Source organism: Neobacillus niacini, from assembly GCF_023715785.1.
GTDB classification, from domain to species: Bacteria; Bacillota; Bacilli; order Bacillales; family Cytobacillaceae; genus Neobacillus; species Neobacillus niacini_E.
This window is the reverse complement of the sequence record NZ_JAMBOX010000008.1, coordinates 1-230,686: the sequence shown is the minus strand read 5'-3', so window position 1 is coordinate 230,686 and position 230,686 is coordinate 1. Positions and strand designations below refer to the sequence as shown.

Here is a 230,686-nt window from a genome sequence, read left to right as displayed (position 1 = left end):
TCTATTACGATTAAAGACTTATTTATGATGACATCGGGACTGACATACGGAGGAAACCTCTTTGAAACAGAACGCCAAGTGGCCCAAAAGATAGCGGCAGAATCTGAAAGCCCGGACTGGAACGTACGGAAATTGTCCCAAATGCTTGCTTCCATTCCACTTGCATTTGACCCGGGAACCCGCTGGCATTACGGATTTAGCCATGATGTTCTCGGAGCATTGATTGAGGTGTTGTCCGGTAAAAGCTTCGGTCAATTTTTAAAGGATGAAATCTTTGGCCCGCTGGGAATGGAGGATACTTTTTTCAAGATTCCTGAAGAAAAGAAACACCGGCTTTGCAGCTTATACGACCGCAACGACGCAGGCCAATTAATCAAAAATACGAGCATGGATGCCCGCTACCAGCCCGGTACTCTTATTGAAAGCGGCGGTGGCGGACTTCTGTCTACACTTGAGGATTATAGCCGATTCGGACATATGCTGGCAAATGGGGGAGAGATGGATGGTGTGCGCATTTTAGGGCGGAAGACGATCGAGCTCATGTCTACCAACCATCTATCACCAGAACTTTTAACGTATTATAACTGGGATGCGCTGAAAGGTTATGGATATGGGCTCGGAGTTCGCACATTGATCGATCCAACCACCGGGGGAAGCAATAGCTCGTTAGGTGAATTTGGCTGGATGGGTTTGGCGGGTACATGGCTTATGGTCGATGTGAAAGAAAATTTATCTGCCGTCTACATGCAGCAAATGTTTCCGAACTTTGAAGGTATTCATCAGCCAAGGCTGCGGAACGTTATTTATGGAGCACTATAAAAAGTAACCGCAGGGGCGGTTCTCATGATACTTTTCTGCATCCGAAGAGCCAGAAGAACTGTCCCTTGTTTCATCAAAAAGAAACACCGTTTGCAGTGGATCTTTTGGAGATGAAATGCCGCTAACCAAAGGTCAAGAAATTCATCAATCGGGCGCATTTCCGGCAAGAGGAAATGCGCTCTTTTTAATGAATTCGGCGATTCGATACAGTTATCACACCAGGGGAAGAATCATTCGAACCGTTGTGCCTTTTTGTGGCACACTCTTTACATTGATTGATCCTCCATGGAGGTGAACCAGTTGTTTCGTGATGGCCATTCCAAGTCCGGTTCCGCTGCCGGAGTCGCTGGTATTGGTGCCGCGGTAGTAGCGATGGAAGAGTTTATTGAGTGTATCATTGTCCATTCCTATGCCATCATCCTCAATCGTAATTATTGTTAGATGATGTTCAATCGATGAAACCGATACTGTAATGGTTGTACCGGGAGGATTGTACTTAACGGCATTTGCCAATACGTTATCGATAATCCTTTGAAACCATTTTGGGTCGACTGACGCAAACATCGGTCGATTTTCCGGCTGGAAAAGGAATTCCTTCTCATTGTTTGTTGGATCATTGATAAAATGGATGACCGTTCGGCGGATGAATTCGTTCATATCGATCCGTTCTTTGGCGATTGGCAAAGCCTGATTTTTTAGGCGATAGGTTAAGGTTAAATCTTCAAGTAAATTCATCATGTACGTTGATTTTTCTGATATGATTCCGGCGAATTCTCTTGTCTCCGATTCTGTCCAGGAATAGTCCTTTGCTTCAAGCATTTGTGCATACCCGGAAATGGAGGAAAGCGGCGTTTTTAAGTCATGGGAGAGACCGCTGATCCATTCTTCCCGCGTTTGCGCCATTTTCCTTCTATCGTCCTCATTTTGTTTTAGCGTCTCTGTTAATTGTGAAAGGGTTGCAATAAGATCCTTGTACAAACGATACGGCCTTTTTAGTTTTCCTTTTTTATTTAACATCATGGGCTGCTGATGGAGATCGTGCGGCTGTTCAAATAAACCATTGCCAAGATTTTGGATCCATTGCATCATCGTAAGTAATGGAACTCCGAATTTACGTGCATACCAGAAGGTACCCATCAATAATAGCAAAAATAAGACGACAGAAATGACAACGAAACCCCTGCTCATCGTTTTAACCAAGCTTACTTCAGGATTTGGGGATGAACGTAAATCTTGGATACCCACCATGATGGTCTGTTTTGACTCTGCATCAAAGTAAGCGGCAATGGACTCGTGTTCCTCCATTGCTAATTGGTGAAGATCCTGCAGCTGGTAAGTTACATGTCCCCTATCTGTACCGTATTGGTCAACTACTTTTCCCGCCCCATCTATCAACCGCGCCCAACCTTTTTCTGTCTTCATTTGCTGAAGTGTGGCATCGGTAAGCTGGATCCGCTGATTTTTCCAATCGACATCTTTCTTTACTGCGTTTAATAACCTGGTTTCGGTCTTCTTTTTTCCGAATAACAGCAGGTACGGCTGCGATTTCGTTTCTTCTAACAGCCAATGGGTATATTTGATAGAGTCAGAGGAATCCTGCAGTAGTAATGCAGCCAATTCGCTTTTTGTAAAATGGGCAGGTTCATGGTCAGGAGCATTGTATGACCCAATGACCTCACCTGTTTTTGTTAGGACAAGGAGCCAGCCCTTTTGATTTGCTGTCAGCTGCTTTAATTCATCATCAAACGTCGCCTTATTTCCATTGACTGTAACCCTGTTAGAAAAAAAAGACTCATCTGCCTTGGAAAGATCCTGGGTAACCTCATCATTCATGATTGTAAAGCCGATGATTGCCCAAATCGAGAGTAATAGAGTGAAAAATAGGATAAAAACAATGATTAATTGAATGAAAAACTGTACGACAAAACGTTTATGGATGTTCATCGCTGGTCCCCATCGGGTACAAATTTATAGCCCAAGCCTCTTATAGTAGTAATGTAACGCGGTTTACTAGGATTGTCCTCGATTTTCTCGCGAAGCTTTCGAATATGAACCATAACGGTATTATCCTCACCCAGAAATTCCTCGCCCCATACTTTTTCATAAAGCTGGCTTTTACTAAATAGTTGATTAGGGTGTTTACAGAAGAACAGCAGAAGCTGATAGACTTGAGCCGGTAATTCTACTGAACTTCCTTTTACGGTTACTTCCCCTGAGAGTGTGTTTACATGGAGGGGCCCATATTGGAACAACGTTTTAGAAGCATTTATGGCTTTTCCGGTGTGACGGCGTAAATGTGCTTTGATTCTAGCGACGACCTCCAGAGGATTAAAGGGTTTGGTAATATAATCGTCTGCACCTAAGGCAAAGCCCGATAGTTTATCAAAATCGGTGGTCCTTGCTGTAAGAAAGAATATAGGAGCGTCGGTCGTTTCCCTAATAAGCGGGCAAATGTCGAAACCGCTGCGGTTTGGAAGCATCACATCCAAAAGGATGAGGTCATATCGTTTTGTCTGACATAGGGCAAGTGCATCCTCAGCTGTTCCTGCGGTATCAATAAGGCTGAACCCCTCTTTCTTTAAAATGGTTGTTAACATATGTAAAATCGCTTTTTCATCGTCGACAATTAATAATTGTGGCTCACTCATAACAATCTCCCATTCTCGTTCATCTATTTTTATCATATCATTCAGTCGTCAAAAGTTTAGGAATTAAGGAAGAATTAAGGTGGAATTTTCAGTGGCTTAAGAAAGGAAAACTATAATAATGGTAAATAGTTCATGTAGAATGAAACCAGAAAGGGGAATAAGAGTATGTATGTAATGGGGAAACGGGAATTTTTAAGTTTATTTAAAGGAGTTAAATCGTTCATCGTTATTGTGATTTTACTCCTAACCTCTTATTATTCAGCCAAGTTCGCCAATGTGTTAATGTCTGGAATTGAACTTTCCGCAAAGGAAGCTGAAAATATTCACACGGTTGGTCTTTTGGGGCTTATTTTACTCCTAGGGCAATTATTTGTAGCAGGACTTTCTCATGATACTATGAACCGGGAGATACATGAACGGACGATGCGATTTTTAGTCACAAGAACATCAAGAACTTCGATCTTGTTTGGAAAGTTTTTCGGAATTTGGCTGTTTTGGTTCAGCTGTCTGGCTATTTCCTTCATTCTTATCAGTATATTTGCCGAAAGAATTGATTTTTTCATTTTTTCTCAGGTCTTGAGTTTAGTAACCTATCAAATCTGCTTGACCATCCTGCTTTCGGTGCTGATTTCTAAGCCTGGATTTACGATGTTTTTAGGAATTGTGGTTGGACTCATCTTTCCGATTTTTGGATTTTGGGTTGTGTTTACGAAGAATGTTTGGGTGAGTTGGATGAAATTTATGACCCCCTTTTATTATTTAGAGCGAGAAGACTATACCTTTTTGGTGATTTTTATTTTAGCTGGGATCATGCTCGTGATCGCCAATCTAATTTTTAACAGGAGGGAATGCTGATGATTGCGATTGAAACAAAGCAGTTGACGAAATCGTATGGAGCGGTGCCAATCGTAAAAGGAATCGATCTTATCGTCGAAAAAGGGGAAATCTTTGGTTTCTTGGGTCGGAACGGAGCGGGAAAATCGACATTTATTAACATGCTAACCGGCATTATTCAGCCAAGTTCTGGAACATACGCACTGTTAGGTGTAAATGGTCCAAATGATGATGTAAAAGAACGGATAGGAGTGATGCCTGATTACTCCACGTTATATGGGTCTTTAACCGCCTTGGAGCATTTAAAATTTCTATCCGCTTTGTCGGGAAAACCTGCAGGAAAGGAATGGTGTAGGGAGGTTCTCACATTAGTTGGCTTGGAAGAGCATGCCCGGAAAAAAGCGGCTAAATTCTCATTTGGGATGAAAAAGAAACTGGGGATTGCACTAGCCATCATCCATGATCCTGAACTTATTTTCCTGGATGAGCCCACTTCCGGTTTGGATGCAGAATCCGTGCTTCGTATCCATAAGCTGATTACCTGGCTGCAAGCAAGAGGGAAGACTATCTTCATGACCTCCCACAATCTGGCGGAAGTAGAGAAACTTTGTACAAGAATTGCCATTATGAAAGAAGGAAAGATTGCAAGCATCGGCAACATGGAGGAACTTAGATCCTTCCATCGTTCCACCATTAAGGTCAAAATCAAACATTCCCCGATACCCGTATCGGAACAGATCAAGCTGCAGCAGTGGCTGGAGTCAGCAGGAACAGATCTGGAAATGAAGGCTCCCTATGTAACCATCACCGTGGAAGATGAGAAGAAGATTGCTGAAATCATTCGGGCGATTCAGCAGTGCAGGGCAGACGTGCTTCGAGTTGAAGTGAAAGAACCAACGCTTGAGGATATATTCCTGGAAGAATAGGTTCAATGGGAATCTAAAATTGAAATTATGATTTGGATTTTTGTGGTAATATTTTAAGAGGAGTTATTTTTTAGAGATGAAATAATAAAGGGTTGAGGGGACCTGATTCTAGACTTAGAGAATCGTTTAGTGTCAGGCCCGCTGAATGAATCTTACAGTTCGAGTCGTAACAGGCTCTCGTTTAATTAAAGAACTTTTGAGTTACAAATATTTAAATACCAGGCATAATTTCCCCCGAATTAGGAATGGGTTCTTCGCCAAAAAAGGTAGGGTCAATATCGACTCCTCCGCTCAATAACAACCCATCTAGATGCTGAACAATCTCATCCATAACGGACAAATCATCACTATAAGGAATGATATAAGGGATGCCTCCAGCTAAAAGCACGGATTTTAGCACATCATTGTCCACGGATACTCTTCCTTCACCAAGTGATGCGGTTACGCCAATAATTGGTTTCATGGTAGGATTCCTCTCAATAGTCTATTTACTTACTATTCTATAAAAAACTTTAAATGCTTTTTGCTGGGATACCAATGCTATATACGGCTAATCCATTACCGTCCGAAACTTATTGATCATCGGTTCTGTCAAAATCCCTTCAGTATAAAAATGACTTACCAACACACTAAGCATCATTTCATTTTCGTCTGTCATTTCGATTTTCCCTAAAACTGTATTGATGATGTCTTTTAGCTCACTGGGATAGGCATACATCGTATTCCATGCGCGAGCTTGTAATTCCAAATCATCACCTAAGGCGGCAGCTTCGAGTTCGTCTACCGGTACAGGTTCATTGAAATGGGCATACGGATCCTCATAAACATCTGTATAAATAAACTGAATAGGATTGTATTGGTCTAGAGGATAAGAGTAACGGTCGTTCCCGAGCGTCACTACAAACTCAGTTTGTCCCAATTCAATCGAACCATTTTCGATTGCGATCTTTTCCGATAACGATGTAATCACACACTCGACATCCGGGGTAATGAACCAATAACGATTTTCACGATTTAACATCGCTGCATATTCAGCCAGCGATGTCTCCTCGAGCATTTCTTCATCCCTTAATTTCGTATATGGTTTGGGACGGTAAAAATATTCGGCATCGATATGCTTCGCATTAATGGTCCATTCGGCCTCCGGACATTCAAATAATACACGGAACGTAAATCCATCAGCCGTTTTTTGCAGCTCGTCATAAATAAACCATTGCCCAATCTTGATGGGGGTGTCCGTTTCTTCAGATGTGACTCCTTCAAACATAAAATGAATCAGTGACTTTGTTGAAAATCCGCCATCGGTATTAACGTAAAGGTGTAGAGTGTCATCATCTCGAACAATTCGCTCAATAGTTGCATCATGCAAGCTTTCCATAAAGACATCTTGAACCGCTGGAGGAAGAAAGGTGACAGCCTGTTTTGTATGTTCTAAGGCAACATCTAAAACCTGCTCGAATTCCTTGGTACATTTACTAATCCATCGCAAATAATCTTCACGTACATTTTTTGGCAACGTCGGTTGATTTAATGTTCCATTTTCTACATACGGAATGAAGTGGCTTGGCAACACTTGAACCAATTCCTGTTTCACTTCTTCAAGCTCCACTTTTAAGCGGCCAATCAGGTCTTCCCCTTCCTCCTCGGCCTCTTGTAAAGAACGTTCCCAGTCTTCATCGGATTCATGAATCGGCAGAAGATGGCATTTTCTAAACTTTTCCTTTGCAGCACTTGTTATACTCCACATAACAACACCTCGAAGTAGTTGGTAAAGGTAGTATACTATAGATTTTTGTTATTTAAGTCATAGATTTTATGTCGCCGCTTAATATTAATGGTAAAATTGTCCAGAGGGGGATGGAGAATGTCTGAAAAAAATCAAACAAACAATAGTTCAGTAATTTCCTTAACAGTCGGGATTTTATCGTTATTTATTCCGTTTATCGGTTTAATATTAGGCATTATTGGAATTGTCTTTTCAAGAATAGCTGTAAAACAAATGAACAACACAAATGAAAATGGTAGAGGATTAGCCACCGCAGGTTTAATTTGTAGTATTGTTGGACTCATCATTCAACTTTTAATGGTACTGGGTTATGTTGCCTATTTCTCTGTATCTAGTTATTTTACCAACTAAAGCTGACGGTTAAAATTAATGGCTAAAAAAGGGCATAAAAATGTGTTAGGCTGTCGAAAAACCTTTCGGTAGCCTATTATTTGTAAGAGTTTAGTGATACCTAAATTTTGAAAGTCCTCTGTGTCGGTCGATCGAGCGATTGTAAACGACCGGACTCTTAAAAATAGCGTCCTCTCGGTCGATAAGAACGGCTATAAACGACCGAACTCATGAAAATCCCCCCGTCTAGGTCGATAAGAACGGCTGTAAACGACCGAACTCATGAAAATCCCCCCGTCTAGGTCGATAAGAACGGCTGTAAACGACCGAGCTCATGAAAATCCCCCCGCCAAGGTCGATAAGAACAGCTGTAAACGACCGAACTCATGAAAATCCCCCAGTCAAGGTCGATAAGAACAGCTGTAAACGACCGAACTCATGAAAATCCCCCAGTCAAGGTCGATAAGAACGGCTGTAAACGACCGAACTCATGAAAATCCCCCCGCCAAGGTCGATAAGAACGGCTGTAAACGACCGAACTCATGAAAATCCCCCCGTCTAGGTCGATAAGAACGGCTGTAAACGACCGAACTCCTGAAAATTCTCCGGTCAAAGTCGATAAGAACGGCTGTAAACGACCGAACTCCTGAAAATTCTCCGGTCAAAGTCGATAAGAACGGCTGTAAACGACCGAACTCATGAAAATCCCTCCGCCAAGGTCGATAAGAACAGCTGTAAACGACCGAACTCATGAAAATCCCCCAGTCAAGGTCGATAAGAACGGCTATAAACGACCGAGCTGATGAAAATCCCTCCGCCAAGGTCGATAAGAACGGCTGTAAACGACCGAACTCCTGAAAATCCCCCCGCCAAGGTCGATAAGAACAGCTGTAAACGACCGAACTCCTGAAAATTCTCCGGTCAAAGTCGATAAGAACGGCTGTAAACGACCGAACTCATGAAAATTCTCCGGAGCCGAGAAACATATACTTTCTTAACAATCCGAGCACAAAATGTGCTTTTTTATTTGCAATTGAATGCTGCCCCCTTCTTGCTTGATGCTAATACTTCTTTATTAGAAAACAGAAATATAATTTTTCTTATTTTGCAACTTTCTGTATGCTTAATTCGTGGATAGGTTGAAGGGGGGAAAGTGGTGGATTTAGATGAGGCGTTTGAAGCATATGTAGATGATCTATATCGATACTTATTTTCCCTTTCAAAAAATCACCATACGGCGGAGGATTTAGTTCAGGAGACATTTTACCGGGCATATCTTCAGTTGTCTGAGAAGGATATTCGCCAGATTAAACCCTGGTTGTTTAAAGTGGCCTACCATACCTTTATCGATTTTGTAAGAAAACATAAACGGCTGGTCATTACTGAAGAAGTACATACCCGAATCAGCGTGAGAACTCCAGAAATCGACCTTTTAGAGAAGGAAGGCTTTGCGGCACTCATGAACGATCTTCATTCATTGAAGGAAACCGAAATGCATGCACTCGTTCTTTGCGACTTGCATCGGTTGAGCTTAAAAGAAGCCGCTGAAATTCTGCAAATAAATTTGAATACACTGAAGAGCCATTTAGTAAGGGGAAGAAAAAAGGTAATTGAAAGGGTCAAGGAAAGGAGGAGGCAGGATGGATAAAGAGCAAAATCAAAACGATGAGGAACTTTATCAATCTTTTTTAACTGAATCGATGCAAGACTATGAAGAAAGCCACAAGGTACCGGAAAAAGGCCAAAAAAGGCTCTTGAAAGCGGGAAGAAATCAAGCGCTAAGAACAAACATCATGATTAGCCTGGCCGTTTTACTATTAATTGTGCCAGTGCTTACCTTAAGCAGCTATTTGTATTACGCAATTGGCGGAAAAGCAAACCATCTCATTGAGCTTGCCTCAAAAACCATTTATGTCACGGAACCGAACATGAGTTTAGAAGAGATGGAGTTAGAAGAGGATATCGGCTTTTTTACGATGGATCTTTATTTTGATGTGTTTAAGCGGATTGGGAAAGAGGATTATCAAGCGGGGAAGTACTCGGTAGGGTTTGCGCTCGATCAGCCCAATTTTCCAGAGCGGGATATGAAGCTGGAGAGGCCGCTTCCCGTAATAGGAACCATGGAGACAGACAGGCTGTATCATCCAGACGGGACATACGAAAATGTAGATTCGGACTGGGATATTCTTGATCACCTGCCGGATGGGACGGTGGGGGAGATTTATCTTTCCTTGAGTCAAATAATGAAACCACAGGAGCTTGAAAAACAGCTTGGGGACGATGTTGAGGTAAGATGGGGGGCCGTTGATACGGGGCTTGAGGATAAGAACTTATATGAAGCGGAATATGTGGTTGCGCCCATCGGCTTTCCGCTTCAGATCGATACCACCACGTGGTCACCGTTTAATGGAAGGGAAAAGACAAATGAGGAAGTATTTTTAGATATATTAAAGTTCCTGGCCAAGGATGAGAAAACGGCGGAGAAAATATCGCGTGCAAAATCTTTAGCATTACAAAAAAGAATTCCGTACATTGAGAAACATGGGGTCCAAATCTATGGAGCGGTTGTCACCGGACCAACTACAGAATTAAGAAAACTGAAAGGTAATGATCTAATCAGAGTCATGAAGGTGGGGGAAGTGAAGCTATGGAACTGGAAATGAACAATAAGAACAAAAGAAAACTGCCGACCATATCGGGGTTCCTCTCCTTCCTAATCGCTCTGATCGCGCTAGCGGGGGTCAATATTGCCTTATTGATTGATATCGATGATTTTCCGGAACTGTTCCTAGTCCAGCTGCCGATTGTTGGGTTTTTCCTTGGGCTCCTTGGGCTTATTACATCGAAAAGATCGCGACTATATGCCCTTTGGGGGATTGGGATTAGCTTGTTTCTCTTAATATTTACCTTTTTAATGATCGGAATATCCTGGGTGGGGATTAATCCGAAGCCTTGATACCACAGGTGATACCACAGGGACGGTTCTTGTGGCTCTTTTCTGGTACTGCGATGAGCCAGCAGAATGTCCCCATGGTTTACCTTGTCATTAACTATACTCTTAAGTAAGGCAATAAATTATTTTTTGAAAAAATGAACCCCATCACTCGTGTCGATACGCTAGATCAAAAGTAATCAGATAAAAAATGATTTATTAAAACATTGAATAGGTCATTTTTTTTCTGAGAGTAATCAAAAAAAGGCAATATTATATTATTCATTGTGAATGATTGCTAATGGTTAGGGCCAATATGTTACAATGGGTTTCATTCAGAGGGTTGGAGGATTTTTGTACATGTTGTCTTTTATTAAGAAAATGAGTCACAGACAGTTAGTTTTTTACATCTTCATTGCTCTTTGTTTTGTCAGCTCGGTTTTGTTTGTTCATTACAATTATTCGTTCTATGAGCGCCCGATAGCTAAGGTCATTGAAACGAAGCTCAAGGATTCATCGGAAACAACGGATATGCACGGAAATAAGGACCGGCTTTATTCCCAGCAAATTGTCGCCGAAATCAAAAATGGCGAAGAAAAAGGGCAGCTAATCGAGTTAAAGAACGAGTATACAGCTTCCGGAATCTTTGACCAAAAATATTATCCGGGCACCGAATTATTTGTCTACATTAACGATAGCCCACAAGATACGACTACGCTAACAGGATCCATTCAGGATGTAAAGCGTGATAAGTACGTGATCATAGTTGCCTGGATTTTTATCTTCATTTTACTCATCGTTGGCAGTAAACAAGGGTTACTATCGATTATCAGTTTGGCAGTAAATGCCCTTATCCTCTCTTATGCATTAGATATTTATCTGAAAACATCCGGCACCAGCCTGCTATGGATCTGCGCGGTAAGTGTAATTTTATTTACTGTCATCTCTTTGTTACTTGTCAATGGAAGGAATGAAAAAACCTATGCGGCCATAATTGCCACTCTGCTAGGAACCTTTCTCTCGCTGTTGATTACTTATTTTGTCATGCAGTTGACTGCAGAGAAAGGACTTCGCTATGAAGAAATGCAATTTATTACACGTCCTTATAAGGTGGTGTTTATGGCCGGCCTATTTATCGGATCGTTAGGTGCAGTCATGGATGTAGCCATTACCATGTCATCTTCTATTTTTGGATTATATGAAAAAAATAACAACATATCAGTCAAGGCGCTAAAAGCGTCAGGGTTGGAAATAGGAAAAGATATCATGGGGACTATGACAAATATATTATTCTTTGCCTATATTAGTGGCTCTATTCCCATGCTTCTTTTGTATTTTAAAAATAATTCGCCATTAATGTTTACCCTTTCTATGAACCTTTCATTGGAATTGGCGCGGGCCATGGCGGGTGGGATTGGAATCGTCCTAACAATTCCGCTTGGTCTCTACATTTCTATATTTTTCATTAATCGAAAGGGGGTAAAATCATGAATGTATTAATGTGGCTGGGAACCATTTTATTGATTTTGATGATTCTTATTGGCGGAAAAAACGGGGCACGGTCCTTTTTTGCTTTGTTCTTCAACTTTATCGTGCTCCTTATTACGATTCTAATTTTGACGATACCAAAGGCGGACCCAATCATCTTTACTTTGATTGCCTCTACCTTTATAAGCTGTATCAATCTTTTTTATATCAACGAAGTGAATAGCAAAACCATCCCTGCCTTCGTTTCGAGTATCATGACAATCGTCATTTTGCTACTTTTTATCGTGATGATGACCGAAAAGGCGATGATTCAGGGGTTTGGTATAGAAGAATTAGAAGAACTTGGGATGTTTTCCCTTGAGATAGGGGTAGATTTTGTCAAGATCGCAGCTTCTGTGATTATTATGAGTACGATTGGAGCAATTACCGATACGGCCATGGCAATTTCCTCTCCCATGCGAGAAGCCTTACACCATCATCCAGACATTAGCAGGAAAGATCTATTTACCTTTGGCATAAGTATCGGGCGGGATATATTAGGAACAAGTGCCAATACGTTATTCTTTGCCTTCTTTGGATCCTACTTGGCATTGCTTATCCTATTTAAAGATTTAACCTATTCATTTGGCGAAATCATCAATTCAAAAATTTTCAGTTCTGAAATCATTACCATACTTTGCGCGGGGATTGGGGTTGCCCTTATTATCCCGATAACCGCATGGATCACCGCATACTTTTTCAAAAGCAAACGCGGTGAGAAAATACTTAAAAGCGAAAATCGAACATGATCTATGGTGACGGCCTTTTAGAGAACAATCGGAAGTTTTACAATAAAGGTCATTTATGGATAATAACGATATTTTAACTAAATTGAGATACGCATTGGATTTAAAAAATAAAGAAATGGCAGAGATCTTTAAACTGGGCGGCGTGGATGTAACGGTACCAGAATGAATAAGTTAGATGAATATGATAGAACGTAAAACGCTTATATAATTAAAAAAATTGGTAAATTCCTATTAAAATTCCAATGATTATAATATTGTAAATATTTTTACAGTTAATATTGCCTTAATGCAACTTTTTTGTTATGATTTAAAAAACAATGGAGTCGTGGAAAATGTTGGGAAAAATTACAGAAATGATCTTTGTTAAAAATATAGAAAAAAAACTTAAGAAATATGATATTAAAATGGTTCATTTTGTTCCTGGACGAATTCGTCTTCAATCTTCCCGATGGATAAAGAACGGCGATCTGATTGAAAGAATAATAGATGAATTAAACACACAGCCTTTCGTGTTTTCAGTAAACTTCACAGAGATTACCGGAAGTGTTGTGATTACGTATGATGCCAACCACGTAACAGAAAATCATGAACTGGAATCCTGGTTTCAGATACTTGAGCAAGTATACACAACAGAATTTTTGCAGTAAGGAGTGATTTTAAACTTGATGTCCACCATTATTGGATTAGGAGCATCCTTAGTAGCTCCAAAAATAATGTCTCAGTTTCGGGACCAAAAGGTGAAAGTGTTGCATGCCATGCCTGGAAGGTTACGGCTTCAAAGTGACAGCTGGAAAAACGAAATAGTGGCTAAGGCTCTAAGTAATCAAATTGTTAAAAGTCCTTTAGTCTTATCCTCCCAAGCTTCAGCGATAACAGGAAGTCTTACACTGCATTTCGTGGTTCCCCATATTAGTCAACAAGAATTAGATGATTTACTGCAGTTTATTGTCCAAACTGCATCAGATGCCCTTCTGAATGCAGATGCAGCTTTAATGAGAGGGATGCAGAAAACCCTTGGGATCGTCGATACTGGAATTAAAAGGCAAACAAATGGCTTTGCAGATTTCGATAGCTTATTTGTATTGTTTTTATTAGGAAAAGGAATTCATGCTTTTAGTAACACTCCTGCTTTCTCAGCCAGTTTATTTTATTGGGCGTATAGCATCATTAAACAAAAAGAAAGAGGTTAATCACATGTATAGTGCGGTGAGCGTGGTTCACTCCTTACCAGGTCGAACCCGATTTCATTTAACTAGTTCAATGAAACCTGCATTGATTGAATATTTCATTAGATTACTTCCACAAGTATATTCAGCTACATACAATCATCTTACAAAAAGCGTACTTGTCTATCACCACACTACCTTATCTGTTACGACTCTTCAAAAGTATCTTCAGCAATTAATCTTGCAGAAGGAAAAAGAACAAGTTCGAGTTTGCCTTTCTAGCTGGAGAAAGCTTGTGCCTGTTGCAGCTTGTACAGCTATGTTTCTAGCAAACTGGTACATCCAAAAAAGTTCGTTTCCACTAATAGTAAAAACGGTATCAATCTGGTCTGCGAATATCATATCTATTTTAACATCGATTGACGTAATTAAGGATGGGTTCCTTAACCTAATGAAAGCAAGGAAAGCAAACGCAAACACCTTAACAGCAACTTCTATTTTTGCGTCTATCTATACCAAAAACCCTGGGTCTGCCCTTGTCATTACCATTATGTCCACGATTAGTGAATGGCTGACAGAATACACCTCAGAAAAAACCAAGGAGTACATTCATTCTATAATGGACCTAGATATAAACTTTGCATGGAAAGTAAACGAACAAGGGATTGAGGAAAAGGTAGAACTGAGTCAGGTTCGGCAAGAAGATAGCATTATTGTCTATACAGGTGAGAAAATACCTGTTGATGGGACTGTATCTAAGGGGCAGGGAACCGTAGATGAATCTTCCCTCACAGGGGAATACATGCCGAAGGAAAAGTTTGAAGGACAACAAGTTTATGCCGGAAGTATCTTACAGCATGGCCAGCTTACTATTCTTGTGGAAAAAGTCGGAGAAGATACGGCTCTATCACGAATCATTCAACTTCTGGAAGAAGCGCAAGAAAAACAAGCTCCTATCCAAAACATTGCAAATTCACTATCAGAAAAAATGGTTCCTGTTTCCTTTGGGCTTGCATTTCTCACCCTTTTATTAACAAGAGATATGAATCGGGCAATGAACATGCTGGTCATAGACTTTATATGTGGAATAAAGCTTTCAACTGCTACTGCCCTATATGCGGCAATAGGCAAAGCAGCAAAACAAGGTGCAATCGTAAAAGGGAGTAATTACATTGAAGATATGTCTCATTTAGAAACGGTTATTTTAGATAAAACTGGGACGATCACAGAAGGAGCACCCATTGTACAACAAGTAATCCCATTGGACGGTTTTGAACAAGAAGATGTCATTCGATTAGCAGCCATTGCAGAAAAAAATTCTTCCCATCCTATTGCCGATGCAATTATCAACCAAGCAAAAGAGTGGAAAGTTGATATTCCTGCACGAGATGAAAGTGCGGGGTTAGATATGGTAATTGGCAAAGGGATTTCGACCTTCCTGCATGGGAAACAAATTGTGGTCGGCAGTCTCCGATTTATGAAAGAATTAAAGATTAAGATGGTCAATTATCTTGAATCGGAACATAAAGATGAGAACTTTATTTATGTTGCCTATGACAAAACGCTTATTGGGATCATCAGTATCTTTGATCGAATACGTTCTGGTATGCATCGAGCAGTGGAGGATTTACGTCTTCAAGGCATTCAAGACATCATAATGTTAACGGGAGATAAAAGAAACGTGGCAAGGGAGATGGCTAAGCGCCTAAGGCTCAATTGGTACCATGCAGAAACCTTGCCAGAAGATAAAGCGAAGTTTGTTAAACAATATAGACGGAATAGTACAGTTATGATGGTAGGAGATGGAATTAATGATGCTCCTGCTTTAGCACATGCGAACATAGGCGTCACGATGGGAGGTAAAAGGACAGATATTGCTTGTGAAGCAAGTGATATTATCATTACTTCCGATAATCCAGAAGTCCTGCCACAATTAGTGGGATTATCAAAGAAAACCATGAATATTATTAAACAGAATTTCTTTGCTACTTTTTTAATTAATGGAGGTGCGATTTTATTAGGAGCATTCGGTATCATTTCACCTATTGTATGTGCAGCGATTCATAACACAGCAACGATTGGTGTGGTACTCAATAGTGCAAGAATTTTATGGGGAGGGAATTAGCAACATGGACCCTAAAATGTATATTTTGCATGATATTCCTGGACGATTACGGTTATATATACCGATGTTAAGTGCTTACCATGAACAAGAAGAAATTAAAATGATGTTCACTTCTTTAAGAGGGGTTCAAGATGTACGAATTCAGCCTATTATCCAGACCATGCTCATTCATTACGAAGCTGATGAGATTTCACGAAACCAGCTGTTAAAATGTGTATTACTATTTTTTTATTCTCAACCTTCTCTTCCATTTAACTATGTTATGAGTAAAATTACACCGAATGTGCGGGGAAGTTTCGTTCGATCTCTCATCGCTGGTGGTTTACTGCTGCTTGCCTATATTCAAGGTACATCATTCAAACAGCCAACAGCCTTAGTATATGGCGCGGTTATTGCAACTGGATATGCGGTTTTATCACATGGCACACAAAACAAATTTCGCCATCCTGATATAATTACAGGTATTTTAAGCTTAGCGTCTCTTGGTCCCGCTAATATGCTGCATGGAGCAATGATTACTTGGGCGGTAAACGTCTTGGAGCTGCTGCATGATATGCAATCTAATAAACCAGTCTTATCTGGTATGTCTTCATACAGGCTTGTATGAATGTATATATACGCAATAAAAAAAGAAATTGGAGGAAACGAAGATGGCATTTAACAGAGACTTTTTAATGGGATTTTTATCTGGAACAGTTGTAGGTGCTGTAGGCTACCGTTTATATGAGCAAAATAGCGGACAGCTACATCGTTTGGTCCAGCCGAAAGCGGCGTTCCAGCAAGCAGCGGCTTCTTATCAGCCTTCTATGGAGGAATTAGTAGCTCAAAAAGAGCGCTTAGAAGATATGATTGCTGAGTTACAATTAAAATAAGCTAGGAAAGGAGGAATAGTCAACTATTTCTCCTTTTTTATTAGGATGCGAAAATTATTGACTGCAAAACCGGTTAAATGATTGGATTCTAGATGTGTCCTGGTGAAAGTATTGTGTAAGGATTTCGATCTTTTGTATAAGGTTAGGGCTAATATAGAATTCTAGGTCATTTGTTTCATTCCACATCGAGTCGTCTTCCACTCTTATAATGTTAAAGAATTGTTCTAACACCTCACTATGTTCCACAAGGGTCTTGCCTAATTTTTTTCCCTCACATGTAAGATAAACTCTCCCGTAATGCTCAAATTTCACCCATCCTTGATTGGAAAGTTTCCTTACCATTTTAGAAACAGTAGCTGGATTAACACCAAGAACATTTGCTAATTGCGACGGGACAACTCGGTCAGTGGCATCTGCAAGTAAATACATTTGCTTTAAATATTGTTTCATTACAGATGAAGCCATGTAGTGAACACCCAACCTTTCGTTAATCTAAAAAAATTTACACAAACTTTATTTCTTTCGCTGGACTTAAAAAGTTGCGCGAGGTAAAATATTATTATCAACATTATACAGAATTAACCAAATATTCTCAATAGGATTTCAATCATGAATTAAGGAGAGAAAATTGGGTGTGTAAAATAAAATTTTATTAATGAATTTTTTTTGGTCTAAGGAAACATTTTGAAAATGGAAAATATAATTTAAATAAAGTGAGTTGATTTAACATGTTTTTATCTAAACGGATCAAAAAGAAAATTATCGTAAATGCCTATCTTTGTAAGGTTTTCGGTGTGATAAACAAAGAAGATTATCGATCAATCATTAACAAGACCCAGTCAAATCACAACCAAAAAATTCAATAGTGAAAGTGAGGGGCCATAATCAGCTATAGGTGGATGTATATTTTTTTACCCTTAAATTTTCCCTTGGTCAACATTTATTCTTAAGGGAAATATTAATTTGCGAAGAGGAAGGGGAGGAGTAAAACATGCATTTGTCCAAAGTGTTAAAGCCGTTGTCTGACTGTTCAACCGGGGAACTCTTTGTTATCCAAGAGTTAAAGCTAGAAGGGGTTATGAGAAGAAGATTATTGGATTTAGGTTTTGTAAAAGGTGCAGAGGTATCGGTGCTTCAAAGAAGTCCATTAGGAGATCCTACGGCCTTTCGGGTTAGTGACACAACTGTAGCGCTTCGGCATGAGGAAAGTTCAAAAATTCTGGGTGAAGTATTAGGAGGTGCCTAAGTGAACGTAAAGAAAATTGCTCTTGCAGGTAACCCAAATACGGGAAAAAGTACATTATTTAACACCTTAACAGGATTAAAACAGCATACAGGTAATTGGCCAGGTAAGACAGTCGTTCATGCAGAAGGAAACGTTCAGTATCAAGGACAAGAGTATCTGCTTATCGATTTACCCGGAACATATTCGTTGTTCTCTAACTCAACTGATGAAGAAGTAGCAAGGGACTATATTGTGTTTGAACAGCCAGATGCTACATTGGTAGTCGTAGATGGTACATCAATGGAACGAAATCTTAATCTAGCCCTCCAAGTTTTAGAGATGACAGATAAGGTAATTATTTGTATTAATCTCATTGATGAAGCAGAGAAAAAAGGGATTGTGATAGATGAAGGTAAACTATCGTCTAAGCTCGGTGTCCCTGTTGTAAAGATATCGGCACGAAATAAACAAGGAATCGATACTTTACTTGATACAATAGCAAGGCTGCTGAGGGGCGATATCCAAACAAAGCCCTATCGAATGACCTATCAGCCGGAAATTGAAGAACAAATAAAAAAGTTGGAATCCAGGGTTAGAGAGTTGATTGGTCATGATTATCCATCAAGGTGGATGGCACTGAGACTGTTAGATGGAGATGATGCGTTATTAAAGAAGCTCCACGAGCAAATACAGATGAAAGGAAGAGAGGTGAAGTCATATGAATTCGGAAACGCCATTAATTCGTAAATCATTAGAGAGTTTAATCAATGAGGGAAAATCAACTATAAAAACAGATATCAGGGATGATATTGTCAGCAGTATTTATGCTGCAAGTAAATCGTTATGTAAGGAAGCAGTAAGTTATCAGAAGGGAAAGGCCAACCGCTCGGATGCCTTGGATGCAATCTTTACTTCACGAATCTTAGGTTTTCCGATTATGCTGCTCATGCTTGGGGTCGTATTTTACATTACCATTGCGGGGGCAAATGTACCTTCTTCGATGATTGCCGAGGGCTTCGGCTGGGCAGAAGGAAAACTAACAGCGGGCTTTCAGGCCATCCATGCACCAGAATGGCTGCATGGAATACTGATTCTTGGGTTGTTTAGAGGAACAGGCTGGGTAATAAGCGTCATGCTGCCGCCAATGGCCATCTTTTTCCCGATTTTTGCCTTATTAGAGAATTATGGATACTTGCCAAGGGTGGCCTTTAACATGGACCGTTTATTTAAACGGACTGGCGGGCATGGAAAGCAATCACTCACTATGGCAATGGGGTTTGGCTGTAACGCAGCAGCGATTATGTCGACAAGAATTATCGAATCACCAAGAGAGAGGATGCTGGCGATATTAACCAATAACTTTGTCCCATGTAATGGAAGATGGCCAACGTTGATTTTATTAGCATCGCTTTTCATGACAGCTGGTTTTGCTGGTGCAGCAGGTACATTAGCAACAGCAGGTATATTAATGGGGTTTGTCCTTTTTGGAATAGTTGTTACTTTAACGGTTTCCTGGGTACTTTCTAAAACGGCTTTAAAAGGGGTTCCCTCGCATTACACACTGGAGCTTCCTCCCTTCAGAAGGCCAAAGATTATCAATACCATCGTAAGAGCAAGTATTGATAAAGCTTGGAATGTTTTAAAAAGAGCCGTTATCGTAGCGGCACCGGCATCGATTATCACATGGATTTTGGCTAATGTGTTTATTGGCGATACAAGTATCTTAATGTATTTTATTAACTTCCTCGATCCATTTGGAAAGGCTTTGGGAATGGATGGATTTATCATGGCTGCCTTTATCCTGGGGCTGCCTGCCAACGAAATTGTCGTCCCAATCCTGATCATGGCCTATTTATCTCAAGGGGCCATGCTGGAAATTGAGGATTTAGGCAAGTTAAAGCAAGTGTTTATCGACCATGGCTGGACCTGGTTAACGGCTTTAAATATGATGTTGTTTTCGTTATTGCACTATCCGTGCGGAACAACACTATTTAATATTTATAAAGAAACCAAAAGTAAAAAATGGACCTTTATGTCCTTTGCGATTCCAACAGTGATCGCCATCGGTGTCACATTCCTTACAGCTACTGTTGCTAGATTATTTGGCTGGGTTTAGGAAACGAACCATCTATATTATATTTTTGAAAGCTGCCACCCTTTTGGCAGCTTTCGCCCATTTTTAAGGGTAGTGATTTTGATTTTTATTATCAATTAGGAGGGAGCAATATGAATTCAGTAGCAAAAACTTCCACTAATCAAGTGGTACAGACGATAGATAAGGAAAGCAGGATGAAAGGCAAGGTTAAAGAGCATGGAGAATTAATTGCGGCAATCCTAAGCGGTCTCCTGATTTTGGGCGGTTGGATGTTAAGCAAGGCAGATATGAATGCGGCTTCCATCACTCTATATGTCTTAGCGTTTTGTATTGGAGGGTTTGCGAAAGCAAAGGAAGGCTTGGAGGAGACCATTAAGGAGAAAAAATTAAATGTTGAATTGCTCATGATCATCGCCGCGGTAGGATCAGCCGTCATAGGATATTGGACGGAAGGGGCCATGCTGATTTTTATTTTTGCGCTTAGCGGGGCGTTGGAAACGTATACGATGAATAGAAGTAACAAAGAAATATCATCTTTAATGGAACTGCAGCCAGAAGAAGCCATGCTCGTATCAAATGGAGAACAAAGAAAAGTGAATGTTTCTGAGTTGCAGATTGGTCATGTCATCTTCGTAAAACCGGGTGAACGAGTTCCTGCTGACGGAATGGTGGTTAAGGGTGAAAGTACCATTGATGAATCTGCCATTACGGGAGAATCTATGCCCATCCAAAAAAATATAGGAGATGAAGTTTTTGCTGGTACTGTAAATATCACTGGGTCAATGTCCATTCAAGTAACGAAGCTGAGTGCTGACACGATTTTTCAAAAAATTATTAATCTCGTCCAAATGGCGCAAAGTGAAAAGTCGCCTTCACAACTGTTTATTGAAAGATTTGAAGGCACATATGTAAAAGTGGTGTTAACCGTGGTCGTGCTTATGATGATTTTACCTCACTTTTTATTCAACTGGTCGTGGCAGGAAACTTTTTATCGGGCAATGGTCCTTTTGGTTGTGGCTTCACCTTGTGCACTAGTAGCCTCTATTATGCCAGCAACCCTTTCAGCTATATCAAATGGTGCCCGAAATGGAATATTATTTAAGGGGGGAGTCCACCTGGAAAGTTTAGGTTCCCTAAAAGCTATTGCTTTTGATAAAACAGGGACGATTACAAGAGGAACACCTGAAGTCACTGATTTTTTTACTGAGGAAGAAAATGAAACTGAAATCAAACAAATGACAGCCTCCATTGAAAGCCATTCAAACCACCCACTTGCCAAAGCAATCGTTCGTCATGTTGTAAAAAATAATATGGACTTGGTTGAAATAGAAGGGATAAAAGATGTCTCAGGCTTCGGCATTGAAGCGAAGATAAAAGGCGATACATGGAAAATAGGGAAAGCTGATTTTGTAAATTTATCACAGGATTCGACACTATTTGGGGTACCTCTTGATGACTTCACGGAACAAGGGAAAACGATGGTTTATATTCAAAAAAATGAGAAGGTAGTTGGTTTGGTTGCATTAAAAGATATTCTTCGTACTGACGCCAAGAAAGCATTACAAGATATACATGATCTTGATTTGGCGACGGTCATGATTACGGGGGATAACGAAAAAACAGCGACAGCCATCGCTAAAGAAATCAAGTTAAGCGACTATATCTCAGATTGCCTGCCTGAAAACAAGGTTGAAAAGGTAAAAGCATTGAAGGAGAAATACAAAGTGGTAGCAATGGTCGGAGATGGTGTGAATGATGCACCTGCTTTAGCAACCGCAAATGTAGGGATAGCCATGGGAGAAGGGACAGATGTAGCATTAGAAACAGCAGATGTTGTTCTGATGAAGAACGAACTGCTAAAGATTCCACAAGCGATTCAACTATCAAAGAAAATGAACAGAATCATTAAACAAAATATCTGTTTTTCAATAGTAGTGATCATGGTCTTAATATCCTCCAATTTTCTTCAGGTGTTAGATTTACCATTAGGAGTGATTGGGCATGAGGGGAGTACCATCTTAGTTATTTTAAATGGCTTAAGACTCTTGAAAAATTAGTTTGGAAGAAGCAGGGAACGGTTCTCTGCTTCTTCTCAACAAATTTTATTTTCATCGATTGTTATGATTATTTTTTTAAAAAATGAACCCCATCATTCGTGTCGATACTCTCTTGCTTTATCGAGATGGCGTAATCCAGTTTTCTTCCTTTAGGCGGGTGGATCCCAACAGTAATGTACCAATTCCACGTCTGCTCACCGCTTTTTTTGCCAATGACTCCACTTAAAGTAAAGCCTGGGGCAAGCAAGTCAGAAGGCAGATCTTTCACGTAATAAGTACAATTGGTTTTCAGTTCGCTCACAACTACGGTTGTCCCAATGATGGTGGTGACTTTAAAACGGCTTTCTACTTCTTCTGTACATTGGATAAATTCTTGATTGATTCGTTCCACATCTTTTTGGAAGTTCCAGTCAGCGTGATGAATCCGGGGGAAGTGGTGTAATACCAGGCGATATAGGACTTTTTCGCAAATTTTAAGATCTGGAAATGCTTCAGAAGTGTATGGCTCGACGGTCGAATACCATGAGGTGCCACTGCGCTTATCAAGCCAGCGAACAAACTTTTTCAATTGATCCAGGAAGTTTTCTACGGATTTTTGGTTTGGTGAGAATTTGATGTGATCAGGATAAAAGGAATAAATGAAGTCTTCCCAAAATGAGGCTTGGCATAGTTTCCATGAAGGGGGACAATCATCTTCCAAATAGTTAGCCATATACATTGACATGACACGGAGGAATTCATTGCGGTTTTTGTCAGAAGGTTTTTCTCGCTTGTAAGCAATAAAATCTTTGCCGTAGTATTCGAAGAGCCCGCGATAACGCATTTGAAACTGTGAGCTAATGGCTAAATCCATCAGTATTTGTTGCCGCTCTTCAGGATTCGCAAAATGGTGGACGCGCATCCTTACTTCAGGTCCGTTCTTACTTCGAATATCCCTTATTTTCATTTTCTTTGACATAAAAAGAATCAACTCACTTTCAAATTTTTTTTAAAAAAATAAATGGAGTTAGAGTGGGGAATCATGGATGTGATATCGCTATCATATCTCATTCTTAGTGTCGAAATATGATGGAAATTTGTACATTTTGTGAATTAGTGGAGGAAATGAGAAATTCAAAAGTGGGGGCAATATGAAAGAAAGTCACTGCCCTGAATTTCCGGCAGTGACTTAAAATGTATAGCAGATGACACGTTACCCGTGAATTACCTACCTGGTCGACACAATGGATTGCCTTTTATACAACAAAGAACCTATGATAAAGGCAATGCCGCCCCAAAGGAGCATGTTCCCAAATCCAATCCAAAATGGGGTTGCCAGAATAGAAGTATGATAGACCATACTGTCTCTTAGGCCGTCTGCAAAATAGGTGAGAGGGAGAATGTTTGACACGGGTTGCAGCCATTCGGGCATGGTTTCAACTGGGAAGAATATGCCGCTTAGAAACATCATCAGGAAGCTGACAATGTTTGCTGCCCCCATGTAGGCCTCATTCGTATTGCTAAAAGAAGAAATGAAATAGCCAATTCCATTGAAGGCGAGGGCACCGATTAAGAAGACCAGCAGTAGACTGGGAAAGTTTATAAATAAATTAGCACCAAATACGAAGACCCCAATTAATGATAAGAGAATGATTTGAATGGTGCTAAATAACAGGCGCATCACCATATCGCTAAGCCCAAAGATCCCCATTTTTGCCGGAGTCATCCGCAGCCTTTTGATTAACCCTTTTCGGCGCATATCGACCAAGTCCACCATGCCGAATAAGCCGCCTTGGGCAATCGATAACGCAATCATCCCCGTTAAGAGAAAATCCCTATACTCCAATTCCGAACTGCCGGAAGAAACGGTTTCAAATTGCTGCTGGAAGGTTGGGGTTGCGCCAACCGCCTGCAGGTTTGCCTGCTGAATGAATTGACTTAGGACACCCGCAACGACTTGGGTCGATACACTTTGTTCATTTTCTTTGTTGACGATCAGTTTAATCGATGTGGCCTGTGCCGATTCCGGCAAAACGATGGCAGCATCGACTTCCTTCTCTTTGACTAAAACTTTTGCTTTCTCTTCGCTAACAGGATCAGCAACTTCAATAATAGGGATCTGCTGCAATTGGCTCGCCATCATCGCAGACGTTTCGTTTGCAGATCCATTTACAATGACAACCTTCGTGCTAAAATCATCATTTGAACCGCCGCCAAATATTGTCATGAAGATGACCATTAAAATAACCGGAAAAAAGATCCCCCAAAACCACGCTTGTTTTTCCCGTAACGTTAACTTTAACTGAGCAAGGAACATTTGTTTAAATTGTTTAAGATTATTCATCTTAATCCCTCCACTCTTTGCCGGTATACGCAATAAACACATCCTCAAGACTCATTTCCCGAATCGAAACCTGTTCAACTTGATAGTCCTTGTCTTTTGTGAATTTAAAAAGGTCAAACAGTAAATCCTCGGGTTTAATCGTCCATAGCTTTAGGGAGGCACCTTCACGTTCTGTCCGGGTCACGGAATCAAGGGCATTTGCAAAATGCTCCGCATCTTGGGAGGCCTTTTCTCCACCAAGGAAGGATAAGCGGACTTCGCGTTCATTTGTTAATTTTTCAATTAAGGCGGAAGGTGAATCCAAGGTCACGACCAACCCTTGGTCAACGATGCACACCCGGTCGCTTAGTTTTTCAGCTTCTTCCATGTAATGAGTGGTGAGAATGGTCGTTTTCCCCAATTTCTTAAGCTCAAGGATAATCTCCCAAACATTGCGCCGTGCCTGAGGATCGAGTCCGGTTGTCGGTTCATCCAGAAAGACAATGTCAGGGTCACTAATCATCGCTAGCCCGATTGCAAGTCGTTGGCGCTGGCCGCCAGATAATTTCTTGACTTGGTTTTTTCGATGCTCGGTCAGATTGACCAATTGGAGAATTTCTTCCGTTGGCCGGGCCTTTTCGTAAAAGGTGGCAAACAGATTCAAATTTTCTTCCGGGGTCAATAAATCAAACATCGCACTAGATTGCGGCTGCACGCCAATCTTTCTTTTAATCGTTACTGCGTGTTTGTTCCAGTTGTATTCGCCAAACTGGATTTCTCCATGGTCGGGCGGAACCAAGCCTTCAATCATCTCAAGTATGGTTGTTTTTCCTGCGCCATTTGGTCCGATGATGGTAAAAATCTCCCCCTCACTTACAGAAAAGCTAATATCTTTTACAGCTTGAATAGACCCGAACGATTTTTTCAAATTCCGGACTTCTAAAATATTCATCACTACATCACCTTTCCTTGGAAACGAACCTTTTGATGCAAAAGCCCCTAATGCAAAAAATGAATACCAAATTATACCTATGTTGTGATATAGGAAAGCATTCCCAAATTTTGGGGAACTAAGCAGATTCACTGGAAGAAGAATTGCCTAGAAAATAATAGCCTGGAAGGTTCAGAAGTAGCACTCATAATTAATGAGTGCTTATTTGTTGATGTGTACAGGCAACGGCCTATACAAGCACGTCATTTTACTCATATTTTGAAGAGAACGAAAAAATTCAACTAGGAGGAACAATATGTTTAGTTTAACCGGGCAAGAGGTTAGTCATTTTCTTTTTGCTATGGGCTGCTTATTAGCCTGTGCCCATCTATTAGGCTTTTTAGCAGAGAAAATCTTTATCCCGCGTGTTATTGGGGAAGTTGCAGCAGGATTGGTGTTAGGCCCAACATTATTGGGACATTTTTTTCCAGAAGCGTTCAAGTGGCTATTTTTAGGATTTGAATCAGAACCCAAACTATTTGCGCTTTTGTACCAGCTTGGTTTGTTGCTGTTAATGTTTAGCAGTGGATTAAAATTTCAGACTCATTTCAGTAAAGAAGATGCCAAAATCACTTCTGCTCTGGTTATTGGCGCAACAATACCGGCGTTTGTAGTTGGATGGCTTGCCGCAGGAATGTTTAATATTGCCCCCTATTTTGGAACGGCCAACAGTCCGATTGCATTCAAGATTGTCATTGCCATTGCTATAGCGATTACTTCGATTCCTGTCATATCGAAAATTTTCAATGACCTGGGAATCATGCACACACGTTTTGCAAAAATTGTCATTGCCTGTGCTGGAATTCATGACATTTTACTATGGGTTGCTTTAGGGTTAGCCACTGCCATTGCAAGTCAAACGGGCGTTCTAACAGTGGGGTCTGCAGTTCAGAGCGTGGGCATCAGTTTAGCGTTTATCGCGGGCACACTTCTGTTAGGCTACCTTTTGTTCAATAAATTAACCATCATAAAACAAAATTTGCTATTCCGGTCGTCAAATTTGGGGTATTTTTTGTTTATCATGTTTATGCTCGCGTCCCTAGCCGGGAACTTACATGTAGAAACCATATTTGGTGCCTTATTGGCTGGAATTGTCGCCAAGCTTGCGTTGCCAAAGGCTGTGTCTGAACGGGTCGAACAAGGGGTAAGTAATATTTCTTTTTCATGGTTTATTCCCATCTACTTTGCAACGGTTGGCTTGCAATTAGACTTAGTTAGACACTTTAATCCATTATTTTTCCTGGGATTCCTGTTATTCGCAACCCTTACTCAAACCATAGCGGTATATGTTACATCTCGCATGATTAAACTTGATCCGCTAACTAGTTTTAATCTTGGCATCGCCATCAATGATCGGGGAGGACCGGGCATTGTTTTGTCATCGGTTGCTTATGCAAGCGGCATCATTAACCAAGAGTTTTTCGCCGTCCTTGTCATGTTAGCTTTAGTGACTTCTTGGATACCAGGAACTTGGTTACGGATTGTAATCAATAAGGGTTTGAGATTAATGCCGGGTGATGAAAATATGAGTCCTATAAAAAGAGAGGATATTGTGGATACCAAAATAATCAACTAATGTGTATGATTCATAAAGTAAAATGGAATTTAGCGGGTCCGTTTTGATGATGATCTATCATTGAGACGGACTTTTTCTTATTGTATAGCCTTGCAGCAACTATAAAATCTACAAATACAAAAACTTATCCTTTCTAAGATAGTTACTTAAATAATATCGATATATAGGCATGTGTCTAGTAATGGTAAAAAAAATAACCCCCGAAAATGGGGGTTAAAAAGCTAGAACCCATAGGGCCCAGTCGGACAACAAGGATTAACCGGTACTCCACACATTGTATGTGTTTCGCAGCATTCATTCACACATGACTCGGTATGCGGGAAATAGTGCTGATGATTAACATGAAGCTTGTTGACTGTAGTAGTGTGGGAAGGATGCAGATGTGTAACGACTTTATTAAATAAATTTGTTTTTACGTACTGTTGCCCCGGTGATACTAGTGGCGGATCATATTCAGCTGGGAAGCATTGAGGCGGACAGTACACTGGACATGGTGGTGGTGGACAGTACTCAGGACATGGCTCTGGCGGGCAGTATGGTGCTGGGAATGCTTGAATCGGTGCCATCTGCATTGGCATTATATTTGGAACCATATTCGGAAGCATATTTGGTGCTACGTTTGGCAAGGCATTCGGCATGATATTTGGCATTCCACTTTGTCTATACATCATTAAATTACCTCCATAGGAATTTGTCTTGTTACATCAATAGTCTATGTGGAATTTTGTTTGTGCGGACTAGTTAAATACCTAATTTAAGAATAAATTTCGATGCACACTACGAAGACATTGGAATAGAAAAGGCCAGTATGAACTGATCATGATGGCCTATTTATATTAAAAAGCTTCATATTTTTTGAAATATAGTGTAAAAAATATGTAAAGTTTTATAAAACAAGACGCCGATCGGTGAGTTTTTATTTCATGTGATTTTCAACGATTGTACATAATTTCGTTTAATTGCACATAACAATAATTAGACGAAAGGAGAGATTGATGATGGCTCGAGTCCCAATCCCCGCTCAGTTTAATATTAATATTCATATTATCAAAGTGAATTCATTTGAAAATGCCTCTGCCATAAATGTCGGCAACAATTTATTAGCTGAATGGCATAATTCTGATAAGAAAAATATGGGACTAGGACAGAATATGGGGGATGGAAGTTGTTTTTTAGGAACGAGAAGTATGGTAGACGACCGCGATCTAATCGACTCAGCTTCATCCTTTGAATCCGAATGGGTTCCCATACCTGATCTCGTTGATAAAGGGGATGATTAAGCCATGTTTTTTAAACCGATTGATATAAAAATTGACGATTTAAAGGTGAACAACCTCGACCATTTGGGGTCAATTTCCTTTGGAACCACCGTGAAAGTCGGGAGAAATGTGAGTGCCAAAAAAACGCAAGGTTTCGGACAGCAACATGCTGACTCTTGCCTTCGAGCTTATAATTCACATTATGTGATCGACAATGATACGGTGGATCAATATTCAGTAAAATCTGGGAAGTAAACGATTTTTCACGCTATATCCATCATTTGGGGAGGCGGGCATATGTATTTTGGACCGGTCAATATTAATCTTTTATCCTTTAAAATTAATGCCATCGACCATTCAGCAGTCGTCAATTTTGGACCAAGTAAACATATTGATGTTTTTGTTTCCTACAAACGAAGCCAGGGCATTGGTGAACAAAATGGAGACTTATCTCCAATTCTATTAACTTACTCTAACGTAATTGACAATGATCTAAGTGATAGCCCAACTGCTAAATACAGCATCATTTAACGGATAAAATTTTCTTTTGTTAAACGGTAGAAAGTTACAAAAATCACAAAATCAAAGGGAGTGGTAAAATGGTCTTTTTTACACCCTTAGCGGTAAATCTACTTGGTTTTAAAGTGAATTCCTTGGATAACGGGGCTGTGATAAATGTCGGGTCACTGCTTTCCGTAGATGAATTTCTATCTTATAAGCGAAACCAAGCCGTTGGAGAACAAAACGGGGATTTTTCTCCAATAAACATTCCAATTTCCAGTGTCATCGACCCGGATATTTCCGACAGTGCATCAGCCAAAAACAGCTTGGTATAAAGCAGTAATTGAGAACTGGGGTAACCAGTTCTTTATTTGTGTTTAAAGATCCTCTTTGCTTCATGGTAGTATACTGATGATTTGGTAGACATAGTTCGGGTGGATACTGTGGCACTTTCCTTTCTTTTCTATTCCTATCTCCCCACACCTTGTTGGAGACAACGGTCATTATTAATAAAATTGATGACGATTTCTTCCTTATTAACTACTCTCTAATTTCACTTTTGGCAATAATTCGTATTGGAAAAAACAACTCCCCGATCGCATATAGCTATAACGCCCCCCAAAAAATCGTTGCCGTCGAATTCAATGCTTAGAGACTGGCTCGCAAGACTTTCCGGATTTCACAATTAAGTAAGTCTGTTCAATTTGTAAGGGGTCAAGCTGCACGTAGGATTCATAGCATACCTTTTACATCGTTCTTGAAAGGCTGGAGATAATACCTATTAGTAGATATCGGTTTTTATTTATACTACACTGAGATAGTAAATTCTTTGTCGAAAAAAGGAATCGTTCCGATCTCCTTTAATGGAGGATTGGACATTTACTTTCATGAAGAAGGGAGCATTCGATGAAAAAAATATCAAACGTTTATTGGATTTCCATTGCGATTGTCCTCGCTGCAGTCGTATTTGGCGTGACGGCGCCCAAAAGTTTTGAAGAAGCAACAGGAAACCTGCAGGAGTTTCTTACAAACGCCTTTGGGTGGTATTATTTAATATTGGTTTCAATCATTGTCATATTTTGTATTTTTCTTATTTTTAGTCCTGTTGGGGCGATTAGATTAGGGAAGTCCGGTGATAGGCCAGAGTTTTCAAATGTATCATGGTTTGCGATGTTATTTAGTGCAGGTATGGGTATTGGTCTTGTATTTTGGGGAGCCGCGGAACCACTTTCTCACTTTGTTCATCCTCCATTAGCAGAGGGTGGAACCCCTGCTGCTCAGAAGGAAGCAATGAGATTCACATTCTTCCACTGGGGAATTCATGCGTGGGCGATATACGCAATTGTTGCCCTGGCGTTAGCTTATTATCAATTTCGCAGAGATGAACCAGGCCTCATTTCAGTTACACTAAAGCCCGTACTAGGAAAAAGAATGGAAGGACCTCTAGGAACAGCTGTAGATGTATTGGCAGTTTTTGCTACAGTAATTGGGGTTGCGACAACTTTAGGTTTTGGTGCAGCACAAATTAATGGGGGGTTATCCTTTTTATTTGGAATACCAAATAATTTCACCATTCAGTTGATCATTGTTGCTGTGGTTACAATTCTTTTTATGATATCTGCATGGACTGGATTAGGAAAAGGAATCAAATATTTAAGTAACGCGAATATGCTTTTGGCGATTGCCTTATTTATATTAATGTTTGTTACAGGACCCACCATTCTAATATTAAACATGTTTACAGATACAATCGGTGGATATATTCAAAATATTGTTCAAATGAGTTTCAGAATAGCTCCTCTTAATGAAGAACATCGCTCTTGGATTAATGGGTGGACCATCTTTTATTGGGCATGGTGGATTTCATGGTCCCCATTTGTTGGCATCTTTATTGCACGTGTATCAAGGGGCAGGACCATTCGTGAATTTATCATTGGTGTTTTATTGCTTCCGACCCTTGTGAGCTTTTTGTGGTTTGCCGTGTTTGGTACTTCAGGGATAGATGTTCAGAATGCCGGCAATGTAGATTTAACGAAATTCGCCAATGAGGAAGTCTTATTTGCCATCTTTAATGAATTCCCGTGGTCGACTGTTCTTTCAGCAATAGCCATCGCGCTTGTCTGTACATTCTTTATCACTTCGGCCGACTCAGCAACATTCGTCCTTGGAATGCAAACTACATATGGGTCACTAACACCGCCCAATTCTGTAAAATTATCTTGGGGTATTGCCCAGTCTGCTGTGGCATTAATTCTTTTATATAGTGGTGGATTACAAGCACTTCAAAATGCATTAATTGCTGCAGCATTCCCATTCTCATTTATCATTGTATTAATGATGGTTTCACTTTACCGCTCATTAACAAAGGAAAAAAAGGAACTTGGGTTATATTTCAAACCAAAATCAGGTAAAAATAATGCCTAAAGAAAATACCGGAGAGATGTTTTTTCTGCATAATATTGCATTTTATAGCACAAACTAACTCTTGATGGAGGTGTTTGTGCATAATCAAAGTCAAAATCATCGTAAGTTTATCTATCTTTTTACTTTTATTTTCAGCAGCTTGGTTATGGCAGCAAAACAATAATCCAGAATACAGTGATTATAAAGTGGAATCTCCTCCTAATAACTTGAACAGGGTTCCATTAAGTATTCAAAATAATACGTTGAATACGTATGTAAACTCCCAGGGATTAACTGCCAAACCGAAATTACATAAACCATTTAAGCCAAGGGAATATGTTCGAATTGAAAAATAATAAAAAAAGTGTTCCAAGTTCATTCTTGGAACACTTTTTTCACTCCTATTTTTATTCCACAGATGATTTTTTCATCCTTTTTTTATTATATTCCTTTAAATCGTCTCTAATACTTTTATCCCAAAGTGGTACGCTCGTATTATAGGCTGCTCTGTTAATTAAATGTCCGGAAATGGGAGAGGTCATAAAGAGAAAGACAATTCCTAATAAAATACGGGAATTTACATGTCCTTCAAGGGCATAAAAATAGATAAAAGTTCCCAGTAGAATAAACATGACTCCTAATGTTGCCGCTTTCGATGCTGCATGGTTTCTTGTATACACGTCCGGGAGTCTGATGACGCCAAATGTAGCAATCAGACATAACAGGGCACCAGCAAGAATAAAAAAACCAATAAGAAAATTAACGAGTACGCTCACGTTCAATAATAACCCCCTTTTCCAAATACTTGGCAAATGCAATCGTTCCTATAAAAGCAAGAATCCCCAGTAGAAGGATAATTTCAAGAAATGATTTAGATTTTATTACAATCGAGATAAGAGCCGTAATGGCCAAAAGATTCACTCCGATTGCATCTAAAGCAATGACCCGGTCTGGTACGGTAGGACCCTTAATAACCCGGTATATAAGTCCGAGCATCGACAGGGAGCAGCATAGTAAAGCAATTCGTATGACAATGTCAAGCATTACCTGCTCACCTCCAAAATAGCTTTCTCAAACGTATTTTTAATACTGTTGATTTCCTCTTCTACTTCCCCAATGTCCATCGCATGAACAAATAAGATTTTATTGTCTTCTGAAACGTCGATGACTAACGTGCCTGGCGTTAAGGTAATCAAACTGGATAATAGGGTGATTTGCCAATCCTTAGTTAAATCGGTTTGTAAGGCGAAGATGCCAGGACGCATATCTAATTTTGGTTTTAACACGATTTTGACAATCGCGATATTAGATAGAATAAGTTCTCTTAAAAAGATAAAGGAAAGCTTGATAAAGGACCAAATTCTAAAAAGGTAAAAGCGGCTTTTAAAAAAACGTCTAAGAACGAATATGATAAGCAGCCCGAATAAATAACCTTTCACAAAGCTATTGGGATCAAAAGAAACTTTAATAAACATCCATAAATAGGCCAGGACCATATTTAATAAAATTTGAAATGCCATTCTAATCACTCCTTTAAGACAGCTTTAATGTATATATCAGGATTTAATAATGTATCAGCTGCCTGGGAAATATAAGGCAAAAAAGCTTCAGAATTAATCCCAAAAAGGGCAGAAATCGCAACTAAAATGACTGGGGAGACAAGAAGCCATTTTATAGGTGCTTTTACTTCGCCTTTATCAGCTGGTTGTTGCCCCCAAAAACCGTTTATAAATATTTTCATAATAGAAAACAATACAAGCAAACTAGACATTAAGACGATTGCCGCACCCAAAAAGCTCTGTTCTTCAAATCCTCCTTTTACAATGAGTAGTTTACCAACGAATCCGCTTAAAGGAGGAATCCCGGCAAGTGCTAAAGCGGCAACAAAGAAGGTCCAGGCAAGAACGGGGTATCTCCGAATTAGACCACTGAAATGATTCAAATTAGATGTTCCTGTTATCGAGATCATAATGCCAACCAGTAGAAACAATGCTGCTTTAATGATCATGTCATGGACCAAATAGTACACGGATCCAGTTAACGAATCAGGACTCATGACAGACACGCCATAAAGAATCACACCAACGGCTACAATGATATTATAAATAACGATTTTCTTAATGTCCCAATAGGCTATGGCCCCAATGACTCCAACTACAATCGAGAGAATCGCTAAAATGGATAAGAGTTGGAAAGTAAACTCTTGATCATGATAAAAAAACAGTGTATACGTTCTAGTGATGGAATAAACCCCGACTTTTGTTAATAATGCGCCGAAAAGAGCCAATACAGGTGCTGGTGGTGCATAATAAGAGCCTGGCATCCAAAAGAAGAGCGGGAAAATCGCCCCTTTTAAGCCAAAGACAATTAAAAACATCACGGCAATGACGGTTATAATACCAGGCATTCCGTTACCGCTTAATTCGTCAATTCGTTCTGAAATATGGGCCATATTTAGTGTGCCGACAACAGAATATAAATAGGCAACCGCAATGACAAATAGAGCAGACGAAATCACATTTACTAGTAAATATTTGATGGATTCCCTTAATTGAATCTTTGTTCCACCCAGTACCAACAGGACATATGAGGACATGAGCATGACTTCAAAAAAGACAAAAAGATTAAAGATATCCCCCGTCGTAAAGGCGCCGTTGACCCCGACTAATAAAAAGAAAAAAACGGGGTAATAGTAATGTTTTTCACGTTGATCTCCAATCGATTTAAAGGAGTAAAGCAGACAAACAAACGCAATGATGTTTGTCGTGAATACCAATAAGGCAGAGAACATATCGGAAACTAATGTAATACCGAATGGAGCATCCCAGCTTCCCATATTAAGAGCTTGCACCCCATCAGCATGAACTTTCTTAATGATGAAGAAAGAGGCCGTCATGGCTGCAATGGATGAGAAAACAGCGACAATGCGCTGAGCCATAATGCTTTTATTCAGGCAAATTAATACCGCCCCTGTTAACAGAGGGATTAAAATGGGTAAAATAATTAAATTAGTCATTTGGTTCTGTTCCTTTCATGTCTTCCACATTATCCGTACCCAGTTCCTGGTAGGACCTGTAAGCTAAAACTAAGAAAAAGGCTGTTACGCCAAAGCTAATTACGATTGCCGTTAAAATTAAGGCCTGTGGCAGCGGATCTGTGTAGTGTTCTGCATGTTCTCCAAGTAAAGGTGCGGAACCTCTTTTTAACCCGCCCATTGTCAAAATGAGAAGATGTGCGCCGTGACTCAATAAACCTGTCCCGATAATGATCCGCAATAAACTTTTTGACAGCATTAAATAGGTGGCTGACATAAATAAAATGCCAATGACAAATGCCATTAATATTTCCATTATTCATCCTCTCCAATCGTTAGAATAATGGTCATCGTCACACCGACAACAACAAAATAAACGCCTAAGTCAAAGAGTGTAGCTGTATGAAGAGATATGTCTCCTAGAACAGGCAGGTCGACATGTGTGAACACATGTGTTAAAAATGGAACATCAAAGAAAAGAGCGCCTGCACTTGTTCCAATGGCAAATAATAACCCGATCGCCGTGATGATTCGATAGTTAACAGGCAAAATCTGCTGCACCGTTTTAATATCATAGGTAATTAATAAGAGCACAATCGCTCCTGCTGTCATTAATCCGCCAATAAAGCCTCCGCCCGGATAATAGTGGCCGGCCGTAAAAATATAGACTGAAAAGAGGACGATGAAAAAAAGCAACAAGGTTATTGCTGATTCGAGAATAATATTGTTTGTCTTTTTCAACTTTCTTTCCTCCTGTTCAATCTTAATTTAATCATTCCATAAATACCCAATGAGGCAATAGCAAGTACAGTAATTTCAAAAAGGGTATCGAAGCCGCGAAAGTCTACCAGAATGACGTTGACCATATTTTGTCCGGCTGCTTTTTCGTACGTATTTTCCACATAGTATTTCGAGATCGCCTCAAACAGTTTATTGCCGTGGGCGGAAAGAGCGATTGCGGTGACAACTGCACCTACTCCAACCGAAATAAGGGCATTTGTGAGTTTAAATCTCATCCGCGTTTCATATCGCTGTAATTTTGGCAAGTGGTAGAAACAGACTAAAAACAGAGCAACTGAAATCGTTTCAATCACCAGCTGGGTTAAAGCCAAATCCGGTGCTCTAAAGAGGACGTAGAACAGTGAAACGGTATATCCTACAGCACCTAGCAGAATAATGGAAGTCATTCTAGATTTGATAAATAAAATGCTGATTGAGCCGACCACTACAAATATGGCGAGTACCCATTCATAAATCCCAATAGAAGAGACATTGCCTGTATCAAGTTTAAAGGCATCCTTCCAAAAGAGTGTGACTGTTAAGCTGAAAATAAAGAAAGCCAATATATAGACGAGATAGGAGTGGATGGAACCGGTCATATATTTGTTTGTGACTTTATAAGAACCAGACTGAGACCATTCCAAAAGGCGATCGTAAAAACGGAACAGAGACAGCTTTTCCGGAACGAGATCGTACATCCTTTTCCATTTCGGCAAGGTTTTATAAAGGGTGATTCCTAATAAGATGACACCCAATGTCATAAAGAGTTCAATCGTAAAGCCGTGCCAGAATGATATGTGAACCACAAATTCTCCGCCTGCATTTAACAGACTTGGAAGAATCGCAGCCATAGCCGGTGAAATCAGACTTTCCGATAACAGGTTTGGAAAAAAGCCAAAAATGACGACAAGCGATATAAGAATGACAGGAGGTATTAACATGCCTAAAGGCGCTTCATGCGGCTTCTTGTCCAGCTTTTCAGGCTGATATTTTCCTGTAAATGTTTTGAAAACCAAAATCATACTATAAATAAACGTGAAGACACTAGCAACCCACGCAATAACAGGAAATAAAATTCCCAAGGTTTCAAGGTTGAAAATATCCATTTGCGTTACTCTAACCATGGCTGTAAAGAACATCTCTTTGCTAAGGAACCCATTAAATGGAGGAAGGCCTGCCATGGAGAAAGCTCCTATAATGGAAATCGTAAAAGTAATCGGCATAAATGGCATAAGACCGCCCAGTTTCCGAATATCTCTGGTTCCGGTTTCGTGATCGACAATTCCGGCAGCCATGAACAAGCTCCCTTTGAATGTTGCATGATTAATTAAATGGAAAATGGCGGCTGTAATAGCAACTGTAAAAATATTTTCACTTAGCGCTTCGTAGTGAAGAGCCGCAGAGCCGACGCCGAGCAAAGACATAATCAGTCCAAGCTGACTCACTGTTGAAAAAGCAAGAATGCCCTTTAAATCTGTTTGCCTGATGGCGAACACGGATCCCCAAATTAACGTAATAATCCCCACTCCTGCAACCAGCCAAAACCAGACACTTGATGCTCCAAACACTGGAGTTAATCGTGCAACTAAATAAATACCAGCCTTAACCATTGTGGCTGAATGTAAATAAGCACTTACAGGTGTAGGTGCTTCCATGGCATCTGGAAGCCAAATATAGAAAGGAAACTGAGCTGATTTGGTAAATGCGCCAAGCAAAACGCAAATCAATGCAGGTAAAAATAATGAGTGATGAAATATGTCACCAGATTGAGCAACGATTTCGGTAATACTAAATGTACCTGTCATGATGTATAAAAGGATGATTCCACCTAGCATCGCCAGACCGCCGAACACGGTAATCAACATGGATTTCTGTGCACCATACCGTGATTTCTCACGTTCATGCCAGTAGCCGATTAATAGAAAGGAAGAGAAGCTTGTTAACTCCCAGAAGGCATACATGACAATCAAGTTATCCGATAAAACAACACCAAGCATAGCCCCCATAAAAAGCAATAGATAGACATAGAAGGTATTGAGCCTTTCTTTTTCCTTCGCTAAGTAATAAATCGAATAAAAAACGACTAAAGCTCCGATTCCGGTGATCAAAAGGGCAAATAAAAGGCCGAGACCATCCACTTTAGCTGTGAAATTTACCCCTAAAGAAGGAATCCAATTGAATGTTTCCGTCACCGTCTGACGATTTGTTATTTTGGGAATGGTGGAAAGAAAATAGATAAACAAAAGAATAGGCAGTGGAAGAACAAACCATCCAGTATGAATGCGAATAAACTTTTTATAGAAAATGGGTATAAATACAGAAAATAACAGCGGCGAAATAATCGCCAAATGCAGATATGACAATACAAAATCCTCCTTATGCTATAACAAAGTTATCATCATTCAGAATTAAACTTGTTAAACTTAATCAAAAAAATAGTTTCGAAATTAATTTGTTATCAAGATCACGCTACCCCCATTTTTTATCATTTGTGTTAAATCTTAAAAAAATGCAAAAAGAGTCCGTCATCAAAGGGCATAAGTATCCCTTTGGTGACAGACTCCTCCGTAAACATTTATTTAATATTGAAAAAATAATAACATTTTTCCAGCAAAAATTCAAGACCATAGACATAAGTGGACTGTGCAGATTTTTTCAATCTGTTCTGTTCCAAATTTTTTATGGATGGAAAATAAAAATCTAAAAGTTTCATGGTAAGGTAATGGGCTATTTTGACAGGTTGACAGAAATTTACCGACTTCAATGGGAGTTTTTTATTGATTACTGGTATATACATATTGGCTTTATTTTAATGGGTTTGGGGGATCATTTTAGCTTGGGTATTGAAGAAAAAGACAAGAGGGGATTTTTCGTTATTACAAGAGGGCCATAGATGCGTATTCCTTCTATAAAATATAGAAAATGCCATTGTCACTACCTGTAATTTATGGATATACGGGTAGTGACACCAGGCACTTTTTTTATGCCTTTACGGTCTGTTTTTTTACAGGGATGTAGATGTCAATTTGTTTGTTCTCTGAACCGTAACATCTTTCATCATATAGTTCAAATTCAATGGAACCATGATGTTCATAACCCGATTGTGGGAACCATTCTGTAAAAATATATTTCCATGTGGACTGAATGGATGCGACAAACGATCCTTCATCTGACTTTGGTGTAGTGAACACCGCATATTCCAGTTCTGGGAAATCTCTGTAAACCATTCCATCAGCCGCTTGCGTTCCCTCTTCCACTTCCATTCCAATTACATAAACGAACTCTCCTGTTTCAGGATTAAAATCGGTGCAAATGCCGAGTTCCACATTAGGGTGTAGAGGATTTGGAATGTTACAGCCCAAATTATTTCTCATGTACTGCTCCCAAAATTCAGGAATGTCTTTATTGTTCTGACCGTATTCATTTTTTGTTTTTAGTTCGTATCCAATGATGTGAAAAGCAGGTTTCGTGACTAATTTTGGTTCCATTTTATGTCCTCCTGAAAAGAGATTTGTATTAAGATAGGCTTTTCCTCGTAAGGGTCCGGATATTCTCTTTACATGGCGATATTGCCTCGGTGAAACGCTATAATGCTTTTTGAACGCCCGGTTGAAAGCATGTAATCAAGCGTTCGCTGTATACAAACCAAATAATCCATTCCCGTTCACCTACCTACATCCACTATAACAGCAAACATGGAATAGTAGCTGTTGTAAAAGATTTGATAAATTTGAATATTTATTGTTACTTTTTTTATGTCCATTCGTTTTATTAGGGAAGGGAGGAGCAGATGGAAGAGAATCTTGATGACATTTATAATATCTATTTTCATGAAATTTATCGCTTTCTCCTTTCTCTTTGTCATGACCACCATATGGCCGAGGACCTAGTTCAAGAAACTTTTCTCCGTGCCTATCTTTACATTGAGGATTACAGCGGGGAAAGGGTAAAAACATGGTTATTCACAGTCGCGCATCATGCATTTATTGATCACTATCGTAAGCATAAAAGAACGGTGATAAAGGAACAAAGCTTTTTCTTATCCTTTTTGGATAAAAGGAAAGCACCAGCGGATACGATTGTAATACAAGAAGAAGTTCAAGAAATTATCAACATGTTAAAAGACTTACCGGAAAAACACAAATTTGCGGTGCTTTTACATGATTTTCACGGCTTATCATACACTGAGGCAGCACATGTGATGAACGTGAAGCAAACTCATTTTAAAGTATTATTATTCCGTGGCAGACAGGCGATAAGACGCGGGAAGGGTGGAGAAAAGTGAGCAATGAATTTAAAAGAAAACTGGAAGCATACGAAAAAGGGGAACTATCGGATAGCGAATTAGAAGATTTCGAAAAGGAATTGGAAAAACTAGAAAAATATCAGGAGTTTCTTGAAGAAAATAACACTGAGCAGATGAAAGATTTTAATATTAATGAAAAAAGACAACAAAAAATATTAAAACGAAGTAAATGGAAAGCCAGAATGCAAACTGCCTTTTTTGCTCTAGGAGTGGTTCTTGTATTTACCTTTGTTTCATCTATACTCACTGCTGTTTACTATTCATGGGGGAAACCAGATCGTGTAGATGTGTTCAGGAACATAATCGATTATACGCTAACCGTAACGGACCCATATGGGTATTTAGGTAGAACGAGTACGAATTCAAGTCCCTATTTCAGTTTGAACGCAAGGAGGGATTTATTTAAAAAGGTTGGAGATGAAACGATAAAGGTTGGAGAATTAAAAAATAAATTTATTTTCTCCATGATGTCTTATCCGGAGAGCATATACTTTGGGAAATCATCAGAAGCCCAACCAACCTTTTCATATCCTAAGGTTGGAGAACACCATATGATGTCAGATTGGAATAGGTTGGAGAAACTTTCTGAAGGAACTGTCGTTTCAGCCTTTGTATCATTTGCAGATTTAATCGAAACGAAAAAGGTTTTTCAGCTATTCGAAGGAAAAGAGATGGATGTAATTTGGTTTGCCGTTGACACTGGTTTCGAGGGAAAGCATGAGGGAGTTATTGATGAACCCATTGGATTCCCAAGTTTTCCAATTTGGCATGATGATGATATGATTCTAGATTCAAGAGAGGTTAAGAAAGGGCTTTTCGGCAGCAGGATCATCTCCGAGGGACATTCTTCTCCTGAATATAATGTGGGTGACCAAAAAGTTCTCCACAAACAATTCCTGAAAACTTTATCCTTTTTAAAGGATCATGAACGGAAAGCGAACAACCTTTACTTCGGGAAACTAGACCTTTCAGAACGAATTGATTTCCTTGAAAGGAATGGCATTAAGCATTATGGCGTTGTTATAACAGGACCTACAAAGGAAATCTTGAAGCTGCGGGAAGAACCATGGGTTGGAGAATTAAAAGTTGATGAGGTCAGTTTTTGGAATTGGGATAGGTGATAAATTCTTATTTCAATTATTAGGCCAATCATAGTAGTTACAGAAATAATGAGAAAATTGACTGGTATGTTGTAATAATAGGTAATGGTGAGGGATGCCTATCTCCTTTGTAATTGTTTAATGCATTCTTTAGAGAACAAGAACCAGAGGTATAATAGCTGAATGAACTCCGGAATCCTCTGAAATTGTAATAAAAGTATTCTTATAACTCATTCATTCCAAGAAATAACAAGCCTACTATATCTTCGATTGAATATGACTTAATTAGTAATAACCGTTACAAATATTCTCAGGAAGATGTGCAATTTCAAACTTATTTGATTAAAAACAAAATGATATCCGATCAATTAGATGAAATACGAGAAGATTTGGATTTTGCAATCCGTTTGATAAAAAGGGCTTAAACATGATATAAGTGTAAAAGAACCAAGGATAATCTGGTTTTGAGTTTTGGGATAATAGGTAGACCATGTATCCCATAATGAAAGGATTTGAGTTACCATATGAAAGATAATTTTTGGCGTGAGTTACCACGACCTTTTTTTATACTGGCACCAATGGAAGATGTGACGGATGTTGTTTTTCGTCATGTCGTGAGTGAGGCAGCTAGACCGGATGTGTTTTTTACCGAGTTCACCAACAGTGAGAGTTATTGTCATCCGAATGGGATTCAGAGTGTGCGCGGTCGTTTGACTTATACCGAAGATGAACAGCCCATTGTCGCCCATATCTGGGGGGACAAGCCTGAATACTTTCGGCAAATGAGTATAGGTATGGCGGAACTTGGGTTTCGGGGCATCGATATCAATATGGGTTGTCCGGTACCGAATGTAGCAGGGCATGGGAAGGGGTGCGGCCTAATCCGCCGGCCTGAAGTGGCAGCGGAATTAATACAAGCCGCAAAAGCAGGAGGCTTGCCTGTAAGCGTAAAGACAAGGCTTGGCTACAAGGATATAGATGAATGGCATGATTGGCTGACACACATATTGAAACAAGACATTGCCAATCTTTCCATTCATCTTCGTACAAGAGAGGAAATGAGCAAAGTACCTGCTCATTGGGAGCTGATTCCGGAAATTAAGAAACTTCGTGACCAAGTGGCATCAGATACACTCTTGACGATCAATGGGGATATTCCTGACCGTCATACTGGCCTGAAGCTCGCCCATCAATATGATGTGGACGGGGTGATGATTGGGCGCGGAATTTTCCATAATCCCTTTGCCTTTGAAACAGAACCGAAAGAACATAGCAGTAAGGAATTGCTTGATCTCCTAAGGTTGCACCTGGACCTCCATGATCAATATTCATCATTAACGCGGCGTCCGTTCAAGGCGCTTCATCGATTTTTCAAGATATATGTCAAAGGATTTCGTGGGGCGAGTGAATTAAGAAATCAATTAATGAACACAGAGTCCACAGATGAAGTGCGCGAAATGCTTGATCACTTTATGTCTAAGAATTTTGATGGGGTGGAACAGTAGAAGTGTCCCCATTCAAGGTTAAAGCGAAACTGGCTGCCTAGTTAGATATGATGCAAGCAGTTAAAGAATAAACGTATGGTCCAGTTATATCATGACTGGGCTTTTTTACAAGTCTAGAAGAGAGGAAGAAACCTCAGATTTTCGTTTTTTATTTATTCACTTGTCATTTCTATAGCCCGTCCTCTCCACAAATTCCTTAAAATTGGTTACGGCAGGGGACATATAGGGCTTTAGCGAGCAGGAAGAAAAATGAAGATCGCTATGCAGTCGAAGAGTATAATTAATGTAGATTAATTAAAACAAGTGCCAGTCACTACCCGTAATTTGTCGTTTCATTTCGACATTATCAGGGCGTGTCTAGGCACTTTTTTTGCTTGCTTTAATATTCTCTTTTAATGACAAAATACGAGCCCCGAATGGTTCCAGCAAGTTTAGATTTCTGCCTGGCAAACTTGAACTTCCCTTCTAGCTCCTTTGGCACTTCCATACCATCAGAAAGCTTAAACCCAACGGCCCGCTTCTTTGGGTCATCAATCGTATACAAGACATTAACGGAAAGACCATCCTCATAAAAGACATAAGTCCAATCGATATTTTCCACTTGAAACCGTGATATTTCTAACGGTTTGGCAGCAAACTCAATGTCACGTTCTTCTTTCAAAATTCGGTTCACATAATGAAGGGTCTCTGTGGACTCGCTAGCTGGGACAACTGTAAATGCATGCTTATACTTGTTCATAAAGTACCGGGCTTCATTGGCACGTAAACCAGCAAGCGCTTCTGCTACCGGTGAAGACTCTAAACCAACCGTAGACACATTTTTGAAATCAACGATATAGGACATTTCCATTCCTCCATCTATCTCTTTATTTCCTTACAACCGGAATCCACATTTCACCAAATACTAAGCCGTTTCGCTGCCCCATCTCAACCGATGCATTTGGTCCGCCGACATAGGCAACATTATTTGCTTCCGGCAAGGCTTGACCGAACGCAATGCCGGCAAGCGTCATATGCAATTCATCAGCCGTCCTCGCTTCCCCTTTAACAACCAGGTATTCCCCCTTAGGAAATTGGATCAGTCTGTCTCCTTCTGGTATCGAGGCATCTGTCATGACGCCGGCATAATGCATCATCTTGTTATTGACCGCTTCGTTTACAGCAAAGATGTAATCATTTGTGGCGATTGCTTTTAAACTGTCAAGCCTTCCATCTTGTTTGACAGCCTCCCAAAAATCAGCCTTTTCCTTATTGATCCCTGCATAATCCGTGTAATGACTCTTAAGCTCAGTCCCAATCCCTAAAACGGTAAAGCTGTCTTTTTCTTCTAAAATATAATTGGCCATGTATAAAACCTTCCTTTTCGTCATTTTAATCAAGTTATTTGTTTTTTTACTTGATGAGTTTATAATAGCGTTAAACCATGTCAAAAAATGATACTGTTTAGGAGTTCCAATGAAAAAAGTTGAACGAATTAATACAATCATGCGGTATATAAATAACCGTTCCCACTTTACCATTTCTGAAATCATGCGCGAATTTAACGTCTCTCGTTCGACGGCTATCCGAGATATCAGAGAAATTGAGTCCATGGGAATGCCCCTTGTCGCTGAAGTTGGAAGGGATGGGGGTTATTTTGTTATGCAAAACTCTGTCCTGCCGGTTGTCCGCTTTACCGATAATGAGGTAAAAGCACTCTTTGTTGCCTTTATGGCCACAAGAAATCAACAGCTCCCTTACCTAAAAAGCCGCCAGTCACTAGCAGAAAAACTGCTTGGCCTCATCTCGGAAAACCAGCAGGATGACCTGGTTCATCTAAATGAAATCTTGCTTTTTGAAGGGACCAATCCCAATAATCCCGACCTGCTAGAGCTTTCGGACCTTCCGCAGCCCATGTTAGAAAGACTCATCCAGCTCCTCCTTGTGGATCAACATTTAATGATTACCATCGATGAAGCGAAGGGAAAAAAGGAATATCCCATTTACCTCTTGCATCTTTATCGTGAAAAAAGCTATTGGCTGATTGAAGGCTTTGATTTAAAGGAAGGAAAAAAGAAAATCTTTCATGTCGACCAACTCATTGATGTTAAACCCTACCAAAAGAAAAAAGAATTAAGCAAGAAAAAGATTCACGAAAAACTAATTGGGCAGGAAGAAGTCAACAACCTTGTCCTTGAACTTGGTCCAACGGCCATTGCCCAGTTTAAAAAATACCACCCTTTCAAAATTTCAATTTCTTATACGGATCCTTTCCAAAGCACAGCCATTCTAAAGACTTTTATTAATGTTCATTATTCCCACGAATTGGAAGAAATAACAAATTGGCTCCTGTTCCTAGGCAGGGACATCAAAGTCATAGAAATGCCAAAAGAAGTCTTAGAAAGTTTACAAGAGAGAATATCCATATTTTGCCCGTAAGCAATAATAAGTAGTGGAAATTTATTAGGAAAAAACTGTAAAATTATCAATAGATAAAAGCAGGAGGAGTTCCCGTAAGTGTAAAGACAAGACTTGGTGTCCGAATTTCCTGCTTAGGAATTGCTTCGGACACATATTGAATGACTTTAGGAAACCTAGACATTATTCCGTACAAACTTGTTTCGCAGCAAATATACAACCAAAAACATGAGTAGAGGGACCATGTAGCTGATGATTTCTATAGGCATGGACTCCGGTTTGAATTTTGTCATGATGATTCCTGAATCTGTATTACCTAGGGTTCCGTTAAAGATGCCGTAACAGACGTTCAACCCCCAATGAATGCCGGTATCCGCCCAAAGGGAACCTGTTTTATAAATGGTGTAGGTTAAAGAGAGTCCTATGAATAATGAAAATAACGTGTTGGAGATACTGAATCCTTCATTCCATGAATCGTCTAGAGCATAAAGTAAGAGGGAGATGATAAACACCCATTTAACCGGAATGCTTTTTTTCAAATGCCCAAAAATATATCCCCTAACAATGATGTCGTTTAAAAAAGAGCCGACCAAAAATGTGAGCATAACCATCAAAAGTGAACTAATTAATTCTGAAAATGGTTTAATGCCCTTTATCTCGAGTCCCCCAAAAAGATAAACGAGCATGTACTTGATAAGCCAAAATGAAAACCCGATACTAAACCCAATTATCAAATTCTTCCACCACTTTGAGTGAAAGCTGATCCCAATATTTTTATACTCTTTTGCTTTGGTTATATATAGAATTCCTTTCAATAATGGAAAAAACAGAAGTATTAATAATACCTGTAACCAAAATTGACTTGATTTCGCAATCCCAATGTTCAAATATAAATCCAGTATAATGAAACCTGCAAATACTTTAACAAAATACCTCATATGTATCCCCTTACTATTATTATTTTTATCATAAGGAATAATATAGGGGATGCCTAGCTTTTTCTTCCAATTTAAATTGGATTTTTTAGTCTATTTGTAAAAGTTAACCACCTGAAATACCACAAATATGGGATAATTTAAATGTCTGGATTCTACCAAATAAAAAAACGGACGAAAAGGGCAGGGGGAAATAAGGTATGGGGATAACAAACCATGTGCAAAAAACAGGTTGGAAGGATAAACTGGATGATTACATATCGCAGCATCCAAAACTGCAAGGTGCACTAATAGGCGTCAATGTTTGTGAGGCTGAAACCGGCAATAATCTCTTCCATCACAATGCTAGTACAAGGCTGCATCCGGCTTCCAATATGAAATTATTGACCGCCGCTGCCGCTTTGGACACGTTGGGCAAGGATTACGTGTTCACTACTGAAATATGGATAGATGGCGTAATCAACAATCATGAACTTCAAGGGAATCTGTACATAAAAGGAATGGGTGATCCGATGCTGCTTCCAAAAGATTTGGATCAATTTGCAGATCAAATTTACAATCTCCATGGTATTCGGTCCATTTCTGGCGATGTGGTTGCGGATGACGTGTGGTATGATGATGTCCGCTTGTCACCGGATATGATGTGGGATGATGAACATTTCTATTACGGTGCGCAGGTGTCTGCCTTGACGCTTTCGCCAAATGCCGACTTTGATGCGGGGACCGTGATGATAGAAGTGCGGCCAGGAACAGCAGACGGTGAAGCAGTCCAAGTCTCCGTATTTCCTGATACGGCTTATGTCCAAATTGAAAATCATGGTATCACGGTAGGGGATGAAGCAAAGGAAACGGAATTGAAGATCATTCGCCGCCATGGGGAAAATACAATTGTAATTAACGGAAAGCTGGCAGTGGGGACGGAACCAATCAAAGCATGGATTGCCGTTTGGGAACCGACTAAGTACGTATTACAAGTATTTGCTGAAAAACTAACAAGTTCTGGCATCCAACTAAACGGCAGGAAGGAAATGGGCTGCGTGCCTAAACACGCAAGACGATTGATACACCATACATCCATACCGCTTGCAGAGCTTCTCATCCCATTCATGAAACTAAGCAACAATGGCCATGCAGAAATATTAGTAAAAGAAATGGGGAAGCAGGTAAAAGGGGAAGGCAGCTGGGAGGCGGGAATGGACGTGCTGTTAACAGAGGTGGCCAAGTTCGGTGTCGATCCAGCAGCCGTTCTGCTCCGGGATGGATCAGGACTTTCGTCTGTGACTTTAATTCCACCGAATCAATTGACCAATCTATTATTCCACGTACAGTCCAAAGCATGGTTTGAACCCTTTTATCACAGTCTGCCCATCGGTGGTCAAATAGAACGAATGGTTGGCGGCACATTGAGGGAACGCCTTGCTGATTTAACTGTTCACGCTAAAACTGGAACGATTTTCGGGGTTAGCACGCTTTCGGGCTACATGCAAACAGAGTCAGGGAAGCGGTTGATTTTTTCAATCATGCTGAACAATTTATTAGATGAAGAGGAAGGACCTGAAATACAGGATCAGTTGATTGAATTGCTTGCTCAATGGTAGGTTCAATCAAAATTGGCGGGTTGTCAAACCATCAGATAACTGGTGGTTTTTATTTTTTTTTAACAGCGGAATATCATGAATTCTGAATCTACCCCATTAGTTGTGCGAGGCACTTTTTAATAGATAACTACCGGTAGTTGTCTAGGGGTAGGAAGGAGTTTCGAAGGGATCTGTAGAAAGAAAAGTAAGAAATTCATTGGGTGAAGGGGATTTTGATGGACATATTGCCAATTAAGCAAAGAATCAAAAGAGCATTATTATCACTTCCGTATCGGGTTAAATTGGTTCTGATTTTCTCCCTTCTTATTTTGACCACCGCAACCCTTCTTGGAAGTATTACATATTATCAAGTGGCGAAGTCGAGCCGGGAACGTACGGAGGAATATCAAGTCCAATTGGCGGACCAAATCAATCGAAATTTAGACCGATATCTGAAGGAAATGCAAATCATTTCATTGTCCCCGCTCTATAATCAAGAAGTAATGGATATTCTAGAAAACCATCAAATCCCGAGTGATAAAACCATGTTTCCACCGGCAAATGAACGAATAACGTTATGGCGGTATATTTCTAGTTTAATACATATGAGAAATGAAATTAAAGGCATTCATATCATGGCTAATGATGGAACCATTTTTAGTAATTTAGATTCAAATACCGTCATGCTTAAAGTATTTGATCGTAATAGTGAATGGCTGAAGAAAATTAATAAGGCTGACGGAGAGTGGGTGCTGCTTCCCCTCCATCAACCCAATTATTATTTACGAAAAGATGTTACTGTTTTTTCCGTTGCCAGGCTGATTAGAGACCCGGAGTCGTATAAACCGCTGGGAATTATGATAATTGATTTAAAGCAAGAGTTAATTCAGGATATTCTAAGCAGAACCAATTTAGCGAGCCGCATCTTTATTTTAAACAATGAAAATCAATTCATTTATCCAAAGGCAAAAGACAAAATGATCGGAGACTCCATTTTGACTGAGATTAACAGATTTAAAGAACATCAACATATGAACTTTTCAATTAATCAGACTGACTATTTGGTTGTATATAACGAGTCATCCTATTCAGGAGTGAAAACCATTATGTTAACGCCAAGTGCCATGGTATTAAGTGAGGTAAACCATCTCCGTAAAGTGGTGATTGTCGTTGTCTTACTGGGGATTATCATTTCTTTGCTGCTAGGATTTATGCTTTCCAAGCCTATGGTAGGGTCCATTTATAAATTAAGAAAAGCGATGGAAAATGTTGAAAAAGGGAATCTGGCTCAAAGGGTTTCTTTTCAAGGCTATGATGAAATTGGACAGCTTGGAAAAGGCTTTAACCATATGATCAATGAAATTGACCGTCTGGTTTCAGAAGTATACGAGACAGGGCTGCGGGAGAAGGAAGCGGAGATTAAAGCATTGCAAAGTCAAATGAATCCTCATTTCCTTTACAACACATTAGAAACCATTAATATGCTTGCCGTCACAAAGGGAAATCTGGAGGTTTCCGATATGGTGTCCTCGCTCGGCAGATTACTGCGATACACTATTGATAATTCTTCTAAAATCGTAACCTTAAAGGAAGAATTGTCTTTTATTCAATCGTATATAGCCATACAGAAAGTTAGGATGGGGGAGAATCTTAAATATGAAGAAGAGATTGAGCCGGTCTTACATGATGTCCTTATTCCTAAACTAGTATTACAACCGCTTGTTGAGAACGCCATTATCCATGGGCTATTTGGACAGGGAGGCCTCATCGTGATTAAAGCAGCTAGTAAGAATGAACTCCTCGAGATTGTCATCCATGATAACGGTAAGGGGGTTCCCATTGAAAGGTTGGAAGCGCTAAAGCAGACATTGGAGACAGGACAAATCAAGCCAAACCGAAATCATACCGGGATTGCTTTGCCAAATGTTCATGAAAGAATTCAACTGCTTTATGGAAAAGAGTACGGAATTGAGATAGCAAGCCAAGAACATAATGGATTTTCTATCTTGCTAAAAATACCGATCCAACGAAGGGGGGCCTATGAAAATGAAAGAAATATTAGTTGTTGAAGACGAGGCTATTATCAGGCAAGGTTTGAAAGTTTTACTTGAACAAGGCATGGGCGGTTTTCAAGTATTGGAGGCTAAAAGCGGGGAGGAAGGAATGGTCATGATTCACCGGCGAATTCCTCATTTAATTGTAACGGACATCCGTATGGGAGGGATGGATGGCCTTACCTTTATTTCGAAGGTAAGACAAATATCCAAAGATGTTCCGATTATTATATTAAGCGGTCATAGCGACTTTGAGTACGCGAGAACGGCCATGCGTTATGGAATAACGGATTATCTTTTAAAGCCAATAAACCGGATTGAACTGTCACAGGCAATTTCAAACATCTTTAAGGAAACCGAGGAAGAAAACCGGATCCCTGTTTCCCGAAAGTTTCAAGACATCCTGAAATTTATCGACGAAAATTTAAGCCGTGAAATTACATTAGGACATATTGCGGAGCATGTTTATTTAAATCCCCAGTATGTTGGGCAATTATTTAAGTCGGAATTAGGCACGAACTTTACGGAATACATAACGGAAGAACGTTTAAAAAGGGCCAAGAAATTGTTAAAAGAAACGAATTTAAAAGTTTATGAGGTGGCACAGCTTTCGGGTTATAAAAGTCCGAAGCACTTTATGACGGTGTTTAAGCAAGAAACGGGAATGACACCAAAAGAGTTCCGTGAATTTTCCTGAAATGACGAAAATATGAGAATAACGAACTATTTCTCGTTTTGAGAGGATATTTTTTAGATTCCGTCTTTATTAAAATGAGATACAAAGGGAGGTTATGAGATGATAAAAAAGCTTGGGATCATTTTTTTAGTGATTCTTTTGGTAGCGGTTTCAGTGGCGTGTAATAAAGATGCCAATACAACTGCCCCGAAAGATAAAGGTTCAAAAGCAAAGGATGAACAGGTGGAATTGACTTTTATGATGTGGGGGAATGAAGCCCACCAAGAGGTCTATAACAAGTTAATCGCAAAATTCAATGAAACACATCCAAATATTAAGGTGAAAATGGAAAGTGTTCCATTCCCTGACTACCAGCAGAAAATTACCGTCTTGGCTGCCGGCAGGGAATTACCCGATGTAGGCTGGGTAGCGGAGCGGATGGTTCCGCAATTCATGGAAAATGGAATTTTAGATGATGTTTCTTCTTTTAAAGACGATAAGGAATACAATATGGACGACTTCTTCCCGTCCACCTTAGATTTGTTTAGAAAAGACAATAAATTGTATGGCATTCCGTTTTCAACACCACCAGAGGTTTTGTTCTATAACAAAGATTTATTCGTGAAGGCCGGGGAAAAAACTCCGAACGAACATGTTCAAGCAGGGGCATGGAATTGGGAGCAATTTGAGAAATCCGCAAAAGCGATATCCGAAAAAGGCACATATGGTGCGAACTTCTTCCGTGACTGGAATACGTGGATTCCCTTATTATCACACACTTGGGGCTATGGTGGAGACTTATTTAATAAGGATCAAACAAAGTTCACATGGAATAGCCCACAAGGTGTAGAAACACTAAAGATGCTTGACCGGATGATGTTTAAAGATGGCTCCCATCCAAAAGCAGGCGAGCAAGTAAGCTTTGAGTCAGGGAAAATTGGCATGTTCTTTGATGTATACAGTTATGTTTCCCGTGCCCGCGAAATAAAAGATTTTGCTTGGGATATCGCCCCGCTTCCTGAAGGGCCAAAAGGCAGATTCCCAATGTTGGGCCAGGCTGGATATGGATTATTTAAAGGCTCTAAGCATACAGAGGAGGCAAAAGAACTGCTGAAGTTCTTTACAAGCCAAGAGGGAATTCAAGCGACATCTACTTTCTTCGTACCGCCGCGTGAGTCGGTCCTTAGCTCAGATGAATTTGTGAATCAGCCGAATAATCCTCCGGCGGAAAGCATTAAAAGAGCTGTTATTGATGAAATGGACAATGCCAGACTACAAGCTGGACATATCGAGTGGCAAAAAATTGATAATGCGATTCAATTTGGCTTTGATGAATTATTTGGCCAGCTGAAAAAGCCTGAAGAAATACTTAAAGGTATGGAAGATAAGATTGATCCATTATTGAAGAAATAAAATGCGATGCGGTTAACCCTAAAAAGGATTAACCGCATCCCTTTTACTAGGGGTGTTTACGTTGACTGCTTCCATAACACAGTTATTAGAGACAAAAAAGCTTACCTTAATTGCAAGTTTGCCGGAAAATCGATTGGATCTTGCAAGGGCAGCTATTCATGCCGGTGTTGATGTGATTAAATTGCACGTAAATGTCCATCATCGGGCATCAGGAAACAGCTTTACTTCTGTTCATGAATATGAAGAAGTTTTCCGCAGTATTAGAGCGGAATTCTCCGGCCCGCTTGGGATTGTTCCAGGCGGCGCAATTGAAGATATAAAACAAAGTGAAATGGAACAGTTAATCCAACTTGGTTTTAATTTCTATTCCATCTATGCCCATCATAAGCCGAGCTGGTTAACACAGCTGGACGGGATGGAAAAGACATTTGCCATTACAAATGAATATTGTTTTAGTCAGTTGGGCAAGGTGAAGCATCTCGGAGTGTCAGCCCTCGAGGCTTCCATTGTTCCCGGGGAGGAATACGGCAGTCCATTGACCTTTAAAGATATCCTTTCCTATAATTCGCTTGTTCAAAACGTAGATGTACCTGTAATGGTTCCATCCCAAAGAAAGATTGAGCCAACTGATATTCCCTTGCTTTATCGGGCTGGAGTAAAAGCGATCATGCTTGGAGCGATTGTCATTGGAAACACGGAAGAAAGTATTAAAGGAGCTATTTCATCTTTTAGAAAAACCATTGATTCATTGTAAAGGAGGCAGCGAAGTTGGAAGTAAAAGTGAAAGCAGCAGAGGGCCTGCCTATTCAAAAAGTGCGAAGTAAGTTTTTTGGAAGTGAAGCCTTTTTTGGCTATTTATTTGTTAGCCCAATGGTAATTGGCTTTTTGTTAGTCATGTTTATTCCTTTTATCTATTCCGTTTATATGAGTTTAACGGATTGGAAGCTGCTTGGAGATCCGAATTTTATTGGCAGCGAGAACTACCAGCGTTTAGTAAACGACCCTGACTTCTGGGAGGTTATGAAAAATACACTTCTATTTTCCGGGGGACTTGTTCCGATAAATATTATGATTGCATTGCTGCTAGCGCTGCTGCTGCAACGTCATTTGCCAGGAATTGGCTTTTTTAGAACAGCTATTTTTATTCCGGTTATGACCTCTATTGTGGTTTGGTCGATTATATGGAAATACATGTTTGGGACAGATGAAGGGTTTATTAACCAAATACTCGATGTTTTTGGCATTACTGGACCTGCCTGGCTATATAATCCAAAGCTTGCCATGGGTGCTGTTATTGTGGTAAGTGCTCTGAAAAATGTGGGTCTGAATATGGTTCTATTCCTTGCGGCGCTGCAGCAGGTGGATAAAAACCTTTACGAAGCATCCTATTTGGACGGTGCAAACAAACTAAAACAATTTTGGCATGTTACCCTTCCAATGATTACACCAACTGTTTTTTTAACGTTAATTTTAACAGTGATTGGCTCGATGAAGGTGTTCGGACAGATTTATGTGATGACAGGCGGCGGCCCAGGGAATCACACGAAGGTCTTAGTTTATTATATTTGGGAAAATGCCTTCAAATTATTTGATTTTGGCTACGCCTCTGCGATTGCCATTGTGTTATTTGTCATCATTTTATTCTTTACACTAATTCAATGGGGTGTAAGAAAAAGGTGGGTTTTCCATGAACAATAATAGAAAGAATGGTGTGTTTACGAAAGTAGCCTTTTATGGAATATTATCCGTCATTTCTTTGATTATGATTGTTCCATTTTTATGGATGATAAACACATCTTTTAAGGATTCTACAAAAATATTTTCCTTTCAATTTATTCCTGATCCATTTAGGTGGGAAAACTATTTACAAGTACTAAAAACGACCCCTTTCCACCTATTTTATTTTAATAGTTTCTATATTGCCGTCTTAGTCACAATTGGCACCATTTTCTTTGGCTCGCTGGCTGGCTATGCGTTCGCAAAATTGAAGTTTAAAGGCAGCAATTTGCTGTTTTTATGTTTATTAAGCACGATGATGATCCCTGTTGAGGTTATAACGATTCCACTTTTTCTCTTTATGAGGGATTTAGGATTGATTAATACCCATGTACCATTAATCGCCATTCCTATTTTAGGACCGGCAGGAGTATTTGGGATTTTCGTGATGAGGCAGTTTTTCTTATTGGTCCCTAAAGAATTAGAAGAGGCGGCAATGCTTGATGGCTGTTCTTATTTTCGAATCTACTGGAATATCATGCTGCCACTGGCGAAGCCAGCCATTGCGACACTTACGATTTTCACCTTTTTAACAAGCTGGAATGAATTTTACGAGCCGCTTATTTATATTAATTCCAAAGAATTAATGACGTTGCCATTGGCTTTGGCATTATTTACGGATGAAGTAGGAACAAGATGGGAGTTATTGATGAGTGCGTCTGTAATGGCCACCGTTCCATTGTTAATTATCTTTTTCTTTGCACAAAAGCAATTTATCGAGGGTGTCACGATGACGGGTGGAAAATAATGTTTACAAAAAAAGGATGTGTCTAGTTTGAAGACTGAACTAACTTTTGATGTTGTGGTTGCGGGCGGCGGTCCAGCCGGCATCAATGCAGCGATCGCTTCGGGTAGGGCAGGTGCAAAAACACTTCTGATTGAAAGGTATGGCTTTTTGGGAGGAATGTCGACGGTTGCACTGGTTTATCCGTGGATGACCTTTCATACAAACTACGGAAAACAAGTCATAAAAGGAATTGCTCAAGAGATTGTGGATCGCTTAATGGAAATAAGCGGGTCGCCTGGTCATTTGCGAGATACGGTTGGATTTACGTATTCGTTAACCCCTTATCATCCGGAAAAATATAAACTATTGGCATTGGAAATGCTCGAGGAAGCCGGAGTGGAAGTACTCGTTCATAGTTTTATAGATAAAGTGGAAGTGGAAGGAAATCAGATCACTTCACTAGGACTGGCAACAAAGTCCGGCCCCATCCGTGTTTTCGCCAAGAGGTTTGTTGATGCAACGGGCGATGCGGATATCGCCTATCTCTCCGGTGCCCCTTGTTTAAAAGGAAGAGAGGAAGATCACAAAACGCAGCCAATGACGATGAAGTTCCGTATGAGGGGTGTAAACCTTGAAAAAGTAAAAGAGGCCATGAAAGCAAATCCAAGTAATTTTTACAAAAAGACCCCAATTGATGAATTAGACCTCATCCCATTAACGGGTGTTCAGGGTTTTTATAAGGAATGGAGTGAATCCGGTGTCCCTATTAATCGGGACCAAGTTCTCTTTTTTGCAGGACCTGAGGAAGATGAGGTGCTCGTCAATTGCACCCGTGTTCAAGGCTTGGATGGCACAGATGTGTTTGACTTATCTGCCGGGGAAAGAGAAGGAAGAAAACAGGTTCTGATGATGGCAGAGTTCTTACAAAAGAAAATTCCCGGCTTTGAAAAGGCATCTATTTCTGCGGTTGGAACTCAAATAGGAATCCGAGAAACACGACGCATTGATGGCCAATACGTACTCGCCATTGAGGATGTTGTCGGTGGCAGGAAATTTGAAGATACCATTGCTCTCAGCGGCTACCCAATTGATATACATGATCCAAGCGGTAAAGGCGTTCAAGCAAAAGACATCGAAGGAGATGGCAGCTATGGCATTCCCTACCGCTGCCTTGTGCCGAAGAAAATTGATAATTTATTAGTAGCGGGGAGGTGTATTTCAACCACTCACGAGGCATTGGCAACCACGAGATTAACTCCAAGTGCAATGGCTACGGGTCAAGCCGCCGGAGCTGCCGCAGCACTCTCCATTACTGATTATGTTTCACCCAAAGATCTAAACATCACCAAGCTAAGGGAACATTTAGCTGATAATGGGGTAGTTCTTTAATTGTGTCACAAATTAGGTAATCAAGGAGGAAAACTGTGAAACATTGGAGAAGAGTTTTTTCATTAGGTCTTGCTGTACTTTTGCTGTTTAGCTCTATGGGTATGGTTGCTGCCGCAGGGAAGGAAAAATCGCTAGCGACGATTTTAATGGTTCCATTAGATGACCGGCCGGCAAATACTTATTTTCCACAGCAAGTTGGAAAGGCGGCAGGGATGGAGGTAATTATTCCGCCAAAAGAAATGATCGGCCGTTACACTGAACCAGGTAATGGGGAAGAAATTAGCAAATGGATCCTGAAAAACGCCGATCAGGCAGATGGTTTTGTTATTTCCACAAGTATGCTGGCTTATGGAGGTTTAGTGGCTTCACGTACAGGTGTTAAATCACTAGAAGATTCTCTTCGTGATATTCAAGTCATTAAAAAGCTGAAAGCATTATATCCGAATAAGCCTGTATATGTTTACGATACCATTCAAAGACTAGCGGTTACTGCCATTAATGATGAATATCTAAAATATTATTCGCTTATTAGTGAATGGGCTGTTTTGTACGATAAGGTCGTAAATTTGGGTATGGATGGTAAAGAGAGACTGGAACAACTTGAGGCGCTAATCCCTGCCTCTGTTTTAGAAGATTACAAGAAAGCAAGAGCAAGAAATCACACGGTGAATCAGTTAATGATTGACTGGGTTCAGGAAGGCTATATTGACTACTTAATTTTATCTCAGGACGATGCGGCCCCTTATGGAGTTCATCGTGCAGAGAGGGAAATATTAAATGCTAAGGTGAATGAGCTTCAAGTTCAGGACAAAGTCTCCGTTTTCCCTGGCGCTGATGAAGTGGATGTGGTGTTAGTATCGCGATTCGTGAACCATTTCTTCCATTCTTCACCGAAGTTCTTTGTAGAATATGGCGGGATTCAAGGTCATGATTGGATTGCACCATTTGAAGACACTACGTTTGATTACAATGTGCAAAAGCATATTATATCAGCCGGTGGTACGTTGGTTGGGAGTGAGGATCAGGCGGATATTCATCTCTTGCTAAATACCCCTTCGTCCAGCAGTTCATCCAGATCAAAAGATATTGACGGACTGGTTAATCGAACAAAAGAGTTACTTGCTAAGGGTAAGCAAGTGGCTATTGGAGATGTATTAATTGTTAATAAGGCCGAAGAAGAATTGGTGATGAAGCTTGCGCGAAGCGTAGATCTTACAAAACTTCTTTCTTATAGCGGCTGGAATACAGCTGGAAATGCACTTGGCATTACGGTAGGCCATGCAGCATCAAGGTATGCCTTTATAGTTCAAACATCAGGATTTGGAGTTCCGTTGTACGAACAAACGGCGAAAGCCCATTATGAATTTTTACTTCATCGGTTTGCCAAAGACCAGGGATATAAGAATGTTGTCCACCCGGCAGCCAGAGCGTATGTTCAACAGCTTGGCGCAGGAGAATTTGACCTTGGGGCTCATTATGACCAAGTAAACCGTTTTGTGCAGGAAAAACTGACGGAGCAAACTGAATACTGGTATCAGTATTTTGATAGTAAACAGGTGTATATTGGATCAAGAGGAAATAAAGACTTTTATAAAACCATTTCGTCCCTGGAAAGTGTTCATGTAAAACTGCCATGGCCGCGAATTTTTGAAGCGGAACTTGAGCCGACAATTACGTTAAAGTAGTTTTCTCGCGGTAGCACTGCCCTAAATTTGTAGAAGAGAAGTGTTGGGAGCACTTCTCTTTTTTTATGTCACTTAAATATATTTACTATCCTACTAACTAGTGGTAGTGTTGTTAAGTGATATTATATTTGGGATATTATACCAAATTATGGAGGGTGAATGATGGAGGATACTCAAAATATTAAGCAAATTATAAGGCACCGGTTTCTATTTCTATTAGTGGACAGGATTTTAGAATTAGAAGAAGGAAAAAGAGCTGTAGGTCTCAAAATGTAACTGTAAATGAACCATATTTTAACGGACATTTTCCAGAATATCCAATTATGCCAGGGGTATTAATAATTGAAGCATTAGCTCAAGTAAGTGCAGTTGTCATGCTAACGAAAGAGGAGAATAAAGGACGTTTAGGGCTCTTAGCGGGTATTGACAACTGCCGTTTTAAAAAACAAGTAAAACCGGGTGACCAACTCTCACTTGAAGTTGAAATAACCAGATTAAAAGGTCCAATTGGAAAGGGAAAGGGGATCGCCACTGTTGATGGAGTGTTAGTTTGTGAAACAGAACTCATTTTTGCCTTTGGTAATTGATTTAGATCGGGAAAATAAAATAATATGAAGGAGAAAAAAATGGAAAATATATCATTGAGACGCTTGGAAAAAAAGCATATTGCGGTTTTAAAGTCCTTCCATCTTCCAGAAGAGCAAAAAAAATTTACTGCTTTACCGAATGATATTTTAGTAGATACAGAAGGGAGACATCCTATAGTCATTGTAAATGGGGAAAAACCCGTTGGTTTCTTTTTACTTCACACTTCTACTCGAGTGAAGGATTACTCAGCTAATCCTCATGCGTTGCTATTAACGGCTTTGTCAATCAACCATTTAGAACAGGGGAAAGGTTTCGCTAAAAAAGCGATGCAATTGTTAAAGGGTTTTGTAAAATCTGAATTCCCTTCCTATGATGAACTAGTACTTGCTGTGAACCATAAAAATATTCCTGCTCAAGAACTATATCGAAAGGTTGGGTTTTATGATACCGGTGAAAGAAAAATGGGCCCAATTGGGGAACAGTATATTTTGAAAATGAAAGTTTAGATTGGGGATAATTCTTGAGAGAATGATGAAGGTGATTGCATGATACATACCTACTTGGGGGAGACTATCCGTTTTGAGGTCAAATACAAAAACCGAACATCGATGGGCATCACGATCGATAGTTATGGGAATCTGGAGGTCCAAGCCCCAAAAGGGACACCTGAAGAACGGATTCATCAGCTATTAGAGGGAAACTGGGACCTTATTCAGCAAAAATTGAAAGAAATGAAGGATAGGCTACAAGGGCCACAGAAAAAAGTTTATGAGTATGGCGAGAGTTTTCTTTATTTAGGCAGCGCGTATCCCATTCAAATCCTTGAAGATCAGCATATAAATCAAGACCATGTAGTGTTTAAGGAAGATAGGCTGCACATATTTGTTAGGCAGCGTGACGATGAAAAAATCAAACAAGCATTAAAACGATTTTATTACCAGCAGTGCAAGGCTTTGGTAGAGAAAAGCATAGCTAACTATCAAGGCAACTTCAAAACAAAACCACGTTCTATTCGTATCACAGATAGCAAAACTACATGGGGAACCTGTGATTCAAAGCAGCAGTTGACATTTAATTGGCGGCTGGCAATGGCACCACAAGAGGTCATCGACTATGTCGTGATTCACGAAATGTGTCATATGGTGCATCTTAACCACGACCGCTCCTTCTGGCGTCTTGTTGGAAAAATAATGCCTGATTATAAGGAACAAGAAACCTGGTTGACTAGATCAGGTTGGAAAATGACGGTTTGAAGGGTGTAAACAACTTTCTATATATCCTCTCTAGAGAAACCTTGCTAGTAGGTAGCAAGGTTTCTTTTATAAAATGATCTTCTGACCTTAAATTCGTCTTTGGGATAACAGTATTTGGAGTCTTAAAGACAATTCCACCGATTGATCCATCAGTTTTGTCTTTAAGAGTCAGGCTTAAAGACATTTTTGAGTCACCAGCCGGTAATTTTGTCTTTTATTTACCGATATATGGAATTTCAAAGACAATTTCACCGGTTGACCCATTAGTTTTGTCTTTAAGAACTGGTCTTAAAGACATTTTTGAACTCTTGAAGTTAATTTTGTCTTTGGAATACCTATTTTTGGATACTTAATTAAAAATTATAATTGCGTGAACCGTTTCAATCTGTAGACCATCTAATAGATAGAAAAACAAGGAGGTGGGACATTTGGCTAGGGAACTAGATATAAAAAAAGCCCAAAAAGGGGATAAGAAAGCTTTTGTGGTGATCGTGAAAGATATAGAAGACACACTTTACAAGGTCGCTAAGTCCATTCTGCATAACGATGACGACTGTGCGGATGCGCTTCAAGAAGCCATATTAAAAGCATACAGTTCCATTCATAACTTAAGGGACGTTCGTATTTTCAAAACCTGGATGGTTAGGATTGTGATGAACTGCTGCTACGATATTTTGCGGAAAAACAAGAAGGTAGTACCGATACAAGAATGGATGGAGCAAGGAACCCCTGATGATCGTTCGGATTTTGAGTTGACAGATGCTCTTAAATCATTGGAAGAGGATTTACGTGTTCCGGTAACGCTCTATTACCTAAAGGAATGGAGCGTTCGTGAGATTGCCCAAGCATTGGATATTCCTGATGGAACGGTGAAATCACGTCTCAGCCGAGCTCGTATGAAACTATCAGAATATCTAAATCCAAAAACTGAGAGGAGTGTATTTAATGCTGGAAATTAATGATAAAAAATTAGGAGAGTTATTGAGACAAATGGAGGGTGAAATGCCAAGTCAGGTACGCACGCGGATTGATGATACCCTCTCTAGCCTTCCGGAGCGCAAAAAGAAAATGAAGAAGTCAACGATGATTGCCAGTGGGATTGTAGCTAGTGTGGCTATTCTTTTGGGTACTGGTTTTACAAACAGCACCATGGCCCAGGTACTGCAAAGTATTCCGTTTATAGGTTCGGTGTTTACCCATTCCAAAGATAGTACGTTAAAAACAACCGTTGAAAAAGGGCTTTCGCAAACGATAAATAAGAGCGCTACTGATAAAGGAATCACAGTGACTGTTAATGAGGTCATCTTTGATGGGACTCGGGTTTCCATTGGATATGTAGTCCAATCACAACAGGCCCTTGAAGACAACGTAAATCCATCGATTGGCTTCAAGATAGATGGAAAGCAACCTGGGAATTATGGTGTAGGGGGTAACAGTGAAAGATACGATGACCATACGATTCTTGGTGTCATGCACCTAGATTCATCTACACAACTTCCAGGTAAATTTGACCTTGACGTGAATTTCAATAAGCTTGGCGACACGGAAGGAAATTGGAATATTTATTTTCCAGTGGAAGAAATAACTTCGGAGAACAAGGTAATCCTTCCTATGGAAAAGAGAGAGAGCGGTGATATCTCCTTAATCGTCGAGAAGGTCACTTTTGCTCCGACATCAACAGAAGTGGTCTATAAGTTAAAGCAGCCAGCTGAGCGGGAGATGGAGCTGAGTTTTGAGCTATATGGAAGCGACGGGAAAGCGTTGGAGCCACTATCCATGTTTAAGGAAAATGGAACAGTTAAGATCTCGTATGAACCGTTTAAGACGATTCCAAAAGAGATTACGTTCCGCCCCCAATTAGGACATGATCAGGAAATCGATCAGAAGTTAAGTAAATTAGAAATGAACCTACAAGTAAAGTAGTCTCTTATAAAACCTACTGAAAAAGAGTCGTCCTTTTGCGGCTCTTTTTCGTATGCTCCCTCAACTACTGAAACTTTCATTATTAACAATCCTCTTATACCCTAGTAAAATCTAAAATGGGAATGTGCATGGCACTTAAACTTCTGTACAACCCGGAAATTCTCCGCCTATTAGAAAGTGCCAGTCACTACGCGTAAATTGCCGTTTCTTTTCGGCATTTTTAGGGGCGTGACAGGTACTTTTTTATTCGGCAAAGCAAAAGCAACAGCTGATTGTTGATGATCTGCATCTGTTTTGTAGAATTTTTATTTGAATGGTTGGAATGCCTTAATTTTTGGAGTAAATTAATAATATAGAACCCTTACATATAAATATCAAATAACCCCAAAAACTTAACTTCATACAATCATTGGAGGGAACAATATGTTTTTGTCTTTTCCCATATTGGCTGCACTCTTAGGTATGTTTATTGCGCAATTTGTAAAAATCCCGATTCACTTTTTAACATCTGGAGAATTAAAATGGAAGCTGATGTTCAGTACCGGCGGAATGCCAAGTTCACACACGGCCACGATCATATCACTCACGACAGCCATTGGACTCATTGCAGGATTTCAATCCAATGAATTTGCCATTTGTGTGATCGTCTCCATGATTGTTATGCATGACGCCATGGGGGTTAGGAGACATGCTGGTTATCACGCAGAAGTATTAAATACGTTATTAGCAGATTTCAACACGTTAATCGATACCATCAAACACCCCAATCTGAAAAAACCGGAGTCGAGAGATAAATTAAAGGAATTACTAGGGCACCAGCCAACAGAAGTTTTCTTTGGGGCCTTGACCGGCATCCTCGTTGGCATTTTTACCTACTTTTTCTACCCATTTTAACCTATTTCTACATATAAGGATTCTTGTAATCGTTCCCTGGCTCAGTTCACTATACTGAGCCACTTTTTATCTCCCCTTCCGATAGCTACTTAATCTAACGCTACAGGTTAATTAAAGTGTATCTTTTCACATTGTTGCAATGAATTATCTTTTTAAAAACTAAAAAAATGTTTAAGAAAAACTAGTATGGGTACATAAAAAGTGTAAGTCAAATAGCAATTCCAAATTTCACTAGGAGGGATCTTATTATGGCAAACAAAAACGATAACCAAGGGAAAATGACGGTGGAAGAAGCAGGACGTAAAGGCGGAGAAGCTACCTCAGAAAGCCACGATAAAGAATTCTATCAGGAAATTGGACGTAAAGGCGGAGAAGCTACCTCCGAAAACCACGACAAAGAATTCTATCAGGAAATTGGACGTAAAGGTGGAGAAACTACCTCCGAAAACCACGACAAAGAATTTTATCAAGAAATTGGAAGCAAGGGCGGAGAAGCTACCTCAGAAAGCCACGATAAAGAATTCTATCAGGAAATTGGAGAAAAAGGCGGAAAAGCCCGAGCAGAACAACGTGATGATGATTAAATCTTATCTATAAAGGGAGGAGAGAATTCTCCTCCCTTCTTTCCAATCCACGCCATATTCCTCCATTCTTTTCAGAAATTCCCACTCTTCTAACTAGGCGTTTTTTACCACTATTTCAATAATTCAAATAATTCTAAATATTGATGCGAGCCAACTGTTATTAATCTACAATAAAGATGTTGGAAAACAATATTAGGTATGGGAAATTGAGGAAAAAATTTATTGTACCTATGGTTCTTTCGTCGGCGATGTTGGTAGGTTCGATCCCAATGAGCAGTGTTTTTGCGAATCCGGTTGATTCAAAGGTGGTTACTAGTGTACAAGCTTCTGAGAAGTGGAATGCGAAAGCGAGCGTTCCGGTATTTATGAAGGAGCGGCATGCAGAGAAATTCTCCTCCAGCAACACACCCAATGCATTAAATTATTTAAAGATTGCCGATACTGCAGTGGACATGACGGCCTCTCTAAGCAGTGATGCTGCATTAAAGAAGGCATTATCCGCTGTCAACGCCCCTGAAGAGCTGACTTACGAGCCAACTTCTGAGCTGGTTGTCTATCCTTTTGAAGGGGAAAATTATACTGCCTATAAAGTGAATGTTAACTTCATAGGGGATGATCCCGGAAACTGGTTTGTGTTTGTGGACGCAAAAACAGGAGAAGTAATTAATAAATATAATGGCTTAATGCATGCGGATGAAATGAAAACACAAAAAGGTGCCGGAAAAGGTGTGCATGGCGCACACAGGGAACTACATATAACCCAAGTGAAGGAAGCGAAATCCGGTACTAAGTTTGCGTTAGCAGATTACTCTCACAAAAACCTTGAAGGTATCATAACCTATGATGCTAAAAATGATACCACTGCGAGTAATGATACGATACATGTAGGGAATTCTGCCGCATTTATCGGTGACTATGATCGTGCTCTTGTTGATGCACATTATAATTCCGAAAAGGTATATAACTATTACCTTAATGAGCATGGCCGCAACTCCCTTGACGGCAACGGGATGGCCATCATCTCCAGGGTCCATTATGGAACGAATTATAACAATGCCTCTTGGAATGGGCGTTGGATGACCTATGGTGATGGTGACGGTGAGTTCATGATTTCTTTATCAGCCGGTCTTGACGTTGCAGCCCACGAAATGACTCATGGCGTTATCACTTATACAGCCAATATAGTTTACCGCGGTCAGCCCGGAGCGCTAAACGAATCATTCGCTGACATCTTTGGTGCACTCGTTGACGATGATGATTGGGAAATGGGCGAGGATATTATGGCGCCAGCTGAAAAAGCTAAGGGTAATACAGTATTGCGCAGTTTAAGGGATCCACACAGTGTTATTGTACAAAACGAGCAAAGAAGGGCATATAGCACAAATGGGGGCGTCTATCCGAAACATATGAATGAATTTTATCATATGCCAACTTCTGTTGATAGCGGCGGTGTCCATGTGAACTCCTCGATTACAAACCATGCCGCCTACTTGATTGCCCAAGATATCGGCAGGCAAAAACTAGGTAAAATTTTCTATCGTGCTCTATCAGTATATTTAACTCCAAATTCCGATTTTAGCGACGCACGTAAGGCGGCTGTTCAGTCTGCCATCGACCTTTATGGTGGAGGCAGCAAGGAAGAGGCTGCCGTTCATTCCGGGTTTGATGCGGTGGGAATTTACTAATTACTTTCTCCGTTTCTATGATTTAGGTAAAATCAGAGTTTAAAAGAAAGCCTATCCATTGGTGTCCTCCACCAAATGGCAGGCTTTCTTTTTTGCGTCTTCCTCATACTTCTAATCATCCCATTTTCATATGTTTCGACTTTAAAACCTTCAAAAAAAGTTCATAAATTCGAAAGGCATGAACCTTTTAATAAGGTGTATCCTTAAACTAGAACCTATTTTTACTAAAAAGAAATTGCTTATATAGTAAACGTAAGGAGACGGTCTATATGGAAGTTCGTGATTTTATGATTCGTAATGTCATTACTGCTAAGCAGTCCACAACTGTGAAAGATTTAATCTCTATATTAGAAACCAATCGGATTGGCGGAGTTCCAGTCGTGGATGAGAAAGGAAATTTAGTCGGCATCATTTCAGATGGAGATATAGTGCGATTTCTTTCCCCACATAAAGAGAAATTGTATTTAGCCTACTATATTACCTATATTGAAGAGGCTCAAAAAATAGAAGATGTATTAAGAGAAAGAATGAATACGCCTATTGGGGAAATTATGGTGAAGAAAAATATTAAGACATTAGCACCTGATGATGACTTTGAAAGTGCGATCCGTTTAATATCCAAACATCATTTTAAAAAGATTCCTGTCGTGAATGGAGCTGGCCGAGTCGTTGGCATCATAAGCCGAGGGGACATTATCCATAGTTTATCAAAATCCATATTTAATGAAAAATCCGTTCAGGACCAATTATAATAAGTGCCAGTCATTACCGTAATTTGTCGATTGCTTTTCGACAAATTACGGTAATGACAGTGGCACTCTTTATTAGACATTTTCAGGTGTCGTGAAAACTGTTTAATCTGTAAAGCAATATTCTATCTACTTACTACTTTGTTTATGAGAAAGCCATTTATAGATAAACGTTAAGACGATTAGCAGGAGAATGAACCATAGAGCCTTTGAAAACTGTAAAAGGAACTGTTCAACCATCATCCAGTTGCCGCCAAGCAAATTACCAAGCCCAATAAATACAGAAACCCATACGATGGCCCCAGAGTATGCAAAAAGAGAAAAGTAAGTCTTACGATAGGATGCAATCCCTGCTATATAGGCTGTAATATGTCTTATGCCCGGGATAAAATAGCCAATGAATAAGAGGATTCCGCCATATTTAGAAAAAAGATTTCCAGTTGCGTCTAACTTCTTTTTACCAATTTTCACCTTAGGGCCAAATCTCTCCAAAAAAGGAAGACCGAGCATTTTCCCCAACTGATAACTCACTGTTATTCCAATACAGGTTCCACAAATAGCCACGATAATGGAAGTAACTAAACTCAATCTTCCTAAATACACATTATAGCCAACATAAGTTAGAAGAACCTCATCAGGAATAGGTAATCCCACTATTCCCAGGATTAACAAAAGAAAGATACCTATGTATCCGTATTGCTGAACTAAAGTACTTATATCTAACACTTCCAGCCCCTTATAAAAAAGTTTTTTTAGAATATGAACGAACCTTACCATACTATAGCAATTTTCTTGACAATAGAAAATAGAATCCAGTGCCTGTAATGTTACTTTAGTTTTAGTTGACACAAATAAAATGGCTATAGTGTTTTGCCGATAGTTGGGAATTTTTGAACATGATGCTCCTCTGCTAAAGGATACGATCTATAAACCAGTACAAACCTATTACGCTGATTACAGTGGAAAGACTGTATACTAACTGTCTTTGCCAGCGGGCTCTTTGCAGGTACCATATGAACGGAATAAAGATGATAAGTACGACAATTTGTCCAATTTCGACCCCTAGATTAAAAGAAAAGAGTGGCAGAACGAAATGGCTTCCTAATTTTCCAATCAATAATTCAGCAAAGCCAAACCCATGTATCAGACCAAATCCTAAAGCGACAAGCCAGCGCCATTTGAAGGATTTTGACCAAATATTTTCGGCGGCTACATAAACAATACTAAGGGCAATTAACGGTTCAATGATGGTACCGGGAATAAAGATTGTTTCTGTCGCTGCCAAGGCTAATGTCAAGCAATGTCCAATCGTAAAAGCGGTTAAGGTTTTTACATACTCCCGATAGGTTCCTCTTGCAAGGAGCAATCCAAATAAAAAAAGTAAATGGTCGATTCCTGACCAAATATGTTCCATTCCCATGAGGACGTATTCCCAAAAACCGATTACTTTATTTGGATTGTTACTGGTTTCCTCCACTGTTTCTCCCGTTGTTTTCTCTTTTTTCAAAGCGGTATTTCCTTGAAGAACGGGATGATCCTTCGTAAATATATGTTCAATGACCTGATCACCAATATGGATGGTGGCAAAATTTTGATGGTTCAGGTCCACTCCGTTGAAAAAAATAAAATAATCAATCTCGTATTCCTTAACCGGCTCTTTAAACACGAACTCTATTTTTATGCGGAACATCGAAAGATTGAAGCGCTTCGCTAGCGAAATGTCATGAATGGTTGCCTTACCCTGAAGTCCATTGTTGTTGACGGTTAGATTTTTTAAAACAAACTGCTCAATGGAAGCTTTTGATTGGGCTATTTCGTCTTCTTTCATATATCCGTCCTGATTCGCATCAATGTTCAGAAGCCCGCCTAGAAGATCATCAAGCAAGTATAAGTCATAGCTGACTTTATTTCCTTCTATTTTCACTTCTGAATAGCCTATTGATCCTGAATGTGCCTCCGCTCCATTTGGTTGAAGCAGAAATACAGCCACCATAAAAATCAAACAAATGCTGGCCATAAGTATGTTACTCTTCTGCATAAAATGTCTCCCCTTTTTTAAAAAGCAATAGATGTTCTGGTACATGTTTAGTCTATTAAACAAGCTTTAATCCAATATGAAGAACATGTTAAGAAAAGGATAAGAATTATCTCTATTTACAGAAAAATAATAATTCTTTTGAAATTTTAGCAATTACTTAAAATCCCCTTAACAATACATAGGTAAAATGGAACATGGTTGTAATATAAAAGTGAAAGAGGGGGGAGCCTATGAAGAAGGTAAAAGTACATAGGAAAGTGCGGAAGCTGCTATTACTTGCATGTATGGTAGTGATGATTCTATCAAACTTAAGTTTGGCAGCTTCACCGAATAGGATTTTTGCAGAAGAACTGGCATCCGACCAACAATCTGTGGATACTGCTCCTATTGAGAGTGGTCAAAGCGAGGGAACTGATCCGGTCCAGTTGGGCGAAAGCCAAGGTGAACCAGTAGACCCAAATCATTCTGGCTCAATTGAACAGGTTGCCCCGAATCAACAAGGTAAAAGTCAGGGAGCATCAAATGACACCGGTTCATTGGATAACAGTCAGCCAATCGAACATACGGCGGATACGCCGGCTGTTAAGGCTGCACCTGAATTCAGCACGCAGCAGGAAGATTTGTCGAATCCATTGGTGGAAAATCAAATCGATGGTACCATTCAAGAAGGGGAAGATTTTAATCTTTTTCCTCAAATATTAATTACTGAACTTTCTCCCAATTCTAAAGGGGGAGGAACGGATTATTATGAGTATTTTGAACTCTATAACAATACCAATAAACCAATTTCACTTGATAAATATTCATTTGTTTATAAATATACCGACACAGGACGGGAGTTGCCTTTCCAAGTCCCTTCCGTTACGTTGGAACCAAAGCAAACGATTGTCTATTGGTTCAATAATGGAAACTATACATTAGCAGACTTTAACTCAAATTTTGGTTCGAATTTAACTGCTGATCAAATTGTCGAGTTTAAGGATGTATTCCCAGGGTTTGCCAACGGAGGGCTGCGTGCCCTTGTGATTAAAGACCTAGCAGGGACGGAAATTGTATCTGCGAGCTACTTAGGTAATGAAAATGATAACGATGGCAATGGGATTGAATACAAATATCCGGCAACAGGAACCGAGATGGAAAAATACCGTGTCCTCACTGCACCGACACCAGGGACGATTGAAGCCGAACAGGTTCCGGCTCAGCCCGTAAATCTCGATGAAACTCCCGTGGATGAGGAAGCACCTGTTATTGTCCATACACCTGTAACCAGTAGTGATGCTTATACGCCTATAAAAATGGAAGCAACGGTAACAGACAACATGGCCAAACCATTTGTCACTCTCTATTATAAAACAAAGGGAGAGCAAACCTTTACATCCATTTCGATGAATGCAAGTGTGGATGATTCAACTAAATACTCCGCAGAAATTCCGAGTGTAAATGTTGAGTCCGATCTTACCTACTATATCGAAGCTTCCGACGGTGCCAATAGTTCAAAAACGGAAGAATATCGCATTACGGTGAAGAAACCGGACGTTGATTTTCAAAAGCTTCCCGACTTTTTAGTCACTGAAGTTGTCCCGGATTCCACTAATGTTGGATCAGCGGATGGCTATGAATTTATTGAAATCTATAATAATACGGATAAAGATGTAAACTTTAAGGATTACAAGATTCAGTATAGGTATGGAATGGATCCATCAACAGACGTTATTTGGGCATCCATCCCGGATGATGTGGTGGTTCCTTCTCAAAAGACGCTCGTCTTCTGGATTATTAATGACCAAAACACGCAAAAAACAGTGGCCGATTTTAACGCGAATTATGGTTCAAGCTTAGTAGAGAACAAAGATATCGTTAAGATTTATAGTGCAGGGATGGCTAATGCATCGACAAGAGGTCTCGTTGTGGCAACCAATACGAAAAAGGAAATCGCTGTTGCTTACTATAATGAGGAATCCAATGTCCTTGATACCAAACCGGATAAGGGGATTTTCTATAAGTACCCACTTGATGGTTCGACGAAAATGGTAAAAATAAGCGCTGGTGTCAAAGCTGCCACACCGGGAGTGGTTGAATCATCTCAAGTCCCGGCACAGCCTGTCCACATAAGCGATGATACAATCAAGCCAGTAATTGAAAACATGACAAAAGTAACAGAAGTGAATCAAAAGGAAAACATTCATATTGTTGCCGATGCATCTGATGACAGGGATGTAAAAACCGTACGTTTATTTTATCGTCCCAACCATCAACAGCAATACACCCAGGTACTGTTAGTAGAAGATTTCGATGATATGATGTATCATCATACGATTTACTCCCCTGAAATCATTGGGAATCAATACGTGGAATATTACTTTGTTGTTTCTGATGGGACCAATGAAGTGACAAGTGAGACGTATAAAATCAACGTAACAAGTGATCTTGACGATTCAAGCCTGCGACTAAATGTGAAATCAAATGAAATTGTTTCAAAAGAGAAGATTCTTAAAGGAACATCCAAGACGGAGTCACCGGACCAGGTGAAGCTTTTCATTGATGGAACTGAGGTGACAGAAGATACTTACCAATCCCTGGAACATGATGCCTATTTCGCTTTTGAAGCAAGCGGTGTAGATCTCTTTTTCCAAAATGGCGTCACCATGGGGGATGACATTATCCGGATTTTTGATGATACCATCACAAATTGGGATACCATCACAGTACCTATTGATGCCGATCGCCTGAGAATTGGAGAAAACGTGATTACCATTCGTTCCGGCAATAAAGCATCACCATTTCAATTGGAAGAGTCCGAAGAAAATCGCGATGATTTTGATATTAGAAATGTAAGATTAGTTTTGGCAGACGGTACGATTTTACGGGACCCTGTGAAAAATAACCCTACAAAGGTTTATGATATGGGGGATGACGGGACTTACAGGCCGTTTGAACATTTTACGTTTACGATTACGGCGGATCAAGCATCTTCCAAATCATACAAATGGGATACCACAAAGATAGCCGATGGCGATCATATTGTAAAAGTGCAAGACGCTGACGAGGAAGCATCCGCCTCCGTAAAAGTGGATAATACCGCACCGGTGCTTTCTACCAGCCTTGAGGACGGAAAGGAATACAAAGGCAAGTTTACCATCGAAGCCGATGCAGCTGATGCAATTGCCGGGGTGCAAACATTTCAAGTCATGCTGGATGATCAGGTTATTACAGTACCATATGAAACAGCCTCATCCAAACTGGCTCCTGGAGAACATAAGCTGGCTATGACAGCCTTTGATAAGGTAGGGAACAAGGCAGAAAAGATTGTTCGTTTTTCCGTTGCGAATGAAAATCCTAACAAACCTGAGCTTGTTTCACCAACGGACGGGACTTCTACTCCGGTTAATGGCAATCCGTCTTTAAAGGTTAAAGTAACCGATCCAACGGACGATGATTTGGACGTTACCTTCTATAAAGGGTTTAAATATGATGTCAGCCAAACTGACCGCGTCAAGGCATTTAAAAATGCAGCAGATACGGAACCGCCAAAAACAATGGTTCCTGCAGGCGAACAAGCCTTTACGGCGGATGATATTTCGCTCGTGTTGAAGCAGGATCAGCAATATTTAGTGACGGACTCAACAACGCAATTTCCATATCAGCGGTTTGAGGTAGAAGTGGATCCTTCTATCGACGAAACGGCCCTTGTCGAACTGGAATGGAAAGGGAAGTCTTTGCCGGGTAGAAAGGTAGCCATGTATGCTTGGAATCATAAGCTTGGCGATTGGACGATGATTCAATTTAAAATCGCCGGGGATGAAGACTTTGAATTGAAAGGTAATGTTGTTGTCAGCGATTTTGTTAAGGATCATAAGATTAATGTTTTAATCCAAGACGAAATTCCATCGTCACCGGACCAGTATGATTATACATTTGTATGGATGTCAGACACACAATATTATTCACAAAGCTACCCGCATATTTATGATCGGATGACAAATTGGATTGTTGAGAAGCAGGATGAGATGAAAATCAAATATGTCTTCCATACAGGTGATATTGTTGACAAAGCCCACATGGAGTACGAATGGCAAAATGCCGACCGGTCTATGAAAGTGCTTGATGACAATCAGATTCCATATGGCGTTTTGGCGGGAAATCATGATGTCGATCATAAGACAGGTGATTATACCCAATATTATCAGTGGTTTGGCGAGGACCGATTTAAGGATAAACCATACTATGGTGAATCGTATAAAAATAACCGCGGCCACTATGATTTAATCTCCGCGAATGGAAATGATTACATCATGCTGTACATGGGCTGGGGAGTGGAGGATGAGGATCTTCAATGGATGAGTGATGTCTTGAAACAATATCCGCATCGTAAGGCAATCCTGAGTTTCCATGAATATTTGCTTGTCTCCGGTAATCGCAGTCCATTAGGCAATCGGATTTACAATCAACTCGTGCTGCCAAATGAAAATGTGATCGCCGTGCTTAGCGGTCATTACCATGATTCGGAAACATTGGTCGATGCTATTGATGATAATGGTGATGGGGTACCGGATCGCCAAGTCTATCAAATGCTTGGCGATTACCAGGGCGGACCTGAAGGCGGCCAGGGATACATGAAGCTGCTTCATTTTGATCAAAAAAATAATAAAATCATGGTCAATACGTATTCACCGTATTTAGACAATTATAATTTCTATGATCCCATTCAATTCCCGGAAAAGGATGAGCGAGATTTAGAGGTGGACCTTCAGCCAAAGCTAAAACGCGTTGCTACGGACTATTTTACAGTCAATGTGTATACCGATACTGAAATTGGCAAGGTTGAAAATACCCCGAGCGGCTCGATTGTGCAAACAGAGTGGAAGGGATTAACGGAAAATCAAACCTATTCTTGGTATGCCGTTGCAGAAGATGACTATACCGGAAAAGCTGTTTCGGATATCTGGACCTTTACAAAAGGAAAGGATGAAAGTGCGGCACCGGAAAAACCATCCGTTCCAGGTGATAATCTGGGGAATATCCCAGGAGCTAACGCTGGCACTTCCCCTGTTACATCTAAACCAGATGACTTAGGACAGGGAAAAGGTCCAGCAGCTAAGGACCCTGACAAGAAGCCAGCAGCAGATGGCGGTCAGTTGCCTTCAACAGCTACCAATACTTTTAACATCATTCTTATCGGAATTTTGATCATCACCATTGGTGGTATAACCTGGTTAGTAAGAAGAAAAACGACTGAAGTTTAATTTAGAAAAGTAAAAGGCGATGCGGGAGTCGGCATCGCCTATTTTTCGTACCATTCAATTTCTAAAATAGGGCTGGGGATGTAGAGAGTCATTAGGCTTTAGCAGGTTAATTGAATAAGGATTATTATGTATGATGACATTAGTGAGAAGGAAAATAATTCCTTGTTCATTCTGCTAGGAGCCATCATGAACCCAAAAAGTGATGGATATTATTCCTCTGAAGAACTGACAAAGATTGATATATTGCAAGGATAAAAAAATGATCGATGCAGGGAGGAGGAATTATCATGTTTTTGAAAATAGTCAAGAATGATTTTCTCAGAAACAAAATTGTCACGATAACAGTATTTGTATTTATCACGATGGCCGTTATTTTGGCAGCCAGTGCTACAAATAACATTGCCAATCTGATTCAGTCGCTGTCGAATCTTAAGGAGAGCGCCGTACCGGCTGATATGACGGTGATGCATGCCGGTGAATATGACCAGGAAGACATCGACCAATTCACAGAACAATACCGTGACCATATCGCGAAGCAGGAGACGATGGTCCTTCAGAATATGGATGGAAGCCATATTCATTTTGGCCAAAATGAAACGATGGGTGGGACGATACAGGATATTTCATTTGTTGTACAGAATAAGAAATTTGATTTTATATTGGATCTGAATAATGAAAAGCTGGATGTAAAGGAAGGCTTCGTTGCCGTTCCCATCTATTTCATGGAAAAACACGATTTAAAAATAGGTGATCCGATTACGTTGAAAAGCGGCAGCTATGAGAAAGAGTTTATCATTTCAGATTATGCAAGAGATTTTGAGATGAACTCTTCCCTCACTTCTTCGAAACGGTTTGTGATCAATCAGAGTGACTATGATGTAATGCTCGAAACGCAGGCAGGGGAACTGGAGTATCTGATCGAATTCAAGCTCTACGAAAACGGGGATCCTGCTTCAGTCCAGGCTGCCTATATCGAAGCGGGTCTTCCGGCAAACGGTCCGATCATTGAAGGAAAGATATTTGCGATGTTTAATGCCATGTCAGATATGGCCGTTGCGATTGTCATTCTATTTATTAGTATTCTGCTTATTGTGATTGCTTCGCTTTGTATTAGACTTACATTTCTAGCAGCGATTGATGAAGATATGAGAGAAATCGGTGTTATGAAAGCAATGGGGATATCCAAAAAGGATATAAAAAAGGTCTATCTTAACAAATACAGAGTTATCTCCGCAGCAGCCGGTATGATCGGTTATCTGATGTCCTTTGCAGCGGTAAATCTGATAAACGGTCATATGAGACTTTACCTATCTTCCGATTTATCAGGCAGCTTACAATATGCCCTATCACTTATCGCTCCATTACTTGTCTATTTCCTGATTGTGCTGTACTGCCAGCAAGTACTGAAAAGAATCGATAAGATTTCTGCGGTGGAAGCGTTACGGAGAGATTCTATGGAGCGCGGAAAGACTCGAAAATACAGTTTCCCGCTGCTAAAGAACAAATTCTTCAGCACCACTATTTACATGGGCTTAAGGGATGTATGGAAACGATTCAAATTATACAGGCTGCTGTTTGTTATTTTTATCGTATGTACGTTTATTGTCATTCTCCCAGTCAATATTTATAACACCATGAATTCACCAAAATTTTCTACATACATGGGAATAGGAAAATCCGACATGAGAATTGATCTTCGAAGGACTGATCGGATTACAGAAGAATTTAAAAGACTGCAGGTGGAACTGCAGAATGATTCGGATATTGAAAAGTATGCGGCGTACATCACTAGTTCTTATCAGGTGAAAAATGAGGAAGGCACATGGGACAATATAAATATTGAAACCGGAGATTTCTCGGTATTTCCATTAAACTATTTGCAAGGCAGAGCACCCCAAGGTATGGGAGAAATCTCGCTATCCTTTGCCAATGCCGCAAAAGGCGGATTAAACAAGAAAGTAGGAGATAAAGTAACCGTCAAGGTTGGCGGGAAGGAGCGAATTTTATCCGTTACCGGTATTTATCAGGATATAACAAATGGGGGAAAAACAGCAAAGGCACATAATAGTCTTGGGGTAAATGAAGAGGCCGTTCTTTGGTATATTGTGAGCATGGATTTGGCCCCGGGCGTGGATATTCGTGAAAAAATGAATTACTACCAAAATACTTACGATGCTGCGCAGGTAAATGGTATCAAAGAATATACGGAGCAGACGCTTGGAAATCTGATTGAACAGATGAGCATAGTGGTGATAGGCGGAATCGCAATCGCCGTTATCCTAGCTGTATTGATCACTGTATTATTCCTGCGAATGATATTATCAAAGGATATGTCACAGATTGCCATCATGCGAAGCGTGGGATTAACGTCAAAGCAAATTAGTCATCAATATATGGCAGGAACGATGATGGTCCTGGCAGCGGGAATCATACTCGGCACGCTGGTTTCGAATTATGCAGGGGAGTTTCTAGTAAGTATGGCCATGTCCTCTTTAGGAGCGGCAAAAATAGAGTTTGTCCATATTATCTGGCAGACCTGGCTGCTCTGTCCGTTAGTGCTGATGTGCGCCGTTGGATGGACGATCGTTGTGTCCTGTAAAGTAGCCGTAAAAGGTGATTTATCCGTCGTTTTAAGAAGTTAACAGTACTAAAAAGGGATGGGAGGGATATAGATGAGCCATATAGTAGAAGCAAAAAAGATGAACAAAAAAGTGGCATTGGGAAATGACAATGAGCTTCATATCTTGAAGGACATCAACCTGGATATAGCAGAAGGAGAATTCGTATCGGTCATGGGGCCATCTGGAAGCGGGAAATCGACACTGTTGTACAATGTGAGCGGAATGGATCGCATTTCTTCCGGCAGTGTGAAAATCAAAGGCAGTGAAATCGGCAGCATGAAGGAAGAAGAACTGGCCCAGCTTCGTTTGAAAAATATGGGATTTATTTTTCAAGATATTAATCTATTAAAAAATCTATCCTTGATTGACAATGTGATGTTTCCTGCTCTTGTTTCAAAAGATGCGGATAAAAATGAGGTGTATGAAAAAGCAAGAAAGCTGATGGAAGTGACGGGAATTGAGAAGCTTGCCAATCATACGATCACCCAAGGCTCTGGCGGGCAACTGCAGAGAGTCGGCATCTGCAGAGCCTTGATCAATGACCCGAATATCCTATTTGGCGACGAACCGACCGGAGCATTAGATTCCAAATCGACAGAAGAAATTATGTCCATTCTTGCAGAAATTAATAAAAACGGGACAACCGTCATGCTCGTTACGCATGATGTAAAGGTGGCAGCCAAAACCGAAAGAATATTGTTTATGGTAGATGGAACGATTGTTGCACAGAAAAAAATGAGTAAGTATGATCCGCAGTATGAGAATATGAAGCAAAGAGAAGAAAGCCTTATGAAATGGCTAGTGGAAAATGGATTTTGAACCACGAGGACAGTTCTTATGGCACTTTTCCAGTGTCTGAAAAGCCAGCAGAACCATCCCCATGGACTCTAATTTGTGGTAAATTAAAATAAACAACAGAAGATTATGTTCGTTTTGATTTAGTTAAGGACCAAAATGAGGATGGAGGTCGAGTAAAAGTTGGCTGATCTTTACATAGTGGACGGTGGAATAAACGAACTAAAGAATGTCTATCAATTATTTGCGAAAGACTTTCCCATCGAAGAACGAAAAACCTACGACCAGCTTGAATTCTTACTTTCTAAAAAGAAATATAAATTGCTGGTGGCGAAACAAAGGAACAATAATGAGTTGGTTGGGTATGCGTTTATTTATGAATTAGAGCAGGTAAATGCCATTTGGCTCGATTATATGGCTGTTAATAAAGAGTTTCGGAATAAAGGGTATGGGGCCATTTTATTAAACCACTTAGCACAATATAAACAGGATGGGCTGGGCTTATTTTTCGAGGTGGAAATACCTGTTGAAGGTGAAAATAAAAACAACCAGCTAAGGAGAATCCACTTTTATGAAAGATTGGGTGCCAAAAAGCTGGAGGTTGGGTATGAATTTCCGACAAGCAATGGTGGGTTTCCGATGTACCTATTTTTTAAGGCCTCATCTGACCTTCAGAAATTATCAAGTAAGTTGATTCGAGAAGCGATAGCTGAGGCTTTCGAAGAGATACATATCGACGTGAAAAATAGAGAACAGATCCTGGCCAAGGTTCTTTCCACTATTGAAGATTGTTAAATTTCCGGTTTAAGGAAGGGGTAGAAGGATGACCATTATTGATAAATTAAATCTGGGTAAGTATCGGAATATGGCAGTGCTGAATCAGCCGGATGACTATGATTTGTTTAATGACGATCAGAAGAATTTATCAGGAAATCATGATGGGATCTTTATTTTTATCGAAACGCTAGAGCAAATGGTGGACTATACACAAAGGGTGATCAAGGAACAGCTATTGCTTGAAAAAGGGTACTTATTTTTTGCTTATCCGAAAAAAGGGAACAAGCGGTACGAAACGTTCATCCACAGAGATGAGATTTTTCCAGCACTAAAGGTGGATGAGGATGGTTATGTTGAAGATAGCGATTTGAAATTCTCGCGGATGGTGGGAATGGATGATGTATTCACTGTCGTCGGATTGAAGCGTGAAGCAAGGAAAACGAAAAAGTCATCCGCTCCAAGTCAGTCTGTTGCCGATTATGAGGAGCATGTTAAAGATATTGAAAAGCTTTTAGCTGATCATCCCAATGAACTAAGATTATATAAGGAGTTAACACCAGGCTACCAAAAGGGTTGGGCCCGCTATCTATTTTCTGCCACACAGCAGCAAACACGGGAAAAACGCCTCGAACAAATGGTCGATATCCTGTCACAGGGGTATAAATCTGTTGATTTATATCGGCAGAAAAAGAAATAGCAAATATGTGGTTTAAAGCAAGCAAATATGATTCTCGGGGTCAGTCTCCTGTTCCAATTTGGAAGACTGACCCCATTCTTTCTGTCCCATCACATGATTAACGTTCGGCTTGAGGGTTAAATAAAAACCAAAGCAAAAGAGATAACCACTAAAAAAGGTAGTCATCTCTTTATTGTTTAAAAAATCTCTTTTTATTTCGATAATCCTAAAACTAACTCTTTATAGATTTCGAAGAATGCAAAGTAGTAATCTTTGTAGACATATTCATCTGTTTTGTGTGCCATTTTTGTTTCGCCTGGACCAAACATCATGAATGGAAAGTTGTCATCTTTACCTCGTAATAAGTTTGATGCATCCGTCACCCCTGGCGAACCTTTAACAGAAATGTCTAAATCTAAATGTTTTTTACCGAGTTCTTTCGCAAGATCAACCATTTCAGATTGTCCAGAAGTGGAAACACTTGGTAATGACATGGTCACTTCAACATGAATAGTAGAGCCTTCTTTATTGTACTTTTTAGCTGTTGTGTTGAATAAGTCCATTACTTCATCGTTATCAAATTCTGGAATTGTACGCACGTTTATTTCAGCTACGGCTTTTTCTGGAACAGAGTTTACTTGGTTCCCTGCATGAAAAATAGTTGTACTCATAACCAATTTATCTAGAACTTCATTTTTACGATCATCGCCATTCAATTTTTCGTTTAGTTCTAATAGATATTCCATCAGTGGATTAATCGCGTTATAACCTTGGTCAGGCATAGAACTGTGTGCTGCTTCACCAATAGACGTTACACGCAAGTTAAGTGATCCTTTGTGAGAGTAAATAATCGTGTCATGAGAAGGTTCTGCGACCCACAGATAATCTACATCCTCCATATAGCCTTCTTCGTATAATTTTTTAGAACCTGCACCACCGACCTCTTCACCAGTCGTTGCCATAAAACGGACAGTACCATTTGTTAGTTCATTATTTTCTTTGAGTTCAATCATCACTAAAGCAAGGTTCACTAAACCTGCTTTCATGTCATTTGTTCCACGTCCGTATAATTTTCCGTCTCTTTCTGTCAATGTGAACGGATCCGAAGTCCACTCGCTTTCATCACCAGGAGAAACGACATCCATATGGCCGGAAACGCCAATGACTGGTCTCCCGCTTCCAATTTCAGCCACTAAGTTAACGCGAGTGTCTGTAACTGGAACAATTTTCGATTCAATGCCGTATTGGGCAAATAAATCCTTCAAGTAATTTGCCACTTCGATTTCGTTTTCATTAACAGATTTAATCGCGATCATGTCAGATAAAATCTTTATCTTTTCTTCTTCTGTAAAATGTTTCATACTAAGGCCCTCCGAAATTTTATCTGTCTATCCTTAATGAGAATACAACTGTATTTTACCCAAAAGCAGTATATTTGTTGAATTAGCTTCTAAAAAGACAACGACACCCCTTTTCCTTTTTAGTTATTTACCGCCAAAAATCTTACATTCTCTCCGACGAAAGAACCCGTTAAATCTAGGACTAAATTATGCACGTATAATATGTTCGTATTACTTTCCTACCGTTAACTCCTTTTCTCAACACTTGCCCATTTCAAAAATGATGCATTTACATAGGATGCACTAACTGATGAAAAAGGAGGATTATGACAAGGTACCAAGAGTTACAAAGTGAGGCGGTGATTGATATCACAAAAAAATATTTAAAGATAGTAAATGAAAGGAGATTAAGATGTCTCAATTAGAAAATGAACTTGAAAATGATCAACTCAGGCCACATCAAAGGAAAAAGAAACCGAAAACGGCTGTAGTGGTGGAAAATTGGTTTGTTCGAATAACTATTGTTGTTTTATATGCTCTATTCTTAACTGGGATGGTGTTTGTCAATGTTAGGGCTGAAAAAACATGGGAATATGTGATTGGCGCTTTTTCTACTCTAAGTTTCGGCTACCTTTTACTAAAAGTGGTTGTTTCTTATTTTTATAACCCAGCAAAACAGGAGCCAAAGAAAGAGTATAAGGTATCTGTTATTATCCCCAATTACAATGAAAGTATAGAATCCGTAAATAAAAGTTTAGCTTGTTTGCTACAACAAGATTATCCCATTCATGAAATTATCTTTGTTGATGATGGTAGTACCGATGATTCAGCTTTTGTTGAAGTGAGTAAAATGGCACAAATCATTCATTCGAAAAATGACCCTTCATTGCCTAAAATCATCACGCATCAATTTGAAAAAAACAAAGGGAAAAAAGCGGCACAAGCCTGGGGATTTACACATGCTACTGGTGATATTTTCATGCTAGTTGATTCTGATGGATATATATTCCCGGATGCCGTAAGAGAGTTATTAAAACCATTTAATGACGATCAAGTCATGTCAGTTGTCGGTCATATTAACGCAAGAAATGCAAAAGAAAACTTCTTAACTCGATTGCAAGACGTAGTGTATGATAAAGCATTTAGAGTAGGGCGTGGCGCACAATCCGTTACCAATGCTGTTTTGGTTTGTTCTGGCGCCATAAGTATGCATAGGGCCAATATGGTTGTGGACCATTTGGATGAATTTTTAAGTCCGACTGTAGCTGGGGTTCCTTGTGAAGTCGGCGACGATCGGATGTTAACCGATATCGCCTTGAAATATGGCGGAAAGACAAAATATCAATCCACCGCTGTGTGTCTGACGGACGTACCGAACAAATTAAAACAACTTTTTAAACAACAAGTCCGATGGGGAAAATCAACTTATTTATTCAGTATCGCCTCATTGAATCATGCTTGGAGAAAGCCGTTTATGTTAGTGTGGCTACTTGGTGAAGGATATACGTGGTTCTTTTTTTCCGTATCTCTAACGGCATCTTTCCTTCAATGGACAGAAACATATGCCGTGATTTTTGTTTTATATTCTTTAGGATATATGGTCCTAGTTGCCTTTATTAGTGGTGTTTATTACTTTTTTAAAAATCCATTGGTTTATCTGTTTTCTCCGATATTTGCTCTTATGTATATGATCATATTAGTTCCGATTCGAGTTTGGGCGTTAGTAACCATTAATAAAACATCTTGGGGTACAAGATAAGGGGGGATTTTTCTATGGCCGAAACAGACCTGAATAACTACAGTCAGTTATATGCTCAATTACAGACAAAAAATGCGGTTATTGGCGTGATTGGAATGGGCTATGTAGGTCTGCCGACTATGGTATCTAAAGCGAGAGTAGGTTATTCGGTTATTGGTTTTGATGTGGATGAAACAAAAGTCAATCGAATAAATGCAGGCCAAAATTACATTGGCGATGTCCAGGAAGATGTTTTGAAACAATTAGTAAACCAAAAGAAAATAAGAGCAACAACTGACTTTTCTGAACTTCGCTTAGTTGATGTCATGGTTATTTGTGTTCCTACGCCGATTGATGAACACAAGCAGCCAGATTTGTCTTATATTCAAAACGCAACAAACCAAATTGTGATGAATGCCAAAGCGGGTTCTTTAGTCGTCCTTGAAAGTACAACCTATCCTTCTACCACTGAAGAGATCATTGTTACATCAGTGGAAGACAGAGGATTTAAAATTGGAGAAGATTTCTTTGTAGCCTATTCTCCAGAAAGAGTCGACCCATCCAACAAAGTATATACGATTGAAAATACTCCGCGGATTGTGGGCGGCCATACAGAAAGATGTACGGAACTGGCTCAACTGTTTATTGGCGGCAATGTATTCCCTGTCAGTTCAACGAAAGCAGCTGAAATGGCGAAGGTGTTTGAAAATACATTCCGGTTTGTGAATATTGCCTTGGCGAATGAGCTTGCTGTCATTTGTGACAAAATGGGGCTAGATCCATGGGAAGTGATTGAAGCTGCCAATACAAAACCATATGGTTTCATGGCATTTTATCCAAGTGTAGGAATTGGAGGACATTGCATACCAGTTGACCCGTATTATCTTTCTTGGTATTCAAAAAAATACAATTTCAATACTCAGATGATTGAAATGGCGGGTGAAATTAACGATAGAATGAATTCCTATTCTATTAAAAAAATCATGCAGATTCTAAACTTGCAAGGTAAAACAGTGAAGGGCAGCAAAATTGCCATCTTAGGTGCTGCTTACAAGAAAGATATTGACGATGTTCGAGAATCTCCGATTTTCCGTTTCTATGAATCATTAGGAAAGTTAGGTGCTAATCTTGCGGTTTATGACCCTCATGTTGAAAGTTTCAGATTGGATGGGGAAATAATCCCCGTTCAAAAGGTGAATTACGATAAACTTGGGGAATTTGACGTAGTGGCATTACTAACCGATCACACCGATTTTGATTATGAAAAAATTGCCTCAAACGCAACTATCATCTTTGATACGAAAAACGGTTTTAAAGAAGTGGAGAATTTCAAAGGACATTATTATAAATTGTGATAAGTACCTTGTCATTGTCTTGTATAGAACCTAGATCTGAAACTTTTTAGGTCTAGGTTCTCCAGCATGGTTTTATCCGGTCCATCAGCTTGGGTGTTCGGAGAGCGATAGCCCCTGTTGTTTAAGATCACCATATCCATGTTATTGCCCATGAATACTTGTGAATTCCAAATGTAGAAGATTTTCACTTTGCGCCAGGGCGCCACGTAGACGATTTCGTTTTATGGGATTTTAAATATTTTGAATAAAAATAATCTTGCGTTAATTAATTGCGTGTGGTTATAATTAAATAACATAATCACACTACATAATTTGGATAGACAGGACTATTGAATTGGAGATCTCATCGAAGGATGTATGGCTCCAACTAAATAATCTTATTTTTTTGACCGCCTAATGTATACAGAACACCGTGTTTGATGTACGTTTTTGAAGTTGGCCAGGCGTAAAGAAAGTAGGACTAATATTTTTCAAGGGAGGAGTTAGCATTTGGGTGTGTATCCACAATGGGGGAAAATCCCACTGGCGGGGGAATGGAGAAGAGGAAGCAGTGAATTTCACTATGAGAATCGAAATCCATACACAAATGAACTGATAATCAGAATGAGTTTGGCTAATAAAATGGATATTAATCAGGCTTTCATTGTAGCGGATAGGGTACAAAAAGAGTGGAATCGGACCTCACCCGAAAGAAAAAGAGATGTCCTCCTTGCAGCGATAAGGCTGTTCGAAGAAAGAAAGGACGAACTTGTCAACCTGTTAATAGAGGAATCAGGCAGCACCCGGCAAAAGGCCAATCTAGAAGTAGATATGGCAGTCCGGTATATCCATGAAGCGTCCACCTTTCCGCTAATGATGAAGAAGGAACAGCTGGCTTCAATCATCCCTAATAAAAAGAACTATATTACCCGTTCTGCTGTTGGGGTTGTAAGCGTTATCACCCCTTGGAATTTTCCGTTTAATCTCGCCATCCGATCTGTTGCCCCAGCGTTAGCTGCTGGGAATGCAGTCATCCTAAAACCAGATAATCAAACTGCTATTACAGGGGGAAGTTTTATTTCAAAGGTGTTTGAGGATGCAGGGGCTCCAAAGGGATTAATCAGCGTCATTGTTGCTGATTTAGCAGAAATTGGCGACCTCCTTGTCGAACATTCAATTCCCCAAGTTATTAGTTTTACAGGTTCATCCAAAGCGGGGAAGCATATTGCATCGGTTGCAGGAAGGCTTTTGAAAAAAGCAACGCTTGAATTAGGCGGCAACAATGCCATGGTTGTACTGGAGGATGCCGATTTGAATCAAGCGGTTGCTGCAGCAATCATTGGAAAGTTTCTACACCAGGGACAAATATGTATGTCAATCAATCGCATTATTGTTGATAAAAAAGTGGTCAGAGAGTTTGTAGAAAAATTCACGGCTAGCGTCCGGAAATTAAAGGTTGGTGATCCAAAGGACAATGAGACAAATATTGGCCCAATGATTAACGAACATCAGGTAAAAAAAGTGAAGCACCTCATAAATAAAAGTATTGATGAGGGTGCAGCGGTCATTGTTGAAGGCAGTGTAGAAGGGAATACCATGTCACCGTGGGTTTTAACTAATGTTACAAATCAGATGAGCATTGCGAAGGAGGAAATATTTGGACCCGTTGCGATCATCCTGGAGGCAAACGGCGAAGATGATGCCATGCATCTGGTTAATGATACCCCATATGGACTAGTTGGTGCTGTTTTTACGAAAGACATTGAAAGAGGCATGGCATTTGCTGAAAACATTCAATGCGGAATGTTTCACATCAATGATATGACGATTAACAGTGAACCGTTTGTACCCTTTGGCGGGGAAAAAGATTCCGGTTTAGGAAGACATGGCGGAACATGGTCAATCGATGAATTTACTTCTGTAAAATGGGTGTCCATTCAGAAAGAAGATAGGAAGTACCTTTTCCCTTAATCGTTCGTGAAATTATTTATTGGAGGTGTGTTGATATACATGAAAAAGGATCATACCTTTTTATTAAGTTTTAAGGATGAGGAAAAATTAGCGATAGCATTTTGCGATTCTGCGAAGGTTGATAGGCTTGGCGCCAAACAGGAAATTGAACAGATCTTATCGACGGAGGCAAAGGATTCCTATCAATTGAGCTATTTAGGCACACTTGATTATACCGATATGGATCCTGAAATCGCAAACAAATTACATTACTTTGAAAAGTATGAAAAAGTATGGCTGTTACGTTGATAGTAGTGAAAACACAATTCTTTTTTTGCACTATGTGTATACAGAGTACATTATTAAAAGGAGGAATCTTTTGTGAAACAGAAAAGTAAATTTCGTTGGTATTCAGTGTTCATGTTGGTAGTTGTTCTCAGTCTCATGATTGCAGGTTGTGGTTCAGATTCATCTAGTGGCAGCAAAGCGGAAAAAGCCAGCGGTGCGAACGGCGGTCCGGTGAAATTGAAAGTAGCAACAAACAACATTCAGACCTCTTGGTATCAATTTTCAAGTGCTTTATCGGAAATTTTGAAAAAGACTTCGCCAGCTATTGATTTAGAAGTATTACCGATTGCAGGCGGAACTGGAAATGTTGATTTAATTGAGCAGGGGGAGGCAGACTTTGCTTTAATGCATAATGTCGCCAGTAATTGGGCGTTTAATGGGGAAGTTGCTTTTGATAAGAAACATGAGAACCTTCGCGGCTTAGTGGGAGGCGTAAATGATTACTATATTGGAATTATTGCCAGAACTGAGTTTTTAAAAAAGAATGGTATAGACTCATTGGCCGATATTAAAGAGAAAAAGATTCCAACGCGGGTAATTACCAACCCAGTGGGAACGCTGGCTGAATATAGCACCAGATTAACATTAGAAGCGTACGGATTAGACTATAAAGCTATTGAGAAATTGGGTGGATCGGTTGAACTTACATCAAATGATGTCATTAAATCTGCTTTTCAAAATGGAAAAGCTGACATTCATATTTTAGTTATGACGAAGGCCCATCCTGTTATTACAGAACTTGCATTATCAACGGATATCACTTTAATGGCAATGGAAGATAATATTATGGACTCGTTAGGTAAATATGGATTTGAGGCTGATAAATATCCATCAGGACAATTTAAAAACCAAGATTATGAAGTTAATACCGTTGGTTTTGTTGCCTCGTATGTAACGGACAAAAATCTAGATGAAGAACTGGCTTACACGATTACAAAAGCAATCGTGGAAAACAAAGAAGCATTGGTTAAAGGTCATAGTTCGGTACAAGATTTTGATCCTGCCAAAGCCGCGGATGAAATTTTATTAGGTGTGCCGCTTCATCCAGGGGCTAAACGTTATTATGAGGAAGTTGGCATTTTGAAATAGATTCAAAATGGCGGCTGTTAGGCTGCCAAACTTAATAAAAGAAAGAAGCATTAGTTCAGCCTGAATACGGGAGGGGATTGATTAATGAAGAAAAAATACTTGCAGTGGGTTGCCATTATTGCCATTGTATGGTCCGTATTTCAACTATACCAAGCAGGTGTAGAACCTTTAACGTCTCAAATCCAACGAGCTATTCATGTCTCGTTTGCCTTGGCGTTAACCTTTGCTTTAGTAAGAAGATGGGAAAAATCGAATAACATTCTTCTTCGAAACCTAGACTTTGTTTTGGTAGTACTCTCCTTGACAAGTGGTGGGTATGTATATTTCCAAGCAGAAAGACTAACGTCTAGAATTCAATTTGTCGGTGAACTTACCGTTCTTGATTATACGGTATGTGTGATGGTCATTTTGCTTCTCTTAGAAGCATCGCGCCGTACCGTTGGGAAAGCCATGACCATTCTGGCAGTCTTCTTTCTTGTCTATGCCTTTGCAGGCCCCTATTTTCCGGGAATGTTAGGACATGCCGGTTTATCCTTTAAGCGGATGACAGAAGCGATGTACTTTTCATTAGATGGGATTTTGGGAGTCCCGGTCGGGGTAGCGACAGATTATGTCTTCTATTTTATCTTATTTGCCTCCTTCTTAGAAATTTCGGGCGGGGGACAGTTATTTATTGACATTGCCTTAAAATTAACGAAGAGATCAAAGGGGGGGCCGGCCAAAGCAGCTATTGTTGCGAGTGGAGGTATGGGATCAATTAGTGGGAGTGCCGTGGCAAACGTCGTGGGTACGGGAATCTTTACGATTCCATTAATGAAAAAAGTAGGATTTCCGCCGAAATTTGCAGCTTCTGTTGAAGCGCTCGCATCCACCGGGGGGCAATTTCTTCCACCAATCATGGGTGCAGCCGCTTTTTTAATGGCGGATACACTCGGAATCCCTTATAAAGAAATTGCCTTGGCAGCTTTGATTCCAGCCCTCATTTACTACGTCATGTTATATGTGACGGTACACCTTCAGGCAGGGAAAATAGGGATGAAGGCAAGTAAAAAAACCGATTCAGGCCCAGAGGATGAATTATATCAAAAGAAAGAGAGAATTCTGGATAAAATTCATTTACTTTTACCTCTTGTCTTATTAATTGTGTTTATCTTTAATGGGAATACCCTAAGTTTGGCTGCCTTTTGGTCAATCCTTGCTATTATCGCCATTAGCTATGTACGTAAATCGACGAGAATGGGTTTGACCGCAATTTTGGACTCACTGATCAACGGTGCGAAACAAGCCATTCAGGTATCAATTCCATGTGCGGTTGCCGGGATAATTGTCGGGGTCATTACTCACTCAGGTCTAGGTTTAAAGTTTAGTAGTCTCATCACACAATGGTCGTTTGGAAGCATGATTCTTTCCTGCGTATTTGTAGCAATTGGCTGCATTATTTTAGGAATGGGTATGCCAACCACATCCGCCTATATTATGGCAGCGATACTGATGGCGCCATCCTTGGAGGGCTTAGGATTTGAACCGCTGGCTGGTCATATGTTTATCCTATATTTTGCCTGTTTCTCTATGATCACTCCGCCTGTAGCATTGGCTTCCTATGCCGCAGCAAGTATTGCCAAAAGCGATACGAACTCAACTGGATTTTATGCGTTCTTTTTATCGATTCCAGCCCTTTTGGTTGCGTTCTCATTCGTGTTTAATCCGGCCCTATTATTAATTGGTGATCCTTTTGAAATCGTAATAGCTACCACTACTACATTACTAGGGGTAACCGCCCTTTCAGGAGCGATTATCGGGTATTTTATTGTTCCTTTAAAAATGTTGCTAAGGTTGGTATTGGTAATAGCATCAATTTGCTTAATTGCCCCGAATGTGCTTATGAGCATTATTGGATTGGGTGTATTTATAGCGGTTATCTTGTTCCAAATGTATTTAAAAAGATCCCAAACTGCAAATTTAGCTAATTCAGGCCCAGTAGAATTTAGCAGGTAAAGGGGGGGAATTTGTGAATTGTACTGGTGCACAAGCGGTGATGAAATGTTTAGAGTTGGAAGGAATCACCCATGTTTTTGGGGTGCCAGGAGAACAAGTTTTGGATTTGGTTGATGCGACGTATGATTCGACTTTAATTGAGTTTGTTTCTGCTAGGCATGAGGGTGGGGCCTCGTTTATGGCGGAAGCTTTTGGGAAAACGACCGGAAAACCCGCAGTTTGTATCGCAACTGCGGGTGTCGGTGCATCGCAATTAACGATTGGCATTCATACAGCAAAACAGGACTCTACTCCTATGCTGGTGATTATTGGGCAGGTAAATAGTAAACATAGGGGAAGAGAAGCATGGCAGGAAATAGATATAGCCTCCTTCTTTTCTCATATTGCCAAATACACAGTGGAAATTAACGATGCATCCAGGATTCCAGAAATTATGAATCTAGCAATATCGTATTCGAAAGCAGGCAGACCCGGCCCCGTGGTCGTTTCCATACCTGAAGATATTCTAGCTGAAAGGTCAGATTTCACTTTTTTTACACCAAAGAAAGCTTTGAAACCAGGCTTGGGAGAAGATGAGGCATCCACGATCATATCATTCTTAAATTGCAGCAAAAGACCACTTATCATTGCTGGAGGCGGGATTGTGTTGTCAGATGGCAGGGAGGAACTTGTGAAATTCTCCGAGTTATCAGGAATACCCGTTATGTCCGCTTTTCGTAGGCATGATTGTTTTCCAAATGATCATGCGCATTACTTAGGTAATATGGGGTTGGGGACGTTTCCGGAAATTCTTGAAACCATTAAGGAGGCGGACCTCATTTTTGCCATTGGCACGAGACTCTCTGAGATCACAACACAAAAGTACACTTTTCCTGCTGCCGAACAAATGGTTATTCATATTGATATTGATCATTCCGTTCTATTAAACCAGCCTTTTAGTGCAGATTTATCCTATCAGGCGGACGCAAAGAAAGCCCTGCAGGCATTAAACCAGTTTTTTTATGATGAGTTGATTAACCACCGTATCATTGATAGATGGGTTAAAAATTGTAAATATAGATTTCGCTCCGTTTTATCTGAACGAAAAGAACAGAGGCGAAAGGAGACAACTGTGTCGTTTTCAATGGAAAAGATGATTGATGACTTGCATGAGATTCTCCCAGCAGACAGTATCATCACTTCCGATGCCGGAACCTTTTATACCTGGTTTACGAATTACTTTTTATTCAAAGGAACTCAAAGGTATTTAGGTCCGACATCTGGAACGATGGGTTATGGATTACCTTCTGGCCTGGCGGCGAAGATGGTTTATCCTGACCGTCCTGTTATTACCTTGTCAGGAGACGGAGGTTTTATGATGACTCTCCAAGAATTTGAAACAGCCGTACGTTATAACCTTTCAATTATTTCTTTGGTTTTTAATAATCAAGCATATGGGGCAATCCGCCTGCACCAGGAAAGAAGGTTTCCTAACCGCCTGGTCGGTTCTGATTTGGGGAATCCACCTTTTGATGAATTAGGAGTTTTATTCGGTGGATATGGATGTAAAGTAAGAAACAATGATGAATTTAAAATAGTTATGGATAAAGCCTTACGAAACAGGAAGCCCACGATCATCGAGATTCCTTTAGAACTTAAGACAATCTCAGCATCATCTTTATTATATAAAGGTTCAAACGAATTAACATAGGAGGGATAAATATGGCGATCAATTCATTACGCTCGTGGTTACGTTTATTAAATGAAGAAGGAGAGTTAGCTGTTATCAATAAAGCGGTATCAACAAAATTTGAACTGGCTGGTTATACCCAATTGTATGATGGCGAAAAGCCCGTCTTCTTTCCAAAGGTGGAGGGATATGATGTATGTGCAGTTTCGGGAATTGCCAGTACAAGAGATCATTTTGCTAAAGCTTTGGGGTGTGAAAAGGATGAGACGATTGATCGATTTCTTGATGCAATGGAACATCCTTTACCTAATAAAAAGGTAGATAGCAACGAAGCGCCTGTCCATGAAAATGTCATTAATGAAGATATTGATTTACTTAAAATGTTTCCCATTCCACTTCATCAAGAAAAGGATTCTGGACCTTACATAACAGCGGCCTTAGCCATTGTCCGCGATCCAGAAACGGGGAAACAGAATGTTTCGATTCATCGTTTACAAGTATCGGGTAAACATCGCTTAGGGGCTTTATTATTGCCGAGACATACATTCAATGCGTTTAAAAAGATGGAAGAGCAAGGGAAGCCGTTGGAAATAGCCATTGTTATCGGGGTTGATCCAGTTTTAATGCTTGCCTCCCAGGCAATCGCTCCACTAGGGCAAGATGAATTGGAAATTGCCGGAGCTTTGAAAAAGGAGCCGATTCCGGTAGTTAAGTGCAAGACAGTAGACATTGATGTTCCTGCTTACGCGGAAATTGTTTTAGAGGGGCATATTCTTCCTAACATAAGAGAGTCGGAAGGACCTTTTGGTGAATTCCCTGCTTATTATGGACCAGAAAGTGATAAGGAAGTCATTGATATTCACTGTGTAACTCATAGAAATAACCCTATTTACCAAACCTGCTTAGCCGGATCGGATGAAAATCTGCTTTTAGGGGCTATTCCACGGGAAGCCAGTCTTCTAAAATCACTAAGAAATACAAGTGCAGGTGTAAGGAAAGTACATTTAACCAAAGGCGGAAAATCTCGCTTTCATTTAGTTGTCTCGATGAAGAAGAGAAATGAAGGAGAAGCGAAGAATGTTATCTTAGCCTCGTTTGCAGGACACTATGATGTGAAAAAGGTGATAGTTGTAGATGAGGAGATTGATATATTTGATTTAGAACAGGTCGATTGGTGTGTTGCCACACGATTCCAAGCGAAACGGGATTTAGTTGTTGTTAACGATGCACTAGGTTCCAAATTGGATCCATCATCAGAAGATGGTGTAAGTTCAAAAATTGGCCTTGATTGCACGATACCTTTAAATGCCAAACCAATGGATTATGAGGTTACGCGGATTCCAGGGATTAAGGAGTATCAAAAATATGACTCTGTTACAGATACCCTGCCAGAAACACTGAGCGAAACCTATTTATCTATTGATTAACGTCGAAAAAAGGAGAGAAGCAGTTCTCCCTTTAAAAGTGATTCACACAAGCCTTTACTTTAAAGGAGGAAAAAATGAGGATTGTCGTGGGAATATCGGGTGCAACTGGGGCCATTTATGGGATTCGGATATTAGAAGCCCTCAGAGATTGCGAGGTAGAGACACATTTGATTTTAAGTTCATGGGCGGAAACCACCATTAGGCTCGAAACTTCCTACAGTATTGAGGAGGTAAAGGCGCTTGCTACAAAAGTGCATTCCGCCCAGAATCAGGCTGCCATTATATCTAGTGGTTCTTTTATCACGGATGGGATGATCATTGCGCCATGCAGTATGAAATCATTAGCATCAATTAGTTATGGACTTGCGGATAACTTATTATCCCGGTCTGCAGACGTAATCCTTAAGGAAAAGCGGAAATTGGTCATTGTGCCTCGTGAAGCGCCGTTGAGTGAAATACATCTTGAAAACATGCTGCGTCTGGCGAGGATGGGGAGTGTCATCCTACCACCCATGCCGGCATTTTATAATAAACCAAACACAATCGATGACATTGTGAATCACACTGTATCAAGAGTATTGGATCAGTTTGCAATTGATAATAATTTAACCAAAAGATGGCTTCAGAAACAGCATTCAGCGAGGGTATTAAAGTAGCGGCATATCATGGGGGGACAGTTCTGATGGTATCAAAAACCACTAGAATCGTCCCCCATGGTTATGGAAATTAAAATATTTAAAAGTTTCTAAAAATTTATTGACAACCGAAAATCCTCTAATGTATTATGTATACATAATAACGAATACAGTTTTTAAAAACAATTTCCTGCATTTTTTCCAATCATATATAATGTAGAAAGGAGGTTGAATGAGTATGGAGAAGATACAATTAAAACCAATTGAAAAGGAAACAACTACGCAGGATAAGGTGTATACCCAAATTAAGAAGTCGATTTTGTTTGGCGGTTTTTCCAGCGATGAGATTTTTACAGAAGTGCAATTAGCAGAAATCCTTAATACATCAAGGACTCCGGTTAGGGCGGCGATTCAGGATCTCGTGAAAGAGGGGCTGTTAGTCTGGATTCCGCGCAAAGGGGTGACAATAAGGAAAATTACGGCCGAAGAGGAAGACGAAATCTTCCTGTTAAGAAGCATGATTGAGGTTCAAGTGGTGAGAAACATCATAAAGGTTATCAAGTCGTCTAAGGAACTGGATGTGCTGAAGGCAATCGTAGCTAACCAAGAGAAGGCTATCAAGAATGATGATGCCATAAAGTTCATCGAACTAGATCATGAGTTTCACATTTCACTGACGCGCTTGGCCCACTTTTCCATTATGGAACAGGTCCTGCAGAATCTTCATAACTTGACGCAGCTTATGGGCTTGAAAGCTGTAACAAAGAAGGGTAGAGCGACGGATGTTATTCAGGAGCATTACCAAATTATTCAGGCATTAGAAGATAAAAATTCAGATTTGGTAGAAAAATATATTCTCGATCATTTACACAATACCAAGGAAACCCTGCTCCATATTGACCTTTCCTAATTTAGGAGAGGCAGGTAGCAGGCGCCCCAAAAAGGATTCTTCATCTAGAAGGAACTTTTATGTAGGGCACTCTATCAAAAGTGAGGTGTATGACCACAATGAAAGCAATTGAAACCGTTTTAACGGAGGAAATGATGGAAGCGCTCCAAGGACAGAATATCGTCTTTTGCAATGCCCATCATCAGGAAATCGGAAAGGTGCTTTCCAGTGCGTTGTCGTGGGTATTCGCCGTCGACGATCAAACCGTGCGATTCGCTGTAGATTCTAAGTCAAAACTGCTCGATATTGTGAAAGAGCATGGCGAGATAACATTAAGTTTTTTTGCAAAGGAAAGCGTTTACGCCATCTCCGGCCAATCTGGTCTGGTAACGGAAAAGGCCGACAAGATGACGCTGAAAATGGCGATTGTGGAAGTCAAGGTGAATGAAATCCGCGACATCACGTTTTACGGGGCGCAGATTACCCAGGAGCCGCAATTTATTAAAACCTACAAAGAATCCCTCATCAAGAAGCTCGATCACGAAGTAAAGGAAGCGGTCTATAGTTATTAAAAAATTGGAGGGTGATGAAATTGGTGAGGACAGGAAAACAATACTTAGCATCTATTCAAGATAACCGCAGCATCTATATGGATGGTAAAAAAGTTGATGATGTGACAACGCATCCCGCTTTTAAAGGGATTTCGCAATCTATTGCAAAGCTGTACGACATTGCTGCCGACCCGGCGAACGACATGACCTATAAAACCGAAGAGGGCACGACGGCCAATAAAATATACATGATGCCGAAAAGCCGTGAGGAATTACGGGACCGGCGCGCAGCAATTCAGAAGTGGTCCGAGTCCACCTACGGATTTGTCGGCCGTTCGCCTGACCATGTGGCCGCCTATATGGCCGGTTTTGCCAGTGCCCCTGACGTGTTTGAGCGAGGCCTGCCAAAGCTGAAAGATAATGCAGCCAACTTTTATAAATTTGCCCGTGACAACGACTTGTATCTCTCCTATGTGATTATTCCACCTCAGATTGACCGCAGCAAAGCAGCTCATGAATTAGAAGAACAGTTTCTCGCAACCGGCGTGTATAAGGAAAACGAAGATGGGATTGTCATTCGTGGGTCCCAAATGCTTGGTACCTCTGCCGCCGTATCGAATTATCTCTTTGTCAGCTGTATTACCCCATTACGACCTGGTGATGAAACCTATGCCGTTTCGTTTGTCGTGCCAATGGACGCACCGGGCTTGAAATTATACTGCCGTCCGAGTTTTGCGGCGGATAAGCCGAGTGTCTATGATTATCCGTTATCCACGCAATTTGATGAAAGCGACGCCCTCGTGGTATTCGATGACGTGTTCATTCCGTGGGAGCATGTATTTGTATATAAAGATATTAAGCTGGTCCAGGCGCAGTTCCATGAAACACCGGCCCACCGCATCGGCAATAATCAGGCGCAAACCCGATATGTCACGAAGGTGAAGTTTATCATCGGGTTAGCTCGAAAGATTGCCGCCGCCAATGGAATTGATAAGATTCCTAGTGTGCAGGAAAAGCTGGGCGAATTGGCATCCTTGGCAGCAACGGCAGAAGGGCTGCTATTGGCCTCCGAGTATGAATGTATTTTTGACCACCGCGGCAACGCGATTCCGAATCCGCGCTTCCTGTACGGGGCGATGGGATTGCAAAACTCGATCTATCCGCAGGTGATTCATATTTTCCGAGAGTTGGTCGGCGGCGGGGTGCTGCAGGTTCCTTCCTCTTATAAAGAGTTAGTGAATCCGGAAACGAAAGCTGACATGGACCGCTATGTTCGCTCAAGCACCATGGGGGCCGTTGAAAAAGTCCAATTGTTCAAGCTCGCGTGGGATATCATCGGCAGCGAATTTGGCGGGCGCCATCAGCAGTATGAAATGTTCTATGCCGGTGCACCGTTCGTGGCGAAGGGCTATGCATACCGCAATTACGGCTACGATGAAGCGGTAGCCTTGGCTGAAAAATGTTTAAACAGCTACAGCATTCCTGAAGATAGTTTAGTAGAAAGTTAACCTTTTTAAAAAAATTGCCGATTGGCGGATTCGTTATCAATCGTAATCCTGATTATCCAAAAAACAGAGGTGGAATCGTTGAAATTTCTAGTGAATGGAAAAGAGGTCAATTGGGAGCCGAAGAATCTTCTCATTGCCGGTTATACGTCTAAAGATCAAAACTCATTGCGCGAGCATATTGAGGAGTTGGAAAAAATCGGGGTGCCTGCGCCGCCAACTGTACCGATGATTTATCAATTATCGCCTGAACTGCTATCGACGGACGCAGAAATCACTGCGGTACGAAATGATTCCAGCGGCGAGGCCGAGGTTGTCATCCTGAATATCGAGGGTGAATGGTACGTAGGCTTGGGAAGCGATCATACGGACCGGGTTCTTGAAGCCGTTTCGATTCAAAAATCAAAGCAGGTATGTGCGAAGCCGGTTACCACAAAATTATGGCCGCTCTGCAGCATCGAGGATCATTGGGACGAGATTGAGATGAACAGCTGGTATGTCGTGAATGGGAAAGAGATTTTATACCAATCTGGCAAATTAGCCGAGTTCTTAACTCCGACAGAGCTCGTAGAAATCATTGAGGCTAGAGGCTATTCTGTTTCGGAAGCAGCCATCCTTTGCGGGACGCTGCCAATCCTCTCCAATGAATTTTTGTATGGCGAGGAATTTAAGGCCGAATTATATGATCCAAAAAGTAATGAAAGGATTTCATTATCCTATCAAATAAAAATATTAAAAGACGCTGAGGTGGTATAAATGGAAAACGTAAAAGCAGTAAAACCAGAATTGGAATTCACGGATTATACAAACTTCGAAGCAGAACCCATTCATCCGGTGGAGGGGCTGTCGCAGCGAATTATTGCGCAAATCCCGGGATCCAGTGTAGCAACCCGCATTCTTCAGTTCGAGCCTGGCACGAATACGTCGCCAAATGGTATACAAATTCATGACTTTTGGGAGGAACTTTATATTATTGAAGGTTCCATCATTGATTTGGAATTAAATGAGGAATTTAAGGCCGGAGCAGTGGCCTGCCGCCCGCCGGGAATGAAGCATGGTCCGTGGAAATCGCCGGATGGCTGCAAGATATTCGAAGTGCGTTATTATTCAAAAGGCCAGTAAAGGGTAGCTCCTCACGTTTTGAGGAGCTTTAGGGGATGTTTTAGTCCATTTGTGTATACAGAGCGCAGTATTTAAAATGACTGGGAGGGGCGAAGCTGAAATATGGAAATTTTACATGTAACCCACCCGCTGGATGAAGGGCTGGTGCAGGAACCGAGTGTAATGGCGCTAGGATTTTTCGACGGAGTTCATTTAGGGCATCAGCGTTTGTTTCAAAAAGCGAAGGAACTTGCCCGGGACAGCCAGCTGCCATTTACCGTGATGACCTTTGATCCGCATCCGAGCGAGGTCATCGGCCATAAAACCGGCAGGGGCTATTTAACCCCTCTTCCTGATAAACTCGAGAGGATCTCCTCTTTTGGCGCAGATAAGGTGTATGTTGTAAATTTCAATCTGCTCTTTGCTTCCCTCCCGCCAAGTGAATTTATTCGACATTATCTCGTGAGCCTTCAAGTGAAGCATGTGGTGGTCGGGTTTGATTTTCGCTTTGGCTGTAAAGCCGCGGGGGATGCTGAGTTTTTGAAAAAATTTTCTGGCGGATTTGATGTAACCATCATTCCAAAGGTAACAAACGATGAACACAAAATCAGCTCTACCTTCATTCGAAATTTAATCAGCGACGGGGATGTGCACCTCGTCCCGCATTACTTAGGTAAACATTATGAAATAAGTGGAAGTGTTATGTTCCGTTCGCACCAGTCCAGCTATTTCCATATGGAAAATAACTATTTATCACCGAAGCTGGGCTTATATCAGGTGGAGGTAACGAATGGATTCAAGACTTGTCTCGGGATGCTGAAGTGCTGCAATGAGACTCCGAATCGTTTTGAACTGCTGGATGTACATCAAGGCGTGCTGGAGGGAGGAGAGTGCGGCGGAATCACAATTAAATTCTTATATCGCGCCCTGGATATGAGAGGTGCTTCAGCACTCGCGTAATTTTTTAAAAAAAGAAAATAAGGAGGAATGCAAGTTGGAGACAAAAGGAACGCCTGCCGTAAATCCCAAAAAGGTCCTGTTTGCTAGTTTAATTGGAAGTACGATTGAGTTTTACGACTTTTTCCTTTATGGAACAGTGGCAGGACTTGTTTTTAATCAACTATTTTTTCCAAATGATGATCCCTTTGTCAGCTTATTGATTGCGTATGCCTCTTTTGGGGTTACCTTTTTCATCCGGCCTGTCGGCGGGCTTATTTTCAGCCACATGGGCGATAAGTTCGGCCGCAAAAATACCCTCGTCATCTCTTTGTTATTGATGGGAATCTCGACGGTATGTATCGGATTATTGCCGACGTACCAAGCGATTGGTATTATTGCTCCTATCTTGTTAGTGCTTCTGCGTCTTTTACAAGGGATTGCGCTTGGCGGAGAATGGGGCGGCGCCGTTTTACTGGCCGTTGAATCGGCTCCGAAGGAAAAAAGAGGATACTACGGCAGCTTCCCGGCCATGGGAATTCCGCTTGGTATGCTGCTTGGAACATTCTCGATTTCGTTAATGAGTAAACTGCCGGAAGCGCAATTTATGGCATGGGGCTGGCGAGTTCCATTTATCTTGAGTGCGGTGCTCGTGGCTGTCGGGCTTTGGATCCGCAGAGGGCTAGGAGAAACGCATGCCTTTGAGGAGGAAAAGCAAAAGGGGAATGTGGTAAAAATCCCGCTAGTGGAGACGCTGCGCCATCACTGGAAAGCTGTGTTAATTTCTCTCGGTGCCAAATGTGTAGAAGTCGGTCCGTTCTATGTGTTCACTACATTTTTTATCGCCTACGGGACTGGAACTCTGGGCTTATCTAGGACAACCACGTTAAATGTTGTCAGTGCTGCTACCATTGTCACCGTTATTTGTATTCCGTTAATGGGAAAACTCTCTGATAAAATTGGGCGTAAGCGTGTGTTTATGATGGGTGCCGCTGGTCTTGCTCTGTTCTCATTCCCGTACTTCTATCTATTATCACTTAAATCTGTGTTTTTAACGTACGTGGTTTCCATTATTGCTCTTGGAATTCTGTGGTCCGCTATCGCCAGCATTATAGGCACGATGTTTACAGAAATGTTTAGTACAAACGTCGGGTATACCGGAATCACGCTTGGCTATCAATCTGGCTCCGCTTTATTTGGAGGAACCGCGCCGATGATTGCTACTGTTTTATTAAGCGCTTACAACAATTCTTGGGTTCCGCTCGCGATTTTTATCGGCGGACTGTGCATCGCCTCGTTCCTTTCTGCTGCCTTCATCCGGAATAGTAAAGACGATGCCAAAACGTCGATGGGAGTCGTGTACCCGCTGAATAAGGCAAATGTGCAGGAATAGGTTGTTTGAAAAGTGCCAAAGTAGAGAGACAATCTCAAAGCTGCGCAAATGGAAGGAAAATCGTTTAAAATAAATGAAAAATGTGAGTTTAGGAGGTAGCTGCTGTGAGAGTAGCCATTGCTCAATTATCTACTAGTGTTGATAAAGCCGCTAATTTAGAGAAGGCTATTGAATACATTGCTAAGGCAAAAGGGATGGGTGCCGATTTTGTGGTGATTCCGGAGTTTTATATGGCGCTGGCGACCACAAAATCTGGTGTCCTGCCCGCAGAAGTGGCGGAACCGCTGGACGGTCATTTCATTTCTGCCCTTAAAGAGGCAGCGCGCGCAAACGAAATCTATGTGGTTTGCGGCATGTATGAATCGAAAATCGATGATGAGCAACGTGCTTATAACACAACCGTCATGATCAATCGTTCGGGTGAGCTTGTTCAATCCTATCGTAAGACCCATTTATATGATGCTTTTAGTTATAAAGAGTCAGATACCATCATTCCAGGCGAGAATCCATATAAGGTAGTAGAAACAGAGTTTGGAAAAATCGGCTTAATGGTCTGCTATGAACTGAGGTTCCCAGAAATTGCACGGCAGTTCGCACTTCAAGAAGCGGATATCCTGATTGTTCCTGCAGGCTGGATGGCAGGGCCAATGAAAGAGGACCACTGGCAGACACTGATCCGCGCCCGGGCAATTGAAAATACGATGTTTATCTGCGGCGCCAACCTGGTCGGTGTCGAGTTCACTGGCAGAAGCATGATCGTCGACCCAATGGGCGTCGTCATCGCCAGCGGCGGCGAAGAGGAGGGGCTTATTGTCACCGATATCGACCTCGAACGAATTCAACGGGTAAGACAAAAACTGCCAAGCGTCCGCGACCGTAAACCAGCGTTTTACAAGTAAAGAAAGCCAAGGGGAAAGACTCCCTTCAATAATAAAGTGAACCGCTAGTATGGGATCGGGTACATATCGGTTCGCTTTCATTACGGTTTAATAAGACCAGGAGAACCGTCCATACGGTTCTCCACAAGATTTTATTCAATTTTTAATGATTTTTGTATAAGACTGCCTTTTAGTTTAGCTATGGGATTTGCCCTCTTAATGATGACATCTGATAGTTCCGTAGGGGCTGTTGTTAATAATTCATACCCCTCCTTGGTCACAAGAATCGTGTCGGAGTGCCTGTATCCTCCAACTCTATCAATATAAATACCGGGTTCTATCGTGATTACCATATTTTCTTCCAAAATTTCATTACTGCCTTCCGCGACAAAAGGTGCCTCATGGTTCCCCAGGCCCACACCATGCCCCGTCCGATGCAGCAGATTTTCACTTAATCCATTCTTGATAAGATAATTCCTTGCTTCAGAATCGACATCAGCTGCTCTTACCCCGGTTTTCAGAACTTTCAATGCCCTTTGCCTTGCAGTCATCATGAGGTAAAATAACGCTTCCTCTTCGCTTGTTGGCTTTTCGAGGAAAAAGGTTCGTTCACATTCCGAGGCATATCCGTTTATTCTAAAATAAGCCATCGCCACATTCGGGCCTGAACCCAACCTGTCACCTAAGTTGGGAATACTATGTGGCATGGAACTAATGGGTGCTGGCCAAACGGCAGTCAGGAGTGAAGTCGTGATGGGATCAAATTGCTTTGTCCGAATCAGCTCGGTTTGGATGTTTCTTGACAAGGCGAATGGTTCAATGACGGTAGCCCCTTTATAAACGGATTTAAAAATCATTTCCATTGCTCTGTCTGAGATCCTTGCACTCGATCTAATTTTTTCAAGCTCGTATGGACTTTTTCGTTTCCGTTGTTCTACGATTAGCTGACTTGGAACCAGTTCCTTTGCTTTGATTTTTAAAAATACTTCCGCTTTCACATTGTCCTCTATTCCCGTTCTTTCAAATCTTTTAATAAAATCATTCAATACCTCATTCCAGTTTTCTCCAACCGGTGAAGGATAATCCCAATAGGTGATAACCTTACAATCTATAATTCCTTTATAAACATGGGATTCTTCGAGTTTTGGCACCACTAATACGGGCTGTTGATCGGGAGATATAACGAGAAAAAATGGTCGTTCTTCCGGTTTATAAGTAATATTGGTAAAGTACCAAATATCCTCTTCAGCAGTGATGATATAGGAATCAATAGAGTGTGTTTCCATTGTCTTTTGAAGGCGGCCAATTCTATATAGCAATTCTTGTTTCAACATATAAATTCTCCCTTTGGCTAGAAGTTTTCTTCCCTTGACTTTATTTTAAAAAATCAAAATAATGAAGAGAAATACCTAAAAATGCAGCTACTAATACCTATTGGGTATTAATAGCGGGGAGGAGTAAGCGTATATGGAACTGAGGCATATCCGATATTTTCTGGCACTTGCGGAGGAATTAAACTTTGGTAGAGCAGCGGAAAGGTTGCACATCGCCCAACCGCCTCTTAGCAGGCAAATTCAGGAGTTGGAGGAGGAAATCGGTGCCCAATTGTTTTATCGGACTAAGCGGCATGTTGAGTTGACAAACGCCGGAAAGGTGTTTCTAAACAAGGCATACCAAATCCTTGATCAAGTGGAGCAAGCATGCGTTACTACGCGATTATCTTCCACCGGGATGGAAGGTGAACTAAGAATGGGGTTCACTGGAACAGTACATAATCTTATTCCTTTGGTTCAAAAATACCTTGAACTTCATCCTCAAGTAGGAATTGCGTTTCACCAAATGAGTACAGCCAATATAGTCAAAGCCTTACATGAAAAGAGGATTGATATCGGTATCGTATCCGCTCCAGTCACCAGCAATAAACTTCATGTAAGACCGATAACAAAAGTGAGTTTTAAGGCTGCATTACCGGAGGATCATCCCCTTGCAAACAAACCTTCCGTTTACCTTCGTGATTTGGCAGACGAAACCTTTATTATGACACCTAAATCAGCTGGTGTTTTGTATTACGATACGTTTATGAGCATTTTCCAAATGGCGGGATTCGCTCCAAAAATTAAGATTCAGGCCAATGACCTTCAAACTGTTTTGGTGCTGGTTGCTGCCGGTATGGGAGTAGCATTGACTCCATCCCCCATGATTCCTGCAGATAGGGTCATACTACGTAAAGTAGAAGACATAAATATTGCGGTTGAGGCATCTATTGCGTGGAGAAAGGATCATAACTCTGAGATAGTAGACAAATTCCTTCCATTCTTTTTTGAATTTTATCATAATGAATTCCAATATACAGAGAGATAACGACGTTAGTCAGCAGTGAATCAGTGCCTTCAGGAAACCGTTTCAGCCGTCACGTAGAATCTTCATACGTGCCCGTTTTTACCTTTTTTCAGAGTAGGAGGTCACGTAGAACCCTTATACGTGCCCAATTTCACCTTTTTTCTGAGCTGGAGGTCACGTAGAACCCTTATACGTGCCCAATTTCACCAATTTTCTGAACTGGAGGTCACGTAGAACCTTTATACGTGACCATTTTCACCTTTTTTCTGAGCTGGAGGTCACGTAGAACCCTTATACGTGCCCATTTTCACCAATTTTCTAAACTGGAGGTCACGTAGAGCCTTTATACGTGCCCAATTTCACCAATTTTCTGAACTGGAGGTCACGTAGAACCTTTATACGTGCCCAATTTCACCAATTTTCTGAACTGGAAGTCACGTAGAACCTTCAGCAGGTGCGGTGATTTGTTCAAGTCTTCGGTTTCTTATGTTGGAATTAAAAAATGCCACCTTTGACAAGGTGGCAGCTAAGCAATTAAATATGTTTTCGGTCAGCCAGGCCGGAAAGAAAGGACGGTTTTGCTACATTTGAAGCAAAGAACCGTACTCTTGCTTTATTCCTCCAATTGGAAGGTATGGCTGAAATGGACTTGGCCATTTTCATCCTGAATTTCGACCGTTGCTTGCTGGGTGGCTGGGTCAATACGGAATACGCCAAAGTTGAAGAAGTTTCCTTCGGCATATAACCGTTCAGGACCGAAGGTTGGGTCCAATGTTCCTGGATTAATCTTCACGGCGCCAATCGGTCCGCTGATCAGTTCGTTATAATCCGTTTTCCCATCATGATTGGCATCATATTTTATGACTTCTGCAAAGTGAACGTCAGTTGTAACGAAGAAAACGTTCTTAATTCCATTTTCGATGATAAAATCAGAGATTTCCTTGAACTCCTGCTCAAACCCTGTTGGATCATTTGGATTGACATTGTCGCCGTTGGCCCATCCGTCTCGCGACATGGCTTTACCAGTTGGGATGGAGATCGGAACAGAAGACGCGACCAGTTTCACTTTTGCATCTGACTCCAAAAGCTGCTGCTTCAGCCATTTTACTTGTTCGCCCCCAAGCATGGTTTTATCAGGTCCATCAGCCTGCGTGTTTGGAGAGCGGTAGCCCCGGTTGTTTAACATCATCATATCCATCGTATTGCCCCAAGAATACTTGTGATACAGTTTGTCTGCGTCGCTGCGTTGATTGGAGATGGGCCAGTAGTTTTTAAACGCGCGTAATCCGGTTGGCGTCAGCGGCTCGGATGGTCCTGAAAAGTCATTGATTACTTCATGGTCATCCCAGGTCGCATAGGTTGCTGTTTTTTGCAGGAGGCTGCGGAACCCTTTGTCCGTCCTTATTTCTTTATACTTTGCCCAGAAATCTTCTACCTTTTGTGAAGGCGGATTCGGTACAGCTGGGGTTGGGCTGTCGGCATAAATGGTGTCACCGCTGTACAGGAAGAAGTCTGGATTTATGGCGGACATTGCTTCGAACGATTTATATGGCGGTATCTCGCCATGACCGCCCGTATCACCGCCCCAAACCATCGTCAATGGCTTTAGGCTGTTTTCTGCCGGTGCCGTTTTAAAGGAACCAGTTACGGTATACTTGCTGGAAACCGCGTGTGCCCGGTAAAAATACTTGGTGTCGGGCATTAATCCGTTTATTTCGACCTTTACTGTAAAATCGTTCTTGGCCTTTGCGGCGCTTGTTTTAACAATCGTATTGTGTTTGAACGTGCTGTCTGTTGAAATCTCAAATTGCACATTGGCTTTGGCGTTGGTCCTGGTCCATAGGGTGGCGGAAGAATCGGTCACATCACCGCTTGCTACTCCATGTGAGATAATTGGCTTGTCCAGTAAGTCCACTAGCAAGTCGGTGTTGTTGGTAAACTGGCCGTCGACTCCTAGTGAAAGTAAGGAGATCATGTCATCCTGGGAGTTGACGGTCCAAGGATGAACAAGCAGCTGGTTTTGATGCGCTGCTTGCATTAGCTTCGGAACCACTAGTTCTTTGCTAGGGCCCACGCCAGAAGCATAGTCGGAAACCCGTTTCATTTCCAGAAATACGTCTTTGCCGGCCAACATGCTTCCCGTATAAAGCTGTACTAGTTTTACGTTAGGGGCAAGTGTTCTTAATTTGCGAAGGCTTTCCTCACTGAACGATTCGAGGAACAGCTTTTCCTGATCCAGGACATTGGTTTTTTTCAAGATATCAATTACTTTCTCTTCCATTCCCGGATAAACATTGGGTGCCTTTGTTTCCATATAAAGGCCGAACTTTCCGTTTCCGTGCTGCTTGACATAATTGATGGCTTCCTCAAGGGTCGGAACTTGCTGACCTATGTAAGCCGTTTTTGCCTTATCAGGATAGGCTTGATTGAACCATGAGCCCGCATCAAGGCGCTTGATCTCTTCGAGGGTAAAATCCTTTACTCGCCATGGTGCCCGGTCCGGATAGAGCTCTTCGACATTGGTGGTCCGGTTCAAGGTTTCATCATGCAGGGCAATCAATTGGCCATCCTTGGTCATTTGCAAATCGAATTCGACATAATCGGCCCCCATGGTCATGGCCTGTTTGTAGGCGGCAAGTGTGTGTGCCGGGCCGTAAGCGGAGGCGCCGCGATGGGCAATGACTGCGACATCGGAAGTAAGCGGCTTTAAGGTCGATTGTCCATTGTCAGTAGCTGAAACTTCAATCGGTTTGGCTAAAACGGCATAAGGGGCTGCTGCTGAAACCGACAGCGAGAGAGTGGCAAGGCCGGCAATCAAACTTTTCTTCATCTTTCCATCATCTCCTATAAAATTATGTCTTCGACTATAAACATATAGGAGAAATGTTGAGTGATAGTTAATAGAGTTTGAATAATCTGTAAACTGGAAAAAACAGTTATTTTTTCTTATATAAAAAAGGAGAAATCCTTAACTTTATAGGTTAAATGACCTGCGATCGATAGGTTTATAATCTTAGGAGAAATAGATTTCTTTGGGCCAACACCTGAACTCTCCAAAACTTCATTTAAAGCAAATGCCTGTCACTGCCCGTAATTTGTCGATTCTTCTCGACATGATTCGGGTGGTGACAGGCACTCTGTTTAAGCTTTAATGATCAAGAAATCTACCATTTGTTGATTAATATAATCAGGCTTTTCGATATTGGTTCCATGTCCCACTCCAGGAATGGATATGGTGGAGATGTGAGGGATTAGTTGTTTTGCTCTTGCAAATACTCGTGTTGGATTATAAATGACTTCCTTGTCACCAATGATGAGTAATGTAGGTACAGTAATATTCATTAATTCTTCATCTCGATAAACCGCTGGAATCAGGACTTTATATTTCCATCCAAATCCTACAATCCCATGATAAAATTGCTCAATGAGATGATGACTGACCATATGTAGATTGTCTTTATTAATAAACCATTTTGCACAAAAGTTAATGATTACCGAACGTGTACGAATGATGTTAGCAGCTAACAAACGAATTCCAAATTGTTTGGTGAAAGGAGCAAAGGATGCTGCTGGAGCCAATAAAATCATTTTTTTGACCCGATGCTGTGCGCTTATGGCGAGATTAAGTACATGCCAACCTCCATTAGAATGTCCAATAAAATAGGCTTGGTCGATATGTAGATTGTCCAACAGTGATGTAAGCCAATTGACATAATCTTTTCGCTCTTTAAAGTGCGCTTTTGGGATACTTCGATTAAATTCACCGATAACATCTACTGCATATACACGAAACGTTTGCGCTAAAACTTCGACATTCGGATACCACATGGTTGCACTAAAACCAAATCCATTCAGCAAAATGACAGGTTCGCCGTCCTCCGGTCCTGAAACAATGACATGAGTACTACCGTATTCTGTTTCCACATATAGCGACTCAAAAGGAACGGGCCATAATGATAATGTGTTCTCATAGGAAGCCATATAATTTTGTGCAAGCTGACTATTTTTAAATAGCTCATTATTTTGCATAGTGGGTAACCACCTCGTTTTTAAATGGATAAAGATTAGTAGGTCCAGGACTGGGATATTGCCATTTTATCGTTCAACTGATTAAAATTATATCGCATCCTATAAAAATTTAACATATTTATACATTTCGGGATTTTTGCGGTGGCTAATAAAGCGGAAGAAAACAAAGAAGAGGTTATAGTTCTATAATGATAGGGTGTCCCATTTTGGCTCACCCTTAATTAAAAAAGTGCCTGTCACTACCCGTACGAGTAGTGACAGGCACTCCTTTTTTTGAAAACTACCCAATCATAATTTTGCCTTTTGGGTAACGGAAAGCATCAGGCTTTCTACGCATAGTTACTGCAAAGGCGATCGTCAATGGTCCCACCCTTCCTGCAAACATGGTGAAAATAATGATACACCTGCCAATGGGAGATAATTCTGGAGTCAATCCCATAGAAAGTCCAACAGTACCAAATGCGGATGTCGCCTCAAATAGTATCATTAAAAAATCTTTTCCAGGTTCAGTTATGGTTAAAAACATGGTAACGGTTAATACAAGAAATAACGCACTTACTGTTACCGTGAGGGCCTTATAAATCGTTTCATATTCAATCCGTTGACGGAAAAGAATAACATCCTCTTTCCCACGAATTTGTGACCAAACAGCCCCAATTAAAGTGGTAAAGGTCGTTGTTTTAATACCACTCCCTGTTGAACCAGGTGATGCACCAATAAACATTAGGAAAATGATCAATAATAAGGTTGATTGGGTTAAATCTGGGATGTTCAGTGTATTTGCACCAGCTGTTCTAGGCGTTATGGATTGAAATAAAGACGCAAGAATTTTCCCAGTAAAAGATAATGGTTGTAACGTTTTATCATTAGAAAACTCCAATAACAAAATTAAAATGGTTCCGACTGCCACCAAAATAGAGCTAGATACCAAAACGACTTTTGTGTGTAAAGATAATCTTTTTGTTTTTCTATATTCAAAAAGTTCATTCATCACAATAAATCCAATTCCGCCAAGGGTTATTAATGCACAAACCGTTAAAGAAATTGTTGGATCCTCTACATAACCAGTTAAGCTGCGAAATTCCCCCATTAAATCGAATCCCGCATTATTAAAATTTGAAATAGAATGAAAAATACCGTAATAAATGGCCTTTTTAAGGGGCATATCAAATGAAAACCGAATGGCTAGTAACATAGCCCCCAGTATTTCAATTACGGCAGTGAATATTAATATACGCTTTGCCAGCCTTACAATCCCATCCATTGACAAGTTGTTTAAAGATTCTTGAAGTAAAATTCTTTCTTTCAAGGAAATTTTTTTTCCCAAAAGGAGGGCAAATAAAGTGGCAATTGTCATAAAACCAAGCCCGCCAATTTGAATCAGGGACAAAATAACCCATTGTCCAAACATTGTAAACGTAGTTCCTGTATCCACTACAACTAGTCCTGTAACACATGTTGCTGAGGTGGCTGTAAACAGAGCATTTAAAAAAGAAAGACCTTGTCCATCCACTGTTGAAATCGGCATAGTCAACAGTATGGCACCTATTAGAATCAGGGTTGCAAATCCTAAAACAAGAATTTTAGGAGGGTCTAATTTAAATTTTTTCTCCAACGGTTATCCCTCCCAAACAGGTTATAAATAATCAGTCTTTACTTCACCTTTTTTAATAGAACAAATTAAAGTTTCTTGTGATTCTGATCCGTTTTAATTCACAACAAAAAAGACCCATTTTAGAAAACGCGATTTTTGTGAAACTCCACAAAAAAAGCACCTTCAAATAAGGTGGTCTTTTGACCTCCTTCGCTTTTGCCGACGAAGTTAGCTGGCGGGTAGGATGGCGAAAGAGTGTCATCCCTTCTACAGTGAGTAGAATTAACCCCAAAAAATTGGGTCCTCCGTTCCCATAATGGGATTAGGCATTAAATTGTACTTTTATGGTTAAATACTACAACTAGCAGTGAAAGAAAGTAAAGGTTCAAAAAACAGTAAAATATCCAGGTTTGGTTCAATTTCTGTCAAAAACATGATTAAATGCATTATTTTCTACACCATACTTATTATTTTTAAAACTTTCGTTATTTTGTACTAGCTTACAAGTAAAGTATTAAAAGTGGCAATCAGGTTTGAAAGTCCGGCGGCATACTCCATGTTTTTTGCGAAAAACAAATGTTCTTGTAGACTGGTTTGTTAGTTTTTGGACAGGGTAACATCGTGGCTGTGTCCATTTACTATTATTATTCAATCGCAAAAATCACCACCTTAATCATTTAGGGGATGTGACAGCTTCGCTTAAACGGAGTTGTTGATTAAATTTTTTGGTAATTTAGGTGAGCTGGGGAGCGCAACGCTGGCAGCGATAGTGCAGCATCTAGAGTCCTTTCCCCTTCATGAAAAATTCTTTAGGAAAACCCTAAGAAACTTAACTTCAAGCATTAAAGGATGCTGATTTAGAGGTTTCAGGGAGCAACCATTATGGGGGGATATTTCCGAATATATAAACTTTGTCATTAATCTATTTAGCAGTTTTATTTGATAGCTAGGAGAATAAATATGTGGCCAGATTGGAATAAATAACCTAAGGAATATTGAAAAAACATCGAAGGATGATTTCCGATGATTTATATTTATAATGATTATGGCGGAACCCATACGTCTTCTTTGGCTGCTGCCTATCATTTAAAGCAATTGCCCCAATCAGAAATGAAGCTAACGAAGGATGTCATATTAAACGTAAAATATTTTAACAAACTTACAAAACAGGATTTTGGGAAGCTGATTTTTCACGGAATTGATGATGAGGGGAATGCTGTTTATACAATCGGTAGAAAAAGGAATAAGTATGTGGTGCCAGCATTGAAAGAAATGATTTTATTACTACAGGAAAAATTCCAAGTTGATGAAAAAATTGTCTTTTCAAACACCTCACCAACTGTTCCATTTTTGATGTCAATGGGGGGATTTTTTTCAAGAGGGTTAAAGATTGACTTTATTGGTGTACCGTTATTAGTGAAAGGTGCCAAACAATGCTGTGATAATATTTTTAGGCTGGTAGAAAATACGAAACGTATGGGCAGTACATCATCTTTGAATGAAAATGTGATTATCTTAGAAAATGATATGTTTAAATAATTTTCATTTTAGAGGAACTTCTGTAAACAGGAAGTTCTTTGCTTGTCTCCAATTTGCCGTGCAAAGTTTAATGGTGACCTACCTGCATTATTTTTTGTTGTTGTATCTGGGTTGTACTGCCCCGTTCAATAAAAAAGGGTTGCCACCACAACCCCGCTGTTCTATTTAGCCCTCGTTACTACAATAAATTTATTTATGCTAGATTAATTAAAGACAATGCTAAAGTTGTGAATGTTTATAATATCCCTTTACTAGATCCATAAAATTTTTGGCCGGTGTGGAGACATAGTGATGTTCAAGCAAAATCACTCCTAAAGAAGAGGTCATATTGGCATTGCTTATTGGCGCCGAGTAAAGACTTTTTGCCCCGTAGACATCAAATACAGATTTTGGCACAATCGTTACCCCTGTTCCACCCTTCACCAATTCCATTAATACATGCATATCAGAGCATTCCGCGATATTTTTTAGTGGAAGCTTTTGCCTAGTAAATGCTTCAAGAATTGTATTATAGATACCCAGACCCTCTGTACTAGGTAAAATAAGGGGCATATTTGCAACCTCTTCTAAGGATATATTGTGGACTTCCATTTTGCTGACGAAAATAAAAGGCTCATTAATAAGATGATGGTAAACCAGACCTCGATGTTCAAGGGGAAGACGTACAAATGCCATTTCAATCGCTCTGTTTTTAACCATTTCTGCTAAATAAAATGAATCATTTTGTACAATTTTTAACGATACATGGGGATAGTTTTTGTGGAAGGATTGGAGCATTTCTGAAAATCCCGAAACGGATAAAGTATTTATTCCTATATTGAGTGCGCCCTTTTTTCCCTCCTCCGTATCCTGTATTTCATTTATTATTTCCTCAAAGCAATTGACGAGATGCAGAGCACGTTGATAGAGCAGCTCTCCCTTATCGGTTAACTCCATACTCTTCCCATTTCTCTCGATTAATTTAACACCTAATTCATCCTCCAATTGTTTCAACTGGATGCTGAGAGGTGGCTGAGACATATGAAGCCGATTTGCAGCGGCAGTTATATTCTTTTCTTCAGCTATCGCTATGAAATACCGTAATTGTTTAATGTCCATGGATTTCTCCCTCTATTTAAAAAATATATGGTTTTTATACAAATTATATATTTCTAATATACCTCTTGTCTATGATACGATAACGAACGAACTAGAAAGGAGAATAACATGGAACGCTTATTTAAATTAACGCAACATGGTACGACACTCGCGAAGGAAATTTCTGCGGGTTTTATTTCTTATATAACTGTGGTTTACATTATTATTGTCAATGCGACGATTTTGGCCGCAGCCGGCATTCCCATGGAGGCAGGAATCATAGCAACCATATTAACTAGTTTTTTTGGTTGTTTAATTATTGGTTTTTGGAGTAATACCCCTATACTCCTCATTCCAGGGATGGGGCTCAATGCGATGTTCACGTATACAATCGTTCAATCTGGCGGATTTACTTGGCAGGAGGCGCTGGCGATGGTCTTCGTTACAGGGCTGATTTTCGTTATGATTGCCTTTACACCCATTGCAAAAGTGATAACCTCCTCGATTCCTAATTCCTTAAAGGAAGCCATAACCATTGGAATCGGAATCTTATTGATATTAATTGGGTTTCACAATGCTGGTATTATTACGGATTCTGAGCACACGCTCCTTGCAATCGGAGATTTAAGCAGTCCCCAAGCTGTCACTACATTTATTGGTTTAATCATTACGGTTTTATTATTTGCTAAAAATATACCAGGAAACCTTCTTCTAAGTATTTTTATTACAGCAATGCTATCGATTTGTTTTGGAGGAGCTACCTTCGAAGGGATTTCTCTTACCATTCCATCTTTACAAGAATACATGGGCGTTTTTGGACAGTTATCGTGGGCACAAGCAGGGAATGTGGTCTTCTGGCTGACTTCCATCTCTTTTGCAATGGTGATTGTGTTTGAAAATATTGGTTTGATACATGGGCATAACAAGTTGTTAAATCGCTATGAAGGCAATAAGAAATCACTACAGGCTACAGCTATTTCGGTATTATCTTCAGGAATATTTGGAACGAGTCCCACTGTAGCGTCTGTGGAATCAGCTGCTGGAATAACAGCGGGTGGGAGAACAGGGTTAACCAGCATTGTGACAGGACTATTGTTTCTCGTTTCGATAATGTTCATACCGGTTATTAAAATCGTTCCGGCAAGTGCGGTTTCGCCTATTCTGATATTAATAGGGGTTCTTATGTTTCAAAATATTGTTCATATTTCAATAGGTGAACTAACAGAAAGCTTACCAGCACTTCTCATTATTGTATTAATTCCTTTAACCTATAGCATAGCAGATGGTATGGCAATCGGCTTTATTCTATATCCATTGTTGAAGCTTTTTATGGGGAAAGGGAAGGAAGTGCACCCTGTACTTTATTTGATTGCCGTTCTGTTTATTAGCAACTTTGTTATTCAATACGCATTTTAAGTATTGGATGAATAGGTGGATCATTTCAAACAAATGAATATCCAAGTCATTTGTTCATTTCCGGGAATATTATCAAATTTTTATATCACTTTAATCATCTATTATTCTTTAAGTGGAGGTTTGAAATATGTACGAATATAAATTTGTTCAAATTAATCTTAGTATATGGAACAATGCACCGAAAGAAAATTATCATGAAATCATTGCCAATCATGCGAAGGAGGGATGGAGATTCGTCCAATTATTTGCCCCTGTTACATCTGGAAACGGTTCTTCTTCATTTTTTGAGATTATTTTTGAGAGATCCCTTAATTAAACTTCTCCGAATGGATTGCCGTTTGGGAACCAACAAAGTACGTATTATTTTTCATATTTCTGAAGAAACTGAACATTGATAGTTGCAATTAATCAGATTTGTCGTACAATGAAATAGACAAATTCATATTTCGTTTCGCACTAGGGGAGCTGTAAGGCTGAGAAGCAGGTGAGATTCCTGCTGACCCTCATGACCAGAACTAGGTAATGCTAGCGTGGGGAAGTGCAAGTGACTTCATTATTTTTCTGTATATTCTTTATGATATTCACTGCATCTTCCTATTTGGAGATGCAGTTTTTGTGTTTTTTGGAGTATACATCCCCTAACCGAAAAGGCGAAACGGACAGAAAAAATTTTAGGAGGAAGATAGAATGCAAGGTTTAAGTTGTGGAACAAGTAGAATCGCAGGGTGCCGTTTTTCCATCTATCCCATGACAGACAATTTCGTTGAGGTGATTTTAAAGGCATTAAACGAGGTCGATACAAGCAAGGTTTGGATGGAAACGGATGATGTGACAACGTGCATTAGAGGGCGTAGTGAACACGTTTTTGATGTAGCCAAGGCTATTTTTATTCACGCTGCTAAAACGGGTGTACACGTTGTTTTTAATGGAACATTTTCTGTCGGCTGCCCTGGGGACAGCCAAGGGGATAGTTATATGTCAGAGAATGATGAACGCTTGAATGAAGACGCATCCCGCAAAGAAAAAGTGGAGGTGGCTGCTCAATTTGCCCTCTATCCGATGAACAATCCAGACTATATGCAGATTATCGCAGACCAGGTAGAGGTGGCAAAGGATCACGGAACTTTCACCAAGGGCATTCATTATGCGTCTCGCCTTGATGGGGATGCCAATGATGTTTTTAAAACCCTTGAGCAAACCTTTGTTAATGTGTCTAAAACACATGAACGCAGTCATGTGACAATGACGGCAGCCATCTCAGCGAACAGCCCGTCAAAAAAGGATAAATAAACCTATTAAGGAGTTCATCAAATGACAACGAAATGGAATTTACGTGAAATTGTGCTTATGGCGATACTTGGTGTGGTATTTGCGCTTATTTACCTATTCTTTTTCACCGTTGGCACAGGTCTTACCAACATCTTAACACCGTTTGGCTTAGGGCCTTTTGGATATGAAGTGATATTCGGGATTTGGTTTATTGTTTCGATTATTACCGCCTACATCATTCGCAAGCCTGGAGCGGCACTGATCTCTGAAACCATTGCCGGCGGTGTCCAAGTGCTACTCGGTTCGCCGGCAGGTCCGATGTTAATCGTTTCCGCTTTTATTCAAGGACTTGGCGCGGAGGCTGCTTTTGCTGCAACAAAATACCGAAATTATTCTAGAGGCGTTCTTGTGGCTGCGGGCGTTGGTCCGGCAATATCCAGCTTTATCTGGGGCTTGTATCATTCTGGATATATCGCTCTATCCCTCCCGCTGCTCAGCTCGATGCTGATTGTTCGTGTGATTAGCGGGGCCTTGATTGCCGGTCTATTAGGAAAGTGGATCACGGAAAAATTAGCAGATACAGGAGTGTTGAGAAGCTATGCGCTAGGAAAGGAGTGGCAGGCAAAACGTGAGCATAAAGCATCATAAGCCACTCCTCTCACTAGAAAATTTCTCGTTTGGCTATGATTCGGATAAGGAGCCGCTTTTAAAAAACCTGACATTCTCTATTCATCCACAAGAAACCATTCTTTGTATAGGGCCAAGCGGTTCCGGGAAAAGTTCGCTTTCTCTTTGTTTAAATGGCCTTTATCCTGAAGCGGTTGAAGGGTGGGCAAAAGGAGAAATAATGTATAACGGAACACCCTTGAGTCATTTTAAAAAGGGAGAAATCAACAAAGAAATCGGGGTTGTTTTTCAAGACCCTGAAAGTCAATTTTGTATGGTTACGGTCGAAAATGAATTAGCGTTTACGTTAGAAAATATGAAAACACCACGAGAAGAGATGACCGGAAAAATTGACGACATGTTAAGTGCCGTTGGGCTAACTGAAGAAAAACATAGGGCCATCCATGAATTATCAGGTGGAAATAAGCAAAAGGTCGCTCTGGCTTCTGTTCTCCTCTTAAATCCGACGTTATTGATATTGGATGAACCCACAGCGAACTTAGATCCGGTTTCTCGGTTAGAGTTTATTGAATTAATCTATTCGTTAAAACAAGAGCGGGGGTTTGCCCTGTTCATTATTGACCATCAATTAGATGATTGGCTTCCTTTGATGGACCGGGTAATCGCCATCAATCGTCGTGGAAACATTCTGTTAGAAGGAAAACCAGAGGATGTGTTTTATAACGAGGCGGAAAAACTAAAAGAAGAAGGGATTCATATCCCTAGAATCGTTGAAACCGTTCTTGATCGACAGGAGGGAAAGGTCCCTGAAACATATCGTCCCTTATCCGAAGCGGACCTAGGATCATGGATGAATGTCACTGGCCAGATGACAAGCCTTATTAGTGAAAAAATTCAACCATTCGATTCAGGGGCTAACGAAGTGAGTGAGGTATTATCCATAAGGAATATCTCATTTTCTAGGGGAAAGCAGTCCATTTTGAAAGGAATTGACCTTTCACTACAATCGGGAGAACTAATCGCCATTGTCGGTAAAAACGGGGCAGGAAAGTCGACGTTATTGCAGGTCATGTCAGGAATTTTGGCTCCCAAGACAGGAAGTCGGCTGCTTTTAAATAAACAGTATGAGGCATGGTCAGAGCATGAGATGAGAAAAGTCATGGGGTATGTGTTTCAAAACCCTGAACATCAATTTATTACGGATACGGTTTATGAGGAAATTGCGTTTGGCATGAAGATAAACGGTGTAAACCAGGACAAAATAGAGCAAAACGTAAACCAACTGCTGAAACGGTTCCGTCTAACGTCTCATAAATGGAGCAATCCGTTTGCCTTAAGCGGCGGGCAAAAGCGGCGTCTAAGTGTGGCGACGATGCTAGAGGACACACCAAGTGTTTTATTGTTCGACGAACCGACCTTTGGCCAAGATGCACAAACAACGGAAGAATTAATGCAAATGATTCAAACGTTACAAAGACAAGGGACAGCTATTGTATTCGTTACGCACGACATGGATCTGGTCGACACGTATTGTGAAAAAGTGTATGTCGTTTACGGAGGGGAAGTGAGCTTTAGCGGAAAACCCGATGAATTATGGGAGAGACCGGAAATACTCCATCATGCGAAACTCAGACTCCCTTTCCGGGTAAGAATCAATCGGTTGCTTGAAAACCTCCATCCAAACGAGAAAAAGCAGGGAGGTGTACGGGCGCATGCTAACATCCATTAATCCAACGATGAAGGCTCTAGCTGTATTGATACCGGCACTGCTGCTAGCTTTTACGTTCGATCCGCTGACACCATTTATCTATTTAGTATTCACGGTTGCCGTAACATTTCTCTTTGGTAAAGTGGCTTTCAAGCGATGGATCGCGATGTTTTCGCCATTTCTTTTATTAGCAGGGAGCTTTGCCTGGATGACGATGCTCCATCCTAGTGATACTTTTTCAGGTGGGGATGTTCTATTTGCCATTTGGTCGTTTCAAGTCACTTCAGACAGCTTTTGGGCCGGAATTTCATTAGGTTTACGTTCCCTTTCATTCGCAGCGTTATCCTTACTGTTTATTTTAACGACCGACTCAACGAAGTTTATGTTAAGTTTAATGCAGCAATGTAAGCTGCCACCAAAATTAACATTCGGGATTTTGGCGGGTTATCGCTTCTTACCGACCTTTCGTTATGAGCTTCAAGTATTAAGGCAAGCCCACCGCATTCGCGGGGTAGGGAGAGCAAGGGGAGTGAAGGAGCGTTTGCATCAGTTTCGGCGCTATGCCATTCCACTTTTCGCCAATGCGATCCGTAAAGCGGAGCGAGTAGCCCTCGCCATGGAATCAAAGGGGTTTACCGGGGAAACCGACCGAACACATTATCATGAAATGACCATCGATAAACGTGATTGGGTTTTTGTAAGTCTCTTTTTTGTCATGTTTTTTGTTAGTGTTTTATTGTCTTATCAGCTTGGTTTTTTAAATATCTTTGGGAACCATTTTTAACGATGGATCCACAGGAAAAGCATGTGCCTGTCACTACCCGTTATTTGTCGATGACTTCTCGACAATATCTGAGGAGTGACAGGCACTTTTTTTAATCAACTGCGTACTTCTCTTGTGAATGTGGACTGTTTTCTCTCTTTTTCTTTTTTACGTTTTACCATTACTTCCTCAGACTCTTTACTGTAATAGCTCCCCTTCGTATAGACAGCTATTGCTATTGTGAGGAATGAGGCTAGTACGGCCGCAAAGAAAGTGGCTGTATTTTGTAGGAATGTTCCCATGTACCCTAATCCAGCAATCGTTCCAAGGACACTAGAGATGATTAATGGTGCAACCCCAGCAGGATTCCATTTATATAAATTCTCTTGTCTTGCTTCATATTCCATCGGTACAATTTTCAATAACTTCTTCACGACTAAGGCATCTGTAACTAAAATAGCAGCCCATGCCATTAAGAGAACCCCTTGAAATGTCATCGCGCTGCCTAAATAATCCAGTATACCGCCAAGCATGAGCGCAATCGACACGATGCCGGAGACAACAACCCAAAAGCGACGATCGGGTTTGAAGTGGAATACATTCTCGAAAAAGTTGGAGAGTGACAGGGAAGCACTATAAATATTTGTAACGTTAATACGTAATTGTGTTAACATCGTAAAAACGACTCCACCTAGTCCAAGAATGGTGACAATATAAACCCCCGGATTCGATTCAGCCAACCGGACACCAAACCATATTCCAAGTAAGCCCATGACACCAAAACAGAAAATTTGCGGAATAAATCCGATCATAATGGATCCAAGTTTAATATCTTTTGGTTTAAGGAACCGCGCATAATCCGACGCAATTAAAGCGGTTAATCCCATAATCCCGTGCTGCATTCCGATACATAACAGTAAAGCTGTTCCGCCTATCTGTACACCTTCTGGCAGATAGGTCCAAAAGTGACCATCAAATTGAGATGGAATATTGACTGCGACAATGATGATAGCAATTAAAAATAGAAAGAAGATCGGTAATGACCATTTTTGTAATTTATCTAATTGTTTAATACCAAACCAATTTAGCGGGATGACAATGGATCCAAAAACGATAATTAGAAGCCACAGTGGAATTGCGGGGAAAAATGCATGTACTGCGGAAACGAGAATCATCCCTTCAAAGGCGCAATACATAATGAAATTCGATGCGTATATTAAGGAAGTTAACGAAGCACCGATGTACCCAAACCCTTGCCTAGACATGAGGTTTACATTCATTCCTGACTTCGCAGATAAATAGGCAATCACTGTACCTAAGACTCCAGCAATCACGATGGCATAAATAGCTGAAATAATCGCGTTCATCGCGCCATACTGAAGGGCCATCACACTGCCTGTTTGAAAATAAAAGATCGCAGTGGCAATACCAAACGTGATGTTGGTTACGCTAAACCAACCCATGTTCCGTTTTTCTTCCGGAACCTTATCAAATGAATAATCGTCTTTTTCTTCTTCTTGGAGACCTTTAGTTTGATCTACACTCATGCAATCATCCTTTCATGATGCTCCTCACATTCTACCTCCTTCCTATGTTTTATTTTTCACATTCAATTACACCCGATCAAGATTGAATGCTTGTTTTAGGGGGCAGCAGAATGTGTATTTTTGAGCATGTTTTTTTTAGAAAAAGAAATATATATTTTACTCCGCAGACAGTGTAAATGTCTTGCACTTCTATATTATATACACAGTTAGTTGACATAATCAAGGGTCAAGGGGAAAATCGGTATTAATTACCCTTTAAAAATAAGGGTTTTACCTCGCTTGAATGAATCTAATTCATACACCGCATTGAATAAAAATCCAATCGTATATAGCAATCTACTATCTTGTTGAAAAATACTTTGCTACAATAATAATATTGCATATAGAAATTAATAATTAAAGGAGGCAATCACGATTGAGTGAAATGATCCATCGTACGAAAACTAGACCGGTAAAAGTAGGCAACTTGACAATCGGTGGCAGCAATGAGCTTTTCATTCAAAGTATGACTTCTACAAAAACTCATGATGTGGAGGCAACTGTTGAACAAATCAAAAGACTTGAAGAGGCGGGTTGTCAAATCGTCCGTGTCGCTTGTCCTGATGAGAGGGCAGCGAATGCGATTGCTGATATCAAAAAAAGAATAAATATTCCACTTGTCGTGGATATTCATTTTGACTATAAATTAGCTCTTAAAGCGATTGAAGCTGGAGCAGATAAAATTAGAATTAATCCTGGAAACATCGGAAAACGCGAAAAAGTGGAAGCGGTCGTCAAAGCAGCGAAAGAAAGAGGAATCCCGATTCGAATCGGCGTGAATGCGGGATCTCTTGAAAAACGCATTCTTGATAAATATGGATATCCTACTGCAGACGGCATGGTGGAAAGTGCTCTCCATCATATTAAAATTTTAGAGGACTTAGATTTCCATGATATTATCGTATCGATGAAGGCTTCTGATGTTAATTTAGCGATTGAAGCGTATGAAAAGGCCGCAATGGCCTTTGATTACCCGCTGCATCTTGGAATCACAGAAGCAGGAACTCTGTTCTCCGGTACAGTCAAAAGTGCGGCAGGCTTAGGTGCGATTTTAAGTAAAGGAATAGGCAATACCCTTCGTATATCATTGAGTACCGATCCCGTTGAAGAAGTAAAGGTTGCGCGTGAATTACTAAAATCATTTGGTCTGTCATCAAATGCCGCCACCCTTATTTCTTGCCCAACATGCGGAAGAATCGAAATCGATTTAATGAGCATCGCAAATGAAGTGGAAGAATATATCTCAACGATTAAAGCACCGATTAAAGTATCTGTTCTCGGCTGTGCGGTAAATGGTCCTGGAGAAGCAAGAGAGGCTGATATTGGAATTGCAGGAGCACGCGGTGAAGGTTTATTATTCCGTAAAGGGAAAATTGTCCGCAAAGTGCCTGAAGAAATAATGGTTGAAGAATTGAAAAAAGAAATTGATCAAATAGCCAAGGAATACTTTGAACAAAAAGAATCTACAAAACAAAAGGCTTAACTTTAAGAATAGCTTAGGTGCCTGTCGCTGCCTGTAATTTGTCGTTTTTTTGCGACATGATTCGGGTGGTGACAGGCACTCTAGTTTACATTGAAACATGTAAAACTTCATATACAGTAAGATTTTCTGATGGGTCTATCTGTGGTGTTTCTTGAAAAAAACTGAAGTGGCTGTATCCCCATTTATCTGGATTATAAATTAATAAATTCCCTACACTTTTTTCTCTATTTATCACATAATCAGTAGAAGTTTGAAAATGTGTATGAATTAAAGATGTGCTTTCAGGAATTTTACCTGTATATTCCACAACATATTTTACGCTTTTGAAATCTTTGCCCAGCTCCATATTCAAGGGAACACCAATATTTATTTGCTTCCATCCAAAGGATTCTAAGATATTGTCATAGAAACCTTCAAAGATAAATCTATTCATTCCTTGTGAACTATTCCAAATATATAATGGTGCGTAGGAATTGTATAAATTCCCATTTTTCCCCTTCTTGGTCATTAAATAGGCTTTAAATTTTAGCCCAGGAAAACCATCTGTTTTGTGTCCATTGTTTTGGACTCTTTTTTTAATAATTTCCATATCATAATCTTTTGGTAAAATGACCTTATATTGCATTCCTATCATCTAGATCACTCGCTTTCTTACATCCAAAATTTTGGATATTTTCGATTTGGGCTTAAATTATTGATAATAAGGGCCAAGAGGACAATGCTTATTGCACCGACCAAAGCAGGGAAAAATAGAAATGACCAAGAACTACCTGCCATTATGACAACAATGGGATCTGCTCCAGCTGGTGGATGGGTCGTCTTGGTTAACACCATACAGGAAATGGATAAGCCAACTCCAAGTGCTATCGCCCATATGGAGTTGCCCATTAAATGGGACATGACCAGTCCGATAAAAGTCGAAATAAAGTGCCCGCCGATCACATTTCTCGGCTGTGATAAAGGAGCATCCCATAAAGCATAAACTAATACGCAGCTTGCGCCAAAAGGGGCCATCAACCATATGTTTGCTGACATCTGCGTAACCAAAGCTAGTATCATGATTGTGATAAATCCGCCCAAAAACCCCATATAGACATTATTGGGAATGACGGTTAAAGGAGTCCTTTCTTTGGTTTGCATTTTCAATAAAAAAATACCTAAGGGTAATTTCCTTTCCATTAGTAAAAATACCTTCCTTTATACTGGATTCCTGAATCAACTATCTTAGTCGCCTAATTTCATACCAAATAACCGATTGGATACATAAGGGTAGTTCCCATATCGAATGGCAATTTCCCGCTCAAAAAGTGTAAGTCTTTCAATCGTCCTGTTGTTTTTCAATTTCCCTCCATCCATCACTCTAAATGGTAGAGGCTTCAACAATGTCATGACCATTTGTTTGGCACTTTCATGATCAGAGGTTACATAAACATCACTCTCTAAACCTTCATGAATAGGATTTTCGAAAACTTGGAAAAAGGTATTTTTAAAGGCACCTACTATTTTTGTGTCGGGAATGCTCCTTTGCAGCTCTTCAGCGGCAGAGTTCCCCCAATCTAAAGTAAAATCTGTAAAATCCTCTGTGAATGGGTTGGTGATATCAACCAAAATTTTATTGGCTAGTTTTTCCTTATTTTCCTTTGCCCAAGGGATTACATCTCTGAACCAGAGTGTTGGAATAATGATGTCTGCTTCAAGTGCTTCTGTATAGGAAACGGGTACAATACGGGTTAATTTATTGGCATGTATGAAAGACTCCATACGTTCTTTATCCCTTGAGGCCCAAAATAATTCATTTACATACGGTTCAAGCGTTTTAACGAGACCGCTGCCCATTCGTCCGGTTCCGAGAATACTTACTTTCATGTTTCATTCCCCCAAATATTTAAATGACAATAACATAGTATCCAAGGTATGAAAAAATTGGAAATACCTATGTTTTATAGGTTTATAACTTAATGTTATAGGGGGATGGATGGAATTAGTTATAAGTTTGACATTGATACAAATGAAGAGATCATTGAGGGTTTAAAAATGTACTTTCCTCTATAAATTCATTCGATCCCCCAGCGTGTTTGGGCTGGAAATAACTAAAAACTCGATATCGTCTTTGGTTTCATTTAGTATTTGATGGTGTGCAAAAGGGAGAATTTCCTTTGCTTCATTTGGATAGATGTGGAAAAGTTGTTCATTTACTTTCAGTGTTGCAGTTCCTTTCAACATAAAGAATAATTGAAATGATTTTTGATGATAATGCAACCTTTCTTTCGTACCGGGAGGCATTTTTTCCAAGATTATACTTAAATTTTGGTGATCCCAAAATTTCCAACCATCACAATTTTCGCCCCAGATATAATGAAAGGTGTTATTTTTGCTTAAAACCATGTACGTTTCCTCCTACTTTTTGATAGTTGACATTCTGTAGTATGTAAAATGTAAAATATTCCTACAAAACTGTCAAATTATTCCTTAATTTGTTCTTTATCATGATAAAATCTTTTTAGTAGAGTATAAATTTTGTTAATAAATATAAGTTATAGGCCTATAAAAAATGAATATTATTTATTTAGCAATCCCGCTGATATCCTATTTATGTGCACATTGATAAATGGCTAATAAAAATTAGGGGGAATTACGTTGCAAGATTCTATTAATATCACCACATCAAATTTAGAATTAAACCATTTTTATAGTCGTGAAAATGAGGGTGTTCGTCTTCACTATGTTAGAAAAGGGAAAGGAGCGCCAGTTATTTTATTGCATGGATGGCCGGGATTTTGGTATGACTGGCGTAAAGTAATACCTGCACTTTCTGAAAAATTTGACGTTATTGCACCGGACTTCAGAGGTTTTGGAAATTCAGATAAACCAGATTTATTGCCACATGAAGGTTATACTCCTGAGCATCTTGCAAGTGATATTTTTTCCTTAATCCAGGAGCTAGAATTGCAAAATGTTATAATGGTAGCCCATGATATTGGTGCTACGGTTGCTCAAACGATTGTTAGAAACTATCCCAAAAGTGTAAAAGGACTTGTATTACTGAACCCTCCATATCCTGGGATCGGGTCAAGGCGTTTTGACCCCACTATCCAAAAGGAGTTTTGGTATCAGTATTTTCATAATCTGCCTTTGGCAGAAAAACTAATAAGCAATTCTAAAGAGAATATAAAAATTTATCTTACACATTTTTATGAACATTGGATTGGGAAAAAGGCTAGAATTACACCAGAGGAATTAGACACGATTACCGAAGTATATTCACGTGAAAGGCATTTTGCGGCAAGTATTGCTTATTATAAGGCTAGGGCAGCAGCAAAGACTAGCAAGGCTGTAAACACGCCGACTCTTCCTCCGATTTCACATGAGACGAAAGTGTTATGGGGCGAAGACGATCCAGTAATCCCAGTGAATTGGTCAGATAAACTGGACGAACATTTTTCCAATGTTTCTTTAGAAATTTTGCCGGGTGTGGGGCATTTTGTTCCCTTTGAAGATCCTAAAGCTGTGATAAAGAAGATAGAAGAGTTTCAGAACGATTAACCATTAAGCTGATCTTAACAAGCTTTTTTCAGATGCTTAAAGCTAATCAGGGTATAATTTTATAAGCATTTAGCGTCTATCTACGGATGACGCTTTTATTTTTTTAGGAATAAAGAACAAAAAAACGTTAGTAAAAAGCTATTCGGAGTTACATTGGCAAAAATTTTGGTTCTATAACGAAAGGTTATAAAGTTATGATTTTTTGGTATTTCCTTCAAAAAAAATACCTTGGTATGCTAAAGCCATTCAAAATATTTATCTCCTACATGTACTAGGTTTTTTGAAGACTAATAACCGGAAGGCATTATAGATAAATATTTAGAATATTTAGCAACAAAATGAAGGAGGATAGAACCATTATTTGCAAATAGAAATAGGGGGAATAATAAATTGAAAAAATTTAGTTTTATTATTGTATCGATGCTTGTACTAGCGCTGTTCTTCACAGGCTGTTCTTTTTCAGGAAAGACCGGCTCTACTCAATCTGGAAAGAATGAGGGGAAAAAAGTCTTAAAGACAAATAACAGTTCAGAACCTGGTACTTTACATCCAGGATTAGCAGAAGGGACTCACGATTCATGGGTAATCAATCATATATTTGAAGGGCTTACGACGAGATCTCCAGAAGGAAAAACAGTTCCAGGGATGGCTGAAAGTTGGGAATCCAAGGATGGAATTACTTGGATATTCCATTTGAAAGATAACGTGAAGTGGTCGAATGGTGAACCTGTCACAGCAGATGACTTTGAGTATGCATGGAAGTATGTATTAAATCCAAAATCCAGCTCCTATTACGCTTTTCAACTTTACTATTTAAAGGGAGCAAAAGAATATAATTCAGCCAAGGATAATCTCAAAGCATTGGAAGACGCAGTTGGTGTGAAGGCTTTGGATGACAAAACCCTAAAAGTAGAATTGACTAGTCCAGTTCCATATTTCTTAGAGCTAACCTCATTCTACACATACTATCCAGTAAATAAGAAACTCGCAGAAAGTAATCCTGATTGGTATAAGAGTGCAGATCATTTTGTTTCAAATGGCCCTTTTCAATTAAAAGAATGGAAACATAAAGAGATTATTAAACTAGCGAAAAACAATTATTACTATGAAAAGGAAAACATCCATTTGGATGAAGTGGAGTTAGCTATTATTACAGATTCCAATACTGCTTGGCAGATGTATCAATCTGGGGAGTTCAACCTGCTGCCTGAAAAATCGCTTCCTCCTGATATTATTGGAAAATTACTAACCGAAAAAAATCCTGAGTTTCATACAGGACCTTACTTATCCACTTATTACCTTGATGTAAATACGGATGTAAAGCCGTTTAATAATCCTAAAATCCGCCAGGCTCTATCGATGGCCATGGATAGAAAGGCAATTGTTACGAATATTGCTCAGGGTGGCCAGCCTCCAGCTTACTCATTTATTCCGCCCGGTATACCAGATGTCTCAGGCGACTTCCAAGGTAATACGGGAAATCTGATAAAAGAGGATCTAGCTGAGGCGAAAAGACTGTTAAAGGAAGGATTAGCGGAGGAAGGGATGTCAAAGGTACCTTCTTTTAACTATCTTTATAATACGGATGAAAAACATAAAGCAATTGGGGAAGCATTACAAGAAATGTGGAGAAAAAATTTAGGAATCGAAATGACACTAGAGAATGTTGAACAGCAAGTGAAGCTAGACCGGCAAAAAACAGGTGATTATGTCATCAGTCGTGCCGGCTGGGTAGGTGATTATGTTGACCCTATGACTTTCTTGGATTTGTTCATAACCGGAGCGTCTTATAACGATCCTAATTGGAGCAACAAGGAATATGATACGCTTATTCAATTTGCTCAAACGGCTACTGATAAAAAAGAACGGATGAATGCACTTCATAAAGCGGAGAAAATTTTGGTAGACGAAGCACCTATCATACCTATATATTTCTACACCAAGCCACTTGTTTATAAAGAGAGCATTACGGGTGTGTTTACACTAATAAATGATGAACCGTCATTTAAGTACGCAGATATAAAGTAAAGGTATTTCAAAGCAGGCGTGCGGGCATCATAGATGCACGCCTAGTTTATCTAGATTGATTATGTTTGAAAGGAGCATACAATATGCTCAAATATATCTTTAAGCGATTTCTATGGTCCATTCTGACGCTATGGGCAGTGATTACGGTTACTTTTATGATTATGCACTTTATTCCAGGCGATCCTTTTGCAAGAGAAGGTACAATGCCGGAGGCAGTTTATAAAAATCTTAATGAACATTATCATCTGGACCAACCGTTATTTATCCAATATACACGATATCTGACATCATTGATTCAATTTGACTTTGGCCCCTCACTAAAATCAAACACTATGACTGTAAATGATTTTATTAAGCAAGGATTCCCTGTATCGCTCCATTTAGGTACCCAAGCTATTTTACTGGCAGTTGTCCTGGGCATGATCTTAGGCGTGGTTGCAGCCTATAACAGAAACAAATGGCAGGACTATTTATCTATGATTCTCGCCATAGTTGGCATATCTGTTCCTAGTTTCATCATGGCTACATTTTTAATTAACTTTTTTGCAGTAAAATGGGGAATCTTCCCTGTAGCAACTTGGAAATCATGGGCACATACAGTATTGCCGACAATAGCACTTAGTATGATGCCAATGGCTTTTATAGCAAGGTTAATGAGATCAAGTATGCTTGAAGTACTTAGTCAAGACTATATGATTACCGCAAAAGCGAAAGGTTTAAAGGGTAAGTTTATTTTAATTCACTATGCAATAAAAAATGCCATTCTTCCAGTTGTGACGGTTTTAGGAATATTAACAGCAAATCTCATAACCGGAAGTTTTATCATTGAGAGTATTTTTGGGATACCAGGAATAGGCGAGTTATTTGTAAAAGGAATATTTAATAGAGATTATCCCGTTATTCTAGGGTCAACCGTATTCTATAGCATGATCCTTATCTTCCTTATTTTTATCATCGATATTGCTTATACCTGGTTAGACCCCAGAATAAAAGTGATAGGAGAAAATAATTAATGGAGAGCAACGTTCATTTAACGAAAGATTTATTTGTTCCTATCCAGGATCATTTGAAAGATGTCGAGAAAATCAATAGCCCAACGGTAAGCTTCTGGCGAGATGTTTGGAGACGTTTAAAAGAAAACAAACTAGCCATGGCAGGTTTAATGGTTACCTTATTGCTTTTATTACTTGCTGCCATTGGCCCTTATCTGAATGGATACTCATATTATGAACAGGACTTTACTCAAAAAAATCTTACACCTAATGCTGAACATTGGTTCGGAACGGACCAAGCCGGTCGGGACATTTTTACACGTGCTTGGTATGGAGCGAGGATTTCTCTTTTTATAGGCTTTATGGCTGCGATGATTGATTTTATTATAGGTATTTTTTACGGGGGTATTGCCGGCTTAAAGGGTGGAAGGGCCGATAATGTCATGATGCGGATCTCCGAAATATTATATTCAATTCCATATCTGCTTATGGTTATTCTCATTATGATTGTACTTGAAAGAGGTATATGGCCCATCATAATCGCCATGTCGATTACAGGATGGATACCGATGGCAAGATTGGTTAGGGGGCAGGTAATGCAGTTAAAAGAACAAGATTTCGTTCAAGCAGCAAACGCGATGGGTTCCAACACCTTATGGGTATTAAGAAAGCATTTAGTTCCGAATACGATGGGACCGATCCTTGTTAATGTAACACTTACTGTTCCTAATGCCATATTTGCAGAAGCAACGTTGAGTTTTTTAGGCCTTGGTATACCAGCACCAGAAGCCAGCTGGGGTACGATGGTAAGTGATGCATTGGGGAGTATATTAATAGGAAACTTTTATCAACTGGCCATACCTGCCATATTAATTTCGTTAACCATGTTTGCTTTTAACGTGCTGGGCGATGGATTGAGAGATGCATTAGACCCTAAACTGCGTAAGTAAGAAATAAGGGTGATGTGATGAAAAAGTTATTGGAAATAAAAGATTTGAAAGTGAATTTTCATACTTATTTAGGAGAAGTTCAAGCCGTTAGAGGCGTTTCTTTTCATGTGAACCAGGGGGAGATCGTTGCCTTGGTTGGGGAGTCAGGATGTGGAAAGAGTGTGACAGCAAAGTCGATTATGAAATTATTACCTACTGCATTTTCCCATTATAAAAGCGGGGAGATTTTATATCATTCAATGGATCTTTTAAAAGTGCAGGAAAAGGAAATGGAAACTATTAGAGGGAACGAAATCAGTATGATTTTCCAAGATCCAATGACTTCATTGAATCCTACTAGTAAAATAGGTGAACAGATAATAGAAGGTCTTATGAAACATAAAAAGGTTTCAAAAAGCGAGGCCTATAGGAAAGCAAAAGAGTTGTTGGAATTAGTTGGAATACCGCAGCCTGAAAAAAGAATGAATCAATACCCACATGAATTTTCAGGTGGAATGCGACAAAGAGTCGTCATTGCGATGGCACTCGTATGTGAGCCCCAATTAATCATTGCAGACGAACCAACCACAGCGTTAGATGTCACCATTCAAGCTCAAATCTTAAAATTAATCAAAGATCTGCAGTTTAAACTAAATACATCCGTCATATTAATCACCCACGATCTAGGAGTAGTGGCAGAGATATGTGATCGAGTGGTTGTCATGTATGCAGGGGAAGTAGTGGAATCTGGAAAAGTGGAAGAGATTTTTGCCAATCCTTCTCACCCGTACACAAAAGGTCTAATGAAGTCGGTTCCTAGGCTGGATATGAGCAGAAACGAGTCTTTGTATTCGATTGTAGGGTCACCGCCTAATTTGTTACACCCGCCAAACGGATGTGCATTTTATTCAAGATGCGAATATGCAATGAAAGTATGTCAGAAGCATTCCCCAAATCTAATGGAAATAAATACTACACAACAAACAGCATGCTGGTTATATCATCCAATGGCCAATCCTGTTGAAAAAGAATCCATGGGGGGAATGTAAAGTGTATACATTGATAAAGAAAGATGAACCTTTCATTTCAATCCATCATTTATCTAAATATTATCATTCAGGTAAAGGAAGACAGGTCAAAGCAGTAAACAATTTGAGCTTTGATATTTATCCTGGTGAAACGGTTGGTTTAGTTGGGGAGAGCGGTTGCGGAAAATCTACAGCGGGGAAAACCATTTTACGGCTGCACGAGCCAACTAGGGGAGAAGTCTTTTACAAAGGAAGGAACATATTTGACCTATCTCGAAAGTCACTAGTCGGTCTTAGAAAAGAAATGCAAATCATTTTTCAGGATCCATATTCCTCTTTAAATCCAAGAATGACGGTGGAAGATTTAATAGGAGAACCTTTGGATATTCACAAAACGCATAAGGGGAAACAACGTAAAGATAGAATAATACAATTATTGGAACTAGTAGGCCTAAATCATGACCATCTGAACAGGTATCCCCATGAATTTAGCGGCGGGCAAAGACAAAGGATTGGTATAGCAAGAGCACTGGCACTAAATCCAAAATTTATCGTGTGTGATGAGCCGATTTCAGCTTTAGATGTTTCCATTCAGGCTCAAATTGTGAATTTATTGAAAGAGTTACAAGAAAAATTGGGTTTAACCTATTTATTTATTGCCCATGATTTATCAATGGTAAAGTATATTTCTGACCGTATACTCGTCATGTATTTAGGTCATATGGTAGAACTAGCCAGCAGTGAAGCATTATGCAATGACCCTTTGCATCCCTATAGCCAAGCTCTTTTATCTGCTGTGCCTGTTCCTGAGCCTCATTCAAAACGAGAGAAAATTGAATTAAATGGAGAAATTCCGAGCCCCATCGATCCCCCAAGTGGATGTGTTTTTAGAACTAGATGCAAGCATGCTGCCAGTATCTGTACTGAAAAACAACCGGAATGGAAAGAGGTTAAAAAGGGCCATTTCACTGCTTGCCATTTGTATAAATGAATTTGGCATATGAGGCACATATTTATCAATGCGTCCAGTGAAGCAAGATTAAGGTTTCGTTAAAAAGACGAGACCTATTTTTTTACTCTTAAAAAGGTTCCAAATGTTGAATAACCTCATTTGCTTTCTTTTTATAAGCATATTTATACAATAGATCGATGCTCCTTTTGAAGTCCTCATCCTCAATCGATTTAATAATGGCAGAAGGAGTCGAGTGTTTTATATGTGCTGCCACCATACGTGGTACAAAGGAAGAACCAATCCCCTTTGTAACAAAAGCAATAATGGAATCATTAAATTCTAATTCTATAATTGGATGGATGGAAAAACCCATCTCTTCGCAATACCGATCTAAGAAAGCTCTGATATCACAAGGAACTTTTTGCAAAATTAATTGTTCTCTCAATAACTGCTCTATACTAACAGTTTCTAAGTCTATTAGAGGGGAATCGTGAGATAAAATTGCATCGTAGGGTTCATTAAATAAATGCTTTACAATGATTTCATTGTAAGTAGAAGCATCTTGAACAAATGCAAGATCAATTTTGCCATTTTCTATTAATGATACTAGTTGAGAGGTTGTATCTTTAATAGTGAGTTCCAGTTTATATTTTGGGCTTAGTTTGGGAATGAGTGCAGGTAACAAATGGCTGCCAATACTGGGTAAAGCGCCAATACGAATAATGTTCTTTTGATTAAATGTATTCATATGCTCAGTTAGATTCTCTACATCATTCAATATTTTACTAGCATTTTCGAATAAATATTTTCCTGCCTCGGTGATTTCAAGGCCTGTTGTCTTGCGGTAAAACAACTGACAACCGAGTTCCTCTTCTAATTGCTGAAGCTGTTTCGTTAAAGCAGGCTGCGAAATGAATAATTTTTTAGAGGCGGATGTAAGACTACCGGATAAAACAGTAGTAACAAAGTATTCCATTTGCTTTAGTTTAATCAAATGTTTCAACTCCTTTAAGAAGTATTGGGCATTTCTTCCTGTATTTATTTTCAATCAATGTCTGGAAATTGTAAAGTATTACATGATGCGGGAATCAATACCTATATAGCCACGATGAATGAAATCCACTACACCACACCTAAGTAACTTACTTCCTTTATATACTAGGTTAATAACTTATTGTTATGAGTTTAAAACTTTTTAGTATTACCCCTCACAAAAAATGAACTGTTAGTATTAATTTATGAATAAAATTACTAATCTTCATAAAAATGGCACGCGTAAAATTGTGTACTAGAATAATCATGTTTTTTCGTAATGACAAAAAGGGAGTGAGACAGTTAAGAAAATCATTACACGAATAACAATAAAGGGGTTCAACCTTAAAATAATATATGTTCTCTTTATGCATTCTTAATACTAAGGGGAGTAGTTACATGCAGCGGGTACAAGGAGAAATATCAAGGAAGAAACAAGCGGAAAATAGACAGATCAATACAGTCAGACTGAATATTGATGTGCAAAAAAATATTAGAGACAATTTTCGTGATGCGGTTGAAAGAAACGGAAGGACCATGAAGGAAGTTTTAACCATTTATATGCAGAAATACATTTGGAAACAAGGAGAATTGCAGAGGAATAGGGAAAAGCGAAGACAAAAAATCACTAGACATATAGATAAAGTTCCACTTGACTAAAAAGCCCTATTGGAAAATAACAGGAATAGATCAGTTAGAATTTTGGATGATAGTAATCATAAAAAAGAGCACCGGTGTGCATTAACCAATCTACTAAATGTAGGTGAATGATGAAAACTAGAAAATTGGGAGTGATAGAATATGGAAATTAAAAGGGTAAATCCTGAAAGTGTATCGCCGCCAATTGCTCAATACCACCACGTTACAGTAATACCTAGAGAAGCGGAATTAGTTGTTCTATCTGGGCAAATTGGGAATGACAAAGAGGGGAGATTGCCAAAAGATATTGAAAGCCAATTTGTAAATGCACTTCAGAATATAAAATTAATACTTGAAAGTGAAGGCCTAAGTACAAATAACATCTTTAAAATAAATTTCTGGTTGACAGAAGATATAAATCGGAAGGTTTTTTCTGAGAAATGGAATGAGTTCCATAACGCAACTCCACCTGCAACAACTTATGCCTATGTTGCAGCATTAGCAAACCCAGATATTAAAATTGAAATTGAAGCTTGGGCAGCTAAATAATTTGAAGGTATTTTAATGACATTGAACCCAGCATTTGAACTATTTAAAAAGGAATTTCCCGAAGTGAGAGGAATTTTTAGTACTCTTGATCAATCGATAGGTAAAGATGCATTGGATGAAAAACGAAGACAAAAAATCACTGCCCCTGGAATAAAAAAATAATGAGGTGAACGATATGCTGCAGGCAGAACAAAAAGTCCTGATGAATAATCTGGATTCTCAGCCTCCTCTAGAGGCGGCATTACAAGTTTTATCCATTCCTGAAGGATATGAAGTTAAAGAGATTCGCAGCGGAAAACACAATGAAGTAGATGTATGGATTTTCCGTTACGAAAAGTCAACTGGGGAAAATAATGGACTTGGTGGTGAGCATTATTCATTTACAGTTGATAGAGTCAGCCATAAAATCCTTGGGGTTACATGGATCGATCAGCGTTTTGCTTCAGGTCAGCAACTTCCTTCGGAGAGAAGAACAGAGCAACTTGCGCAATTCTTTCTAAACCTTACTGAACCTGAACTTTTTGAACGTTTAGAGAATCATTGGATACGTCCGCATGATGAAATCATAACTGTAAATGGCGAAAAAGTTACAATTACTGGTATGAAATATAAGTGCTATTTGCCAGATGAGGGTACGTGGGCGTGGGTAATTGTTGGTCCAGATGAACATATTATTACCTTTGAGCAAGGGATTAAATGGGAAAATGGACGTGTAACTGAAAAGTGGTTGCATGATAATTGGCTGAGTGTAAATGGGAATTAAATTTACAAGCAGAGTTCACTTGAAACCTTAGAATTAGTAAAATAACCTTACATTGGTTATGGCAGGGTGTTTTACACCGTTCAAGTTGATGGAAAACTATGGACATCGTTTGGAAGAAGAGTATCCCCCTACTGAAATGGGGATGCGAACAATCGAACAAGTGTTAATTCGAACCATCTTCCATGAAGGAATGCATTTACAAGCTATCAATGATATTATAAAGTGTTTAAAATAATATATTTGTCTTAGCTGCCTATAGAAATTTTTAGGGAGGGCATTATGACTGAAGATTTTTATTGTGATGAAGTATTAAGTGGTAAAACCCAAGTAAATAAAGTGTTAGAGACAAAAAATGTATTAGCCTATTATCACACAAGACCTTTTTATCCAGTCCATATTGTTGCTATACCAAAGAAGCATATATCTTCTTTAATTACATTAGAAGAAAGTGATAACGAATTATTTATAGAATTACTAGGAGTAATTAAAAAGGTTGCAACTATGGTTACTGAAGAAAAAGGTGCTTGTAGAGTTATTACCAACTTAGGAGATTATCAGGACTCAAAACATCTTCATTGGCATATAGTCTCTGGAAATCCATTGAGATAGTTATTAATCTAATAGGTACTTTAACACAAAAAGAAATAAATTAAAAAAGCCTGAAATCGACAAGTTTTTATGCATTACTTATTTTAGGCTCTTTTTACATTCATAAAAGATTTTATTTCATTCGACTCGTGTCGGAGGGGATAGTGATCCATTAATGATTCGGTTGGCTTTATTGCCGGCTGGCTCATTTTACTGGATTATATTTTTGTTCCGGCATTATTATATTTAGTCAGTGCATCCGCCTTACATGATATGGCTCCGGGAGTTCCGCTTACCGTCTGGGTAATCATTTTTATCGCCATTAATACGGTCATTAATATCCGAGGGATTGAATTTACGGCACGGGCCAATAAAATTATCGTCATCTTGGAATTAATCATCTTAGCCATATTTGTGATTGTTGGCATCGTGGCCATCGCCAAAGGGGTAAATGGAGCAGAAGTGCTATTAAACCATTATATGATAAAAGCCATTTTAGCATGAGTATGGTCATGGGGGCTGTCTCCATTGCGGTGCTTAGCTTCTTGGGATTTGACGGGATTTCCACATTGGCTGAAGAAACGAAGGATGGCGCCAAATCCAAAATATCAAACACCCTATATTGGAACGATTGTCATTGCCATTTTGTCTGTTGTTGTAACGGTTGCTTTTGAATCACAAATAGGAGCATTATCTTCCGTTGTTAACTTTGGGGCATTATCTTCCTTCTTATTCTTACATTTGTCTGTGATCAATTATTTCATGCGGAAAAAACAAAGCAAGGATTATGTCAAACACTTGATTCTCCCGATCATAGGGTTCATTATTATTGGGTATGTTTGGATTAACCTAGATCCACTTTCTAAGCAACTTGGATTTATCTGGCTTGGAATCGGCATTGTCTATTTGATTGTTTTGAAGCTAATGAAGAGGGATACTGGCTTGAAATTGGATTAGGATGGCGGCAAACTCTTTTAGAGTTGTCCGGACAAAGGAGAACCACCGATTGCCTGATTAATCGGTGGTTTTCTTTGTTTGCTTAGTAATAATATATGACCAAAGTAGTTCATCGAATGACATTTGAACCGCTTCACTCAATGTGTATTTTGTTTCAAAGCCTAATCGTCGAATTTTATGATCATTCCAGATTCTGTTTACCGTTAATGTTTTAGATGCAAAGGAATGGTCATGATCCGGTATTGGGACGATTTTTGCAGTTCTGCCAACTGCGCGATCAATTTCCTTCTTCAGTTCTTGCCAAGTAGTATCAAACCCCTTAAGAAGATAGACACCGTCTATATTTTTTTCTTTTGTATCTCCTAAAAACACCATACAACGCCCGATATCTCGAGTGTCTATTAGTGATACTTTCGATTTCCCATTATTGGCGAGAGGATATTGATCGTTGAAATGGGCATTTAGAAGCCGTGAGAAAAATGACTTGGCATCTCTAGGACCAATCGTACTTGCCGGTCTAAGAATGATGGTTGAAATGCCTTCTTTCAATCCAATTTCTTGGATAACTTGATCCTTTTCTAATTTAAACCTTTGAATGGGATAATCGGGTTTGGTTTCATATAATTCATCTATAGGTTCTTCTGTTCTAAAATCATAAACTACTATTGTGCTCAACTGTATAAACCGGTTGGCCCCGTTTTTTGCCGCTGCTTTGATCAATTTTTTCGCCAAAATGATTTCTTCTGAGTCATTAATGTCCTTGTAGATTCCGAAATTTGGATCGGCTGTACAATTAAAGACGACAGTGTGGCCCTTAATGGCATGGCCGATTAAAGAATGATTTTGGAAATCGATTTTAACAATGTTTACACCTAGTTTTTTTAAGAAAGTCGTATTACTGGTTTCTCTGACGGCCGCAGTCACTTCATGACCGCTTAATTTCAACTGTTCTACCACATGACTTCCAATAAAGCCAGTTCCTCCAAAAACGATTGCTTTCACTATAATCAGTCCCTCCAAGTTAAAAATAGTTCAAAAATCTTAGTAGCCAAATTTCATACCAAATAACCGATTTGATACATAGGGGTAGTTCCCATACCTAATCGCAATTTCCCGACGGGTACAATCCGGGATAATTTATTGGCATGTATGATTGACTCAATACGTTCTTTATCCCTAGAGGCCCAAATTAATTCATCTACATATGGATCAATCGTTTTAACAAGACCGCTGCCCATTCGTCCGGTTCCGATAATACTTACTTTCATGTTTTTATTCCCCCAAAATGTTTAAATGACAATAACATATTATCCAAGGTATGAAGAAATTGGAAATACCTATGTTCTATAGGTTTATAACTTAAAGTTATAGGGGGATGGTTTGAAATATTTATAAGTTTGATAGTCATATGAATGAAGAGACCAATAGAGGTCTAAGGAATGTTCTTTCCTCTATAAATTCATTCTAACCCCCACAGATTTGGGCTGGAAATAACTAAAAACTCGGATTGTCTGTGGTTTCTTTTAGTATTTGATGGTGTGCAAAAGGGAGAATTTCCTTTGCTTCATTTGAATTGATATGGAAAATTTGCTCAATTTACTTTCAGTGTTACAGTTCCTTTCATCATAAAGAATAACTGAAATGATTTTTGATGGTAATGCAACCTTTCTTTCGTACTAGGTTAATAACTTAACGTTATGAGTTTAAAACTTTTTGGTATTACCCCTCCGAAAAAATTAACTGTTAGTATTAATTTATGAATAAAATTTCTAAACTTCATAAAAATGGCACGCGTAAAATTGTTTTTTAGAATAATCCTGTTTATTCGTAATGACAAAAAGGAGTGAGACATTTGAAGAAAATCATTACTTTACAAGAAATTATACAAACAAAGAAACGAATTCACGATTATATCCATCATACACCATTAGAATATAGTGAAAATTTAAGCCGAATCCACCATACGGATATATATTTAAAATTAGAAAATTTCCAAGTAACTGGTAGTTTTAAAGCTCGTGGAGCGTTTAACAAAGTTTTGACCTTACCGCAAAATGACCAAAATAGTGGTGTTATTGCTCCTTCGGCGGGAAACCACGGAATAGGTTTAGGATTTGCAGCTAAAAAGTTGAACATGGAGGCACATATTTACTTACCCGAAGATGCGGATCCGAGTAAGGTTACCATGTTGGAGAGTTATGGTGTGAAACTAAAGTTCTTTCCTTCCATAGAGGCGGCTAGACAATCTGCCCTTTTGGATGCTAAAGAAAATAGACTTACTTTTGTTTCAGCCTATAATGATGAAGCGATGATTGCAGCTGGAGGCACTGTAGGTTTAGAAATAGTAAATGACTTATCAGATGTGGATATTGTGATTGCGGGCATAGGAGGCGGGGGACTAACCTCTGGAATATGTATTGCTCTTAAGTCTATAAACCCCAACATTCAAATTTGGGGCGTCCAGACTGCCAATAGTCCTACGATTGCCGTTTGGTATCAACAAGGAAGAGCCACATCTGTAAATTTAAAACCCTCTATTGCAGAAGGATTAAGTGGTCCAATTGAGCCAGAAACCATTACTTTCCCAATTATTTTAAGATACATGGATCGAATAATTACTGTATCTGATGAAGATATAGTAATGGGGATGAAGAGGCTTTTACATGCTAATTACATGGTTGAGCCTTCAGGCGCGGCTGGAGTGGCTGCTTTAAAGTATGGAGAACATGAACTAAAAGGTAAAAAAGTAGTGGTTGTTGTTACGGGTCGTAATGTTTCTTGGTCAAGGTTTAAAAATTTAGTTGAAAAATAGCATATGTTCTCTTTATGCATTCAAAGAGGCTGAAAATTACCTAAGGGATTACCATCTGAAAAGGGGCCAAAAACACGTAAAATTTTCTTTTCCTGATAATATAACGACGGGGAAGATACCCCTAGAGAAATGTACAGAAAACAAAACTATCAGTACTATGGATTTAAATATGAAGCACTAAAAGTAAATCGGGATTAGTTGGGAGATAAACGTGCGTATTTACATACAATTCAAAGCATGGTTTGATACCTACTATCTCAGTGCCTGGTAGTGTCAGGCACACTTTTACATACATTTCCCTAACCTTCTGTTGTAAACTTATACCCAATCCCTCTTAACGTTACGATAAAAGGATAATCTGTGTACGCCGCAATTTTTTCTCTTAAATTTTTGATATGGACATCTACTGTTCGTTCATTGATGATCTTTTCATTCTTTTTATATACGGTATTAATGATTTGTTCTCTTGAAAAAATTTGATCTGGATGGGTCATGAATAGATAGAGCAATCTGTACTCGAAATGGGTTAAATCCAGTACTTCATCGTGGAATTTAACGACTCCCTTCAATGGTTTAATCGTTAACCCTTTATAGCTTAGCTTACTGCAACGATTGGCGGTTCTTCGTAAAACTGTTTCAATTCTAGCTGACAATTCCTCTACATTATATGGCTTACCGATATAATCATCGGCACCGCGTTTCAGCCCTTCAATTCGATCTTGATCTGAATTATTAGAAGATACAATGATGATGGGTACGTTACTTCCCAGTTTGTAACGCATCCAGGAGCAAACTTCGAGTCCATCCATATCAGGAAGAGAGGTTTCTAGAAGCACAAAACAAGGATCGTGTTTCAAGTACATCTCACGAGCTGTTTGTCCATCGGCAGCTTCCAATATTTCAAAACCTTGCCTTGTGAGATGAAATCTTAACACAGCTCTGTTTTCTTTATTATTATCGATAATTAAAATGGTCTTTCCTCTTAATTTTTTATCTTCCAACTGTCTCAGCCCCTTACCTCTATTATAGTGATAAAAAGAGACTCACAAAAGGTTGTTTTATGTAGAAAAACGACCCGCTGTTAACGGGCCATTCTATTATTTGTTTACCGTATCCTTCTTCCCTGCAAGTGTTTCATAGGCTGCATCGTCCGGTGCATCGCCTTTCGGCCAATCATTCATTTTATTAGGAAAATCCGGTCTAGACATAGAGTTAATATAGGCTGCGATATTCATCGCTTCTTCATCTGTGAAGGAACCTGCTTCATAACCGCCCATCGGTGCTTTAGGCATATACTTTTTGATAAAGCCTCCTGCCGTTCTTACCCGAGCCATACCCGCTCCAATATTGTAAGATTCATCTCCCCAAAGAGGAAGTCCTGTGGCGCCACCGTCTCCGCCTTCACCGTGGCAGGTAATGCAGGCTTTATTGTAAAGTTCCCGGCCGGCATCCACATTTAACGCAGTTAAATCACCTTCAGCCTTTGGCATTTTAGCCCAAGGTCTTTCCTTTGTGCCATCAGGAACATTGGTTGAAATGTATTGATAATAAGCAACCATTGCTTTCATTTCTTTGCTATCTAAAGGAAGTGGTTTTCCATTCATACTTCTTTTAAAACAGCCGTTAATACGTTCTTCGATGGTAACCTCTTTTCCTGCACGTGGATTATATTGTGGATACGTTTTTGAAATACCTACTAGGTCAAGAGAAGAACCAATTCCACCATCCGCATGACAGCTGGCGCAGCTCAGTTTGTTTCCTACATACTCATCCAAAACCGTGCTCGTTTCATTATGTTCTTTATACCCTAATTTAATTAATTCCCCTTCTTCCCCTACTGGAACATTGTCCATACTTGGCGGTAAATAAGGATGTTCTGGTTTGGTTTCTATTTGTTTTCCAGGTGTTGATGCTGGTGCTGATGCCGCAGAACTTACAGTCGGCTGCCCCTTTGAATCTAGTATAAATAAGAAAAATACACTAAATCCAAGCGCGATCGTGGCAACAATAGCCGCTACGGAAGAAATAAATAATTTATTCATGTTTAAGCTCATCTCCATATCAGGGGGATTTCTCATAAGAGAGGATCTATCCGATTTGTTTTTACAGGCTCATTATCTAAAACGAGTGTTAAGATTCGGTTAAGTAAAATTGAGCGTTTCGTGAACATGGGGTCAATGAGAGGGGAGTTCAATAAATGGACACAAGTGGATTGGTTTTTTCGAACAAAGTGAAGGGATAAGAACGACTAAAAAAATCCTTGCTATTTCTAATGTGTTTGAACCTCTCTATCCTTACAAATTGACCTACATATTAAAATGCAAAATAGATTACATTTTGGTTTGCATTTTTCTGTACAAATTGACGTTTTGCGATAGGAAACGGAACCCGTTAAAAAGATTAGCGTTTTTTTAATTGAGTTTCCTATAGAAAGGACCTTTGCAGTAGATTTTGAGTTACTCGAATAGTACCTTTTCTAGCTAAAAATTTGGCGGAAGTAACATAGAATAGGGATATTCGGCAAAAATGTATATGATACGGTTAATTAATTGGATGAGGTGACTGCATGAATCCCAACATAGAGGTCAGAGGGGTCTCTAAGATTTTTGGCAATAATCCAAAGGCTGCAATCGAGTTATTGAAACAAGGGAAGACCAAGAAGGAAATATTGAAAGCCACCGGACAGACCGTTGGGGTAAAAAATGTTTCCTTTGCCATTTACCCTGGTGAAATTTTTGTCATTATGGGTTTATCCGGAAGCGGAAAATCCACGTTAATCCGTATGTTTAACCGGCTGATTAAGCCGACTATCGGAGAAATCCTGATTAACAATGAAGATATCGTGAAGATGAGTGATGCGCGCTTAAGGGAGGTCAGGCAGAAAAAGATTAGCATGGTGTTTCAGAATTTTGCCTTATTTCCTCATAAAACGATCGTGGAAAATACGGAATATGGCCTGGAAATTCAGAAGGTCCCTGCTGAACAGCGACGGAAAAGAGCACTTAGTGCATTGGAGATTGTCGGGTTAAAAGGTTACGAAAATCAGCTGCCCAAACAATTAAGCGGCGGCATGCAACAACGGGTGGGACTAGCCAGGGCACTTGCCAGTGATACAGATGTCATCTTGATGGACGAAGCATTCAGTGCGCTCGACCCGTTAATTCGGAAAGATATGCAGGATGAATTGCTGGAGATCCAAGATAAATATAAGAAAACGATTATCTTTATTACCCATGATTTGGATGAAGCATTGCGAATCGGCGATCGGATTGCGTTGATGAGGGATGGCAGTATCATTCAACTGGGAACACCTGAGCAAATTCTAATGAATCCTGCGAATGAATTTGTCGAGAAATTCGTGGAAGATGTAGATTTATCAAAAATATTAACGGCATCCCACGTAATGAAAGCAGCAGAAAGAATTGCTGTAGACCGGGGGCCGCGGGTGGCATTGGAAATCATGCGGAAGCAGGGATATTCCAGTGTGTTTGTCGTTGATCGCCATCGGAAACTATTAGGTGCCATCACGGCTGAATCGGCACGACAGGCCATTGATCAGAATCAATCGATTGCCGAAGTCATGGCAACGGATATACCAACGGTTTCCGGAGACACCTTACTCGCTGAACTAATGGACGTAATCGCCACATCGAGTCTGCCAATCTCTGTGATCGATGAAGAGCACCGCCTATTAGGTGTGGTCATTCGCGGTGCCGTGATTGGTGCGTTGGCAGGAAACAAAGATTCCTTGAACGATTTGGAGAGTGAATGAGATGAATGTGCCGAAAATCCCTTTAGGAGATTGGGTAGACGTCCTAGTCCAATGGATTACCGTTGCATTTGCCGGATTCTTTACCTTGTTAACCACCGTGATCGAGTCCTTGTTAAATATCATTGTGGCTGTATTAAGCGCAGGTCCCCCGATCATCTTAATTATCGTCTTAACCCTGTTGGTCACCTATACCAGCAGATGGCCGTTAGGAATATTTACGCTCTTGAGCTTGCTCTTGATTGATAATCTCGGGTATTGGGATTCCAGCATTCAAACCATAGCGATTGTATTGCTGTCAGGATTACTCACCATCATCATTGGAATTCCTGTGGGCATCTGGTGTGCTCAGAGACAAACAGTCCATCGAATCGTAACGCCGATTTTGGACTTTATGCAAACCATGCCGGCATTTGTCTATTTAATTCCTTCGATCTTGTTTTTTGGCATTGGAGTGGTGCCAGGAATTATTGCTTCGTTTATTTTTGCGATTGCGCCAACCATTCGAATGACGAATCTTGGTATTAAGGAAGTTCCAAGGGATTTAATTGAAGCCGCCGATGCCTTTGGTTCCAGCGCCAGCCAAAAATTATTTAAAGTTCAATTGCCGATTGCGACTCCAACCATCATGGCCGGGGTCAACCAAAGTATTATGCTTGCTTTATCAATGGTCGTGACGGCTTCCCTTGTAGGGGCACCAGGGTTGGGGGCAGATGTTTACCGGGCTGTCAGCCAAATCGATGTAGGAAAAGGTTTTGAAGCAGGCTTATCCATCGTGTTTATCGCCGTTATTCTCGACCGGATCAGCCAAAACTTACGGAAACCGGCCTATGAACATGTGATGAAGAAAAAAATCGCCATTTCCATTTTAGCTGTTTTGGTTATCCTGACAGCAATCGTGACAGGAGTGACAAAACAAAATGCCACGGAAAAGGGCGGGAACGGTATTGGGGCCCAAATGGATTACAAAATCATCGGGATTGAACCTGGGGCAGGAATTATGGCACAAGCGGATAGGGCAATCAACGATTATCAGCTTGATCATTGGCAGCTACAGGAGGGGTCATCGGCTGCGATGACAGCGGAATTAAAGAAGGCTTATAATCAGAAGAAACCGATCATTGTCACCGGCTGGGCGCCGCATTGGATGTTTTCCACGTACGATTTAAAATTTCTCAAAGATCCAAAGAAAACCTTTGGTGAAGCAGAGGATATTCATACTATTGTAAGAAAAGGTCTTGAGCAGGATGCACCGGGTGCGTATACCATCCTTGATCAATTTTCTTGGAAGCCTGCCAATCTTGAAAAAGTGATGGTCGATATTAAAGACGGGATGGAACCAGAGAAGGCAGCAGAAAAATGGATCAGTGCCAACAAGGATAAAGTGGGGCAATGGACAAATGGTGCCAAAGCAGGCAATGGGGAAGCGATTAGTCTTGTCTATGTGGCTTGGGATACAGAAATCGCCAGTACCAATGTCATTGCTAAGGTACTGGAACAGCATGGCTTCAAGGTGAAGATGAGTCAGGTGGAGGTCGGCCCGATGTATGCCGGTGTAGCAAACGGCAGTGCTGACGCCATGGTGGGTTCATGGCTCCCGAGCACCCACAGGGAATATCATAACCAATATAAAAATGATTTCGTTGATCTTGGAAGCAATCTTCATGGAACGAAGAATGGACTGGTTGTACCAAAGTATATGGATATTGATTCAATCGAAGATTTGAAGTAGAAACCGGGATAACAAACTGGATTATAATTTTTTAATACGTGCCTGTCACTACCCGTAATTTGTTGAATTCTCTTCGATAGGAATCGAGTGGTGACAGGCACTCCTTTTATCATAAAAAATAAGCTAAACAAAATATCTCATTCAAACAGATCTTGTTTAGCTTATCTATTTTGTCTGGAATACTTAAAAAACCTTCCAATTCAAACTGCAGTATGAATTCAAGTTTTGCTTCCTGATTTAGTGATAACTTTTATCCCCACGTTGCTTTCTCCAGCCCCAGCAATTGTTTTTGATATCGTTTTTGGTGAATTAAATACGGACATCCCGAAGTTGACAACTCCGCTTGAAATGGTGCCGATATGAATGCCATCTTTATGAACAGCCAAGTTCCTTCCCTCCTTAAGAAAAAAACTGGTTTTATCCATTTAGTTATTATGGTATCTAGGCATATTGATTAGGCTGGGGTCAATATAATTTGTAACACTTCCGCCGGTAGTGATGATGACTCCTCCCCCAGTGTTAAATCCTCCAGAACCCCCCTGGGCTTTAGATGCCGTTTTTGGTGTTATAAAGGTAATGTCACCAAATTGGACATCAGCATAAGTACCGATATTATCTATTGTTACAGATCCATTAATCATTGCAGGCATTTTGGCAGCCATCCTTTTCATTATTTTTTATATCCCTAGAATGTAAGAGATGCGTACTCTTGAATGAGAAAACTGGTTTCATCACATTAATTATTTCCGGCCACTGGCATGTCAATTACGTTTGGGTCAATATAATTCGTAGAACTTGCAAGGGTATTTGATAAAATGAATGCCCCGGTGTTAAATCCTCCGGCACCAGCAGGAGTCTTAGATGCAACCTTTGGTGAGTTGAATAAGCTATCACCAAATTGGACGTCACCATTTCCAGTGATATTATTTATTATAATTGGTCCACAAATAATCGCAGGCATTTTAACAGCATCCTTTTCCATTAAGTAACTGTTTTAATAGGCTATGCATTCATTCCTGATCTTGTGCTTTTTTCTTTGTTTTCTCCTTACCATATTTGATCGGAATGATTATTTTATATAAAAATTCACCAAATGGTATTCTCATGTGTGTTATAGGTGAAAGGAGTGGATGGGGTGTTACAACAATCAGTTCGACCGACTGAAACAGATTTAGAGCGAATGGTTGATATATATGGGAATATGCTATTTAGAATTTGCTTTGTTATTCTATGTAATCAGTATGATGCTGAAGATGCTGTACAAGACACTTTTATTAAATATCTAACGAAATCCCCAACTTTTCGCGACTCAGAACATGAGAAAGCATGGTTGATCACTGTTGCCACTAATCACTGTAAAAATAAGAGGAGATTCCATTTTATGCACAAGCATATGAATATCAGTGATTTGCAACTATTTAGTAAGAATGAAGAAAACTATGGTTTGATTGATCTTCTTATGAAATTACCAGATAAGCATAAGATTGTATTATTACTTTATTATGTTGAGGGTTATAGGGTAGAAGAAGTAGCCACTATACTTAGCATTACCCCGTCAGCTGTAAAAAAACGATTACAACGCGGAAGAGAGCTGATTCGCGAAAGATATCGAAAGGAGAAAGAATGATGGATTTTAATAAGATGAAAGATGCTCTTCATTCTATTGAAATGTCAAAAACGATGAAAAAGCGCATTATAGAGAATTGCAATAGTGTAGAAAAAGATAAAGCGGCACCATTAAATTTTAACAGGTGGATTTCCGTAGCATGTGCATTTGGAATATTATTGTCAATGATCATAGGCATTCCATACCTTAATAAGAATGGAGAAGTGCAAGTTGCAAATTTTGCAATCACAGCTTATGCGGTGAGTGATGAGGGGAATCAGCTTCATACAAATCTTTCATCAGAGAAAGCTACTTTTGAATTATCAACGAAAGAAAGAATAGGTCTTGTAAATAGTATAGGTGGTGTGGGAGCTAATTTCATTTTTACAGATGTTATGCTAAATGTAACTGGAAACGATATCGACTCCATCACTTATACCATAAATAAAGGCTTGTTTATAGAAGATGTTACACTTACAGCAGCAGATAAAGAAGACAAAAACTGGCTATTATCAGAAAAGATACATGTCATTTATGGTGAGCCTGGTTCAGATCTATATCAAGGTATCAAGGAAATCGGGAATACTTATACAGTAACGTATAATAAACAGGATCAATATAAATATACACTTGCCATTCCACATGATGGCAACGATGTAGTAGAGGAGGACATCATAATCCACGTAAATGTAAAATATACAGATGGTAACGCTGAACAACAAGATATTGTGGTAACTCAAGAATCAAATTCTATGTCTCTTAAGCTTAAATAAAAAAATGGAAAGAGCGCAAATTCTACTCAAGAATTGCGCTCTAATTGAATAAGCTTATTTTATAAAATCATTAATTAGCTGCTCTGTTGTAAGTATCGTGGCAAATTCATCATGCAATGTAGCTAGAGATATAGTGTGTATCGTTTCTGCATCATATATCTATCACTGTTGCAGTGCTGGCTTACTACACGCCGGAAAACAATCCAGTTCTGTACCGTGAGGCGAAATCTTGGCTCGACCAAAAAACTGTGCCTTTGTTATTTAATAAAATAACCTTATTTAGACTAGAAACCCTAAATTATAAAAAGTTTGTATAATTGAGGTTTTAGAGAAATTTATCCCCTAAAATAATTAGAAATATCTTAATAAATAAAATATATTGAATTTTTATAATTTTATATATATAATCAACATAGATTATATATAATCTCAACAAGATCCAATCAGATACATAACAAAAGAGGGGGTATGCTTTGCGATGAAGATGGATTTAAAGCAAAGACTGGAGCTAAAACCTTGTATTGGAACATTTCTAAAAATCCCGCGTCCGGAGATCGTTGATGTTTTAGCACTTGCAGGATTTGATTTTATTATTTGTGATATGGAACATGCGCAAATAAGTGAAGAGGAAGCACGAAGTGTCATTAGAGCAGGTGTAAATGCCGGTATCCCAGTTGTTGTTCGGTTGCCTGAACCTGTTCAAGGGCTGGTCAATCGTTTGCTTGAGGCCGGTGCTGTTGGCATCCAAATGCCAAGATTACGAAAAGCAAGCGAAACGAAAGAATTGTATAGCATGATGCATTTTCCTCCATTAGGAACAAGATCAGTAGGGGTTGCCAATATTTTCGCTAATTATGGAAGCGTTACCATTAAGGATTATTTGGATAGTGAAAATGCCAGAGTGTTAACAGTAGGACAATTTGAAACAAAAGCGATTGATGATTGTATTGAAAACATGTTTGATGGGTTGGATGTAGCATTTATCGGCCCAACTGACCTAGCCGTTGATTTTGGAGTACCTGGAAATATTCATGATCCAAATGTTCAAAGGCACCTTGCTGAAATTGAAAAGGCAGCGAATAAAACCGGAACGATCATGGGAGCATTTGCAGGAAACCTTGAGCAGGCAAAATACTATATAGAAAGAGGTTACCGTTTTCTGGCTGTAAGTGGTGATATTTCCCTAGTGGCAGCGGGTGCAAACTCACTAGTTAAGGCATTTAGGGAAAATTTTGATGGACTATCCATCGGAAAATAGATGACTAGAAACAAAAAATATTTTAGGAAAACGGAGGTTAAAAAACGATGTTTGATAAAAGCGATCCAAGAGCTACTTTGAAGGGTCTAGAGGAAAAAAAGGCGGCTCCCACGGACTTTGCAGGAGCAGAGTATGGGAAATTCTATGAAACTCCGCCAGTTGAATCAAGTGAATTACTAAAAACTTGGTGGTTCCGTGGTCAAAATTTTTATATATCCTACTCGGAGGCTAAGGATGGCGGAGTATTGATCCGAGAAAGTCAAACTGATGAATACGTCATGCTTCTCCCAGATAAAGAGAGTAAGGCGATTGTAAAATGGGGTGATAAAGAAACCGTTGTGGATGGATTTAGCATTGCGATTTTACCTCCTGGAGATAGTGAAATAAAGATCGTTAAAGGTGGAAAGGTTGTTCGACTTTTTAGTTCCGCAAATGAAGATTTAGAGGAATGGCCAATTAACAAGGAATCATATCGTGAACCACATCCAAACACAGCATTACTCAAGCCATGGCCTGAACCGGTAAATGGATACAAGGTCAGAGTATACAGCCTGGATATTCCCAAGGAAGAAGGAAGATTTGGGAGAATCTTTAGATGTTCAACATTTATGGTCAACGTATTAGATCCGAATGTTGGACCGCGTGACCCTTCAAAAATGTCGCCACATTCTCATGATGATTTTGAACAATGTTCTTTGGCACTAGAAGGAGAATTCGTCCACCATCTCCGCTGGCCTTGGATAACAGATATGACGAAATGGCGTGAGGATGACCATGAGTATTGTGCAAGTCCTTCGGTTGCTGTCATTCCTGCAAGAGCCATTCATACTACACAAGCGATAGGGAAAGGAATCAATCAATTGGTTGATATCTTCTGTCCGCCACGCGAGGATTTCTCGCTTCAAAAAGGCTGGGTTTTAAACGCAGATGAATACCCAATGCCGGAAAACGAAGCTAAATAATAGAAAGGAGAAGGTTTGATGTACCAAAAATTGCTTGAAGGTGCATATGACTTACATGTCCATACAGGGCCTGATATTCCCGAAAGGAAATTAGATGATTTAGATTATGCAGAGCGTCTTCAAAGTATCGGTATGAAAGGGTTTGGGATTAAGTCCCATTACTTCTGCACCGCCGAAAGAGCTCGTATAGTTAAAAAATTATATCCCAAGCTAAATCCTGTTGGTGCGATCACCTTGAATAATTCGGTGGGGGGAATAAATCCGACGGCTGTGGAAATGGCAGCACGTGATGGTGCAAAAATTGTCTGGATGCCTACTTTTGATTCTGAAAATGAAATCGATTATGTAACGAATAGGGGCAGTTATGAAGTGCTTCCGCCTTGGGCTCAGGTTCAGGTAGAGCGTAAAGCACAAGGGCTTCCTCAAACATCCATCACCATTCTTGAAGATGGAAAATTGAAAAAGCCCATTTTTGAAATTCTTGACCTGGTTTACGAAAGAGATTTAATTTTAGCGACAGGTCACCTTTCCAAAAAAGAAATCTATGCTCTTGCAACCGCTGCAAAAGACCGTGGGGTTAGAAAATTACTCGTTACTCACCCAACGTTTTCATCGATTGCATTCACAAAAGAGGAACAAAAAGAGTTGACTGAGTTAGGAGCATATATGGAGCAATGCTTCGGCTGTATTGATCCACGATATGGGGTTACATGGGAAGAATTGTATGAGCATATCCGATACGTTGGTCCCGAAAAGACCATACTGTCATCAGATCTTGGACAAATCTCAAATCCTAATCCTGATGAAGGCCTAGTTGAATTTGTGAAAAATCTTGCTGAAAATGGTTTTTCTGAAGAAGAAATTAGAACAATGACTACACATAATACTACGTTTTTCGTTGAGGGATAGGTAACCTTAATTTCTTAGTAAATATTTGCACAAATAAATTATATATAATCCTTATTTATTTAAATATATATACAGAGTTTATATATAGCAAAAAGGATTTATATATGTAAGCAACTTAAAAAATGGCATTGCCTTCAACATGTATCCACAAAAACTATATGTAAAGGTGAAAGAAATGAGTAAATCAGATGAGGCCTATGAATATTTAAGAAATCAAATTATCCTTTTTCATTATAAACCGGGAGAAAAGGTAAATATAAGGGATATCGCAAGAACATTAGGTTTGAGCGATATCCCTGTCCGGGAAGGGTTAAAAAGACTTGAGTCAGAGGGATTAATAGAATTCGAGAAAAATAGGGGTGCAAGGATTGCGCCTTTTGATGCAAAAAGCTTTATGGATATTTGCAATGTCCGATTCGAACTAGAGGTCTATGCTACTCGACTTAGCACAGAAAACATCACAGATGAGGAAATTGAATTTTTGGAAGAATGTGTTAAAAAAATGGATGATTGTATTGATAACAACGACCGAGAAATGTTTGGTAATTATAACTCCAAATTTCATAATACCCTATACAGAGGCAGTCATTCGCCAATATTAATAGAGACCATAGAAAATCTTACGGCTAGAAGTTTGTATTCAAAGTCTATTTTTACTCTTGTTCCCGATCGTTTAAAGGATTCAAATAAGGAACACAAGGAAATCATTGAAGCGATAAAGAATCATGATGCGGAACGGGCATCACAAATTATCCGGCATCAAAAAGAATTTAGTACGAAGCGGCTCTTTGCTGCCTTAGAATCAGTATCCTGGTTCAACGGGATTAACAATGGGCAACACATCATATAGGGATGTCAGAAGAGAAAATTATTTTTAAAATAAAAAAATTTAATTTTGAAGGGATGAAAGATATTGAAAAAGCTAACATCTGTTTTCATGGTATTCCTTATGGTGACGTTTTTAACTGCCTGTGGTCTAGGTTCCGGAAAACCTGCAACCCAAACATCAGGAGCTGATAAACCGGATTCAAAGCCTAATACAGGAGCGAAAGAAGAAGCTACACATAAATTAAAACTTTCTCATGCAGCTGCAGAGGCGCATCCGTTTCATTTGGGCGTTGTCAAATTTGCTGAGTTAGTAGATGAAAAAACAAATGGAAGAATTCAGATTACTATTTTCCCGAATAGACAGCTTGGTGAAGAAAGGGAAAATTTAGAAAACGTCATGAATGGCACTTTAGATATGGCAATGGTTTCAACGCCTGTTATGAGTGCTGTAACACCTGTATTTGATGCACTTCAATTGCCATTTTTATTAAATACTTATGATATTGAAGAACAAGCGCTTAAAACTGAAACTGCACAAAAAATGCTTGATAGCCTAAATGAATTAGGAATTACTGGTCTGGCTTACCTAGAAGGGGGCATGCGTCATCTTGGAAATAATGTTCGGGAAATTAAGAAACCGGCGGATTTAGAAGGATTAAAGCTTCGTGTTGTCCAGTCACCATTAATTTCAGATATTTTTTCAACATTAAAGGCTTCCCCGACACCAATGGCCTATGGTGAGGTTTACAGTGCGTTACAAACAGGGGTCATCGATGGTGAAGAAACAAATTTATCAACCATGTATGCTGAGAAACACTTAGAAGTAATTAAACATTTTACACTTGCAGGTCAATTTCCATTCCCAGCAGCCATCCTCATTAACAATAAAGTATTAAAGTCGATTCCAGAAAAAGATCAGAAATTGATTAACGAGGCTGCGGCAGAAGCGACTGCATACTTATTCGAGCAAATTAAGAGTCAGGATGAGAAAAACCTAAAAGAAGTCAAAAACGCCGGGGTCAAAGTAACAGAACTTGAAAATGTCGACGAATTTATTGAAATGGCACAACCTGTTTACGAAACCTATACAAAGAAGCACCCGCTAATTAAAGAATTTGTAGGAGAAGTTGAAAAGTTAAAATAATGAGAATCGGGGGATATAGTCTCTATTTCCCCCGTTTTGTTGGGAGGCGAAAGAATGCAACAGCTCAGTCTTATAGTCTATAAATATTCCAAATGGTTTCTAGCTTTCTTAGTTGGATTCATGACTGTTATTACGCTTATGGAGGTTGGAGCCCGAAATATTTTCCATCATTCATTTTCTTGGAGTGAGGAATTAGCAAGATTTATATTGGTATGGGTAACTTTTATTGGGGCGAGTGTAGGTTACAAAAAGGGAGAACTAGTCGCTATAGATGCTGTTGAAAGACTCCCTGGGAAAGTACGCAAACCTATATACGTTTTAACACAAATGGTGACTATTGTTTTCATTGTTTTTCTAGCATACCTGGGTTATGCTTCAACCTTCTCAGATACAGTTATGAGGCAGGTTGCATCTGGCTTCCGTGTTTCGATGATGTGGCCATATTTATCTATTCCACTAGGAATGACCTTTATGTTCATTCATGCATTGGCATTTTTATTTTCTCCTAAATCGTTTAATGAGGAGCAAACTCTATGATGATACTGATCCTATTTGTTGTTCTGCTTTTTTCTGGGATCCCCATTGCTTTTGTAATCGGAATAACTGCATTCCTACATTTATTAAGCATAGATGGTACTACATTAATTGGCGTCACGTCCCAAAGGATGCTTTCAAGCGTTAACAACTTTACACTACTTGCTATTCCATTCTTTGTACTGGCAGGAGAGTTAATGAATGCAGGCGGAATAACAGCAAGATTATTGGACTTATCTCGAAACCTAGTAGGCCATTTACGTGGCGGCCTTGCCTATGTGAATGTATTAATTGGCTTGTTTCTTGGAGCAATTGTTGGATCTGCAAATGCTGAAGCGGCAATCCGAAGCTCTACCATTGTTCCTGAAATGGAGAAGGATGGGTTTGACAGAAAATTTGCAGCTGCCTTGACGACCACTTCCTCTGTTCTAGGTCCCATTCATCCTCCAAGTATGACGTTTATCATCTATGGGGTAGTTGCCAGTACATCGATCGGCGCTTTGTTTATGGCAGGAATACTACCCGCATTTTTTATTGCCGCTATTCATTTTATCATTGTTTATTTTTATGCACGTAAACGAAATTTCAAGGTTAGAAAATTTCCTCCGGTAAAACAGATCTTTCTATCTTTTTTAAGAGCCCTACCTGCATTATCTATTCCAATTGTGATTTTAGGAGGAATTTACTCTGGAGCATTTACTCCGACTGAAGCTGGAGCGGTAGCGTGCTTTGTCGCTATTTTAGTAGGAATGTTCTATTATAAAACACTTAAACTTTCTGATTTTCCAAAGATATTTCTACGAACAGGGCTGATTACCTCTACCGTTACCTTTATCATTGCAACGGCTAATATTCTAGGATGGTCTTTGGCCCTTGAACAAATTCCGCAGCAAATGGCAAATTATTTACTTACTTTAAGTGATAACCCATATATTATTCTATTTATTATTAACATTTTGCTATTAATCATTGGGATGTTTATGGAGGTAACAGCAGCTCTATTAATCTTAGTCCCTGTATTTTTGCCCGTTATTCTAGCGTTAGGAATTGATCCAGTCCATTTTGGGGTCATTATCTGTTTGAACTTAACGATTGGGTTAGTGACGCCGCCAGTAGGTGTAGTGTTATATATTGTATCCAATATGACGAAGGTAAAGCTTGGGGAATTAGTTAAAGCCTCTTTTCCTCTCCTTATAGGTTTAATTGTTGCGTTGTTTATTATCTCTTATATGCCAGGAATATCTTTATGGATTCCACACATGCTAGGTTACTAAAAAACAAATGGTTCCTTGTTTAAAATTAGTGTGCAGGGATTGGAAAATGCGGAGGGAACATGGTGAATGTATTAATCGTATATGCTCATCCCGAACCAACATCATTTAGTGGTGCGCTTAAAGATTGTGCCGTACAGACATTTGCTGATCTTGGTCATCATGTAACTGTTTCTGATCTTTATGCTGAAAATTTTAACCCAGTTGCAGGCCGCCATGATTTTACAACGGTAGCGGAGCCGAACAGGTTCCATTATCAAAATGAGCAACTTCACGCTAGTATGTACGATGGGTTTGCAGAGGATTTGAAACGCGAGCAAAAAAGAATGCTAGATGCAGACTTGCTGATTTTTGTTTTTCCACTGTGGTGGGGCGGAATTCCAGCGATTCTAAAAGGATGGTTTGATCGCGTCTTAGCTTATGGTGTTGCTTATGCTGATGGTGAACGTTTTACCAGTGGCCGTTTTCTGGGACGAAAAGGGATTATGTGCCTAACTACCGGTGGAACAAAGAAACGATTCTCAGATTCTGATGTGTATGGTGATATGAAGAAGGTTCTTTATCCGATTCATCACTGTATGCTTGAATATATGGGGCTTGATGTAGAGGATCCATTTGTGGCTTATGCTGCTCCAAGAGTGGATAACGAGACAAGAGTAGAATACCTTAATTCATGGGAAAAAAAGTTGAGGGAGATGGCTGAAAATCGCGAGTGGCAGGAAAGATTAAAGAAAATGCCCAATACTCGAAAAGCAATAAAGCCAGTTGACGAACGGGGTTGGGAACTGGACCGTTAAATTGAAAACCCTTGGTATAATGGCAATTAATTAAGGCAGCATAATGTGCTGCCTTCGATTCATTCTGGAAGTAAATCCTGATCCCGAAGAAGGATTTAAAACACACATAATAGAAGTTTAGGTAATTAAGGAAATTACCCAGGCCATAAGTGAGGATCAAGAGTGGGGGGATAATCAATGAAGATTACGATTGAGGTGTTAACATGGGAACATCATTTTATGACATGACGCCGGCATCGAATTACACTCGTGAAAGCGATCGAAGAGGCGACGACTAATGGGTGAGAAGATGCACGTCGACGAAATGGAAATTGATGAGGCACTCGTGAGCCGTCTGATTGCCACCCAGTTTCCCCACTGGGCAGAGCTGCCGCTAAGACGGATTGAGCCTGCTGGTACAGTGAACGCCATCTTCCGGCTAGGCGACGAATATTCCGTTCGACTCGCGCGGCGGGAGGGGCCAACGACACCAGATAGTCGCGAGTTTATTTGGCTGCCCAAGCTCGCACCATTGATTCCGCTTGAAACCCCAGTACCTATCGCTCAAGGGCATCCGAATAGCGAATATCCGTGGTTTTGGGAGATACATACAGGGGTTGAAGTTACAAATAGAATCGCCCGAAAAATGTCTGCATTCAGGTGGTGCAGGGACTTTGTTTAACAAAGTCTCTAATGTTAAATGCTTTAATCTGGTAATGCTTCAATTAAAGTATTTGCTTCACCACTAAGAGGTCGTTTTGCGTTCGTGGAAATTTGTTTTTGCAATCCTTGATTGTCCATGTGTTTTAGGAAATCTTTGGCACTCTTGATTGCTTGGTTAAAGGAAAACACCTCGATATCACCCTTGTAGTCTCCACTTTTCTTATGATAGTGAATCGTAAGCTGTGAACTTGTCGCTGCAAAAAAGAAAGAGCTGGTTTTCTCGTTTTTTAAGAAAAATAGTTGACAATAAAAATAAGTTTATGATATTATTATAAATTTGATAAAAAATAATATGTGTGTTATGCTTATGAAGGTTACCAAATATGGAGGTGGATTATTTGTATCAAATTGGGGATAACATAGTTTATCCAATGCACGGAGCAGGTATAATTAATGCCATAGAAGAAAAGGAAATCTCAGGGGAAAAACAACAGTATTATGTCATAAAAATGTTTATCAGTAATATGCAAGTCATGATTCCTACGGTTAAAATATTGAGTTCTAGCATACGCCCAGTTACTGACATAATGGCATTAAAACACATCATACACATTTTTCAGCATGGAGAATCAGGTCAATTACTACCTTGGAAACAGAGGTATAAAATGAACACGGACAAAATAAAAACAGGTAAAATACAAGAAGGTGCTGAAGTTGTACGTGATTTAATGCGTATGAAGAAAGAGAAAGCACTTAATACAAGCGAAAAAAAAATGTTGGATCACGCACATGAATTTTTAATTAGTGAACTGAGATTAATTGAAGGGATCACTGAAAATCAAATAAAAAGTTTCTGTTAAGGTAATTATAGATAATGTATGACAACTCCCGGATAGATCCTGCATTTTCTGGGCATATGATTATTTTTAAAAGTTAATCATTTCAAAGACATTCAACTTCTTCAACTCACTTTTATCACATTAACCTCTTTTGCCATTTCTACCATTTAATCCATTTTAATTATTTAAATTTTTAAGGAACGTTTGAAGTTTCATCAAATAACTCGATTTTTTGCAATCCTGATTCACACTGGCACGGACGAGGAGCCGTAAGGATGAAAGAGAGGTAGGGCTTTCATTGTTTTAGGTAGACATTATTTGAGCAGAGTCATTACGTTGAAGAGAATGGTTTCCAGACCAGGAGACCATTTTTTAATTATAATTACATTGTGCATTCAATCAAAGAGTTTAGTCCAATATAAAAAATAGTAAACACATAAGAAGGGAATTTTGAGTATGACAACATTTCATGAAATGGGAATTAGTGAGCCCATTCAAAGAGCGATTAGGGATATGGGATTTGAAGAAGCATCTCCTATTCAAGAGAAAGCCATTCCCGTCGCTTTGACGGGTAAGGACATTATTGGTCAAGCACAGACGGGTACAGGAAAGACGGCTGCCTTCGCCATACCGATTTTGGAGAAAGTGGATACGAGCAAAAAATATGTTCAGGCTATAGCCATTGCACCGACAAGAGAGTTAGCTATTCAGGTTTCAGAAGAGATCAATCGGCTGGCAAAATATATGGGTATATCATCTCTTCCTATTTATGGAGGGCAGTCTATAGATCGCCAAATTAAAGCATTAAAAAAGGGACCACACATTATTACGGGAACACCTGGGAGACTTTTGGACCACATTAAACGCAAAACTCTAAAGTTAGACCGCACCTCAGTGGTGGTTTTGGATGAAGCCGATGAAATGCTGGATATGGGCTTTTTGGAGGATATCGAACGAATCCTTAAAGAGACCCCTGAAGAAAAACAAACCTTGCTGTTCTCTGCCACCATGCCCAAACCGATTCAAAATCTTGCCGAAAGGTTTATGAGGGATCCAGAGTTAGTAAAGATGAAAGCGAAGGAAGTGACCTCTCCAACTGTAAAGCAAATTTATTATGAGGTTAATGAACGAGATAAATTTGAAGTGCTTTGCCGTCTACTAGATGTGGAGAACCCAGAATTAGCCGTTATTTTTGGAAGAACAAAAAGACGCGTGGATGAATTAAGTGATGCATTGAATAAAAGAGGGTATCTTGCTGATGGGTTGCACGGAGATTTAAATCAACGACAGCGAGATGTTGTAATGAATAAATTCCGTGAGGGACACATTGATATTTTAGTTGCGACCGATGTGGCTGCGAGGGGGATCGATGTGTCAGGAGTTACTCACGTCTACAATTTTGACATTCCTCAAGACCCAGAAAGTTATGTTCACCGAATCGGCAGAACAGGTCGAGCAGGAAAGACGGGGTTAGCCATTACATTTGCTACACCAAGGGAAAAGGGACAGATTCACAGTATTGAAAAAGCATCGAAAGGCAAGATCCATCGTAAATCAATACCGACGGTCGCAGAGGCGAAGGAGTCTATACAGCAAGCCGCAGTAGAAAAGATGATTCAATTAGTTGAAGAAGAGCAGTACACACAGTTTAAACGTGCAGCAAGCGAATTGCTCGACGAGTTTGATTCAGTCGCATTAGTTTCAGTTGCCTTGAAATTGTTGTCGAAGGAGCAGAGGGATATTCCCGTTCAGCTAACCTCCGAGGCACCGCGATATGCCAAAAGATCTACTATAAAGGTACAAGACAAATCAAGGAGAAATTATAAAGGGAAAAGGGAGTATGGGGGAAAAAGGGGAAATGGTAAACGGTAAACGGAAAAACTTACAGGTCTTCAAAAGAAATGATTATGAATGAATACACAGGAGGATGATATCAGCTATCATCCTCTTTTTTTGCCCTTTTATAACTATATATACCCTCACCCCATTTTCTCATTTCATTTATCACCTGAGAACCTGCTGACATACTTTAATAACAATAATATTTATAACGGCGGTGGGAGAAAGATGATTGAAGTAAAGAAATCAAAATATGGCAGAGGGATATTTGCAACCCGTGACATTCATAATGGTGAACTGATCCATGAAGCTCCAGTTATTGTATCTCCTAGTAAGGATTACAAATATTTGAAAAAGACGATTATGATGGAGTACGTGTTCTGGTGGGATCCAGATCATGATGAGTGTGCACTTGCATTAGGATATGGTTCATTATTTAACCACTCCTATACGCCAAATGCCATCTTTGAACTCAATTTCGAAAATAGGACAATTGACTTTTATGCACTAATCGACATAAAGGCTGGAGAAGAAATTTTCATTAACTATAATGGAGAACCGGATGACGATGAACCCTTATGGTTTGACGTTAATTAAATTGTGTAGAACCTTAGGGAAGGATAAATATGTTGCGATGGGGGATGTGTTAAATTTCAAATGAATGGGGGGCTTAGATTCTTATGGCTGAGCCCTCATTGTGTTTTGATGAAAATTAAGATCTTTTTACTGGCTTAAATTCAATAGCCATGTGAAAATACCTCCTTAATCATATCGACTAGATTACGGTAGCGACAGGTTGATTTATTAAAATTAAAATTTATAATAAACAATTAATAATGAAAATAGGAGCCTCATTCTTATGAATATTTTAATTTTAGGTGCAACCGGACGAGTTGGAAGTCAAATAGTGAGTTTTGCCCTTCATGACAAACATCATGTTACGGTATTAGTTCGCACTCCAGAGAAGTTCCAATTGAAAAATGACAATTTAACCATTTTACAAGGGAATGTTTTAAATAAAGAGGATATCGTACGTGCCATGCATGGGATGGATGTAGTGATTAGTGCCCTAAATACTGATGGCACAACCACTCTATCAGAAAGTATGCCACTTATGATCGAAGCGATGGAAAACGAAGGTATAGAACGAATCATAACAATAGGTACCGCGGGTATTCTGCAAAGTAGAACCACGCCAAATTCCCTGCGTTATCAAACAAGTGAATCAAAGCGGAGGTCAACCCGTGCAGCGAAAGAACATCATAAAGTTTACAATATGCTTAAAGAATCATCTCTCGAATGGACGATTGTCTGTCCTACGTATTTGCCGGATGGAGAAAGGGTAGGCAACTATCGGATAGAACGAAACTTTTTGCCCGAGGGAGGAGCGAAGATATCCGTACCGGATACAGCAGAATTTGCCTATAAACAGATAAAAGCAAGCGATTATAAAAAATCACGTGTAGGGATTGCCTACTAATAATTTTTACACTACTTGCGTATTTTGGCTCTTTTTGCATTCATCTCTTTGATTTCCTCTCCTGCATAACCATTTAACTTTTTCATTTTTCTACCTCCAATCGTTCCGTTTTTTTTCCTAGAGTATTTTTTCAGATTTCCACTTCTCATAAAAATAATAGAAAAATTACACAAAAAATACAGTAGATTAATAATATTTAGATATCATAGAGGTTGCGCCAATAATTGTCAAAATTACTCAGATTTTGACAGCGTAAAAAACTTTGTTGGAGGTTGCGTTATGAGGAGATGGAAGAAAAAGCTTCTGCCAATCACATTGTCTATTGCCATAGCAAGCAGTGTGATTTCCCCGGGTTTGGCATCCGCTTTGGGTAGTTTTGATTTACACTCTACCTTCATTCAGACACCCATAAATGAATACCAGGCAGACCTTGCCCCAGGTATTGTGGAAAAGCATTACAGCTTTGAAGGAAAAGACGGGAAAAAGATTGAGAGTTTTGTAGTCGATGTGGATATGCAAAACGCAAGCACCGCGATCGAAGCAGGTACCCCAAATGACGGGACAGCTTATGGTCTGCAGCCTGTCAGACAGCAGGCAAAGGCAGCAGATGGCGAAAATCATAAAGTGGTCGCTGCGGTCAATGCCGACTTTTACAATATGGCTACAGGCGAACCTATTGGCATTGTTTACAAAGATGGACAGGCTGTGAAAGCCCAGAATGGCTCATCGCATAAATTTTTTGGCATTAAAAAATCAGGTGAAGCGGTAATCGGTGACGCAGCTGAGTACGAGGGAATGAAAGACCAACTAAAGGAAGCACTTGGTGGTAATGCTATTCTCGTAAAAAACAGCAAAATCTATCAAACTCCGCAAACAGGAGCGGATAAAGAGCCGCGGACAGCGGTTGGGATTAAAGCGGACGGCGATGTCTTTTTTGTTGTAATAGATGGCAGGCAGGAACCTTATTCAGCCGGCATTTCTATGCCCGATTTAGCTCAATTAATGATAGATTTAGGCGCCGTACAGGCACTGAACCTTGACGGAGGCGGATCCTCCACCTTCACAACCCGCGAACTGGGCGGTGATAACCTTGAGGTTGACAACTTGCCTTCTGACCGTTCAGAACGAAGTGTCGCAAACACGTGGCTGGTTGTTACAAAAGAACCATCCGATCGTGTCTTTGAATCTGCATACATAGCACCATATGATCAGTCCTTTACACCAGGTTCAGCGATTTCCTTCACTGCCAAGGGGAGAGACAAATCCATGGCTTCCGCTCCATTACCGGCTTCCGGACTTACATGGGAATTGTCTGATCCATCCTTTGGTACTATCGATGGAAATGGCCAATTTTTATCAAGTGGAAAAACCGGACAGTTTGATGTCATCGTGAAATATCAGGGAAAAGAGGTCGGAAAAAGTATTGTTGAAATAGCCCGGCCGGACGAGATGTCTTTTTTCTCTAAGGAACTGACTGCCGCGAAAAATAGTACAGTGGATTTAATCCTGTCTACTAACTTCCAAAAGAGAAACGTGAAATGGAACACACAGGATATAGAGTTTGAAATCCCTGAAGGAATGGGAACCATTGATGCATCCGGCGTACTTCACACAGGAGAAAAATCAGTTTCAGGGAACATCACGGCTCGCTTGAAAGGAACTGATCTCACAGCGCAAATCAAAGTTTCAGTCGGCAAGCTTCCTGAAGTCTTATTTGATTTTGAAAACGGGCTTGGAGGCTGGAAATCTACAGTTGTCGGCCGTGGAGAAAAAGCAGCGGTTAGTTTATCCTCCTTTCCGGAACCGGTAAGATTTGGGGATCAAGCGCTAAAAATGGATTTTGATCTTTCGAATGCTCAAACCGGAACCACTCTTGGCGCCTATGCAGGTCCCGGCTCAAACATTGACATTCCCGATAATCCAACTAGCTTCGGAATGTGGGTGTACGCCACTCCTGAAGCACAGGGCTACTGGCTGAGAATGAACATTGTCGACGGTAAAGGCAAAACCCAAACCATTGACCTAAATAACAATGTTCCGGGAATTGATTGGACGGGTTGGAAATACATTGAGGCAGAAATACCTTCCGCCTTTACCGGGCCGTACAAACTATCCGGAACTCAAGCCATTCGCTTAATGTCGACGAATTCAGGCAAAGTCGGACCGATGACAAAAGGCACCATTTATATCGATAATATTAGAGCTGTTTATGGTGAAAAAGTCGATGACTTATATCCTCCTGTGATTCAGTCGATCAACGTCGATGGAAAGGATTTCACAACCAATGCTGTTAATCTGAAAGCAGACGTGACTGAGTATGAAGATGACCCATTTAAAACCGGAATTGATTGGGAGAAAATCAGGATTCTCGTGGATGGAAAAGACTATTCCAAATCAGCTGGCCACTTTTCATATGATATGGACGGCACAGTCTCCTTATCCGGGTTAACATGGGCGGATGGAACCCATCAGGCAACCTTTATTGTCCCTGATAAGTATGGCAACCAAGGCATTAAAACGGTTTATTTTACAGTAAACACCGGATCAGCAAAGCTGGCGCTTTCCAAAAAACACGAGCAAGCTTTTCTGGGTGATGTATTTGAACTCTCCATAAAGGCAACAAATGTATCTGAGATTACAGGTGCTTCGATTAAATTGCAAGTCGATCAAAACTTCCCGGTGGAAAATGTTACTTTTTCCAATGGTTTTAAAACAAGCACCTCAAAGTATGATGCACTAACCGGCATTCTCACCTTAAATCTGGTGAACAGTGGTGAAACTGCAGCAGAAGCTGAGGTGGCAACCATTCCAATCCGGATTCCAGCTTCGACAAAAGAAGGAAGTAAGGCAGCCTATGAAATAGTGGAAGCAAACCTGGCCTACAACGTGCCAAAAGAAGAGAGCTTTATTTCAACGTTTTCGATGCGTCCTGAAAGCGCAGATGTGAAGGGTGCGTTTAATCTGAAGGCAGACCCGGTACTAATTGGAAAGCCTTCAATGATAACAGTGATAAATGATAAGAATGAAGCAGTTTCCGGGGCTGAAGTTTTCGTTCTGATCGAAGGCAGCGAGGTGCCTGTTCTTCTTGGGAATACTGATGATAAAGGGTCACTTGTTGTGGATGCCATTACAAATGAAGTAAAGAAAATCGCTTTATTTGCCGTAAAAGATGGAAAATATTCGTTTAATATGAATACGCAGACTTATCCGCCGCTTGCAGCTGCGACTGAAATAAAAAACATTATTTCAAATCCAACCGGAAATCCATATCAAGAAAAAGCATTTTCATGGATGTCCAGCCCGTTAGCGAAAGATCAGACTGTTATCCAATTTGCCGAAAAGATGGATTTTGACACGAAGGGAGAACAGTCACTGGAAACGGTGAAAGGCACTTCCAGTAACCAGGTTTTCTCTGGTGAACAAGATCCTTTGAAAAATGGGATTGTCCGCGTAAACGCAGTAACCTTAAAGAATTTGAAACAGGATACCACATATGTGTACCGTGTCGGGGATGGGGAAAACTGGTCAGATATCCAGGAATTCTCCACATTAAAATATCAGGAAAGCTTTGAATTTGCTATTTTAGGCGATACACAATCACCGGCAGATTTGAGTGATTTCTCAAAAATCCTTGGGGATTTAAATAATAGAGATTTATCATTCATGATCCATGTAGGAGATTTGATTGATGAATCGTCAAAGTTTTATCAATGGGACGGTGCATTAAAAGTTTTAAGTCAATACAGCAACATTCGTGCAACAGATTTTGTTGTAGACCTTGGTAATCACGAATACATGGGAGATCCTGATGCACAGCTGGCAAGGGCCATCTTTAACCTCCCTAAAAATGGACCAGATGCGGACAAAGGCGGGACCTATTCAGTTGATTACCATAACCTGCATATCAGTGTTATAGGCTATACGGATAGCGCGGAGGTTCTTGACAAACAATTGGAGTGGCTGAAACAAGATGTGAAAGAATCCAATAAACCTTGGAAGATATTGGTGACACACAAACCACCTTACTACACCAACCCATTTGGCGGGAACGAAATCATGAAACAAAAATTGCCGCCAGTTGTCGATGAATTAGGAATTGACGTTGTATTCTCCGGCCACGATCATGCTTATGGCAGAACGAAAAAGTTAAAAGCCGGGCAGGAAGATCCAAACGGAGCAGTTTATATGGTCACAGGCACAACAGGTAAAAAGCACTATGATGCGATTGCCGATGAAAAATTTGAGTTTGTCAACATGGATAATATCGCCATTTCAATTCGGGCCAAAGTTGACAAAGACCAAATCACCTTTACTACGGTTACATCTGATGGGGAAACCCTGGATCAATTTACCATTAGAAATGAGATATCTCCAGTTGGGCAGGGATTTACCGCCACGATTGATGAAAATGCAGCAAATGATACGGAAGTAGGAACTGTATCGGCAACGGATGAGAATGGTAACAGCCATTTAGATTACAGGATTACTGCAGGAAACGATGAGGGCGCTTTTGCGATCGATTCTAGTACAGGAAAAGTGACTGTTGCGGACTCGTCAAAACTAGATTATGAAACGATTCAAAGCTTTTCGCTCACTGTCCAGGTAAGTGATGGAATTTTTACAACGGAGGTATTGGTGAACATTTCATTAAATAACCTGAATGACAATGCGCCAACTGTGAAGGATGAGAATTATTCAATTGATGAAAATGCCGCGAACGGCACAACGGTTGGTATCGTGGAAGCCGCCGATGCAGATCAGGATCCGTTAAGCTACCGGTTCATAAGTGGTAACGAAATGGGTGCGTTTGGGATTGATGAGGCAACAGGAAAAATCGTGGTAGCGGATTCCCGAAAATTGGATTATGAAAAAGTGGAGAGCTTTACCCTTAAGATTCAAGTGAGTGATGGAGTGCATATCGCAAAGTCAAACGTAACGATTCATCTCAATAATTTGAATGATCACACACCGATTGCGGATGATGCCTCGTTTACCATTGATGAGAAGACTGAAAATGGAACAGTAGTCGGCACTGTTAAGGCAAGTGATGCCGATGGTGATGCATTAACATACAAAATCTCTTCCGGGAACAATGAAGGAACGTTTGCTATTAATGAAAAGACCGGAGAAATAACGGTTGCCGATGCAGCGAAGTTACATGCAGCAGCCAAAGCAGTTTATACACTTTCCATTCTGGTAAGTGATGGACAACATGAGAAAACGATCACGATCACCATAAATGTGATCTCTAGTGACGTGCCTCGTCTTCAAAAGGAAGTACGGGTCACTCCTGTAAAAGATGGAGTCAATGCAACCGTTTCTGATGACCAAATCAATCAGCTAGATGAAGAAGGAACACTTGTGGTTGAATTGAAGATGGGTCTGGACGAAGTCACAACGATTCAATTTACGGCAGGCCAGCTGGAAACGCTCATCAATCGCCGGGCTAAAATTAAAATAGTTAAAGATGATGTGGAGCTTCTAGTAGATGCCGCAAACTTCGCAAAAGGGGAAAACCTTGTGATTAGCATGGAAAGAGTCGCAAAAACCCCTGAAAAGCTTCCTTCATCCAATTTGGTAGCAGGGGCTGTGTATGACTTCACAATCAAACAGGGAGATAACATCATCAGTCATTTTGCCCATGAGATACAGCTTGCTTTCCCTGTAAGTGGAGTGGAACATCCTGAAGAATTAAAAGTATTTTATTGGAATCCAGATAAAAAGGAGTGGGAATTAATCGGGGGCACATTCGAAAATGGCCAGATTAAAGCCATGACGAAGCACTTAAGTACGTATGGCGTCTTCCATCCAAATGATCTGGTAAAAGCAAATCCATCAACAGAAAAACAAGTACCAGGCACAGAAACAAACAAAAAAGCGAATCCATCAACAGAAGGACAACTGCCAGACACCGCAACAAACATGTATAACTGGCTGTTTGCTGGAATCATCCTCCTGCTTATGGGGGGAACGGTCTTGTTTAAACAAAGAGTAAAACAGAAACAATAGGTGTTAAAAATATGCCTGTCACCACCCGTATTTTGTCAAACTCATCGACATCATTCGAGGGGGAGGACAGGCACTTTTTTTCCTTAAATTTTTGATATGAACATCTACTGTTCGTTCATTGATGATTTTTTCATTCTTTTTATATACGGTATTGATGATTTGTTCTTTTGAAAAAATTTGATCTGGATAGAAAAGCCCCTTATAACAAGAGGCCATGATCATGCTGATCATAGCCTCCATTTTATTAGTTTTAAAACGAAATTTGATTGCCGTTCATTTCGAAATATTGAAATTCGGCAGTTTTGGCAGCTGGGCCTAATTTCCTTGTGAAGATGCCCACTTTGGGGTCTGTCAACGAAATATCGATGGAACCGGCATACGCCCAATTTTCACCATCACTGCTATAAAATGCACTATACCTATCACCAGTTTTTTCAATTTTTAGATGAACGTCTTGTGCGCTCATAGTGTCAGTGAAATTTTTGTCAATTGCTCCGCCATTGCGACCTTCCGTAAACCTGATGATCTTGCTCCCTGAGAACGCTCTCCCTAGGGATACATAGTTTTTGTCATCTTGATACACGATGAGTCCCGCAAATTCAAAGTTTTGCGTGGCATCAAATTTGACTTTCGTGGAAATTGTAAAATCACCAGCTTCGTTTGTGACAGGATCCCTTAACAATATATTGCTGGGCTTAGCTGTTTGCGTGTTCGTAAAACTTCCATCCTGGGTCGTAATTTTCATGATTTTTGGATTGCCTTCCACGTACCAATGGCTGCCGGTTTCTCTCACCCAAGACCATCCACTGCTTAAGTTTTTGCCGGGACGCGGTCCAGGTTCCGGATATTGTCCGTTATAGCTGTATACTCTAACATAATCAACAAGCATTTGTTTCGGTGTCGACCAATCCGTGGTTGCGTCAGGATTTCCCGGCCAATCGCCGCCAACCGCCAGATTTAGTCGGAGATGAAAGTCTTTGTCAAAAGGTGCTGGATAAGGGTAATCCGCCACCTCATTGTTGCTTTTGCTAAACCAATCGTTTTTGGTGGCGTATAGATGTCCATCAACGAACCATTTAATTTCACCCGGAGCCCATTCGATACTAAATGTGTGGAAATCATCCGTGAACTTTTGGTTGTCGGGAAGTGTATAATTACCTCCAGAGTGTACATGAGGATTGCCATAATGAATCGTTCCGTACACCTTGCCCGGATCATGACCGAGCAATTCCATAATATCAATTTCGCCTCCAACCGGCCAACCACCGTATACATTGCTGGTCGGCATCATCCAGATGGCAGGCCACATCCCTTTACCTTCAGGTAATTTGGCGCGGATTTCGAATCGGCCATAAGTCCAATCGCCTTTGTTTTTAGTATCCAGCATGGCAGAAGTATATTGGTTTCCTTGATAATTCTCTTTTCGTGCTTCAATCACTAACTTCCCATTCTCAATACGGATATTTTCAGGACGATTCGTATAGTTCTGCAGTTCGTTGTTCCCATAGCCGCCTCCACCTTGGACGTAGTTCCATTTGGATTCATCCAATGCATTGCCATCAAACTCATCGCTCCACACAAGCTTCCATTGTGGGTCATTCGTATCGCCGGGATCAATACCTCCCTCATTATCGCCGGGTTCTTTCCCTTCTTCATTTTTGCCAGGGGTTCCTTTCCCTTTATCGTGCGGAACAGTCACGATTCCTGTTACCGTTGTTACTTCCCCAGATGTAAAGGTGATCGTATACTCAATTGTATATACTCTTCCGTTTCCTTTCCCTAAACGTGTGGCGCGCAGTTCAAAGTCATAATCAGTAGTGCCAAATTTAGCGCCGCTTATATCGTTCTTTGCCGGTTCATTGCTTGTAATTGATGTTAATGATACCCCGGAAATATCTTTCGGGTCACCATCGTATTGCAGTGTTGCATGGATCGGAACCAACTTATTGTTTGCAGGCCACAGTTCCGTCTTATCCAATGTGAGCGTTACCTTCCCATAATCTCGTACTGTTTGGCCGCTGATATTAATCGTCATGCTGCCGGTAACACCGGAACCGTCTTTGGCAGTTGCCACGACTTTCACCTGTCCATCTTTCACAGCAGTTAAAAGTCCATCAGCATCAATAGTTGCTTTGTCTGTTTCCGTACCGTCCGGATTTAAGACGGACCAAATGACTGTTTTGTTATCGGCATTTTCGGGCAGTACCGCAGCTGACATCTGCAGTGTACCGTCTTTAGCCGTAATGGCTGCAGCTCCGCCTTCTCCCATTACAGTTATGGATGCAACAGGATTCCAGAACGGAATGATTCGATCATTTAAAGTAAAATTCATAAACTCCGCAGTCTTAACAGGAATAGAAGTATTTAATTTCCGTACAAAAATCCCCACTTTGGGATTCGTTAGTGAAATCGTAAAGGTATCGGCCAATTGAGTCCATGTAATTCCGTCAGAACTAAAATGGCCGGTATAAGTATTGCCTGTTTTTTCGATTTTTAAATAGATATCTCCAGGTGTCACCGGGTCCGGGTAATTTTTATCCGTTTGCACTAGGTTCGGGCTACTTTTTCCTTGGGAGAACCTGATTTGTTTAGCAGCACCAGGGTTTGATCCATTTGCCTGGCGGCCCAAGGAGATAAAGTTGCCATCATCCTGATAAATAATCAAGCCCGCCCATTCAAAGCCCATGGTTGCATCAAACTTCAGCTTGGTGGAGATGGAAAAATCCTCAGTTGTCCCAGGATTCCTCAGAAGAAGACTCGGCTTCGTTCCGCCCCAACTTCCTTCTTGAGTCGTTAATTTCATTACATTCGCATTTTTGGGGTCAATCGCCCAATTATCTTTGTTTTCTCTTACCCATGTCCAGCCATTCCCCAAAATCATCGTTTGGCCGCTGATGGTAATTGTCTTACTCCCAGTGACACCAGATCCGTCCTGTGCTGTCGCGATTACTTTCACGGTTCCGTCGTCCTGTGCCTTTAACAACCCTGAAGAATCAATTGTGGCTTTGCCGGTAACGTTTTCAACAGACCAAGAGACTGTTGTGACATCCGCATTGGCTGGAGTCACAGCAGCAGACATTTGCAGCGTGCCGCCTTTCGTTGTAATACTAGTTGCTCCGCCTTCACCCGTTACGGTGATGTCAGTAACGTTTACGTTTCGCCCGCTGTATTCCGTAATGGTTTTCCTGTGGCCAGCATAGGTTACGGCTTCACCAAAATTGTTCACTATATGGGTGATTTCACTTCCCGCCATACCAGCTAAAAACACACTGGTCGCATGTTTAACTTTTACGCCCGGAGTATAAGGGACCTCTATTGCGCTATTCAGTTTCACAGCCGCATCCCTAAAAAAGGAATAAATACCAAGTCCATAGGCTTCGTGTGTTGTCACTGTATCTGCCACTTTATAGGAAGCGTAGCCATTCACAGTACCGTTGTTACTCATCCAGCTACCTTGGTCAGGAACATCATACGGGATTTCGGACTGATAGAAGTACATGCGGCCATGTTCGCCACTCCATAACGTTTGGTATTCATGAAAGTGTTCCACAAACAAACCATATATCGTTACATCGTTCCCGTTTACAACAAGGCCATTTGTGGTCGTATTTAAATCCCACGCAACATCTTTGCCATGGTCGGCCCGCCATACCCAGAAATGATCGCCAATAACATTGTTGCTGTTTATTTTAAGGCTGACGTCAGCTCTGCCGACAGCATCTCCGCCTCCAACCCTAAAGAATAGATCGTGAAGAGATGTAGGATTAGCAGAGTGATCTGCCGAACTTCCTTTCGGTCCGACTTCCATTAAAGTAGGCGAACTTTCAGAGCCGGCATCGAATAGGAGTCCAGCAACTTTTACGCCATCTACATCTGCAACCGATAAAGCGGCAACTCCGCCGTGCGGCATCAGAGTGGCGAATCCAAGGCCAAGCACAACCGTGTCAGGTCTTGTTACTCGAATTGTCTCATTCAGATGGTAAATACCTGGGGTAAACAGAATATGTTTCCCCTGATCAAGTGCTGCATTTATGCTTGCAGCATCAGATGTTTCCGGTTTGGCGATATAGAACTGTTCTATAGGTATTGATTTTCCAGCGGTTGGCCCGTTTGCCCAGGTGGTTCCCTTCGTGTCAGTCTGAAGGTCTGGAACAAAAACATGGTAACGATCATTTTCGTCTATAGTTAGGAAAGGTTTTTCCCTCATAATTGGTGCTTCGTTAATAACTGTATTTGAATTTACAGGCCAGTTAGACTCAGGTGGATTATCGACTCCAAGAAAAAAAGTGTTCCAAAGTCCACCAGACCAGTTTTTCATTTCACTATTTCTAGTAAACCATTGCTGTTGTCCTCCGGAAGTAATTTGATTATCAATTTTGGAATCAGCAAGGAAGCCTCCGCTTGCCCATCCTCCGTCATGAAGCTGCAGATTGCCCTGAACATGCATTCGTCTAAAAGGCACCGCTTGTGATACGGCCCATTTATTGGTGCCAGAGGCAGGTTTAATGGCGAAATTTTCAGCCGCACGCCAAAAGTTTTTGGTAGCATTCCCGGGCGGCGTATTCCACCATTCAGCATCAACCGTTACACCACCATTTATGGTGACATCGTCGGGCATTTGCCCCAGGCCGGCTACATGTGTGTAAAAGCCTACTCTGATGTTTGCGTTATATGTACCTGGCTTGAAGAGTAGAGCATATCTCTCTTTTCCAAATTCATTTGATTCTTGTTTTTTAAACACTTCGTTACTAATTCTTTGAATTTCTGAATCTGGGGTTGATTCATCAAATACATAAACATTGGGGCCAAAAGGTCCAGTAGATGCATCTAGTCCCTCGACTCCATTAGAGATCATTGGTTTGGATGCTTCCGATGATTCTTCTGCACTGGTTATCCCTGGTGTAGCGGTGAAAAGACTTACGAACATAGAGAATAAAAGAATGATAGATAAACTTTTTCGCATATTTGCCTCCTAAAAGTTTAAATTTACCTTTGAACCTAGCTACGAATAAAATTCACTATCTAAAAAGCACTACAATACCAATCCACTCCTTTCCCTATTGTTTTTTCTCCTAGTTTGAAAGCGCTATCTATTTTGAACGCATTGAAGCTTATCGGAGAACATTCATATATTCTTAATGTAACAGCTTTTAAATAATGATTATTTGACTATTTTGAAAATAATTTGACATTCCCAGCCGATTGAAAAAGTATTTAGGTAAAAATATTTTGATTTTAGTCAAATCTCTTTCTTGTTCTGAGTTAACCTAAGAGGTTTAATGGATGGTGTATGATAACAGAAAGAGGTGTTTTCGGTGGAAAAAGCTCCAAACTTTGTCGATCATCTTCATAATGAAAATTTTGAACAGCCCTATCTATCAAAAAGTATTACTCATCATAATATGGTCTACGATAGTGGCAGGGAGAAGGAATCTCTGAGCGGTTTTTGGAATTTTGGAATTGATCAGTATGATACTTGCCTTAGGGCTAAATGGTATGAAGAAATATACTTCGATGATGAAGGTAGAAGGCATCCCATGGATTTCAGCTTTGATGAATGGGAGAAAATCAAGGTTCCTTCCTGCTGGAATACACAAAAAGAGAAGTTTTTCTACTACGAAGGAAGTGCGGTTTACACCCGAACTTTCTTATATACCAACCACGGCGAAGAGAGGGTTTTTATTAAATTTGGTGCGGTCAATTATGACGCTAAAATCTTTTTGAATCGGAAATATCTCGGCTTTCACAAAGGTGGTTCGACTCCCTTCTTTATAGAAGTTACCGGCGATCTGAAGGAAACCAACCGGATTCTTGTAGTGGCAAACAATACACGCAAACCGAGCAATGTTCCTACTGAGAATACAGATTGGTTTAACTACGGCGGTATCTATCGGGATGTAGAATTAATCCGCCTCCCTGCAACATTTATTAAAGATTTAATCATCAGCTTGGTGCCTGGCAGTAATTTATCGAAAATCAAAGTGGAACTCGCTGTTAATGGAACGGAGCTTGACGGCCGTGCAGAATGGACGATTGACGAACTTGGGATTCATACTTCGTTTGAGGTAACTGGCGGAAAAGGATTTTTTGTACTTGATGCACAGCCGGAACTATGGAGTCCTGAGAATCCAAAGCTCTATGCTGTGACGGTTGCTTATAAGGATGATGTCATCCACGAAAAAATCGGGTTTAGAGAAATTCGAGTTGAGGGAACAGACATTCTTTTGAATGGAGAGAAGATTTTTCTTAAGGGAATCAGCACGCATGAAGAAAGCGTGTTGAATGGTAAGGCCATTACGGATGATGAAATTATTGAAAACTTCAAACTGGCCAAGGAAATGAACTGTAATTACATGAGACTTGCTCATTACCCTCATACAGAAAAAGCAGCCAAACTGGCTGATGAAATGGGAATCATGCTGTGGGAGGAAATCCCTGTTTATTGGGCTATCCAATTTCATAATGAAGAAACGTATAAGGATGCTGAGAATCAGCTAACGGAGCTAATTAAAAGGGACCGCAATCGAGCTAGCGTCATTATTTGGTCAGTAGGCAATGAGAATGCCGATTCGGAGGCGAGGCTTAAGTTTATGAGTTCACTTGCCCTAAAGGCGAAGGAATTGGATCCGACTAGGCTTGTGTCCGCTGCATGTATGCTTGATCATGTTAACCATATAATTGATGACAGACTAGCCGAGTACTTGGACGTTATCGGGGCGAATCAATATTACGGCTGGTATCAGACGAATTTCAACGATTTGATCAAGCTATTCGAGAACAGCCTGCTGGGTAAACCAGTTGTAATGACTGAGTTTGGTGCTGATGCCAAGGCAGGACATCGAGGGACAATCGATGACAAGGGTACCGAGGACTGCCAGCTTGACATATACAAGAAACAAGTAGAGGTAATAGGGAAAATTTCTTATGTTAAAGGAACTAGCCCATGGATTCTTTATGATTTTCGCTGTCCTCGGAGACTGCATCCAGTCACTCAAAATTATTACAATACAAAGGGACTGCTTTCTGCAGACAAGAGCTATAAAAAGCCAGCTTTTTACGTCATGCAGGAGTTCTATAAGAATAAATAACGCTATCACAAATGGGTTGCCATCAGTATGGGAAGCTTAGATAGATGAAATGATAAATAGACTGTTATATATTCGAATTGGGAGACAAAGACTCTATCGCTTTTAGCTTAGCGGCGGAGTCTTTTTTTATTCCAGCCCTCATATGGAAAAAAAGATGTAAAAATATTTCCGATATTAGTCAAAAAGATGGTAAATCATGGCCGGGTTTTTCTAGTAAAATTAATTATTCAAAGAACGTCTATGAAAAAAGGGGGAATATCCTTATGGGATCTACCTGGATGGATAAACTTTATAGTCTTTGTCAATGGATTTCCCGTTTAGTCTATGTAAATCTTCTCTGGCTCCTTTTTATGGGGATTGGTTTGTTTGTTCTTGGGGCAGCTCCGTCAACAGTGGCGATGTTTTCCATTTTTCGCAAATGGATTAAGGGGGAAACTGGTATACCTGTCTTTTCGTTTTTTTTGGAAAACTATAAAAAAGAATTTTGGAAGGCGAATTGTCTGGGAACTGTGTTAGCAGGAATCAGCATTGTCTTATATCTTGATTGGCGTTTAATTAGTTCCTTACAAGGATTTTTGCAGCCGGTCTTAATAGGTTGTTTACTTGGTGTTGGTTTCCTGTTTCTGGTTGTCATGATTTATATTTTCCCAGTGTATGTCCATTACGAATATAAGACGCTGCAATATATTAAAACGGCATTTCTTATCGGAATCTCTTATCCATTGCATACCGCTACCATGATTTTTTCTGTAATATGTGTAATTTTAATCAGCATTGTATTTAATAGTGTTGGCCTCCTCTTTTTTGGTAGTGGTTTAAGCTATATCCTAATGTATATTTCTAATCTTTTGTTTAGCAAAATCTCGAAACAATATAATCCACTAGCTCCTTAGTGCTGTCTATTTTAACAACCATAGAAATAGACAGCACTGGTGATAATCCTTTTCTTCTTTTTTTCCTATAAACGTAATTGTTGTCAAAATAGTCCTATAACCAGTAAATTTTTTGATATACTCGTAAAAATTGAATTTGCTACACTTTTTATGTAAGGGTTTCCAATATATTAGGTAGGGGGAAAAGTAATGAAGAAAAAACTTTGGTCAATGTTAATCTTCACCATGTTAGTTTGTCTTGTCCTATCCGCATGTTCAGGAAATGATAACAAGGAAAAGGCATCTTCGTCATCGGATGATCCAAAAAAAGAGGAACAAGTCACGATTAAATTCCATACCCATGGTACGGAAGAAAATTACAACTGGAAGACCACTATCGCGGCATTTGAAGAAAAGTACCCTAACATCAAAGTTGATTTAGTGCTTCTCAGTGAAAAGGGAGATTCGGTGGAAGCCATTAAAAAGCTCGATCTTGCGGCTGCATCTGGAGAGCAACTGGATGTGCTGATGTTTACTGACCCGGCATTTTATGCCCAGCGTGTAGGCATGGGAATGACGGCTCCCATTGATGAGTTCATTAAGGAAGAGGGATATAAGGTTTCCGAAGAATACAAAGTAGATACACAAATTGATGGCAAGTATCATGCGCTGCCAGGTAAATTCAACCCTTGGTATGTTCTTTTAAACAAAGACCATTTAAATGCAGCTGGTCTTGAGGTGCCGAAAGATTGGACATGGGATGAATTTGCTGAATACGCAAAGAAATTGACGCGTGACGGCCATTATGGGACATACTTCCATGGACCACAAAATGGCGGCTGGATGGAGTTTACGAAACTTGCACAGGCGAGTGAGGCTGATAATACTGAATTTATTACTGCGGATGGCAAGTCAAATGTCGGCAATCCATTATTCAAGAAGACGCTTGAACTAAGAATGAAAATGGAAAAAGAAGACAAGTCTGCTGTTCCATATTCTGATATTTTATCTCAGAAGCTTCATTACCGTAACCAGTTCTTTAATCAGGATGCAAGCACCATCGTTATTGGCAGCTGGATGAATACCGAACTTGGCGGGACCGATCAATTCCCGTTAAACTTCAATATTGCAGTTGCGCCATATCCGAAAAATAAAAAAGACAGTAAGGGTTATGCACCGGTTACGACCGACTATATGTCAGTTGCTTCCGCATCAAAACACAAAAAAGAAGCCTATACCTTTATCCGCTGGTATACTACCGAAGGACAAATTGTTCAAGGTAAAAGCGTCCCATCTTGGAATAAAGTAAGTGAAACTGATTTAGCCGGTATTGTCGACAAGATTCTCAGCACCCAAAAAACGCCTGAAAAAGTCGATAAAGACTCTCTGATTTTCGTTTTACAAAATGCAAAATCATCTAAGATTATTCCACCGGTATCCTATCAAGCGGAAATCTATAAAGTGATCAGTGAAGAGTATGAAAAATTGACATTTGGCGAGCAGGATATTGACAAGACGATTAAAGCTTCAGAGGAAAGAGTTCAGGAGATTATTAAAAACAACAAATAATCATAGACAATTAGTTGAATTAAAATGATAATTTATTAAGAGGGGTTGTAATTTATTACAGCCCCATCTTTCTATTAGAAAGGGGGACCTCATGTGTGGAATAAAAAACAGCGTATGAAGGCACCTCGTTCTTTTCGTTTTAAAGTCATTTTCATTTCGATTATTTGTTTGGTCATCCCTGCAACGATTACGCTATTTATCTATAACTATCTAACAAAAGATACGTTAAAGAATCAGGCGCTCGCCAATGCGAACCGGGAACTGACAATCGCAAATGAATATGTAGAGAAACTCTTGAGAGATATGATGTACATTGTCAATTTTATTCAACTCGATGCCGAAATGAATACCATTTTAAAAGGCGTTGACAAAAGTAAACCAGAATCCGATTCGGATTATAAACGGTATATCGATGAAAGCAAAATTAATCGAACGATTGAAAATATAACATTGGTCGGAGAAAAAGCGTACGTAACGATTATTTTAAAAAATGGGAAGTCGTACACCAACTATTCTTATTATGAATTCGACCCTAGTAACTTAGTGACGAAAGATTGGTTTAAGCAATTAAATAAATTACAAGGATATGAGTCGGCCTGGATTGCAAGCCAGCCGACCATGATTAATTCCGAACAAAGGAACAATCCTTACCAAATATCAGTTGGAAGGACCTTAAGGGACGAAAACTTAAAGATTTATGGGTATGTACTCGTCACCATCATGGAAAACAAGGTGAATCAAGTATTTGAAAAGCTTCATGGTAGTGAGGAAATGATGATTCTGGATTCATCAAACCATATCATTTCTCATCAGGAGGATTCCAAAATCGGTGACCTATTTCAATATAGTGACCAACTCGTGAAAATAAATTCCTCTAATATTTTCCAAATATCAAATCGAAATTATTTAATTGCGGAACACAATATTTCATTTGTGGGATGGAAGTTGGTCTCGATTATTCCATATAAACAAGCTGTAAACCAAATTAATGAGATTTTTAATAAAGTGTTTATTGTTCATGTTCTTTCTTTTACCATTTTTCTTCTTTTGATGACGTATCTGTTGCGAACGATCACGAAACCAATGGTCTACTTAGGGACTATTGCTGAGGCGGTTAAACGGGGCAATTTATCGATTCGTTCCCGCCTTCGGAGCTACGATGAGGTTGGGAGATTGTCTGAATCCTTCAACCATATGCTGGACCGTGTCAATGAAATGATTGAGGAAATCAAATTTACACAGGAAAGAAAACGAAAAGCAGAGCTGGCGATGCTTCAAGCACAAATCAACCCCCATTTCCTGTTTAATGTCCTTAATTCGATCCGAATGAAGGTATTGGTAAAAGGAGATAAGGACAGTGCAGAGATGATCAGTTCCTTGTCCAAATTGCTTCGTATGACAATCGACAAAAATAAAGAAATAGTCACGTTTCGTGAAGAAGTCCAAATTATCTCAGACTATATCAATATCATGAATATGCGGCAAAAAGAGAAGATCAATGTGGAAATACAGGTCGATGAAGTGTCTTATTCAGAGCGGTTTCCACGGTTTATCCTTCAGCCGATTATCGAAAATTCCATTATTCACGGCCTTAATCAGGGAGCAGGAACGATCATTGTAAAGTCAGAATTGGCAGAAAATCAGTGGGTGATTAAGATTGAAGATAATGGACTGGGGATGGATATGGAAACATTAAGTCTATTGCGAAGCAGGTTAAATCAATCGAATGGAATCGAACAAGGCAATCATGAGAATAATAAAGGGTTCTCATCATTGGGACTGTCAAATGTTTATGAACGAATGTTTATCACCTTTGGAAGATCATTTCAAATGGATATTCAAAGTTCACCTGGAGTAGGTACAAAGGTCATTTTAACCATTCAAAAAGGAGGAAATGCTGATGTACAAAGTAATGCTAGTTGACGATGATTATCCGGTATTACAATTGTTATCCGAAGTAATTGAATGGGATCAGCTTGGAGTGACACTAAAAAGCATGCATGAAAATGGCGCCAGTGCCTTTGAAAAAGCGTTAGCGGACATGCCTGATATATTAATCACGGATATTGGCATGCCGAAAATGAATGGCATTGAATTGACGCAGAAATTAAAGGAGTTAAATCCTAATTTACAGGTTGCGATTTTATCATGCCATGCCGATTTTGAATATGCCCATCAGGCACTCAGGCTGCAGGTCCAAGATTATCTGATTAAAGACACCTTTGTCCCTGAGGAATTATCCGATCTTATAAGGAAATTTAAGAAAAATCTCGATGAAAAAAACAATAAAGCCTCGAAGGTAATCGAGCTAAAACAGATGTTTAATCAAAACAAGGAGAGTATTAAAGAACGGTTCATCAGGAAAACCATCGACTCTTCTGACCTGAATGAGAAAGAATGGCTGATAGAGGCAAAAACGTTTGGCCTTGATTTTGGCAAGACCGGGTATATGGGCGCCATTGCGATGATTCATCATTTCCAAGTTATAAAGGAGAAATTTAAATCAGAAGATGCGCTGACATTTGCGATTAATAATGTTGTATCAGAAAAGGTTGGAAGATTCCGGCAAGATTCAGTCCATTTTCAGCTGGGTGCCAGGGAGTTCTTTGTATTTATTCCCTCCTCTTTAAAGTTAAAAAAGAGTTCAGTTTCTGATGTTAGGGAATGTTTGAGAAGAATTCAGCAATCAATAAAAAGTACACTTAATATATCGTTATCGTTTGTTATTGGTGAAGGCTGCAGTACGATGATAGAGTTTAAGCGGGAGTTAGTGCTTTTAAAGAATAGCAAGCATCAAAGTTTTTATTTGGAGCCTGGGGAGATTGTAGAAAGAAAGGAAATGCCTGAGGCACGATCTGAAGATTTATTGTCCAAATATGATGAGGCTGCAGCACATATGAGAGAGTTAATGATGCTTAGGGATCAGGATAGCATTAATCGTTTTGTTTCCAAATGGATTTCGTTTCTAAAACATGGTCAGTTCCCACCTGAATTGGTAAAAGAATGGGTCCTTAAATTAGTATTGGATTTGAGGGTAAAGCTGAGCGCATTACAGTTTTTTCGGGCCCAACAAACGATTGAATCCATGTACGAAGAAATTTTAGAGGTAAAATTTTTGGGTGAGTTGGAGTCATGGCTTATAGATAATTTTCATTCTTTCCTCTCCTTGGTTAATGAAGTATATGAGCAAACTCGGCGTAAAGAAATCTTGGATGCTTTTAAATATGTGGCAATGAATCTGGAGAAGAAGATTAGCTTGGAAGAGGTTTCTAGCCACCTGTATTTAAATCCAAGCTACTTTAGCCGCTTGTTCAAGAAAGAAGTTGGAGAAACGTTTGTAGAATACGTCACGAAGATAAAAATAAACCGGGCAAAGGAATTGCTAGAACAAACAACAGACTCCGTGGGAAAAATATGCGACAGGCTTGGTTATGATAATCAAAGCTATTTTATCAAGATATTTAAAAACTATGTCGGCGTCACCCCTATCGAGTATCGGGGCGGGAAGGGATGACAAAAAGTCCAGATCATTTCGATGCTGGATTTTTTTCATTCTCAAAAAAACTCACATATAGGAAGAAGTCAAAATTGTGTATGTATTTATCAAAATACCGTTAATAGACGAATCTGCCATTACTTTATAATAGAAATATACTAAAAATCGAGGTGAAGACAATGAGTTTAAAAACTGAACTCACCACACCTGTAAAGGTATCAGAAGCTCCAAAACAGAGAAAGGTCCGTAAGGAGAAAACTGAAAATTTAATAGGCTTGCTTTTTGTATCGCCAATGCTCCTCGGGGTTTCCATCCTAGTGATGCTCCCAATTATCGCTACTTTTGTTCTTAGTTTCGTAAACTGGAGCTTTATCACCCCGCTCTCAGAATTGAAATGGGTGGGATTCGATAATTTCATCAGATTGTTCCAAGATAAAGCCTTTTTAAAATCACTTATGAATAATGCAATCTTTATCTTAACTGTACCGACCTGCATGATGATTTCACTCCTATTGGCTATTATCATTGATCGAAATGTATTTTTCAAAGGATATTTTAAAGTAGCCTTTTTTATGCCGTATATATCAAGTATTGTAGCTATTGCGGTTGTCTGGCAGGTTCTCTTTCATCCATCAGCCGGGCCGATAAATCAGGTACTTATGTCCTTGGGAATGGAGAATCCGCCGAAATGGATTGCTGATCCCAATTTTGCTCTCTTTTCTATTATGCTTATTCAGGTATGGGTATCCATTGGTTTTAACTTGATTGTCTATTTAGCAGGACTGCAGAACATTCCAAAGGATTTATATGAAGCGGCAGATATTGATGGCGCAAATGCCTGGGTGAAGTTTCGATACATTACTTTGCCGATGATTTCACCCACGTCATTCTTCTTATTTATCACCGGCATTATTGCAACCTTTAAGGTGTTTGACCTTATTGCCGTACTGACAAAGGGTGGGCCAATAAATTCTACCTCCATGATTGTCTGGAATCTGTATGAAACCGCTTTCGTTAATTTGAAGATTGGCCCAGCTTCAGCCATGGCTGTTGTACTCTTCGTAGTTGTATTCACAATTACGGTAATTCAATGGGTCGGGCAGAAAAAATGGGTGAATTATTAAGGGGGGGAAGACATGGCAAGGTCATTAATTATTAGAAAAAGTATTATCACAATCATTATGCTCGCCTGCAGCATCCTGTTCCTATTACCATTTGCGTGGATGCTTTCGGCATCTTTTAAAATTGAAGCAGATGTCTTTAAATTTCCAATTCAGTGGATTCCGGAAAGATGGAATGGTGTAGCTAATTATAAGGAAGTTTGGTTTGGAAAACATCCATTTTACATTTATTACTTGAATACGATTAAAGTAACGGTACTAACTACACTGATCTCCGTTACCATATCTTCACTTGCCGCTTACGGTTTTTCTAAGGTCAAATTCCCATTGGGAAAAGTCCTGTTTATTTTTGTATTGGCAACTTATATGGTACCGCAGCAGGCAATTCTCGTTCCCCAATTTATTTTATACCGAAAAATTGGCTTATTCGACAGCCATTTGGGATTGGTGTTACTCGGCAGTTTTAGTGTTTTGGGAACGTTTATGCTGAGGCAATTTTTTATGAGTATTCCTAACGACTTGATTGAAGCTGCAAAAATTGATGGTGCAGGGCACTGGAAGATATTTTGGTCCATAGCTATGCCAATTGTTAGACCGGCAATTGCGACGTATGGGATACTCAGATTTATTTGGACCTGGAATGACTATCAAAACCCACTGATTTTCTTGCGTACTGACAGTTTATTAACAATTCCGGTAGCAATGCAGAAATTCTCCACCATCAATGGTGAATTTTATTCCTTGATTATGGCGGCAGCAGTATCAGCGATTCTGCCGTTAGTGATCGTCTTTATTATTGGCCAGAAACAAGTGATTGAAGGGATTGCATTAGGAGGAGTAAAAGGGTAAGGAGCTAAGTTCGCCCCCGATCATCGGAATCTAAGTTCGTAAAAGCGGTTATCCCAAATAGGAAGGCCGCTTTTTTTGTTGTAAAACGAAAGAATATCAGTCTTTACATAGTAGATCATGCAGAAAGCCATGCTCACGACAAAAGAATGGCTGCGATAGAAATGCTTTAAAGGTTTACCTGTGATAATAATGATTGGCGATTTGTACAATAAGTAGAATTCGACAAACCTCATGGTTCCCCCAGTAAATAACAGAACAGGCCTGTCCCAGGTAGCAGGGGCAGGCCTTCCTTTTACTTAAACGTGACATTTACCTTATAACCAATATTCTTAAAAAATTCCTTTAACACTTTTTCTGCATTTTTCTCTGCAGTATCTAGTAAACCAATAGATTTGGCTTCTTTACGCATTAGCTCTTGTGCCTCAGCGGCCTTGTCAAACCCCTCATCCATTTTAGTATCAGCACGGAAAAGCCCACCATTTTCATAGGTTATTATTTTATCCATCTGTAATGACGGTTCCTGGATGAGCTTGGCAGGAGGAAGGGTAATATCTATTACTTTTGTTTTTTCATTAATATCCATGTCCTTAGAAGTAATCCCTTTCAAATCAACACCAGCAATGACCGTCCCAGGTACAATAAATAATAGTTCTCGCTTCGTTCCTGGCAGATTCTTAGCGATGTCTTTCCCGAAAATCTTATTATCCTCTTTGTGTATAACTGCCTTCATATGAGCTTCAGCTGTTGCCAATGTGGATAGCTCTTGAACATGTTCAACAAAGATGACAGACTCTTGTTTGGAGTTACTGCCCGTAAATAGCCAAATTCCAATTCCTGCTAAAGCGAGGACTAATAAACCAAGGATGGCCAAAATAATATTTAATCTACCCGCTTTTAAGAAAAACTTAAATTTTCCTTTCGGTGGAGAAAAGGTCCTTGAGTTATAATCTACCGCAATAGCTGCCGCACTTTGCTGTTGTGCTTCCTTTAATTCTATTAATAGTCTTTCTAGCTGTGCAATTTTTTCGTCTTTTTCTCTATTTGTATCCATCTTTTTCACCTTTATCCTTATCATCCACTAATCTATTATGTGAGGAATTTTAATAATGCCTCACATAAAGAAATTTTATACTAGTATTTTGGGGTCAGTCCCCAGCTGCTTTAAAGCTTTACCTGAATGGGGACTGCCCCCATTTTTTAAGCGGTCTTTTTCAAATATTTTTAGTTGTACTAACCGGCAAAATGGTCCTAATTGAACTCTTTTTTTATCAATGATACCCCTCCAATGTAAAATTATCCCTTATCTAAAAATATACCAAACTTTTGAGTGAATAAGGAGTTAATAGTTCAGTAGAAATAATTTTTTTGTTTATCGATTAAAAGGGGTATTCAAAGAGAAGAGTGGCCCTACTTGGAGTGATGACTCTCTTTACATATAAGCAGTGATCCCCTTTTCCGTAAGCTGATCGTTGAATTGAAAGGCCATTTCCTCATAGGACTTAATGGTTTTTTTAAAACGTTTCCCCCATTTTTTATCAACATAGATACGCTTTTTGAAATTTGATAAGGTACTAGGGATAGTGTCGAAAGGGATTTTGGCGAGAATTGTCGAATTACTTACTACTTAAGAAAACTTCAACAGGAAAAATAGTAAGTGTGTTTATATGGGAGTTGAGAATACAATGCAAGTAATTACGCTATGCGGTTCGACAAAATTCAAGAAACAGTTTCGAGAAATGGAAGCTGCCCTTACACTGCAGGGGAATATTGTATTAAGCCTTGGTTTTTTCGAACAAAGTGAAGGGATAAAAACAACCAAAGAGCAAGAAAAACTCTTTGAGGAACTGCATCATCGGAAGATTGATATGTCGGATCAAATCGTGGTCATTGATGTTAACGGATATATTGGAACCAGCACAGAAAAAGAAATAGAGTATGCAAAAAGTAAGGATAAGGTTATACGATATTATTCTGAAATCATACAGAAGTAGTCCTTTTGCATATGCTAGAATGAGTTACATTATCTGAGTAAAAAGTATAAAGAGTGTCAAAATGTTATAATTTAAGTGCTGTCACGCCCCGTCATTTGTCGATTTGACAAGATTCGGGTGGTGCCAGGCACTCTTTTAAAGAGGGAAACAATATGAACGAGTCTGTTTTCACTATTTTAATATTAGTTTGTTTGGGGATCCCTATTGCAGGCTTTGTCATTTTGCTTTTGTTAGGTTTTTTTGGCAAAGAATTCGATTATCTCCAAATTGAAAATAAGAAAATGGAAATGGAGAAGGAATTGCATCGGGTGGAATATTTGCAATTAAGCCAGCAGATTCAGCCGCATTTTTTGTTCAATTCCCTCAATGCGATGCTGTCGTTAAACCGCCTAGGCAGAAATGTGGATGTGGAGCACGCTTTAGAGGAATTTTCGAAATTTGTTCGTTATAAATATACGGAAAAGGATGCACTTGTCCCATTTCAAAAAGAATTGGCCTATACCTCGCACTATATTTCGATTCAAAAGATCCGGTTTGGGGATCATTTGCATTTGAAGTATGAGATCGATCAAAATGCGGAACCTACTTATTTGCCTCCCTATGTCCTCCAGACGTTGGTGGAAAATGCGTTTAAACATGGGTTAGAGAAAAAAATCGGCCGAAAAGAATTAACCATTTTGCTTAAACGAAAAGGGAGCTGGGTGACCTTATTTGTCTGTGACAATGGTCCTGAGTTTGTTGTCGGAGAAAGTCCCCATCTAGGCGTAGGGCTGGAGAATATCCGTAAACGGTTGACGTTAATTTTTGATTTATATACGGAAGTTTCGATTTCAAGGGAGAAGGGTGTAACCATCGCAAAAGCGGTTTGGCCGTACACACCGGAGGGGAGAACATGAACATATTACTTGTGGATGATGAACAGCTGGAATTGGAACAGCTGCACTATTTAATTCAGCAAAGATATCCATCCTGGACTGTTTATAAAGCAGAGGATGCAGTGCAGGCAAAGAAAGTGCTCAAGCAGCATCAGATTGATTTAGCCCTCTTGGATATCCACTTACCTGGAGAGTCAGGCTTGGATTTGTGTTTATATATTAAGGAGAATTATGAAACGGAATGTATCATGATTACCGCGTTTGAAACGTTTCAATACGCAAAACAGGCGATTCGTATGCATGTCTTCGATTATATCGGAAAACCTGTGATCAGCGAGGAATTTTATCAGTCATTAGACCGTTTTAGGGAGCAGTATGGGTACTTGGAGGGAGTCTCACCGGCGGTTAAACAGGTCATCGATTTGATTCGAAAAAACTACTCCTCTAAATTAAACTTGAAGGATTTATCTGAGCAAGTACATATGGCACCAACCTATTTAAGTAGGAAGTTTTCTGAAGAACTGGGAATGAGCCTGCAGGAATTTATTATTTCGTTTCGGATTGACAGGGCGAAGCAGCTGTTAAAGGAACATCCGGATTGGAGTATTCATAAAATTGCCGAGGAAACCGGATTCGCAAGCTTGCACCATTTCAGCTCTACGTTTAAAAAATTGGTGTCCATGTCACCTAGCCGGTATAAGGAGAGCTTGGTTCATGATTGATTGGTATATGATTTTATTCTTAGCGGCGGGGATCATTATTTTTGTTTTAAATAAGGTAGCCGAGCATCGGACGCCGCACGAATACCTCTTACTAGGGGGAAAATACGGAATCAAGCAAGGGACGATTTTGTTGTGGGCTTCTTTCTTTGGCGGCTATTCTTTATTCATGCCGGCTTATTTCGTCTACCATTTTGATCTACTAATCAGTGTGGGATACTTTTTATGCTTTTCCTTGTTTATTTATTTCGTGACGGCAGGGGTTTTAAGAAAATCTCAAATGAATGGTGTTAATGAACCGGTATTGACGCAATGGTACCGAAATAAGTTTACAGCAACTGGATTTCGGTTCTTTTTGCCTCTCTTAATCGTCGCCAATCTGGACGGTTTATTGTTGCAGCTTACCTTGGCTAACAAGTTATTTCGGCTCTGGTTTCCACAGCAACCGGGTCTTTTTGTTGCTTTAATCCTGCTTTTTTGCGTGATTATTGCCGGATTAGGAGGCATGTTTACGATTTACCGGACGGTTCATTTGCTTTTATTCATATGCGGGTTTGCCTTTTTGTTTGTTCCTTTATTTTTATATCTGAAGGATGGAATTCATCCGATTTTCGAAGCCTATCTTACCTTTAAAAACAACGATCAAGGCTTGGGTTGGGCGGACATGTTGACGTTATTTGCTGCCTTGCCGCTTGCTTTTATAGGCTGGCTGTTAACAAATTCATTTTTCGTTCAAGTATTGATGTCGATTAAAGGAAATTATCGGATTCCTTCGCTGAAGCTATCCATTTTTTGTGCCGCATCGATCCCAGCTTCCATTTTAATATACGGTATTTATATGGTGAGTAAATATCACCCTGATTCTTTTTTCTTATTTAGTAGTGAACTGATGCGGAATTCATCTGGGATAATCCTATTTTTAATTAGTTTAGTTTGGCTGTCCGGTGTGGTTCATTCGCTCGTGATTTCTTTGTATTCCATGGCATCGCTTTTTCTATATACTTTTCCAAACCGATGGCATCCTGCAAAGAAAATCAGGATCATGTACCTCATGGTGATGGTACTTTCACTGCTTGTCTATATCAGCCAATATTGGCTGGTCAACTACGTAACGATTCTTTTTGTCGGCTATCTTCTGTTTTATTTGACCGTTTCTTTCCCTTTAAGGGCTTTGGTAGGGAGCGATAAGAAATATTCCTATGGGCTGGCTAGTTTCATAGCCCTTTTTTGGTGCCTTGGCATTATCCTATTCCTTGTCAGTCAAAGCGTTTTTTTAGCTGTAAAGATGACGATCCTGTTTTCTGTGGTTTGTACGGCCGGACTTAAATTATCAAACTTTTCAAAAATGGGCAACATTTTGCAAAAGTAGGTTAAGAAAACACAAAAATAATTATCTAAATCTTCCTATAATTGAAATAAAGGAGGATGATAGAAATGACGGAGACACTAACACGTGGATCATATATTTATGAAATGAGTAGCAAACATCAACCTGCTATTCGGGTTAAATCTGGCAGTGAAGTGATCGTTGAAACGTATGATTGCTTTTTAAATCAAATTACCTCTGATTCGGCGACGTATTCTTCGATTGACTGGAATCAAATTAATCCGGCAACAGGCCCTATTTTTGTCGAGGAAGCCGAGCCAGGGGATATTCTGGCAGTTCACATTTCGAAAATTGAATTAGCTGATCAAGGAGTCATGGTAACCGGTCCTGATTTAGGTGTGATGGGCAAAAGAGTTTCCAATTTTGCCATTAAGATGGTGCCGATTGAAGATAACCATGCGATCTTTAATGAAACCATCCATATACCGTTAAATCCTATGATTGGTGTAATCGGCGTTGCCCCAAAAGAGGGGGATGTTGCCTGCGGAACACCTGGTGATCATGGCGGAAATATGGATACCACTTTAATCGCCGAAAATGCGACTGTTTATTTCCCGGTTTTTCATAAGGGGGCATTATTTTCATTAGGAGATTTACATGCTGCCATGGGTGATGGCGAGGTGGGGGTATCGGGAATTGAAATCCCTGCGAAGGTAACCGTGACCTTATCAGTGATTAAAGGGGAATCGCTGCGGACGCCGCTTGTGGAAAACGAAGAGGGCATCGCTTTCATCGTGTCTAAGGAGACGCTGGATGAGGCTGCTGATTCAGCGGTAGAAGAAATGGTGGATTATTTACTGGAAAGAACGGAAATGTCAATTGAGGAAATTGCCATGCTGCTAAGCGCAGCCGGTCAAGTTCAAGTAAGCCAAATTGTGGATCCACTGAAGACGGCAAGATGTTATGTACCGAAAAGTATCTTAACTAGTCTTCAAATCGGGAAAGTATTTTAAGGGGGGGGAAGTTACATGGAAGCAAGAAAAGTAGCAGCTCCCGCACAGAAGCCACTATATAAACAAGAATTAAAACGTTCTCTTACCTTTTGGGACTTACTCATTTATGGAATGGTCTTCATGGTGCCGATTGCTCCGTTTGGCATTTACGGCTCTGTCGCGCAAGGCTCCAATGGGATGATTGCCCTCGCGTATTTAATCGGGATGGTTGGAATGATTTTTACAGCGTTCAGTTATGCCCGAATGTCAGAAGCGTTCCCAATCGCGGGTTCCGTTTATTCTTACGCCCAAAGAGGCATTAATGATTCGGTTGGCTTTATTGCCGGCTGGCTCATTTTACTGGATTATATTTTTGTTCCGGCATTATTATATTTAGTCAGTGCATCCGCCTTACATGATATGGCTCCGGGAGTTCCGCTTATCGTCTGGGTAATCATTTTTATCGCCATTAATACGGTCATTAATATCCGGGGGATTGAATTTACGGCGCGGGCCAATAAAATTATCGTCATCTTGGAATTAATCATCTTAGCCATATTTGTGATTGTTGGCATCGTGGCCATAGCTAAAGGGGTAAATGGAGCAGAAGTGACCATTAAACCATTATATGATAAAAGCCATTTTAGCATGAGTATGGTCATGGGGGCTGTTTCCATTGCGGTGCTTAGCTTCTTGGGATTTGACGGGATTTCCACATTGGCTGAAGAAACGAAGGATGGCAGCAAATCGATTGGGAAAGCGTGTATTTATGCTCTGTTAACGGTCGGTGCCTTATTTATTATCCAAACATGGGTAGCAGCCCTTATTTGGCCAGACTTCAAAAGCTTTGATAATCCGGATGTCGCCTTCTATCAAATTGCTGAAGTAGCTGGCGGAACATGGCTTAAATATGTAACGATCTTAGCAACTGCCCTCTCTTGGGGAATTGCAAACTCGTTGGTGGCACAAGCTGCGATTTCTAGAATCCTGTTCAGTATGGCAAGAGATCGCAAGCTTCCGCAGATTTTAGCAAAGGTTCATCCAAAATATCAAACACCCTATATTGGAACCATTGTTATTGCGATTCTGTCTGTTATTGTAACGGTTGCGTTTGAATCACAAATAGGAGCATTGTCTTCCGTTGTTAACTTTGGGGCATTATCTTCCTTTTTATTCTTGCATTTGTCCGTAATCAACTATTTCATGCGGAAAAAGCAAAGCAAGGATTATGTCAAACACTTGATCCTTCCAATCATCGGATTCATTATTATTGGTTATGTTTGGATTAACCTGGATCCACTTTCTAAGCAACTTGGCTTTATCTGGCTGGGAATTGGCATTGTCTATTTAATTGTTTTGAAGCTAATGAAGAAGGATACTGGCTTGAAATTGGATTAGGCTGGCGGGCAACTATTTTAAAATTGTCCGGACAAAGGAGAACCACCGATGGAATGATTAATCGGTGGTTCACTTTGTTTTTTAGTAATAACTATCAAAAGAGTGCCTGTCACGACCCGCACTTTGTCGTTTTCTTTTCGACATTAATCGGGTGGTGCCAGGCACTCTTTTTCAAAACGACAATAGCTAAATAGCACATATTTTCGTCCTATTATATGTAAAGGCTTCAACTATTGATATGGTTGGAAAACTGTTCGAACGTTTGTTTAAATACAAATAAAGGACTTTTTTCAAGCTCGTTCATCCAAGCTCTGAGAAAGTTTTAAAAAATTTTATAAATTCCTCCAACACTTTGCGGTCTTAAACCGTTAACTATATGAGAACGCAGAATTAAACAAAGTGTCTTCGCTTAAAGCGAAAGCGCCGGGGCAGTCTCCGAGTAAAAATTCTTCATTCATAACCCAAATTATGAAGTGATAAGAAAAGAGCAAGCGCTCTGTTCAACAATGTATGACCTCCTCGAAAAAGCTAACGCTTTTCCTTCGTGCGATGCTTATGCTGCCGAAGTCTTCCTTATGGAGCGCTTCAACTGAGATAAAGCAAACACGAAGAGCGCAGCGCATTCGTGTTTGACTTATCGTAAGGGTGAAGTGCGAAGGACACTAGCCGCTAGGGCTTTGGAGCTAGATAATCCTCAAAGTCAAAATTTATACTTCCTTATCTTTTAAAAAAACAAAAGTGAGTGATCAAAGTGGAAGTGAGTGATTTATATGAAAAGTTAAAAGACGATCTTCACCGCTTTGCCCGGTCGATAGCTAGGCATGAACAAGAAGCGAATGACCTTGTTCAGGATGCTGTGCTTAAGGCACTTAGGGAAGAACAGCTTCTCACTTTACCGGACTATAAGCAGCGGGCATGGTTCTTCCGTGTCATGAAAAACAAAATGATTGATGAACGAAGAAAAGAAAAATGGTTAACTGAGTGGGAGGACGATTTAGATTTTTCCATTCGGGAAGCGGCCCATAGCCACCAAGAAATAACGGAACTCTTATCCTGTTTGCCACAGGAAATAAGTGATTTAATATTCAAGCGCTATTGGCTGGGGCTTTCCAGCCAGGAAATCGGTAGTCAATTGGGAATTCCAGCCGCAACGGTGCGTTACAAACTTCATTTAGCCATCAAAAAATTAAGAACGGTACTAGAGGAGGAAAAACAATGAATCAACGAATTGGAAATGTTGGATTATTAAATTTGCTGGATGCGACAGAAGAAAGCATTAAGGGAATTGAACGAATTGAAAATGTCGGAATGGTACTTTATCGAAAAGGGAATGCCCATCTTTTAACGGGGTTGAATATTGGAAATATTGGTTCGACCTGTGAGTTACCGGAGGGCTATAGCATTTTAAATGGAATACTGAAACTTGATCAGGCATACCTGAACTCTATTTCGAAATCGATACATCTACTGGTGAACGGCGAAGTCATCGTTGACAAAAACATTCAACCTGATGATTTGAAAATAGGGCTGCTTCATTTAATGGTGAATGGGAAGGTTTATTGCCCTGATCATCTCTCCGGCATACTAAGCGCTATTATCTCCAAAGGGGCATTTGAGCTTGAAAGCTATCAAGAGACACCGCCACGGTTGGAAAGCGGTAAATTCACTTTAACAAATTCCTTCCTCCGAGCCATTGATGAGCAAGCGTATTTAGTTATAAGTGGAGTTCTTTCCTTTTCAAAGGATTTAAACATGGAGAAATTTGACGAAAAAATAAGCAGGTTGGAGGTTAACGGAAAAATCTCTCTTTACGAAGAACAGGAAGCCTTTTTATATAAAAAAGCAGCTTCTTTAGCGGGCTGTAAGATAGAGGTGATTCCGGCAGGTTATGAGGTGTTAAATAGGACGCTCCGGTTAAATAACCGTTCGATTCGCCGTTTTAAACAGAAAAATTTATATACTAAAAAGCCGATTTTATTTGATGCCGATGTACAAAGAGATATAATCACCGAGACCATTGCCAAGGTTCATTCCACATCTATTATCGTTTGCCATGAGCAGATAGAAGATCTTATGTATGAACTCACAAGCTCGTTGGATACAGAAATATTATCTTATGAACATAGCTTTATCATGATTGAGGGGGAAGAAGTCTGGTCGAACGAACAATTCCTAGCTTTAGATGAACCGGCCAATTTTATCGTTAATGGCAAGCTTGTTCTTGATAAAGATGTAAGCGAAGAGGTACTGAGAAATAAGGTTACCGAAATAGATAACCTGGGGGAAATAACGGTCCGAGATAAGAGATTAAAAGGTGTTCTTCAAAACATCGTCCGAGTAAATACAGGCATTGTTGAAGAAGAAAAGGTAAAAGAACAAGGGGCGGCTCTTCATAATGTTGGTAAACTATCTCTTTAAGAAAGGGATGAATAGAAATGTTTCTTGTAAATGAATATACTCTCAAGCAACGAATGAAAGATGTCCAAGAGGGGTATAAACAATGCCAGTCGGAGCAGTTTAGATGGGTTGGGAAACAGAGAAATAGAAGATCGTTTTGGAAAAAACTCTTGACTTGTGTAGTTGGCCGCGGTGAAAAGGTTGTCGTGAGCAAGGGAAGTAACCGGCATCTTTAATGAGAGAGTAGCTTTGGGTGGAAAATACTTTAATAAGAGATAAAAGAACGATGCTCTCGAAATAAGAGCATCGTATTTTTCTATTGAAGTTGTCGGTCTTATGTCTTAATTGGAAGGGAATTTTATAGAAAGTACTTTTTCACTACCGCCCCGTTAGTTCAAGATGAAGCCTTGAAGTGATACAAATAATATAAATAAAGAAGCAACTATACTAATCAAACCATAACCCTTTCGTCCTTTCCGAAATTCTTCTAATCCCATTACTAGAATAAGAGAAAGGCTTTACTCTAGTTAAAGTAAAGCTATCAGTTTGTTGAAGGACAAAGTTCCTCTCAATATGAAACAAGAAAAATTATTTCTTGGATAGATAATATCGTTCATTTGCAAAAAAATATAGTACCTGCTGAATATTGTGATCTTCAAATTGACGTTTTATCAGGTCAACCTTCTGCTTCGCAGCTTCGGTCTATTATTCATTTTTAATTTTGTAGCAAAAACATTGTGGGTTATTCAATTTGGGAAAAAAGGACGTTGACAACTCCGTCCTACAAGTGTAGTCTTTATTGTGGATTACACTTGTAGGATGGAGGAGAAAGATGAAGAAAGCAGAGTGCAATATATCTGATGCAGAGTGGATTGTAATGAAGGTGCTATGGGAAGAAACTCCATCTCCATTAACTTCTGCGAAGATAGTAGAGGCTGTAAGTTCTAAGAAGAAATGGAGTCCCAAAACAATTCATTCATTAATAAGTAGACTGGTAAAAAAAGGTGCTATAGGTGTAAATAAGGAGATGCCTCTTTATGAGTATTATCCTTTGGTAGATAAAAGAGACTGTGTACTGGAAGAAACAAGGTCGTTTCTGCAAAAGGTATACGATGGTTCTATCCACCTTATGCTCGCCAATTTTATAAAAGAAGAGAAGATTTCTGAGAAGGAAATAGAAGAACTCGAAAGATTGCTTAATAAAAAAAATAACGATTAAAAGGCAGGTAATGGTGCATGGTTTTATCTGCAGTATTTAAAGAAGTCTTATTACTGTCACTTATGGGTAGTATTCTAGCATTGGGGATACTTACGGTAAAGGCGATTTTTAGACAAAGGCTTAGTGCAAAGCTTCATTATTATATTTGGATTTTGCTTGTACTTAGGCTAATACTCCCAATAGACATTCAAAGTCATATAAGCTTTATGAATTTTATTACAATTGAACAGAAGGAACTTGATCCTCATTTAATAGCAGATCAATATGTTCCTAACATAATAACAAACAGTACTATCACAACCGAAAATACACCGTCTATTGAAGATAGTAACGCATTAGCTGATCCAGGTATTATGGGCGCTATTTTTAATTTTGATACTGCAGCGGTGCTGTGGATAATAGGTGTTTTATCAGCTTTATTGTATATTCTATGTGTAAATATCTTGATGATGGCTAAATTCAAAAAGTGTTCAATCTGTGATAGAGAAGATTTACTTGAAATTCTAGAAGTAGAAAAATCAAGACTTAAAATAAATTCAAAGGTAAAAACTATTTATAGTAATTACTTGAAATCACCCGCAGTTTACGGGATGATCCGTCCTAAAATTTTAATTCCAGAGGAGCTTATAGATAAATTAACCCTGGAAGAGTTTAGGTTTGTGTTCAGTCATGAGTTAAATCATATTAAGAACAAGGATTTAGTGGTAAACAACTTGCTTATGATTGTTAAAGCAATTTATTGGTTCAATCCTTTAATTTGGTATTCACTTAATCAGGTAAAACAAGACTGTGAAGTTGCCTGTGATGCGTCTGTCATCAACACTTTGAAGAAAGAAGAAGAAGTCAAAAAATACGGTCAGACTATGATCAATATGCTTAGATTATTCTCAGAGAAAAGAAGTACTACTGGGACATTAGGATATGCAAATAAATACAATAAACGGAGAATTATTATGATTACGGGATTTAAAAAAAGTTCGGCAATATGTGCAGTTTTAGCTGTAACTCTTACAATTATGGTAGGCTGCTCAAGCACCATTAAACCAGGCAGTGCAGATGTTATCCCAAATGAAAATAGCGATACAAATAGGTCAACTCTGTCAGTGGAAAAGGCATCTCATGACGAAGCATCACAAAGCAATACAACGCAAGACAACACAAGTCAAGCAACACAAAGTAATACAACGCAAGGCAATATAAGCCAGGCATCTCAAAGTAATACAACGCAAGGCAATATAAGCCAGGCATCGCAAAGCAATACAACACAAGTCATAACAAGTAAAGCTTCAGCATCGAATAACAATACCGCTGCTTCATCATCTAATGGGGATACTCAAAGAGAGCTTCTTTCAAGTATCATGAAATTGGCAAAGCAGGGTAAAATCATCAACTCAGAGTTTCCGGTTAAAACTACTGTTATAGAAGACATAGAGAAAAAGCTAGGAAAACCGGATAAGGTTGATTGGGTACCTAATGCTAAAGGAAATTATGCTGTATTTTCGAAATACAATGTGGTATTTGGGTTCAACAAAGGGTCACAGATTTTTGAGGCGAGATCCTTTGATAAGAACTTAAATGAATTATCACTTTCTATGGTAAAGAAAGTATTTGGAACTCCGGCATATGATGTGGTAAGTAATGGTGAGGAAATTATAGGGTATGTTGCAAATTCAGAATACAATATTTTGTTAGTATTTCCTAAGCCTTCAAACAGCAATACGGACCCGGTAATGGACCACTACTCTGTGTTTTATCCAAGGGGGACCGTTAATAATATGTCAAACGATCCGGGAAGACAATGGTAATAAAATATGAAACAAAACAGTAACAACTCCTAACAAGCTCTGCTAAAAGCGCAAATATTATAATTAACAACTTAAATAGAGGATGCAAGGATCATGATTTCATCCTCTTATAAGTTAAAGACTTTCTTGAATGGATTAAAAACAAGAATTAACAAGCGGATGATAAACTCGAAAAACGGGAAAAAACGTCATATTAGCTAAAAGCGAACAGTCAGAAAGGGGGAATTGGAGTATGAAAAGACAAAGGAAATCTCGAAATAAACAGCTTATTTTTACGATTCCACTTTTAATTTTAGCCTTAATTATTGGCGTATATTATTATGCAACCAAAGACAATAGTAGTGAACAGACGACACAAAGTACTCAACCTTCTGGTAAAAATACAATGGACTCGAAGAATGATCAGAATTCAAACCTTGAGAAATTAGTAGAGGAAACGTTTTCTCTGTCTAAGGTAGGCAAAGTCCCAAACATTTCCTTTGTTTCTGGTAAAACAAAATGGCAGGAAGTAAATCAAGAGTGGGGAAAGTCCGATCATATTTCGAAAACTGCTAAAGGCAGGTACGAGGAATACGAAAATCATCATGCTACAATCGGCTATGCCGACCAGACTGTAAATGATATACGATCTTATGATTCGGAACTACAAAATATCTCATTAAATGAAATTGAGAAAACTGGTGGACAACCCGATGCCATTCGATACTATAAAGATTCAACGTATGACCAAATGATACTTGTCTATCATGCAACTGCTACTACTGATTTATTATGGATTTTACCAGTAAAAACAGAGCAGGAGCCAAATCCTAAAGTTGACCATATCTCACTCTTTACACAGATTGAAAAGGAACCAAATCAACAAGCACAAGCTGAAAAGCCAAATCAACAAGTAAATCAAAGCATTTCAAAGGTAATTTCTAAAATGAGCTTAGAAGATAAACTTGGCCAGATGATCCTTGCAGGGGTTTCCGGGACTACAATGGATGCAAACGCAAAACAATTAATAAGCCAAATCCATGTCGGAGGAATTATTTTTTACAAAAATAATTTTGAAACCCCTGCACAAGCAGTTCAATTTGCGAATCAGCTAAAATCTGGAAATAGTTCAAGTCTACCGCTTTTACTAGGTGTTGACCAAGAGGGTGGACGTGTGACAAGATTGCCGGGTGGACTTGTTAACTTTCCTCCAAATAAACAGATTGGACAAGTAAACAATCCTGATTTTTCTTTTAAAGTCGGAACACTTTTAGGGCAAGAATTAAAAGAATTTGGTTTAAATCTCGATTTTGCACCTGATCTCGATATTAACAGCAATCCGAATAACCCAGTAATCGGGGATCGATCATTTGGGAACAATGCGGAAATAGTAAGTAAACTTGGGGTTCAAACGATGAAAGGGATACAGTCTCAGAACGTTATCACGACAATTAAGCATTTTCCTGGTCACGGAGATACATCGGTTGATTCCCATCTGGACCTTCCAATTGTAAATAAAAGCCTTAAGGAACTTAAAGAACTAGAGTTAATACCGTTTGAACGTGCGATTAATCAAGGTGCAGATGTTGTGATGGTCGCTCATATCTTATTGCCTCAATTAGATAAAACGAATCCAGGGACCATGTCAAAAGCTATCATGACGGATCTTCTTAGAAAACAACTTGGTTTTACAGGAGTAATCATAACGGATGATATGACAATGGGAGCCATAGCAGAACATTTTGATATTGGTAAAGCATCGGTAGAATCAGTAAAGGCAGGAAGCGATATTATTTTAGTAGGGCATGACTATAATAATGTTGTAAAGATTATCTCCTCTTTAAAAACGGCTGTTCAAAATGGGGAAATCTCCGAACAAAGACTAAATGAAAGTATAGAAAGAATTATTCAACTAAAAAGGAACTATAGCCTTAACGATACGAAAGTAGGAAATCCTAACATAAATGAAATAAATAACTCCATAAATAGTCTTCTGAATAATTATTTACAGTAATTATTAGATAGATTTGTGAGTTAAAAAAGATTACTTATTCCGTATTGGGGTGTACTTCCGGAGAAAGAGATGTTGAAAGAACACTATAGGAGCCTTGAGACAAAGTAAAAGATAAATGTGCTCCAGTTGAATAAGCACCATTCGTATATATAAAAAAATAGGCTCGATTCGCACTAAAATAGGAACCGAGCCTATATATAATTAAACCCACCAGCACCTTGTGTTACCACATACACTCTGCACATGTAGAGTGCGTAACATGGTGGGGTTACGTATTTAACCTGAAATGAATAGAAAACCTACAAGTTTCAGCGATATTTTGGAAGAAAAGTACAGTTGACATGACAGAATCGCCGTGCCTATAATACAACCTAGTGTGTGTATACTAGTATATCAATTTGGAGTGACTATATTGGAAAAGGAAAAGACAGTTACAAACATCAAAGAAATAACAGCAAACCCTGCTCCACTTGGTTTAATGGGATTTGGTATGACAACAATCTTGCTGAACATTCATAATGCAGGTTTCTTTGAATTGAATGCCATGATTTTAGGAATGGGAATATTCTATGGTGGATTAGCACAAGTTATTGCGGGCATCATGGAATTCAAGAAAAATAATACATTTGGAACAACAGCGTTTACGTCCTATGGTTTTTTCTGGTTATCATTGGTTGCCTTAAACATGATTCCATTAATGGGCTATGGTGAAGCAGCTAATTCTTTATCAATGTCCGCCTATTTATTTATGTGGGGACTTTTTACGTTATTCATGTTTATCGGAACGTTGCGTATTAATGCGGCCCTTCAAGTTGTTTTTGGAACACTTACGATTCTATTTTTCTTATTGGCCATTGCAAATTTCACAGGCTCTAGCTTGATTTTAACTATAGCTGGATATGAAGGGATTCTTTGCGGTTTTACAGCCATCTATGCGGCAATGGCACAAGTGCTAAATGAATTATATGACAAAACCCTTTTACCAATTGGTGAAAGGAAAGTACAAGAGCGTTTAGGAAATAACTTAGAAATGAGAAAAGTTATATAGTTTTTAAAGCGAGTGCCTGTCACTACCCGTAATTTGTCGGTTTGTTCTCGACATTATTAGGGTGGTGACAGGCATTCTTATCTAAATTTCTTTTTGATAAATAACCCAAGCATGGCCATCCTCACTAATCATCACCGTATCTTTTTCTACATTTATCTTCTTTCTTTCAGAGGTTCTTAAGCAGTTCAAACAATAGTCTACTAGATTTTGGTGCTGCGAATAAACGCGCCCATTCTTTAGTTAAATGATCAATTTTGCTCGTTTGAAATCCAGTTCCCCCGTTAATTCTCGAATTAATTTTGCATCCTTTTTTACTATATTCCCCAAATAAACACCGTGCTTTTCCTGTTTTCAGGAATTTTTCTCTAATTTGCTTAATACATTAAAGTACAAACCTTAAAAAAGAATAAAGGGGGATTGAATGTCCAAAGTTATTGTCATTGGTGGGGGGATTATTGGGCTAGCCAGTGCCTATTATTTAAGAAAAAAGGGCTGTGAAGTGGTTGTAATGGAAAAGGGAGAGCCAGGGGCTGCTTGCTCAAGAGGAAATATGGGCTGGATTTGTCCTACTTTATCGGAACCCGTACCGGCTCCTGGACTTGTGAAGACAACACTAAAATGGATGCTGAGCCCAGATAGTCCACTCTACATAAAACCTACGATTGTACCTTCGTTATTTCCTTGGTTATACCAATTTTGGAGGAATTGTAATGAAGCTGCATTTGAAAAGGGTTATGATGCTGGACTATTGTTAAGCAGGGAAACGTTCAAGCTGTTTGATGAGCTTGAACGGGAAAAACAGGTTCAATTTGAAATGCACCGCAAAGGGCTGTTATTTGTTTTTCTAAAAGAAAAAATGGTGGAAGAAAAGTTTCATGAGCTACAAAAGGCAGCGAAAATCGGCCTGCCTTTGCCAGAAATCAAAACAAGGTCCGAAGTATTGGATATGGAACCGGCTTTATCTACTTCCATTGCAGGGGGCTTATATCTCCCGGCTGAACGGCATGTCCGGCCAAAATCCTTGAGTAAAGGATTGTGTAAGTGGCTAGTAGAGAATGGAGTGGAAGTAAAGACCAATTGCGAGGTCACGGACTTTATCCTTCAGGAAGGCAAAATGACCGGGATACGTATCAATCATGAAGTATTGGAAGGGGATCAATTTTTACTGACAACAGGAGTATGGACCCATCAGCTTTTAAAAAATCTAGATTTAAATATTCCTATGACAGCCGGTAAAGGATACAGCATTACCATTTCCAATCCATCGACCACTCTTAATCATCCGCTTTATCTAGGAGATTCAAAAGTAGGGCTAAGTCCATTTCACGATGCAATCCGTATTGGAGGCACAATGGAACTCTCTGGAATTAACACTAGCATGAATACGAAAAGAATCAGCAGTCTGGAGAAATCCGTTTCAAAATATCTGAAAACCTCTATAACCGGCAGTAAAAAGGTTTGGGTGGGTATGAGGCCAATGACTCCTGACGGTTTGCCGATTCTAGGTCCTGTTCCAACCTTCAACAATCTATATGTTGCTTCTGGACATGCCATGAGCGGAATTTCTATGAGTCTAGCAACCGGTGTTATCATGGCCAATTTAATCTACGACTCCCAGTCGCCAATAAACCTGACGCCTTTTTCACCTGAAAGGTTTTCCTTGCCAGCAGCGAATCAAACATAAAGAAGAATGATTTTTTTAAAATCTGAGGGGGGATAGCTTTTGTTTAAAAAATTGCTTCCGGTGTTTTTAGCTTTCATATTAATCATTACAGGCTGTGGAGGAACGAAGAGCGGATCGAATGAAAATGGTGATTCAAGCAAAAAGATTACCTTAAAGGTTGGAGGTCAATATCCATTAGAGCATCCTAACACAAAAAATTTAATGAAGTTCAAGGATGAAGTGGAAAAAGCAAGTAAAGGGAGAATTGAGGTAAAAGTCTACCCAGCTAATCAGTTAGGTGATTATACGCTTGTTTACGAGGAGGTTATGAGAGGCACGATTGATATGGCGCTCATCTCTGTCCCAAGCGAATTTGAGCCGAAATTAGAAGTTAACTATGTGCATTATCTTGCTGAGAATTATGAGAAAGCGAAGGAATTGTTCAAGCCCGGATCGTTTATCTATAACACGAATGTAAAGCTGCATGAAAAATTAGGTGTAAAATTTCTTTCATTCCATGTGGAAGGGTTTGGCGGGATTGGTACCACAAAAGAAATTAAAAACCCAACGGAACCGGGTGCTGATAAAGGGTTATTAATTCGGGTGCCGCCTATTGATGTGTTTAGGGGAAATGCAGAGGATTTAGGCTTTAGGACCGTTGCCGTTCCATTTGCTGAACTTTATCAAGCCCTTCAAACCGGAGTGGCAGAGGGATGGGTCGGCGGCCCGCCATCTGCAAACTATACCGAAGTAAGGGATGTTATTAAATATTACTACCAATATAATAACTTCTTTGAAAATACATCATTAGTCATGAATCTGGACCTGTGGAAAAAAATGAGTTCGGAGGACCAAAGGATTATTCAAGATGCTGCCAGCGCATTAGGGCAAAGAAGTGTCGATGCGGCTGAAAAGGACGACAAAGAATATATGGAAAAATTGAAAGAAGCAGGGGTTAAAGTCATTACCTTTAGTGATAAGGATTTAAAGAAATTCGCCGAGTTTACTAGAAAAACAACATGGCCAAAATTAAAGGATCGTTTAGGCGAAGATATCGTTAAAGGATTAAGTGCTGAACAATAGAATAAAGGGGGCAAAGGGTGGAAGTGAAGGGTTTGGCTCTCTCTGCCACCCCTGTTCCTTATTAAATAGGTGAAAGGAGAATGATCCATTGTCTCCAGACGTGAAACAGGACCACAATCTAAAATTGAATAAAACCTGGATGGGTATGATTTGGACTGGCTTATTACGCCTTCAAAGGACAATCCTTATCCTTACGAGTATTCTAATTGTCCTTGGAATTAGTATAACAGCCATTTTTCGATATGTTTTTAAAGTCGATATATTTGGAATGGAAGAGATTATTGTGATTTTTGCGTTTTGGCTTTATTTTACCGGCGGGGCATATGGGAGTTACGAGCGAAGCCATATTTCTGCTGATATTATTTCGTCCTATGTAAAGAATGAACGGACGAAATCAATGATTAAAGCAGCAACGTCACTGATAACAACCGTATTGTGTCTAATCTTTGCTTGGTGGGCCGTACAGTTTTTTATCTGGAGCTTTGAAAGCGGCGGGAAATCGCCGACCCTAGGAATCCCTTCAGTCGTTCCAAAGAGTGCCATCTGCTTTGGCTTTATTTTGATGGCGTTCTACTCCATTGTTCACCTTATTAATGATATTCGAGCATGCTTTGACAAATAAACGAATGCTAGAGAAGGGAGTGGTAACTTGGTCATTTCTATTGCATTATTGATCCTGTGTCTTGCTTTGGTTATAGGAATCCCCGTGCCTTTTGCATTTTTTGCATCCGTTGTCTATCTGATCTTTGCCCAAGGCTATGAACCTAGTTTTCTGCTGCCATATGGATTTAGCCAAATGAGCACAACGGTATTATTAGCCATCCCCTTGTTTATTATGGCTGGCGGCATTATGGAAAAAGGCAGGATTGCAGGAAAGCTAATAGACCTTGTTGAAGTGTTTGTTGGAAAAATTAAAGGAGGTTTGGGTGCTGTAGCCGTGGTATCCTGTGCTGTATTCGGCTCGATTACTGGAAGTGCAGCAGCAACGCTTACCTGCATCGGCACGATTATACTGCCTCGTTTAAAAGAAGCCGGGTATTCAAGAGGCTACGCATCCGCGCTAATTTCAAATTCATCTGTCCTTGGGATGCTAATTCCTCCAAGCGCGATTATGATTCTTTTCGCCTGGATTGGCGGCCAGTCCGTTCTGGCGAGCTTTTTGGCAACGGTGGTCCCCGGGGTTATTTTACTTACTCTATTAATCATCATTAATACATTTTATGCGAAAAAGAACGATGCCATCAAGCCACAACAGGAATCCATTGATTTTAATATGTTTGCGAAAAGTTTAGGGAAGAAGACTTATTCCGCCACTCCGGCCCTTGCCCTTCCTCTGTTAGTGTTAGGGGGAATTTACGGGGGAATCATGACTCCCACCGAAGCAGCGGGAATTGCCGTGTTATATGCGATTCCAGTGGGTTTTTTTATCTATAAAGGGTTGGACTTAAAAAGCTTTAAACAGATTTTAATCGAAACCGCCACCACCACAGGTGTCATCATGGTGATGCTGTATGCGGTTATGATATTGAGCCGATTGTACATTATGGAGGATTTGCCAGGCCAGATTACGAGTTTTTTATTTTCTATCTCAGAAAATAAATATGTATTGTTAATCTTGATTAATCTGTTTATGGTGATCATCGGCATGCTGATGGATGATGTAAGTGCCGTATTACTATCCACACCAGTTTTATTGCCGGTTGTCACAAACTTAGGGGTAGATCCGATTCATTTTGCCGCGATTGTTGCCGTCAATTTGGGGATGGGCAATATTACTCCGCCAACCGCTCCCTTATTATACCTAGGAGGAAGGATTGGAAAAACGCCCATCAATGAAATGCTTAAACCAACCATGATTATGATTTTATTTGCCTGGCTCCCTACCTTAATTTTAACAACCTATTTACCTGAAATAGTGTTATATCTGCCTGAATTGATTCTGGGCAAATAGATTATTTTGATAAACAAAAATGAGGTGTCATTATTGAAGAAACAATACGATTGTGTTGTCGTTGGAGCAGGTACTGCGGGAATGGCGGCAGGGTATTTTTTAGCCAAGCAGGGGGTAAAAACGTTACTCATTGATTCCTTTGACCCTCCCCATTCGAATGGAAGCCACCATGGAGATACAAGGATTATCCGCCATGCATACGGTGAAGGAGAACAATATGTTCCAATGGTACTCCGGGCGCAGCAGTTATGGGAGGAACTTCAACAGGAAGCAGAAGAAACATTATTCCTGAAAACAGGAATTCTAGGAATAGGGCCAGAGGATTCTCCGTTTATCCAGGAGGTTGTAAAGAGCGCAAAAACCTATAATCTGCCGCTTGAATGGATGGATTCCAACGGTGTAAAACAGCGCTGGCCTGGCTTTGAGGTGCCTGAAGGGTATATCGGCTGTTTTGAATCTTCCTCTGGTGTCCTATTGAGCGAAAAGTGTATTGGAGCGTTCCGCAAGCTTGCGTTGTCCGAAAACGCTGAGTTATGGACCAATACCAGGGTGAATACTATTGGTTTCCAACCTAATGGAGTAATAGTGGAAACAGCAAATGATCGGGTTTATGCTGACAAATGTATCGTTACGGCAGGAGCTTGGACAGGCAAACTATTGAACTCATTAAATATTCCATTGACGCCTGTAAGAAAAACGGTGGCTTGGTTTGAGGCAGATGAGGGAAAATATAATCAGTATCAATTCCCGGGGTTTTACTACGTAGTGCCAAACCAAATGTTCTATGGTTTTCCTTCTATAGATGGGAGCGGTGTTAAGGTGGGACGGATGGATGGAGGGCAGAATATTGATCCCGACCAAGTGGACCGAAGCTTTGGCATTTATAAGGAGGATGAGGGCGAATTAAGGTCTTTTGTCCAAGCCTATATGCCAGATGCAGCCGGTAAACTAAAGGCAGGAAAGGTTTGTCTGTTTACCCGAACGCCAGATGAAGATTTTATCATCGATTTTCATCCCGATTACCCACATGTAGCCATTGCGGGCGGTTTTTCAGGACATGGCTTTAAGTTTGGAAGCGTGTTTGGAGAAATATTAGCCAATATGACTTTAGGGAAAAAGGTAAAGTTCGATCTTTCTCATTTTCGGATTGGGAGATTTTCGGAGGCAGAGCCTAATTTGGGGCGGGAGTTAAAGAAGTATTGATTTCTCTTTGGCCATTCGGGTATTTTAATTATTTGGTCATAAGGAAAGTGTCGAGATGGTCTCGACACTTTTCTTTATAGTAGGAAGGTGAGGTGTAGTCAGTTTAGGAGACTTGGTTGAAGGTACTTTGGTGTTTTTGCTTAGGTTTAGTTGGTCGGTTAATGGATTATTTAAATAAATGATATTTCTTGATTAATTCAACGAATTCATTAACGAAACCTTGTAGGAATTCTACTGTTCCTTCATTCAGCTTACCATTTTCATCTAATAATTCATGTACAGAACCAATATATGCTTCCGGTTGTTGAACAACGGGCATATTTAAAAATGAAAGTACCTGACGCAAGTGATGGTTTGAACCGAATCCTGCAAGCGCACCTGGAGATTGGCTAATGATTGCTGCAGGCTTTCCATTCCAAACACTTTCTCCATAAGGGCGAGATGCTACATCAAGTGCATTTTTTAATACAGCAGGGATCGAACGGTTATATTCAGGTGTTACAAATAATACTGCGTCTAATTCTTTGATTGTATTGCGGAATGCAGTATATTCTGCAGGAGTTCCTAGGTCTCCTTCAAAATCTTGGTTAAATAATGGTAGGTTGCCAATTTCAACAAACTCTGTTACATATCCCTCTGGGAATAAAGGTGCTACGTTATTAGCAACCTGTTTTGAGTAGGAATTTTTACGAAGACTACCAACGATAATTTTATTTTGAACTCAATATAATTACCTTGAGTTCGAGATAAATTGGCAATAGAAATGCTTAAACTTAAAACGTGATTTTACTGGCAATCAATAAAAGAAATTGCAAACAAGATTCCAAAGGGAACAGCGGGAATCAATAATTATGCAACATATGGCTTTTCGTTTATGAGCATGCTAAGTGGTCAAAAAAATAGAGATTATTTTATTTTTGAGAACAAAGATTTATCACTAAAGAGGTCAACCAATTGAAGAAGCTTTAAAAAATATATAAATGGTATGGAAGAGGAAAGGGGTTGAGTGGCTTCATCAATTCTTCGTTTGATCTCATCTGCATCTTCGAGTTCAGGAGTTTTGGATGTATCAAGCCCAAAACGACATGTTGATCTTTAATAAATCGCAATGATGTAAACTTCTACCGTTTACCCGGGGAACAAGATAGGGAACCTTTTGATACTGAAAAACTATTATATTTATTTAATGAGGCAAAACCGCAATTCCTCTTAGATTATCAAAAAGAATTAATGGCAAAAAATTTATATCCGAAACGCCCATTACCGATTTCTGAAAACCGACAGAAGATAGAGTTGACAAGATCTTAGAAATTGAAATAGAACGTAATTTATACAAGGTAAAAACATTTAAGGAAGAACTAAAAAGGGAATATTTAATCTTATAAACTAGAATTTATGAAGTAGATGAAATGGATGTCTTTAAATTTGAGAGGTTTCCGGCGATAGCGGGAAGGTTTGAGAGGGTGGGGTGAACGTTGGGAGATCACATATAGGAATTATATACTAAAAAAATAATAATGTTCCTAGGAATCCCTACCTTTCTATTTCTAAGATCGATTACCCAAACGACTTGGTATTTATTTCCTATTACCCTGTCGGAGACTCAGTATGCGGTGCGGTATGCTCTAATAGTAACGAAAGAGGAAATGGGTCCAATTCTTAAAAGAATGGGTTCTTTTTCGCGTCACGTATAAACATTAAACAAAACCGAGCGATTTTCTGGTCGTGGAATGCATCAATTCTAATCGGAAATAAAATATCTCAAATTCGAGATTCTCTAATTGACAATATTCTAAGATAGGATTATTATGAAGTTGTTCACAAAAAGTTCACAAATCTTTTAGAACAATGGGGGAATTAACATGACAAATTTACAAGATAAAGTAGCAATTGTAACAGGTGGCGCTTCTGGAATTGGACTTGCTACCGTGAAGGCATTTTTAGAAAAAGGCGCAAAAGTTGTGATTGCTGATTACAACGAGCAAGCAGGATTATCGGTAGAAAAAGAATTGAAAGAAACCTATGACAATGTATTATTTGTGAAGGTAAATGTCGCAAATGAAGAAGAAGTTGAAAATCTAGTTTCTAAAACGGTTAATCGTTTCGGTAAATTAGATATCTTCTATAACAATGCCGGTATTGGAATACAAAAGGCTACTCATGAAATGACTGCTGAAGAATATAAAAGAGTTATTGAAATAAACCAAGACGGAGTCTTTTATGGCTCAAAATATGCGATTCGCGAAATGTTAAAAACCGGAGGCGGTTCGATTATTAATACATCATCCATCTTAGGAACAGTTGGTGAACCTACTTCGATTCCTTATGCTGCAAGTAAGGGTGCTGTTAACTTAATGACTAAATCATTAGCGTTAGAATATGCCGATCGTAACATTCGTGTAAATGCAGTTGCACCTGGGTTTATTGAATCTGGTTTAGTTAACAAAGAGGCATTGGGAGATTTTTATGATGGTTTAGTCGCTAAGCATCCAATTGGCCGCTTAGGAAATCCGGAAGAAATTGCACATGCAGTTGTTTTCTTAGCTGAGAATGACTTTGTTACAGGCACAACTATTCATGTTGATGGTGGATATACGGCTAAATAACATGGTTATTCCATTGCTATTTGATAAGTATAAAGGGAATCTCTTGGAAAAATAATAGTTGTGATGGCTATAAGTATGTGAATACACACCTTAGAGTTATTAATATAATTTTTTTCTAAAAATTTGGAGGAATGAATCATGGGTAAACTAGACGGTAAAGTAGCAATCATTACAGGGGCAGCACAAGGTATGGGTGCTATGCATGCTCGTAAATTCGTGGAAGAAGGAGCAAAAGTAGCGATTACTGACCTTAACCTTGAGGGTGCACAAAAACTAGCTGGTGAATTAGGAGAAAACGCAATCGCTCTTAAATTAGATGTTGCAAATGAAGAAAACTGGATAGAAGTTGTAGCAAAAACAGAAGAAACATTTGGCCCTATCAATGTGTTAGTAAACAACGCAGGGATTGGTATCTTCAAAACATTAGAAGAACTAACTGTAAAAGACTTCGAATTAACATTTAGAGTTGACGAGCTTGGTGTGTTTTTAGGAATGCAAAAAGTATTGCCTTCTATGAAAAAAGCTGGTGTAGGTTCTATTGTAAATATTTCATCTGTAGATGGTTTGGTAAGTGCGCCAACGGCTATTGCTTATAGTGCTTCTAAACATGCTGTAACTGGTATGACAAAGGGTGCTGCTGCGGAGCTTGGACAACATAACATCCGTGTAAATTCTGTACATCCGGGAATTATCAAAACACCTATGGCTGACCAACCAGATGTTGAAGAATATCTTAAGCAACTTGAACAAGATATTCCACTACGAAGAAGAGCTGAAGTAGAAGAAGTATCTAATTTAGTTATTTACCTTGCTTCTGATGATTCAAGCTATTCAACTGGAGCTCAATTTGTGGTAGATGGTGGAATGATCTCTGACCTATAATAGGTCTCCTTTTACAACTAGGGATAATTTATGGCCGGTGCCAAGTCACTTTTTTAACTCGGTTGGCGGCACTCTATTTCATAAAAAATAAGCTAAATAAGATATCAGATTCATACATATCTTATTTAGCTTATCTAATTTGTCTGGAAAAAAATTTCGATTGTTGTTTAGTCCATTTAGAGTTCACCATGTTCAATCATCTCTAAAACTTCATCTGTTGAAAAAACTTTTCCTTCTAAGATCTCCTTTTTTGCTTGTAATAACTTTTGCTTTAACTCAGATTCAAGAGAAACATCTTTCCTCAACTGTTGTTTCCGACTCTTCAATCAAAGTTAAATAATATCTTTTTCCATCAATTTCAAAAATTGATTTTTCTTCTTGAATCATCTCTTTTTATTACATCCGCTGCATAACCATTTAACTTTTTCAGATTTCTCCCTACAATCGTTACATTTCATTAATTATACTGCATTCATTCGTTTAGGAACAATTAGAAAAGGGCTATAAAACTCTATATATGGAATAGAGAGATCATCAGTGTTTCTTTTTAAAAAATGAGGTGTGATTACTTGTTGGTAAAAGAACTTTACGAGGATAGTTTTCTTTTTAAAGAATCCACTCTGGCTCATTACATCTACCATTTACTAGCGAAACATAAAATTTCCTTGGAGGATGACATATCCAAAATAGACAGGGTTCAAGCTGATCCTCAGAAAGTGGCGGAACTAATCCGAAAAAATGTATTACGCATTCATAAAAGCCGCATCTACTCATTAAAGAAGAATGCGAAGGATTTTATCTTCATCTTTGCTACCAGCCAGCAAGAGGCGATCCAATTCTTTAAGGAAACCTATCAGTGAAGCCCGTTAAGCTGCCATGAATATCCACTAGAGTTTGAGTTTACGAGAGGAAAGGAAGTGGTGGCATTTCGGGAGATGAGGAAGGAGTTCACGAGTTTTCCGGCGATAGCGCGGCGGTTTGAGAAGGTGGAATAAAATAATGAATTTTTTATACTCCCTTCGCTGTGTTTGAGTAAACTGGATTAACTTATTAGTAAAATTATTGATAGTTGAGCTACGTTCGAAAGTAGCTCAATTTATTTTGATGAGAAAATCAAATGATTTATAATATTAGATTTTCAAAAGAGTTTAACTTTTCAGAAAAAATACTTGAAGTTTAAAAATTGAATGCATATAATTTTTTTAAATGGATAATAAAGGGTGAATATCTTGTCTTTAAGAGAAAAGAAAGCAGTTAAGAAGAAAGAAGAGATTTTAAAGTCCGCAGTAGAGATAATGGCTGGGAAAGGATATCATGCAGTAACAGTAGAAGAAGTAGCTTCTAGATTATTGATGACAAAGGGATCTGTTTATTATTACTTCAATGATAAGGAGGATTTATTGTATCAAAGTATAAGGATGTTAATGGAACAGACAATAGATAAAATTAGAAGCGTCCTTGAAGAAGAAATTACGATCGTTGAAAAATTAAAAAAAGCAATTGTTCAACATACAATTTCTATTATTAGTGAAAGATCAGGGTTTTCAATCAGTATTCGACTGGAGCAAATATTTACAGGAAGATATTTAGAGGAATTAATCCAATTGCGAGAAGAGTATTCTGAGGATTTTGATACCCTGCTAGAAAAAGGAATGGAAGAAGGTTTATTCATTTCAACAAACGTAAAAGTTGTCCGAAACTTAATATTTGGAGCAATGAATGGGGTTGTTCAATGGTATTCACAGGAAGGAGAAATGGATAAAAAGGAATTTGCCGAAATGATTGCCAACCATTTATTACGTCTCATTTTAAAAAGTAAATAATTTACACTCTTGTATTTGGATCCCAATCACAACGATAGAATCCATCAAGCTTTAATAAATATTCGATACAAAGAGTAATCATTTTTCTAAAAAGCAGATTTTAAGGAGTGTTAACGATGGAAAAGGTGTATATCATCGGTATAAGTATGACAAAATTTGGGAAACTATTTAGTTATTCTTATAAGGATCTCACTAGATTGGCAGTTGAAGAAGCATTAGGGGATGCTGGTATCACGAAAGAACTCATTGATGTCATATACTTTTCGAATGTGGGTCAAGGGTTAATTAATGGACAGCATTCTGTAAGAGGGCAGGTGGCATTACGACCATTAGGTTTTGAAGAAATCCCTGTCATTAATGTGGAAAACGCATGTGCTAGTGCAAGTACCGCCTTAAATCAAGCAATCAACTTCTTAAAAGCAGGTGAAGGAGAATTTGCTCTGGCAGTAGGCGTAGAAAAAATGTATAAAAGTCCGCAAGAAAAAGACTTTGAAATATTCAATACAGCTTGGGATGTTGAAACACCAAAAGAAAATATGGAAACGCTGATGCAGCTTGGTGAAGGATATCAAGTTCCAGAAAGTTTTACTAAGGCCAAAAGATATAGCATGTTTATGGATGTGTATGCTTCATTTGCAAGATTCCATATGAAGACATTTGGAACAACACAACATCAAATTGCAGCCGTAGCAGCAAAGAACCACCAGAACTCTGTTCATAATCCTCTATCCCAATATCAAAAACCATTTACGATAGAAGAAGTGCTTAATGCTGCACCAATTGTATATCCATTTACTTTACCTATGTGTTCTCCGGTAAGTGATGGTGCTGCAGCAGCCATTGTTTGTACTGAAAGCGGGTTAAAAAGATTAGCTTTTAATCGTGATAGATCTGTTGAGGTATTGACATCGGTTATTCAAACGGGATCGACGAGGAAACCGGAAGAGGTCGAAAAACACTTAACCGCTATTGCTGCAAAGAAGGCCTATGAAAAAGCAGGAGTGGGACCAGAGGATATATCCGTTGCAGAAGTGCATGATGCCACAGCAATTGGCGAAATTATTCAAGTGGAAAATCTCGGTTTTTGTCATTTTGGAGAGGGTGGATTCCGAAGTGAAAAAGGCGAGTTTAGTTTGTCTGGAAGACTGCCTGTAAATCCATCGGGAGGCTTAGAATCAAAGGGTCATCCAATTGGTGCCACAGGTTTAGCACAAATTTACGAATTGGTTGTTCAACTTAGAGGGGAAGCCGGTCAGAGACAAATTGCGAAACCAACCATTGCTCTCGCAGAAAATGGAGGTGGGGTATATGGGATAGAAGAAGCGGTTGCATCCATCACGATATTAAAAAATAACAAATAAAATGAAAGCGGATACAAAACTATTCTGATATAAAAATTTAGCATCTTAAAGTACTTAAAGGAGAGGATGAAATTTATGAAAATGGAAGGGAAAGTTGCAATCGTTACCGGGGGTGCTTCTGGTTTAGGATTGGCAACGGTAGAGCAGCTTCTTGAAAAAGGATCAAAAGTCGCTATTTTAGATATGGATGTAGAAAAGGTAAAACAAATTCAGGAAAACTACGGCAGTAATCAGTTATTAGCAATTCAAACCGATGTCACAGATGAAGGATCCGTTCAACAAGCAATCAATCAGACATATGATACTTTCGGTGCTATTCATATCTGTGTAAACTGTGCAGGGATTTCAGTTGGTCAAAAAACGTATAGCTCCAAAGGGCCATTTGACTTTGGAAGATTCAAAAAGGTTATCGATGTTAATTTAAATGGTACGTTCAATGTTACAAGATTAGTTGCGGAAAAAATGGTGCTTAACAATAGTACAGAAGAGGAATTAGATCGTGGTGTAATAATCAATACTTCTTCGGGAGCAGCATTCGAAGGTCAAATGGGTCAGGCAGCTTATTCAGCAAGTAAAGCGGGTGTGGCTGGGATGACTCTTCCAATAGCCAGAGATTTATCACAATACCATATTCGAATAAATGCCATTGCACCAGGGTTATTTATGACACCAATGGCCTCAGGACTCCCTGAAAGTGCCATTAAAAAGATTGAATCACAAATTGAATATCCAAAACGATTGGGCAACCCTCCAGAATTTGCATCCTTAGTGTTACACATCATCGAAAACACCTATTTTAATGGGGAAGTAGTTCGATTAGATGGGGGAACACGTTTACCAGCTAGATAAGTAGACAACTAGATATTTTAAATTTTGAATATTTGGAATCTGTTTTTAAGGAGGATTCATTTTGAAAATCACTCAGGAAGTGGAAAGCAACGAAGTGCAGCTTCTGCGTAAAAGTGTCCAGGAGTTTTGTAAAAAGGAGGTAGCGGATTATTACCAACAGTGGGAAAGAGATGGATTAGTTCCTAGAGAACTTTGGAATAAATTAGGTGAACAGGGTTTCCTGCTAATGGAAGTACCCGAAAAGTATGGCGGTTTAGGCACAACATATCAATATTCAGCTGTGATCATGGAAGAGTTTTATCGTTTGGGATTTAATAGCATCGGTGCAAATATCTCTGTTCATGGCCTTATTACCGCTCAATATATTCTTAATTATGGTACAGAAAGACAAAAAGAATATTACTTGCCAAGAATGGCTACTGGGGAACTAGTGGGTGCGGTTGCCATGACTGAGCCTAATGCTGGAAGTGACTTGCAAGGAATTAAAGCTTTAGCAAGATATGATGAAACTAGGAATGAGTATGTAATTAGTGGGTCCAAAACGTTTATCACCAACGGACAGCATTGTGATTTTGTTGTAGTTGTAGCAAAGACAGACCAAAATGTAAAGCCGTCACGTGGTACTACTCTGTTTATCGTAGACGTGCCTGCAGCTGGATTTGAAAGGGGCCGAAACCTAGAAAAACTGGGATTGCATTCTTGTGATACCTCTGAACTTTTCTTTGATGAGGTAAGAGTCGGAGAAGATGCTATTTTAGGAAAAAAGAATGAAGGTTTTCGTATTTTAATGAGTGAGCTTCCTAGAGAACGGCTGACAATAGCTGTTAGTGCTATTGCTTCAATGGAAGGTGTTCTAGACTCGACGATTCAGTATACAAAGGAAAGAGAACTATTTGGGACAACATTAGATCATTTCCAAAATACGAGATTTGTTATAGCGGATTTGTACGCAAAAATGGAAGTACATCGGGCTTTTGTAAATGAATGCATCAAACTCTTAACTGAAAATAAGCTGGATACAGTTAAAGCAAGTATGGCAAAACTGACATGTTCTGAGTTACAAGGTCAAGTTATCGATGAATGTCTCCAGTTGTATGGAGGATATGGGTACATGATGGAATACCCGGTGGCTAGAGCTTTTGTTGATGCCAGGGTTCAAAGAATCTATGGTGGTACATCTGAAATCATGAAAAAAATCATTAGTAATGAGTTGTTTTCTAAATAAGTGATGAGGAGAGATATAGTGGAGAATGATGTAGTTTATTATGAGAAGAATGGAGAAGCTTCATGGGTGTATTTAAATAAACCCGAATCAATGAATGCCCTTTCAAAGGGGGTATTATCTAAATTTATTGAGATTCTTACAATCTTAGAAAAGGATAAAGGAACAAAGGTCGTAGTTATTACAGGTACTGGAAAGGCATTCTGTGCAGGAGCCGATTTGAAAGAGATCATGGAAGAATTGAAAGATAAAGAGGTTGATGAACCTGGATTTTTCGATTATGGACGTGTATTTTTCCAAAAACTATATAGCTTTCCTAAACCAATTATCGCTGCACTTAACGGTATGACATTGGCGGGTGGTCTTGAAATTGCCTTAACTGCAGATATTATTATAGCATCCGAATCTGCCAAAATTGGAGATGCCCATGCGAATTTTGGAGTTCTTCCTGGCGGCGGCAGTTCAATCAAATTAGCGAGAAAAATCGGGGAAAACCGTGCAAAGTACTTATTGCTTAGTGGAGATTTCATTTCTGCAAAAGAGATGAAAGAGTATGGTCTTGTTCATAAGGTTGTAAAGGAAAGCGATTTAATAGATGAAGTAAATGGAATCGCAAACAAACTAGCAAAGAAAAGCCCTTTAGTATTAGAAAAAATGAAAAAACTTGTTTCGAATGGCTATGAACAGCCTTTTAACGTAGCTTTAGAAAATGAAATGAGTACACTTCAAGCACATCTTAGATCTTATGACCTTAAAGAAGGCTTATCAGCCTTCAATGAAAAAAGAAACCCAAATTTTAAAGGTTTTTAATAAGGCTGCTAGAATTCCACATACAAGGTTCGCAAAAAATAATCTATGGGGAGAGATCGGGATGATCGTTAATTTTGCCAGATTGTATAAGGGTGTTGCAGACCAATTTAAGGACCAGCCTGCACTAATTAATTTAGAGAAGAATAGGACATTTACTTACAGTCAAATTCACAAGCTTACAAATAAAATTAGTCATTTATTAACAGACTTTTTCAAATTGGAGAAAGGCGATAATTACGCAGTTTTGCTCCAAAACGATAATCTCAGTCTATTTACGCATGGTATGTTAAAAAATGATATTACGATATCCCTTTTAAACTATCGAGATGGTGTTGATGACCATATCTATCAGTTAAATTATGTGAAACCAAAGGTTATTTTTACAGAAAAGGCTAATTTACTGAACAAAGATTTCTATCTATCATTAAAAGAACTGGAAATTCAAATCGTTTCTTTCGAACGAGTTGATTTAGAGGATGTTTATTATTTTTGGGTTTTAGTAGAGGAACAACGTGATGATGAAGTGAAAGCAGAATATAATGCTGACAAAGATATCATCATGTATCGTTTTACTGGAGGTACAACCGGCAGAGGAAAATGTACGCAGTACACCTATCGAAATATCTATGGGGCAGCCATACAAAACTTTTCTCAAGATGACCAAATTTTTAGTGACAAAACTAAATTCCTGCACGTTTCACCACTTAGTCATGCTACCATGGCCTATTTTATACCTACTTTGTTAAAGGGGGGGACTAACTTTACACTAAACACACCGGACCTTGAAAATATTTGTAAAGCTGTACAAGATCATAATTTAACGGGGACCTTTGTAGTTCCAACCTTGTTGTATCGATTACTGGAACTAGGGCTGGAAGAAAAGTATGATCTTAGCTCATTGGAAGCTGTTGTTTATGGGGCATCGCCGATGAGTCCGACCAAGTTAGAATTATTACAGAGTAAATTTGGAAATGTATTTATTCAAATTTATGGAGCATCAGAGGCATTTCCGCCAGCAGTGGTCTTGCCTAAAAAGGACCATCTTGTTCAGTCTGAAAAGGAACGAAAGAAATTATCCTCTGCTGGAAAGCCTGTGTTAGGCGTAGAACTAATAATTGTTAATGCTGAAGGAACTGAATTAAAGCCAGGGGAAATAGGTGAAATATGGGTTCGTTCAGATTGCGTCATTCCTGGATACTACCTCGCTCCAGAGGAAACACATGCTGCTTTTACAGAAAACGGTTTCTTTAAATCGGGCGATTTAGGGTATTTAGATGAAGATGGCTACGTATATATTGTAGACCGAAAGAAAGATATGATTATCTCTGGTGGATTTAATGTGTATGCAGTTGAAGTAGAAAATGTGATTAACTCACATTCTGCTGTAAGCAATTCAGTTGTCGTCGGAGTGCCTCATGAGGAATGGGGTGAAATGGTTCATGCAGAGGTTGTTTTAAAAGAGGGTCAGGAAATTAGTGCAGATGAGTTAATAGCCTATTGTAAAACAAAATTAGGAAGCTATAAAGTGCCAAAAACCATTCATTTTGTCCAAGAACTTCCTACTAGTTCAGTTGGGAAAGTGTTAAGAAGACATGTAAAGGATAAATACTGGAAAAATGAAGGCAGAAAGGTACATTAAAAGAAAAGGAGCTAATTTAGGAACTTGTTACTGCAATAAAACTCAAGCAATTTAATTTACCTTCCATTTCGTTAAAACGAGTGGATATAAGACTAAAGGAACTGTTAAGTACTATAGCTATTAATAGTACTTAACAGATTTTTTCATTCTTGTGAAAGAGTAGTAGATACAATCTTGACGTTTGAAATTACATAGTAGAGGTGATTTTAATTGAAATTTGATGACTTATCGATAGGACAAATGTTTGAGACAAAGTCATACAAGATGAAGAAGGAAGAAATTATAGCGTTTGCCTTAAATTATGACCCGCAGTACATGCATATTAATGAGAAAAAAACTAAACAAAGTAGATTTAAAGGAATCATCGCCTCAGGACTTCATACATTAAACATCTCTTTTAAACTATGGACTGAAATGGATGTTTTAGGTGATGATGTAATTGCTGGCACAGGGTTAAATTACCTTAAATTAACTAAGCCAGTGTATCCAGATGATGTTTTGTATGTAAAATCTACAATCATCGGAAAAAAAGAGAAAAAAAAGGCAGGCGAGATAACGATATTACTTTCAACCTTTAAGAATGAAGGGGAACAAGTTTTAGAAACGGAATTGTCTGCTTTACTATCAAAATAGTTCCTAGTGGAAGAGAGTTTTAAGGCATCCATTCCTATAAAAAGACTTTTCCGAGCTGCTTTTTGTTCTAATAGGCTTCCACAATAGCCGAATTAAATAAATTAAGAGAAGATCATTTTTATTTAATTGGGGGGACCGTCTCCGTCTTTCTTATTGAAGGTAAGTGCCTGTCACTACCCGCAATTTGTCGAGTTCTTAACGACGAGATTCGGGTGAACCAGGCACTTTTTTTTGACCATATCAAAAGTTATTTGGCGATTTGCCAGCTCTGTGTTTGATAAGGATGGACTAGCCAGTGAATTTTAACAGGCAGGAAGCGGGGTGTAATAATCGAAAATTATAGCTATCTGTATTACTCAAAGACGTCTGATAAATTTTTATATTTTCAGAATTGTTTTTATATATTGACACAACAGTCATTAATGACTACAATTTGAAATATGTAAATCTAATTCATAATAGGAGAACTTTGTATGAAGGCTGAAAATGTTTCAAGAACAGACCGTCGAAAGGCATGGATACGAGAGCAGATTATTAACGGTGCTCTAGAGGCTTTTTCCGAATTGGGTTACACGAAAACCACTGTGAATGATATCACTTCACGTGCGGATGTGGGCCATGGGACATTTTATCATTATTTTAAAAATAAACAGGACCTTTTGAGTATACTAGTAGATGATTTAGCTGAAAAGGTAGATGATTATGTTCAACCAAAGAATATGCAATTAAGTGTTTATGAAAGAATGCAATACGAAGCACAGAGAATATTGGAGTATTACGTAAATAACAGCAGCATTTTGTTGGCTCTAAAAGAAGCCCTTATGGTTGACATACAGTTTGAGGAAAAATGGTTGAAAATAAGTGAAAGTCTTTTCAGACGAATTGAACGAGACATCAAGGGATCGATTCAAAAGGGATACTGTCACGACATTAATGTTGATGTAACCATTCGTGCTTTAACATGTATGTTCGAGGGCTATGGCCACTATTTGATGACCCAGCCAGTAACTCCGGCTGAAATCCATGAAGTTGCCCAATCATTAACCAGCTTGTGCTATAAAGCAGTATTTAAGGAATAATTAATTCGATTTACTAATAAGCAACAAAAATTTTCAGGTTGTTGCTTATTCTTAAAGACGAATTGAGTGAATTCCATGGAAAAAGTAATTTTTACAGTTTAATGAATGCGTTTACATTATTATGTGTTTAATTAGATTCAAATAAACTTATTATAGTAGAAATGTATATAAAAAGTTTATTTGAATTCTTTTTATCTAAAAATGACATAAATGTCACTACTGATAATAATGTCATTTTTATGAGCTAAAGGTATTAACGTAACTCTGCCGAACCAATAAGGAGGTGAGGAAAAACTAATTAGGTTAATTCTCCAAAAGTAAACCCGATTTAAAATTGTAATTCTTTATCCTCGGTTGAAGGGCTATTTTCATGATGGAATATAGTCAGCACCAATGAACCCATACTTACTGATTAACAGGAAAAGGGGAAACACCACATTAATGATTTTTTAAGGAGCAATATAAATTCTATAGTGTAAATGGAGTCTTATTATTTGGATGCAAAGGGAGAGGATTAAATTGGTGAAACAAGAGGTATATAATTCTACAATATTAACGGAATCTTATTGGCCTGCAGATACATCAAGGCCGCTGCATGATTGGACTGTTGCTCAGGTATTAAGGGAAGTTACAGCGGAGGTTCCAGACCGAATAGCATTAGTCGAAGGAGTTTCGGACCCGGCAAAGCGCAGAAGATGGACATACACTCAGCTATTAACAGATTCTGAACGTGTTGCTTCAGCACTGCTTACTAAATTTAAACCAGGAGAGCATGTTGCGGTTTGGGCGCCAAATGAAGTGGAATGGGTACTTCTGGAATTTGGTTGTGCGATTGCTGGAGTCACTTTAGTGACTGTAAACCCTGCATTAAGGGAGAAAGAACTAGATTACCTGTTACGTCAATCGGAAGCAGCGGGGGTATTCCTTGTTAATGAATACCGGGGCTATAACATGCTTGAGGCTGTTACCAATATTCGGAAAGGCTTGCCAAGACTACGGGAAGTGATTAGTTTTTCAGATTTTGAGGAATTCATGAATAGCGGCAGCCAATCAACTATTTTTCCAGTGGTAAAGCCGGAGGATCCTTTTGTCATTATGTATACCTCTGGGACAACTGGTAAGTCCAAGGGTGCCATACTTCACAATAAGGGTATAACCAACAGTACTAAATTTATGGCTGAACGTGCTGGAATGGAAGTTGGCGGTGTATGGGTAAATGTTATGCCACTTGTTCATATGGGAGGATGCGGATTCGCGGTACTTGGAACCCTTCAACAACGGGGCACTCATGTCCTTGTTAACACGTTCGACCCAGAGCTTTTTCTTGAATTAATCGAAAAAGAGGGAGGCTCCTTTGCACTTCTCGTCCCAACCATGGTCGAAGCTATATTAAACCATCCTGATCGTAAAAAATACAATCTCTCAACCTTGAAGTCTATTCTTTCTGGTGCCTCAAAGGTAGAACCACATTTAGTTCGTCGTGTGAAAAATGAACTAGGTTGCGGAATGTCAATCGTTTGTGGTCAGACAGAAATGCACGGCGGAACAACGCAAACGCATTTGGAGGATTCCCCACAGGACCAGGCCGAAACCATTGGGCAGCCGTACCCTTATATTGAAGTAAAGATTGCAGATCCTGCAACAGGAGAGGTGCTTCCACTAGGTATGGATGGAGAAATATGTTGTCGTGGATATCAAACGATGATTGGCTATTATAATATGCCAGAACAGACAGCTGCAACTCTAAAAAATGATGGCTGGCTTCATTCAGGTGATATTGGTTCAATGGATGAACGAGGTTTTATTAAAATCAAGGGTCGTTTGAAGGATATGATCATTCGCGGCGGTGTAAATATCTATCCAAGCGAAGTGGAATCACTGTTGCGAGAACACCCAAAGGTTGCCGATGTAGCTGTAGTAGGCTTGCCAGATGAATATTGGGGAGAACAAGTGACCGCACTGGTCATTCCAACCTCTTTTGCAGACCTGCCAACAGAATCTGAACTTACTGAATACTGTAAAGCCAATATGGCAGGATTTAAAAGACCAAGGAATTGGTACTTTGTACATGAATTTCCAAAGACAGCAGCAGGAAAAATCCAGAAATTTAAGCTGCAAGAAATGGTCAAAAATGGTGAAATTCAACAAGGGGCCAATTTGACTCAAATATAGATAATAAGTAATGGTAAACTCCAAATAAAATAATCTTGTAATCTAATTAGTTAAGGAATCTCTCTGGCGGTTTTTCCAACATATTTGAAGCACTCTCTTGTTTTTGGTTTTTAGATTGTCGACATGACTTAAGGTCACAAAATTTTACCCTCTCTTTCATTTAAATATTCTGAATATAAAATCAATAAAGAATAGTCATTATTTTAAAGGGGAGAATCATTTTGAAAAAGGACAATATTTATCGTACGACTCGTTTAACTGAGTCCTACTGGCACAGCAACAGGTAAACTTCAAAAATTTAAGCTTCGTGAGTTGATATTAAATGGCGAACTTCAAACCGAAAAAAATTTTGCGGGAATTTAAAAAATACAATAGCATGGTATTTTTCGCGGGTGTCCGATAAAAGGGACACCTTATTTTATTTAATCTTATAAAGTTAGTACTACTTGGAGACGTACTTTTGATTAGTTCGATTTGTTTGAAAATTATATATTTTTAAATATTGACATCAATGTCATATATGACTACAATGTTTATAAAGGCGAAATTTATGAAAAATAGGAGTTAAAAAATATGAAAATGGCAAAATTTCAGGAGACAACGAAACCAGACCAACGCAAGACGTTGAATCAGGAACAAATCATGATTTGTGCTATCGAAGTCTTTTCTGAAATCGGTTACACGAAAGCGACTGTCAAGGACATCACGACAAAAGCGAATGTAGGGCACGGAACCTTTTACCATTACTTCAAAAATAAAAATGACCTCCTCGATCAATTAGTAGACGACCTTTTCGAAAAGGTTAATCACAATTTACAGTCCAACCCCTTGGCAGAAAGTATCTTCGAAATGATGAAGGATGAAGCCTATAGAATATTAGGCTTTTACAATCAAAACAGAGGAGTACTTCTAGCGTTAAAGGAAGCGATGATGGTAGACCAGCATTATAAAGAAAAATGGTTGAAAATAAGTGATAGATTATTTAAAAGGATTGAGCATGATATCAAAGGCTCCCAGAAAAAGGGATACTGCCACAACATGAATGTCGATATTACGATTCGAGCACTTGCTTGTATGTTTGAAGGGTATGGACATTACTTAATGCAGCTGCCATCCAGTCCAAGGGAGACGCAGATGACGGCAGAGTCTTTAACAGATTTTTGCTATAAAGCGGTGTTTAAGCTTGAAACCTGAATTATAGAGTAGTAGCTGGTCCTATTCTATAAAGCATAGGTACATATGCATTAAAGAAAATATAAAAGAGAACGGGAGGTTTTCTATCACATGCAAGATGTTTATATTATCGGGATTGGGATGAACAAATTTGGTAAGTACCCAGGAGAAACAGTTAGGACCATGGCAGAGCAAGTCATACAGCAATCTTTGGAGGACGCTGGAATTAGCGTAAAAGATTTACAGGCTGGATTCTTCTCGAATACTTTTTGGGGAATGTTTGATAGGCAGCACTCCATTCGCGGTCAGGTGGTTTTCAGGGGAATGGGGATTGACCGGATTCCTGTTACCAATGTAGAAAATGCTTGTGCAGGAGCTTCCACAGCATTGCACCTAGCGTATACCGGAATTCGAGCAGGAATGTATGATGTTGCTATTGCAGTTGGTTCAGAAAAGCTAACTAACCCAGACAAAGCAAAATCATTATCCGCATACTCCAGTTGTATGGATGTAGAGAACTTTGACAGGCAAATCAGCTTGTTATTGGATTATGGAAAGAACCTAAAGGTTGCCCTCCCACAGGAAGAATCGGCACCTGGTGCAGGAAGAAGTGTTTTTATGGATGTTTATGCGATGATGACTCGTTGGCATATGAGCAAGTATGGAACAACACAAAAACAATTAGCAGCTATCGCATCCAAAAATCATTTTCACTCATCCCTTAATCCAAAAGCACAGTATCAGAATCGGATGAGTATTGAAGAGGTTCTGAACGATAGTCCTGTTACCTACCCTTTAACTCGCAGTATGTGTGCTCCAGTTGGGGACGGGGCAGCGGCCGTTATCGTTTGTTCTGAGAGATTTTTGAAAAAGCTTGAAAAGTCACGTCCAGTAAAAATTCTTGCTTCCGTCCATGGTCAAGGCACGGATAGAGACCTTGAAGGTGAAGATATCGGTGAAAGACTTGCAAAAGAGGCATATGAAAAAGCAGGGCTTGGTCCAAAGGATATTGATTTAGCTGAGTTGCATGACGCTACGGCTTATGGTGAACTGCACCAAAGTGAAGCAATGGGATTTTGCCCTCCTGGTGAAGGCGGGGCACTAGCAGAATCAGGTGCCACAACTCTAGGAGGATCGATTCCCATCAATACGAGTGGTGGACTTGAAAGCAGGGGCCATCCGATTGGAGCCTCCGGTCTTGCGCAAATATACGAAGTTGTTACCCAGCTTAGAGGAGAAGCAGGAAACAGACAGGTAATTGGCGCAAAAATCGGTCTAGCTGAAAATGGGGGCGGCAGTATTGGTGTCGAAGAAGCTGCTATGTGTATTCATATCTTAGAAAAAGTATAAGTGGAGGTGTTGGGACTTGGATTATACCTTAACAGAGGAATTGTCGATTTTAAAGGATATGACCTATAAATTTGCCGTAAATGAAATTGCCCCTCATTCAGCGCAATGTGATAAAGAAGAGAAGTATACTCCTGAAATTGTTAAAAAAGCAGCTGAACTAGGTCTTGTGGGAGCCTGGATTCCTGAAGAGTATGGTGGCGCAGGTGTTGGGATACTAGGTCAGGCCGTTATTACAGAGCAGCTATCCCGTGTCGACATGGGAATTGGTACAAATATTATCACGGCAAGCTTTGGATGTGAGGCAATTTATCTATACGGATCCGAGGAGCAAAAGCAAAAATATTTGCCGAAGGTGTGTAAAGGCGAGTGGGTTTCCTCAGGAGCCTTCACCGAGCCAAATGCCGGAACGGACGCTGCTGGTTATCAAACAAGAGCAGTTCGTGACGGGGAGGATTTCATTCTAAACGGCAGCAAAATCTTTATCACCAATGGTACTGTCAGTGATTTTATGGTGGTGCAAGCGATAACACAGCCAGATGAAAAAAGACATAAACGCTTTTCACAAATTATCGTTGACGCCAATAGCGAGGGAATCACAAGAAGTAAGCTTCATGGAAAGTTAGGAATTCGCTCAAGTGATACCGCACAAATTTCGTTTGAAAATGTCCGCGTTCCTCAGTCCAATCTAGTTGGGACTGATGGAAGAGGGTTCCAGCAGCTCATGCACTTTTTTGATATAACTCGAATGATGGTTGCTGCTCAGGCATTGGGAATCTCGCAAGCATGTCTTGATGAAGCGGTCAAATATTCAAAGGAAAGATATGCCTTTGGCAACCCAATTGGAAGCTACCAAGCAACGATGACCAAATTGACGGAAATGGCCGTCAAGGTTGAGGCGCTTCGAAATATCGTCTATAAGGCGGCATGGTTAGTTGATTCAGGGAAACCTGACTTTACACTATCAGCAATGGCAAAATATTTAGGCGGACAGACAGCAGTCTTCTGCGCAAATGCAGCTATCGAAATTCATGGCGGGTACGGATATATGGAAGAATACAATGTCCAAAAATGGTACCGTGACGCAAAAATTCTTGAAATCTATGAAGGAACGAAAGAGGCAGAGGTAATGGCGATTGGCCGTGTACTCCAGTCTTAATCTTTGTTGAAATGTCTGAATATTAAACCTTGTCTGAAAAGGAGAAAACGATGATAACAAATCTTGAAGGGAAAGTAGCCCTTGTTACAGGTGGGACAAATGGTATTGGCAAAGCGACCGCTTTGAAACTGGCAAAAAGTGGAGCAGATATTGTGGTTAGCGGCAGAAATCACGAAGCGGGTATGCAGGTAGTAGCAGAGATCGAAGACTTGGGTAGAAAGGCAATATTTTTAGAATGTGACTTGTTTGTCTATGATTCTGTCAAACAGATGGCAGACCGTGCTGTTGCTGAAATGGGAAAGATTGATATTTTGATAGCAAATGGTGGTGCCACTGTTCAATATGCAAAGTTCTTTCACGAACTCGACCCTAATGACTACGACGGATGTTTAAATAGCCAACAATCCTCTAGGTTATATGCAATACGTGCTTTGCTCGACCACATGCGAGAGCAGAATTACGGGAAAATTGTCATCATTACCTCTGACGCGGGAAGAATTGCGACCCCAAGAGAGTCTTTGATCGGATCGGCGGCAGCTGGACTTGTACTAATGAACAAAGCATTGGCAAATGAGTTTGCACGCTGGCAGATTCGCGTGAATGCTCTTTGTTTAACGGTTATCCAAGACACACCGGGATTTGAGGCAGTAATGGCTACTGAGGCAAGTCATGTTTTTCAAAAAGCTGTGGACCGTGCAAAGCTTGGTTTACCAAATGCTGAGGATGTTGCAGAGGCGGCACTTTTCTTTGCCTCGCCTGAATCCGACAGAATTACAGGTCAAACCTTAAGTATCAACGGCGGTCTTTCATTTGCAGGATAAAACTTCATTTTCTTTTAAATTTAGGAGGGAACACGATTATGTACCAAAATTTATCATCAGATGAAATCTTAAACAAATTAGCCCAAATAGCAGCGGATCCCTATGAGAGAGCAAAAGAATGGAAAATGGAAACCGGCTCCAAGATTATCGGCTGTTACATCATGCATTTTCCTGAAGAGTTACTGCATGCGGCAGGCGTCTTACCGATTGTCCTTCAAGTAAAAGAGGAACCGATTACCACCGGGCACGCCTATTATCCTGCTTATTTCTGTGGTCCGACTCGCAGTATTGTGGATCAAGCTGCAAAGGGGGAACTAGATTTCCTAGACGGTTTTGTTGGTGGAGATTATTGTATCCAAGCCGTCGGAGGTGCAGAGGTGGTTGGAAACCTTCTTCCAAAGGTCAGTAACATGTTTTTCCGTTTGCCGGTTGGCAACCAGCCATGGACCCATGGAGATATTGTTCAAGGTTTAGAGGAGTTAAAACGCGATATTGAAAGATTTGCAGACAAAAAGATTAGTGATGAAGATATCCTTAAAAGTATCCGAATTTATAACAAAAATCGGTGCCTGATTAGGGAAATATATGAGTTGAAATCCGTCCATCCGTCGCTGCTAACCTCCAGTGATATGTTATCGATTATTAAATCTAGTATGGTGATGCCGAAGGAAGAGCATAACGAAATTTTAGAGAGTCTGCTTCCGAAACTTCAATCTAAAAAGGAAACGATCAAAGAAGAAGGGGTGCGTGTCTTCTTATCTGGAAGCTTCTGCGGTGCACCGAAAAACGAAATATTGGAGCTTGTGGAACAATCCGGTGCTGTTGTCGTAGGAGATGACCTTTTCCACGGCTATCGATATATCAGTGATAATATCGCCGAGGACAGAGAGCCACTCGAAGCCATCGCCGCTCATTACATTGATAAAAATACAAACGTCCCTTGTCCTACTCGATGTGATCCTAAAACGGATTGGCCACAATACCTGGTTGATTCTATGCGAAAGTATAAGGCAGATCAACTTGTCATCGTGATGGCCCAATTCTGTGAACCACATATGTTCTTCTACCCAGATATTAAAGATGCCATGCAAGAAGCTGGAATCCCACACCTACTCCTAGAAATCTCACACGAACTTGATTCCATCGAAACAATAAAAACCAGATTAGAAGCCTTTGTAGAAATGGCTGTTTAAAGATTTTAAAAAAAGCAAAACAAAATTGAGAGGAATGATAATAGATGGCAGTACAGGAAGCGAAAAGAGCGAATCGATTAAAGTCAGGGAAATTGGTTAATAAGCTCGTTAATGAATATTGGGAAGATCTGATTAATGCCAAGAAGACAGGTAAAAAGGTTGTTTATACGACTGGTCTGCCAATCGGACCATTTATGGCCGCTCAGGATATGGCTTGGATTCATGGGGAAGGGTACGGTGCTCGTGTAGCCGCAAGACATGAAGAAAAGGAACCGCAAACATTTGCAGAGAACAAGGGATTTAATCGTGAACTTTGTTCCTATGCCAGAACACAAATGGGATGTGCGATGTTCGCAGAATTAGGTGTTCCGGATGATTTGAACCCAGGTCCAATTGCGACTGAAATCCCAGCACCAGATGCAATTGTTACATGTTATCCAGGTTGTTCAACTGGACCACAGTGGGATTGGGCAATTGAGCGTGTATTTGGTAAAAAAATCCCTTGGTTCAATGTGGTTATTCCGTATCATATGGGGCGAAATGGTTCTACCTATATGAAAGGTGAAGAATTTGAGGAAAACGTAAAATACGTTGTTAGACAGTTTGAGGATTTGATTAAGTTTTTAGAGGTTGTAAGCGGCAAGCCATATAACTGGGATAAATTCCAGGAGTTAATGGGTGTTACGAAGAAAGTTGGAAAACTTCGGATGGAAGCGATGGAACTGTGTAAGGCAAAACCAGCTCCTGCCAGCTTCTTTGATTGGTCGATTCAAATTGCACCGGTTAATTATCTCACTGCATGGCCAGGAACCGTGGAAGCTATGCAAGCTGTAAAAGACGAGGTACAAGAGAGACTCGATAATGGTGTAAGTGCTGTTCCGAATGAGAAATACCGAATTTTCTGGGAAGGAATTATGAACTGGAACAAGCTGGGATGGATGGCTGATAAGTTTGCGAGCTATGATGCCACAGTTGTTGCAGGTAGATATACGCATATGGCCTTCTGGCACGAGCCTGACACGATTGATCCTGAACACCCATTAAGAGGAATTGCGATTAATCATTTGGAATGTCAGCTTAACCTAGGCTACCCAATTACTGAAGAGCGAATGATGACACTTTCCAAAGATTACTCCATTGACGGTATTGTCTTCCATGGTGCAAGAACTTGCCGATCTTTCTCACGCTCGCATTTCCTATTAGCTGAAAACTTAAATAAAAAGATGGGGATTCAATCTACTTCATTTGAAGGAGATATGGTCGACGATTCCTTCTACAAGGAAGAACTGGTTAATACTCGTATTGAAGCACTGATTGAAAGTCTTGAAGCACAAAAAAGTCGAGGGTAATAAATCCATCATATGTCCGGGGAAAATGTCCCGGACATATGATGAAATGGGGAGAGATAATTCCTTATAGATAAACAGAATGTTGAAGGAGAGAGTTAAATGACATCAAAAAGTGATCGTTCTTCCTTTTATACAATGGGTGTAGATAGCGGTTCCTTAACAGGGAAAGCAGTAATAATTGATGGAAATCGACAAATTGTTTCCCATAGCGTCAAACAGTTGGGATTTGTTAGTCAAAAAGCTGTCATGATGGCAATTGATGACGCTTTAGAAAAAGCAGGATTGGCCCTCGAAGATATCACCTATACCGTTAGCACTGGTTATGGACGAAAAAGGTTAGAAATTGCAGGAAAGAATTTAACGGAAATCAGTTGTCACGCAAAGGGCGCCAACTACCTTTATCCTGAAGTAAAAACAGTCATTGATATCGGCGGTCAGGACAGCAAGGTAATCGCGGTCGATCCATCAGGTAATGTTAAAAACTTTGCAATGAACGATAAATGTGCTGCTGGAACTGGCCAATTCCTTGAAGTTCTCGCGAGAGCATTGGACGTTGAATTAACTGAAATTGGAGCCTTGTCGCTGCAATCAGATGCGGATATCAAAATCAGTTCTATGTGTACAACATTTGCGGAGTCGGAAGTTATTTCATTAGTGGCTGAAGGTCATACAACTGTAGACATTCTTTCTGGCATGCACAAGGCGATTTCAGGGAGAATGAAAGGATTGGTCGGGCGTGTAGGTATGCAGCAACCAGTAATGATGACAGGTGGAGGAGCAAAAAATATAGGATTGGTAAAAGCATTAGAAAAAACATTAGGTGTTTCTATTTTTATTCCTGATGAACCTCAGATTATCGGGGCATTAGGAGCTGCACTATTTGCGAATGATTTCGCAACAGGGATTCGGAAAAAAGTAGAGGAAGAGCAAGATTTAGATAAATCTCGTGTACCCGCAAAAGATTGCGCAAGTTGTTCTGTTCAGAATTTCCAATTAAACAAAAACTAACTTTTCTATTTTGGAAAGGAGATACCTATGCAATACGAAAGTATTCATTTTGAGCGTCGCGGTGCCGGCGCTTGGATTATTTTAGATAGTCCAAAGAATATGAATTCAGTATCATCCGGTATGCTGGATGAGTTGGAGAGCGTGTTACATGAATGTGAACAAGATAGCAGGATTAAGGTTGTCGTCCTTACTGGAACAGGGTCTGCCTTCTGCGCTGGAGCAGACCTTAAAAATGTCCTATCCTCCCTCCATAATTCGGAACCAGGTACGAGGGATTTTCTTGACATGTTCGATGTGGTATGCGGTATTCTTCGTAAAATGCCAAAACCCGTCATTGCTGCAGTTAATGGCTTAGCACTTGCAGGAGGTCTGGAGCTTGTCATGTGTTGTGATCTCGTATTTGCCGCTGAAAGTGCCAAAATCGGTGATGCCCATTCTAACTTTGGCGTATTTCCAGGTGCAGGTGGAGCGGCTGTATTACCAAAGAAAGTCGGGCTTAATCGAGCTAAATATCTTCTTTTTAGCGGTGATTTTCTATCAGCTGCGGAAATGGAGAGATTTGGTTTGGTGAATAAAGTTGTCGCTGATGGTCAGCTAGTGGAGGAGGTCGAAAAATTTGTTGAAAAGCTAGCTGCTAAAAGTCCATTGGTGCTCCGACGGATGAAGGAAGTAGCCAACGCGGCGGTTGATCAAACACAAGACGCAGCATTACGCCATGAAATGCTTCATTTAAGGCAGCATGTTCGCTCCTATGACTTAGCAGAAGGACTAAAAGCGTTTGCAGAAAAACGTAAACCTGAATTTAAGGGTTATTAAGGGGAGATAAAAATGAATATCAAAAATCGTGTATTCATTATAACAGGCGGGGCATCAGGGCTTGGTGAATCCTGTACAAGGCTGTTTGTGGAGCAGGGCGCAAAGGTGGGAATTTTAGATTTGAATGAAGACCGCGGAGAAAATCTTGTGAGAGAGCTTGGTGAATCCGTTGTTTTTTGTAAGACAGATGTAAGTGATGAAAATTCTGTACGTGAAGCTGTGGAAACGGTCTCAAGCACATTTGGTGGGATACATGTCGCAGTGAATTGTGCCGGTCTTATTTTTGGTGCGAAGGTCCACTCCAAAAAGGGACTTTTTCCAATGGATAAATTTAATAAGGTAATCCAGGTAAATCTAATTGGCACAATGAACGTGGTTCGATATGCGGTTCAAGAAATGTTGAAAAATGAACCTGATGAGAACGGGGAAAGAGGGGTTATTGTGAATACTGCTTCTGCAGCTGCATTTGGCGGACAGCTCGGACAGGCCGCCTATAGTGCGTCAAAAGCAGGAGTTGTCGGGATGACGCTTCCAATTGCCCGGGAGATTGGTGATTATGGAATGCGGATTGTTGCCATTTCACCAGGTCTATTCGATACGCAAATGTCTAGCGGAATGCCTGAAAGTTTTAAACAGGAAGTTGCCCAGCATATTCCTTTTCCAAAGAGGCTCGGCAAGCCGACTGAATATGCAGCAACGGTTAGACATATTATAGAAAATCCCTATTTAAATGGAACTACGATTATGCTAGATGGTGCAGCGCAGCTGCCTGCGAAGTAAGCGGGGGGACACAGCCATGACCATAGAATTTCGTAAACAAGAAGAATGGTTCAGCTTTTCAGATAATCACGGAAATGACATCGAACGTAAAACAGAAATTCGATTTGATCCACTAACAGGGGAATCCGCTCGGCTAATATTTGATCCAGGATTGAAAATACAGCCACCTGATTATATCGAAGCAAGCGAGAAAACCGGTGGAAAAAATTGCCCGTTTTGCAGTGAAAATTTACAAAAACTTACCCCTTTATTCAAGAGCGAAATCACAAAACAAGGTAGAATTTCTCAAGGTAGCGCTGTTGTTTTTCCGAATCTTTTCCCGTATAGCAAACATAATGGGGTCGTTATTTTTTCTGACCAACATTATGTCAGATTAGAAGAATTTACAATCGAAATGATAAAAGATGCCTTCTTAGCTGCACAAACCTATATCCAACGGGTAGCTGCCATAGATTCTAAGGCAAAACACGCTTCGATTAACTGGAATTATCTGCCGTTATCAGGTGGGAGTATTCTCCATCCACATATCCAAGTAATGGTCTCAGACTCTCCATCTAATTATCAAAGATTGGTAGCAGAAAAAGCACACGCGTTTCAGAATGATACAGGTAAAGAATATTTTACACAGTTAAGTGAAACAGAAAAAACGCTAGAGGAAAGATGGATCGGTGAAGTAGGAGATATTGCTTGGATACATTCCTTCGCACCGAAGAGCCACAATGATTTTTTGGCTGTTTTTTCAAAATCTAATTCAATAGATGATGTAAATGAACAAGATTGGATTGATTTTTCGAAAGGTTTACGAGCTATTTTTTCCACCTTAGATGAACAAGGATTTGCCAGTTTTAATTTAATGGTTCATATTTCATCAAATTCGGAATTAAAACAACCGATTCATGTCCGTCTAATCCCACGGCTTACACTGGGTTTTTTAAATACGAGTGATTATAACTTCTTCCAAGCACTCCATCAAGAACCACTGTCATTTAAACTACCAGAAGAAATAACACCTATAGCTAGAAAGCATTTTGTAAAAATCAATGAAAAGTCGGAAAGGAGATAAAAATGGCCGGAGCACTAGAAGGTTTAAAAATATTAGATTTCAGCACATTGGTTCCGGGGCCCTACGCCACCATGTTTTTAGCAGATTTGGGAGCGGATGTCCTTAGGATAAAATCTGGAACAAGGCCTGATATGATCGACTTTTTGCCGCCTTTCCTACCTGGAACAGAAGTGTCAGCTGTATCCGCACAATTGAGCAGGAACAAAAAGGTCATGACTCTTAATCTTAAGGATCCTCGTGCAGTAGAAGTGATTCACCAGCTTTTGACTGAGTACGATATTATTATTGAACAATTCCGCCCAGGTGTAATGGCGAAGCTGAACCTCGATTACGAGAGTCTTAGGAAAGTCAATCCTAGATTGATTTATTGCTCGTTAACTGGATACGGTCAAACAGGACCAATGAGAGACCGTGCAGGTCATGACATTAATTACATAGCCTTGTCCGGTGTTGCTTCTTACTCAGGAAAGAAAGAGTCAGGGCCTCCGTTGATTGGTGTACAGGTGGCTGATATTGCTTCCGGTTCCAACAATGCCATTATTGGAATTCTGTCAGCCGTCATCTATCGAGAGCGGACAGGGAATGGCCAGCATATTGATGTTTCAATGACAGATGGAATGATTGCCTTTAATTCCTTTATGCAGGGTGCTAGTTATCTAGTAAACGGTAAAGACATTGGGATGGAGGAAAACCTGATTAATGGCGGTTCCTTATATGATTACTACGAAACCCTGGATGGCAGATATCTTAGTTTCGGTGGGGTTGAACCGCAATTTTTTAAAGCCTTCTGTCAAACAATTGATAGATATGAACTTGCTGCAGGAGGCGTGGCGCCAAAGAATGTGGCTCAAATCAAAGAAGAGGTTCGGGAGATTTTAAAGACGAAGACGTTAGATGAATGGATGGAATTATTTAATCGTGTTGATGCTTGTGTTGAGCCTGTGCTTACACTAGGTGAAGTATTAGAGGGACCGCTCGTTCAAGAGCGGGGAATGGTGGTTGAGGTCCCTGGGCCTAATGGTACAAAAGTAAAACAGATTGGCAATCCGATTAAGTTCTCAGAGTCTATTCCTCAATATCGTTACACGGGGATTCCTCTATCAAAGGCGAATACAGAGGCAGTAATGAAAAACCTTGGCTACTCCCAAGAGGAAATCGACGAGTTTGGCAGAACTGGTCTATTCAGTTAATAGAGTCCATTTTTCAAAGAATGAAGGAGGTAAGGAATTTGCTAAAGACACTTTTTGTAAAATTTAAGGTTGAAAATAGGACGGCTGTGATAACGATTGAAAATCCACCGGTGAATGCACTTAGTGCACAGATTATGGAAGAACTTGATCAGACTTTGGACGTGGTTCGGGAGAATTCGGATGTTCAAACTGTTATTATAACCGGTGCTGGTGACAAAGCGTTTGTAGCCGGAGCAGACATTAAGCAGTTTATTGATATCACTCCTGATGTAGGATACGACCTTGTGAAAACTGGCCACCAGATTTTCAATAAAATTGAAAACTTTGAAGTGCCAGTGATTGCAGCGATTGAAGGCTATGCTCTTGGAGCTGGCTGTGAATTAGCAATGGCATGTGATATTCGCATTGCAGGCGAAAAAGCATTATTTGGACAACCTGAAGTCAATTTAGGAATCATTCCAGGATATGGTGGTACACAGCGTTTACCTAGATTAGTAGGAGCTGGTAAAGCAAAAGAGCTTATTTTTACCGGAGATAACATCGACGCTAGTGAAGCATATCGAATTGGTTTGGTAGATATTCTCGCTCCAGCGGGAGAAGCGCTTAGTCGAGCACATATCTTATCAGCAAAGATCCAGAAAAAGGGACTACTCGCTATCAAAGCTGCTAAAAAGTCGATTACCAAGGGCATGGATTTGCCGATGGAAGAAGCATTGGAACTTGAGGCGGTTCAGTTTAAAAGCCTTTGTTCCACAGATGATCAAAAAGAAGGTGCGAGAGCCTTTTTAGCAAAGGAAAAACCACAGTTTCAAGGAAAATAATTTTTTTATAGAGGAGAAATAACAATGACTCAGCCTATAGTCGTAAAAATTGAGAACGGAATTGGTTCCATTTTTCTCAATCGACCTCAAAAGCTAAATTCGATGTCTACAGATTTAGTAACGGGTCTAACGGAAGCCCTGTTAAGCATGGATAAGAATCCTGAGGTTAAGGTAATCATTCTCTCGGGTGAAGGGAAATCCTTTTGTGCTGGGGGAGATTTAGAAACCATTCAGCAATTTACGAAACAGAGTGATATCGCTTCTTATTTAGAGAAGGCGATTAATGTGACTCGTGTGATATTGAATATGAATAAATTTGTCATTTCTGCTGTTCATGGATATGCGGCGGGAGCAGGATTCAGCCTTGCGCTGGCTTCTGATTTTATTGTGGCAAATTCCTCAGCGAAGTTTGGCTTAAGCTTTGTAAACATTGGAGTGATACCGGATTTGGGCTTAATCAAGTTATTATCGGAACGAGTGCCTACTGCCATTGCTAAGGAATGGATTGTTTCCGGGAAGATTTTGGGTGTTGAGGAAGCTAAGACATGGGGGATTGTTAATAAGGTAGTTGATGGTGAACTGCTTCAAGGTGCAAGTGAATTTGCTCAAGTGATCTTGAATGGACCGCCTTTAAGTAATCGATATGTAAAGAAAATGTTGAACCATACGGTGCAGCTCCCTTGGGAGGCATTTTTAGAACAAGAAACCATGGTTCAAGCCCACCTGATTGCAAGTGATGATCGGCAAGAAGGTGTGAATGCATTCTTGGAAAAACGGGCACCTAAATTTAAAGGGGAATAACTTTTAGAAAAATTTTTGGAGGTTGTCACATGTCTATTAGAACAATCGGTGTAATTGGGGCTGGAAGCATGGGTTCCGGCATTGCCCAGGTCGCGGCCTGTGCAGGTTTTCAAGTCATATTATCTGATATCCAAGAAAATTTTTTAACAAGAAGTTTAGGAGTTATCGGAAAGAGTTTAGAAAAGCTTGCCTCTAAGGGAAAACTGAATGACCCTGTTGAAGCCATTCTAGATCGGTTTACGACAACTACTAAATTGGAAGATTTGAAAGACGCTGATATAGTTTTTGAGGTTATCATCGAGAATATGGAGAAAAAGAAAGAGTTATATAGGGAGATTGACCAAATATGTAAGCAGGAAACAATTTTTTGTTCTAATACATCTGGTTTAAGTATTACCGAGATGGCATCTGCTACTAAACGGGCAGACCGGGTGATTGGAACTCACTTTTTTAACCCTGTCCCCCTAATGGAACTGGTCGAAATCATTCGAGGAAATGATACCTCAGATGAAACCTATAGGATTGCCAGAGATTTGTGTGAAAGCTTTGGTAAAAAATCGATTACAGTGAATGAAGCACCATTGTTTGCTGTAAATAGAATATTGGCCCCCATGATAAACGAAGCGATATTCGTGCTTCAAGAAGGCGTTGCCACAAAAGAGGATATTGACCTTGGCATGAAATTGGGGGCCAATCACCCGATTGGACCATTAGCATTAGCTGATATGATTGGGCTGGACGTCTTGCTAATGGTAATGGAAACTCTCTATGAAGAAACAGCTGACTCCAAATACCGGCCTGCTACACTATTACGAAAACTGGTTCGGGCAGGACACTACGGCAGAAAAACCGGACGTGGATTCTATGAGTATTAAAAATTAGCATTCATGACTCCTTTGGTTCAACAATTGATTCAAGAGATGTGTTTGTCAGTGCCCCTAGGACAAAATAGCCTTTTAGTACGTCGGAGGTGGCAGTTAGAAAAGGTTGGATTCCACATTTTGGATTCGGCCTTTTTTGAAATCTATTCTGAGGTGATAGAAATGGAAACAAAGTATATTAAAAATCCATTTGATCATTTACTCAAATGTCAATATAAAAAAATTAGTGATACCAACCTAAAAGTAATTTTGCCGGTTCAGCCACTACTATTAAATACAAAAGGTTATGTTCAAGGAGGTATTATTAGCTTGTTAGCTGACCTAGCAATGGGCAATATATGTAATACCTTTCAAGAGGACGACAATAGTATGCAATCGGTGGTGACAGTTGACCTAAAAACAAGCTATCTAAAAGGGGCACAAGGTGACTTCTTAACAGCAGACGCACACCTCATTAAAAAAGGAAGAACTCTTAATCACGTCAACTGTAATATATACAACGACCAAAATGAACTAGTTGCACAGGCAACTGGCATATTTGCTAACCTATAACTAGATGAAGATTTTGGTGCCATGACCACCGATGGACAAATGTTTTGATTAAATGCCACGACTATAAAGTGCCAGTCACTACCCGTAATATGTTGATATTTGATCTACATAATTTCGGCGTTGACCAGGCACTTTTTTTTATGGTCACAAATTATTCACCTTTTTATAAAATCCACCCTATCCCTTTTCCAAATCAATCGGAATCGGTGCCAGGCACTTGATGTTACATTATAAAAACTAATTACAGCAAGAATTGGAAAGTGTAATGAACAATATTTTGATATTTTATTATTAATTAAATAACTTTATGAACTAGAAAGGAGCAGATAAGAAATTTAAAACGGTATTAAAAGTCTGAATCTATAGGTAGTTTTTTGATAGGTGTATATATGTGGTAGGCTGAATCAAGATTGTGAATGTTATCAAAAACTTGAATGAGCTCAATATGTGAGTTCTCAGTTTCCTGTTTAGAGATCTTTAAAAATCTTGCAAAATCAGTTATCAAGACATCTCCTATGTCAAGTAGATCACCGGAGTATTTAAACTTGGCACAAAAGAGTTGCGGAATATCTACGGTAAAATAAAAGGGTTTATCTATTTGTATATCATATGGAATCCCGAAAAGAACCTTGAAGCGAGTCGAGTTTGGTTGACAGTCTGAATAGATGACATAGCATGAACCATTTATTGTATCATCAATGTTATTTAAAAGCTTTTTTGAATAAGAGCGGATTTTCGTCTTGTAATCATCAGTTGCCAGGTCAACCTCGAAGGCTATACCACTCACCCTGATCGTTTCAAATTCCGTAAGAGTGAAATCGGTGACAATATCACCATTGATGTTTTTGATGGGTCTTTTAACTACTGGAGGTATTGGCACTTGAGGTAAGGTCTTATCTTTTGCTCTAAGTGAGCTTGGTGCTACACCATATCGGCGTTTGAACGCCCGGGTGAAGGATGATGGTGTTCCAAAGTTTAACTGATAAGTAATGTCTGTTAGAGATAGGTTATTTTCCTGAATCAATTTTAATGATGTATTCAACCTTCTAGATAGTATGTAATTATTTAAGGAACAACCCATCAGGGCAGAAAATAGTCTGTGAAAATAGTATTTGGACATGTTAAAGGTATTTGCGACTGACTCAAGAGATAAAGGTTGTTGTATATTGTCTTCAATGTATAGTAAAGCATTCTCAATCACTTCATAATGGTCCATAAAATACTCCTTATTTAATTATTTCCTATATTTGTAATCTAGTATACCATATGCAATTAACACATTAATTAGTTCGAGGAGGCAAAGATGAAGTCAAACGACAGAATGAATAGCATTATTATAGGTGTTTTATATATAGCAGCTGCGGTTACTTCAGTTATTGCGGTTGTTTTTTATCAGCCGGTACTGTCAGAGCAATGGCATATGTCCGTGGCAAATGGATTTCAAACGAAGGTTTTGATTGGTGTATTAAATGACCTTTTGCTTGTAGTAACAGCTGTCGGGACATCTGTGATGCTGTTTCCTTATATTCGTCGGTGGAATGAACATATTGCCTTAGGGTATCTTTGTTTTCGATTCATGGAGGCTGTTTTTATTGCAATAGGTTTAGTAAGTATATTAGGTCTACTCCAACTCAGTATATATTATGATGCGAACCGTTTAGCAAGTGATGAACATCTTGCCGCTATGGGTTTACTGTTGCAAGCTTTTCATCGTTGGACTTCAATGTTAGGTCCCAATCTCATGTTAGGCTTAAATACCGTCATGTATAGTTATTTACTTTTTCGAACAGGTTTAGTGCCCAAACCGTTAGCATTATTTGGAATGATTACAGCTGTTTCAGTATTCATAGCCGGTTTATTAGAAATGTTTGGGGTAGTAGAACCTTACTCTACAGCAAAAGGACTCATTGCTCTACCTGTAGGTGTTTATGAAATGAGTTTGGCAGTCTGGTTAATCGTAAAGGGATTTCATAAGCAAAATCTCGAAAAACTAAAAATGAATATATATGTTTGATGCACAACATTCTTATGGGAAGTTGCTTATATGGATGAAAGTGCATTGAATCAAGAATAAACTTTAGGCTTTAAAGCCAGACCGAGTTTAATATCTAACAAAGAATGTGCCTGGCATTACATTGTTGTGCTTATTAAGCTAATGGGTCCGTTTGTTAAATAGGATAATACAAAAAAGGCTTAGGGTTGAAAACTCTAAGCCTTTTTGCCTGTGAAATATACTTTTTTTAGAAGGAGATTATCATTCCATCTTTTCCAGCATAGGTTCCCATTGTTGCTCCCATAAAATTTACAATTACTTCTTTTGGATGAAATAGATGTATAAGTTCTTGTTTGATTGCTTCAGCATCCTCTTCATTTCCGGTATGTGTAATACCAAATGTCGTTTGAGAAAAATCATTTCCATTTTCCTGAATAAGTTCAAGGACTCTTCTGTGGAATTTTTTGGTCCCTCGTATTTTTTCAAGAATTTCTACCTTGCCACCGTCAACTCTTTCTAGGATTACTTTGATATTAAGGATCTTAGCCAAAGAACCTTGAAATTTAGATAGTCGACCGCCTTTTACGATATTTTCTAATGTATCCAATAGGACAAGTATGTTCATTTTTTCTCTGTAATCGGTTAATTCTTTAATAATTTCATCTAGGGTATACCCCTGTTTTGCAAGTTCTGCAGCTCGAATAACTTGGAGTCCATGGCCCAATGATCCAGCTAATGAATCAAAAACTGTAACATTTGCATTGGAAAGTTCTTTCCCCATACACGCTGATTGATAGGTACCGCTAAGTCCAGACGAGATGGTAAGACAAAGCAATTCGGTGTCCGTTCCGAACTTAGAGAAAGTCTTGGCAAAAGTGGCAGGGGAGGGTTGGGATGTCTTGGGGAGCGCATCAGTAGAAAACATTTTCGTAAAGAATTCCTTTGGGGCAAGATTAATCTTTTCTAGATAATCTTGATTTCCAATAGTCACTGTCATTGGAACTATCGTTATATCATATAGCTCAATTAATTCTTCAGGTAAATCGGATGAACTGTCTGTTATGATCTTAATCATTTTTTTCTCCACCTACATTATTATTTCAATATATTTATTATAACAGTTTTTTTTCTGTTTCCACTTCTTGTGGGATTCACATTAACAGTGGGATCTCCATGATAGATTGAATAAAGTGCCTGTCACTACCCGCAATTTGTCGAATTGTCTTCGAAAAAATTCGGACAGTAACAGGCACTCTTTCTATATACTTTTTAAAGCTTCTTCAATTGATTGATCCCCCGACATTAAATCAAATGATCGGCGGAACGTATTTTCTTCGTTTAAAGCAGCTACTATCGATTTGGCGACATCCTCGCGCGGGATAGACCCTCTTTGCAAATCTTCCGCAGCCTGTACTTTCCCTGTACCCGGTTCATTAAGCAACGCACCAGGGCGCACAATGGTATAATTCAACTGGCTTGAAACGAGCATTCGATCTGCATAGTGTTTGGCCACCATATAGGGCTTAATCGGACTGTCCTTCCAGCTTTCCCGATTATGTGCTTGGACTGCACTAACCATGATATAACGATGTGCCCCGGCTTTTTCTGCCGCTTCCATCGATTTTACCGCACCATCCAAATCCACAAGCAATGTTTTATCTGGCCCAGTCTTGCCGCCGGAACCCGCTGAGAAAATGACAGCATCGCAGCATTCCATTGCCTTTGCAAGATCATCCACACTGCCTTCCAAATTGGCAACTACTGCGTTTACTCCTGATTGTCTAAGGGTTTCCGCCTGCTGTTCATTACGTACCATTGCCTTTAATGTATGTTCATCGCTGTTCTGCAATAAATGGACGATATGCTTTCCTACCTGACCGTTGGCACCGATTAAAAATACTTTCACCATGTTCTCCACCTTTCATAAAAGCATATGCACTCATATTATTTCAAAAGTCGATGCAATAATCAAAATAGTTACTTATTCAATGGCTTAAACAGAATAGTGGGGGGATTGACTAATGCTAAAAGTGCCCGTCATCGATTCTTCGCGGGAAAATTCGGATGGTGCCAGAAACTTTCTTTAAGATTGCATTTTAAATGTAAACAAAATTGGATATTTTTGTTAAAATTAAATAAAGTTTGTAAATAGATATATTCAAGCTAAACCAGCTAATAGTTTGTCAATATTTTTCAATAAAGATTTAAAATATCTCATGATATACTAAAAATGTACATGCCAAATAACCTTCCGTTAGACTAATTTTGGAAGTTTTGTGTTATTTAGT

General features: G+C 39.7%; 216 protein-coding genes, 4 pseudogenes and 2 riboswitches (1 of these 222 cut by a window edge). Of the genes and pseudogenes, 168 read left to right on the top strand and 52 right to left on the bottom strand.

What is annotated here, in order from left to right; all coding sequences use genetic code 11:
• Positions 1 to 819, top strand: partial view of a serine hydrolase domain-containing protein gene (locus M3234_RS16050; protein ID WP_262305699.1) — the 3' portion only. Its footprint begins 126 nt before the window's first position; 819 of the gene's 945 nt are visible here — the last part of the coding sequence; its start codon lies off the left edge, out of view; the stop codon is at positions 817 to 819.
• Positions 820 to 1,032: 213 nt separating this feature from the next.
• On the opposite strand, the gene M3234_RS16045 is transcribed toward M3234_RS16050, so the two are convergent.
• Both M3234_RS16045 and M3234_RS16040 read right to left on the bottom strand, forming a co-directional pair.
• On the bottom strand, positions 1,033 to 2,763 hold the full coding sequence (locus tag M3234_RS16045) for a sensor histidine kinase (protein WP_262305698.1): 1,731 nt from the start codon (positions 2,761 to 2,763) through the stop codon (positions 1,033 to 1,035).
• The gene (locus M3234_RS16040; protein WP_262305697.1) at positions 2,760 to 3,467 is read right to left on the bottom strand and encodes a response regulator transcription factor; all 708 of its coding nucleotides are present in this window, start codon (positions 3,465 to 3,467) and stop codon (positions 2,760 to 2,762) included. The genes M3234_RS16045 and M3234_RS16040 overlap by 4 nt, the downstream gene beginning before the upstream one ends.
• A 165-nt stretch (positions 3,468 to 3,632) precedes the next feature.
• Here M3234_RS16040 and M3234_RS16035 point away from each other — a divergent pair, with 165 nt between their 5' ends.
• The gene (locus tag M3234_RS16035; protein ID WP_262305696.1) at positions 3,633 to 4,322 is read left to right on the top strand and encodes an ABC transporter permease; all 690 of its coding nucleotides are present in this window, start codon (positions 3,633 to 3,635) and stop codon (positions 4,320 to 4,322) included.
• Complete coding sequence (locus M3234_RS16030) at positions 4,322 to 5,227, top strand: ABC transporter ATP-binding protein (protein WP_262305695.1); 906 nt, start codon at positions 4,322 to 4,324, stop codon at positions 5,225 to 5,227. The genes M3234_RS16035 and M3234_RS16030 overlap by 1 nt, the downstream gene beginning before the upstream one ends.
• 211 nt (positions 5,228 to 5,438) lie before the next feature.
• Here M3234_RS16030 and M3234_RS16025 read toward each other — a convergent pair whose 3' ends face one another.
• Positions 5,439 to 5,690 carry a gamma-glutamyl-gamma-aminobutyrate hydrolase family protein gene (locus tag M3234_RS16025; protein WP_262305694.1) on the bottom strand — a complete coding sequence of 84 codons (252 nt, stop codon included), beginning with the start codon at positions 5,688 to 5,690 and terminating at the stop codon, positions 5,439 to 5,441.
• Positions 5,691 to 5,777: 87 nt separating this feature from the next.
• Positions 5,778 to 6,974, bottom strand: coding sequence for a DUF4085 domain-containing protein (locus tag M3234_RS16020; protein ID WP_262305693.1), 1,197 nt, complete (start codon positions 6,972 to 6,974; stop codon positions 5,778 to 5,780).
• 117 nt (positions 6,975 to 7,091) lie between these two features.
• Here M3234_RS16020 and M3234_RS16015 point away from each other — a divergent pair, with 117 nt between their 5' ends.
• Entirely contained in the window at positions 7,092 to 7,364 is a 273-nt protein-coding gene (locus M3234_RS16015) for a DUF4190 domain-containing protein (RefSeq protein ID WP_262305692.1), read from the top strand.
• Positions 7,365 to 7,831: 467 nt separating this feature from the next.
• Here M3234_RS16015 and M3234_RS16010 read toward each other — a convergent pair whose 3' ends face one another.
• Positions 7,832 to 8,095 (bottom strand): hypothetical protein, encoded by a 264-nt coding sequence (locus tag M3234_RS16010; protein ID WP_262305691.1) that lies wholly within the window; start codon positions 8,093 to 8,095, stop codon positions 7,832 to 7,834.
• Positions 8,096 to 8,499: 404 nt separating this feature from the next.
• Between M3234_RS16010 and M3234_RS16005 the strand changes: the two genes are divergently transcribed.
• The 11 genes and pseudogenes from M3234_RS16005 to M3234_RS15955 all read left to right on the top strand — a co-directional run bounded on the left by M3234_RS16005 (position 8,500) and on the right by M3234_RS15955 (position 16,714).
• Positions 8,500 to 8,991, top strand: a complete 492-nt coding sequence (locus M3234_RS16005) for a sigma-70 family RNA polymerase sigma factor (RefSeq protein ID WP_262305690.1) — start codon at positions 8,500 to 8,502, stop codon at positions 8,989 to 8,991.
• Positions 8,984 to 10,006, top strand: a complete 1,023-nt coding sequence (locus M3234_RS16000; RefSeq protein WP_262305689.1) for an anti-sigma factor — start codon at positions 8,984 to 8,986, stop codon at positions 10,004 to 10,006. Before M3234_RS16005 ends, M3234_RS16000 begins: the two co-directional genes overlap by 8 nt.
• Entirely contained in the window at positions 9,991 to 10,299 is a 309-nt protein-coding gene (locus tag M3234_RS15995; protein WP_262305688.1) for a hypothetical protein, read from the top strand. The genes M3234_RS16000 and M3234_RS15995 overlap by 16 nt, the downstream gene beginning before the upstream one ends.
• 336 nt (positions 10,300 to 10,635) lie before the next feature.
• Positions 10,636 to 11,766 (top strand): YibE/F family protein, encoded by a 1,131-nt coding sequence (locus M3234_RS15990; protein WP_262305687.1) that lies wholly within the window; start codon positions 10,636 to 10,638, stop codon positions 11,764 to 11,766.
• A complete protein-coding gene (locus M3234_RS15985) occupies positions 11,763 to 12,551 on the top strand; it encodes a YibE/F family protein (protein ID WP_262305686.1) in 789 nt (262 codons plus the stop codon). The genes M3234_RS15990 and M3234_RS15985 overlap by 4 nt, the downstream gene beginning before the upstream one ends.
• A gap of 55 nt (positions 12,552 to 12,606) precedes the next feature.
• Positions 12,607 to 12,714: pseudogene (locus tag M3234_RS15980) on the top strand (DUF1456 family protein); the annotation flags it as partial.
• 169 nt (positions 12,715 to 12,883) lie between these two features.
• Positions 12,884 to 13,198: an HMA2 domain-containing protein gene (locus tag M3234_RS15975; protein ID WP_262305685.1), complete on the top strand. Its 315-nt coding sequence runs from the start codon at positions 12,884 to 12,886 to the stop codon at positions 13,196 to 13,198.
• An 18-nt stretch (positions 13,199 to 13,216) separates the two neighbouring features.
• Complete coding sequence (locus M3234_RS15970; RefSeq protein ID WP_262305714.1) at positions 13,217 to 13,741, top strand: HMA2 domain-containing protein; 525 nt, start codon at positions 13,217 to 13,219, stop codon at positions 13,739 to 13,741.
• A gap of 4 nt (positions 13,742 to 13,745) precedes the next feature.
• Complete coding sequence (locus tag M3234_RS15965) at positions 13,746 to 15,842, top strand: heavy metal translocating P-type ATPase (RefSeq protein WP_262305684.1); 2,097 nt, start codon at positions 13,746 to 13,748, stop codon at positions 15,840 to 15,842.
• A 4-nt stretch (positions 15,843 to 15,846) separates the two neighbouring features.
• The gene (locus M3234_RS15960) at positions 15,847 to 16,449 is read left to right on the top strand and encodes an HMA2 domain-containing protein (RefSeq protein WP_262305683.1); all 603 of its coding nucleotides are present in this window, start codon (positions 15,847 to 15,849) and stop codon (positions 16,447 to 16,449) included.
• 43 nt (positions 16,450 to 16,492) lie between these two features.
• A complete protein-coding gene (locus M3234_RS15955) occupies positions 16,493 to 16,714 on the top strand; it encodes a hypothetical protein (RefSeq protein ID WP_262305682.1) in 222 nt (73 codons plus the stop codon).
• A 54-nt stretch (positions 16,715 to 16,768) separates the two neighbouring features.
• On the opposite strand, the gene M3234_RS15950 is transcribed toward M3234_RS15955, so the two are convergent.
• Positions 16,769 to 17,179, bottom strand: a complete 411-nt coding sequence (locus M3234_RS15950; RefSeq protein ID WP_262305681.1) for a metal-dependent transcriptional regulator — start codon at positions 17,177 to 17,179, stop codon at positions 16,769 to 16,771.
• A 526-nt stretch (positions 17,180 to 17,705) separates the two neighbouring features.
• Between M3234_RS15950 and M3234_RS15945 the strand changes: the two genes are divergently transcribed.
• The 4 genes from M3234_RS15945 (at position 17,706) to M3234_RS15930 (ending at position 22,091) form a co-directional block, all read left to right on the top strand.
• A complete protein-coding gene (locus tag M3234_RS15945) occupies positions 17,706 to 17,960 on the top strand; it encodes a FeoA family protein (RefSeq protein WP_262305680.1) in 255 nt (84 codons plus the stop codon).
• Complete coding sequence (locus M3234_RS15940; RefSeq protein ID WP_262305679.1) at positions 17,961 to 18,686, top strand: FeoB small GTPase domain-containing protein; 726 nt, start codon at positions 17,961 to 17,963, stop codon at positions 18,684 to 18,686.
• Complete coding sequence (locus M3234_RS15935) at positions 18,658 to 20,055, top strand: nucleoside recognition domain-containing protein (protein WP_262305678.1); 1,398 nt, start codon at positions 18,658 to 18,660, stop codon at positions 20,053 to 20,055. The genes M3234_RS15940 and M3234_RS15935 overlap by 29 nt, the downstream gene beginning before the upstream one ends.
• A gap of 110 nt (positions 20,056 to 20,165) precedes the next feature.
• On the top strand, positions 20,166 to 22,091 hold the full coding sequence (locus M3234_RS15930) for a heavy metal translocating P-type ATPase (protein WP_262305677.1): 1,926 nt from the start codon (positions 20,166 to 20,168) through the stop codon (positions 22,089 to 22,091).
• Between the two features lie 67 nt (positions 22,092 to 22,158).
• On the opposite strand, the gene M3234_RS15925 is transcribed toward M3234_RS15930, so the two are convergent.
• The 3 genes from M3234_RS15925 to M3234_RS15915 all read right to left on the bottom strand — a co-directional run bounded on the left by M3234_RS15925 (position 22,159) and on the right by M3234_RS15915 (position 25,345).
• On the bottom strand, positions 22,159 to 23,049 hold the full coding sequence (locus M3234_RS15925) for a hypothetical protein (protein ID WP_262305676.1): 891 nt from the start codon (positions 23,047 to 23,049) through the stop codon (positions 22,159 to 22,161).
• 249 nt (positions 23,050 to 23,298) lie between these two features.
• On the bottom strand, positions 23,299 to 24,414 hold the full coding sequence (locus M3234_RS15920) for an ABC transporter permease (RefSeq protein ID WP_262305675.1): 1,116 nt from the start codon (positions 24,412 to 24,414) through the stop codon (positions 23,299 to 23,301).
• A gap of 1 nt (position 24,415) precedes the next feature.
• On the bottom strand, positions 24,416 to 25,345 hold the full coding sequence (locus M3234_RS15915; protein ID WP_262305674.1) for an ABC transporter ATP-binding protein: 930 nt from the start codon (positions 25,343 to 25,345) through the stop codon (positions 24,416 to 24,418).
• Positions 25,346 to 25,640: 295 nt separating this feature from the next.
• On the opposite strand from M3234_RS15915, the gene M3234_RS15910 reads away from it, so the two are divergent.
• Complete coding sequence (locus M3234_RS15910) at positions 25,641 to 26,960, top strand: cation:proton antiporter (protein WP_262305673.1); 1,320 nt, start codon at positions 25,641 to 25,643, stop codon at positions 26,958 to 26,960.
• 221 nt (positions 26,961 to 27,181) lie between these two features.
• Here the strand turns inward: M3234_RS15910 and M3234_RS15905 are convergent, their stop codons facing one another.
• Positions 27,182 to 27,631 carry a spore coat protein gene (locus M3234_RS15905; RefSeq protein WP_262305672.1) on the bottom strand — a complete coding sequence of 150 codons (450 nt, stop codon included), beginning with the start codon at positions 27,629 to 27,631 and terminating at the stop codon, positions 27,182 to 27,184.
• A gap of 327 nt (positions 27,632 to 27,958) precedes the next feature.
• Here M3234_RS15905 and M3234_RS15900 point away from each other — a divergent pair, with 327 nt between their 5' ends.
• The 6 genes from M3234_RS15900 (at position 27,959) to M3234_RS15875 (ending at position 31,479) form a co-directional block, all read left to right on the top strand.
• Positions 27,959 to 28,240 carry a hypothetical protein gene (locus tag M3234_RS15900; protein ID WP_262305713.1) on the top strand — a complete coding sequence of 94 codons (282 nt, stop codon included), beginning with the start codon at positions 27,959 to 27,961 and terminating at the stop codon, positions 28,238 to 28,240.
• A gap of 3 nt (positions 28,241 to 28,243) precedes the next feature.
• A complete protein-coding gene (locus tag M3234_RS15895) occupies positions 28,244 to 28,474 on the top strand; it encodes a hypothetical protein (protein ID WP_262305671.1) in 231 nt (76 codons plus the stop codon).
• Positions 28,475 to 28,516: 42 nt separating this feature from the next.
• The gene (locus tag M3234_RS15890; protein WP_262305670.1) at positions 28,517 to 28,750 is read left to right on the top strand and encodes a hypothetical protein; all 234 of its coding nucleotides are present in this window, start codon (positions 28,517 to 28,519) and stop codon (positions 28,748 to 28,750) included.
• 68 nt (positions 28,751 to 28,818) lie between these two features.
• Positions 28,819 to 29,055 carry a hypothetical protein gene (locus M3234_RS15885; protein WP_262305669.1) on the top strand — a complete coding sequence of 79 codons (237 nt, stop codon included), beginning with the start codon at positions 28,819 to 28,821 and terminating at the stop codon, positions 29,053 to 29,055.
• A 571-nt stretch (positions 29,056 to 29,626) separates the two neighbouring features.
• Positions 29,627 to 31,144, top strand: a complete 1,518-nt coding sequence (locus M3234_RS15880; protein ID WP_262305668.1) for a glycine betaine uptake BCCT transporter — start codon at positions 29,627 to 29,629, stop codon at positions 31,142 to 31,144.
• A gap of 74 nt (positions 31,145 to 31,218) precedes the next feature.
• The gene (locus M3234_RS15875) at positions 31,219 to 31,479 is read left to right on the top strand and encodes a hypothetical protein (RefSeq protein WP_262305667.1); all 261 of its coding nucleotides are present in this window, start codon (positions 31,219 to 31,221) and stop codon (positions 31,477 to 31,479) included.
• Between the two features lie 51 nt (positions 31,480 to 31,530).
• On the opposite strand, the gene mnhG is transcribed toward M3234_RS15875, so the two are convergent.
• The 8 genes from mnhG to M3234_RS15835 all read right to left on the bottom strand — a co-directional run bounded on the left by mnhG (position 31,531) and on the right by M3234_RS15835 (position 38,425).
• A complete protein-coding gene (gene mnhG / locus M3234_RS15870) occupies positions 31,531 to 31,899 on the bottom strand; it encodes a monovalent cation/H(+) antiporter subunit G (protein WP_262305712.1) in 369 nt (122 codons plus the stop codon).
• Positions 31,883 to 32,119 (bottom strand): Na(+)/H(+) antiporter subunit F1, encoded by a 237-nt coding sequence (locus M3234_RS15865; RefSeq protein ID WP_396953959.1) that lies wholly within the window; start codon positions 32,117 to 32,119, stop codon positions 31,883 to 31,885. Before M3234_RS15865 ends, mnhG begins: the two co-directional genes overlap by 17 nt.
• A gap of 47 nt (positions 32,120 to 32,166) precedes the next feature.
• A complete protein-coding gene (locus M3234_RS15860; RefSeq protein ID WP_262305665.1) occupies positions 32,167 to 32,643 on the bottom strand; it encodes a Na+/H+ antiporter subunit E in 477 nt (158 codons plus the stop codon).
• A 5-nt stretch (positions 32,644 to 32,648) separates the two neighbouring features.
• A complete protein-coding gene (locus M3234_RS15855; protein WP_262305664.1) occupies positions 32,649 to 34,139 on the bottom strand; it encodes a Na+/H+ antiporter subunit D in 1,491 nt (496 codons plus the stop codon).
• Positions 34,132 to 34,473 carry a Na(+)/H(+) antiporter subunit C gene (locus M3234_RS15850; protein ID WP_262305663.1) on the bottom strand — a complete coding sequence of 114 codons (342 nt, stop codon included), beginning with the start codon at positions 34,471 to 34,473 and terminating at the stop codon, positions 34,132 to 34,134. The genes M3234_RS15855 and M3234_RS15850 overlap by 8 nt, the downstream gene beginning before the upstream one ends.
• The gene (locus tag M3234_RS15845; RefSeq protein WP_262305662.1) at positions 34,473 to 34,898 is read right to left on the bottom strand and encodes a Na(+)/H(+) antiporter subunit B; all 426 of its coding nucleotides are present in this window, start codon (positions 34,896 to 34,898) and stop codon (positions 34,473 to 34,475) included. Before M3234_RS15845 ends, M3234_RS15850 begins: the two co-directional genes overlap by 1 nt.
• Positions 34,895 to 37,300 carry a Na+/H+ antiporter subunit A gene (locus M3234_RS15840; RefSeq protein ID WP_262305661.1) on the bottom strand — a complete coding sequence of 802 codons (2,406 nt, stop codon included), beginning with the start codon at positions 37,298 to 37,300 and terminating at the stop codon, positions 34,895 to 34,897. Before M3234_RS15840 ends, M3234_RS15845 begins: the two co-directional genes overlap by 4 nt.
• Positions 37,301 to 37,918: 618 nt before the next feature.
• Complete coding sequence (locus M3234_RS15835; RefSeq protein WP_262305660.1) at positions 37,919 to 38,425, bottom strand: GyrI-like domain-containing protein; 507 nt, start codon at positions 38,423 to 38,425, stop codon at positions 37,919 to 37,921.
• Between the two features lie 302 nt (positions 38,426 to 38,727).
• Here M3234_RS15835 and M3234_RS15830 point away from each other — a divergent pair, with 302 nt between their 5' ends.
• The 4 genes from M3234_RS15830 to M3234_RS15815 all read left to right on the top strand — a co-directional run bounded on the left by M3234_RS15830 (position 38,728) and on the right by M3234_RS15815 (position 41,848).
• A complete protein-coding gene (locus tag M3234_RS15830; protein WP_262305659.1) occupies positions 38,728 to 39,222 on the top strand; it encodes a sigma-70 family RNA polymerase sigma factor in 495 nt (164 codons plus the stop codon).
• Positions 39,219 to 40,364: an anti-sigma factor gene (locus tag M3234_RS15825; RefSeq protein WP_262305658.1), complete on the top strand. Its 1,146-nt coding sequence runs from the start codon at positions 39,219 to 39,221 to the stop codon at positions 40,362 to 40,364. The genes M3234_RS15830 and M3234_RS15825 overlap by 4 nt, the downstream gene beginning before the upstream one ends.
• A 215-nt stretch (positions 40,365 to 40,579) precedes the next feature.
• Complete coding sequence (locus M3234_RS15820) at positions 40,580 to 40,768, top strand: DUF6157 family protein (RefSeq protein ID WP_311315661.1); 189 nt, start codon at positions 40,580 to 40,582, stop codon at positions 40,766 to 40,768.
• Between the two features lie 99 nt (positions 40,769 to 40,867).
• Entirely contained in the window at positions 40,868 to 41,848 is a 981-nt protein-coding gene (locus M3234_RS15815) for a tRNA dihydrouridine synthase (protein ID WP_262305657.1), read from the top strand.
• A 379-nt stretch (positions 41,849 to 42,227) separates the two neighbouring features.
• Here M3234_RS15815 and M3234_RS15810 read toward each other — a convergent pair whose 3' ends face one another.
• On the bottom strand, positions 42,228 to 42,692 hold the full coding sequence (locus M3234_RS15810) for a phage tail protein (RefSeq protein WP_262305656.1): 465 nt from the start codon (positions 42,690 to 42,692) through the stop codon (positions 42,228 to 42,230).
• A gap of 22 nt (positions 42,693 to 42,714) precedes the next feature.
• Positions 42,715 to 43,194, bottom strand: a complete 480-nt coding sequence (locus M3234_RS15805) for a GyrI-like domain-containing protein (protein WP_262305655.1) — start codon at positions 43,192 to 43,194, stop codon at positions 42,715 to 42,717.
• Between the two features lie 109 nt (positions 43,195 to 43,303).
• On the opposite strand from M3234_RS15805, the gene M3234_RS15800 reads away from it, so the two are divergent.
• Positions 43,304 to 44,266 (top strand): helix-turn-helix transcriptional regulator, encoded by a 963-nt coding sequence (locus tag M3234_RS15800; RefSeq protein ID WP_262305654.1) that lies wholly within the window; start codon positions 43,304 to 43,306, stop codon positions 44,264 to 44,266.
• 155 nt (positions 44,267 to 44,421) lie between these two features.
• Here the strand turns inward: M3234_RS15800 and M3234_RS15795 are convergent, their stop codons facing one another.
• On the bottom strand, positions 44,422 to 45,183 hold the full coding sequence (locus M3234_RS15795; protein WP_262305653.1) for a CPBP family intramembrane glutamic endopeptidase: 762 nt from the start codon (positions 45,181 to 45,183) through the stop codon (positions 44,422 to 44,424).
• 197 nt (positions 45,184 to 45,380) lie between these two features.
• Here M3234_RS15795 and dacB point away from each other — a divergent pair, with 197 nt between their 5' ends.
• The 18 genes and pseudogenes from dacB (at position 45,381) to M3234_RS15705 (ending at position 64,156) form a co-directional block, all read left to right on the top strand.
• Positions 45,381 to 46,778 carry a D-alanyl-D-alanine carboxypeptidase/D-alanyl-D-alanine endopeptidase gene (gene dacB, locus M3234_RS15790; protein WP_262305652.1) on the top strand — a complete coding sequence of 466 codons (1,398 nt, stop codon included), beginning with the start codon at positions 45,381 to 45,383 and terminating at the stop codon, positions 46,776 to 46,778.
• Positions 46,779 to 46,993: 215 nt separating this feature from the next.
• A complete protein-coding gene (locus M3234_RS15785; protein ID WP_262305651.1) occupies positions 46,994 to 48,826 on the top strand; it encodes a sensor histidine kinase in 1,833 nt (610 codons plus the stop codon).
• Positions 48,804 to 49,508: a response regulator transcription factor gene (locus M3234_RS15780; RefSeq protein ID WP_262305650.1), complete on the top strand. Its 705-nt coding sequence runs from the start codon at positions 48,804 to 48,806 to the stop codon at positions 49,506 to 49,508. Before M3234_RS15785 ends, M3234_RS15780 begins: the two co-directional genes overlap by 23 nt.
• A gap of 99 nt (positions 49,509 to 49,607) precedes the next feature.
• Positions 49,608 to 50,900: an ABC transporter substrate-binding protein gene (locus M3234_RS15775; protein WP_262305649.1), complete on the top strand. Its 1,293-nt coding sequence runs from the start codon at positions 49,608 to 49,610 to the stop codon at positions 50,898 to 50,900.
• Positions 50,901 to 50,961: 61 nt separating this feature from the next.
• Positions 50,962 to 51,654 (top strand): hypothetical protein, encoded by a 693-nt coding sequence (locus M3234_RS15770; RefSeq protein ID WP_262305648.1) that lies wholly within the window; start codon positions 50,962 to 50,964, stop codon positions 51,652 to 51,654.
• Between the two features lie 116 nt (positions 51,655 to 51,770).
• On the top strand, positions 51,771 to 52,598 hold the full coding sequence (locus M3234_RS15765) for a carbohydrate ABC transporter permease (protein WP_262305710.1): 828 nt from the start codon (positions 51,771 to 51,773) through the stop codon (positions 52,596 to 52,598).
• The gene (locus M3234_RS15760) at positions 52,588 to 53,424 is read left to right on the top strand and encodes a carbohydrate ABC transporter permease (protein ID WP_262305647.1); all 837 of its coding nucleotides are present in this window, start codon (positions 52,588 to 52,590) and stop codon (positions 53,422 to 53,424) included. The genes M3234_RS15765 and M3234_RS15760 overlap by 11 nt, the downstream gene beginning before the upstream one ends.
• Positions 53,425 to 53,442: 18 nt before the next feature.
• On the top strand, positions 53,443 to 54,792 hold the full coding sequence (locus M3234_RS15755) for an FAD-dependent oxidoreductase (RefSeq protein ID WP_396953956.1): 1,350 nt from the start codon (positions 53,443 to 53,445) through the stop codon (positions 54,790 to 54,792).
• A 35-nt stretch (positions 54,793 to 54,827) separates the two neighbouring features.
• Positions 54,828 to 56,477: a DUF4127 family protein gene (locus M3234_RS15750; protein WP_262305645.1), complete on the top strand. Its 1,650-nt coding sequence runs from the start codon at positions 54,828 to 54,830 to the stop codon at positions 56,475 to 56,477.
• A gap of 162 nt (positions 56,478 to 56,639) precedes the next feature.
• A pseudogene (fabZ, locus tag M3234_RS15745) lies at positions 56,640 to 57,064 on the top strand (3-hydroxyacyl-ACP dehydratase FabZ).
• Between the two features lie 39 nt (positions 57,065 to 57,103).
• The gene (locus M3234_RS15740) at positions 57,104 to 57,571 is read left to right on the top strand and encodes a GNAT family N-acetyltransferase (protein ID WP_262305644.1); all 468 of its coding nucleotides are present in this window, start codon (positions 57,104 to 57,106) and stop codon (positions 57,569 to 57,571) included.
• A gap of 39 nt (positions 57,572 to 57,610) precedes the next feature.
• Entirely contained in the window at positions 57,611 to 58,318 is a 708-nt protein-coding gene (locus M3234_RS15735) for a M48 family metallopeptidase (RefSeq protein WP_262305643.1), read from the top strand.
• A gap of 428 nt (positions 58,319 to 58,746) precedes the next feature.
• The gene (locus M3234_RS15730; protein WP_262305642.1) at positions 58,747 to 59,277 is read left to right on the top strand and encodes an RNA polymerase sigma factor; all 531 of its coding nucleotides are present in this window, start codon (positions 58,747 to 58,749) and stop codon (positions 59,275 to 59,277) included.
• On the top strand, positions 59,264 to 60,241 hold the full coding sequence (locus M3234_RS15725) for a DUF4179 domain-containing protein (RefSeq protein WP_262305641.1): 978 nt from the start codon (positions 59,264 to 59,266) through the stop codon (positions 60,239 to 60,241). The genes M3234_RS15730 and M3234_RS15725 overlap by 14 nt, the downstream gene beginning before the upstream one ends.
• 423 nt (positions 60,242 to 60,664) lie before the next feature.
• Entirely contained in the window at positions 60,665 to 61,135 is a 471-nt protein-coding gene (locus tag M3234_RS15720; RefSeq protein ID WP_262305640.1) for a divergent PAP2 family protein, read from the top strand.
• 248 nt (positions 61,136 to 61,383) lie between these two features.
• A complete protein-coding gene (locus M3234_RS15715; RefSeq protein ID WP_262305639.1) occupies positions 61,384 to 61,719 on the top strand; it encodes a KGG domain-containing protein in 336 nt (111 codons plus the stop codon).
• A gap of 269 nt (positions 61,720 to 61,988) precedes the next feature.
• Positions 61,989 to 63,404: a M4 family metallopeptidase gene (locus M3234_RS15710; protein ID WP_262305638.1), complete on the top strand. Its 1,416-nt coding sequence runs from the start codon at positions 61,989 to 61,991 to the stop codon at positions 63,402 to 63,404.
• Positions 63,405 to 63,673: 269 nt separating this feature from the next.
• Entirely contained in the window at positions 63,674 to 64,156 is a 483-nt protein-coding gene (locus M3234_RS15705) for a CBS domain-containing protein (RefSeq protein ID WP_262305637.1), read from the top strand.
• 126 nt (positions 64,157 to 64,282) lie between these two features.
• On the opposite strand, the gene M3234_RS15700 is transcribed toward M3234_RS15705, so the two are convergent.
• Together M3234_RS15700 and M3234_RS15695 are read right to left on the bottom strand one after the other, a co-directional pair.
• Positions 64,283 to 64,879, bottom strand: a complete 597-nt coding sequence (locus M3234_RS15700) for a DedA family protein (protein WP_262305636.1) — start codon at positions 64,877 to 64,879, stop codon at positions 64,283 to 64,285.
• 184 nt (positions 64,880 to 65,063) lie between these two features.
• Entirely contained in the window at positions 65,064 to 66,191 is a 1,128-nt protein-coding gene (locus M3234_RS15695; protein WP_262305635.1) for a HupE/UreJ family protein, read from the bottom strand.
• A gap of 230 nt (positions 66,192 to 66,421) precedes the next feature.
• Between M3234_RS15695 and M3234_RS15690 the strand changes: the two genes are divergently transcribed.
• From M3234_RS15690 to M3234_RS15670, 6 genes are all read left to right on the top strand, one after another.
• Entirely contained in the window at positions 66,422 to 71,434 is a 5,013-nt protein-coding gene (locus M3234_RS15690) for a lamin tail domain-containing metallophosphoesterase family protein (RefSeq protein WP_262305634.1), read from the top strand.
• A 126-nt stretch (positions 71,435 to 71,560) separates the two neighbouring features.
• Positions 71,561 to 71,689: a hypothetical protein gene (locus tag M3234_RS29335; RefSeq protein ID WP_285858484.1), complete on the top strand. Its 129-nt coding sequence runs from the start codon at positions 71,561 to 71,563 to the stop codon at positions 71,687 to 71,689.
• 32 nt (positions 71,690 to 71,721) lie between these two features.
• Entirely contained in the window at positions 71,722 to 74,076 is a 2,355-nt protein-coding gene (locus M3234_RS15685) for an ABC transporter permease (RefSeq protein ID WP_262305633.1), read from the top strand.
• A gap of 30 nt (positions 74,077 to 74,106) precedes the next feature.
• A complete protein-coding gene (locus tag M3234_RS15680; protein WP_262305632.1) occupies positions 74,107 to 74,874 on the top strand; it encodes an ABC transporter ATP-binding protein in 768 nt (255 codons plus the stop codon).
• Between the two features lie 159 nt (positions 74,875 to 75,033).
• Positions 75,034 to 75,645, top strand: coding sequence for a GNAT family N-acetyltransferase (locus M3234_RS15675; protein WP_262305631.1), 612 nt, complete (start codon positions 75,034 to 75,036; stop codon positions 75,643 to 75,645).
• A 28-nt stretch (positions 75,646 to 75,673) separates the two neighbouring features.
• Positions 75,674 to 76,324, top strand: a complete 651-nt coding sequence (locus M3234_RS15670) for a YdeI/OmpD-associated family protein (RefSeq protein WP_262305630.1) — start codon at positions 75,674 to 75,676, stop codon at positions 76,322 to 76,324.
• 191 nt (positions 76,325 to 76,515) lie between these two features.
• On the opposite strand, the gene M3234_RS15665 is transcribed toward M3234_RS15670, so the two are convergent.
• On the bottom strand, positions 76,516 to 77,664 hold the full coding sequence (locus tag M3234_RS15665) for an ArgE/DapE family deacylase (protein WP_262305629.1): 1,149 nt from the start codon (positions 77,662 to 77,664) through the stop codon (positions 76,516 to 76,518).
• A gap of 391 nt (positions 77,665 to 78,055) precedes the next feature.
• On the opposite strand from M3234_RS15665, the gene M3234_RS15660 reads away from it, so the two are divergent.
• From M3234_RS15660 to M3234_RS15580, 17 genes are all read left to right on the top strand, one after another.
• Positions 78,056 to 79,402 (top strand): glycosyltransferase family 2 protein, encoded by a 1,347-nt coding sequence (locus M3234_RS15660; RefSeq protein WP_262305628.1) that lies wholly within the window; start codon positions 78,056 to 78,058, stop codon positions 79,400 to 79,402.
• Between the two features lie 14 nt (positions 79,403 to 79,416).
• A complete protein-coding gene (locus M3234_RS15655) occupies positions 79,417 to 80,736 on the top strand; it encodes a nucleotide sugar dehydrogenase (RefSeq protein ID WP_262305627.1) in 1,320 nt (439 codons plus the stop codon).
• 495 nt (positions 80,737 to 81,231) lie between these two features.
• Positions 81,232 to 82,686 (top strand): aldehyde dehydrogenase family protein, encoded by a 1,455-nt coding sequence (locus tag M3234_RS15650; RefSeq protein ID WP_311315660.1) that lies wholly within the window; start codon positions 81,232 to 81,234, stop codon positions 82,684 to 82,686.
• A 39-nt stretch (positions 82,687 to 82,725) separates the two neighbouring features.
• Positions 82,726 to 82,974, top strand: coding sequence for a hypothetical protein (locus M3234_RS15645; RefSeq protein ID WP_262305625.1), 249 nt, complete (start codon positions 82,726 to 82,728; stop codon positions 82,972 to 82,974).
• A 72-nt stretch (positions 82,975 to 83,046) separates the two neighbouring features.
• The gene (locus tag M3234_RS15640) at positions 83,047 to 84,102 is read left to right on the top strand and encodes a TAXI family TRAP transporter solute-binding subunit (protein WP_262305624.1); all 1,056 of its coding nucleotides are present in this window, start codon (positions 83,047 to 83,049) and stop codon (positions 84,100 to 84,102) included.
• Positions 84,103 to 84,186: 84 nt separating this feature from the next.
• Complete coding sequence (locus M3234_RS15635; protein ID WP_262305623.1) at positions 84,187 to 86,097, top strand: TRAP transporter permease; 1,911 nt, start codon at positions 84,187 to 84,189, stop codon at positions 86,095 to 86,097.
• A gap of 13 nt (positions 86,098 to 86,110) precedes the next feature.
• Positions 86,111 to 87,787, top strand: coding sequence for a thiamine pyrophosphate-dependent enzyme (locus tag M3234_RS15630; RefSeq protein WP_262305622.1), 1,677 nt, complete (start codon positions 86,111 to 86,113; stop codon positions 87,785 to 87,787).
• 11 nt (positions 87,788 to 87,798) lie between these two features.
• Positions 87,799 to 89,193, top strand: coding sequence for a UbiD family decarboxylase (locus M3234_RS15625; protein WP_262305621.1), 1,395 nt, complete (start codon positions 87,799 to 87,801; stop codon positions 89,191 to 89,193).
• 74 nt (positions 89,194 to 89,267) lie between these two features.
• Positions 89,268 to 89,849: a UbiX family flavin prenyltransferase gene (locus M3234_RS15620; RefSeq protein WP_262305620.1), complete on the top strand. Its 582-nt coding sequence runs from the start codon at positions 89,268 to 89,270 to the stop codon at positions 89,847 to 89,849.
• A 217-nt stretch (positions 89,850 to 90,066) separates the two neighbouring features.
• Positions 90,067 to 90,738, top strand: coding sequence for a GntR family transcriptional regulator (locus M3234_RS15615; RefSeq protein WP_262305619.1), 672 nt, complete (start codon positions 90,067 to 90,069; stop codon positions 90,736 to 90,738).
• 98 nt (positions 90,739 to 90,836) lie between these two features.
• Complete coding sequence (locus M3234_RS15610; RefSeq protein WP_262305618.1) at positions 90,837 to 91,289, top strand: PNPOx family protein; 453 nt, start codon at positions 90,837 to 90,839, stop codon at positions 91,287 to 91,289.
• 23 nt (positions 91,290 to 91,312) lie between these two features.
• Positions 91,313 to 92,776, top strand: coding sequence for a 4-hydroxyphenylacetate 3-hydroxylase family protein (locus M3234_RS15605; RefSeq protein WP_262305709.1), 1,464 nt, complete (start codon positions 91,313 to 91,315; stop codon positions 92,774 to 92,776).
• Between the two features lie 78 nt (positions 92,777 to 92,854).
• Complete coding sequence (locus M3234_RS15600; protein WP_262305617.1) at positions 92,855 to 93,529, top strand: DUF2848 domain-containing protein; 675 nt, start codon at positions 92,855 to 92,857, stop codon at positions 93,527 to 93,529.
• The gene (locus tag M3234_RS15595; RefSeq protein WP_262305616.1) at positions 93,530 to 93,895 is read left to right on the top strand and encodes a cupin domain-containing protein; all 366 of its coding nucleotides are present in this window, start codon (positions 93,530 to 93,532) and stop codon (positions 93,893 to 93,895) included.
• A gap of 102 nt (positions 93,896 to 93,997) precedes the next feature.
• Positions 93,998 to 94,834 carry a hypothetical protein gene (locus M3234_RS15590; protein ID WP_262305615.1) on the top strand — a complete coding sequence of 279 codons (837 nt, stop codon included), beginning with the start codon at positions 93,998 to 94,000 and terminating at the stop codon, positions 94,832 to 94,834.
• Between the two features lie 34 nt (positions 94,835 to 94,868).
• Positions 94,869 to 96,203 carry an MFS transporter gene (locus M3234_RS15585; protein WP_262305614.1) on the top strand — a complete coding sequence of 445 codons (1,335 nt, stop codon included), beginning with the start codon at positions 94,869 to 94,871 and terminating at the stop codon, positions 96,201 to 96,203.
• A 104-nt stretch (positions 96,204 to 96,307) separates the two neighbouring features.
• On the top strand, positions 96,308 to 97,102 hold the full coding sequence (locus tag M3234_RS15580; RefSeq protein ID WP_262305613.1) for a carbon-nitrogen hydrolase family protein: 795 nt from the start codon (positions 96,308 to 96,310) through the stop codon (positions 97,100 to 97,102).
• Between the two features lie 131 nt (positions 97,103 to 97,233).
• On the opposite strand, the gene M3234_RS15575 is transcribed toward M3234_RS15580, so the two are convergent.
• On the bottom strand, positions 97,234 to 98,415 hold the full coding sequence (locus tag M3234_RS15575) for a M24 family metallopeptidase (protein WP_262305612.1): 1,182 nt from the start codon (positions 98,413 to 98,415) through the stop codon (positions 97,234 to 97,236).
• 133 nt (positions 98,416 to 98,548) lie between these two features.
• Here M3234_RS15575 and M3234_RS15570 point away from each other — a divergent pair, with 133 nt between their 5' ends.
• The gene (locus tag M3234_RS15570; protein WP_262305611.1) at positions 98,549 to 99,442 is read left to right on the top strand and encodes a LysR substrate-binding domain-containing protein; all 894 of its coding nucleotides are present in this window, start codon (positions 98,549 to 98,551) and stop codon (positions 99,440 to 99,442) included.
• A 592-nt stretch (positions 99,443 to 100,034) separates the two neighbouring features.
• Here M3234_RS15570 and M3234_RS15565 read toward each other — a convergent pair.
• The 3 genes from M3234_RS15565 to M3234_RS15555 all read right to left on the bottom strand — a co-directional run bounded on the left by M3234_RS15565 (position 100,035) and on the right by M3234_RS15555 (position 105,065).
• Positions 100,035 to 102,251 carry a glycerophosphodiester phosphodiesterase family protein gene (locus M3234_RS15565; RefSeq protein ID WP_262305610.1) on the bottom strand — a complete coding sequence of 739 codons (2,217 nt, stop codon included), beginning with the start codon at positions 102,249 to 102,251 and terminating at the stop codon, positions 100,035 to 100,037.
• A gap of 311 nt (positions 102,252 to 102,562) precedes the next feature.
• Positions 102,563 to 103,450, bottom strand: a complete 888-nt coding sequence (locus M3234_RS15560) for an alpha/beta fold hydrolase (RefSeq protein ID WP_262305609.1) — start codon at positions 103,448 to 103,450, stop codon at positions 102,563 to 102,565.
• A 280-nt stretch (positions 103,451 to 103,730) separates the two neighbouring features.
• Complete coding sequence (locus tag M3234_RS15555) at positions 103,731 to 105,065, bottom strand: TrkH family potassium uptake protein (RefSeq protein ID WP_262305608.1); 1,335 nt, start codon at positions 105,063 to 105,065, stop codon at positions 103,731 to 103,733.
• Between the two features lie 181 nt (positions 105,066 to 105,246).
• Positions 105,247 to 105,383: riboswitch (cyclic di-AMP (ydaO/yuaA leader) on the bottom strand.
• Between the two features lie 684 nt (positions 105,384 to 106,067).
• On the opposite strand from M3234_RS15555, the gene M3234_RS15550 reads away from it, so the two are divergent.
• Complete coding sequence (locus M3234_RS15550; RefSeq protein WP_262305607.1) at positions 106,068 to 106,583, top strand: DUF3189 family protein; 516 nt, start codon at positions 106,068 to 106,070, stop codon at positions 106,581 to 106,583.
• Positions 106,584 to 106,802: 219 nt separating this feature from the next.
• Here M3234_RS15550 and M3234_RS15545 read toward each other — a convergent pair whose 3' ends face one another.
• On the bottom strand, positions 106,803 to 107,681 hold the full coding sequence (locus M3234_RS15545) for a LysR family transcriptional regulator (protein WP_262305606.1): 879 nt from the start codon (positions 107,679 to 107,681) through the stop codon (positions 106,803 to 106,805).
• Positions 107,682 to 107,789: 108 nt separating this feature from the next.
• On the opposite strand from M3234_RS15545, the gene M3234_RS15540 reads away from it, so the two are divergent.
• The 6 genes from M3234_RS15540 (at position 107,790) to M3234_RS15515 (ending at position 113,464) form a co-directional block, all read left to right on the top strand.
• The gene (locus tag M3234_RS15540; protein WP_262305605.1) at positions 107,790 to 109,076 is read left to right on the top strand and encodes an NCS2 family permease; all 1,287 of its coding nucleotides are present in this window, start codon (positions 107,790 to 107,792) and stop codon (positions 109,074 to 109,076) included.
• A gap of 127 nt (positions 109,077 to 109,203) precedes the next feature.
• Entirely contained in the window at positions 109,204 to 109,392 is a 189-nt protein-coding gene (locus M3234_RS15535; protein ID WP_262305604.1) for a DUF4177 domain-containing protein, read from the top strand.
• A gap of 132 nt (positions 109,393 to 109,524) precedes the next feature.
• Positions 109,525 to 109,630: riboswitch (TPP riboswitch) on the top strand.
• A 133-nt stretch (positions 109,631 to 109,763) separates the two neighbouring features.
• On the top strand, positions 109,764 to 110,366 hold the full coding sequence (locus M3234_RS15530; RefSeq protein ID WP_262305603.1) for a Ykof family thiamine-binding protein: 603 nt from the start codon (positions 109,764 to 109,766) through the stop codon (positions 110,364 to 110,366).
• A 21-nt stretch (positions 110,367 to 110,387) separates the two neighbouring features.
• A complete protein-coding gene (locus M3234_RS15525) occupies positions 110,388 to 110,993 on the top strand; it encodes an ECF transporter S component (protein WP_262305602.1) in 606 nt (201 codons plus the stop codon).
• A complete protein-coding gene (locus M3234_RS29565; RefSeq protein ID WP_262305601.1) occupies positions 110,974 to 112,701 on the top strand; it encodes an ABC transporter ATP-binding protein in 1,728 nt (575 codons plus the stop codon). The genes M3234_RS15525 and M3234_RS29565 overlap by 20 nt, the downstream gene beginning before the upstream one ends.
• Entirely contained in the window at positions 112,685 to 113,464 is a 780-nt protein-coding gene (locus M3234_RS15515) for an energy-coupling factor transporter transmembrane component T family protein (RefSeq protein ID WP_262305600.1), read from the top strand. Before M3234_RS29565 ends, M3234_RS15515 begins: the two co-directional genes overlap by 17 nt.
• A 95-nt stretch (positions 113,465 to 113,559) precedes the next feature.
• Here M3234_RS15515 and M3234_RS15510 read toward each other — a convergent pair whose 3' ends face one another.
• Positions 113,560 to 114,990 carry a purine-cytosine permease family protein gene (locus tag M3234_RS15510; protein ID WP_262305599.1) on the bottom strand — a complete coding sequence of 477 codons (1,431 nt, stop codon included), beginning with the start codon at positions 114,988 to 114,990 and terminating at the stop codon, positions 113,560 to 113,562.
• Positions 114,991 to 115,405: 415 nt separating this feature from the next.
• Here M3234_RS15510 and ispG point away from each other — a divergent pair, with 415 nt between their 5' ends.
• Complete coding sequence (gene ispG / locus M3234_RS15505; protein ID WP_285858482.1) at positions 115,406 to 116,512, top strand: flavodoxin-dependent (E)-4-hydroxy-3-methylbut-2-enyl-diphosphate synthase; 1,107 nt, start codon at positions 115,406 to 115,408, stop codon at positions 116,510 to 116,512.
• Between the two features lie 85 nt (positions 116,513 to 116,597).
• Here the strand turns inward: ispG and M3234_RS15500 are convergent, their stop codons facing one another.
• The 4 genes from M3234_RS15500 to M3234_RS15485 form a co-directional block, all read right to left on the bottom strand.
• Entirely contained in the window at positions 116,598 to 117,146 is a 549-nt protein-coding gene (locus M3234_RS15500) for a DUF4865 family protein (RefSeq protein ID WP_262305598.1), read from the bottom strand.
• A gap of 17 nt (positions 117,147 to 117,163) precedes the next feature.
• Entirely contained in the window at positions 117,164 to 117,691 is a 528-nt protein-coding gene (locus tag M3234_RS15495) for an HPP family protein (RefSeq protein ID WP_262305597.1), read from the bottom strand.
• 45 nt (positions 117,692 to 117,736) lie between these two features.
• On the bottom strand, positions 117,737 to 118,378 hold the full coding sequence (locus tag M3234_RS15490; RefSeq protein WP_262305596.1) for an NADPH-dependent F420 reductase: 642 nt from the start codon (positions 118,376 to 118,378) through the stop codon (positions 117,737 to 117,739).
• Between the two features lie 180 nt (positions 118,379 to 118,558).
• Entirely contained in the window at positions 118,559 to 118,897 is a 339-nt protein-coding gene (locus M3234_RS15485) for a cupin domain-containing protein (RefSeq protein ID WP_262305595.1), read from the bottom strand.
• A gap of 252 nt (positions 118,898 to 119,149) precedes the next feature.
• Between M3234_RS15485 and M3234_RS15480 the strand changes: the two genes are divergently transcribed.
• The 6 genes from M3234_RS15480 to M3234_RS15455 all read left to right on the top strand — a co-directional run bounded on the left by M3234_RS15480 (position 119,150) and on the right by M3234_RS15455 (position 126,023).
• Positions 119,150 to 120,055 (top strand): alpha/beta fold hydrolase, encoded by a 906-nt coding sequence (locus M3234_RS15480; protein ID WP_262305594.1) that lies wholly within the window; start codon positions 119,150 to 119,152, stop codon positions 120,053 to 120,055.
• 390 nt (positions 120,056 to 120,445) lie between these two features.
• Positions 120,446 to 122,083: a peptide ABC transporter substrate-binding protein gene (locus tag M3234_RS15475; protein ID WP_262305593.1), complete on the top strand. Its 1,638-nt coding sequence runs from the start codon at positions 120,446 to 120,448 to the stop codon at positions 122,081 to 122,083.
• A gap of 83 nt (positions 122,084 to 122,166) precedes the next feature.
• A complete protein-coding gene (locus tag M3234_RS15470) occupies positions 122,167 to 123,096 on the top strand; it encodes an ABC transporter permease (RefSeq protein ID WP_262305592.1) in 930 nt (309 codons plus the stop codon).
• On the top strand, positions 123,096 to 124,025 hold the full coding sequence (locus M3234_RS15465; protein ID WP_262305591.1) for an ABC transporter permease: 930 nt from the start codon (positions 123,096 to 123,098) through the stop codon (positions 124,023 to 124,025). Before M3234_RS15470 ends, M3234_RS15465 begins: the two co-directional genes overlap by 1 nt.
• 17 nt (positions 124,026 to 124,042) lie before the next feature.
• Entirely contained in the window at positions 124,043 to 125,053 is a 1,011-nt protein-coding gene (locus M3234_RS15460; protein ID WP_262305590.1) for an ABC transporter ATP-binding protein, read from the top strand.
• Between the two features lie 10 nt (positions 125,054 to 125,063).
• A complete protein-coding gene (locus M3234_RS15455) occupies positions 125,064 to 126,023 on the top strand; it encodes an ABC transporter ATP-binding protein (protein ID WP_262305707.1) in 960 nt (319 codons plus the stop codon).
• Positions 126,024 to 126,111: 88 nt separating this feature from the next.
• Here M3234_RS15455 and M3234_RS15450 read toward each other — a convergent pair whose 3' ends face one another.
• Positions 126,112 to 126,978, bottom strand: a complete 867-nt coding sequence (locus M3234_RS15450; protein WP_262305589.1) for a LysR family transcriptional regulator — start codon at positions 126,976 to 126,978, stop codon at positions 126,112 to 126,114.
• Positions 126,979 to 127,415: 437 nt separating this feature from the next.
• Here M3234_RS15450 and M3234_RS15445 point away from each other — a divergent pair, with 437 nt between their 5' ends.
• From M3234_RS15445 to M3234_RS15410, 8 genes and pseudogenes are all read left to right on the top strand, one after another.
• Entirely contained in the window at positions 127,416 to 127,676 is a 261-nt protein-coding gene (locus M3234_RS15445) for a hypothetical protein (protein WP_262305588.1), read from the top strand.
• A gap of 141 nt (positions 127,677 to 127,817) precedes the next feature.
• Positions 127,818 to 128,204, top strand: coding sequence for a RidA family protein (locus tag M3234_RS15440; RefSeq protein WP_262305587.1), 387 nt, complete (start codon positions 127,818 to 127,820; stop codon positions 128,202 to 128,204).
• 15 nt (positions 128,205 to 128,219) lie between these two features.
• The gene (locus M3234_RS15435) at positions 128,220 to 128,366 is read left to right on the top strand and encodes a hypothetical protein (protein ID WP_262305586.1); all 147 of its coding nucleotides are present in this window, start codon (positions 128,220 to 128,222) and stop codon (positions 128,364 to 128,366) included.
• Positions 128,367 to 128,379: 13 nt separating this feature from the next.
• Positions 128,380 to 128,967 (top strand): hypothetical protein, encoded by a 588-nt coding sequence (locus M3234_RS15430; RefSeq protein ID WP_262305585.1) that lies wholly within the window; start codon positions 128,380 to 128,382, stop codon positions 128,965 to 128,967.
• A 76-nt stretch (positions 128,968 to 129,043) separates the two neighbouring features.
• A pseudogene (locus tag M3234_RS15425) lies at positions 129,044 to 129,202 on the top strand (DinB family protein); the annotation flags it as partial.
• A 44-nt stretch (positions 129,203 to 129,246) separates the two neighbouring features.
• Positions 129,247 to 129,576, top strand: a complete 330-nt coding sequence (locus M3234_RS15420) for an HIT domain-containing protein (protein ID WP_262305584.1) — start codon at positions 129,247 to 129,249, stop codon at positions 129,574 to 129,576.
• 150 nt (positions 129,577 to 129,726) lie between these two features.
• The gene (locus M3234_RS15415) at positions 129,727 to 130,059 is read left to right on the top strand and encodes an amino acid permease (protein WP_311315659.1); all 333 of its coding nucleotides are present in this window, start codon (positions 129,727 to 129,729) and stop codon (positions 130,057 to 130,059) included.
• A gap of 24 nt (positions 130,060 to 130,083) precedes the next feature.
• On the top strand, positions 130,084 to 130,512 hold the full coding sequence (locus M3234_RS15410) for an amino acid permease (protein WP_262305583.1): 429 nt from the start codon (positions 130,084 to 130,086) through the stop codon (positions 130,510 to 130,512).
• A gap of 57 nt (positions 130,513 to 130,569) precedes the next feature.
• On the opposite strand, the gene M3234_RS15405 is transcribed toward M3234_RS15410, so the two are convergent.
• On the bottom strand, positions 130,570 to 131,514 hold the full coding sequence (locus M3234_RS15405; RefSeq protein WP_262305582.1) for an NAD-dependent epimerase/dehydratase family protein: 945 nt from the start codon (positions 131,512 to 131,514) through the stop codon (positions 130,570 to 130,572).
• Positions 131,515 to 131,567: 53 nt separating this feature from the next.
• Entirely contained in the window at positions 131,568 to 131,780 is a 213-nt protein-coding gene (locus M3234_RS15400) for a hypothetical protein (RefSeq protein WP_262305581.1), read from the bottom strand.
• 584 nt (positions 131,781 to 132,364) lie between these two features.
• On the opposite strand from M3234_RS15400, the gene M3234_RS15395 reads away from it, so the two are divergent.
• Positions 132,365 to 133,324, top strand: a complete 960-nt coding sequence (locus tag M3234_RS15395) for a threonine ammonia-lyase (RefSeq protein WP_262305580.1) — start codon at positions 132,365 to 132,367, stop codon at positions 133,322 to 133,324.
• Positions 133,314 to 133,505 (top strand): DUF5613 domain-containing protein, encoded by a 192-nt coding sequence (locus M3234_RS29695; protein ID WP_396953955.1) that lies wholly within the window; start codon positions 133,314 to 133,316, stop codon positions 133,503 to 133,505. Before M3234_RS15395 ends, M3234_RS29695 begins: the two co-directional genes overlap by 11 nt.
• Positions 133,506 to 133,623: 118 nt before the next feature.
• On the opposite strand, the gene M3234_RS15390 is transcribed toward M3234_RS29695, so the two are convergent.
• Together M3234_RS15390 and M3234_RS15385 are read right to left on the bottom strand one after the other, a co-directional pair.
• Positions 133,624 to 134,325 (bottom strand): response regulator transcription factor, encoded by a 702-nt coding sequence (locus tag M3234_RS15390; protein ID WP_262305579.1) that lies wholly within the window; start codon positions 134,323 to 134,325, stop codon positions 133,624 to 133,626.
• A gap of 96 nt (positions 134,326 to 134,421) precedes the next feature.
• Positions 134,422 to 135,366 (bottom strand): c-type cytochrome, encoded by a 945-nt coding sequence (locus tag M3234_RS15385; RefSeq protein WP_262305578.1) that lies wholly within the window; start codon positions 135,364 to 135,366, stop codon positions 134,422 to 134,424.
• A 524-nt stretch (positions 135,367 to 135,890) separates the two neighbouring features.
• Here M3234_RS15385 and M3234_RS15380 point away from each other — a divergent pair.
• Positions 135,891 to 137,096: a quaternary amine ABC transporter ATP-binding protein gene (locus M3234_RS15380; RefSeq protein ID WP_262305577.1), complete on the top strand. Its 1,206-nt coding sequence runs from the start codon at positions 135,891 to 135,893 to the stop codon at positions 137,094 to 137,096.
• Between the two features lies 1 nt (position 137,097).
• Positions 137,098 to 138,825 (top strand): glycine betaine ABC transporter substrate-binding protein, encoded by a 1,728-nt coding sequence (locus M3234_RS15375; RefSeq protein WP_262305576.1) that lies wholly within the window; start codon positions 137,098 to 137,100, stop codon positions 138,823 to 138,825.
• A gap of 218 nt (positions 138,826 to 139,043) precedes the next feature.
• On the opposite strand, the gene M3234_RS15370 is transcribed toward M3234_RS15375, so the two are convergent.
• The 3 genes from M3234_RS15370 to M3234_RS15360 all read right to left on the bottom strand — a co-directional run bounded on the left by M3234_RS15370 (position 139,044) and on the right by M3234_RS15360 (position 139,786).
• Entirely contained in the window at positions 139,044 to 139,211 is a 168-nt protein-coding gene (locus M3234_RS15370) for a spore germination protein (RefSeq protein ID WP_262305575.1), read from the bottom strand.
• A gap of 39 nt (positions 139,212 to 139,250) precedes the next feature.
• Complete coding sequence (locus M3234_RS15365) at positions 139,251 to 139,496, bottom strand: spore germination protein (protein ID WP_262305574.1); 246 nt, start codon at positions 139,494 to 139,496, stop codon at positions 139,251 to 139,253.
• Positions 139,497 to 139,561: 65 nt separating this feature from the next.
• The gene (locus M3234_RS15360) at positions 139,562 to 139,786 is read right to left on the bottom strand and encodes a spore germination protein (RefSeq protein ID WP_262305573.1); all 225 of its coding nucleotides are present in this window, start codon (positions 139,784 to 139,786) and stop codon (positions 139,562 to 139,564) included.
• Between the two features lie 174 nt (positions 139,787 to 139,960).
• On the opposite strand from M3234_RS15360, the gene M3234_RS15355 reads away from it, so the two are divergent.
• Entirely contained in the window at positions 139,961 to 140,452 is a 492-nt protein-coding gene (locus tag M3234_RS15355; RefSeq protein WP_262305572.1) for an RNA polymerase sigma factor, read from the top strand.
• Positions 140,449 to 141,204 carry a hypothetical protein gene (locus tag M3234_RS15350; protein WP_262305571.1) on the top strand — a complete coding sequence of 252 codons (756 nt, stop codon included), beginning with the start codon at positions 140,449 to 140,451 and terminating at the stop codon, positions 141,202 to 141,204. Before M3234_RS15355 ends, M3234_RS15350 begins: the two co-directional genes overlap by 4 nt.
• Positions 141,205 to 141,258: 54 nt before the next feature.
• On the opposite strand, the pseudogene M3234_RS15345 reads toward M3234_RS15350, so the two are convergent.
• Positions 141,259 to 141,360 (bottom strand): annotated as a pseudogene (locus M3234_RS15345) (cysteine hydrolase); the annotation flags it as partial.
• A 322-nt stretch (positions 141,361 to 141,682) separates the two neighbouring features.
• Between M3234_RS15345 and M3234_RS15340 the strand changes: the two are divergent.
• The 9 genes from M3234_RS15340 (at position 141,683) to M3234_RS15300 (ending at position 149,568) form a co-directional block, all read left to right on the top strand.
• Positions 141,683 to 142,462 carry an HpcH/HpaI aldolase family protein gene (locus M3234_RS15340; protein ID WP_262305570.1) on the top strand — a complete coding sequence of 260 codons (780 nt, stop codon included), beginning with the start codon at positions 141,683 to 141,685 and terminating at the stop codon, positions 142,460 to 142,462.
• 47 nt (positions 142,463 to 142,509) lie between these two features.
• On the top strand, positions 142,510 to 143,424 hold the full coding sequence (locus tag M3234_RS15335) for a cupin domain-containing protein (protein WP_262305569.1): 915 nt from the start codon (positions 142,510 to 142,512) through the stop codon (positions 143,422 to 143,424).
• Positions 143,425 to 143,442: 18 nt separating this feature from the next.
• Entirely contained in the window at positions 143,443 to 144,333 is an 891-nt protein-coding gene (locus M3234_RS15330; protein ID WP_262305568.1) for a DUF6282 family protein, read from the top strand.
• A gap of 175 nt (positions 144,334 to 144,508) precedes the next feature.
• Complete coding sequence (locus M3234_RS15325) at positions 144,509 to 145,183, top strand: GntR family transcriptional regulator (protein ID WP_262305567.1); 675 nt, start codon at positions 144,509 to 144,511, stop codon at positions 145,181 to 145,183.
• A gap of 63 nt (positions 145,184 to 145,246) precedes the next feature.
• Positions 145,247 to 146,305, top strand: coding sequence for a TRAP transporter substrate-binding protein (locus tag M3234_RS15320; RefSeq protein ID WP_262305566.1), 1,059 nt, complete (start codon positions 145,247 to 145,249; stop codon positions 146,303 to 146,305).
• A 54-nt stretch (positions 146,306 to 146,359) separates the two neighbouring features.
• Entirely contained in the window at positions 146,360 to 146,842 is a 483-nt protein-coding gene (locus M3234_RS15315) for a TRAP transporter small permease (protein ID WP_262305565.1), read from the top strand.
• Positions 146,839 to 148,113, top strand: a complete 1,275-nt coding sequence (locus M3234_RS15310; RefSeq protein WP_262305564.1) for a TRAP transporter large permease — start codon at positions 146,839 to 146,841, stop codon at positions 148,111 to 148,113. Before M3234_RS15315 ends, M3234_RS15310 begins: the two co-directional genes overlap by 4 nt.
• 59 nt (positions 148,114 to 148,172) lie before the next feature.
• Complete coding sequence (locus tag M3234_RS15305) at positions 148,173 to 148,907, top strand: NAD(P)H-dependent oxidoreductase (RefSeq protein ID WP_262305563.1); 735 nt, start codon at positions 148,173 to 148,175, stop codon at positions 148,905 to 148,907.
• 289 nt (positions 148,908 to 149,196) lie between these two features.
• The gene (locus tag M3234_RS15300) at positions 149,197 to 149,568 is read left to right on the top strand and encodes a protein kinase family protein (protein WP_262305562.1); all 372 of its coding nucleotides are present in this window, start codon (positions 149,197 to 149,199) and stop codon (positions 149,566 to 149,568) included.
• 23 nt (positions 149,569 to 149,591) lie between these two features.
• On the opposite strand, the gene M3234_RS29690 is transcribed toward M3234_RS15300, so the two are convergent.
• Entirely contained in the window at positions 149,592 to 149,738 is a 147-nt protein-coding gene (locus M3234_RS29690) for an FIMAH domain-containing protein (RefSeq protein ID WP_396953954.1), read from the bottom strand.
• A gap of 194 nt (positions 149,739 to 149,932) precedes the next feature.
• Here M3234_RS29690 and M3234_RS15295 point away from each other — a divergent pair, with 194 nt between their 5' ends.
• The 5 genes from M3234_RS15295 (at position 149,933) to M3234_RS15275 (ending at position 159,716) form a co-directional block, all read left to right on the top strand.
• Positions 149,933 to 150,409: a CarD family transcriptional regulator gene (locus M3234_RS15295; protein WP_262305561.1), complete on the top strand. Its 477-nt coding sequence runs from the start codon at positions 149,933 to 149,935 to the stop codon at positions 150,407 to 150,409.
• A 435-nt stretch (positions 150,410 to 150,844) separates the two neighbouring features.
• Positions 150,845 to 152,260, top strand: a complete 1,416-nt coding sequence (locus M3234_RS15290) for a degradosome RNA helicase CshA (protein ID WP_262305560.1) — start codon at positions 150,845 to 150,847, stop codon at positions 152,258 to 152,260.
• A 195-nt stretch (positions 152,261 to 152,455) separates the two neighbouring features.
• Positions 152,456 to 152,824 (top strand): SET domain-containing protein, encoded by a 369-nt coding sequence (locus tag M3234_RS15285; RefSeq protein WP_262305559.1) that lies wholly within the window; start codon positions 152,456 to 152,458, stop codon positions 152,822 to 152,824.
• 262 nt (positions 152,825 to 153,086) lie between these two features.
• A complete protein-coding gene (locus M3234_RS15280; protein WP_262305558.1) occupies positions 153,087 to 153,707 on the top strand; it encodes an NAD(P)-dependent oxidoreductase in 621 nt (206 codons plus the stop codon).
• A gap of 279 nt (positions 153,708 to 153,986) precedes the next feature.
• On the top strand, positions 153,987 to 159,716 hold the full coding sequence (locus tag M3234_RS15275; RefSeq protein ID WP_262305557.1) for a phosphodiester glycosidase family protein: 5,730 nt from the start codon (positions 153,987 to 153,989) through the stop codon (positions 159,714 to 159,716).
• Positions 159,717 to 159,734: 18 nt separating this feature from the next.
• Here the strand turns inward: M3234_RS15275 and M3234_RS29685 are convergent, their stop codons facing one another.
• On the bottom strand, positions 159,735 to 159,932 hold the full coding sequence (locus M3234_RS29685) for a winged helix-turn-helix domain-containing protein (protein WP_396953958.1): 198 nt from the start codon (positions 159,930 to 159,932) through the stop codon (positions 159,735 to 159,737).
• A 34-nt stretch (positions 159,933 to 159,966) separates the two neighbouring features.
• Positions 159,967 to 164,679 (bottom strand): beta-xylosidase family glycoside hydrolase, encoded by a 4,713-nt coding sequence (locus M3234_RS15270; RefSeq protein WP_262305556.1) that lies wholly within the window; start codon positions 164,677 to 164,679, stop codon positions 159,967 to 159,969.
• A gap of 352 nt (positions 164,680 to 165,031) precedes the next feature.
• Between M3234_RS15270 and M3234_RS15265 the strand changes: the two genes are divergently transcribed.
• The 7 genes from M3234_RS15265 (at position 165,032) to M3234_RS15235 (ending at position 174,711) form a co-directional block, all read left to right on the top strand.
• The gene (locus M3234_RS15265) at positions 165,032 to 166,804 is read left to right on the top strand and encodes a glycoside hydrolase family 2 protein (RefSeq protein ID WP_262305555.1); all 1,773 of its coding nucleotides are present in this window, start codon (positions 165,032 to 165,034) and stop codon (positions 166,802 to 166,804) included.
• A gap of 77 nt (positions 166,805 to 166,881) precedes the next feature.
• Positions 166,882 to 167,697 carry a YesL family protein gene (locus tag M3234_RS15260; RefSeq protein WP_262305554.1) on the top strand — a complete coding sequence of 272 codons (816 nt, stop codon included), beginning with the start codon at positions 166,882 to 166,884 and terminating at the stop codon, positions 167,695 to 167,697.
• A 189-nt stretch (positions 167,698 to 167,886) separates the two neighbouring features.
• The gene (locus M3234_RS15255; protein WP_262305553.1) at positions 167,887 to 169,245 is read left to right on the top strand and encodes an ABC transporter substrate-binding protein; all 1,359 of its coding nucleotides are present in this window, start codon (positions 167,887 to 167,889) and stop codon (positions 169,243 to 169,245) included.
• A gap of 93 nt (positions 169,246 to 169,338) precedes the next feature.
• Positions 169,339 to 171,168 (top strand): cache domain-containing sensor histidine kinase, encoded by a 1,830-nt coding sequence (locus tag M3234_RS15250; protein WP_262305552.1) that lies wholly within the window; start codon positions 169,339 to 169,341, stop codon positions 171,166 to 171,168.
• Positions 171,146 to 172,759 carry a response regulator transcription factor gene (locus M3234_RS15245; protein WP_262305551.1) on the top strand — a complete coding sequence of 538 codons (1,614 nt, stop codon included), beginning with the start codon at positions 171,146 to 171,148 and terminating at the stop codon, positions 172,757 to 172,759. The genes M3234_RS15250 and M3234_RS15245 overlap by 23 nt, the downstream gene beginning before the upstream one ends.
• Positions 172,760 to 172,920: 161 nt before the next feature.
• A complete protein-coding gene (locus tag M3234_RS15240) occupies positions 172,921 to 173,865 on the top strand; it encodes a carbohydrate ABC transporter permease (RefSeq protein ID WP_262305550.1) in 945 nt (314 codons plus the stop codon).
• Positions 173,866 to 173,877: 12 nt separating this feature from the next.
• Entirely contained in the window at positions 173,878 to 174,711 is an 834-nt protein-coding gene (locus tag M3234_RS15235; RefSeq protein ID WP_262305549.1) for a carbohydrate ABC transporter permease, read from the top strand.
• Positions 174,712 to 175,003: 292 nt separating this feature from the next.
• Here M3234_RS15235 and M3234_RS15230 read toward each other — a convergent pair whose 3' ends face one another.
• Complete coding sequence (locus tag M3234_RS15230; RefSeq protein WP_262305548.1) at positions 175,004 to 175,762, bottom strand: DUF4230 domain-containing protein; 759 nt, start codon at positions 175,760 to 175,762, stop codon at positions 175,004 to 175,006.
• A 631-nt stretch (positions 175,763 to 176,393) separates the two neighbouring features.
• On the opposite strand from M3234_RS15230, the gene M3234_RS15225 reads away from it, so the two are divergent.
• The 9 genes from M3234_RS15225 to M3234_RS15185 all read left to right on the top strand — a co-directional run bounded on the left by M3234_RS15225 (position 176,394) and on the right by M3234_RS15185 (position 184,646).
• A complete protein-coding gene (locus M3234_RS15225; RefSeq protein WP_262305547.1) occupies positions 176,394 to 176,702 on the top strand; it encodes a hypothetical protein in 309 nt (102 codons plus the stop codon).
• Positions 176,703 to 176,854: 152 nt separating this feature from the next.
• Complete coding sequence (locus M3234_RS15220) at positions 176,855 to 177,598, top strand: sensor histidine kinase (protein ID WP_262305546.1); 744 nt, start codon at positions 176,855 to 176,857, stop codon at positions 177,596 to 177,598.
• Entirely contained in the window at positions 177,595 to 178,299 is a 705-nt protein-coding gene (locus M3234_RS15215) for a response regulator transcription factor (protein WP_262305545.1), read from the top strand. Before M3234_RS15220 ends, M3234_RS15215 begins: the two co-directional genes overlap by 4 nt.
• The gene (locus M3234_RS15210; protein WP_262305544.1) at positions 178,292 to 179,665 is read left to right on the top strand and encodes a hypothetical protein; all 1,374 of its coding nucleotides are present in this window, start codon (positions 178,292 to 178,294) and stop codon (positions 179,663 to 179,665) included. Before M3234_RS15215 ends, M3234_RS15210 begins: the two co-directional genes overlap by 8 nt.
• Before the next feature lie 65 nt (positions 179,666 to 179,730).
• The gene (locus tag M3234_RS15205; RefSeq protein WP_262305543.1) at positions 179,731 to 180,636 is read left to right on the top strand and encodes an acetamidase/formamidase family protein; all 906 of its coding nucleotides are present in this window, start codon (positions 179,731 to 179,733) and stop codon (positions 180,634 to 180,636) included.
• Between the two features lie 15 nt (positions 180,637 to 180,651).
• A complete protein-coding gene (locus M3234_RS15200) occupies positions 180,652 to 182,013 on the top strand; it encodes an APC family permease (protein ID WP_262305542.1) in 1,362 nt (453 codons plus the stop codon).
• Positions 182,014 to 182,764: 751 nt separating this feature from the next.
• Positions 182,765 to 183,232 carry an RNA polymerase sigma factor gene (locus tag M3234_RS15195; RefSeq protein WP_262305541.1) on the top strand — a complete coding sequence of 156 codons (468 nt, stop codon included), beginning with the start codon at positions 182,765 to 182,767 and terminating at the stop codon, positions 183,230 to 183,232.
• A complete protein-coding gene (locus M3234_RS15190) occupies positions 183,229 to 184,431 on the top strand; it encodes a hypothetical protein (protein WP_262305540.1) in 1,203 nt (400 codons plus the stop codon). Before M3234_RS15195 ends, M3234_RS15190 begins: the two co-directional genes overlap by 4 nt.
• Before the next feature lie 17 nt (positions 184,432 to 184,448).
• On the top strand, positions 184,449 to 184,646 hold the full coding sequence (locus tag M3234_RS15185; RefSeq protein ID WP_262305539.1) for a hypothetical protein: 198 nt from the start codon (positions 184,449 to 184,451) through the stop codon (positions 184,644 to 184,646).
• A gap of 153 nt (positions 184,647 to 184,799) precedes the next feature.
• On the opposite strand, the gene M3234_RS15180 is transcribed toward M3234_RS15185, so the two are convergent.
• Positions 184,800 to 184,907 carry a DUF3953 domain-containing protein gene (locus tag M3234_RS15180; protein ID WP_262305538.1) on the bottom strand — a complete coding sequence of 36 codons (108 nt, stop codon included), beginning with the start codon at positions 184,905 to 184,907 and terminating at the stop codon, positions 184,800 to 184,802.
• A 335-nt stretch (positions 184,908 to 185,242) separates the two neighbouring features.
• Here M3234_RS15180 and M3234_RS15175 point away from each other — a divergent pair, with 335 nt between their 5' ends.
• From M3234_RS15175 to solA, 9 genes are all read left to right on the top strand, one after another.
• The gene (locus M3234_RS15175; protein WP_262305537.1) at positions 185,243 to 185,629 is read left to right on the top strand and encodes a BlaI/MecI/CopY family transcriptional regulator; all 387 of its coding nucleotides are present in this window, start codon (positions 185,243 to 185,245) and stop codon (positions 185,627 to 185,629) included.
• Between the two features lie 17 nt (positions 185,630 to 185,646).
• The gene (locus M3234_RS15170; RefSeq protein ID WP_262305536.1) at positions 185,647 to 187,434 is read left to right on the top strand and encodes a M56 family metallopeptidase; all 1,788 of its coding nucleotides are present in this window, start codon (positions 185,647 to 185,649) and stop codon (positions 187,432 to 187,434) included.
• 232 nt (positions 187,435 to 187,666) lie between these two features.
• The gene (gene nagZ, locus M3234_RS15165) at positions 187,667 to 189,427 is read left to right on the top strand and encodes a beta-N-acetylhexosaminidase (RefSeq protein ID WP_262305535.1); all 1,761 of its coding nucleotides are present in this window, start codon (positions 187,667 to 187,669) and stop codon (positions 189,425 to 189,427) included.
• Positions 189,428 to 189,839: 412 nt separating this feature from the next.
• Positions 189,840 to 190,475: an acetate uptake transporter gene (locus tag M3234_RS15160; RefSeq protein WP_262305534.1), complete on the top strand. Its 636-nt coding sequence runs from the start codon at positions 189,840 to 189,842 to the stop codon at positions 190,473 to 190,475.
• Positions 190,476 to 190,896: 421 nt separating this feature from the next.
• Positions 190,897 to 192,159: an NAD(P)/FAD-dependent oxidoreductase gene (locus M3234_RS15155; RefSeq protein ID WP_262305533.1), complete on the top strand. Its 1,263-nt coding sequence runs from the start codon at positions 190,897 to 190,899 to the stop codon at positions 192,157 to 192,159.
• 39 nt (positions 192,160 to 192,198) lie between these two features.
• Entirely contained in the window at positions 192,199 to 193,221 is a 1,023-nt protein-coding gene (dctP, locus tag M3234_RS15150) for a TRAP transporter substrate-binding protein DctP (protein ID WP_262305532.1), read from the top strand.
• 88 nt (positions 193,222 to 193,309) lie between these two features.
• The gene (locus tag M3234_RS15145; protein WP_262305531.1) at positions 193,310 to 193,843 is read left to right on the top strand and encodes a TRAP transporter small permease; all 534 of its coding nucleotides are present in this window, start codon (positions 193,310 to 193,312) and stop codon (positions 193,841 to 193,843) included.
• Positions 193,844 to 193,870: 27 nt separating this feature from the next.
• Positions 193,871 to 195,172: a TRAP transporter large permease gene (locus M3234_RS15140; protein ID WP_262305530.1), complete on the top strand. Its 1,302-nt coding sequence runs from the start codon at positions 193,871 to 193,873 to the stop codon at positions 195,170 to 195,172.
• 33 nt (positions 195,173 to 195,205) lie between these two features.
• On the top strand, positions 195,206 to 196,375 hold the full coding sequence (solA, locus tag M3234_RS15135) for an N-methyl-L-tryptophan oxidase (protein WP_262305529.1): 1,170 nt from the start codon (positions 195,206 to 195,208) through the stop codon (positions 196,373 to 196,375).
• A gap of 166 nt (positions 196,376 to 196,541) precedes the next feature.
• Here solA and M3234_RS15130 read toward each other — a convergent pair whose 3' ends face one another.
• Positions 196,542 to 197,081, bottom strand: coding sequence for an NADPH-dependent FMN reductase (locus tag M3234_RS15130; protein WP_464514867.1), 540 nt, complete (start codon positions 197,079 to 197,081; stop codon positions 196,542 to 196,544).
• Between the two features lie 1,156 nt (positions 197,082 to 198,237).
• On the opposite strand from M3234_RS15130, the gene M3234_RS15125 reads away from it, so the two are divergent.
• From M3234_RS15125 to M3234_RS14995, 27 genes are all read left to right on the top strand, one after another.
• Positions 198,238 to 198,981, top strand: coding sequence for an SDR family NAD(P)-dependent oxidoreductase (locus M3234_RS15125; protein ID WP_262305528.1), 744 nt, complete (start codon positions 198,238 to 198,240; stop codon positions 198,979 to 198,981).
• A 138-nt stretch (positions 198,982 to 199,119) separates the two neighbouring features.
• Positions 199,120 to 199,863: an SDR family NAD(P)-dependent oxidoreductase gene (locus tag M3234_RS15120; RefSeq protein ID WP_262305527.1), complete on the top strand. Its 744-nt coding sequence runs from the start codon at positions 199,120 to 199,122 to the stop codon at positions 199,861 to 199,863.
• A 569-nt stretch (positions 199,864 to 200,432) separates the two neighbouring features.
• On the top strand, positions 200,433 to 200,723 hold the full coding sequence (locus tag M3234_RS15115; protein WP_262305526.1) for a hypothetical protein: 291 nt from the start codon (positions 200,433 to 200,435) through the stop codon (positions 200,721 to 200,723).
• A gap of 369 nt (positions 200,724 to 201,092) precedes the next feature.
• Complete coding sequence (locus tag M3234_RS15110; RefSeq protein ID WP_262305525.1) at positions 201,093 to 201,686, top strand: TetR/AcrR family transcriptional regulator; 594 nt, start codon at positions 201,093 to 201,095, stop codon at positions 201,684 to 201,686.
• Positions 201,687 to 201,802: 116 nt separating this feature from the next.
• The gene (locus M3234_RS15105; RefSeq protein ID WP_262305524.1) at positions 201,803 to 203,047 is read left to right on the top strand and encodes a thiolase family protein; all 1,245 of its coding nucleotides are present in this window, start codon (positions 201,803 to 201,805) and stop codon (positions 203,045 to 203,047) included.
• A 75-nt stretch (positions 203,048 to 203,122) separates the two neighbouring features.
• On the top strand, positions 203,123 to 203,896 hold the full coding sequence (locus M3234_RS15100; RefSeq protein ID WP_262305523.1) for an SDR family NAD(P)-dependent oxidoreductase: 774 nt from the start codon (positions 203,123 to 203,125) through the stop codon (positions 203,894 to 203,896).
• Between the two features lie 61 nt (positions 203,897 to 203,957).
• Positions 203,958 to 205,121: an acyl-CoA dehydrogenase family protein gene (locus tag M3234_RS15095; RefSeq protein ID WP_262305522.1), complete on the top strand. Its 1,164-nt coding sequence runs from the start codon at positions 203,958 to 203,960 to the stop codon at positions 205,119 to 205,121.
• Between the two features lie 18 nt (positions 205,122 to 205,139).
• Positions 205,140 to 205,928 (top strand): enoyl-CoA hydratase/isomerase family protein, encoded by a 789-nt coding sequence (locus M3234_RS15090; RefSeq protein ID WP_262305521.1) that lies wholly within the window; start codon positions 205,140 to 205,142, stop codon positions 205,926 to 205,928.
• Complete coding sequence (locus M3234_RS15085) at positions 205,894 to 207,567, top strand: class I adenylate-forming enzyme family protein (protein WP_262305520.1); 1,674 nt, start codon at positions 205,894 to 205,896, stop codon at positions 207,565 to 207,567. The genes M3234_RS15090 and M3234_RS15085 overlap by 35 nt, the downstream gene beginning before the upstream one ends.
• A 210-nt stretch (positions 207,568 to 207,777) precedes the next feature.
• On the top strand, positions 207,778 to 208,200 hold the full coding sequence (locus M3234_RS15080) for a MaoC/PaaZ C-terminal domain-containing protein (protein WP_262305519.1): 423 nt from the start codon (positions 207,778 to 207,780) through the stop codon (positions 208,198 to 208,200).
• Between the two features lie 473 nt (positions 208,201 to 208,673).
• Positions 208,674 to 209,279: a TetR/AcrR family transcriptional regulator gene (locus tag M3234_RS15075; protein ID WP_262305518.1), complete on the top strand. Its 606-nt coding sequence runs from the start codon at positions 208,674 to 208,676 to the stop codon at positions 209,277 to 209,279.
• A gap of 522 nt (positions 209,280 to 209,801) precedes the next feature.
• Complete coding sequence (locus tag M3234_RS15070; protein WP_262305704.1) at positions 209,802 to 211,451, top strand: class I adenylate-forming enzyme family protein; 1,650 nt, start codon at positions 209,802 to 209,804, stop codon at positions 211,449 to 211,451.
• A 573-nt stretch (positions 211,452 to 212,024) separates the two neighbouring features.
• Entirely contained in the window at positions 212,025 to 212,645 is a 621-nt protein-coding gene (locus M3234_RS15065; RefSeq protein ID WP_262305517.1) for a TetR/AcrR family transcriptional regulator, read from the top strand.
• A 90-nt stretch (positions 212,646 to 212,735) separates the two neighbouring features.
• A complete protein-coding gene (locus tag M3234_RS15060) occupies positions 212,736 to 213,974 on the top strand; it encodes a thiolase family protein (RefSeq protein WP_262305516.1) in 1,239 nt (412 codons plus the stop codon).
• Positions 213,975 to 213,990: 16 nt separating this feature from the next.
• A complete protein-coding gene (locus tag M3234_RS15055; protein ID WP_262305515.1) occupies positions 213,991 to 215,130 on the top strand; it encodes an acyl-CoA dehydrogenase family protein in 1,140 nt (379 codons plus the stop codon).
• Positions 215,131 to 215,180: 50 nt separating this feature from the next.
• Positions 215,181 to 215,951, top strand: a complete 771-nt coding sequence (locus M3234_RS15050) for an SDR family NAD(P)-dependent oxidoreductase (protein ID WP_262305514.1) — start codon at positions 215,181 to 215,183, stop codon at positions 215,949 to 215,951.
• A gap of 38 nt (positions 215,952 to 215,989) precedes the next feature.
• Positions 215,990 to 217,144 carry a 2-hydroxyacyl-CoA dehydratase subunit D gene (locus M3234_RS15045; RefSeq protein WP_262305513.1) on the top strand — a complete coding sequence of 385 codons (1,155 nt, stop codon included), beginning with the start codon at positions 215,990 to 215,992 and terminating at the stop codon, positions 217,142 to 217,144.
• Between the two features lie 44 nt (positions 217,145 to 217,188).
• Positions 217,189 to 218,493: a 2-hydroxyacyl-CoA dehydratase subunit D gene (locus tag M3234_RS15040; RefSeq protein WP_262305512.1), complete on the top strand. Its 1,305-nt coding sequence runs from the start codon at positions 217,189 to 217,191 to the stop codon at positions 218,491 to 218,493.
• A gap of 99 nt (positions 218,494 to 218,592) precedes the next feature.
• A complete protein-coding gene (locus M3234_RS15035) occupies positions 218,593 to 219,501 on the top strand; it encodes an acyl-CoA dehydratase activase (protein ID WP_262305511.1) in 909 nt (302 codons plus the stop codon).
• 27 nt (positions 219,502 to 219,528) lie between these two features.
• Entirely contained in the window at positions 219,529 to 220,317 is a 789-nt protein-coding gene (locus M3234_RS15030) for an enoyl-CoA hydratase/isomerase family protein (RefSeq protein ID WP_262305510.1), read from the top strand.
• A gap of 12 nt (positions 220,318 to 220,329) precedes the next feature.
• Positions 220,330 to 221,097, top strand: a complete 768-nt coding sequence (locus M3234_RS15025; RefSeq protein WP_262305509.1) for an SDR family NAD(P)-dependent oxidoreductase — start codon at positions 220,330 to 220,332, stop codon at positions 221,095 to 221,097.
• Positions 221,098 to 221,113: 16 nt separating this feature from the next.
• A complete protein-coding gene (locus M3234_RS15020) occupies positions 221,114 to 222,160 on the top strand; it encodes a hypothetical protein (protein WP_262305508.1) in 1,047 nt (348 codons plus the stop codon).
• Positions 222,161 to 222,162: 2 nt separating this feature from the next.
• On the top strand, positions 222,163 to 223,350 hold the full coding sequence (locus M3234_RS15015; RefSeq protein ID WP_262305507.1) for a CaiB/BaiF CoA transferase family protein: 1,188 nt from the start codon (positions 222,163 to 222,165) through the stop codon (positions 223,348 to 223,350).
• A gap of 38 nt (positions 223,351 to 223,388) precedes the next feature.
• Complete coding sequence (locus tag M3234_RS15010; protein WP_262305506.1) at positions 223,389 to 224,171, top strand: enoyl-CoA hydratase/isomerase family protein; 783 nt, start codon at positions 223,389 to 223,391, stop codon at positions 224,169 to 224,171.
• A 24-nt stretch (positions 224,172 to 224,195) separates the two neighbouring features.
• A complete protein-coding gene (locus M3234_RS15005; RefSeq protein WP_262305505.1) occupies positions 224,196 to 224,972 on the top strand; it encodes an enoyl-CoA hydratase/isomerase family protein in 777 nt (258 codons plus the stop codon).
• 29 nt (positions 224,973 to 225,001) lie between these two features.
• Complete coding sequence (locus M3234_RS15000) at positions 225,002 to 225,847, top strand: 3-hydroxybutyryl-CoA dehydrogenase (RefSeq protein WP_262305504.1); 846 nt, start codon at positions 225,002 to 225,004, stop codon at positions 225,845 to 225,847.
• A 168-nt stretch (positions 225,848 to 226,015) separates the two neighbouring features.
• Positions 226,016 to 226,405: a PaaI family thioesterase gene (locus tag M3234_RS14995; protein ID WP_262305503.1), complete on the top strand. Its 390-nt coding sequence runs from the start codon at positions 226,016 to 226,018 to the stop codon at positions 226,403 to 226,405.
• 346 nt (positions 226,406 to 226,751) lie between these two features.
• On the opposite strand, the gene M3234_RS14990 is transcribed toward M3234_RS14995, so the two are convergent.
• The gene (locus M3234_RS14990; protein ID WP_262305502.1) at positions 226,752 to 227,621 is read right to left on the bottom strand and encodes a helix-turn-helix transcriptional regulator; all 870 of its coding nucleotides are present in this window, start codon (positions 227,619 to 227,621) and stop codon (positions 226,752 to 226,754) included.
• Between the two features lie 87 nt (positions 227,622 to 227,708).
• On the opposite strand from M3234_RS14990, the gene M3234_RS14985 reads away from it, so the two are divergent.
• A complete protein-coding gene (locus M3234_RS14985) occupies positions 227,709 to 228,419 on the top strand; it encodes a DUF4386 domain-containing protein (protein ID WP_262305501.1) in 711 nt (236 codons plus the stop codon).
• Positions 228,420 to 228,645: 226 nt separating this feature from the next.
• Here the strand turns inward: M3234_RS14985 and M3234_RS14980 are convergent, their stop codons facing one another.
• Positions 228,646 to 229,473: a DegV family protein gene (locus M3234_RS14980; RefSeq protein WP_262305500.1), complete on the bottom strand. Its 828-nt coding sequence runs from the start codon at positions 229,471 to 229,473 to the stop codon at positions 228,646 to 228,648.
• A gap of 183 nt (positions 229,474 to 229,656) precedes the next feature.
• Positions 229,657 to 230,304, bottom strand: a complete 648-nt coding sequence (locus tag M3234_RS14975; protein ID WP_262305703.1) for an SDR family oxidoreductase — start codon at positions 230,302 to 230,304, stop codon at positions 229,657 to 229,659.
• Positions 230,305 to 230,686 lie beyond the last annotated feature (382 nt).

What these genes read in the sequence shown, in the direction of transcription:
- M3234_RS16045 (WP_262305698.1), bottom strand. Translation starts at nt 2,763, where the DNA reads ATGAACATCCATAAACGTTTTGTCGTACAGTTTTTCATTCAATTAATC.
- M3234_RS16040 (WP_262305697.1), bottom strand. Translation starts at nt 3,467, where the DNA reads ATGAGTGAGCCACAATTATTAATTGTCGACGATGAAAAAGCGATTTTA.
- M3234_RS16035 (WP_262305696.1), top strand. Translation starts at nt 3,633, where the DNA reads ATGTATGTAATGGGGAAACGGGAATTTTTAAGTTTATTTAAAGGAGTT.
- M3234_RS16030 (WP_262305695.1), top strand. Translation starts at nt 4,322, where the DNA reads ATGATTGCGATTGAAACAAAGCAGTTGACGAAATCGTATGGAGCGGTG.
- M3234_RS16025 (WP_262305694.1), bottom strand. Translation starts at nt 5,690, where the DNA reads ATGAAACCAATTATTGGCGTAACCGCATCACTTGGTGAAGGAAGAGTA.
- M3234_RS16020 (WP_262305693.1), bottom strand. Translation starts at nt 6,974, where the DNA reads ATGTGGAGTATAACAAGTGCTGCAAAGGAAAAGTTTAGAAAATGCCAT.
- M3234_RS16015 (WP_262305692.1), top strand. Translation starts at nt 7,092, where the DNA reads ATGTCTGAAAAAAATCAAACAAACAATAGTTCAGTAATTTCCTTAACA.
- M3234_RS16010 (WP_262305691.1), bottom strand. Translation starts at nt 8,095, where the DNA reads ATGAGTTCGGTCGTTTACAGCTGTTCTTATCGACCTTGGCGGAGGGAT.
- M3234_RS16000 (WP_262305689.1), top strand. Translation starts at nt 8,984, where the DNA reads ATGGATAAAGAGCAAAATCAAAACGATGAGGAACTTTATCAATCTTTT.
- M3234_RS15995 (WP_262305688.1), top strand. Translation starts at nt 9,991, where the DNA reads ATGGAACTGGAAATGAACAATAAGAACAAAAGAAAACTGCCGACCATA.
- M3234_RS15990 (WP_262305687.1), top strand. Translation starts at nt 10,636, where the DNA reads ATGTTGTCTTTTATTAAGAAAATGAGTCACAGACAGTTAGTTTTTTAC.
- M3234_RS15985 (WP_262305686.1), top strand. Translation starts at nt 11,763, where the DNA reads ATGAATGTATTAATGTGGCTGGGAACCATTTTATTGATTTTGATGATT.
- M3234_RS15975 (WP_262305685.1), top strand. Translation starts at nt 12,884, where the DNA reads ATGTTGGGAAAAATTACAGAAATGATCTTTGTTAAAAATATAGAAAAA.
- M3234_RS15970 (WP_262305714.1), top strand. Translation starts at nt 13,217, where the DNA reads ATGTCCACCATTATTGGATTAGGAGCATCCTTAGTAGCTCCAAAAATA.
- M3234_RS15965 (WP_262305684.1), top strand. Translation starts at nt 13,746, where the DNA reads ATGTATAGTGCGGTGAGCGTGGTTCACTCCTTACCAGGTCGAACCCGA.
- M3234_RS15960 (WP_262305683.1), top strand. Translation starts at nt 15,847, where the DNA reads ATGGACCCTAAAATGTATATTTTGCATGATATTCCTGGACGATTACGG.
- M3234_RS15955 (WP_262305682.1), top strand. Translation starts at nt 16,493, where the DNA reads ATGGCATTTAACAGAGACTTTTTAATGGGATTTTTATCTGGAACAGTT.
- M3234_RS15950 (WP_262305681.1), bottom strand. Translation starts at nt 17,179, where the DNA reads ATGGCTTCATCTGTAATGAAACAATATTTAAAGCAAATGTATTTACTT.
- M3234_RS15945 (WP_262305680.1), top strand. Translation starts at nt 17,706, where the DNA reads ATGCATTTGTCCAAAGTGTTAAAGCCGTTGTCTGACTGTTCAACCGGG.
- M3234_RS15935 (WP_262305678.1), top strand. Translation starts at nt 18,658, where the DNA reads ATGAATTCGGAAACGCCATTAATTCGTAAATCATTAGAGAGTTTAATC.
- M3234_RS15930 (WP_262305677.1), top strand. Translation starts at nt 20,166, where the DNA reads ATGAATTCAGTAGCAAAAACTTCCACTAATCAAGTGGTACAGACGATA.
- M3234_RS15925 (WP_262305676.1), bottom strand. Translation starts at nt 23,049, where the DNA reads ATGTCAAAGAAAATGAAAATAAGGGATATTCGAAGTAAGAACGGACCT.
- M3234_RS15920 (WP_262305675.1), bottom strand. Translation starts at nt 24,414, where the DNA reads ATGAATAATCTTAAACAATTTAAACAAATGTTCCTTGCTCAGTTAAAG.
- M3234_RS15915 (WP_262305674.1), bottom strand. Translation starts at nt 25,345, where the DNA reads ATGAATATTTTAGAAGTCCGGAATTTGAAAAAATCGTTCGGGTCTATT.
- M3234_RS15910 (WP_262305673.1), top strand. Translation starts at nt 25,641, where the DNA reads ATGTTTAGTTTAACCGGGCAAGAGGTTAGTCATTTTCTTTTTGCTATG.
- M3234_RS15905 (WP_262305672.1), bottom strand. Translation starts at nt 27,631, where the DNA reads ATGATGTATAGACAAAGTGGAATGCCAAATATCATGCCGAATGCCTTG.
- M3234_RS15900 (WP_262305713.1), top strand. Translation starts at nt 27,959, where the DNA reads ATGGCTCGAGTCCCAATCCCCGCTCAGTTTAATATTAATATTCATATT.
- M3234_RS15895 (WP_262305671.1), top strand. Translation starts at nt 28,244, where the DNA reads ATGTTTTTTAAACCGATTGATATAAAAATTGACGATTTAAAGGTGAAC.
- M3234_RS15890 (WP_262305670.1), top strand. Translation starts at nt 28,517, where the DNA reads ATGTATTTTGGACCGGTCAATATTAATCTTTTATCCTTTAAAATTAAT.
- M3234_RS15885 (WP_262305669.1), top strand. Translation starts at nt 28,819, where the DNA reads ATGGTCTTTTTTACACCCTTAGCGGTAAATCTACTTGGTTTTAAAGTG.
- M3234_RS15880 (WP_262305668.1), top strand. Translation starts at nt 29,627, where the DNA reads ATGAAAAAAATATCAAACGTTTATTGGATTTCCATTGCGATTGTCCTC.
- M3234_RS15865 (WP_396953959.1), bottom strand. Translation starts at nt 32,119, where the DNA reads ATGCTCGGACTTATATACCGGGTTATTAAGGGTCCTACCGTACCAGAC.
- M3234_RS15860 (WP_262305665.1), bottom strand. Translation starts at nt 32,643, where the DNA reads ATGGCATTTCAAATTTTATTAAATATGGTCCTGGCCTATTTATGGATG.
- M3234_RS15855 (WP_262305664.1), bottom strand. Translation starts at nt 34,139, where the DNA reads ATGACTAATTTAATTATTTTACCCATTTTAATCCCTCTGTTAACAGGG.
- M3234_RS15850 (WP_262305663.1), bottom strand. Translation starts at nt 34,473, where the DNA reads ATGGAAATATTAATGGCATTTGTCATTGGCATTTTATTTATGTCAGCC.
- M3234_RS15835 (WP_262305660.1), bottom strand. Translation starts at nt 38,425, where the DNA reads ATGGAACCAAAATTAGTCACGAAACCTGCTTTTCACATCATTGGATAC.
- M3234_RS15830 (WP_262305659.1), top strand. Translation starts at nt 38,728, where the DNA reads ATGGAAGAGAATCTTGATGACATTTATAATATCTATTTTCATGAAATT.
- M3234_RS15815 (WP_262305657.1), top strand. Translation starts at nt 40,868, where the DNA reads ATGAAAGATAATTTTTGGCGTGAGTTACCACGACCTTTTTTTATACTG.
- M3234_RS15810 (WP_262305656.1), bottom strand. Translation starts at nt 42,692, where the DNA reads ATGTCCTATATCGTTGATTTCAAAAATGTGTCTACGGTTGGTTTAGAG.
- M3234_RS15805 (WP_262305655.1), bottom strand. Translation starts at nt 43,194, where the DNA reads ATGGCCAATTATATTTTAGAAGAAAAAGACAGCTTTACCGTTTTAGGG.
- M3234_RS15800 (WP_262305654.1), top strand. Translation starts at nt 43,304, where the DNA reads ATGAAAAAAGTTGAACGAATTAATACAATCATGCGGTATATAAATAAC.
- M3234_RS15795 (WP_262305653.1), bottom strand. Translation starts at nt 45,183, where the DNA reads ATGAGGTATTTTGTTAAAGTATTTGCAGGTTTCATTATACTGGATTTA.
- dacB (WP_262305652.1), top strand. Translation starts at nt 45,381, where the DNA reads ATGGGGATAACAAACCATGTGCAAAAAACAGGTTGGAAGGATAAACTG.
- M3234_RS15785 (WP_262305651.1), top strand. Translation starts at nt 46,994, where the DNA reads ATGGACATATTGCCAATTAAGCAAAGAATCAAAAGAGCATTATTATCA.
- M3234_RS15780 (WP_262305650.1), top strand. Translation starts at nt 48,804, where the DNA reads ATGAAAGAAATATTAGTTGTTGAAGACGAGGCTATTATCAGGCAAGGT.
- M3234_RS15775 (WP_262305649.1), top strand. Translation starts at nt 49,608, where the DNA reads ATGATAAAAAAGCTTGGGATCATTTTTTTAGTGATTCTTTTGGTAGCG.
- M3234_RS15765 (WP_262305710.1), top strand. Translation starts at nt 51,771, where the DNA reads ATGGTAATTGGCTTTTTGTTAGTCATGTTTATTCCTTTTATCTATTCC.
- M3234_RS15760 (WP_262305647.1), top strand. Translation starts at nt 52,588, where the DNA reads ATGAACAATAATAGAAAGAATGGTGTGTTTACGAAAGTAGCCTTTTAT.
- M3234_RS15740 (WP_262305644.1), top strand. Translation starts at nt 57,104, where the DNA reads ATGGAAAATATATCATTGAGACGCTTGGAAAAAAAGCATATTGCGGTT.
- M3234_RS15735 (WP_262305643.1), top strand. Translation starts at nt 57,611, where the DNA reads ATGATACATACCTACTTGGGGGAGACTATCCGTTTTGAGGTCAAATAC.
- M3234_RS15725 (WP_262305641.1), top strand. Translation starts at nt 59,264, where the DNA reads ATGCTGGAAATTAATGATAAAAAATTAGGAGAGTTATTGAGACAAATG.
- M3234_RS15720 (WP_262305640.1), top strand. Translation starts at nt 60,665, where the DNA reads ATGTTTTTGTCTTTTCCCATATTGGCTGCACTCTTAGGTATGTTTATT.
- M3234_RS15715 (WP_262305639.1), top strand. Translation starts at nt 61,384, where the DNA reads ATGGCAAACAAAAACGATAACCAAGGGAAAATGACGGTGGAAGAAGCA.
- M3234_RS15710 (WP_262305638.1), top strand. Translation starts at nt 61,989, where the DNA reads ATGAGCAGTGTTTTTGCGAATCCGGTTGATTCAAAGGTGGTTACTAGT.
- M3234_RS15705 (WP_262305637.1), top strand. Translation starts at nt 63,674, where the DNA reads ATGGAAGTTCGTGATTTTATGATTCGTAATGTCATTACTGCTAAGCAG.
- M3234_RS15695 (WP_262305635.1), bottom strand. Translation starts at nt 66,191, where the DNA reads ATGCAGAAGAGTAACATACTTATGGCCAGCATTTGTTTGATTTTTATG.
- M3234_RS15690 (WP_262305634.1), top strand. Translation starts at nt 66,422, where the DNA reads ATGAAGAAGGTAAAAGTACATAGGAAAGTGCGGAAGCTGCTATTACTT.
- M3234_RS29335 (WP_285858484.1), top strand. Translation starts at nt 71,561, where the DNA reads ATGTATGATGACATTAGTGAGAAGGAAAATAATTCCTTGTTCATTCTG.
- M3234_RS15685 (WP_262305633.1), top strand. Translation starts at nt 71,722, where the DNA reads ATGTTTTTGAAAATAGTCAAGAATGATTTTCTCAGAAACAAAATTGTC.
- M3234_RS15680 (WP_262305632.1), top strand. Translation starts at nt 74,107, where the DNA reads ATGAGCCATATAGTAGAAGCAAAAAAGATGAACAAAAAAGTGGCATTG.
- M3234_RS15670 (WP_262305630.1), top strand. Translation starts at nt 75,674, where the DNA reads ATGACCATTATTGATAAATTAAATCTGGGTAAGTATCGGAATATGGCA.
- M3234_RS15665 (WP_262305629.1), bottom strand. Translation starts at nt 77,664, where the DNA reads ATGAAACATTTTACAGAAGAAGAAAAGATAAAGATTTTATCTGACATG.
- M3234_RS15660 (WP_262305628.1), top strand. Translation starts at nt 78,056, where the DNA reads ATGTCTCAATTAGAAAATGAACTTGAAAATGATCAACTCAGGCCACAT.
- M3234_RS15655 (WP_262305627.1), top strand. Translation starts at nt 79,417, where the DNA reads ATGGCCGAAACAGACCTGAATAACTACAGTCAGTTATATGCTCAATTA.
- M3234_RS15645 (WP_262305625.1), top strand. Translation starts at nt 82,726, where the DNA reads ATGAAAAAGGATCATACCTTTTTATTAAGTTTTAAGGATGAGGAAAAA.
- M3234_RS15635 (WP_262305623.1), top strand. Translation starts at nt 84,187, where the DNA reads ATGAAGAAAAAATACTTGCAGTGGGTTGCCATTATTGCCATTGTATGG.
- M3234_RS15625 (WP_262305621.1), top strand. Translation starts at nt 87,799, where the DNA reads ATGGCGATCAATTCATTACGCTCGTGGTTACGTTTATTAAATGAAGAA.
- M3234_RS15620 (WP_262305620.1), top strand. Translation starts at nt 89,268, where the DNA reads ATGAGGATTGTCGTGGGAATATCGGGTGCAACTGGGGCCATTTATGGG.
- M3234_RS15615 (WP_262305619.1), top strand. Translation starts at nt 90,067, where the DNA reads ATGGAGAAGATACAATTAAAACCAATTGAAAAGGAAACAACTACGCAG.
- M3234_RS15610 (WP_262305618.1), top strand. Translation starts at nt 90,837, where the DNA reads ATGAAAGCAATTGAAACCGTTTTAACGGAGGAAATGATGGAAGCGCTC.
- M3234_RS15595 (WP_262305616.1), top strand. Translation starts at nt 93,530, where the DNA reads ATGGAAAACGTAAAAGCAGTAAAACCAGAATTGGAATTCACGGATTAT.
- M3234_RS15590 (WP_262305615.1), top strand. Translation starts at nt 93,998, where the DNA reads ATGGAAATTTTACATGTAACCCACCCGCTGGATGAAGGGCTGGTGCAG.
- M3234_RS15575 (WP_262305612.1), bottom strand. Translation starts at nt 98,415, where the DNA reads ATGTTGAAACAAGAATTGCTATATAGAATTGGCCGCCTTCAAAAGACA.
- M3234_RS15570 (WP_262305611.1), top strand. Translation starts at nt 98,549, where the DNA reads ATGGAACTGAGGCATATCCGATATTTTCTGGCACTTGCGGAGGAATTA.
- M3234_RS15565 (WP_262305610.1), bottom strand. Translation starts at nt 102,251, where the DNA reads ATGAAGAAAAGTTTGATTGCCGGCCTTGCCACTCTCTCGCTGTCGGTT.
- M3234_RS15560 (WP_262305609.1), bottom strand. Translation starts at nt 103,450, where the DNA reads ATGCAAAATAATGAGCTATTTAAAAATAGTCAGCTTGCACAAAATTAT.
- M3234_RS15550 (WP_262305607.1), top strand. Translation starts at nt 106,068, where the DNA reads ATGATTTATATTTATAATGATTATGGCGGAACCCATACGTCTTCTTTG.
- M3234_RS15545 (WP_262305606.1), bottom strand. Translation starts at nt 107,681, where the DNA reads ATGGACATTAAACAATTACGGTATTTCATAGCGATAGCTGAAGAAAAG.
- M3234_RS15540 (WP_262305605.1), top strand. Translation starts at nt 107,790, where the DNA reads ATGGAACGCTTATTTAAATTAACGCAACATGGTACGACACTCGCGAAG.
- M3234_RS15535 (WP_262305604.1), top strand. Translation starts at nt 109,204, where the DNA reads ATGTACGAATATAAATTTGTTCAAATTAATCTTAGTATATGGAACAAT.
- M3234_RS15530 (WP_262305603.1), top strand. Translation starts at nt 109,764, where the DNA reads ATGCAAGGTTTAAGTTGTGGAACAAGTAGAATCGCAGGGTGCCGTTTT.
- M3234_RS15525 (WP_262305602.1), top strand. Translation starts at nt 110,388, where the DNA reads ATGACAACGAAATGGAATTTACGTGAAATTGTGCTTATGGCGATACTT.
- M3234_RS15515 (WP_262305600.1), top strand. Translation starts at nt 112,685, where the DNA reads ATGCTAACATCCATTAATCCAACGATGAAGGCTCTAGCTGTATTGATA.
- M3234_RS15510 (WP_262305599.1), bottom strand. Translation starts at nt 114,990, where the DNA reads ATGAGTGTAGATCAAACTAAAGGTCTCCAAGAAGAAGAAAAAGACGAT.
- M3234_RS15500 (WP_262305598.1), bottom strand. Translation starts at nt 117,146, where the DNA reads ATGATAGGAATGCAATATAAGGTCATTTTACCAAAAGATTATGATATG.
- M3234_RS15495 (WP_262305597.1), bottom strand. Translation starts at nt 117,691, where the DNA reads ATGGAAAGGAAATTACCCTTAGGTATTTTTTTATTGAAAATGCAAACC.
- M3234_RS15490 (WP_262305596.1), bottom strand. Translation starts at nt 118,378, where the DNA reads ATGAAAGTAAGTATTCTCGGAACCGGACGAATGGGCAGCGGTCTCGTT.
- M3234_RS15485 (WP_262305595.1), bottom strand. Translation starts at nt 118,897, where the DNA reads ATGGTTTTAAGCAAAAATAACACCTTTCATTATATCTGGGGCGAAAAT.
- M3234_RS15470 (WP_262305592.1), top strand. Translation starts at nt 122,167, where the DNA reads ATGCTCAAATATATCTTTAAGCGATTTCTATGGTCCATTCTGACGCTA.
- M3234_RS15465 (WP_262305591.1), top strand. Translation starts at nt 123,096, where the DNA reads ATGGAGAGCAACGTTCATTTAACGAAAGATTTATTTGTTCCTATCCAG.
- M3234_RS15460 (WP_262305590.1), top strand. Translation starts at nt 124,043, where the DNA reads ATGAAAAAGTTATTGGAAATAAAAGATTTGAAAGTGAATTTTCATACT.
- M3234_RS15445 (WP_262305588.1), top strand. Translation starts at nt 127,416, where the DNA reads ATGCAGCGGGTACAAGGAGAAATATCAAGGAAGAAACAAGCGGAAAAT.
- M3234_RS15440 (WP_262305587.1), top strand. Translation starts at nt 127,818, where the DNA reads ATGGAAATTAAAAGGGTAAATCCTGAAAGTGTATCGCCGCCAATTGCT.
- M3234_RS15435 (WP_262305586.1), top strand. Translation starts at nt 128,220, where the DNA reads ATGACATTGAACCCAGCATTTGAACTATTTAAAAAGGAATTTCCCGAA.
- M3234_RS15430 (WP_262305585.1), top strand. Translation starts at nt 128,380, where the DNA reads ATGCTGCAGGCAGAACAAAAAGTCCTGATGAATAATCTGGATTCTCAG.
- M3234_RS15420 (WP_262305584.1), top strand. Translation starts at nt 129,247, where the DNA reads ATGACTGAAGATTTTTATTGTGATGAAGTATTAAGTGGTAAAACCCAA.
- M3234_RS15400 (WP_262305581.1), bottom strand. Translation starts at nt 131,780, where the DNA reads ATGAAAGTAAGTATTATCGGAACCGGACGAATGGGCAGCGGTCTTGTT.
- M3234_RS15385 (WP_262305578.1), bottom strand. Translation starts at nt 135,366, where the DNA reads ATGAATAAATTATTTATTTCTTCCGTAGCGGCTATTGTTGCCACGATC.
- M3234_RS15380 (WP_262305577.1), top strand. Translation starts at nt 135,891, where the DNA reads ATGAATCCCAACATAGAGGTCAGAGGGGTCTCTAAGATTTTTGGCAAT.
- M3234_RS15375 (WP_262305576.1), top strand. Translation starts at nt 137,098, where the DNA reads ATGAATGTGCCGAAAATCCCTTTAGGAGATTGGGTAGACGTCCTAGTC.
- M3234_RS15365 (WP_262305574.1), bottom strand. Translation starts at nt 139,496, where the DNA reads ATGAAAAGGATGGCTGCCAAAATGCCTGCAATGATTAATGGATCTGTA.
- M3234_RS15360 (WP_262305573.1), bottom strand. Translation starts at nt 139,786, where the DNA reads ATGCCTGCGATTATTTGTGGACCAATTATAATAAATAATATCACTGGA.
- M3234_RS15350 (WP_262305571.1), top strand. Translation starts at nt 140,449, where the DNA reads ATGATGGATTTTAATAAGATGAAAGATGCTCTTCATTCTATTGAAATG.
- M3234_RS15340 (WP_262305570.1), top strand. Translation starts at nt 141,683, where the DNA reads ATGAAGATGGATTTAAAGCAAAGACTGGAGCTAAAACCTTGTATTGGA.
- M3234_RS15335 (WP_262305569.1), top strand. Translation starts at nt 142,510, where the DNA reads ATGTTTGATAAAAGCGATCCAAGAGCTACTTTGAAGGGTCTAGAGGAA.
- M3234_RS15330 (WP_262305568.1), top strand. Translation starts at nt 143,443, where the DNA reads ATGTACCAAAAATTGCTTGAAGGTGCATATGACTTACATGTCCATACA.
- M3234_RS15325 (WP_262305567.1), top strand. Translation starts at nt 144,509, where the DNA reads ATGAGTAAATCAGATGAGGCCTATGAATATTTAAGAAATCAAATTATC.
- M3234_RS15315 (WP_262305565.1), top strand. Translation starts at nt 146,360, where the DNA reads ATGCAACAGCTCAGTCTTATAGTCTATAAATATTCCAAATGGTTTCTA.
- M3234_RS15310 (WP_262305564.1), top strand. Translation starts at nt 146,839, where the DNA reads ATGATGATACTGATCCTATTTGTTGTTCTGCTTTTTTCTGGGATCCCC.
- M3234_RS15305 (WP_262305563.1), top strand. Translation starts at nt 148,173, where the DNA reads ATGGTGAATGTATTAATCGTATATGCTCATCCCGAACCAACATCATTT.
- M3234_RS15300 (WP_262305562.1), top strand. Translation starts at nt 149,197, where the DNA reads ATGCACGTCGACGAAATGGAAATTGATGAGGCACTCGTGAGCCGTCTG.
- M3234_RS15295 (WP_262305561.1), top strand. Translation starts at nt 149,933, where the DNA reads ATGGAGGTGGATTATTTGTATCAAATTGGGGATAACATAGTTTATCCA.
- M3234_RS15290 (WP_262305560.1), top strand. Translation starts at nt 150,845, where the DNA reads ATGACAACATTTCATGAAATGGGAATTAGTGAGCCCATTCAAAGAGCG.
- M3234_RS15285 (WP_262305559.1), top strand. Translation starts at nt 152,456, where the DNA reads ATGATTGAAGTAAAGAAATCAAAATATGGCAGAGGGATATTTGCAACC.
- M3234_RS15280 (WP_262305558.1), top strand. Translation starts at nt 153,087, where the DNA reads ATGAATATTTTAATTTTAGGTGCAACCGGACGAGTTGGAAGTCAAATA.
- M3234_RS15275 (WP_262305557.1), top strand. Translation starts at nt 153,987, where the DNA reads ATGAGGAGATGGAAGAAAAAGCTTCTGCCAATCACATTGTCTATTGCC.
- M3234_RS29685 (WP_396953958.1), bottom strand. Translation starts at nt 159,932, where the DNA reads ATGGCCTCTTGTTATAAGGGGCTTTTCTATCCAGATCAAATTTTTTCA.
- M3234_RS15270 (WP_262305556.1), bottom strand. Translation starts at nt 164,679, where the DNA reads ATGCGAAAAAGTTTATCTATCATTCTTTTATTCTCTATGTTCGTAAGT.
- M3234_RS15255 (WP_262305553.1), top strand. Translation starts at nt 167,887, where the DNA reads ATGAAGAAAAAACTTTGGTCAATGTTAATCTTCACCATGTTAGTTTGT.
- M3234_RS15245 (WP_262305551.1), top strand. Translation starts at nt 171,146, where the DNA reads ATGTACAAAGTAATGCTAGTTGACGATGATTATCCGGTATTACAATTG.
- M3234_RS15240 (WP_262305550.1), top strand. Translation starts at nt 172,921, where the DNA reads ATGAGTTTAAAAACTGAACTCACCACACCTGTAAAGGTATCAGAAGCT.
- M3234_RS15235 (WP_262305549.1), top strand. Translation starts at nt 173,878, where the DNA reads ATGGCAAGGTCATTAATTATTAGAAAAAGTATTATCACAATCATTATG.
- M3234_RS15230 (WP_262305548.1), bottom strand. Translation starts at nt 175,762, where the DNA reads ATGGATACAAATAGAGAAAAAGACGAAAAAATTGCACAGCTAGAAAGA.
- M3234_RS15225 (WP_262305547.1), top strand. Translation starts at nt 176,394, where the DNA reads ATGCAAGTAATTACGCTATGCGGTTCGACAAAATTCAAGAAACAGTTT.
- M3234_RS15220 (WP_262305546.1), top strand. Translation starts at nt 176,855, where the DNA reads ATGAACGAGTCTGTTTTCACTATTTTAATATTAGTTTGTTTGGGGATC.
- M3234_RS15215 (WP_262305545.1), top strand. Translation starts at nt 177,595, where the DNA reads ATGAACATATTACTTGTGGATGATGAACAGCTGGAATTGGAACAGCTG.
- M3234_RS15210 (WP_262305544.1), top strand. Translation starts at nt 178,292, where the DNA reads ATGATTGATTGGTATATGATTTTATTCTTAGCGGCGGGGATCATTATT.
- M3234_RS15205 (WP_262305543.1), top strand. Translation starts at nt 179,731, where the DNA reads ATGACGGAGACACTAACACGTGGATCATATATTTATGAAATGAGTAGC.
- M3234_RS15200 (WP_262305542.1), top strand. Translation starts at nt 180,652, where the DNA reads ATGGAAGCAAGAAAAGTAGCAGCTCCCGCACAGAAGCCACTATATAAA.
- M3234_RS15190 (WP_262305540.1), top strand. Translation starts at nt 183,229, where the DNA reads ATGAATCAACGAATTGGAAATGTTGGATTATTAAATTTGCTGGATGCG.
- M3234_RS15185 (WP_262305539.1), top strand. Translation starts at nt 184,449, where the DNA reads ATGTTTCTTGTAAATGAATATACTCTCAAGCAACGAATGAAAGATGTC.
- M3234_RS15180 (WP_262305538.1), bottom strand. Translation starts at nt 184,907, where the DNA reads ATGGGATTAGAAGAATTTCGGAAAGGACGAAAGGGTTATGGTTTGATT.
- M3234_RS15175 (WP_262305537.1), top strand. Translation starts at nt 185,243, where the DNA reads ATGAAGAAAGCAGAGTGCAATATATCTGATGCAGAGTGGATTGTAATG.
- M3234_RS15170 (WP_262305536.1), top strand. Translation starts at nt 185,647, where the DNA reads ATGGTTTTATCTGCAGTATTTAAAGAAGTCTTATTACTGTCACTTATG.
- nagZ (WP_262305535.1), top strand. Translation starts at nt 187,667, where the DNA reads ATGAAAAGACAAAGGAAATCTCGAAATAAACAGCTTATTTTTACGATT.
- M3234_RS15155 (WP_262305533.1), top strand. Translation starts at nt 190,897, where the DNA reads ATGTCCAAAGTTATTGTCATTGGTGGGGGGATTATTGGGCTAGCCAGT.
- M3234_RS15125 (WP_262305528.1), top strand. Translation starts at nt 198,238, where the DNA reads ATGACAAATTTACAAGATAAAGTAGCAATTGTAACAGGTGGCGCTTCT.
- M3234_RS15120 (WP_262305527.1), top strand. Translation starts at nt 199,120, where the DNA reads ATGGGTAAACTAGACGGTAAAGTAGCAATCATTACAGGGGCAGCACAA.
- M3234_RS15105 (WP_262305524.1), top strand. Translation starts at nt 201,803, where the DNA reads ATGGAAAAGGTGTATATCATCGGTATAAGTATGACAAAATTTGGGAAA.
- M3234_RS15100 (WP_262305523.1), top strand. Translation starts at nt 203,123, where the DNA reads ATGAAAATGGAAGGGAAAGTTGCAATCGTTACCGGGGGTGCTTCTGGT.
- M3234_RS15085 (WP_262305520.1), top strand. Translation starts at nt 205,894, where the DNA reads ATGAAAAAAGAAACCCAAATTTTAAAGGTTTTTAATAAGGCTGCTAGA.
- M3234_RS15075 (WP_262305518.1), top strand. Translation starts at nt 208,674, where the DNA reads ATGAAGGCTGAAAATGTTTCAAGAACAGACCGTCGAAAGGCATGGATA.
- M3234_RS15065 (WP_262305517.1), top strand. Translation starts at nt 212,025, where the DNA reads ATGAAAATGGCAAAATTTCAGGAGACAACGAAACCAGACCAACGCAAG.
- M3234_RS15060 (WP_262305516.1), top strand. Translation starts at nt 212,736, where the DNA reads ATGCAAGATGTTTATATTATCGGGATTGGGATGAACAAATTTGGTAAG.
- M3234_RS15050 (WP_262305514.1), top strand. Translation starts at nt 215,181, where the DNA reads ATGATAACAAATCTTGAAGGGAAAGTAGCCCTTGTTACAGGTGGGACA.
- M3234_RS15045 (WP_262305513.1), top strand. Translation starts at nt 215,990, where the DNA reads ATGTACCAAAATTTATCATCAGATGAAATCTTAAACAAATTAGCCCAA.
- M3234_RS15040 (WP_262305512.1), top strand. Translation starts at nt 217,189, where the DNA reads ATGGCAGTACAGGAAGCGAAAAGAGCGAATCGATTAAAGTCAGGGAAA.
- M3234_RS15035 (WP_262305511.1), top strand. Translation starts at nt 218,593, where the DNA reads ATGACATCAAAAAGTGATCGTTCTTCCTTTTATACAATGGGTGTAGAT.
- M3234_RS15030 (WP_262305510.1), top strand. Translation starts at nt 219,529, where the DNA reads ATGCAATACGAAAGTATTCATTTTGAGCGTCGCGGTGCCGGCGCTTGG.
- M3234_RS15025 (WP_262305509.1), top strand. Translation starts at nt 220,330, where the DNA reads ATGAATATCAAAAATCGTGTATTCATTATAACAGGCGGGGCATCAGGG.
- M3234_RS15020 (WP_262305508.1), top strand. Translation starts at nt 221,114, where the DNA reads ATGACCATAGAATTTCGTAAACAAGAAGAATGGTTCAGCTTTTCAGAT.
- M3234_RS15015 (WP_262305507.1), top strand. Translation starts at nt 222,163, where the DNA reads ATGGCCGGAGCACTAGAAGGTTTAAAAATATTAGATTTCAGCACATTG.
- M3234_RS15005 (WP_262305505.1), top strand. Translation starts at nt 224,196, where the DNA reads ATGACTCAGCCTATAGTCGTAAAAATTGAGAACGGAATTGGTTCCATT.
- M3234_RS15000 (WP_262305504.1), top strand. Translation starts at nt 225,002, where the DNA reads ATGTCTATTAGAACAATCGGTGTAATTGGGGCTGGAAGCATGGGTTCC.
- M3234_RS14995 (WP_262305503.1), top strand. Translation starts at nt 226,016, where the DNA reads ATGGAAACAAAGTATATTAAAAATCCATTTGATCATTTACTCAAATGT.
- M3234_RS14990 (WP_262305502.1), bottom strand. Translation starts at nt 227,621, where the DNA reads ATGGACCATTATGAAGTGATTGAGAATGCTTTACTATACATTGAAGAC.
- M3234_RS14985 (WP_262305501.1), top strand. Translation starts at nt 227,709, where the DNA reads ATGAAGTCAAACGACAGAATGAATAGCATTATTATAGGTGTTTTATAT.
- M3234_RS14980 (WP_262305500.1), bottom strand. Translation starts at nt 229,473, where the DNA reads ATGATTAAGATCATAACAGACAGTTCATCCGATTTACCTGAAGAATTA.